A 230,686-nucleotide genomic window follows, 5' to 3' on the forward strand; every position below is an offset into this window, starting at 1 on the left:
TACGACGGTCAGTCCGTCAGGTTTGTTAAAATCCGATGCTATCTTTGCAATTACCTTGTTTGGAGCCACACCTATGGAACATGTGAGTCCATGAAGTCTTTGAATCTCACTTTTTATCTTCTTTGCAAGCAAGGTTGCAGACTCATAGTCAGAAATTGAATCTCCAATGTAAAGATATGCTTCGTCAACGCTCACCTGCTGGAACCTGTCCGCAAAAATACGAAGTGTCTGCATTATCTCTGCTGATACTTGCTTGTAGAGCTTCATGTTGACTCTAAGATAAACTGCATCCGGGCATAATTTATAAGCTTTTGAGATCGCCATGCCTGAATGTATGCCGTATGCTCTTGCTTCATACGAACATGTGCTTGCAACTCCTCTTCCACTGCCGTTTTTAGGGTCTGATCCAACTACGACTGGCAGTCCTTTCAGTTCCGGTCTGTCCCTTACTTCAACTGAGGAATAAAAGCTGTCCATATCGATATGCAGTGTTATCCTTTCTCTTCCAGAGCTTTCCATTGATTCTCCATGGGTGGTTTTATTTAACTGCAGGTATATTTTAGATTCAATTGAATATATCGGTTTTTTTGCTTGTTGTTAACGGAACTCTGATATAATATCACGAACCATGGCAACCATATAAAGTAATGGTCCTGTAAAATCATGATTTATCTGTATATTGCAATAGTTGCTTATGTAGTCGTTCTTTTTCTCACTTTGAGAGATATTCGTATCTATAAAAGGACCAGACTTGATTCGTATCGTAAGGGTGCAATGAAGGGAATTCTTGCTTCCTCAATTGTAATGCTTGGAATCCTGTTCACCACATTTAATCCGGAAATGGGTCTTCTTATTGTTTTTGTTGGTTTGTACATCAACAAAAAAGGTGTTCGTGAACGCGTTTTTATCAATGCGGATGGGAAGGATCGTTTTCTGGGAAAGACTGATATATAATAGAGTATTCAGGTGCAGTTCCAGTAATCCAAAAGGTATAAATGTAAGGGTATTTATTATAAGCCGTTACAAGTTACTACTATAGAATTTCATCAAAATAATTAATTCATAATAATGGAGAATTATCATGGGAAATATTAGACAAACCAACATCAAGAGAATTGCACTTCGCTTAGCCGAAAACCACGGAAATGTATTTACAACAGACTTTGACACAAACAAGCATCTTGTGACAAAGTACACAACCATCGAGAGTAAGGTTATCAGAAACCGTGTAGCAGGTTACGTGACAAGGAAGATGACACACAGACCTAGAGAGTAAGGTTTCTGGAGAGGGGATGTTCCCATGTTCGAAGGAGTTTTACCTGCTCTTGTAACGCCATTCTTAAAAGAAGGTTCCATTGATTTTGAAAGTTTCAGGAATATTGTTAATTTTGTGGAAGAAGGTGGCGTTTCCGGAGTTGTTGTCTGTGGTACGACTGGTGAATCTGCAACCCTGGCAACAGGGGAACACAAAGAACTAATTAATTTTTGTGTAGATTGCGCGAAGGTTCCTGTCATTGCCGGTACCGGTTCCAACAACACTGCAGAAGCGGTGGAACTTACTAAACACGCAGCGGACGCGGGAGCAGATGGCGCTCTTGTAATATCCCCATATTATATCAAGCCCAACAACGCAGGGCTAATTGCTCATTTTAAGAAGGTTGCAGAAGCTTCCGATATTCCAATTGTATTGTATAATGTACCTTCACGCACAGGGCAGGACATGCCACTGGAAGTTATTGTAGAGCTTTCAAAGGTTGAGAATATCGTAGCTGTCAAGGAAGCAAGTGGCAGTCTTGGCAAGTTCTCTCAAATAATTGAAGAAACTGCAGACGAAGACTTTGATGTTCTCTCAGGTGAGGATGGTCTTACGTTCCCATCGATGGCCATCGGCGGTGCAGGTGTAATCTCTGTGGTTGCTAATATTGTTCCTGCTAAGATGGTACAGCTTGCAGAGGCTGTTAAGGCATGTGACCTCGAAACAGCCAGAAAGATTCACTTTGAGCTGGCACCACTTACACGTGCATTGTTCACTGAAACTAATCCTATACCCGTAAAGAGAGCAGTTGAGCTTGTGGGTCTTTCAAGTGGTGATATGAGACTTCCTCTTGCGCCACTTAGTGATGAGAACAGTGTTCTTCTTGAAAACGTTCTTCGCAAGCTGGGGTGCATCGCATGATCAATGTTGGTGTAACCGGTGCTTCCGGAAGAATGGGCAGACTTATTATTGATAATATTCTCAGATTTGATGATCTCAAATTGACATCAGCCTTTGATCTCATGAACATTGGCAAGGATGTTGGTGAGGTCGCTCAGATCGGTTCCCTGGGAGTTCCTATCTCAGGCGTTGATGACATGGAATCCGTATTGAGGGAATCCAAAACACAGGTTCTTATTGATTTTACAATTGCAGATGCAACTGCTGTTAATGCACCGAAGGCTGCATCAGCCGGTGTGAGTCTTGTAATAGGAACCACAGGTCTTTCCCCTGAGCAGAAGAAGACCATTGAAGACTCAATAATCAGCAACAACGTTGCAGGAATTATCTCTCCTAACTATTCAGTAGGAGTAAATGTTTTCTTTAAAATACTTGCAGAAGCTTCCAAATATCTTGGCGACATGGACATTGAGATAATAGAAGCTCACCACATGCACAAGAAAGATGCACCTAGCGGTACAGCACTTGGTGCTGCAAAAGTCATTAGTGAAGCTCTAGGTGGCAAGGAATTCGTGTATGGTCGCGAGGGATTTGCACCCCGCGGAAAAGAAATAGGTATCCATGCAGTACGCGGCGGAGACATTGTTGGTGATCACACTGTTCTTTTTGCAGGTGATGGTGAGAGAATAGAGATAAAACACCAGGCACATTCAAGACAGGCTTTTGCAGGCGGTGCGGTCAAAGCAGCAGCCTGGATAGGCAATGCCAAACCTGGACTTTACAGCATGCAGGATATTCTGGGACTTTAAATCCTCTTTTTTTTGACCACTATATGTTCATTTGTGGCACAGTTCTACATAATTGTGTACACAACTCTGAACAACAATTCGTGAACAATGTTCATCAATATTATATAATTGGCACTATACTATCTATATTGTAGCATAAAAGCCTTTGGTGCAATTGTTACTACCTCCAAACGTTTCTTCTTTTTTTTTATTTTTTGACCGCATCACAGCAAATGCTCTGCAATGTCTTCAGAGATTACTCTTCCACAATAGTAACATCTGAGTTTAAGGAATATGTTCTCGGTATCAACAGTAAACTTTGATGTAATAGGTTCATTGCTGTTAGATATGCAGTTAGGGTTTATGCAGCTAACAACTCCTTCCACATGGGATGGAATGTGTACTTTGTACTTATTGACAATATTGAAATTGCGTATGATGTTAATAGTTGCATTAGGAGAAATAAGCGCGATCTTATCAACTTCTTCCACATTCAACTCGCGATTTTCGACCTTTACGACATCCTTTCTTCCGTATTTTCCACTGGAGTTGATAAGCACACTCACAACACCCTCTGATGAATCGGGGAGTCCGAGGATTTTAAGCACGTTCAGAGCTTTTCCCGCTGTAATGTGGTCGATAACAGTACCATTCTCTATCCTGCGCACTCTGAGCTCTGTCTCTATATCGGTCATTCTATAGCTCCCAATACAAGTCCAAGCACTGCCATTCTCACAGGAACTCCATAAAATGCCTGTTTAAAGTAGCATGCATGTGGTGTATCATCCACTTTATTATCTATCTCATTCACTCTGGGAAGTGGATGCATTATTTTAAGTTCCGGTTTAGCTTCTTTCAGTGTTTCAGCTGTTATTTTCAGTTTGTTAGCAACTTTGTGGTATTCAGCAGGATCAGGGAATCTTTCTTTTTGTATGCGCGTCATGTAAAGCACATCAACATCTTTGATGGCTTCTTCAATGGTATCGACTTCTTTTATTTTTGCTCCCTTTGCAATAATGTCGTTGATGATCTCTTCCGGCATACGCAGTTCTTTTGGGGATATAAGTGTGATCTGTGCACCATAAAGTGAGAGTGCATAGCATAATGAGTGAACAGTTCTTCCATATTTGAGGTCGCCTGCAAGTGCAATCTTTAAGTCTTCAAGGTGACTCTCACGTTTGATCGTATAGAGGTCAAGCAGGGTCTGAGTAGGGTGGTGCCCTGCGCCATCACCAGCATTTAGTATAGGTACACTGGAAAACTCAGATGCTAAATGTGCCGCTCCTTCTTTCGGATGGCGAAGAACAATAGCATCAACATAGCCGTCAACAACTCTTATGGTATCTGCAAGCGTTTCACCCTTTGCGATGGAACTGGCATCCACCGAACCCAGGTTCAAAACATCTCCTCCAAGCCGAAGCATTGCAGTTTCAAAAGACATTCTGGTTCTTGTACTTGGTTCAAAAAAAAGAACTGCAAGGATCTTTCCTGAAAGCAGGTCCGACCTCTCTTCTCCGCGTGCAATCGGTTCCATCTTTTCAGCAGCAGCGAGAATATGGTCGATCATCTCTCTGGAGAAGTTCCGCATAGAAATGATAGGTTGGTCCTTAAAATTCATCGACTACTAAAGGCAGTGCATGGGATATAATATTTGCCTGCGAAGTCAGGACTCTTTGCTCCAGCATTTATCCTTCATTTCTTCTGTAAGACTATCCCATTCGCATGTTTCCACATCGTCACAGATGCGTCTGCAGCTAAAAATTGCTTTTCTTTTTGCATATACTGTCAGTTCTTTAAGGTCCATGATCGCCCTGCGTACACCTCCCGCCGTCTCCAAAATCTCATGTGCCTCCTCAGAGCTTATGTGTCCATGCTCAAGGCATTCTTCGCATTCCTTTTCCTTAGCGTAGAGCAGTTTCAGGAGCTTATCAATGTTCTCAATATCATTTCTTTCTATTCTGGGTTTGTTGACAATTTCCCAGACGATTTCATGAAGGTTTACTTCCTCTTCATTGACCTTGACTTTATATGGAATCTCTTCTCCTACCCAGAAAAGACTGCTATGCAAACGCTTCAATAATTTTGCTCTGTCACGGTCTGATATCTCGTCATTTTTCTCCATTAGAACTCCCATTAATCTACAATATTAATTTTTACGTGATTAAATTTATAGGTTTTCAAGTATTTTAGTAGTGTAAGTATGTCCAAAGTTGATCCTAATAAACCAATTATTCAGGTTGCTCTTGATCTCCTGGAAACCGACAGGGCAATACAGATAGCAAAAGAATCTCTGGAAGGCGGTGCAGACTGGCTTGAAGTAGGTACTCCTCTCATTAAAAGCGAAGGCATGGATGTTATCAGGAAACTAAGGGAAACCTTTCCTGAGAATACCATTATTGCCGATATGAAAATAGCCGACACTGGCGCCATGGAAGTTGAAATGGGAGCAAAGGCTGGTGCTGATATCATAGTCGTGCTTGCAAGCGCAGATGATTCCACTATACTTGAGTCCGTGCGTGCAGCCCGCAAGTACGGTGCAAAGATCATGGCTGACCTGATATCTTCAAAAGACCCGGTTTCCCGCAGTATGGAAGTAGAAAAACTGGGTGTGGATTACATCAACGTACATTCAGGTATCGACCAGCAGATGGAGGGTCAGGATTCGCTTTCCATCATGAAGGAAGTTGTTAAAAAGGTCAACATTCCGGTTGCAATTGCAGGAGGCCTGGATGCTGATTCATGTGCAGAGGCTGTAAGTGCCGGTGCTAATATTGTTGTTGTTGGTGGAAATATTGTCCGCTCATCCAATGTAATTGCTTCTGCAAAAGCCATCAGGGGAAGTATAGATTCACCTACGACAGTTAAAGTAACAAGACTCTCGCATGACGACGAGATTAGAGCAATATTAGAATCTGTTTCAACATCCAATATTTCAGATGCTATGCACAGAAAAGGTGCCATGCAGGATATCTTCCCTATGATGGAAGGTAAAAAGATGATTGGTACTGCGGTTACTGTTCAGACCTTCAAGGGCGACTGGGCTAAGGCGGTTGAGGCAATCGATGAGGCAAAGGAAGGCGATGTAATCGTTATTTACAATGGGAGCCGGCACATTGCTCCCTGGGGAGGACTTGCTACTTTGAGTTGCCTTAACAAAGGAGTTGCCGGTGTTGTCGTCGATGGTGCCGTGAGGGACATCGATGAGATACGGAAAATAGGGCTACCTGTTTTTGCCACCTGTCATGTGCCCAATGCAGGCGAACCAAAAGGGTTCGGTGAAATTAATTCCGAAATAGTTTGCGGGAACCAAACTGTAAATCCTGGTGATTATATTGTAGGGGATGACAACGGAGTCGTTGTTATTCCAAAGGAACGCGCCTATGAGATTGCAAGACGTGCTAAAGAGGTCGAAAAGACCGAGCAACGTCTTTTTGAAGAGATTCGCAGGGGTGCGACATTATCTGAAGTCATGAAACTTAAGAAATGGGAGAAACACTGAAATGATCGAATTATTAAAAGTGCTTGTATGCATGCCTTTTTTTTTATATTCATGCTATTCGGATATCAAAACACGGCGTGTTTCCAATGATGTATGGTTTATGATGTTCGGTGTGGGATTCATATTCATCATGTATGACCTCATGACCTATGGCCTTCCGTATCTTATACGCAACATACTGTCATTCCTGTTCATATTTGCCTTTGTATACATCCTTTTCCAGTTTGGAGCCTTTGGTGGTGCAGATGCTAAGATTCTTATGGTCATTTCGCTGATAATTCCAACGTTCCCTGCAATTGAGCTGGGTTCCACAAGTCTTCCCATTAATGGTGTTCCACCCATCAACCTCTTTGCTTTCAGTGTATTCGGTAATTCGGTTATCCTTACAGTGATCGTTCCTCTTGGACTATTCCTGTACAATCTGGTGAAAAACCCGTCTGAATCCCTGAAACGTCCGTTTTATATGTTCATAGGTTACATCACTCCAATATCAAAACTGGAAAAAGGTCATTTCCGTATGATCGATTCATATAAGGAAACAAATGATGGGGTAAATTTCAGATTTTCCCGGTCAGGTACGGAACTTAGCTCTAATGTGATAAAAGAACTGAAAGCTTATCAGAAAGAAGGCAAGGTAAATGATGGAGTATGGATCACACCCGGTCTGCCATTTATGATTCCTATTACAGCCGGTTTTATCACTGCTGTGGTTTTCGGTGATCTGATATTCTACCTGACAATGCAATTCATGATGATGTGAATTGCCTTTTCTCTCTTTTTACTTCTGTTTGCATCAGGTTTTAATATCATTTCTTTCAGATTATTAATTGGAGATGGGTTCAATGGAAGAAAAGAAACATGAGGACAAAAAGCAGAATGAAGATGAACAGAAGGCAAAGGTTAACCCTATTCACCCTGGTGACCAGAGAGTTCGTCCAAAAAGACACCTTCTTGATACCTGTGAATAATATCAATTAATGATGTCTCATCATTTTCTTTTGACAATTGACTGGTAAACATTTCTGATTTCATCATCGGAATACGTTCCTCCCAGTTTATCCTTTATACTTCTGATGAGGTCATCTTCCAGTTCATCCAGCGCTTTGAGAACTATTTCTTTTTTTAGAGCTGGTTTTTGGATGATGTTTCCGGAGACCCTAGTTTTAACTTCTTCCTTCAATGGATTTTTAGTTTTACTTTTTTTATTGTTCCTATTCGAAGGTTCCACAGTCTCTAAATGTTCCGCAATAGCCTTCAGGAACATCTCGCCATATTTCTTGAGTTTGTACTCACCCACACCTGTGATCTTCAGCATTTCTTCTTTTGTAGCCGGTTTTCTGGCAGCCATCTGGCGAAGGCTCGTGTCGGCAAATATGATGTACGGCGGCACATCCTGCATCTGTGCCAGGGATATGCGCAGCTCTTTTAATTTATCGAAAAGAGCTTTGTCCGGGTCATCGTTGATTCTGCGGTGAACCACCGGATTGTATTCTTCCTCAAACTCTTCTTCCCCAATATCCGGTTTAATAGGTTCGTAGTCTGTCTGTGCGTCTTCGACTTTTCGGGTAAAAGTTACAGTTCTTTTTCCATCAAGTACTTCCAGGCTCTTTTTGTTAAGTTTAAGAAGCGGATAGCGTGTTCCTTCTACTTTGATGACATCCTGCCTGACCATCTCACGTGCCATATCCTGCCATTCATTCTTGGAATATGAATCTCCCTGGCCGAAACTTTTGAGCAGGTGGTGCTTTTTGTCTGTGATCTTCTTTGCCCGACTGCCGGTTAGCACGTCAACAACATGGGTCATTCCAAATCTCTGGCTGAGATCCTGTATGCATTTGATAATCAGTCTGGCTTCTGTAGTTCCGTCAACTTCTATACGTGGCTGGAGGCAGACATCACATTTCCCACAATTATCCTCGGGTATTTCTTCCCCAAAGTATCTCAACAATACTCTTCGGCGACATATGTTACTTTCACAGTAATCTACCATGTCGTTGAGCTGCTTGATTGCGATGTCTCTTTCTTCCTTTTTGTCCTTTTGTTTGATGAAATACTCAATTTTGAATTTATCACCACGACTGAAAAAGAGTAAACACTCACACTCAAGCCCGTCCCGTCCACCTCTTCCTGTTTCCTGGTAATATCCTTCGAGGTTTTTGGGAAGGTCGTAGTGTATCACAAAACGAACATTGGGTTTGTCGATTCCCATTCCAAATGCAATGGTGGCAACAACAATGTCTGCCCTGTCCTTGATGAACATTTCCTGGTTCTTTGCTCTCTGGAGGTCTGTGAGGCCTGCATGGTATGAAAGTGCATTGAATCCATCTTTCCTGAGTTTGGTGGTCAGGCTGTCCACAGTCCTGCGACTCTGACAGTAAATAATCCCGCTTTCACCTTTCTTTTTCCTGAGATACTGCAGAAGGTTGTTATAGGTGTCCTTTTTGGCACGCACGCGGTAGAACAGGTTCTGCCGGTTAAAGCTTGCAATATATATTCCGCAATTTTCAATGCCAAGTTGCTTAATGGTATCTTCCCTTACTTTAGGAGTAGCTGTGGCAGTGAGTGCAATAATGGGTATTTTCGGGAACTTCTTTTTTAACAAGCCGAGTTTTCTGTACTCCGGTCTGAAATCGTGTCCCCATTCGGATATGCAGTGGCTCTCATCGATTGCAAAAAGACTGACATTGAGACTTTTAAGAAGTGTAATGGTTCCTGACATTGTGAGTCTTTCAGGCGCAACATAGAGTATTTTGATTTCGCCTCTTTTCAGTTCGTCATAAATCCTTTTTGACTGGGCAGGTTTCAGTGTGCTGTTGAGATATGCGGCATCAACACCATTCTCTCTCAGGCTGTCCACCTGATCCTTCATAAGAGAAATAAGCGGGGACACCACCACTGTAATGCCATCCTTTATAAGTGCGGGAAGCTGGTAACAAAGAGATTTTCCACCTCCGGTGGGCATCAGCACAAAAGTATCACGGTCATTTAGCACATCATTGATTATTTCCTCCTGTAAAGGACGAAAATCAGAATATCCAAAATACTTGCGGAGAGTCTCGTGCATCTTTAGACCATACTTGCTTTTCCTGAATATATGTTACTGATGTATTTAATCTTCAGGTATGCAGGGTGAAAGTATTTAGTTCTTCCAGGAAAGGATTATGCGACTTTCAATTCTTGTTAATGCACATAGTATTCTTTCTTTATATCTTTGGCAAGGCTCTTATCTCTGGGCGAGCATTAATATGTACGAAACACTATTTCAGGGTAAAATCCCTAGTAATCTTATATTTGGAGTTCTCATTCATGGTAAAAGTAGACAAATTCATTCCTAAAGCAATTGAAAAAATCCAGAAGCAGATTGATGGTAAAGCTATCATCGCACTATCTGGTGGTGTTGACAGTTCAGTTTGTGCAATACTTGCACACCGTGCAATCGGTGATAAACTTACACCAATTTACATTGATACAGGTCTTATGCGCAAAGGCGAAACCGAGAGGATAAAGGAAATCTTCTCTGATATGAACCTTGAAGTCGTTGATGCAAAAGACCGTTTCCTTTCAGCTCTTGCAGGTATTGATGATCCGGAAGAGAAGCGCAAGGCAGTTGGTGAGGCATTTATTCGTGTTTTTGAGGAAGAAGCAAAATTACTCAAGGCTGAGTACCTCATTCAGGGAACCATCTACCCTGACAGAATTGAATCAGAGGGGGGCATCAAGTCCCATCACAATGTAGGCGGCCTTCCATCAGTTATGGACTTCAAGGCAATTGTTGAGCCAATAGATGACCTTTATAAAGATGAGGTTCGTGAAGTTGCCCGTGCACTTGAGCTTCCACACGAGATATCTGAGAGAATGCCATTCCCTGGGCCCGGACTTTCCGTAAGGATTGTTGGCGAGGTAACTGAGGAACTTGTCGAGGCCGTAAGAGAGGCCAATGCAATCGTTGAGGAAGAACTCGTAGAGCAGTTCCACCCATGGCAGACCTTTGCCGCAATTGTTGGCAAAGGAACCGGTGTAAAGGGTGATGTCAGGGTTCACGGTTGGATCGTCGCTGTAAGGGCAGTAGGTTCAAGGGATGGAATGACTGCAGAGGCAATGGAACTTCCATGGAGTGTCCTGAGAAAGATTGAGTCAAGGATTACTGCAGAGATCCCTTCTGTTGCAAGGGTGCTTTATGACCTGACTCCTAAGCCACCTGCAACAATCGAGTTCGAGTAATTATTTAAATTTACCAGAGAAAGACAAATGTCACTTAATAAAGCAGTTCTTGATATCCGCAATCGTCAGAGGGTAAAACCCTCTCCTATAGATGTGCCTGCAGCCACATGGACTGGCAAGGATGTCATTGAATCCGGTGAAATAGATACAATTACTATCATCTTCAAGACTTCCGGATGCTGGTGGGGCAAGGCTGGAGGCTGTACCATGTGCGGTTATGTTTATGACAGTGCACAGGACGTTCCTTCAGACGATGACCTGATGGCCCAGCTTGAGAAAGCAATGAGGAAGGCTTCAGATTTTGACCGTTTCATGGTCAAGATTTTCACCTCAGGTAGTTTCCTTGATACAAAGGAAATTCCTATTGAGGTAAGGCACAGGATACTTGAAGAACTGGACGGCGATGAGAGGATCGTTAAAGTCCTGGCAGAGACCCGGCCGGAATTTGTAACTGAAGAGAATGTGAAAGATTGTGTTTCTGTTCTTAAAAATACAGACTTTGAAGTTGCAATGGGGCTAGAGACAAGTTCCGATGTCATACGCAAGCAATCAATTAACAAAGGCTTCACTTTCCAGAGCTTTGTAGATGCAGCGATCGCAGCAAGAGAAAACGGGGCAACTGTCAAATCATATCTCATGCTCAAGCCTTTGTTCCTCTCAGAGAAAGAAGCTCTTGAAGATATAGTCCAGACAGTCCGTGATGCAGCTGAGTACACTGACACTTTTTCAATCAACCTCTGCAATGTGCAGCGTGGTACTTATGTAGAATATCTCTGGGACAGGAAACAATATCGTCCGCCCTGGCTCTGGAGTATTGTAGATATTCTTCAGAGAACAAAGAAAGAGTTCCCTGATATGATCATCACATCTGATCCGGTTGGTGCAGGTTCAAAAAGAGGACCGCACAATTGCAGGGAATGCAGTCATGCTGTTGCTGATGCAATAAGGTTGTTCTCATTAACACAGGACCTCTCATGCTTTGAACATTTGTCCTGTGGTTGTAAAGATCTCTGGGAACAGGTTCTGGAACTGGAGGACCATACCTTCGGCAGTCCTATTCTTGATTGAATTTTTAATATTAAAACGAAATGTAAAGATGAGTTCTCACTCATCTTCCCTTTTAAACACCATTGTCCCTACTCCGGTGTCAGTGAATAATTCAAGTAATATTGAGTGAGAGACACTTCCATCAATAATATGCACCTTTTCGACACCGCTTGTAACGGATGTTGCGGCACTTCTCATTTTAGGGATCATGCCACCTGATATGAGGCCACTGTCTACCATGTTCTCTATATCTTCAATGGCAACTCTGGATATGCGTGAACTTTTATCTTTAATATCTCTTAGAAGGCCGGGAACATCTGTCATGAGTATGAGCTTTTTAGCTTTTAGTGCAGCAGCAATGTCTCCTGCAACAGTATCTGCATTTATGTTCAGGGCTTTTCCATTGATATCCATGGCAATTGGTGAGATTACCGGGATGTAACTTTCTCTTATGAGTATGTTGAGAAGTTCTGTGTTGATTATCTCAGTGTCACCGACCCATCCAAGGTCCACTTCATGCTCAACGTTTTCAATAATAACCTTCTGTGATGGTTTTTTCTTTGCAATGAGCATTTTCCCATCTTTTCCGGAAAGTCCCACTCCTTTTCCACCATGCTTACCTATAAGTGCTACAATTTCCGTATTGATGTTCCCTACAAGGACCATGCGTGCAATCTCAAGGGTTTCATCGTCTGTAACACGCAGACCGCCGACAAAATGGGATTCTTTCCCCATACGTTTCATCTTTTCGGAGATTTCCGGGCCGCCACCGTGTACAATTATCGGGTGTATTCCTACATATCTCAGAAGGACCAGATCCTGTATGATGTCACTCATCACTTCCGGATTGACCATAGCGTGACCGCCGACTTTGATTACCATAATGGAGTCATAAAAATCCCTTATGTATGGTAATGCCTCAATTAGCACGTTCTCTCGGTTATGTGTCATGATGTTTACCTGTGATTATTTCTGCTTCCGGCAACTCATCAACTAATAGCCGGGGCTCTCTCTTAATATGCTTAATAGATTTTAAAATAGTTTCTGCTACGATAGCAGCTACTTGTAGAATAAGAATTAAATAAGGAAAGTAAAAAAAGACCCAGTGTATGGGTCCTTTATGAAAATCAGACTTTTTCGAGTTTCTCGATGCCTACTTTCTTTACAAATGGCTTGTTGATCTTGTCAGGCATCCAGTCTGGCTTGTTCTTTGGAGCTTCGACAATTTCTTTCCAGCCCTTGAATACGTGTACCTTCTTTGTTCCACGCTCACGGAGTCTGATCTCCTCTGGCTTTGATTTCTTACCTTTACCTCTGTTTGCCACCTTCAAAGCTGCCTGTCTTGGCTGCTTTCCAGTGAATACCCCGTGTTCATTTCCTTTCTTGTCTCTTAACACAAAATTTCTTGTTTCAGACATGATGTCACCTCGGTAATCATTATGTGATTACATCTGCTAACCGTATTTAGTATATAAGGTATATATATTTTTCTTTTAATGTTGGCTTTTGTTCTCGTTTTATCTCCATTTATGTAATTTGGAGCAATTATTTGGGCAGAATATGAGCTTATTTTTATATTATTTTGGAAAAGTAGTGTATGTTACTATAGCCGTATGTGGCAACATGTCAAGTTAACTTGATTTGTAAACCGGTAGTGTTTTATATAGTTTTTGAGGCCGGTTGCCATATTCTTACTTAGTGTATTCCTGTTTTCCTATTTTCTTTTATTCATTCTGAAGCCGTAACACAACATTTACATGTAATGACTCCCTTTCACCATGATATAATTACTATCCGGTATCTGTATTCGCAGAACGGATCCTCATCCTTTATTTGATTTTAGAGGTATAATTATGGAAGTCCCGGTTGTCAAATTACCAGATATACAGGCTAACAAGCCCCAGATACCCATTAACCTGACACGTGTCGGTGTAACTAACGTCAAAAAACTCATACAGATAAAAAGGAGTGATAAGCGCCCTATTATTCTGATCTGCACTTTTGATATCTTCGTAGATCTGCCATCACACCTGAAAGGTGCCAACCTCTCACGTAACTTTGAGGCAGTCGATGAAGTTCTCGAGATGGCAGTCAATATGCCTGTCTATGAGATCGAGCAGCTTTGTAGTGATGTTGCCCAGAGTCTTTTGAAGCGTCACGAATACGCAACTCGTGCAGAAGTGATTCTCAAGAGCGAGTACGTTCTCAAAAGAGAATCTCCTTCTACAAAGATGGAATGCCAGGAAGTAGTGGATATCTTTGCTAAAGCTATTGCAATGCGTGATGACGTAGAAAATATGCAGGTCAAGAAACTGATTGGTGCTGAAGTTGTGGGAATGACTGCATGTCCATGTGCCCAGGAGATAATGAGGGACAACGCAAGACAGGAACTTGAAAAGATCGGTGTTGATAATAAGCACATCGCAGAATTCCTTCACAGGGTTCCAATGGCAACACACAACCAGCGTGGCCGCGGTATAATCTCTATTGAGGTTGTCGGAAACGTTTATGTCTCACTCGAGAAGATCATCGAGATCATTGAGAAATCAATGAGTGCAAGTGTATTTGAGCTTCTTAAGAGGGCTGATGAGGCAGCAGTTGTCCAGAGAGCTCATAATAATCCTAAGTTTGTAGAGGACTGTGTCAGGACAATGGCAAAGAATGTTGTCAAGGACTTTGAGCACCTTCCTGATGAGGCAATTGTCACAATCAAACAGATAAATGAAGAAAGTATCCACAGGCACAACGCCTTTGCCGAAAGGGTTGCAACTATTGGTGACCTGCGTCTTGAGATATCCCAGGATGCTTAACTATTAAATCTGTGAGCTCATATACTTTCCAGAGTAACAATTAAAGGAGTTATATTGTGGACGATTCAGAAAAGATCGAAGCTTTGAGCATGGATGGCAGTCCCATTGAAGTTGGGTCTGTTGTCAGGTATCTGAATACAGGTACTGTGGGAAGAGTTACCGATCTTAAAGAAGATGAAGAAGGTATCTGGGTATTGCTTGACAGTACTGGCTTGTTCTATAAGCCAGAGTTACTTATTATCACAGATGAAAGTGAACTTAAAGGCGAAATGAAAGAGCGCTCATCTGCAGAAGCTGCAGAATCATACATGCGTTCTTACAGTGCCGAAAATGAGGCTGGTTATGATATCAGCCAGGTAACAGGCGGTGGTTAAACCGCCTTTATGTATTTTTAAAAATCAATTTCCAAATTTTAATTTTATATCTCAGATAAGTCCTTCTTTTTCAAGTAGTGTCAGTGAGCGAATCCATTCGCCTTTTGGTTCCCTGGAAGTGCCAACTACAAGTCTTTTAATGTCTCCGATCTGCTCCACGACACCCTGAGCTTCAATAGTCTCTCCTGCAAGAGCCTGTCCTGCATAAGTGTGTGTGTATGAGAGTACATGGTCTATCTCATCGTGATCTACCTTGTAAACCGAAGGGGCATCATACGCAAGATCAGCATTTGTAACCTTTGCTTCTATTTTCAGAGTACCAATATCCTCGCCTCTCTGAGTAGGTTCTTTGATCTGTTCCCAGTCCCTGACAAAAAGAAGGTCAAAATAAGTTCCTTCTACCATTCCACGATTTCCTTTTCTTTTCTCGTGGGTTATGAATTCCTCAAATGAGATCTCAGGTATGCGCTTGTTGTATATGCGTTTCCACATGTTCTCATCGATATCCTCTATAGGTCCACCTTCTGACTTTGCTTTTGCAATAGCATCCCTTGCAATGAACCACTGTTCACCATAAACCACAAAATCAATGTCTGAACCTTCGTTCTGCAGTCCAGGCAACAGAGATCCTGTAATTCCTATCATGTTTCTTGGAATACCTGCTTTTTCAAGCGTGTCAACGACAACTGTCACTCTGCTGTCAACGCCGTACCATTTTTCGATGGCACTTGTAGGTGGAAGTACTTTTTTGATCTGGTCTTCAGGGACCACATGTACATCCTCTACCCATTCAGGACGGTTCTGGCGCATAAAGTCAAAAGAAACGTCAAAATCATATTTCTTATAGCGTTTGCCGTCAAGTTCACGCTCTCCATTCTCATCCGGTACATACCTGAGTGTTGACCTTATACCGTGTGGGTGGAAATAATCGGAAACTGCAAAGATCCAGTCATCTTTTGTTACAATGAAATCCCGGAGTCGTATTTTAGTCATATTTAGCCTTCCTGTTTGTATTCAACTCTCTACAGGTAATTGTCTTTTCACATAAAAATGGTACGACTTTTATTATACCCGGCCGGATCTAATAAAATCTAATATATACTTCAGCAACATGTCTATCTGTGATTTTAAATTGATAATCTCTATTTGCTTGAACATTTCTGCATAAACGGTGATATGATTGCAATCATTTGAAAAATGGGTATGTGAGGTTCGAAGAGAGTTTCACAGGAATCCTGAACTCAGTTTTCACGAACATGGTACACAGGAACGAATAATGTCTATACTGGGGGAACTCGGGATAGATAGCAGGAAGATCGCTGATACGGGTGTCATTGCAGAGGTAAGGGGCATGTTGCCCGGTCCATGTATTGCGATACGTTCTGACACTGATGCTCTTGCGGCACATGAGGTACTTTCTCCCCGAAATGAGGACTACATCTCTCAGAATCCCGGTGTTATGCATGCGTGTGGCCATGACGGGCACATGGCTATTGTTCTGGGTGTTGCCAGAATGATTATGGAAAAACAAAAGGAAATATGTGGCACTGTCAGATTTATCTTCCAGCCTGCAGAAGAAATCCCTCCGGGAGGTGCGGCTAGGGTTATAGAAGAAGGTGGTCTGGAAGGTGTGGACGCTATTATCGGTCTGCATATTTTTGGTGATGTGGATGTGGGTCAGGTAAACATACGTGCTGGTCCTTTAATGGCAAGTTCTAATCGCTTCACGGTAAAAATATTTGGGAAGGGTGGTCATCATGCAACACCTGATATGTGTATTGATCCCATACAAATTGCCGCTGAATTCATTTCTTCTTTAAAGCCTGCCGTTTCTCAGAAAGTGAATACTTCTGGTCATGTGCTTGGATTTGGTATGGTGGATGCTGGTAAGCAATTCAACAGGTCACCGGACGAGCTTGAACTTGTAGGTAGCTTCAGGACCTTTGATGACAATGATATTGATACCATAGAACAGGTCATGATTACTCTGCTTGATTCTCTAATGGACTCATATTCAAATGATTTTATGGAAGGAGTTCCATCATATGATCTGGATGTTTATCGAGGTTATCCTGTTCTTTTCAATAATCCTCTTTTCACAGAAAACGCCTGTAATCTGCTACAAACCATTTTTAATAATGTAAGTGCTCATCCGGACCCGATTTTTGGAGCGGAGGATTTTGCTTATTATCTGCGGGAAGTTCCCGGGATGTATGCAATAATAGGAACTAAAAATCCGGAAAAAGGAATAGTTGAAGTAAACCACTCATCCGGTTTTGATATTGATGAGGATGTACTGTTAAACGGTGTTGAATTGCTTTACTCTTTGGCAACAGATTTCCTGAAAAACCCGGGAGAATATCTTGAATGAAAATAGTACCATTCTCTGCTGAGTATTCTTCCATGACAAAGTCATTTGTAATCAGTGTACTTGCCGGTGAGGGGTTTGATTATGATCCCTTAAAGGATTTTGACCTGGATGATATTCGGGGTAATTATCTCGATAAAGGAGGTACTTTTTTCCTGTGTCTTTCAGGCGGGGAGGTTGTAGGCACGTCTGCTGTGAAGAATATAGGTTCAGGTGTTTGTGAGATCAAAAGGCTGTATGTAAAAAAAGAATGTCGTGGCAAAGGCGTTGGATTTGCTTTGTTTAGCAAGGCTCTCATATATGCTGAAAAAAACTATTCACATGCTCGCTTGAAAACAGATTCTTCCCTGAAAAATGCCATATCTATCTATATAAAAAATGGTTTTTCAGTTGTAAAAGAAGAGAAAGGGACAGTTTATTTTGAAAAGTCCTTGTGATTTGAATTAAAGTGCATGATGGATTATAATATTTTCATCATTGCTACTTCATCACAGTTAGGGAATTTGGGACATTTTATGCATCCTGTCCATACTTTATGAGGAAGCATCTGCTTGTCTATTATTTCAAATCCCTGTTTCTCAAAGAAAGGAACTGCGTAGGTTAGTGTAAATATTTTGTTCAGTCCAAGTTCTCGGGTTTCACTCAGGCATGCTGCCATGAGTTTCGTTCCTATTCCCTTGTCTCTATATTCCTGCTTTACTGCAAATGATAATACTTCTGCCATATTCTCCCAGCTAACCTGCAGGGCGCAGCAGCCAATAATTTCTCCGTCTATCTCACATACATGGAAACTGCGGGTAAATTCATACAGCTCACTTAATGAACGAGGGAGCATCATCTCCTGTTTTGCATAGATATCTATGATGCTCTTTATTGCAGGAATATCATTTACATTAGCCTTTCTTATTATCAATCATCAATCTCCGGGAATTGTTAAAAAGAGAAGTAACGAGCGTGAAGGGATTTGAACCCCTGGCTTGCAGCTTAGGAGGCTGCCGCCATATCCTGACTAGGCCACACGCTCATGTTGTGCTACTCACGTAATAACATTCAATATGTTAAAGTTATTGGTAAAAAAGCTTTCTTGCGGGAAATACGTTAAGTTTCGAAGCTAGTTTTTCTGTATTTTCAAAAAACAGTAATAGATAAAAGCATCAATAATTATAGAAAATCCTATATTCTAGGATTCAAGCTGAGAATCCAGCAGTTCCATGAGCTTTCTGTTCTTTTCAATACTTGTATCAATTCCAAGCATCTCTGCCGGAAATCCCAGAGCAAGTCCTAAAAGCTGTGTGTAGTGAAGTACTGGAATTTCAAACTCAGTTCCGGTTAGTTCTTTTATGTCATCCTGTCCGCTGTCAAGCTGCATGTGGCAGAAAGGACATGAATTTACTATACAATCTACACCCGCTTCCTGTATCTTTGCAAGCTTTGCCTCTGTCATTTTCAGGGAACGTTCCTTCATTGCAGAACGCATTCCTCCTCCAGCTCCACAGCATGCCATCTTATCAGGATAATCCACACTTGTTGCGCCAAGTGCGGTGATAAGTTCATCAAAGAAAACAGGTCTTTCTGAATTTCCAAGTCCTCTATCCTTTGTAGGTTTAATCAGATGACATCCGTAATGGACTGCAATTCTGACATCAAGCGGTCTTTCCACAAATGAACTGATCTTTTCAGGACCATATTCCTGGTAAAGATACTCTATTATGTGTCTGACGTCAATATTTCCTTTCACTTGCCTGCCAATCTTTAGGAGGTGAATATTTACCTTTTCTTTTGCTTTTTCATCATCCTGTATTATGTGATTAGCATCGGCAAGAGTACTGAAACATCCGTTGCAGATTGTGAGTACATCGCGCTCCAGCTCCTCGGACAGGACTATATTGCGACTAGCAAGTGTGAGCCAGCTAGTTTTATCGAAAGAACGGAATACGCCAGGAGCAGGGCAGCATGATGCACCGGGAAGGTCGCTGCAATCAATGTCCATTTTGGCAAGGCATAGTTTAGTAGCCAGTTCAATGCCCGGGTATCTGTTAGGTACAAGGCAGCCCAGAAAAAGTGAGAGTCCTCTCATGCTGTGTTCTCCATAGTTTTATTCTCATCCGTATTGTCTTCTGTGAATCTCTCAAAACCACAGGATGTCAGGAGTTCTTTTACTTCATTGAGAGAGTCCGTATATTTGTGTACGGTTTCCGGGAGTTCTTCCAGGCCCATCTCTGTTCGTTTTATTTTGTAATCATCATTTATTGGAACCGCATGTCCGTATTTGAGTAGCATTTGACAGACAGCTCTGTGTTCGGGGAGAATTATATTATGATAGGCTGAAATTGATCTTATTTTCAGTATTGTGTCTACAATATCTATTCCACGTGGACATCTTTCCTGACAGTTGTAGCAGGTTGTACACATCCATAATTCATCACTTTTGAGGATGTCTGAACTTCGACCTGCAATTTTTACAAGTTTGCGGATATTAAGGCTGGTATGTCTTCCGGAGGGACAACTACTGCTGCATACTCCGCATTGCATGCAACGAAGAGCGTTAGTTGATGCTTCTTTCAACTGCTCATTTATATTGATGTTTTCCCCTGTCATTTCGTCCATATTCTTTCCTGCCTGCTAAAATCACTACTTTTGCAAGAATAATAAAGTTTCCGAAGCTTTGCAGTAGTTGCGGCAACTTATGACACAAATATCCTTTTTCTTTTCTTTTAACTTTTTTCAGTCATATTGTCAGGAATTATTATATTATCTATCTATGGGATTAATCATTTTCCACAAATTTGTTTATGTACTTTTTTATATCCCTGAATGGATAAGCTTTTAATATTATTCGCTTTTTTTATTTTTTGGAGGGTGGTGTGCTGAGCTCATAAAAAGGGAATCTATATATAGCTCCTAATGGGTAATGGGATACTCACACCCCTTAGTGAATAGAGGAGTAATCAAAATGGTAAAAGTATTTCCAACAACAAAGGAAGAAGTGTTACAGGCCGTAACCGAGAACGATGTCAAATTCATAAGAATCCAGTTCACCGATACCATGGGTATTATCAAAAGCTGGGCAATCCCTGCAGAAGATCTTGAGGGTGCATTTGAGAACGGTGTAATGTTCGATGGTTCATCAATCGAAGGTTTCACAAGAATCGAAGAATCCGACATGATCCTCATGCCAGACCCAACCACCTTCAGGATTCTCCCATGGAGACCAAAGGAAGGCGCAGTTGCCCGTATCATTGGTGATGTATACAGACCTAACGGACAGCCATTCGAGGGCGACCCAAGATACGTTCTCAAGCAGGCTATTGCAAAGGCAGCAGAGAAAGGATACACAATGAACATTGGTCCAGAATGCGAGTTCTTCCTGTTCAAACTGGGCGAAAATGGTGAGCCAACTACAGAGCTTACAGATGTTGGTGGATACTTTGACTTTACACCTCTTGACAAGGCACAGGATGTCAGAAGAGCAATCGACTTCGCTCTTGAGGACATGGGCTTCAAACTGGAAGCATCCCACCATGAGGTAGCACCATCACAGCACGAGATCAACTTCAGATTCGGTGATGTACTTACCACATGTGACAACATTGTAACATTCAAGTATGTTGTAAAGTCCATCGCAGCACACATGGGCTACTACGCAACATTCATGCCAAAACCACTCTTTGGTGAAAACGGTTCAGGTATGCACTCAAACCAGTCTCTCATGAAGGACGGAGAGAACGCATTCTTCGACCCAAGCACACCAGACCAGCTTTCAGCAACTGCAAAGAATTACATCGCAGGTCTCCTCACACACATCCGTGAGTTCGCAGCAATTACAAACTCAACAGTTAACTCATACAAGAGACTTGTTCCTGGATATGAGGCACCTATCTACTGTACATGGTCTGCATCAAACCGCAGTTCCCTTATCAGAATCCCTGCATCAAGAGGAAAGGGTACAAGAGTAGAACTCAGATGCCCAGACCCAGCATGTAACCCATACCTTGCATTCGCTGCAATGCTCTGTGCAGGTCTTGATGGAGTTGAGAAGGGAATGGACGCAGGACCTTCAACTGATGTAAACATCTTCAAGCTTACCGAAGAAGACAGAAAGGAAAGAGGTATCGAATCCATGCCAGGCAACCTTAAGGAAGCAATTGACCTTATGGCTGCAAGTGAATTCGTCAAAGAAGTACTTGGTGACCACGTATTCGAAAACTACATCGAATCCAAGACTGCTCAGTGGGACGAATACAAGGCTCAGGTCCACCAGTGGGAACTTGACAAATATCTCGGCATACTGTAAGGGGAATCCCCTTACTTTCACTTTATATTTCAAAAAACGACAACATATTTCAACCAGCCATTTTTTCAGGCTGGTAAAACGTGAATAGAAGTTGTTCACGAAAACCGGGGTTTTCTTTTTATTCTGAATGAATTTTTGCATGGTTAAGTTCATATTAGGTAAATACTATCTCATAGCCCCAAGACTAAATACTCATAGTGATCAACATGTGCGGAATTATAGGCGTAATCGATCGGACCATGTCCAGAATGGACGGCTCCAGCATAAAGGAAGCCCTGAGTCTGATGGATGAAAGAGGAAGTGGAGAAGGCGCAGGATATGTAGCCTATGGCATATATCCTGATTATGCAGACTGCTATGCCATCCACGTATTTTTTGATAATCTGTTAGAACCTAAGACTAAGGTTGACGCAATACTCGAACAGTGGGGAAGGATAGTCCACCAGGAAGAAATCCCTACATATGAACAGCCACGTCTTAAGAAGGAACACATATCCTGGAGATATTTCTTCAAACCATATGCCGACCAGACGGTGGGAACCACAAACCCTGATGATGATAACGTCAAGCATCTTGTGATGGACATAAATGCAAACGTGGAAGGCGCTCTGATATTCTCATCCGGCAAGAACCTTGGTGTTTTTAAGGCATCAGGATGGCCAGAGGATGTAGCAAACTACTTCAGGATCGAGGACTACAAAGGTTACATATGGCTTGCACACAACCGTTATCCAACCAATACGGCAGGATGGTGGGGTGGAGCTCACCCGTTCAATCTGCTTGACTGGTCAGTTGTGCACAATGGTGAGATTACCTCATACGGAACCAACCGTCGCTATGTAGAAGGACACGGGTACGAGTGTACAATGTTAACTGATACCGAAGTTGTGGCTTATCTCTTTGACCTTCTTGGAAGGGAGCATGGCCTGCCACCAGAGGTGGTAGTTAAAGCACTGGCTCCACCTTTCTGGGATGAGATTGATGAGATGCCTGAAAAGGATGAGGAGTTTATGCGTACACTGCGTCTGACATATGGTCCTGCTCTTATGAACGGTCCTTTCGCTATCGTTGTTGCAACTAAGGATGGAATTGTAGCTTTCACAGACAGGATCAAGCTGCGTCCTCTTATAGTAGGAGAGAACGGTCCTCGTCTTTATATATCAAGTGAAGAGGCAGCTATCCGTACAATGGACCCTGATGTGGAGAAAATATACATGCCAAGGGCAGGGGAGCCTGTTATCGGGAGGGTTATAGAATGAGTCTTGGTAGTGTACCACTCAAGTACAAGATCAGTATCGACCGTGATCAGTGTATGAAGTGTATGCGCTGTGTCGATAACTGTTCCTATGGTGTTTATCGTGTAGAGGATGACAAGATCCTCATCGACTCACGCAAATGTACTGCATGCCACCGCTGTATCTCAATGTGCCCAAGGGATGCTATCAGCCTGCAGGAAAGGCCTGTTGACTATCGCAGTCACCCTGTCTGGACAGTTGAAGCACGTGAAGATGTAATTAACCAGGCACGCACAGGAAAAATCATCCTTTCCGGAATGGGCAATGCAGTTGATTATCCTATTATATTTGACAGGCTGTTACTTGACGCATGTCAGGTAACAAACCCAAGTATCGATCCTCTTAGAGAGCCAATGGAGCTGAGGACATACATTGGAAAGAAGCCTTCTAAACTCGAATTTACAAAGAATAATGGAGATATTGATCTCCAGACAAAACTGACTCCAAATCTCAAACTTGACACACCAATAATGGTGGGTCACATGAGCTATGGTGCTATCAGTCTTCCTGCACAGCTCAGTATTGCAAAGGCAGTAAAAAAGACCGGCACTTTCATGGGAACCGGGGAAGGAGGAATGCACGAGGCTATCTATCCTTATCAGGATCATTCAATAGTCCAGATCGCATCAGGACGTTTCGGTGTCGATATCGACTATCTGGAGCGCGGTGCAGCCATTGAGATTAAGGTAGGTCAGGGTGCAAAGCCAGGCATTGGCGGTCACCTTCCAGGAGAGAAGGTTTGTGCAGATGTATCATGCACACGTATGATTCCACTGGGTTCAGACGCAATCAGCCCGGCTCCTCATCATGATATTTACAGTATAGAGGACCTTGCCCAGCTTGTTCGCAGTCTTAAGGAAGCTACAAACTGGGAAAAACCTGTCTTCGTAAAGATCGCTGCGGTACACAACGTAGCCGCAATTGCAGCAGGTATTGCAAAATCATCTGCAGATGCCGTTGTAATTGATGGTTTCAAGGGCGGTACAGGTGCAGCACCAAAGGTATTCAGGGACAATGTAGGTCTTCCAATCGAGGCAGCAATTGCTGCAGTTGACCAGAAGCTCAACGATCAGGGTATCAGGAATGAAGTATCCATTATAGCCAGTGGTGGAATACGCAACAGTGGTGACCTTGCAAAATCCATTGCACTTGGTGCTGATGCAGTCTATATTGGAACTGCTTCACTTATCGCACTGGGATGCCGTGTTTGTGGTAACTGTTACCGTGGACTCTGTCCGTGGGGTATTGCAACCCAGAGGCCGGAACTTGTTAGCCGTATTGATTCTGATGTTGGCGCAGAGAACATTGCAAACCTTATCCATGCATGGACACTTGAACTGAGTGAACTCATGGGTGCAGCAGGTCTTAACAGTATTGAGAGCCTGCGCGGTAACCGTGAACGTCTCAGAGGATACATGCTTGATCAGGGATTACTTGACGTACTTAAAATTGAGCCAATGGGGGTCTAAAGATGGCAGAACCTTTGGTTATAGATGTAAAGGGCATGCATTACTCTCCACTGAACAAAATGATTCGTAAAGCAGTGGCTACAGGTGTAAAGGAGATAGTGCTCAATAATGTTCTTGGACAGCGTTTCATCGGAAATGGTGTAAGAGGCGATGCAAAGATTATTGTAAATGGTGTTCCGGGAGGAGATCTTGGAATGTTCATGAGCGGTCCCGAATGTGAGGTATTCGGTAATGCAGAGCATGCTCCAGGAAACACAATGGACCAGGGATCACTGATTATCCACGGAAGCGCCGGAGATGCCGTTGCACACAGCATGCGTGGCGGGAAGGTATTTGTGGAAGGCAATATCGGTTACCGTGGAGGAATTCACATGAAGGAGTATGAGGGCAAACGTCCTATTCTTGTAGTAGGCGGTACATCCCATGCGTTCCTCGGTGAATACATGGCTGGAGGACTGATCCTTGTTCTTGGCATTGGTAATGAACCGGCAGTACAGGACCGTGGTATCGGTAGTGGTATACATGGCGGAGAGATCATCATAAGAGGCGATGTGGATGATAAGCTGCTTGGAGTCGGAGCCAAGAAGGTTGAATTTACTGATGATGACCTGATAAGGCTCACTCCTGTGATAGAAGACTTCTGTGGAAGGTTCGATATTGATCCAAAACCTTTCCTGGACACGAACTATTCAAGAATCATCCCTGCAAGCGCCAGACCATTTGCAGGTAAATACACATGGGAGTGATTACAATGGCAGGCAAAAATTATCTTGATCTTAAAGCAGAAATCTGGGACACCGGAAAATGTGCAGCATGTGGTGCATGTGTAGCTGTGTGTCCGGCAGATGCTATTTATTTCGAAATGAAAAGTGACTCCACTCATCCTCTCAACAGTGGATACTGTAAGGATGCCAACGACGGGGTTCCATGTGGAGCATGCTATGAAGTATGCCCAAGAGTTGAGAAACCATCAACAGAAGTTCTTGGAAATTACCTTGATATCGTAACTGCAAAAGCAGAGATGGATATTCCAAGAAAACAGAGTGGCGGTGCAGTAACAGCAATCCTTTCCAATGCACTTGATGAGGGTATGATTGATGCAGTAGTAACTGTTGTTGAAGACCCATGGACACTGAAACCATCATCAGCTGTAATTACATCTACTGATGTACTGGTACACCAGGCAGGAAGCCGTTATAACTGGTGGGTTCCACTTGTCGCATCACTCAAAGAAGCTGTAATGAAACGTAAGTTCACCAATATAGCAGTTGTAGGTGTGCCATGTGTAACACAGGCAATGAAAGAAATGAGGACCAGCGAACTTGACCTCTTACGTCCTTTCAGGAAGAACATCCGTCTTGTAGTAGGACTCTTCTGTACTGAGACATTCGATTATGAAAAGCTCGTAGAGAACAAGCTCATTTCAGAAAACAAGATTGATCCTCTTGATATCATACACTTTGATGTAAAGGGCAAGCTTGAGATAACTCTCAAAGACGGAAGCATGACAGTTATCCCTCTGAAAGATGTAGAGGACTGTGTCCGTCCGGGATGCCACATATGTACAGACCTCACTGCCGTCAATGCAGATATATCTGCAGGTTCCATTGGTAGTGCAAAAGGTCACACAACATTGATAATACGCAATCCTGTTGGAAAAGAGTTCGTAAACAGTGCTATCAGGAATGGTAAATTATCACTTGAAGATGATGTAAATCTGGAATTGATTGAAAAGCTCTCTAAGAAGAAGCTTGAAAGAATGCCAGAGGAGTAAACCAAAAACGAAAAATGATGTTTATGGACACGGTGCCTATCCACTTCCTCTATTCTTCCTAACCATGCAATAGGCACTCGTGTCCTGTCTTTTTTCAATCAAAGCGGTCTGCTTCAGATTCTAAAGATCTTATAACTTCCCGCAATGAAAGGGATGTTTCAGGAAGAGCTCTACTACCGAGACTCTGATGATATATTATTGTTTTGCATATTTTGCGAGCATATCAAAATCTTTTTGTAATAGATGGTATTCACTCCATTTCCTCTGTCGTTAAGGACAACTGCATACCTGTAATATCCAAGTGACTCATAGAACCGGATAGCAGCAGGGTTTCCTGACCATGTACAGAGATAAATCCTATTCACTCCAGATTTTGAAAGTTCCTTTTCAAGCTGCAGACATAATGCTCTGCTAATGCCTGAATTCCTGCAGTTCGGATGCGTTGCAAGAAAATTGATGTAAGCACTATCATTACCTTTCCAGTTTTTAGTGCAGCCTATCATTCCGATGAATGTTTCATGCAGGGAATTCTCATAGCTACTATCAGGTTCAGCAACAAGGAAATTTGCATTATCAGTATCAAGGCATTTATCCACCCTTTCAGGTATGCCTCCTTCTCTTTTACTTAAAGGCGGGTAGAACTCTTTATCCACAAGTTCGATGAAGTTTGTGACCTGCAGCTTGTCAACTTTGCTGGCATACCTAATAGAAAAATCTTCTGCCATTTCAGATAGTGTTAAGGTAACGCTGTATCTCCCAATCATGCACCTGGGTTCTGTATGCATCCCACTCGGCTCTTGCAAGCCTTAGAATATTGTCGTGGACATGTACTCCCAATGTGTTTTTAAGAAGTTCGTCTTTCTCAAGGTAATCTGCGCTTTCACTGATAGTAGATGGCAGCGTATCAATACCTCTTTCCACACGCTCTTCTTTTGTCAGTTCAAATACATTGTAATCCATGATCTTCCCTGGGTCCATCTTGTTCTTTATTCCATCAAGACCTGCGGCAAGAATTGCTGCAAATGTAAGATAAGGGTTACATGAGGGGTCAGGATTTCTGAGTTCCACTCTGGTGCTTTTTCCCCTTGCCGTAGGAATTCGTATAAGTGAACTGCGGTTTGCACCTGACCATGTGATATAAACAGGCGCCTCATAGCCGGGAATAAGTCTCTTGTACGAGTTCACAAGTGGATTTGAGATACATGAGATCGCTTTGATATGTTTCAAAACACCTGCAATGAATTGTCTGGTAGTTTCACTTATTGCCATCTCTGCATTTGGATCATAAAATGCATTCTCATCACCTTTTGAAAGCGAGAGGTTGACGTGCATTCCTGAACCATTCTCCACAGCTATGGGTTTTGGCATAAATGTCGCATGCAGACCATACAGTTTTGCAATAGTCCTTGTAACATATTTGAAAGTCATCACATTGTCTGCAGTTGTCAGGGCATCTCCATACTTAAAATCAATTTCATGCTGGCCAAAAGCAACTTCGTGATGGGAAGCCTCAATGTCAAAATTAAGATCGGTTAGTGTCAGCACGATATCTCTTCGTATGTCTTCTGCGAGATCAGTTGGTGCGAACTCAAAATATCTCCCATAGTCATGAGGGGTTGTTGTTGCTTTTCCATCAACTTTCTCAAAAAGGAAAAATTCAAGTTCAGGTCCTACATTAAGGGAAAAACCCATATCTTCTGCTTCTTTCATCACCTTCTTGAGTACATAGCGCGGATCAGCTTCGAAATGTCTTCCATCTGGCATTTCTATGTCACAGATTATTCTTGCAACTCCGCCTTTGTCCTTACTCCATGGGAGTATTGCGAAAGTTCTGACATCAGGTTTTAATGTCATGTCTGATTCGTCTATCCTGACAAAACCCTCGATGGATGATCCGTCAAAGTATATTCCACTTGACAGTGCCTTTTCTATCTGGGTAACAGGGATTTCAACATCTTTAACCACTCCCTGTATGTCTGTAAACTGCAAACGTATGAATTTCACGTTATGCGTTTCAATGGCTTTGATAACGTCTTCCTTATTGCAAATTATCATTTGATCGCCTGCTATTCTTCCTCTATATATTGCACATGCAATGCAAAATTATTTTAGGCTATCTAAGTTCATGAAGTTATAGTTTGCTGTATGAATAATTGTTCTATCTGAAATCCCGTTTATTTATTAAAAGAAAAATATGTTGTTATTTTGCTAAAATATGTAATTTGATTAGTTGCGGCAAAATATATATGTTGCACTTTTATTTTTTGGCTTTAAATATTCAATTATTTCTAAATAGAACAAGTAGGCATGAGGTTACTGAGTAGTGATATTGAGTCCGAATATCTCCACTAAAATAATAACCTATATATATTCGCATAAGCCAACCGTTATCCTACTATTATTTTTCCAAATGGTTAGGAAAAGGTCGGAGGTAGGAAGACCGGCCTGAAAAATAGTATTGTAAAATAGAGGAAGTGACTAAAGCATGGGTAATCTTAGGAAACCAAATTCAAATGACGCTACTCAGACTTTTAACAGGTCAAAGAGCGTGGTACCGATGTCAGGACTCTGCACACGTTGTGTGGACGGATGTCGTGGCAATTGTGAAACTTTTAAATCTTCTTTCAGGGGGCGTGAAGTCCTGTACCCCGGACCTTTTGGTGAGATTACAGCCGGTGCAGACAAAGACTATCCGATAGACTACTCCCACCTAAACATCCAGGGATATGCCGTTGGAGCCATCGGTATGCCCGAAGACATGGTGCCTGGCCCCGAAACAGCAAGATTCCCAAACGTCAGCACTGATACAGAATACGGATGGGATAAGAAAGTCAAGATGAAAGTTCCAATATTTACCGGAGCACTGGGTTCTACAGAAATCGCAAGAAAGAACTGGGAGCATTTCGCAATTGGTGCAGCTATTTCAGGTGTCACCATTGTCTGTGGTGAGAATGTTTGTGGTATTGACCCTGAACTTAAAAGAGGCAGTGATGGACTTTTAACAGAATCTCCGGAGATGGACCGCAGGATTGAGCTTTACAAAAAGTTCTATGATGGATACGGTGAAATGCTCGTTCAGATGAATGTGGAAGACACCAATCTTGGTGTTGCAGAATACCTTTCCAGCAAACATGAAATGGACACTATTGAACTCAAGTGGGGACAGGGTGCAAAATGTATTGGTGGAGAAATAAAGGTCAAAGAACTTGACCGTGCAATTGAGCTCAAAAAGAGAGGCTACATTGTGACGCCTGACCCGGAACTTGCATCAGTGCAGGAAGCTTACAAGGTTGGTGCAATAAGAGAATTCGAAAGGCATTCAAGACTTGGATTTGTAACCGAAGAAGGATTCCATGCAGAATGTGACAGGTTAAGAGACCTCGGATTTAAGCGCATTACCTTAAAGACCGGTGCTTACTCCATGGCAGAAACTGCAATGGCACTCAAGTACAGTTCTGATGCAAAGATAGACCTGCTGACTTATGATGGTGCACCTGGAGGTACCGGAATGAGCCCATGGCCAATGATGGAGGAATGGGGAACACCAACATTCTATTTGCAGTCACTTGTATATGAGTTTGCAGAGAAGCTAAAATCCAAAGGCAAGAGAGTATCAGACCTTGCAATGGCTGGTGGATTCTCAACTGAGGATGGAATCTACAAGGTTCTTGCAATGGGTGCCCCATACTTCAAGGCAGTATGTATGGGTCGTGGACTAATGATTCCTGGAATGGTAGGAAAGAACATCGGCAAGTGGCTTGAGGAAGGAGACCTTCCAAAGACTATATCCGAGTTTGGACATAGGAAAGAAGAAATATTCGTTCACTATGAAGAACTTGAGGAACGCTATGGAAGCGAGATAGATGATATTCCACTGGGTGCCATTGGTATTTACTCCTATGCCCAGAAAACAAAGGTTGGACTCCAGCAGCTTATGGCTGGTTCCAGAAGGTTCAATACCAGTACACTCTCACGTAAGGATCTCATGGCACTTACCGAAGAGGCGGCAAAGGTTTCAGGCATCGCCTATGTCATGGAAGCATACAGGGATATTGCAGAAGAGATTCTTGACGGATAAAAAAGTAAGCTAATGCTTACTTTTCCTTTTTTATTCAAGATGAGATATTAAAGTCTGCATTTTAAACTAACAACAATGAATAAAAAATAGACTAAAGTTAAAATCGCAGATCAGATGAATTTTAGACTAACGTCTTTCATCTTGTTCCTTGCGGCAACATTGATAAGTAAAGGCGTAAGGGATTCGATCATTCCTGCGGTATCAAGAGGTCCGATATCAAGTGGTCTCATATTGGAAATGTCTTTTACAAGGCCAAACACAATCTCTTTTGCATGTGTAGAGTTACCGCAGACACCAATGTCATAATCAAGTTCCATATCCAGATTTGCCAGTTTCTTTGCAGGTACCGTATGGAAAGCTGCGACAAGTTCGGTGCTGTCAGGTATCATGGTAAAGATCTCCTGGGCGGCACTTCCAAGTTCAGGCATTGAGAAACAGAAGTATTCAGTATTGAAATCCTTACTCTCAATTGGAGTTCTGGGATAATTGCTTCCCGGACTGATGTAGCACATGTTCCTTTCCATAGGAACAACAACACTGATGACTATTTTATTTTCGATAGCAGGCTTTATAAGATCCATTACGGGAGCAAGCTGATTATACCTGATGGCAACGACTATTATCTCTGCTTTTTCGGCAGCTGTTTTGTTATCAGTACCCGTTATACTTGTGTTATGGCCGTATTTCTCAAGTATTTCGTTGTATTCTGATGCAACTGCTTTGGCTTTATCCTGTTCCCTGGAACCTATGATAATCTCATGCTTCTGGCCCCATCGCAGTGCAAACCCCTTGCCAATATTACCTGTGCCTCCAAGTATTGCAATTTTCATGACATTTCTCCTGATGTAGTGGGAATATTACCATAATCTATTGTATGTTAATGTTTTTGGTAATAATCGATAGAGATTGTTGACTGTGTTAATCAGTGTCATGGTATTTATAGTAACTCCTATCACTCTGATTGTTACATCACAAGTTCAAATTTCCTTTAAAGTTTCCACCAACAGGTCATATTGCTTTTCAAGCTCTTCAAGGTCTGTCTTGATATTTTCCATATTCTTTTCACTGGTTTCATGTTCTATCTTTGAAGCTATTTCACTAAGTGCCATTCCCCCAACACTCACTGCAGATCCTTTTATAGAGTGTGCCTTCATTATTACTTCATCTTTATTCATTTTGTCAATAGCTTCTTTAAGAGCACTAAGTTGTATAGGCATATTTCTGTTAAAAATTTCAATGATCTGTCTTGCCATTTCAATATCGCCCATTACATTATACAAAAATGAATCCTTATCAAATATCACAGGCTCAACTATGTTTTTACTGAGCGATTTATCCGGTATTTCATTTTCAGTGGATAGTCCTGACCATTTTTCAATTATCCTGACAAGTGATTTCGGATTGATTGGTTTTGAAAGGTAGTCATTCATTCCTGCATCCTTACAATGTTCTTTATCCCCTTTCATTGCATGGGCTGTCAGTGCAATGATTGGTATATCGTGGTTCAGTACAGAGGATTCTTTGTTGCGGATATTTTTTGTAGCTTCCAATCCATCCATTTCCGGCATCTGTACATCCATAAGAACAAGGTCATACTCTTTCTTTTCAAGAGCTTCGATTGCTTCAAGACCATTATTAGCAACATCTGCGGTGATACCTATTTTTTGCAGTAGACCCTGTGCAACACGCTGGTTAATAGCATTATCTTCAACTAGCAAAACCCTCACATTTTTGTTCAGGTTGCTGTTCTGTTCAGCTATATCTCCACTCATGGCAGGATAATTCTGTTGTTTTTTGCCAACAGCAATTTCGTATAACCGGTTGAAAAGCTCCGATACCTTAACAGGTTTTGTGATATAAGCATTAAAATAATCCTTGTTTTCTTCCCATATATCTGAGCTCTCGATCGTAGATCCTAACATTATCAAGTGGACATCTTTAATGTCTTTGTCTGATTTGATTATACGTCCAAGTAACAGCCCATCCATTTCCGGCATCTGCATATCAAGCAGAACTATCTGGTAAGGGTCACCTGATTTATGTGATTTTAAAAGAGCGTTAAGTGCTGATGCCCCACTTGAAGCTTCTTCTACGCGCATGTTCCATGAACTTAGCAGTTTGGTGAGAACTTCACGATTAGTTTTATTATCGTCTACTATCAGTGCATGCATTCCGTTTAGTACGTCAGTACATACTTTCTTTCCATCTTTACACGAGTGTTTATCAAAAGTAACTTTGAACCAGAACTTAGAACCTTTTCCTATTTCGCTTTCAACGCCAATCTCGCCATTCATCAGTTCGACAAGCTGCTTTGAAAGAGCAAGTCCCAGCCCGGTTCCGCCATAGTTTCGTGTTGTTGACGCATCAACCTGGGAGAATTTCTGGAAAAGAAGTTTCTTCTTATCATCAGGAATTCCAATTCCTGTGTCAGTTACAGTAAATAGCAACGTGGCCTGTGAATCTGTTTCAGAGTCAAGGCTAATGAGAATAACAACTTCTCCCTGATGACTGAATTTGATGGCATTGGAACCCAGATTTATAATAATTTGCTTCAACCTTACAGGATCAGTTGTGATATTCATGGGTACACCAGGTTCTGCCATGCATATCAGTTCCAGGTCTTTATCACTTATTCTCATGGAGAGCAGTGATGCTACTTCTTCCAGAGTATCATTAAGGTCTATATTGAGCTCTTCAAGTTCCAGCTTACCTGCTTCGATCTTTGAGATATCAAGTATATCGTTTATAAGCTCCAGTAAAACCTCGCCACTCATTTTTATGGTTTCAACATAGTGTCGCTGTTGTTCATCAAGGTGCGTATCAGTCAGCAGACGTGTCATTCCGATAACACCATTCATTGGTGTACGTATCTCATGGGACATGTTTGCAAGGAAATCACTCTTTGCCTGTGTGGTTTCCTCTGCTGCATTTTTTGCCTCTATCAGTTTCTTCTCTATTTCTTTCCTATCCGAAAGATCATAGAAACTCTCTATGATGTATCTCCTATCATTCATTTTTACAGCAATAGCAGACTTCACAATGGGTATTTCAGTTCCATCATGTTTATGCAGAGTGCACTCAGATTTAGAGATTTTCTGATGCATGTCGATAACCGGGCATTTGTCTTTGTTATCAGCACAGACAAAAGTGTTGCAGAGATTTCCTGTTATCTTTTCTTTTGGCAGGCCGATGAGCTTTTCTGCAATTGGGTTTGCATCAATTATCTCTTTTGTTTCAGCATCTATCATGATAAGGCCAGTATCAATATTATTGATGATAGTTGCCATTCTTTCGAGGTTCTCTTTTTCCATTTTTTCTATTTTCTTGCGTTCGGTTATATCACGTACCGTCACAAGTATAAGTTCCTCTGAACCAAAAAAGACATTAGTTGCAGTAATTTCTACCGGGTAGATTTTTCCACTCTTATGGATATGCTGCGTTTCCTGAGTTACGGATGTTCCCGGTGGCCGATGTGTCCATTGATGTATGATATCTTCACGCTTACGGTCTGCCGGTAAAAAATCAAATACTGTAAGGTTTAACAGTTCTTCTTTGCTATATCCTGATTGATGAACAGCTTCATTGTTGGCATCAATTATATTCCCTTTAAGGTCATGCAGGTAAATTCCTTCCGCAGACTGGTTGAACAACAAGCGATATTTTTGTTCACGTTCGCGCAATTCATTTTCAATTTTCTTTTGATGTGTAATGTCCCTGGCAATCCCTTCAATTGATAGCAGGTTCCCTACATCGTCATAATTATGGATGGTCTTTTGTTCCAGCCAAAAAATTTCGCCGTTCTTTTTAATCCAGCGGAATGTATTAGTATCTCGTTTGCAATTTTTCTTACTGGTCATTCTGAGATTTGTTTCATCATCAGGATGAACCATCTTAAATATGAGTTTGGGATCGGTATAGAATTCATCAGGAGTATAACCTGAGATCTTGAACACAGCAGGACTGATGTACGAGAATCCTTCATTAAGTTCATAATGATAGACTATATCATCAGCATTTTCAGCTAAGGTTCTGAACTTTTCTTCACTCTTTTTGAGCGCTTCTTCTGTTCCTATTTGCCCTATGATATTCCATACGGAATCCATAAGAAGGCTTACCTGAAGCGAATCGTTCTCAGTATAATCATTATCTTTGTTTGCAACCCCTATTACAGCAACAATTTTTCCTTTTCTGAAAATAGGGATGGTCATAAATTTCTCAATTTCAACGTGTCCATGAGGATAGCCCCTGATCAATGGATTTGGTTGATGACAATCATTGACTATGATTGCTTTTCGCTGCCTGACAGGCTCTCCCCAGATACCGGTATCCTCAAGATTATAAAGAAAATCTATTTTTGAAACATTACATTGTTCCATTACATTCCTTGACCACGAGTTAAGTGTAAATTTTTTCTCTTCTTCGTTGTAGTCAAAAATATAACCAACTTTACTTTTGCTGAGTATAATAGCTTTTTCAAGTGCAAGGTCAAGTGCTTCATTAATTGAATCGTGCTTTGTCTGAAGTATCTCTACAAGGATTTTTAATCTTTCATCCCTGGCACGCAATTCATTTTCTGCTTTTTTTGTTTCAGTGATGTCTTGCAGAGCAAAGCAAATGAGTTCTTTTTCATCGATTATAATAGGAATTGTGCGGATTTCAATATTGCATTCTTTTTCTGCATATATATGGCTGAAGGAAAAGTCATTTTGAATACCTTCACCTGTTTTGTCTATGCACAACTTGATCTCTTTCTCGGGTAATGCATTGATATCAGATACTTTTTTTCCGATTACGGATTTATAAGAACACTTATAGTAATCACAGGCAGCATTATTTGCATCCAGTATCTCAAGACTTTCAGGGTCTATAAGCAGCATTACAGCATTGTTATTTTCAAATAATGCTTTGTATCTTTTAGAATCATTGTTCTTGATCATTTCTGCTTTTCCGTTATTGCATCCAATCATCATATCTCCTTGCCAGGTGATTTTCCTGGTAAAGAATCACTTTCTTTAGAGGCATTTGTTCACTATAAGTTCCTTGTAAGTGAAACAAATAACACATATGCATTGCTCATTTATATGAGTTATATTATATATGGTGCTGTATTATATAACTTCTCTGAGCCACAACTTTTTAAAAAACAATATAAGTCAGCACAGATTGAACAGTCAATATAGTAAGTGAGAACAATATCATACGATATGTTCTCTAATCTCAAAATAAACTTTATTAAATCATGGAAAAGGCCTACCTGATTAATGATATCAGGAGAATATATTTAATTTCAGGTAAACCGTGGTGTCATAGGAAGGTCATTGTATCAGAACAATGACTTAAGCATATTGATAAGGCCGCTGAGAAGCCCTGTGGTCTCTTCATTCGAGTCTGTAGTAGAATCTGCACTATTGTCGGAATCACTATCAGTTGATCCTTCGTCCGGTCTTCCCATCTGAGCTCCATCGCCCATACTTCCATTTCCAGGGAATTCTCCATCTGGTGCTCCTTCAGGTGCCTGCATGGTTCCGTTTCCCATCATGCTTTCACCTTCCATGGGTTCCATTTCACCCATTCCTCTTTCTCCACCAGGTCCATTTTGCTGCATCAGGGATTCACGGACTTCTTCCGGTGCCTCTTCCATCATTGTTCTGAGTTCATTCATTATGTCCTCAACAGCATCTTCATCATCTGTGTCTTCTAGTTCTGTTTTCAGTGACTCCATCTGCTCAAGAAGGCTGTCTATGGATTCTAATGTGTCATCATCGTCCGTTTCTGATTGAAGGGTGGTAAGTGCATCTATATTGTTCTCTATCATTTCAAGTGTCATTTCTTTCATCTGGGTAGCATCCATTTCCGGTATTTCCATGCTGTCACTGTCTTCCAGTGCATAAACTCCCGGTATTGCGGTGCTAAACATTATCATTAGTAAAGCAAATGATATCGTTAACTCTCTTCTCATGTTAAAACTCCTTTAATTTAGATTTATGAGATAGGAATGATCCTATCTCATAGAGGTTGGTGGTAGTGATTATATCACAGACTATTCCTTTTCTTCTTACTCTTCGGTTACCTCTTCCTCAAGTTCAGGAGCAGGGCCCATTGGTCTGTGTTCTCCTCCATACCCTTCAGGACGTGGGTTGTTTTCCCTGTATTCTTCCAGTATTTCCTTTAGTTCATCAAGTGAATCTACACTGTCGATGTCTTCAAGAAGCTCATCAAGTTCAGTTATCTGCTTCTCTATTTCTGCTTCTTCGTCATCATCTTCAGTGTCTGCAAGCTTTTCATCGAGCATTTCGATTCTTTTGGTTATGTGTTCTGTTTCTCTCTCTACAAGATACTCCATTTCTTCATCATCTGAATCGAATACCATCTCTTTTACATCCGGTCTTTCACCCTTTACCGGATTCTCCGTCATCATAGATTCCCTGGCAGTTTCCATTATTTCTTTGATATCATCGAGTGTAGTTGCATCTTCGATGTCTTCAAGAAGCTCATTAAGTTCAGTTATCTGCTCTTCAATTTCTGCTTCTTCATCTTCATCATCTGTGTCTGCAAGTTTTTCTTCAAGCATTTCTATTTGCCTGGAGATGGATTCATTTGCTCTTTCTACAAGGAAGTCCATTTCTTCTTCTTCGGTATCAAAGACTGGAGCCTCCATGTCATCACTGTCCATATCGGGAGCTCCGCAAGGACCGTGTCCCATCTTATGATCTACAGCTCCTCCGGAGTCATCTGATGTTTCTGTTTCATCGGCAAAGGCGCCTGGTGTCACAGCACATAACACCATTGCTACCAATGAAATACAGGTCAGTATTTTCAAGACTTTGTGTTTCATTTTCTGTCTCCTTTTTCTCTGCCCTGTCAGAGAATTGCCTCAATTATTGGCGTGCTTCTGACATTTTCCAGATTTGCAGGCTTAAATATAAGGATACTTAGCAAAAAGAAGTTCAATTACGTCTTTAAATTTAAAAATAAAACTTCTATAAAGTTTTATTATTCGGGGAAACCTTTGAAATGCTTAAAACAAAAGATTAAATTTAAAATCTGATGTTGGATATGTTGATGTCCGGAAGAAATTTGCAGATTTTATGTAATCTAATATCAAAGAAAAGCCTATGATGTGGTAATATTAAACCGGCTATTATTTTATTGTAATTGATTTCAATAAATGAGCTGTATGTAAGTTCAATTTTTAAAAGTTCGAATTTTCAATGCTATTAATAGTCATGTCCGATCTGTTTCTATGGTGTTGACAAATGCCAATCTGTTCTCATCTCTTCTCAGAACTACTCTGATCAATCAATTTATAAATGTCGATATAACAAGTTTAAATCGATTATAAATTGATATTTTTAGTTTTTAACAGCTTTTGTCTATCTATATAGTTTTAATTTTAAATTATATTCTCAAAAAAGCTTTATAAAGCTTAAAATGCCTGATACTTGCTTATTATTTTCCTGAAAATCTCTTTCGCTTTAAGTATGTTTATATTTTAATCTCCCAATTCGGAGTATAATTCAAAAAACGTAAAGGTGCATTATACTATGTTAATTTGCTATACACAATACCATAAAAAGAGAATAATCAGGAGGTGATCCCATGAAAAAGTTACCACTTATAGTATTGGGAGTTCTCGTAGTGATGGTGTTAATAATGGGTCTGTCGGATCGTGACAGGCACCATGGCTATGAAGGCAATTCTAAAATGTCTTCCAGCCCGCCGGAATACACATTATATGGTGAAGTCCAATCACCTGTTTCGAATGAAAAAATAAATCCAAAAGATGAGAAGTCATTTCTGGAGGATAATGTAGAGAAATCTGATGAGATAATTCTACGTCTTGAAGATTCCATAGAGCGTCTGGAAAACGAAGGAAAGGATGTAAGTGATCTTCAGGAAATGGTTACAGATTATTCATCACTGGTTTCCGATGCAAAGGCGTATCTTGAAAAGGCAGATAGTGCAGAATCCGCCTCTGAAGAGGAGAAATACATTTCTTTGTCCAGAGAAAAGATGATCCAGTCTGATATCTTGCTGAAAAAGATATTTGTGGACATGCACAATTATATGCCAGGGCCTGTTGAAATAACGGGAAATGAAAGTCTTGATGCCAATGGAAGCGGAGTAATAATTCTCTCCGGTGATCTTGATGCCGATATCAGTATGTCTTCTGGAAAAATCTCTGTAGTAGACTTTGAAGGTGACATGTCTATTGATACGGATGAATTGGAAAATGCAAATATAGTTACTGAATCTGCAATTTCCACATCTGCAAATAATGAATCACATAGAATGATTTCTTATGTGGATGTTCAGGGCAATGTGAGCCTGTCAGGTTCAAGTATGACAATTGCTGTTATGGGTGACAATACAACTCTGCATGTAACTGGTTCTGGAGAAATCCAGCTCTATGGAAATGGAAGTTATTGTCTGGATAATTCCGGTTCTGTAACTGAAGGGTTCTGGTTAGCACCTATATTTGATACTGTATGACACTGTATAGCACCAAAATAAAACCACCCTGGATGGTATTGTAACATGAAAGTGACATCCTTTGCAGGTTGCATTGCCATCCTTCTTATTTTATCTACAGTAGCTGGTGCAGAGAACACTGCAACTGTTCATGGTGTGGCTTATGACTGGAGTACTCTTGCTCCTCTGGATAATGTTATAATTGAAGTAAACTCCACTCCTGCGCAATCCATAGTTGCAAAATATGGAGTGTATTCTTTTGATCTTCCGGAAGGGAACTATCGTATAACTGCAAGTTATTACATGAATAATGATCTTATTTGCTATGACGAGGAAGATATTACGATCGCAGATGAAGGAAATTATGTCGTAGATCTGCTATTGATTCCTTCATATTCGAATAACAGTACACAAGAAACTATTAGTTCTATTAGTTCTAGTTCTGTCCATTCTTCTATCAACCTTCTAACGTTATCTGTTATCGTAGTCCTGATTTTACTTGCTTCACTGGTTTTCAAAATACGGAACCCCGAGAAAACAGGGGTATTGGCGAAAAAACAGGAAAACAGGTCAAAATCATTTCCAAATAATACAGGCAAAACGAATTCGAGTCATTTAGTTCTTCAAAATACGTCCGCATCCAAAAATAGCATGCATAATCAACAATCAGCCGCATTGAGTTCCGAGCATCTGGAAATACTTGATATTATTCGCTCTGCCGGTGGAACAATGTCACAAAAAGAATTACGTAAACATCTGAGCTATTCAGAAGGTAAGGCAAGTGTAATGATTTTTGACCTTGAAAATAGAGGTTATATAAAGAAAGTAAAAAAAGGCCGTGGAAATATCCTGTATCTTATCGAAATGGATGCCTGATTCGGCAAATCTGAAGGCCAAATGCCCTGTTTTTGTGTTCTCTTATCCTATCATACATAATTACAATTTCCCATGTATCATATCTTTTAATTGATATCATAAATTTACGCATTTATAAGGCTCAATGTGTGTTTTAAAAGTTCCAAACTCTCCTAATAAGCGTTAAAACATCTATATGATCTTTTTTTATGATTTAATGTAGCTATAAAGTATTAAATCCAATATTTGGTGGATGATCCTTTTTCTTGTAAGTATGCTTTTATTTAAAATTACCAATTGGTGAATTGCCCGACAACTACTATGTTGGAGGGCACCACCCCACTTAGGTGGCACCTAACCCCCAACCACATCCAGCCTAAGGTGCCACCACTGTACCAACAACCCCCTCCTCGCTTAAGAGGTGCCCACCCTATCCGGGGCATCTCTTAACCGATACGGAGTAAAAAGGTGAATATTTGCCTGATATGAAAGATACCTTAAAGCAATTCATAGACTCAAGGCTTCAGGAAGCAACTCGTGCCCAGGCCATTTATCCCAATAATGTATATGTTGCATCCGGTCTGATCAAACAGCTTAAATCCGATAAGTTACATGACCTCTCAGAGTCATCCTCACGTGATTCTGACTTTAAGGATATTGACATTTCCAGATGTCACCATATAAAGACGCCAGCAAAGAAGGATTTCCTTTGGTGATATTTTATATTTGTTTGTTCTTATCTTTGCTAGTTTGTTCCTATGGTCTTCAGGCCGTTTTCTGCTTTATCGGCCCAAGTCCATATTTTTATATTTTGGATACTTGATTTCAATTGGTCGATTTTTATTTATAAAACGGGCAGTCTCATGGCTATCTTTTTATATAAATACAATTCATTGAAAGAGAGAAAACGTTTAATGCAGATGATATCTGTTACCTTGTAATAGTGCAGACACATAATTATAATTAATTTAATTAATTGATCTCAGGATGTGGCCATCAATGAAAAAAATGCCTCTTACAGTATTAATTATCCTTATGTTAATGGTTGTAATTTCAGGTTTGGCTGATTCTGATGATTCACATCCGTATTCTGATGACAGACAGGATGATCACAGAGGTCGTTCTGCACCTCCTTTAGATGTGTTTACTCTATCTCCCACGATGAATGAAGAAAGTTTCCTTGAAGATAATATAGATAAATCCGAATCAATGGTTCTAAGGCTTGAAAATGCCAGCCAGGAACTGGAGAATAAAGGGAATGATGTTTCTGATCTTAAGGGAATGATAACGTATTACTCTCATTTAGTATCTGAATCCCGTTCTTATCTTGAAATGGCGAATTCTGCGTATTCAGAAGATGAAAAACAGAAGTTTCTGGGACTGTCCAGAGAGAGTATAATCAAGGCGAATTCAGAACTCAAACCAATACTGGATGAAATGAAGGAATATCTTCCTGGTCCTGTTATACTGGAGAACAACACACTCAATGCACAAGGTAGCGGAGTTGCCATTCTATCAGGCGATCTCGAAATGAGTTTTTTCCTGACAGAAGGCAAATTCTCTGTGGTTGATTTTGATGGCAACATGATTATTGATATGGATGCTGATTATAGTATGGAATCCCCATCAGAAAGGATGCTTCCGACTGATTTGGCTAAATCTCACACAATGGAATCATATATCGATGTAACAGGTAATGTTTCCATATCAGGTTCTGCCTGTACAGTAGCTATTATGGCAGATAATATGACCCTGACTGCAACCGGACAGGGTGAGATTGAACTTATAGGAAATGGAACTTATTATCTCGATAACGGTATATCTGAAGAACAAGAAAATGTGTGGATGATACCAATATTTGAAAGGACAGATGTTGGAAAACCGTTCAAGGAATGACAGGGTTGCGTGACATGAAATCAGTATATTATATCTGCTGTATTGTAATTCTCCTGGCAATGACAGGTATTGGGTCAGCAGCTAATATTGCAACAGTGCATGGCGTAGCCTATGAATGGAGTACGTTTGATCCTCTTGACAATGCTATCATTGAGGTAAACTCAACACCTGCACAGTCAATGGTGGCTCCGTATGGTGTATATTCCTTTGAACTGGCAAATGGCACATACACAATCACTGCAAGTTATTATGAGGATGATCAGCTTACTTATTATGCAGAGGATGTAATTACAGTTTCAGAAGAAGGAAACTATGTTCTTGATCTATTACTGGTTCCTTCCTATTCCAGTTCCAATGAATCAGCATCGGATACGGAGAGTTCATCAGATACTAACAGTAATTCTCTTCTTTACGGTTCCATACTGCTTATCGCTGTTCTTCTTGTTCTTCTTATATCCCAGATGAAACAAAAACCACAAACTTCAAAGCACGCCGGTGTAAAGAAGGAAGAAGTTTATCATGCTGCTGTGGAAGTTCCTGCTAAGGTTGAACAAAAACCTATACAGCATGAGGAAAAAACAGTGGTCACTGAGATAGAGACTTCAAACACGACAGATATTATGCAGGAACCAGAGCAGGATATCATCGAATTAGAAGAACCCGATACTAAAATTGAGGAACCTGTGGATGAAATATCTGCTCCTTCCATGAAGTCTGAATCAGTGGTTGAGGGGCGTGAAACAGTGTCCTCCTCCCCTCAGGAAACGGTTATTTCAAATGAGCCTGTTCCTGCTGACCTTCAGGAAATACTGGACATACTGAAATCCCAGGGAGGAAGGATGACGCAGAAAGATATGCGTAAGCGCCTGAAGTACTCAGAAGGAAAGGTAAGTCTTATGCTTCTTGATCTTGAGAAGAGGGGTAAGATCCAGAAATTCAAGAAAGGGCGTGGTAATGTCCTTTTCCTCGTGGAATCTGAGGAATAATTTCTTCTTTTTATGTTATGATTTAATTCCTGATATCCTATATTTGCCAATTTTTTCCAAAACTATCTTTAATGTGTAATATTCAATGATAACTCTTTAAATGTAGATTAGTTATACTATACGTCATTGATAAGTTTTGAAGTCACTTATAACTCTCTGTTTATCTATTATATGCTCTATAAAGCTTCATTACCAAATTCTAACTGATTTTGACTCTTTTTGAAATAAGTATGCTTTTATTTAAAACTGCTAATTTGGGGATTGCTTGTCAGCAGTGAGCTGGCAGGCAACCACCCAAGCTAAGGTGGCACCAACCCCAACCACATCCAGCCTGGTGCCACCAATGTACCAACAACCAACAACCCCCCCACTCGTGTAAGGGACACCTGTTACCTATCCATCAGGTGTCTCTTATCCGACACAGAGGCATGAATTATGAACACTAATAACATGCAGATTATGTTTGAAGAGAAAGCTACTGGCGGTTCTACTGAGCAGAGAGGAGCAAACGAACATGAAAATGCAATATCTTCTTTGTGTAGAAAACTGAATTCAGAACAGATGTGTCGTTTGATCAGAATCTCTCCGTCAGAGTATGTGGGGGAGAAATAAGTTGTTACCTACGGCAATTTGATAAAATATAATTATATACAATTTAATATTTATTATAGGGTATTATGATAAACACGGGAATGATTTGAGGTATATCATGGACGAGAATCTCAATAATACTGAACAAGAAAAACAGCCGCAAAATGGCACTCCAGATACTCTCATGCGTCTTACAGACGTATGGAAGATCTACAAAATGGGAGAGGTCGAGTTTGCAGCACTAAAAGGTATTGATCTGGAGATCATGCATGGTGAATTTGTAGTTATACTTGGTCCAAGTGGAAGCGGTAAGAGTACAATGATGAACCTTCTGGGCTGCCTTGATCTCCCAAGCAAGGGAGTTGTTGAACTCAACAACAAGGACATTGCTAAAATGAAAGAATCCGAGCTTGCCCAGATAAGGGGCCAGTTAATTGGTTTCATTTTCCAGACATTCAACCTGCTTCCTACATTAAACACCATTGAAAATGTGATGCTGCCTCTTGAATTTCAGGAAGCAGATCCGGATGAATCATGGAAAAGAGCAGAGGAACTCTTAGATGTAGTAAGTCTTGGAAATAAAAAATACAATCTTCCTTCCCAATTATCAGGAGGACAGAGGCAGAGGGTTGCTATTGCACGATCACTTGCAGTAGATCCGAAAGTAATCCTTGCGGATGAACCAACTGGTAACCTCGACAGTGAAACAGGAAATTACATACTTGAATTCCTGGACGATCTTCACAGAAGAGAAGGCAAGACAATCATAATGATTACTCACGACCCGGAACTGACAAAGTATGCGGATCGTGTTGTTCATATCAAAGACGGAATGGTCGATAATATAGAGATAATAAAGCGTGAAGCAATGTGATAAAAATGAAAAAAATTCTATTATTAATGTTAGTATTGCTGCTGCCAATAAGTAATGCAGCAGCAAGTTTAAGCGCAGCTGCATCTGGAGTGAGTGTGGATCTGATGACTCAGAGTCCCTATCCTGCAAGACCAGGTGAAACAGTAGAATTGACAGTTAGTCTTCAGAACCAGGGAAGTAGCGATCTCTCTGATATAACTGTTAGTGTAGATGCCGAATATCCTTTTAGTCAGGTATCCGGTGAGTCCTTGACCAAGACGATTTCTTTCCTTGAAGCTCGTCAGGACGAGGAAGATGCAACACTTATAAAATTTAAGCTAAAAGTAGATTCAGATGTATCAGATGGCACTTACGATGTAGATGTAATTGTAAAAGACAGTGACTCAGATTCAAGTTCCCGCACAACCCTCGAAGTTGAAGTACAGGGTAAGGAGTATGCACAGATTGTTACCATAAGTGATTCAAGCATCGATGTTGCAACTGTAGAACCTCTTGAGTTTGTCATAACCAATACAGGTTCATCAGATCTACAGAATATAGAGGTTTCATGGGAAGAGGCAACCGGTGTAGTTCTGCCTGTATATTCATCTAATACTAAGTACATAAATTCCCTGGGTGTCGGTGAATCTGCCACAGTGGTATACTCTGTGATGGCAGATGTAGATGCGGATCCAGGATTGTATCAGCTTGATATCACACTTGAGTTTGAGGATTATGACTCCGACACGACCTTGATAGAAACGAAAGCCGGTCTGTTTGTAGGAGGCACCACTGACTTTGACCTGAGTTATTCCGAAAGTGACGAAGGTGAAGTTTCACTGTCCCTTGCAAACGTAGGTAACAATGAGGCTTACTCTGTAAAGGTATCAATACCTGAACAGGACAATTTCCAGGCAACAGGAAGTACCTCAACAATTGTCGGTAACCTTGAGAAAGGTGACTATACAATCACCTCATTCTCAATAAGTCAGACCAGTTCAATGTCTTCAATGGATGAAGACTCTGATGATGGAACTGCCAGTGCAGAACCTGGTGAGATGACAGAAGAGGACATGGAGGCCATGCAGGAAGAAATGGAAGCAAAGAGTGAGCTCCTTGTCAACATTGAATACACAGACTCTGCAGGTCAGAGGCACACCGTTGAAAAGGCTGTTCAGATCGAGGAATTGACTGGCGGCACAATGGGAGATATGGCCGGCGGACCAGGAGGTCAGAGCTCATCATCTAACAGTTACCTGTTGTACGGTGCTGTTGCACTGGTAGTAGTAGTTGTAGGATTCAATTACAGAAAGAAGAAGATGATGAAAGCAGGTAACTATGTTCCACTCAACGTAGAGCTAAGAAATCTCAAGGCTAAAATACTGAAGAAGGACTAAAAATGAGGCGCAGTACCTATATCAAGCTTGCTACTAACATCCTGGTTCACAGCAAGATCAGAAGCTGGCTCACTATAATAGGTATCGTCATAGGTGTAGGATCAGTTGTCACCATCATGGCACTGAGTGATAGTATGGCTGCAGATATGGAAGAACAATTTGCAGATATGGACCTTACTTTGATTCAGATAACTCCTGGTTATTCCCATGCATCATCTGGAGGGCCAGGAGGAGGAGGTCCGCCTGGCATGGGAGGTAGTTCGTCAAGTGCTTCCTCCGATGACGATGACCCGGAGTTGACAAAAAAGGATATACAGGCCTTAAAAGCGGTTGACAACTTAGATTACATCTATGGAGAGATATCCGGCAGTGATCTGGAAGTTTACTTCATGGGTGAGACTGCGGATCTTTCGATAACAGGTGTTGATAGTCAGGTGTGGCAATACACCGTAACCTATGAGCTGGAATCCGGCAGATTGCTGGATGCCTCTGATGCTAACGTCTTTGTAATAGGATATGGTATAGCTCATGACATGTTTGACGATGAAGTCGGCCTGAACCGTGTGTTAACCATCGAAGGTAAATCCTACAGGGTCGTCGGCATACTGGCAGAAGATGAAGATGACAATTCAATATTCATGCCGATAGATGCAGCAGTTGAGATCATTGAAGACGCAGAAGATGGTGTATATGATACTATTGTCGTAAAAGCATCTGATGTAGATTACGTTGAAACGGCCGTTGACGATATCGAAGAACGTTTGATGCTATCAAGAGGTATCATGGACGAAGATGACAGGGATTTCTCTGTTTCAGATTCATTATCACGGGCAGAATCTGCCAGTGAGATGATGGAGTCCATGACAATATTCCTTGGAGCCATAGCAGGAGTTTCACTTCTTGTGGGTTCTGTGGGTATTGCGAACACGATGTTCACATCAGTAATGGAAAAAACCAAGGAAATAGGAACTATGAAAGCTATCGGTGCCAAGAACGGAGATATTTTGATGATATTCCTGTTCAACTCAGCGCTTGTAGGCTTTGTCGGAGGTGTGCTTGGTATAATACTAAGTCTTGTGCTGACATCGCTGATGCCGTACCTTGGAATTTCTATGATGCGCTCATCCATGGGTATGACCGTTGCTCCATATCTGATGGTGCTGGGTATCTCCATTGCGGTGCTTATAGGAGTAATATCAGGTATTATCCCGGCATACAATGCTTCAAAGATGAAGCCGGTAGATGCACTGAGATACGAATAAGTATAGTAAGTCAAAGCAAAACCAGAACTTAAGATTCCTTTCCTGAAGGGAATCGATGGGTTTCATATGAGGCTTCCTGCTTCATATGATGCTTTACTATATTCAGGAACAAGTGGGGTAAGTAAGAGAAAATGAACATGATCGAATAGAGTATCGTATAGAAAATTAAGGTGAAATGCTATGAAGAAACTGATATTGTCTACTTTTGTGGCACTTGTACTAATGTTTTCAGCCTACGCCGTGGCTGTTGAAAATGACGATGCGACTCTATCCTTTTCTTCTGTTTCCATAGAGGATGGTGTTTCAGGTCGCATGCATGCAAAAGCCCAGCAGATATATGCGACTGGCCAGCAGTTCTTTAGTTCCCAGATGGCTCAGAGATTAGGATTCAGTCAGGGTCAGATGCAGAGTTCTCAAAATATGCAGACCCCGCAATCGACCCAAACTCCGCAGAACAACATGCAAAACCAGAAATCACAAAATCAGCAGAACATGCAGAATATGATGCAACAGGGTCAAATGAATACTGCTCCTTCTAGCATGCCTGCCCAGAATGTTCCTATGCAGCAGCCAGTTCCAAGGATGCAGCAGGAAATGATGGACAGGGAAGATCTGATGGATTTCCTGCGGGAGAATACTTTCTCAGTAACAGATGTCTCTGGATTACAGGAATATGTCACTCCTTATGCAGATGCAGTTCAGGATTATCTTGACGATGAAGACCTCGATGATGAGGATGAGATATATGAGGCTGCTGTTGAATGGATATGGGTATCTGATAGTACCTTGAACGGCCAGCAGGAAAAATGGTTGACTCCAACTGAGTTCCTTGAGGAAACTCCTGACTATGATTCAAACCCGGTTCCCGGTGAGATAGTAAGCGACTGTGAAGATCAGGCCAATACTCTAGCATCATTGCTTATAGGCTCCGGCGAATATGACAAGAGCGAAGTAAGGGTTGCCATAGGTCTTGTGAACTTTGACGGTAGTACCGGCGGACACGCATGGGTAGAGGTCTACGAGGACGGAGAATGGTTCCCAGTGGATGCTACAGTAGGTCCATACTATGACGATGACGAGGAAGAAGTGATCTATCCCGATGACTATGAGGATATAGACTTCGATTATTTCCAGGATGAAGAATACTCTGTCGTGGAAATATGGTACTACTACAACAACGAGTACTTCATGGACATGAGTTCGGGTACAGGAGATGCTCCGGATAACTGGGATGAAACACCATCCGGTTATAACTGAGCATTTTCTTCTTTTTTTATTTTATTAAAAACTATTTTTGATTTTAAATATGTTTATATCTCAACAAAGATATTTTATCTTGTACTAATAATGTGTTTTAGCACTAAAGTGATAGAATTAAGCATGTATATGTAACGTTCTTCAGTATGTTCGTTGTATTAATCATGCTTGTATTTTTGTGGTGGTATAATGGTTGTAACTAATAAAATGTGGAAACATTTAATGATTCTATTTCTTGTTGTATTGCTCTCAATTAGCTATACAAGTGCTGCAACTGATGCGTTTGAAGAATATGCAGAAGATTCTCATTTCATAGCTAGCAGAGGAAATTTGCCTGATACAATTGATCAGGAATGGAAGAATACAATTGTTGATTGCTGGTCAAATCTTCCTGATTCTTTTTCTTATTACAAATTTGATGAAGCTCTATACGGATTTGCATCGAATAGTGAGTTCATAATAGTTGAGCTGAAATCAGAATGCAAAGGAAAGATCAACGATTCCAGAATCGATCAGTTGTACCAGAAAATCGAAGCTCATTGTGAAGAAAATTCAGGTTTAAGTGAAGTTCCTGTTGTTTTTATGTGGGCAGAAGATGAAGAAGATTTGAAATTTGAATACGATCCGGATGCATTTGAAAAAGCAAAAAATAGTTCATGGTTTGTAGCTTCTATGGGAACTGTTCCAGAATTTGCTGATGAGGGTGAATGGCTGGAATGGTCTGAGAAAATTCATGAAGCCAGGCTCATCTTTGAACTTCAATCTTATAATCCTTCAAACGGTGGTCCTCTTTTGTCATTTGGATTCAAAAAATATAGTGGATATATTGAAGTTGGGGTCAATAAAGAAACGCCGGATATTGTAAATGATTCATCTCTAAACGAAATATACCAAACAATTGATGAACACTTTGAAGATGCAGGTATAAGTGATATTCCAGTTGTTTTTGTGTGGGAACTACCAGCACAAACAGACGAGGCTTTGGAAGAGGAACCACCTTCTATGGAAAAGGATACTTCTCAAACGGTAGAAAATCCCACTGAAAACGAAACTACTGATGACAATCAAGAAGCTTCACAAACCACGCCGGGTTTCACTTCTATCATGCTCATTCTCTGTCTGTTGATAGTAACTCGATTTATTGAATGATATCAGAATACTCATTCTGACGGGATAAAAGTATCATTTGTCCTTTTTATTTTTCATTTAGATTAGCTTTATATATTAGTTTCACGTTAAACCAATTAGTTTTACATGAAACTAATTAAAACGGGAATAATATGAAGCAGTCTGAAAGAATCGGTGCAAAGATCGCATACATCTTTTCGCACAACCATCGGTATATCGAGAGAGCGCTTGAATCATACAACCTGAAAGGTCCGATGTTTGCATTTTTGCTTACACTCTCGCATAAAGATGGTTGCTCTCAGGAATGTCTGGCACGTTATCTCAAATTTAGCAAAGCCACGGCAACCAGGGTTATAACAACGCTTGAAAAACAAGGTTATGTCTATCGTGAGAAGGATGAGGATGACAGGCGTATATACCGGGTTTTCATCTCTGATGAAGGCAGGGGACTTATTCCGGCGATAAACAGTGCTCTTCAGGAATGGAATGATATTTTTCTTTCAGATCTGTCTGATGAAGAGGAGCAAATCTTCAGAAATCTCCTCGATAAAACAAAAAATACCCTTGTGGAATTTGACAGGAAATCATCTAAACAAATGAAAAACAATTACCAGATTTCAGGATAACATCATGAATGAAAAAAGTGAGTTTTTAGGTACTGAGAAGATCAATAAACTTCTCTGGCAGCTGGCCACACCGGCAATAATAGGACTTCTTGTACAGGCATTCTACAATCTTGTAGATACCTTCTTTGTAGGAAGGGCACTTGGAGATCAAAGTGTACTTGGAATTGCAGGAGTAGCAGTTGCTTTTCCTCTGCAGATGCTTATGATGGCAATTTCTATCGGTATAGGAGTAGGTGGTTCTTCTGTAATTTCAAGGATGCTTGGTTCCGGGGATGTAAGTAAGGCGGAAAGGACTCTTGGAAATGTATTTACCTATACACTTGTACTTAGTATTATCTTTGAAATTCTGTTCTTCCTGAATGTTGATACGGTACTGAATCTCTTCGGTGCCACAGTAGATAATCTTCCTTATGCAAAGGAATACGCTGTTGTCATATTGCAGGGAACACTTGCCTTTACGTTTGGATTTGTATTGAACAACCTTGTAAGGGCGGAAGGTAATTCTAAGATTGCCATGAACAACATGGTATTTTCAGGTGTCCTGAATATTTTCCTCGATGCCATCCTTATGTTTGGATTTGACATGGGTGTAAAGGGTGCAGCTCTTGCAACCGTACTCTCACAACTTATTGGCACTCTCTATCTCCTGCATTATTACGTAACCGGAAAAAGCCCTCTCAGACTGGAGTTCTCAGCTTTTACTCCTAAGTTCGATTTGATTAAGGAAATAACACTGATAGGATTCGGTTCCTTTGTGATGGGTGCATCCAACAGTTTAATGATGCTTGTACTGAACAATGTGCTTGAGATTTATGGTGGTGACCTCTCAATAGCTGTATTTGGTGTTGCAGGCAAACTCATGATGCTGGTATTCATGCCTATTATTGGTATATCACATGGCCTTCAGCCAATACTTGGTTATAATTACGGGGCAGAGAATTATGAAAGGGTAAATGAATCTCTCAGGCTTTCACTGAAGATCACCACTCTTTTCGGCGTAGCAGGCTTAATAGTACTGTCAATTTTCCCGGGTACTTTCTTTAGCCTATTCAGTACCGATGCCGAGCTCATAAACAGTGGTGCATCTGCTTTGAGGATAATAATGCTTGCAAGTCCATTAATTGGTCTGAATGTAATTGGTACCACATTGTTCCAGTCTGTAGGCAAGGCTAGGCCATCATTCGTTCTTTCATTGTGTCGTCAGATTTTATTCCTAATCCCTATGGTGCTCTTCCTTCCACATTACTTTGATCTTATAGGGGTGTGGATGGCATTTCCTATATCTGATTTAATGGCTGCTTTTCTAAGTATGTTCCTTGTATGGAAGGAATACCGTTATTTCCAGCACAGGAGTAGCAATGCATGATATTGCTACAATCTTTTTTATTTCACGACAACTATTTATATTTTTGAACCCCTGAATATTTATGGGAGATTTAAATGCCAGAAGAATCATGGTTCTTTGCTATAAAAGACGATGACCTTAAAGAAGGCAGTATGGAGTTTACAAGGGTAAAAGGGACACCTATACTTCTTATCAGGAAAAATAATGCCGTATATTCCCTTTCCGGGAAATGTAAACATATGGGCTGTCGTCTGTCAAAAGGTACTTTCAGTGAGGAATATGTGCTCAAATGTCCGTGCCATGGCTGGGAATACGATATAAGGACCGGTAAGTATCTTGGAGATAAGGATGAAGAGCTTTCAGTCTTTGAGAACAAGGTGGAAGACGGGGAAATATTTGTCCTTCTTTAGATTCCGGATTGCGGAGCGTACAAATGACTTCATGGCTGGTAGCTGCAACTGAAAATGATGTCCGTGAAGGCAAAATTAAACCCGTGGAAGTAGGAGGTACGAGACTTCTCCTGATCCGTGTTGAAGGGGAAATATTTGCCATTGAGAATCGTTGTCCTCACATGAATTGTCCTCTCCAGGGAGGCGTCCTTGTGGACCATTCGATCAAATGTCCCTGTCATAGCTGGAGTTTTGATCTGCGCACCGGGGCATATGTAGCATCAGACAAAATTAAGGTTAATGTATATGAAACACAGCTAAAGGATGGAAACATATCTGTCCTTGTGTGATAGCGGGAATGTATCTATGAAACAGGAAGATAACTGGATATTCGCACTTAAGGAGGATGAACTTAGTAACGGCGAAAAGAAGCCTCTACTTATTGAAGGTAATAAAGTCCTCGTTCTGAAGATCGATGGTGATTTTTTCGCAATATCCAACAAATGTCCGCATATGGAGTGTCCTCTTTCAAAGGGAACTCTTGAACAATACGTGATCAAATGCCCCTGTCATGACTGGAGATTTGATGTCCGTGAAGGCAAATTCCTTGATGCAGAAGAGATCAGGGTACCTATCTATGAAACCAAGGTTATGGAAGAAGGTGTTTTTATAAAATTAAGTAAGGAAGGTGCAGGCAAATGAAGAAAGTAGTAATGTACACCCTGAGCACCTGTCCCTGGTGTATGAGGGCAAAGAAATTTTTCAGGGAGCATGATATCCCCTTTGAATATACTGATTATGACAAAGCGGATGACAGGACCAAGGAAGCTATAAAGGAAGATTGTCTGGCCCATGGGTCTGAAATGTCTTTTCCGTTTGTGAAAATTGATGATAAGGTTGTAGTTGGTTACAACCCGGAAAAATACGCAACGTTATTGGATCTTTGATCTACTATGGATGACGAAAAGCGCAAAGAACAGTTGAGAACCATGTTCTCAAAAGTTGTGGATCCTCTGGGATACAAGTTCAGTACCGATGAGGAATTAGTTGAATTCCTGCTTGAACAGGAAGTCAACATTGAAAAAGAAAAAGGTAGTCCGTTCTGTCCCTGTCAGGGACTTACGGGTGAAAGGGAACATGACATGAAACTTGTGTGTCCATGTATTCCATTCCACCGGGAACACTATGATGCGATGAAACGGTGTTGGTGTGGTCTCTACGTCCATAAGGATGTTGATGACCCGGACAGCCTGATGCAGATCTCGCTGAAAGAGTTCCTGGAATCTAAAAATAAGGATTGAAAGGAAAGAATAGTAAAAATGGGAAAAGGGAGTGAATTTATGGGAGTGGCAGAAAATGCTGTAATTGAAAATATAAAGTCCAGAAGAAGCGTTCGTGAATACACGGATGAGGATGTAAGTGATGAGGACATCAAAACCATAATTGATGCAGGCATCCATGCTCCTTCAGGCTTCGACAGCCAGCCATGGTTCTTTGTTGTTGTAAAGAACCGTGAAATGATGAAAAGGATGTCCGATCACTGCAAACCACGTCTTTTGGCAATGCTGGATGAAGCCACCAATGATGCAGCCATGGAGTTCAAAAAGGAACTTGCAGATGAAGAGTTCCATATATTCTACGATGCTCCGGTTCTTATTATCGTGCTCGGAAACAATGCAAGTGTAACTGCTGATATTGATTGTTCCCTCTGTGCCGAGAACATGATGCTTGCAGCTCATTCAATGGATATAGGAAGCTGCTGGATAGGAACCGGATGTTTCATTCAGGATAATCCTGAGTTGTTGGAAGAACTGGGAATCACACCGGATTACAGGGTCATTGCACCAATTATATTTGGCTATCCTGCAAAGGAATACCACGAAACTGAAAAGAGAGAGCCTGAGGTCGTGTGGGTCGATTGAGTAGGAAAATAGTTGTATTTTAAGTTAAAAAGAAAAAAATTAATGCAGGATTATCTTTGCGTTTTTCATCCTGCATCGTTTTTTACACATTTTTTGTTTAGTCCTCACGCTTCTGCGGAGTGAAAGCTACTTTCGCTGAGCGGAACGTAGCTTTCCGGTTCAGACCATTTCGCAGCTAATTCAGTATCCTCGACTTCGAGGATAGTATTGGTAATTCTGTCAAGCATGCGCATTGCTCCCTTGTATCCAAGTGTCAGTAACCTCTGGGCACCAACTCTGTCATGGATCGGGAATCCAAATCTAATCAATGGGATGTTCATTTCCTTTGCAATGTACTTTCCATTAGAGTTACCAATAAGCATCTGTGGCTTTGCCTTCTTGACAGCGTCATTGAAGGTATCAAAGTCAACATCCTCAAGGATCGTGACATCACAGTCAGGCTTAACCTGCTTCACTCTTTCCATGGCCTGTTCAGCAAATCTTGGGGACTTGCTGGAAGCAACCACTAGAATTGGGTGCATTCCGTTCTCAAGCGCAAGTGAAAGCATTCCAAGTACGTTGTTCGGGTCACCATAGATAGCAACCTTAGTTCCGTAAACGTACTTGTGGGAGTCTACCATGGCATCGATAAGCCTTCCGCGTTCCTTCTGGAACTCATCTGGTATTTCTACCCCGGATATATTAGACAATGCGGCCAAAACCCTGTCAGTGTATTCAAGTCCTATCGGGAGGGGCAGATTCTGCGAAGGGATGTCAAAAGTCTGTTCAAGGTAGTTGACCGCTTTGTTATCATTGGTAATTCCAAGTCCGATGGTTGCAGCACTGTTCTTCATGTCTGCAATATCAGAATGGGTTGTGCCACCTAACGGGATCTTATGAAGATCACCTGTCATAGGGGCATCAAAGGTTTCAGAGATATCAGGGAGAAGTATGTATGAATTCTGCCCCACAATACTGTCAAATACGTGCTTGAGTTCCCTCGTATCTTCAGGTGAGATGTTCTCAGAAAGCACAACATTAAGCTTGTTGTTGAATATCTCCTTCTTCGAATCATTCAGTGTGAAGGTCTTGACAATAGCTTCAACAGCTTTAATGTATCCGCTGTTGTGGCTCTCCTCGTAACTTGGTGTTGGAACAGGGATAATTATTCTCTCATCACCAATGCCTTCCTCTTCTATGAATTCACTGATAATGCGTGAAATGTCATCTCCGATTGTCTCTGCAAGACATGTTGTAGAGACACCAATGACCTTAGGGTCATAACGCAGTATGAGGTTCTTAAGTCCCTTCTTGAGGTTCTCACTTCCACCATACACGGCTCCCTTCTCACTCAGTGAACTTGAACCGATATCAACGGGTTCTCTGAAATGGTGTGCAAGGTGCAGTCTCATATAGGTACTGCAACCCTGTGATCCATGTAAGAGGACCATTGAATCTTCGATTCCCTTAAAAGCCATTACACTGCCAATAGGCTGGCACATGATACATGGATTTACAGTGGTATAGTTACGTTCACTCATGCCACTGGCTCCTGATGTAATGTAATGGGGTCGATTTTTTGCATATTTCTCTCCCCTGTTATCTTGTTGGATGCCTTTGTCTTTTCTTCAGCTTCGCAGTCTGCCCTGCTGCCTTCTGAATAAGCTCCTTCTATCTTACTACCAACGTACTTCCAGACCGGAGTGTTGACTGAGGTATCAAGTTCCCTTGCAAAGTTGAGGAAACCATCGTAACCTTCAAATTCGACTGTCCTGTCATGGTTAAAGTCACAGAATGAAATTCCAAGCTTATAAGCCAGGAATCTTTCCTTGACACCTGCTACCATGAGGTCAGCCTTCTGATTAATAAGAAGACCAGCAAGTTCCAGTGGATTTGCATCATCTACAATGACAGTTCCATCCTTAACCTGGTAACTTATCTCCTTGTAATCATCACGCTTTCCTGTCTGTGTTCCTATTATAACGACTTCCATTCCAAGTTCACGGAAGCCCTTGATCAATGTTAATGCCTTGGCCGCCCCGCCCATATAAATTGCTGCAGTCTTCCCTTCAAGCCTGCTTCTGATTTTCTTAATTTCAGGCATTATCCTGTTTGTTTCCTGCTCGATTATTTCTTCTGCAATGTTCATCATTTCTTCTGAACCGAAGAATTCAGCAGTTGTTCTAAGTGCAATTGCAATGTCCTCTATTCCAAAATAGCTGACTCTTCTGAAAGGAATCCCGTATTCCTTCATCATCCACTTCGCGAGATATGTCATGGAACCTGAACACTGAACCAGATTCAGTTGTGCTCCATGAGCCTTTGAGATGCTATCTGCCGTCGCATCTCCTGTCATAGAAGTGATAACCTGTATTCCCATCTTCTCAAAGAGGGGCTTTACTAACCAGATATCTCCTGCCACGTTGTAATCGCCAAGAATGTTGATCCTGTATTCAGATGTGATCTCAGGTTCCTTTGTTCCGATAAGTTGCATAAGTGCATGACATGCAGCCTTATATCCATCGGACTTTGTACCCTTGAATCCTTCTGACTTAACAGGTATAACAGGTATTCCTACCCTTTCGGTTGCTTCCTTACAAACGGCTTCGAGATCATCGCCGATTATACCGACAATACAGGTTGAATAGACAAATATGACCGGTGGGTTGTATAACTCGACCAGTTCGTCAATGCTCTTTGAAAGTTTTTTCTCGCCACCGAATATAACATCGAGCTCCTTCATGTCAGTTGAAAAACTGGTTCTGAAGGTCTCCTTGTCACTTGACAGGCTCCCTCTGATATCCCAGGTGTAACTTGCACATCCAATGGGACCGTGTACGAGGTGAACTGCATCGGTTACGGGGTTAAGTGCCACACGTGCTCCTGAATATACACAGGCTCTCTGGCTCATTGAACCGGCAACTGATGTACTATCACATGCAAGTTCTCCTGATTTGTTTGCCTGCTTCAGCTCTATATATGGCTTTCTTTCATCCAGCGTGTCTACCACGCTTGTAATCTCTGGCATGTTCTCACTCCAAAAATGTATGGTGAGGTCGTTACTGGACGACCTCAAGTTCTTCTTATTATGAGATCATTACTGAACGATCTCAAGTTCTTCTTCAGGAACTGTCTTGTCCTTGATGTCAAGGAAAGTGTTTCCTATCCACTCTATCAAGCGAGCTGCTCCAGCGTATCCCATAACTGGGAAGTGGTGCAAGTTTGCCCTGTCCATGATTGGGAATCCTACTCTGATAAGTGGGATATCCTCGGCAAGAGCAATATGCTTACCATAGGTGTTACCGATCAGCATGTCTACTGGCTCGTTCTTTATGATCTGGTGGAGTGTGAAAAGGTCAGCATCGTCAAGAATATGTGCGTCAGGGTACAGTGGGTGTACCATTTCAGAAACTCTTTCTACGAATGCCTTGCTAATTGATCCTGAAAGGATCACTACAGGCTCCATTCCCATTTCAAGCACAAGGCTTGTGAGACCTTCTATTATGTCACAGTCACCGAATATGGCTACCTTCTTTCCATAGAAGTGTGCGTGAGCATCTGTCATCATGTCAACGACCTTTGCCCTTTCCTTTTCCATCTCTGGTGGGATTGCAACATTTGCCATCTCAGCTGCTTTCATGACAAACCTGTCTGTGTAGCGTATGCCTATTGGTGCAGGTCCGATCTGGACTGGCATCTTGAACTTGTTCTGGAATACCTTTGCTGCTGCTCCTCCTGCCATTCCGCAGAGTGCGATGGTACCCATGGAGTTTGCACTGTCCTCTACGTCACCGATTGGTGTTCCGCCATTTGCGAACAATTCTCTTTCCATTCCCATTCCGGTGTCCATAACATCTGTCTGGTCAGGGAAAACAATTGCAGGGATATTCATGATGGAGAGTAATCTCTTCATCTCACGAATGTCTCCTGGGTCAACGAAACCAGGAATCAGGTTCAGCTTTCCGTTTGGCTTTGACTTCTGTGCAAAGGTTGTGACAAATGACTTTACCATGGCATCGTAACCTGTTACGTGGGAACCCACATAACTTGGGGTTGATGCTGCACAAAGCTTGATGGATGGGTCGATGAGTTCTTCTTCCTTTACATCTTCGATCATTGAGTTTACATCGTCACCAATTGTCTCTGAGAGGCATGTTGTGTGTATTGCAACGACTTCAGGTCTGTACACAGCCTCGATGTTCTCAAGTGATTTCTTAAGGTTTGATGCACCACCGAATACAGCAGTACCTTCATAGAAACTGCTGGTTGTACCGACGGTTGGTTCTCTAAAGTGTCTTGTAAGAGCCATTCTCAGGTATGAAAGACATCCCTGTGAACCATGGCTGTGTGGCATACAGTTGCGTATACCCAGTGCAGCATATGTTGCACCAATTGGCTGGCAGATCTTTGCAGGGTTAAGGACCAAAGCTTCTCTCTCAACCTTTTCCTTTGGTGTGTAATCTAACATTTTTTAGTCCTCCTTTATTCTCCCTTCCATGGGGTCTTCTGGAGTTTCCAGCTTGGGTTGTTTATTGCCATGTCCATATCTCTTGCGAAGTTAATTACGCCAGTAAATCCGGTGTAACGACCGCTGTAGTCATATGAGTGTATCTGTCTGGATGGAACTCCCATCTTCATTGCCCAGTACTTGTCCTTGATACCTGAACAGAATATATCTGGCTTGAGTTCCTTTATAAGGAATTCTGTTTCATGGTGGTTCAGGTCATCCACTGCGATTGTACCGTCTGGCATTTCAGGGATCATTCCTTCATATTGCATAAGGCCTATCTTTTCCTTGAGTTCTTCCATACGTTCTGGACTGATGGCTGGTGTGAAGTCTGGATCTGGCTCATAATGAATATCTTCAAGGATTCCACTGGATGCCTTTTCCTTCAATGTTGCAAGAACCTGCCTACCTTCATAGTCGTCACGGTGCGCAAACTGATATCCTGCTACAAGGACCTTCATACCGAGATCTTCAAAGAGATTCTGGTAGTGGTGAGCTCTGGATCCACCAGCATAGATAAATGCTGTCTTACCCTGAAGCTTGTTCTTGTACTTCTCAAGTTCTGGCTGGATCTTTGCCATTTCTTCTTCAATGACTTCTTCTGTCTTCTTTGTAAGTTCAGCGTCATCGAAGAACTCTGCCATCTTCCTGAGTGACTTCTTTGTTCCTTCGACACCTATGTAGTTGACCTTGAGCCATGGTACTCCATACTTCTGTTCCATCATGCGGTTAGTGTAGTTGATGGACCTGTGACAGAGCAATATGCTAAGCTTTGCCATGTGTGCCTGAGAGATGTTGTGGAATGAACCATCTCCTGTCAAACTTGATACGATACGGTATCCTATCTTCTCCATGATTGGTGTTATCTCCCATAGGTCTCCACCAATGTTGTATTCACCAAAGATGTTGATATCAAATGGAGTTGGGTTTTCAAGTTCTTCAGTACCGATCAACTTCTCCATGAGGACGTTACTTGCAATGTGGTGTCCGGATGACTGACTTACACCTCTGTAACCTTCACAGCGGAAAGCCAGGACCTTTAAACCGGGATAGTCCTTCTCTGCAGCACGTGCTACTTCTTCAATATCGTCACCGATAAGTCCTACTGGGCAGGTTGCCTCGATAGCGATTGCACCAGGGTTGAAGATCTTTACTATATCATCAATTGCTGCCCTGAGCCTCTTCTCACCACCGAATACAATATCTGTTTCCCTCATATCAGTTGTGAAACAGTATTGCATGAAGTTGTCTCCACCTTCTGTTGCCTTGGCAAAATTACGTCTGGTTCCCCAGGTGTAGTATCCACAGCCAATTGGTCCGTGTGTGAGGTTAACGATATCCTTCACAGGTCCCATTACCACACCCTTACATCCGGCATATGCACAACCACGGTTTGTCATTATACCTGGGATGGTCTTGGCATTGGCTTCGATGTGTTGTTCTGCTTCGCAGGAGTCCTTAACTACAAAGTGCTTCCTTCTATCCTTTTCAGTCTTCTTAGGGTAGACCTTCATCATCTCGTCGACGACGTGCTGTGACTTCTCTACTTCAGAACTCATTCTACATTCCTCCCGACGGTCTCTTCTCCAGATTCTCCGGTCCTTACCCTGATAGCTTCAGGTATGTCTGTGACGAAAATCTTTCCATCTCCTGCATGACCTGTCTGGTTGATCTTGATTATCTTCTGTATTACCTTGTCTGCTGCCTTGTCATCCACAACGATTGTAAACATTCTCTTTGGGACAAAAGGTACGTGAGTAAGTTCTGGCTCTGGCTGTTCTGGGAGTGGAGGGTTGAACTCAAAGCACAATCCCTTTTGCTTACCACGGCCCATCACCTTTTCTACGGTGAATGAGGGGTAGCCGCATCCGTCAAGGGCATCAAGTGTCTTTTGCACCTTGTTCATGCGGATGATTGCCGTTATTTCCTTCATTTGAAAATCCCTCCGGATTTAAAGTCCGCTTGCGCCTGTACGGATTGTGTATGCGTTTTCTACTGGGTTTACGAAGATCTTTCCGTCTCCGTACTTTCCTGTGTGTGCTGAGGCAGTGATGATCTCAAGGACCTTGTCCTTGTCAGCATCTTCAACTACCAACATAAGCATTGTTTTTGGGAGTTCGTTAAACTGTAAATCTGCTGTGTGGATACCTCTCTGCTTTCCTCTTCCGAATACATCGGTCTTGGTAAGGGATACAAAGTCTTCCTTTTCGAGTGCATCTACAACATCAACTACCTTCTCAGGTCTGACTATCGCACGAATCATCTGCATTGTTATTTCACCTCAGATTTTATGTTTAGAGTTCTACTATTCCGAATTCTACCATCATTGCTTCGAGATCATCCATCTCGAGTGGTGTTGGAACTACAAAGAGATCATTTTCCTCGATGTTCTTAGCGAGTGTCATGTATTCCTTTGCCTGATCACTTTCTGGGTCAAATTCGATTACTACCTTCTTGTTGATCTCTGCGCGCTGGACAATGTTGTCTCTTGGTACGAAGTGAATGAGCTTGCTTCCGAGCCTCTGTGCGAATGCTTCAAGAAGTTCACGTTCTCCATCTACATTCCTACTGTTACAGATGATTCCACCAAGACGTGCGCCGCCCTTTGCGTACTTCTGGACACCCTTGCAGATGTTGTTTGCTGCATAGATTGCCATGAGTTCGCCACTGGCTACAATGTAGATTTCCTGTGCCTTTCCTTCTCTGATTGGCATTGCGAAACCTCCACATACTACGTCACCGAGTACGTCATAGAATACGTAATCGAGATCATCTGTGTATGCACCAAGGTTCTCAAGGAGACCTATTGAGGTGATAATTCCTCTTCCTGCACAACCGACACCTGGTTCTGGTCCGCCGGATTCTACACACTTGATTCCGCCAAAACCTGGCTGGATAAGCTTGTCGAGGTCAATGGATTCGTCGCCTTCTGATCTGAGGGTGTCGAGTACTGTCTTCTGGTTAAGACCTCCGAGAAGCATTCTTGTAGAGTCTGCCTTTGGGTCACATCCTACTAACAGTATCTTTTTGCCCATGGTGGCGAGTGCTCCGGTCAAATTCTGTGTTGTTGTTGACTTTCCGATTCCGCCCTTTCCGTATATTGCTACTTGTCGCATGGTCTTTTCCTTCTGTACTTATTTGATGTGTTTTTTTGTGTTTGTTTTGTTGTACGACTGTGTTATTTTTTGGAGCTGCGTTGCTTTGTATCGTACAACGGAATCCTATGTACTATGTTGCCATATATAAAACTATTCACTAGTGGTCTATTGAAATTTTTCGAAATATTGCTCTTAATCAACAGCATGAGGCTTTTCAGCGGCAGTCCCTAAAAAAAGATGGATTGTAGATGACATTCATCTCATTTAGTCCAAAATTGGTACTTTTTATCCTTTTTAGGTATACCTTTATATACAAGTTCAATCTGAATTCTTATTGTCTCATTGCACCTTTTGGTTAAGGCAATATATTCGATTTTTATACAATTCTAACAGATAAAATACGGACCAGGTTTTAGTTTTGAACTCTTCCCTGAAATAATTCACTTACCTCTGATTTTTCCCACAGTTTATAGTTATCTATCTATTGATGGATCGATAGTCTATTTATGTGCCGTTGTTCTCACATACATCGGCATCCCATGTTTCGCCTTCTATTATTTAAACTTATCCTTATGGGGATTCTGTTAACTTATTGTGTACAGGAAAATAAACATAACGCACTGTCATAATTACTATTTTAATATATAGAAAATCAATTAACTTTAGTTAAAATTAAATTTTTTGAACATGCCTTATACTATTTAAACAGAACTGTTGTTATTTTATTATTTATAAAAAACAGTGTTTTTTAATACCCAAACACACACAGTCCAAATCCCCATAACACACAAAACAAATCATATAACAAAAAGCTTTAAATATGTTATAATCCAATGTTGTATTGAACAAAGAGGTTATAACATGGAATATGTTGAACTGAGTGTATACGGTAACGTTTACAGATTTGAAAATGTTTCAAATGAAGATACAAGTAAAATCTTTGAACAATTGTCTGGAGCAAAGATACTGAATAAAAATGCGGACATTAGTGTAAAAAACAGTGGTTCTACTGAACAAATGACAAAAGATACATCAGATTTGTGTGATAGTAGTTCATATGACATCATCAATCCAACAACCGATGAAATAAAAGATTATATTTTGGCACAACCAAATTATGAGCACAGCGTTAAAGCCATTTTGTCATACTATAACAATGGCAAAAAATATACATTGGGTAAAAACGCAACCGATGAACTGTTTAATATATGGAATAGTGTGTCACAGAGAACATCTGATATTAGGGACAGTATCAAAAGCGAAAATGTGAACAATGGCAAATGGGAAGGAAAGAGGGTAGGAAAAGGAAAGGTGTTTTTATTTGTAAATGAATAGACGGTTGAACAAAGAGGTAATAAAACCGCATTCCGTCTATTCAATTTATTCAATTTGCCCTTGTGGTCTAGCTAGGATATGATTTGGCATCGACGAAGCTAAGATCGCGGGTTCGAATCCCGCCAAGGGCACACTTAACCAAAGTTACCTCTGGATGTAGATATATATGCTTCAATCAAATAAATACTTATCGCATGTCGATTTTACACAACACGAAATAATAAAGTCTAGACTTTTTACTACCTTAACTTTATATAGTTTGGTGTCGTATTAGTATATAGGGGCATATGATATGAACTGTAAGAAATGTGATTCTCAAAAGGTTGTCAAAATCGGAAAAATAAAGGGTGTACAGCGTTACAAATGCAAAGAATGTAAGGCTACTTTCCTTGAAAATGATAATTTTGATGGTATGAGGACACAAAAACACGTTATTGCAGTTGCTATTGGTTTTTACTTTGACGGTATGAGCGTAAGAAAGATTCAGGAACAAATTGCATACATCTTTAAAGTTGAAGTTTCACAAGTCACCATACACAAATGGATTATGAAATACTCAAATCTCGTTTATGATTACGTTTCTAGCCTCAAAGTAGAATTTGGTGACAATTGGCATGTTGATGAAACAGCGATTAAGATCAAAGGCAATCAGCATTGGTTTTGGGAAATGATAGACGAGGACACTCGTTTTATGGTTGCTGGACATCTATCTAAAACACGCACAAACAAAGATTGTACTATTTTATTTCAGGATGCAGCAACCAGAGCAGTTAACAAGCCTCGTTTTATCTTTGCTGATGGCTGTTTTGCATATAGAAAACCATTTAATAAGGTCTTTTATGAACGTTGTAACAAATATACCGAGCTTATACAAAATGTAGGTATCAATAGCAGAAGAACTAATAACATTGTTGAAAGACTGCATGGTAGCCTTAAAGATATGCTTAGAGCAAGACGTGGACTCGATTCAATGGAAAAGACAGAGTTGCTTTTGAAAGGTTGGTTTGTTCATTATAATTTCCTTAGACCACATAGCACACTAAAAGGAAAGACTCCTGCGCAGGCAGCAGGACTTGATATTGATGTGTCTAATAAGTGGGAAAGTCTGATAGACCAAGCCACTAAATGGCAAGCAACACAAAACGGAGTGCGATATTGTGAGTAAAGGCTTTAAAACAACCGTCCAAGAATCAAAGGGGAAATATACAACATCTATCCCCACTGCATTAGTAAATATCATGGATTTAAACAAGGGTGATAATTTTATGTGGACAATGAAAGATGATAAAATTATAATTGAGGTTGTGAAACAATGACAGAAGACATCAAAGAAGAAATATACATTTTAGATAAGATGATTACATCCCTTGTAGAATTGCTTGAAGAAAAGGGGATTTTAGAGTATGAAGAATGGGAAAACAAGTTACATGAAAAATTGAATGCGGTTAAGGGGTTAACCAAGTTTGAAGATTTGGAAGAATAACTTATAAAACGGGTTTAGTGAGGAACAACATGGTTTCGGATAAAGAATATAGGAACAATATCATAAAGATTGTACTTGCGTTATTTGTTTTTTTGACTGGGGCTAATTTAGTATCGGATGTATTTAGAACCGTAGATGAAATTGAATATCGTGCAACCGAACCCAAGCAAATGAATATGCACGTGGGTGGCATCATTGCAGAAAAAAGTACAATTTTTGGATATGGGTATTATGGCTACAATGTAAAAACAACCATTATAAACAATGGAAAATCAGGTTATGCAAATATAACATGTAACGCATATGACCAAAACAATATACAAGTAAGCAGTGAAACCGCATATCCGTACCCTCACTTCGAACGAGATGCAAACACAGAAGTTACATTTTACTTCGATTCGGATAAATTGCCAGACGGTGACTATAATTTTAACATCGTTGTCAGTGACCAGTTAACAGATTCATAGTTGCAGTATATGTTATAAATAACCCGAACAATAAATTATGCCAATCAATTAAATGTACTCCAAAAATCAAAGAAAACGAATACACATACCCCAATAGCCCAAAATACAATGAACAAACCCTCAACGTTGTATTTTTACTTATTGATACTAAAATAATCGACATCATGGGGAATAATAAAGATATTATTGTAGGTACATACCAACGTTCGGTGCCTAAGCTATTTCTCACAATTTCGTTTTGTTCACATAAATAAAACATATCTGGACTTGTTATCATAACATGGCTTGTTAGATCATTATCAATAATAATGCCAGAATATATAACAATTGCAAAAAACAACGGATACAACGGACTAAGAAATATATTAGATATATTTTGATATACTTTTTTTGATAAATCTGTAATATAAAAAACTATTTTGTTAGTCGTATCCATACAAATTTCTTTGTTCATTTCGATACTTCCTTTAATTTTTCATACACAATAAGTTAACAGAATCCCTTATGGGTGCTAATATGCTCTATATATTACCCTGTATTTATTGACGATTTCAGCATCGGTAGCAATTATTTTGTAGTTGTGTTGTTTAGGGTCTGCTCTATTGCCTGCTTGTACTCTCTTCTGCTTCTTTTTTTTAATTATTCTTTTATGGTTTGCGATACACTTAAATTCTATAACATAAGAACTACGTGTATCATCTGTAATAATTTAATATTTGCATATTTTATATATACTGTATATTTTGTTCCACTTGGCAAATCCTAGTTATGGCGTAAAATTGGAAATCTCTATGCAATCATTTTTAAAATGTAAGGCGCTATTTGTCTATCCGCCTATCAAAAAAAGGAAGGTGCCCATTCTGGCCAACAGTTGCTGTGTCAGGAGGGTAATTACCTAAGAGGTAGTTAGCACCATTTCCCTGTGTACGTTTTTCTCATGCTGGTCTTTCATGATGTACAGGGTATAATATGTGTTTCGTTTTGTTTCGTTTTTGTGTTTTAGGAAGCAGGTTCTATGCTTGCCATGGTACTAACGGAATCACATGTACTATGTCATTATACTTAAGAATACTTATGTGAAGTTTTTACATAAGATTCCTACTTTGCAAAATATATGGGTTGTATACTTCTAACACCATCTCTTTGCATTTGACTTTTTGTAGGTGTATATGGTTCTCATCTATGTCTCTTTAGGGATGTATCATACAATAAAAAATATCTTAGTTTCTCCCCTTATTTCTGGTGCAATTGTATATGGCACTCACTGGAATAATATAAAAAGGTCGTTCAACACTGTGCACTATTTTTTTCTCATTTTTATAATCAAAACGCTTTTTTCAGGGTGAACCAGAATATGCTTCCATGTCCTTGAGGATTATCAATGACACCAACATTTTCTCCATGGAGGTCTGTGATTCTTTTAACAATAGCAAGTCCGATTCCATTGCCCTTGATATTTTCCTTGTGTAACCTGTTAAAACGTGTGAATACTGCCTCTTTATCCTTATCAGGAACTCCGTCTCCCTGATCGATCACAGATATCTTCCATTTATCGGCCAGCTCTTCTACCTTTACGGTAATGCTGGTGTTGTAAGGGCTGTATTTGATAGCATTTGAAATGAGATTGGTGAATACTCCTTCAATCATTGGATTGGCAAGTGTGAAGCATGTTTCTGGTTTATCAAATACTAACTTCATATTCTGGTCGCTGAGACTCTGTTCGAAGCTATTTCCTACGGATTCTATCATGGAAGCAATATCAGTCCTCACAAATGCCATCTCATTAATCGATTCAAGTTTGGCAAGCTTTGCTGCATTCTCTATCAGTTCCATGAGTTTGATATTTGATCTTTTAATGTTCTCTATGATGCGTTCCTGTTTCTCACTGGTTGCCGTCTCTTCAAGAAGCTCTGTGAATGATTTGATAAGTCCTGCAGGGTTTAGCAGGTCATGGCGAAGAACATCTGTAAAAAGGTCTTTTATTTCATTGGATTTCTGAAGCTCTTTGGCATATTCCATGAGCTTTATCTCATCCTTTCTTTTTTCAGTGATGTCTTCTCCAGACATCAGAATATTTGTAATATCACCCTTTGCATCTTTCAGGACTGAATAGTGCCATTTGAATAAATTCTCCTTGCGTGTAATTGTCATTATGGGGTATTCTGGGCATTCTGGTTCATTCATAATGCCATTTATGAGCATGTCACATTTACTCTTAACAAGGTCCGTATAGCTCTCAGAAACGATGAGATCTATCCAATCTCTGTTTATGATATTGTTCCTGTTGTATCCAAGAATATCTGCACCTTTCTGATTGATGTGAATGAGTTTGTAGTCTTTGTTCAGGACAGCTATTAAAACACCTACATAGTCCAGATATTCATATGCTTTATTGCGATCATGCAGAAGTGAGTCGTGTTGTTCTTTGATACGCAAAAGTGCTGTGATCTTCTTGTCCAGTTCAAACCTATCGGCAGGCTTTTTAAGAAAATCATCTGCACCGACTTCTATACCTTTCTGGTGATCGTCCCTTGATGAAAGGGCGGTAAGCATTATTATAGGTATAAAATCGAGTTTATAGTCATGTTTGATGTCTTGCATACATCAAAACCATCCATTCCCAGCATGACGATATCAAGTAAGATTAGGTCCGGCTCTTCTTTTTTCACTATTTTTAGTGCTTCCTCACCTGTGGAGGCCGTGATCACATCATAATTGTCCGTAAGGTATGATGTAAGAACCGCGACGTTGATCTTCTCATCGTCTACTATCAGTATTTTATCCTTCCCCGTCAAAATATCACGGGTATAATTATATCATCCGCACGTATATTATATTATTGTTTTTATACAGCAGTCAACATTATTTTACAAAAGTCAGTACTTTTAGGGAAGAGCCCTGAAACTATGGAAGTGCTATATTGTGACAACTGGACTGCAGAATCCTTTTACAATAGGTATATGTTGAATTCCCAGGGCTCGCGGTGATTGTTTTAAGAACTTATAGTTGAAGTTGAAAGTCAAAAAATAAAAAAGGATGGAGGGAGCACTTAGAGTGCTTCTCCGTCTGTTTCTCCTGTACGGATCCTGATGATCTTGGTTACAGGTGTGATGAATATTTTTCCATCTCCAATGGAACCTGTTGCAGCAACCTTCATGATTATGTCTACAATTTTGTCTACATTATCATCGTCTACTACCATTTCCATCTTTATCTTTGGCAACAGGTCGACACAGTACTTGCGTCCTCTCCACTGCTGCATAACGCCCTTTTGCTTACCACGGCCTTTTACATCGGTCACGGTTATACTTTCAAATCCAGCTTCATCAAGGGCATCCTTGACCTCGTGGATCTTTGTTGGCCTTATTATTGCTTCGATTTTCATCATTTAACATCACTCCTTCAGGATTGCAAATTCTGGGTATGCACTGATTCCGTGTTCTACTACATCAAGTCCGGCGATCTCGTCTTCTTCAGATACGCGGAGTCCGATAATTGCATCGATTATCTTGAAGACTATGAATGAGATCACAAATGCCCATACTATACTGAGTATTGCACCTACGACCTGGATCATGAACTGTGCGGTACCGCCGTAGAGAAGTCCTGCTCCAGCTGCTGTGTATGCTGCATCTGCAAGCATTGAACCATCGCCCTGGCCGAGTGCGAAGATACCTACAGAGATTACTCCCCATGTACCACAGTATCCGTGTACTGCTACTGCACCGACTGGGTCATCCAGCTTGAGTGTGTTTTCATTGAACATTACACCTGCGTATACTACAATACCTGCAATGATACCTATTACTACTGCTGCCCAGTTTGCTACTGAACCACAAGGTGCTGTGATTGCTACAAGACCTGCAAGCATACCGTTTGCAGTAAGTGATGGATCTGGCTTTCCAGTCTTCATCCAGGTAATTATCATTACCATGATTGCTCCTGCACCTGCTGCAAGGAATGTGTTTACAATAACAAGATTTGCGTATGGGTCGTTTCCATCGAGGGTACTACCACCGTTGAATCCTACCCATCCAAGTGCAAGGATAAGTGTACCGAGGAATGCCAGTGGAAGGCTGTGACCTGGAATTGCTACTGCCTTACCATTCTTGAACTTGCCGATCCTTGGACCTACAATCATTATACCTGCGAGTGCCGAGTATCCACCAATTGAGTGTACAACACTGGAACCTGCAAAGTCATGGAATGTTTCTCCAATTGCATCGACGAGGAAACCGCTTGTAAGAATTCCTGAACCGCTCCATACCCAGTGTCCGTATACAGGGTAAATGAATGCGACCAACAGGACTGTATAAATAAGGTATGACTTGAAATCAGTCCTCTCAGCCATTGCACCTGATACGATTGTTGCACCGGTTGCTGCGAAGACCATCTGGAACCACCATCCGTTCCATGTTGCGTTGTCCATTGCGCCCATAAGCATGAATTGGTCTGTTCCTAATATGCCAGCTGCATCTGCGCCGTACATAATTCCCCATCCCACGAGCCAGTATACTATTATACCGAGACAAATTGTCATAAAGTTCTTCATGAGGATGTTAGCAGTGTTCTTTGTTCTGGTGAGACCAATTTCCACCAGTGAGAAACCTGCATGCATGAAGAAGACCAATGCACCACAGAGTAAAAGCCACATAAATGTGAGTGCTGTCTGGAGATTTCCAATATCTTCTGCATTTACTCCAATATCTTCTGCATTTTGTGCGATATCTTCTGCATTCTTTTCGATTGCAGCTGCGTTTTCGTCAACTGTTGCAGCTGCCGCTGTACCTATAAATACCATAAAAATGACGCTCATTAGCAGTAAAGCCTGCCAAATCATCTTTGAATTGATTTTCTTTGATATTCCATACATGAGTAACACCTTTGTTTCGTCTTTTTAGGAAGACGGATGCTATGTGTAGACTTCATCCTATTTATACTCATCGATATTTGCAACCCTTTCTCTAGTTTTTAGCATAAAATCCAACAATTTATTCTAATAGTTGGTCGTATTTGGCAACTAAATCAGATTAATAATTGCAAATCCCACACAATATCTATTTTTAGTATTTAGTAATATAAAAAAAGTTCTGTAATTTCACTCACTTGCCCCATGTTCACAGCAACCACATGGACAAGAGTTTAAAATCACAACACAAATTAAATTTTCAATCAAGACATTAAACTTTGACACAACATTCATCTCCCATATCGGAAGAATTGGAATTGTCCATTTCTATTTACTGAAAATAAAAAGGGAACTGTCATAAGTTCCCGATACCGCAGATATACTGGTCATTCCATTGATTCTGCAACCTTGATCAATTCCTCTCTGTCCTCCGGGTACATTGAAATCAATATTCTGATACCGTTTATTTCCCAGTCCAGCGTGCTATTATCATTGATGAATGCAACCAACTCGCCTTCTTCTCCATTTATTGTGATCTTCTCTGTTTTTTCATGCGAAGCAATCGTTGGTGCCATTACGATATTTCGATTCTCATTGAACTCTTCAATGATGTTAATAGTAGTTTCCTCATTTGAATAGGTGATACCAACAAATGTTCCCTCAACACCAGCTGCTTTGTAAGCCTCGTTATCCACGATAATCCTTGCGAGATCAGAACCTTCCGGCAAATAGGAAGGTGCCAGTATGTTGTAATTTGAGATATTTTTGGCTTCTTCCAGTGTTAGTTCAGGCTGGTTGGGGAGGGATTTAGTGATGACAACTTCAACATCTTCAGGAATCATAAACTCTTCATCTTCTATGCCTGTATTGGCTTTGAAATCCTGATATTCTACTATTCCTCTAGATCCATCATTGTCGATAGCTTCCAGTTTCACCGGCATCAATGTCTCAGTATCTATCCAGATTTTTACTTCAGGAGTGTTATCTCCTATCTTAGAAAGGAGTACATACGACTTGCGACCTTCATAGTTCTCAACTTTCAAAAAGCTTACATCTGCTTCATTCAGGAAATTCTCAATTATGTATGAATAGTCAGTCTGTTCATTTTCTCCGGGCATTCCAGGTCCGTCGTATATCTGGTATGCATCGTCTTCAGAATCATATCTCCACGTTTGTCCGCCGTTGTTAACTATAATTGTTCCTGCTTCTTCCTGAGGAAGTATCATGGTCTTTTTCGATTTATCCGGATTTTTTTGCAGTATCTCATATTCCATTGTCTGTGTGTCTTCTCCATATGTGACTGCGATCCGGACAGTGGTAGAATAATCTTCCAGGGATGAATATTTTTGTTGCACTTTTTCAGTGATCTCCTTCGCTGACATTTCGCTCTCAGTACAACCGGAGGTTAACAGAACAACTCCCAGTAATATCAATACTATCAATAATTTTCTTTGCATTCTATCTGCACCGCCATTTTATTTCATGGACTCTGCAATTCTGACCAGTTCATTCATTTCAAGATTATGAGATAAAACAGAGACTCTGATGCCATTAGTGTCCCAGCAGATCTCCATTGCTTCCTCATGGTATATCCTCATTTCACCTTCACATCCGTTTATTGTTATCTCTTTATGCTCTACATCATCATCTGATGCAGGAGCTTCAAAAGTGAATTCCTTTGTTCCTGAAAAATCCTCTTCTACAAAAAAAGCACAAGTTTCATTTGTGTAAATCAATTGTGAATAGCCGGCAAAATCCGGACCTTCCGATGTTCCATTTACTAAACACATGCTCTGCATTTCATATCCGTCAGGCAGGCAGGTAGGTATCAGTATACTGTTGTTCGAAATCTGTTGTGCCTGTTCTAATGTAATATTGCAGTTTTCCTTGGGAGGAAAAATACCACTCTCCGAACTGTACTCTGTGGACGATAAACCAAATAATAAAAACCCAATTAGCAACAATGTTGCTAGTAATTTTACTGCCATTTAATTCCCTAAAACTTCCTTTCGTCACGCTCTGTGACAATTTTTATTATCATATACTGAATGAAAACATTACCTATTTTTTCAATCAAATTCTCAATATATTACTTCTTACTATATTTGGTTTATGGAGTCATGTATTGTCAAATACGCATTTATATGCACTGTAGTAATATATTCAAAATCAAAGCTCACAGCTAAAATCCGCTATCAATGGATGTAATTAAAATGAAGTAAAAAAATAAGTTTCAAAAACTGAAATCATATCAGAGTTTTTTCATCTTGCTGTATTCCATAACTGATGAAACAGGATGTGTATCTACATTTATGCCAGCTTCCTCAACAGCAGCAACAGAGTTAATTCCAACCATTACAGGAATTCCTACTTTACCTCTTTCAATTGGTGCATAGAGAACATCCTCTCCCGGATCTCCGATGGCCAGGTGGCCTGAAATGTCATGTTTAGCTGCCACATTTAGTAGCTCTTCAGCCCTTGTTGCAGCTGATACAGGAATTTGGCGAACATTAGCAAGCATCTTCCCATTACCAGTATCAATAGCTTCAAGAATGGATGTTGCTTTTCTTCTCAGGAAGATTTTGATAGGATCAATAGATGTTCCGCTGTATGATATAAGGTCCAGGAATCCTGCAGGTGAGTAATCCTCCATCTGCATAAGCCCTCCAAAAACCGGCACCACGGGTATTCCACTGTTAAGGAGTAATCCGTCAAAAGTAATACTACACACAGTTGCTATGGCAACTTTGCCATCAGGGACATAAATATCAAGGTCAGTGTCTTCTTCAATAATCCCAACTCTTGGGCTGATAGTGGCACCGTGATCCATGGCATATTTTATTATATCAGTGGCATTGTCATAGTCGTTTTTATCAATATTCGTAATATTGACTATCACGTTCCCTTTTCCTGTTTCGAGGTTATAGTCTGCCTTGTAGATCAGCTCTTCTATCCTGGTGATTACAAAACCGAATCTGTCACTGATAAGGGCATCATTGAGTTCCTTTCTTCCACGTTCTGTGATAGTACGTCCGATGTATCCGTGCTTCTTGGTAAAGCCACGCTCATCCAGTATCCGTAAATGATACCTGACAGCTCTTTCTCCAATTGCATAACCACGGTTATGGAGCTCATCAGCGATAAGGCGTGCACCTAAAGGCTTGTCGCTTTCATTGATAATACGCATGATCTCGACAAGCTTTCTTTCAACGTTTGGATCTGTCATTTTTTCACCCGAAGATGTTTGTGGAAGGTTACTTCAACGGCGTATAGTTATATTTTTGTCTATTTAAGATGTGCGATAAACAAATAATATTGTTTCTTATATTCTTCCGGTTCTCAGTATATAAATTACAAGCCACATTCCCAAAAAGCCTGCCATGAGAAAACCAATTACGCCCAATAAAGGTACTCCCCAGATGTGTGGTTCCATACCGGTTTGTATGATTAATGATGAACCGACGATTATAGCCGAGATGATAAGGCTAAATGAAAGACGGTTACTTGCAGCATCGATCTCAGACACAACCCTGTCAAATTCATGTGGGTCAAAACGCAATTTGAGGTAACCTCTTTCTGCAATATCAAGAATATGTCCTATCTTCATAGGTGCTTTATGGAGCACCCGCGCCCAGTTGCTTGCATCCTTGTATGTATTCCCTGCAATATTAGTAAGTCGCAACCTGTCCTTTATCGCTTTTTTTGCAAATGGCTCTGCTATAATTGCAAGGTTGATTTCAGAATCCATGAGGTTTCCAAAGCTTTCAGCAGTCATTGCCCCTTTGGAAAGCAATGCAACATTAGAGGGGACTCTTACCTTATACTTTCTCAGTAGGTTAATCATTTCCTCAAGTATTAATGCAGTGTCAAGTTGTCCAAGTGGTCTGCCATAGTACTTGTATATCAACTGGTCAATATCGATCTTAAGTGCTGAAAGATCTGTGTTTTCATCAATAGAGCCCAGTTCCCTGAGAAGCTCAATGTAAAGGACCGTATCTCCTCTTGTAATGGCTATCAGGTCATCAATAAGCAGGTTGCGCATGTCCTGTGATAGAAATCCTGCCATACCGAAGTCAAGAAGTGCTATCCTTCCATCCTTCATTATGAATATATTTCCGGGATGAAGGTCCGCATGGAAAAAGCCATCATCATATATCTGTTTCATAAAGGCTTTCAGGACATCGATGCCTATTTCCCGCCTGTCGACTTCCATGCGGGCAAGTTCTTCAAAAGAATTACTTTTTACACCATCTATAAATTCAAGTGTGAGTACTTTTGCACTGGTGTAGTCCCAGTACACTTTGGGAATGTATATTCTTGGATCATCCCGGAAATTGCGAGCAAAATGGTCTGCATTCCTGCCTTCCTGGGTATAGTCCATTTCTGCTTTTATGCTACGCTCAAATTCCTCAACAATCCCAATGGGCTGGTAGAGTTTTGCTTCCGGCAGGTGCTCTTCTGTAAAATAAGCAATGCTGTACATGATGTCCAGGTCGGAATTTATGATCTTCCTTATGCCTGGTCTCTGGACTTTAACAACAACATCTTCGCCGCTTTTTAGTTTGGCACGGTGTACCTGTCCGATAGATGCTGCTGCAATGGGATCTGGTTCAAAATACTCAAAAATTTCCTTTGTTTCAGAACCAAGTTCCGATCGAATGAGCTTTTCCACTTCGCCCATTTCAAATGGCTGGACATTATCCTGGAGCTTTGAGAACTCATTTGCATATTCAGGTGGAATAAGGTCCTGACGCATGCTGAGAATTTGCCCGAGCTTAATATATGTGGGTCCAAGTTCCTCAAGCATCATTCTGGCTTTTACTGGTCCGGTATCAGTATCCTTTAGGACTTTCTCCTGTTTTCTGATACGCGATCTAAGTGGCCTGATGCTGCGAAGTCCCATGCGGTCGACAATGTAACCGAATTCATATTTTATGAGTGCATCAACGATCTTTCCGTATCGTCTGATCATTGAATACCTATGGATCTTTCTCTGTTTCATGAGGCCCCGGACTTTGATTTTTTTATTTGGATGTATTATTCATTTGTACTGGCTTTATTATTAAATTATCGCACAAAATAATATGTTGCAAACATATCTTTTCGCATTCCAGATTGTACTTTCCTTAAATTAAAGGGACAGTTATATAATTACTAATATCCGAGTATTAATGTCAGAATAAATACCAACTAAATACTAAAATAAAATGGTTTTATTCAACAATACAAAAGGAGTGGGAATATATGTTATTTTTCGATATAAGCACATGGGACCCGCAGGATAATGAAAAGGTAATTGAACATTTCAAGAATCTCAGGCCGCCTGCAGGAATAACAATAATCAACCAGTGGGTAGACCTCAATGGAGGACGCTATTTCATACTTTACGAGGCTGAGAGCAACGAAGCATACGCAGAATTTAACATTCCATGGTCCGATGTCTGTCTGATTGACAGTGTTCCGGTAATGGAATCGACCGATTTTATCAAGCTGATGATCTCAAAGGGATTATAAATCTATTTTGACTTAATCATCAAGACTTTCCTTTATTCTTTTTTGTTTTCTGTCAGGCTTATCACTTTCTTACGATTTCCTATCTTTACTGTAAAATCGCCTTCCGGTAATGTGCAAGTATCATATTTCCGGTGAAATCTGCCTTCATTGTCAGCTTTGATGGTCTGCGTTGCCAGAAAGTCCAGTCTGACATCATTCTCACCTTCAACAGCATTTCCGCTAATGATGATTTCATAATCTCCTTGGGGAACGTTCTTTTCATAGAACTGTGCAATTCCATTCTCCGCATCAAAACTGCGTTTAAAGTCAACAAACATCCTCACAATGAAAGTAAGGTCATGGACTTTCTGTGCCATTACCTGGAAACTATTGCTTCCTCCCGGAATTCCCACTTTTTCAAACAAATGTTCGTATCTGTTATCTGTTACAGGGGCAATAATTGAAAACGAGACTGCCATTGTGATGTTTTCATTGGCTCCGGTTCTGCCCGTTATGTCCAGAATGTCACCCGTACATGGACTAAGTGGAAAAAAGCTCCACTCTTCCACAATTGCTTCGGGATTTCCTTCCCTGTGTTCAGTTGTTAAAGAATAAAGTGCCTTTGAAAAATTTAAAAAGAGGTTGTTATCTTTGCTGAAGGGCACTCCTCCTTTTCAGGCTTAAAGGTCTTCCTTATTGTCGGAGTCTACTAATTTGTCTATCTTGGCTTCAAGACTTGAAATTATATCTTTAAGTTCCCTGACTTCATCCTTTGTTGCAACATCTGCCTTGGTGATGGTATCCTGGACTTTTGATGAGATCTTCTTTTCAAGTTCTTCCTTCTGCTTCTTCTGTTCGTCCATTACTTCACGGACAAACTTCTTGCCTTCTTCCTTTTTGATCTCCCCATTTTCGACAAGATCATCAGTGATGTCCTGTATCTTTTCTTCAGTCAGTGCCCATAAGCCAATTCCAAAAAGACCAACTTTTTTCATGACTTCTGTGATGTCTGTAACGTCTTTCATTTTAAACCTCCAATGATTAATTAGCAGGTGTTAGAATAAAAATCTTGTTCTGGAAATATGACTACGTCTGGAACTAATATACCAGCAGCAAAAAAAGAGTTGCGGGCCCGAAGGCCAACGTGATTAATTCTCTACAAGTTCATGCAGGTCATGCTCGAGATACTTTGCATTGCTCATTTCAATGAGCTTCTGGCAAACATCTTCCGGGCTTCCATCCATTGTGATCTCTGCATCGTCTATAAGAATAGCCCTATGTGCCGCTTCCTTTACAAAATCGGTATGATGACTTACAAACACAATTGTAGTGCCGAATTTCCTGTTTATGTTCTTCAGGGAATTGGTCACATCCCTGAGTGTCACAGGGTCAAGGTCACCGAATGGTTCGTCAAGCATGAGTATTTCAGGACTTGTGACAAGTGCCAGTGCTATGTATGCCCTGACATGTTCTCCACCGCTTATCTGGTATGGTGTTTTGTCCAGGATTGACATTGGAAGGTCAAGTGTTTCAAAAACCTCGGCAGCTTGAGTGTCAACAGTGCCTTTGGTTATTGAAGGGAATAGTTTTGCATAAATGTCAATGGATAAACCAATCTCACGGAGAGCCTTGTCCTTTTCTTCCTCGGTAACTTCAGTTATCCTGTAAAGTGTATCGAGATTTTCATCAGAGATGCCAAGTTCAGCAGCTTTCTTCCTTGCATACTCCAGAGAACCTTCGCCTTTCAGACGGAGTCTGAATGCCAGTTGGTCTCTTATTGTAGAGTGTGGCGACAGGGTGAAATCCTGGTGCATAATGCTCATCTTACTGCGAAGATCCAGGCGTTGTATGGTAAAATCAATGATATTGAGCCACTTTCCGTCATGAAGGTATGTGATCTCTCCTTCTTTAGGGAATCTGAGACCTTCTATCATTTTAAGTAGTGTTGTCTTTCCGGAACCCGATGGTCCGATAAGGGCAGTTATCTCTCCTTTATTTATGTCAAGGGAAAGGTCTTCGAATTTCAGGACTTCTCCTACACGCAGCAGAGCAAAGCGGTTTGAAAGTCTTCTCACTTTTATGATAGGTTCCTTGCTGGTAATCTCTGCCAGAGGAGTCTGCTCTTTGATATCCTTTAGGAAATGTTTCAGCACATCTTTAGCTTCTCCAGTTTCGATAACTTTTCCTTCTTCAAGGTAAACAACCTTGTCTGCAAGGTAAAGGTGGATCTCCGGTAGGTGTGAAACAACAACAATCGGAATGTTAAGTTCTTTTCTGATGTCTTTTATTACATCAAGCATCTCCTGTTTTGTACCGGGATCGGTCATTGTTACCGGTTCGTCAAGGAGTAGAAGTTTTGGTTTTGCTGCAAGCTGGCGGGCAAGTATGAGTCTCTGTTTCTCGCCACCGCTTAACAGGTTTGAAGAGTGTTTTGCTTTGTGTTCAAGCCTGACAAGGCGCATGTAGTACATTGCCTCTTCGTACATCTCATCATAATGAAGTGCATCTGGCTCAGGTAATCCTTCGTGACCTTCTATAATGTAATTCAGCTTGCGAATGATATTTTCAATGGCAGGGCCGTTCCAGAGTCCGAAATTGCGCTGAAGGTGTATTGCACTGTTGTGGGTCAGGAATTTGATTTTTTCCCTTTCAGGATTTGGTTCTATCCTTTCTCCATTCAGCTCAAAGTAACCGGAATCAAAGTCCTCAATACCACGAAGAATCTTCAAAATAGTAGTTTTCCCACTGCCGCTCTTTCCGGTAATTCCTAATATTTCACCGTCTGCAACATCAAAACTTACATTATCAAGAACTCTTTTTTTGTCACCATTGAACTCGTATTCTTTAACGATATTCCGTACTTCAAGCATTGTCAAACCTCCATGGGTTATTTCGGTCTGAAGGCAAATAAAAGAAAAAGGTAATCCTTCAACTATTTCTTAATGGCTGAAACCAGCTCTTCTACCTTGGCAGTAACGTTAGAACTCTCTTCAAGGATAGTTCCTGTAACTATCATGTCCGCTCCGGCAAGAGCACACATCTTTGCAGTCTCTCCATCACGTATTCCTCCGCCAACTATCAGTTTGTTGTCTCCGAGGACGTGTTTGACCGCACCTATCATTTCCGGAGTGACCGGTGAATCTGCACCGGATCCTGCTTCAAGATAGGTATAGTGCATACCAAGATATTTTCCTGCAAGTGCGTATGCTACTGCAAGTTCTGGTTTGCGTTTTGGTATGAGCTTTGCATCACCTACCCAGCCAACAGTTCCTCCCGGCTCTACTATAATATATGCCATGGAGATGGGTTCAATTCCACTCTTGTAAACAACCGGAGCGCCCATTGCCTGATTGGTGGTGATGTAGTTAATATCACGGGAATTAAGTAAGCTCATAAAAAATATAGCATCGGCATGTTTGCTGACGCCTGATGCATTTCCCGGGAATAATATTGTGGGTTTGTCTGTTCTCTCTTTTATTTTTAGGAGCGTCTGGTCAAGGAGCACTCCTCCGGCTCCTGTGGAACCACCGACCATTATAGCATCTGTTCCCCCGAGCGTAGCAGCATGAGCTATTTCTGCTGCCTGATCCGGGGTTTGTGATGCCGGGTCGATAAGTGTCAAGTGAACTGTACCTTCGCTTTCAGCGATCTTATCAAGGTACTCTTCCACTTGCATGAGAACGATCAGCCGCCTCTTGATTCCTTGGACTTCATGCGTAGGCTTTTGCCGCCGCATTTTCTGCATCTTGTTGCACGTACTGCATTGCGTGCATTGCAGTCCATACAGATCTTCTTAATCAGTATTCTGTTTTCAGCTTCTGGAAATCTTGCCATTATTTTTCACCTGAATGATTATGATATGTAATTAGGATAATAGGCTGCTTACATGATGCTCAAAACATATAATTGTTTTGGCAAATTCCAAGCTCATTTCATGTCCTATTGATTAGTTCTGAGACTACTTTCTATGGTATAAATATTGCTGCTAATTTTCTCTTTTTCAGGACTAAGTATTTATAAAAATTCATCATTAATAATGAACGATGGATATGTCAAAAGAGGATCTGGAACAAAGAAAGAAGGAATGGTATGCAAGGATGAAGAATGAGGGTAAGCTCAACAGGGACCCAAAAGAGGATCATGACGCAAAACTGAAGACCCTGCAAAATCCTGTAAGAAGGAATATCATCACAAGCCTGAATAAAAAGAAGATGACATTTGACGAGCTAAAGACCGAATTCAACCTTGATGACATGCCGCTAAAACTGCATCTGGGGATGCTTGAGGATACTCTGTACATTGAAAAAGAAGATGAGCATACTTATGTTATCACACCACGTGGTGAGGAATATCTTGAGAGTGTAGAGCCAAAGGACGACCTGAAGGTAAGATGGCAGGAATGGCACGAGAAAGCAAAGAAAGAAGGAAAACTCAAGGAGAACCCTACTGAGGACCATAAGGCAGGCCTGAGAACTATGCAGAATCCCACTCGCAGACACATTGTTGAAAATCTGGGTGAAGGAAAAATGACCTATGACGAGATCAAGGAAAAGTTCGATCTTAATGATATGCAGGCCAGACTGAATCTCGATATGCTTGTGGATACTCTCTACATTGAAAAAGAGGACGACACAACTTACGTTCTGACACCACGCGGCGAGGCATTCCTTGTGAATGTTGATCCGAAGCACCTGTAATTATATTTTTCCGGGCGGGCTTGTATTTGTTGCCTGCCCGTAAATAGTTCGATATATGTAAGATACAGATATATTTGATCTATTCTTCATTGGTCCATATTCTACATTGCTCAATTTTGATCAATGGATCAAAACCTTGTTCTTTTCCCATATTGGAAAGCATTTCACAGGGAAATATTTCACATTCACCACAATGATTGAGTTCTTTTGCTTCACAACATGTTTTTACACCACATTCTCCTCCCCAGAATGTTTTTTCCATGTTTAAGCATCCAGTGCATGAAACCTGTTCTTTACGCTCACATGAATCACAAAGTACTCCGCATCTAGATTCAAACATAACATTCCTCATTTTTGCCGATAATTTCTTTCTGAAAGGTAGCAATCATATTTTCTAAGCTTCAGGATATTGACAATTCTAAAACTACTTATTGTTCACCCAATTAATTATTTTTTCTAAAAAGATAGATACATAGCAATACAACAGCAACTGCCGTTGCTCCCGCAAATCCCTGGATTGTCATCTGTTCAGCTTCGGAAGATTGTAGGTAACTGCTGTTTGAATCTTCTTCATCGAGCTTGACATCTTTTGTTATACTGTAAAGTTCAAGCATCAACTGAGAATCCTCTGTTGTTGTAGTATTGGGATATCTTTCCCAGACGCCCCGGATTTTATTTTTGTATTCCTCCTTCATCTCTTCTGAAATATTGGAATTATCAATGTATCTTATAACTTCAACCTGACCTTCGGGAACGTATGCGACAAAAGCAAACAGGCCATATGGAAGGTTAACCACTTCCACCAAAGATTTCTGTATTTCCAGATATTCCTCAGTACCGCACACTACTAACAAATAGTTCATGAGTTCGGACTCGGACTGCACTTCCACTGGTTGCATTGCTTCCAGTTCCTCCGGACTATATATGCTGAAAGCTTCCTCTTCAATCATAGGTCCAATTTCAGCCATAAATGGATAATCATATACAGTAATATTGAATGGGTATCTATCCCATACATCCTGTAGCCCGCTCTTATATCTTTCCTTTTCTTCTTCAGAGACACTAAAATTGTCGATATATCCCATATAAACAGTTTGACTTTCAGGTCTAGTAGCGGCAAAGGCAAGCGCCCGATATGGCATTCTCTTGACAACATCCGGTAGGGAAGCCTGTAATGCCAAATAATCTTCAACTTCCTGCATTCCTTCTTCACCTAATTCGGCTTCAAATTCTTCAAGCTTTAATTGAGCAGCATCCTTTTCTTCCTCTTCAGTCGAGGACATTGCAGGTTGTATCAGGCACAGACACAATACCATAGCAACAATGTATAACATTAACAATCTGATTTTCATTCCTTTACAAATCCGGCGGTGTTCTTGTTTTTGCATTTCAGTTATCTATTCTGACTTGCAGATTATTCAGTTTCATTCTGATACTGAATTTTTCTATTTTATACAAATAATCACATATAGTCCATTAAAAAATTTATGGCCATAATCTCCAACTAAAAAAATAGACAGATAGTTAACAAATGCTAAAATGGGAATCAAAAAAAGAAAATAAATGAGGTACATGACCTCACTAAAATCACTCATTCAGTTTTGCAAGCACTTTCTCTCTTGCTTCACGGGCATCGGCACGTCCCTTTGTCTTCTGCATGACCTTGCCCACGATGAAGTTAAGGGATTTTTCCTTTCCTCCAAGGTAGTCCGCCACTGCGTCAGGGTTCTCGGCAATTGCTTCTTCAACTGCTGTTGCAACGATGTCATCTTCCACCTTGAGAAGACCTTTCTTTTCAACAATGTCCTGTGGTTTGCCACCGTCATCAAGAACTGTACGTATGATCTCAACACCACTCTGTTCAGTGATTTTGTTACCTGTTACAAGCTCAACAACTGCAACGATGTCCTCTACTGTGAATGCATCGATACTGAGTTCACGGTAGTTTAGTTCACCTTTTAGGATGTCAGAAACCCATACGGCTGCGTCCTTCGGGTCAACCTTTGCCGCAACTTCTTCGAAGAAGTTAGCCACTTTTATCTCGGTGGTGAGTGCTCTTGCATGTGTTTCGCCAAGACCGTACTGCTCCATGAAACGCTCTCTCTTTGCGTCAGGAAGTTCCGGCAGAGTCTCGCGTATTCCCGGCACCCAGTCAGCAACTCTAAGAGGAACGAGGTCAGGTTCGGGGAAGTAACGGTAATCATGTTCTTCCTCCTTGGTACGCATGGAAATAGTTACTCCCCTTGCTTCATCGAAGTGCCTTGTCTCCATGACGATTTCTCCGCCACGTCTGATGTGGTTCTTCTGCCTCATAATCTCATAGACAAGAGCTCTCTCAAGACCCTTGAATGAAGAGATGTTCTTAACTTCAACACGGTCTCCCCAGAATACGGAAACGTTTGCGTCCGCCTTCATTGCACCTTCGAGGTCACCATCGAACACACCAAGATAGTCAAGTATGCTCTTGAGTTTCTCAAGATAACGTCTTGCTTCCTTTGGGCTTCTCATGTCAGGCTCACTGACGATTTCGATAAGTGTCATGCCTGAACGGTTGTAGTTGATAAGTGTACCCTTGGACCTGTCAATGGTTCCCATATGCTGCAATCTTGCAGGATCTTCTTCAATGTGGGCACGGGTGATACCAACTACGTGTTCCCCGTCCTCGCCTTCAATAATTATTTTCCCATTGGCTGCGATCGGGAAATCGTACTGTGTAGTCTGGAAGTTCTTTGGAAGGTCAGGGTAGTAGTAATTCTTCCTGTGGAACTGGGTCTGCTCCACAATACTACAGTTAAGTGCAAGACCGACCTTTATGGCAAATTCCACTGCCTTCTCGTTAAGAACCGGCAGCGAACCTGGAAGTCCGAGACATACAGGACATACGTGTGTGTTTGGTTCGGAGTCATGGTACTCTGTGGAACAACCACAGAACAACTTTGTCTTGAGCTTGTTCAGCTGGACGTGAACCTCAAGTCCAATTCTTATTCCGTCAGGGTTCTCGTAAACCATTATGCCACCTCCGGAGGTCTTCTGGTGTGATGATCGGTATTCTGTTCGAAGCTGTAAGCAGCCCTGATGATGGTGTTCTCATCGAAGTGCTTACCGATTATCTGGAGTCCCACAGGCATTCCATCTGATAATCCACATGGAACTGAGATGGATGGCACACCTGCGAGGTTGATCGGTACTGTGTTGACATCAGCAAGGTAAAGTGAAAGCGGGTCATCTATCTTCTCACCGATCTTGAATGCCGGTGCTGGCATTGTTGGTGCCATGAGCACATCAACGTTTGCAAGAGCCCTATCGAAGTCCTGCTTCACAAGTGTCCTTACCTGAAGTGCTTTGAGATAGTACTTATCATGATAACCTGCTGAAAGTGCATAGGTTCCGAGAAGTATCCTGCGTTTTACTTCAGGGCCAAAGCCTTCTGCACGGGTCTTTGATGCCATTACGTGCCAGTTGTCACCATCTGCACGGTATCCGTATCTTGTTCCGTCAAAACGTGCAAGATTTGATGAGGCTTCACTCATGGCTATAATATAATATGATGCAAGGGCATATTTTGTGTGTGGCATGGATACCTTCTCGTAGGTAGCTCCCATATCCTCGAATTTTGATATTGAGTCCCACACTGCCTTTTCGACATTCTCATCGATGCCCTCTCCGAAGTATTCTTCGGGAACACCGATCTTCATGCCTTTTACATCGTCCTTCAGGGCATCGCTGTAAGTGTTCTCCCTGTTGATGGATGTGCTGTCCCTGCTATCGTAACCTGCTACAACATCCATGATGGTTGCAATGTCTGCTACGTTTGTTGCAAGGGGACCTATCTGCTCCAGTGAGTTTGCGTATGAGATGAGTCCGTACCTTGAAATGCATCCGTAGGTTGGTTTTATTCCGACTACTCCACAGTATGCTGCAGGACACCTGACTGATCCTCCTGTGTCAGAACCAAGTGATACTGGTGCTTCGCCTGCTGCAACAACTGCTGCACTGCCACCTGATGACCCTCCGGGTACCCTGTCCATGTCCCATGGGTTGAATGTTGGTCCGTAGTAGCTTGATTCAGTGGACGTTCCCATGGCAAATTCGTCCATGTTCGTCTTTCCAAGAATTACTGCACCTGCTGCCTTCAATTTCTCAATGACATGTGCATCGTATGGTGGCACATATCCCTGAAGTATCTTTGATGAGCAGGTTGTGGAGAGTCCCTTTGTGGAAATGTTCTCCTTGATTGCGATTGGCACACCTGCAAGAGGGCCTTCATGACCGTTTGAGTCTATCTCACGGGCTGCGTTGATAGCCTCGTCAGAGACGGTGGTGAATCCGTTTATCTTGCTTTTGCCAATGGTTTCAATGTAAGAGGCAGTGACCTCTTCGGCTGAAGAGTCTGCAATTTTCTGTCTGATGCCTGAAATGTCTGTCCATGCTGCCATTTGTCCACCTCACATAATCTTTGGAGCTTTGAAGTTTCCTTCCTGCTTGTGTTCGGTGTTTGCAAGCACATCTTCCTGTGGCATCGATTCTGTGACTTCATCTTTCCTGAACACGTTCACAATGTCCGCTACATGGTATGTTGGCTTTACGCCTTCGGTGTCGACCTCATCGAGCTGCCCGAAATAGTCCAGTACGGAGTTAAGCTTCTCTGCATATGCATCAGATTCTTTTGCATCGATCTCGATACGTGCGAGCCAGCCTACGTGTTCTACCTCTTCTTTAGTGATCATCGTAAGTTCCTCTAGTTGAAATGGGATATAGTTATAATATGTAATAATTTAAGTCTTAGAAAAGCAGGCGATTATATTAAAAATGTTGGTTAAGGACGGAATCAATGTAGTTTTTATTTTAATAATAACAAATTGCTGTTATTAATCAACTATATATTTTGTTAGTAATGTCCTACTAACAGATATCATGTCTGCAAAAGATGTCTATGGAAAAATAGGGTATTTCATAGAGAAATGGCCCAAAGGAATAATTCTCGTAGCTATTCTCTTGATTATCATTGCAATTCAGGGTGCAGGCTTGATAGAGCAGAAAAGCGGAATAGACACCTTCGTATCAAAGGATTCGGATATCTACCTGAACTATGATCATCTTTACAAACAGAATTTTGGTAATGACCTTGTGCTGGTGCTCGTAGATTCCGATGACGCAACGGATTCTGAGGTTCTGGAAACCATCGATGATTTTGACGGGATCATAGGGACAGATAAGAACGTTGAAACCGTGATGAGTATGGCATCCCTTGTAAAGGATGCAGCGTATTCTGTAACCGGTCGAAATGAGATACCAAACGATGATACTATACAGGCAATAATTGCCCAGCTTCCATCTGCCTACGTTGACCAGTTCCTGCCCGACAGCACGCATACTATTATTATGGTCCAGATGACCAGCGGCATTGATGAAGATAACAAGAAAAGAGTTCTTAATCAGGTCAACAGGGCACTCGATACAGTAGATTTCCCTGCAGGCACAACAGCAGTTGCCACAGGTGATCCTGCATTTTTGATAGCGATGTCTGAGGAAATGAGCTCAAGTCTTCAGAGCATGCTCCTGCTTGCTTTCATATTGATGATCCTGGCTCTGCTGGTAGTCTTCCATCATGTAAGATGGTGTCTTCTGCCATTGCCGGTAGTTCTTGTAGGCCTTGTATGGACATTCGGAGCAATGGGCTATATGGATATACCCATGACAATGGCAACCATGGCAGTCTTCCCAATCCTGATAGGACTAGGAGCGGACTATGCTATCCAGTTCCACAATCGTCTTGAAGAAGAACTGGCAAAAGGCGAGTGCGTAGAAGAGGCCGTCATTGATACAATAAAGCACACAGGTCCGGCAGTAGGCACAGCAGTGGTAGCTACTTCTCTTGGATTTGTCGCCCTCTTTATTTCCAGCGTACCAATGATACAGGATTTTGGAAAAATAAGCCTGATAGGAGTAATACTCTGTTATATTGCTTCCATGTTCATTCTTGTATCAATACTATATCTGCTGGACAGGCGGGATGAGAAAAAGGCATGTAATTCCTCTGGTCGGAATGTTCCGGCAAAAAAACAGGTCAATACAAATGATACGGCAATCGGAAGAGTTCTCAGAAAAGTATCGATGTTCTCGGCAAAGCGGCCTATAATCGTAATTTCCCTGGCGCTCATACTTGCAGTTTCAGGCCTTTATGCCGATGAGAAAGTCGGTGTGCAGACAGATACAAAGGACTTTGTTCCCCAGGACATGCTTGCTCTGCAGAATCTTGAAAAACTGACCCGTGTCATGGGCGGTATTGACCAGATCAATATCATTGTCAAGGCCGATGACATAAAGGACCCTGATGTCCTGCAATGGATGGTTGATTTCTCGCAGCGGGAGGTAGATGACAACAGTCATATTACGGATTCAGGCAGCATTGCTTCGCTGATATATTCCTCATACGGTTCCATACCCACTGACGAAGATACTGTAGACTATATTATTGACAGCATGTCTTCGACAGTCACTGGCCAGTACATCGAAGGCGGGAACATGGGAGTCATCAATCTTGATCTTGATAAGGACCTCTCTTCCGAACAGATATCCAATACCATCGATCAGGTAGAAAGCGATCTGCAATGGTATAATCCACCGGCAGGGGTCTCGGTAACAGTTACCGGTTCAAAAGTTACCACCACGTCGATCATAGATGCTCTCACATCCGGAAGAACTCAGATGGGTTATCTTGGAATGGCCATCATCTTCCTCGGTATGCTGGTGATCTACAAGGACTGGTTGAAGGCGCTGGCCACCATATTACCAATTGTTATGGTCACCGGATGGATTGGAGGTGTGATGTACCTGCTCGATATGTCATATAATCCGCTGACAGCCACACTTGGTGCTCTTGCGATTGGTATTGGTGCAGAGTTCACGATACTTATGCTTGAGCGTTACTTCGAGGAACGTGAAAATGGACTGGAACCCTATGATGCTCTGGAAAAGGCCGCCTCTTCCATAGGACCTGCTATTATTGCTTCAGGTTCCACTGTGATATTCGGCTTCTCAGCCCTGATAATATCCTCATTCCCTATGATAAGTGCCTTTGGAAAAGTAACGGTAATAGCCGTGGCTTTTTCGCTGGTAAGTACTGTCTTTGTCCTGCCGCCTATCATGGTAAACCTTGATCTCTGGAGGTCAGGACGCAAAACAAGTGAAAAACATATTGAATCTAACAAGGTGAGTATATGATATCCCTCAAAAATGCAAGGATGCTGATGGCAGCTATCCTGCTGCTCAGTAGTGTACAGTTTGCTTCGGCAACTATAGATGACAGCGTTGTTTCAGAGATCGCAGATGATTATTACGATGTTTACGGCTCTCCTCATCTGGTAGCAAACCTCGCATGTGATGATACATTTGATAGGGGAGACGATGCTATCCTGTATGTGAACCTCATGAATGATGGTCAGCTCACAGGTTACGAAGCAAATGACGATAATATCGATGATGATCTCGATGAATATGGGGAAACCATGACCCGGTCATTCATGTCAAGTGAACTTGCATCTGACAGGGCGATCACAACGGCTGATTCGATAACTGCAACACTTTCACTTGTAGATACTGATGCTCCTATAGACATTCAGCTTGATACTGAGCTTCTGGGGTCTATTAGTTCCGGCAGGTCACTTTCATCACCAGCAGAATTTCCTATCGAAATATATGATGATGCAGAGGCAGGCACCTACAGGCTGAAGCTCTTTGTGACCTACAGGTATCAGAGAGACTCTGCTGTCACTCCTCCGTATGGTGATGTGTATTACTGGTATGAGGATATGAACCAGACAATGTACATCGATGTTGTTGTAGAGGATGAACCTTATTTTAAGGTGATAAAGACTGAATCTGATATTCAGCAGGGTGACAAGGAAACCGTCAATATTACATATGCAAACACAGGCGATAACGTTGCATACGACTGTATTGCAAGGATAAGCGTCGTTGATCCTTTCACGACCACAGACGATGAAGCATATCTTGGTGATATGTATCCGGGTGATTCAAAGACAGCAACCTTTGAGGTGAATGTGGCAGATGATGCAACGGTGAAATCCTATGCAATCAACACTGAAGTGAAATATACTGATGAACATGATGACAGTCAGTATTCTGATGACCTGAAGGCTCCGGTGGATGTAGGATCATCACAGTCCGGTCTGGATGGAAATATCATGATAGGTGCTGTTGTTCTTGTTGGTATTATTGGAACGCCTTTGTACATGCGGTCCAGGAATAAAAGAAAAGAAGAATAATAATGAACAGGGATAAAGTATGACCATAGGGAAATAACAAATAAAGGAACTACGGTAAGTAATTATGATGGACAAACTGATAGAAGCACTTCAGCAACTGGGGCTAACATCTTATGAAGCAAAGGTCCTGATTGCACTTACCCAGTATGGAAGTGGCACGGCTGCGGATATCCATGCCCTTTCAGGTATTCCGCGCTCCGCAGTTTATGGTGTGATTACAAAACTCGATGACAAGGGACTGATCGAGACTCAGAATACCAAACCCATGCGCTATAAGGCACTGCCACCGGAAGTACTGATTAACAGGTTGAAGGCGGACTATGAGAAAGCTATTGAATTCTCTGGTGACCAGCTTGAGAACATATACCATGCGAAGGATGGCGATAAGGAAGAAGGCTCGGTCTGGAATATAAGCGGTGTGAAAAATGTCAATGATAAGATAAACCTGATGCTGGAATCTGCCGGAGAAGAGATTGTATTTGCTTCTTCATATTCTTCTTTATATGAAGTGACAAAAGTCTATCCAATAATGGACAGCATAAAAGATACAGTCCAGAAAAAGATCCGTGAAGGTGTGCAGGTAAAAATCACCGGGCGTGACAAGGAACATGTGGGGGAGTTTGTCAAGGAATTTCCAGGAGCTCAGGTCAGGGTCTACGGCAAAGTAAAAAAATCCAGTCCGCTTAAAGGCGGAATATTGCTTGTGGACAATAGGGAAATTCTCGTCATTACTATAAAAAATGATGTTGTCCCCATTAGTCTCAATGCCACATGGTATGGCGGACAGGAGCATGTGGAGATATTCAGGCATTTTGTAGATACTGAATGGGAATCATCTACTCCGATATCTGTATGACTAATTGCTTTTTAACTTGTGTGCAATATACTGTATTTATGATATTGTGATTATCGTAGTTATTAATAGGTAATAGGGAAGTCCGGGAGTATGGCCAACTACAAAAATCTATGGTTAGATGTTGAGGGAAAAGATATTCCGGCAACAATCCAACTTGATCCGGTCATCTTCAGGTATACACATCCTGATGCTCATATTCTTGATGTTGCATGCGCCACAGGAAATGTAAGTATAAAACTGGCTTCACATGGATTTTTGGTCACAAGCATCGACATTAATCGCGATGCTCTGGAAATGACTGCAAAAGCTGCCACAGAAAATGAAATCCAGATGGCTCCTGCATTTGCAAGAGCCACAGCCGTTGCTCTTCCTTTTGCAGAAGAATGTTTTGATGTTGTTATTATGCAGGCTTTTCTCACGGTTGTTGGTTCAAAGGAAGACCGCTCCAGAATTGTGCGTGAAGCCTGCCGTGTCCTTAAACCGGATGGTCATCTCTACATTGCAGATTTCGGACAGACGTGGCATTCGCAAATTTATCGTAAACGTTACCTCAGGGACTTGCCTGTGACAAAAGAAGAGGGTTCATTTTTAGCTTATGATGAGAAGACCGGTGAGGTTGCTTATACTGCTCACCATTTTACTGAGAAGGAACTTGTTTTTTTGTTAATTGAGAATGGTTTTGAGGTTGAGTTTTTCAAAAGGGACACTTTTATGACAAGGACCGGGAATCGGGTAAATGGGTTTGTTGTGGTGGGGAAAAAGAGTTGATCTTTTTCTTCATATATTTTGGTATGAATTTGAATCTGTAATTCTCTCACAAAATTGATAGCCTGCAACCATGGAAGGCATGCACAATCGCATAAACCATTAAAATGAGGAATTCTACAGAACTGAAAAAAGAGAAAGAAGATGAAAAAATTAATAATAACTGTGAGGAATAGAATACCAATTATCAGGTGCATCTCCTGTACCTGAACTTATATCAATGATGTATTTATTGTTATAATAATACCAGAGTTCTACCACAGAGTAGTTTTCATCCCGGAAGTAATCGAAGTCAATATCTTCGTAATTGTCAGGATAGACCACTTCCTCAAGGTCATCGTCATAGTACGGACCTACTGTGGCATCCACAGGGAACCATTCCCCATCCTCGTAGACTTCGACCCATGCATGTCCACCATTAATGTTACTGCTAGTTACCTGACCCATAACAACCCTTAAGGTATCTTCATCATATTCACCGGAGCCCATCAGTAACGATGCAAGAGTATTAGCCTGTTCGGCACAATCACTCACGATCTCACCTGACACAGGGTTTGAATCGAAGTCCGGAGTATCCTGCAGAAACTCCGTAGGAGTGAGCCATCCATCCGGCTGGTTGTTCAGGGTAGCATCAGATACCCATATCCATGAAACTGCAGTCTTATATATCTCATCTGCGTCATCAAAGTCTTCATCCCTAAGATAGTCCTGCACAGCATCAGCGTATGGTGTTACATATTCCTGAACCCGTAAATCACCTGTCGTTTCAGGAGGATTGGCCTGAATAAAATCTTTGAGTTCTTTTTTGTCAGCCGCTTCCTGCTGTATCCATGGAACTGGATCCATAAGGATATTTTCAGAAAGAGTGTTTGAAGGAACAGCATTTATTGTATCTTCTGATCTCATATTGTCTGAAACATTTTCTTCAAGAGATACAGAAGAAAAAGATGTAGTTGAATCATCGTCTTCATCAGATGCAGCATACACCGAAAACATCAGTATTGCTACCAGGAAAATAAGAAGTATCGATTTTTTCATAGTATTTAGCCCTATTTGACTACATGAATTCTGTTTGGTATGTTAACTATAACTCCCTTCCTTTTATATAATTTTAGTTATCACTACAATAAATTAGTTATTTATAACAAAAATTAGTCGTGTAAAGTGTTTTGCAGCTTTACGTGGAACAAAACAATTACTTTGTGGCATTCGCAAATCTATCGTGAACGTTACCTCAGGGATTTGCCAGTGACAAAGGAAGAGGGTTCATTTTTAGCCAATGATGAGATAACCGGTGAATTTGCTTATACTGCTCATTATTTTACTGAGAAAGAACTTATTTTTTTGTTGATTGAGAATGGGTTTGAGGTAGAGTTTTTTAAGAGGGATACGTTTGTGACGAGGACAGGGAATCAGGTTAATGGGTTTCAGTAACTTTCATTGATACAGTTGGAACATTGGCCATAATTATTATGTACATTTGATAAATTGTATAATGTAAACAGTCTGATAAAGAATCCGATTCTTTCTTTTTCTTTTCAGTACTTGCAGCAACATTGTCATTGAGGATCAACGATGGACCGGAAGTTCAAATTCAGCCTTATAATCCTGTTATTTATGGTATCGTTCATATGTGCAGCCGGAACATCGGCTGCACTAAAGGAACAAACAGAAAACTCTCTTGAAGTTTCAGATGTAATTTCAATATCCAACGTAACAGATTCTTATTTTGAGGAACTTGCCAGAGATGAAAATGTAACTTATACGGATCGAACCCTGCTTGGTTGCTGGAGTCCTGATGGCAGCAAGGTTCTGGTACTAACAAGATACGCTCCGTTAGGTGAGCCCGAACTGGATGCATTCTATCTTGTAAATGCAGATGGTACTGAGCCCAAAGAGATTATAGCAACCAGAAATAACACCATGGATAGGTCACTGGAATTAGTAGCAGATGAATATTTTAAAATAGCCCGGTGGAACTCTGCCGGTGACAGTTTCGCATTTAATGCAAATGTTGTTCGTGTGAACAATACTTTTGTCGTCATAAATGGTGAGACTTTTGTGGGGGCAGCAGGCATGGGAATTGTCTGTATTGCAGACGTTGATGGTGATGTCGTAAGATCTGTAGGTACGGGTTTGTCCGGGGTGGATTCCATAAGGGTAAATTCTACAGACATAGGTCGTGTACATGGGTTGGAATGGGAACCTGATGGGACAGATGCAGCTGTGATAATCGATGGCCAATTGCATGTGACTGATCAGTACGTTTCCTTTTTGAACCAGCTAACCAACAGTTCCATTGAAGAAAGTATAGATGAATGTATGTGGAATCATCAAGGTAACAGAATAGCCTTCGCTGGAGAAGACCTATGGATTATCGACAAACATGATGGAAGCAGCCTTAAGAAACTTGCTTCGAATGCGGATAGACTTATTGGCTGGAGTCTGGATGATAGTATGATCTATTATTCGAGCTTTGATGATGGAATCTCTTCACAATATGTCGTGCGACTGAATGACAGTAAAATAACAAAGATGAGCACTGGGAGCTTAGATGATTCTCTCATCATTGGTCCGGATGGACGGATATTGTTCACGACCACATTTGCCAGCGGTAAATATTCCACTAATTCATGCCTTTATGTTGCTGATGCAGACGGTAATAACCAGAAACTGCTTGAGGAAAAAGAATACCGATATCCTGCTTATCTGGCAGGGGTTTCCTGGAGTCCGAAAGGGGATAAAATAACAGTCTCAGACGGTATCATAAATGCAGATGGTTCCGCAAAGGTGGATATTCCTTTGCGGCAGTCATTCTCATGGCATCCTTCCGGTGATTATATTGCATTTGAAACAGGTGATTCTGTAGGTAAGATATATACCACCAGAGTATGTATTGCAAATTCTGATGGCAGCGGAATAACCCAGATATCTCCTGATGACGATTGTTCGTATTCTTTTGATGGCTGGAGCCCTGACGGAAGCAGGATGCTGATCACGCGATATGATCTTAATTTTACAAAGCAGGAATTGCTTGTCGTCAGCTTTGAGGGTTTTGAGGAACGATCATTGAATACCATCTCTCCAGAAGCTCCATCAGAAGAATGGAATATATCTTTAGGAGTGGCTAATGCTGACGTTTTAAGAAGTGTGGAACAAACATCAGATGGTGGGTATATAGTTGCAGGTACATCAAAATCTCTTGCAGAGGGTTCCAAAGATGTATGGTTGGTTAAGCTCGATAAAGAAGGGAACATTGAGTGGAACAATACTTATGGAGATAAGTATGCAGAGTGGGGCTTTGTGGCAAAGCAAACGTCAGATGAAGGATATGCATTATCAGGTTATTCATTTCCCAATGGGTTTGGTCAACCCTATCTTTTAAAAGTCGACAAAGATGGAAATGAAGAATGGAGCAAAATTGATGATGAAATCAGCCATGATGATTATCTAGAGTATGTAGCTGAGCGTACCAGTGATGGAGGTTACATTATTGCTGATATCATAGAGTATGAAAAACCAGATCCTAATGGTTTAGACCTTTTAGTTGACATGGATATCAATCTTACAAAATATGACAGGGATGGGGTCAGGGAATGGAATACTACATTTGGCCAGGAAATATATTCAGAGCTTATAGAAGTGGATTTACATCCTGTAAGACAAACTAGTGATGACGGATACATAATTGCCGGAACAATGGTAGTGAATAAAACAAACAATTATGATATCTGGCTGATCAAGACTGATGAATCTGGTAATGAACAATGGAACAAAACCTATGGTGGACCAATGGATGATTCGGCATTCTGTGTATCATTAACTTCTGATAATGGTTATGTTATTGCAGGAATGTATAACGATTCATGGGGATTTAGTGTGGAAGGTTCTGCTTTCATACTTAAAACAGATGCCGATGGAAACAAGGAATGGATTAAAGAGTTCTCTAATTGTACACTCTCTTCCGTTGAACAGACATCAGACAATGGTTATGTTGCTGCTGGTATTAAGGATGGTAGGTCATGGGTAGTTAAGCTGGAAGGGGATAAAGCTGTAAGCGATGATTCAAATGTTTTGCATAAGCTGTTGAACTATATCTACAGTTTTTTTTAAATTGGACTGGAAGAGAAAAGTAAATGAATATTGCAGGTTCATATCTATCACAAAAAGAGCCGGTTATGTATCTGCATATCCGCTTTTCATCAGGAGCTGATACTCATTACTCACATAATTGTTGATCAGGATCTTTGCACAGGCTGCGGTATTTGTGCAAAGATATGTATGCTAGGTATTATCGAATTAGATGAAAAGTCAAATCTTCCACAGGTGCAGGAAGCAAACATACTTCGCTGCATTAAATGTGGACACTGCGAGGCTTTCTGTCCGTCTCAGGCGCTGCTTCTGAACATGCGCCCGGATGAGAAAATTATCCTGCCTGCCGGTGCTGGTGATATCTCTACAGAGAATATAGGTTTTTATCTTAAGAAACGCAGGTCTGTTCGGCATTTTACAGAAGATCCTGTTCCACGGGAAAAAATACTTGAAATCCTTGACATTGCCCGCTACGCTGCATCAGGAACCAATGGTCAGCCGGTTCAGTGGCTCGTTGTTCACGACCCGGAAAGAGTCAGGAAGATTGCCGGACTCACAATCGAATGGATGGAAAGCCTTGTGAATACCTCTCATCCTATGAGTGCCTACGTACCTGCATTTATTTCAGCATGGGAACATGGCCACGATGTCATCTGCCGGGATGCTCCGCATCTGCTCTTTGCACACATTCCTGAAGAAAATCCGATTGCACCTGTCGATGCCATAATCGCGTTAACCCATTTCGATATCACAGCTCCTGCATTTGGAGTAGGTACCTGCTGGGCTGGCTTTGTTGCAGCGGCTGCAACAGATTACAAACCTCTACAGGAAGAACTTGGCCTGCCGGAAGGAAGAAAAAGCGCTTACGCAATATTATTCGGAAATCCCCAGTATAAGATATATGGCATTCCACGCAGGAAGCCACTTGAAGTTATGTGGCAATAATGCAATTTCAAAACTTAGTTGAATGCCCTTAGAAAAGAACTTTTAATTGAACAAGTAAAACAGCATTTCATCAAAAAAGTAAGCAAATCCTGCAATTGTCTTGCAGGAACATTTCATTTATGCAAATGGGTGTGCTGCACTGTCCTTTTTAGCAAGTGCTTCATCAACGGTAGGAATTCCGTCAACTGCACGTTTGATTGCAAGTTTCGTTGCTTCGTAGTTGAACTCGTAGATCTTATCCTTGTCTTTAGCATCCCACTCGATGAATACTGAAACAATGATAAGAAGGTCTTCAGCCTCATCTTTTGGAATAACTCCTTCTTCCACACTGTCCATTACAGCTTTTGCAATGGATGCCTGAGCAGGTCCGAACATCAGGGATGCCTGTGCCACATTCTTTATTGTTACCTTGTTTACAAGGAGTGTTGCTGGTTTTGGTGTAACATTCGGTTCAAGTACAGCAAGTAAAGGAGAATGTCCCTGTCTTGGCATTGCAAGTGAATTCATGAATGCGTTCTCAACAGCACTTCCTTTTCTTCCTATCACAAGGTCTATGTGAGCAACTTCCGGTCCTTCGCCAACCAAGGCTTCGCCTACCAGACTATTTATTATCTTTGTCATATTATCTCCTCAATCAGGACTCCTGAGAAATGCATTGTATGATTTGTCATACATAAGTCATTTCTACCGACCCTTATTTTCACTTAATACCTACTATGAGAACATGTAAATACTTATTCTAACCATTTGGTAACCTGGTGAGAAATCATGGGAGACCTGGAACGCAGTCCTATAGACATGGCAATAAAACTAATAAGCAAGAAATGGACGCTCAACATCATCAGGGATATGTTCTGTGGAAAAAAGCAATTCAATGAATTCTTAAAAAGTAATCCAAAGCTTAGCAGCAAGGTGCTGTCTACTAAATTGCGTCAACTGGAGCAGGACGGGTTGATAGAAAAGGTCATCGTATCCAAGACACCGGTTACCATAGAATATCACCTGACCGATAAAGGAAAAAACCTGAATAAAGTGCTCTATGAACTCTCTGGTTTTGCATACAGGGAGTGTGCTGATGAGTTAACTCCTGAATGTACGGAGCACAGCTATGAACTAACTAAAGAGCTGTTGAATATAGAGGATTGAAAATACTCATTTCTGGTATACTTCACTTTTTTCCGTGGAAAGCGTGATGATGCGGACTTACTCCGTATTCCCTGTTATTTTTCCCCACGCCCTTAAAGAACATATAATTGAACGTCCCCTCCTCCGTCGCCGTTCTATGTAGATCCTCAATTCTCCTGGCTTTTCTAAACCCTGCGCCTTTGTCTCATCTAAATGCAACGTTTCATAAGGTCGTTTCAGTCAAAATTAATCATTCGTTTCATCCAATTAACTTTTGACAAATATGAGGCGATATTATGAAATTATCCAATACAAACGCAAAATCATCAAAAAAAATATTTCCCGGTAATTATGACCGGAAAAAGTCTGCTTCAATTTCTGCATGTATTTTAAGATTCAGGATTCCAGTATTTGTCCTGATTATTCTGGCCTGTCTCTCTCTTCAGCCAGCAGTTGCAAGTAGTAATACGGAACATTTAAATGCAACTATTGTAGCAGACCTTCAACAGACAGCAGGTGAAGACCTGCTCAGTCTTGTGGATACTGATGTTTATGAAGGCTATGACGAAAACACGACTCCTTATTTTAATGTAATCTGGAGTCCGGATGGTGATCAGATGTTAATTCAGACATCTGTTTTTCTTCACATAATAGGGGGAGGGGATTTTGGCAGTGCCAGGGTATATGCACTTTATATTGCAGATGCAGACGGTTCTAATTTAAAACGTGTTTCATGGGGAGAATCAAAATCCAGTGAAGGTAAGGTAATTAGATCACCTGTATGGAGTTACTCTGGTGATTATTTTGCATATGTTGAGGAATCAACAGGGGGAATGTATCGGGTAACATCTTCCCGGCTTGTAATAATGTCAAATGATCTTCAGCCAGTTCATAAAATCGATCAGGACATAGATGTAAATGGAGCATTATCTGAGATGCCTGTTAATTTTAAATGGTCATCGGTGGAAGACAAAATTATCACTTTTACCCCGGGAAACTTAGTTGTTTACGATCTGGAAGAGAATACTAATTTCAGTTTAGGCATAGGTGATAATTATTTCGAAATTAGCGATGTTGCATTATCAGGTGACGGGAGCAAACTAGTATTCTCGATGTTGGAAGAGAATTATACCAAATTCCATGAAGAAATGTTTCTTGTAGACATTGAAAACAGAGTTATTAACCAGATCTATTCCGTAGAGGATGCACATTTTTATTCTGTAAAATGGAGTCCCGATAGTAAAAAGCTGGTATTCATTCAAAATAGTCATTCAGAAGAAGATGGCACCCTTTGTAATGGTGTGTACCTCAAAGATTTGGATGCAGAAACACCTGTTAAAATACCTGTATTAGATTATGGAAGTATTGAGGAGTGGTACCCGGACAGTGAAAGACTTTTAGCTATGAAGAGCTCTGTTGACTCATATGAATTATTTTCACTTTCAATAAATGGAGATATAGATAATTTGTTCACAGGCGATTCTAGCCTTGATGCAGTGGTTAGTGAAAATGGTTGTGTCCTTGCTATCTGTCGAAACTTAGATCCGGATGTGCCATCATACCCCAGAATGTATAATCTTACTTTGCTCAGCGGGCAGAATCAGATGACAATAGATAATGTGTCATATTACAGTCTGGAAGGTAACAATCTTATTTTCGTTTCAGATGCAAAGATTTCATATCTCAATACCGCTACGAATGAAACGTGGTCAATTCCATCACCAATAGAGTATCCTGAAACAATTGGTCTGAATCCTTCAGGACATTCAATAGCTGTTGATAGTTACATCCTGGAACTTCAGGGTTTTGAAGATCAGGCAGCCACATCAACAGGAAACAACACTTACAGTTCAGTTCCCGATGAAGTGGAGGTTACTAATGAAAGGAATAAACAGTCAGAAACGGGAAATGATAACATTGCTTCTTCTTTCAATGAGAGAATTGGTACTTTTTGGAAGTGGTTACAGGGAAATTAGGGGCGATTAACTAACGTCCTTCTCTTCCAATCAAATGCACTGTCACTGCGTAAACAATCACATTGAACACAACAATTTCAAATATTTCCATTCAGTACGGCTGCCAAGGCTACAATTACAAAGACAGCAAAAGTAACTATCATTGCTATGATAAGCTTTTTTTCATCCACATCACTCAAGTTCCGGGCATTTGGGTTTGCAATGAAAAATATCCATACGGGAAAGCTTATTGATATGCCCCAGAACAAGTATTTTACTTCGTGATAATTTACTATTCTCATGGCTGTAGCAGCAATAAGTGCAATAAAAATCCATCCCGAAGCAATAAAACAGGTTATTACTTTTTTTTTACTGATAGAAGGGGCCCATGATAATCTGTTTTCACTCATGCCTTAATATTTTGCATAGACATTATAAAAAGTTATTGCAAAATCTTAAAAATAATATGGAGAAATATTATATATTCTGCCGGCGGTTGATAGAATACATCTGTATCTTCTTCATCTTTGCGAGGTTCATGGCATTTTTCATCTCCTTTTCCTCAAGCAGACGGGCATCAATATAACCATTGTCCACTGCCTCGTTGAAAATCTCATATCCAATGCTGGAACGTGCAAGAACTGTAGTCCAACCCTGAGGGGTACCCACACCTCCAAATGAGATATCTGAATTCTCAGCCGCCATGTCGGTGCAGTATTTGCATGAACTGCTCCTGTACTGGTCAAACTCATCAAGCGGGAAAACCCTGAGTTCATCCTGTGTCTGGAACTCGAATTTGCCCTTGCGGATTTTCATCGATTCAATATCTGCAAGCTTCATATCCCTGTTCTCAATGAACTCTTTGATACCTTCGTAGTAGAAAGTATCCATGCAGAATAGGCCCATTTTCAGGATATTTGCTCTCATGAAATGGTGCAGGAAACCCTGCGGACTTTTCTGCATCTTGGTGACCGCATCGATATTACAGCTTGGTCCGACAAAAGCAATGCTTCTCATGCCCTCTTTTACCGCGTCCATCAAAGCCTTCAGGGTCATGCTATGGCTGTAAATGCTGCCGGAACCTTCAAGGATGTCCTCATAGGTCTTTGCAACAATAGGAACAGGTTTCCAGGGCTCTTCTTCTGATTTGGTGGTTACAATAGCGCAGTCAATGAGTCCTGCATCCAGTGCATATCCAAGCATGGCAGTCACAACGCCGCCATCCTGGCCGTTAATCTCAGGCAGAGCTGACTTTGCACAGTAAGCGTTACGCAGCTTACCAACCAGCCCGTTTTCAGTAGTAATGGTTCTTGGACACTGGTTGTAACAAACACCACATGCTGTACACTTGTCTACAAGAGTGGGTGTTTCATCCTTAATAACAATAGAATCACAGGAAGCAGCGCAGGCTCCGCAAAGAGTACAGATTCCAGGCTTGATAATATCTTTCCTGAGCTTTCCAAAAGAGATCTTTTCCTGTTCAGCTATGGACTTCTTCAGGCGTACGACTCTCTTTTGAACAATATCAAATTTATCTTTACATTCAGGCGAGCAGAAACTATATTTTTTTCCTGCATAATTTGCAGAATATGAGTTATCTTCCTGCACCTTATTTTTACATATAGGATCGATAGGCATCGTAATCTCCCAGGATCGCGGATGTCCTTAGTATAATGTGTACATTGTTCTTATTGTATAAAACTAAATTTGAATTTAATAATCATGATGGTTCGCTGCATAATGATTATTAGTTATAATTATTATTTATGAGAAATTTTGAGGCATAATGTTTTTACACGATATGCCATATCAACTAGACTTGTTTTTAAATTACTGAATGTGCATTTCATTACATAATTCATTAAACAAAATACCAACTGGAACAGAAGTGACCCAAATGGTAAAAACCAACACAAACAAAGACCTGCTCAAGGAGAAAGGTTTCCTTTCCCAGAGGCAGGAAGATTTCTTTTCAATGCGCCTGCATGCTGCGGGTGGAAATCTGACATCCGACTACCTGAGGGCAGTTGCAGATGCAGCAGACCGTTATGGCAAAGGCTATGTTCACGTAACTTCCCGCCAGGGAATTGAAATTCCGTTCGTCCATCTGGATAATACCGAAGCCGCCAGAAATGAAATGGATTCTAATGACATAGGGCCTGGAGCTTCAGGCAAAAAAATACGTGCTGTAGTTGCCTGTCAGGGAGACAGAGTGTGCAAACGAGGCCTCATCGACTGTCAGGGACTATGCGAAGAAATAGATAAGCTCTATTTTGCAGAACCTGTTCCATATAAATTCAAGATAGCAGTAACAGGTTGTCCTGCATCATGTCTTAAAGTTCAGGAGAATGATTTTGGTATCATGGGATTCTCTGAACCGATTTTTGTGGAAGAAAATTGCGTAATGTGCAGAGCTTGCGAGAAAGCATGTGGTACATCAGCCATAACAATAGAGAATGGAAGTCTCTATCTGGATATGCATAAATGTGTGTCCTGTGGTTCATGTATCAGGGCATGCCGAAAAGATGCCATTCAAAGTAGGGAACAGGGATTCACAATATTTGTCGGTGGTAAAGTAGGTAAAAAGCCACGTATGGGTGATATGCTACTCAGGACATCAGACCGGTCGGTTGTTTTTGATGTACTTGAAAAATCCGTGAATTACTATCGTGAAAATGCTCTGGAAGGCGAAAGACTCGGTGATGTGATCGATCGGGTAGGCCTTGATGATTTCAGGGAAACAATAATGTAGCTTTGATTGTCGCAGAGATAACGTATTCCTCTTTTGTGTGCAAACGTGAAAGTAATCTTAAGAGTTTGTCATCAGGTATTGCGTTTCTGTCCTTTTATAGCGGGGGCTTTTATCAGTCCCCTGACACATTTTTCTCTCATAAAACTAATAATGAGTGATGAAGGTACACTGATTTTTTTATCCTGATTTCGACACAGTCTCCTTTTTTTAAGACCATATTTATATATGTAATCATATTTATTCTTACCTTATATCTTAAGGGGTATTTGATTCACATGTCATTATTAACGAAAGGACTTATCGCTCTGTTCTTCTTATTAATCATAAGTAACGGGGTTACAGGTTCAGAAAACGAATATGCATCAGAAGAGCAACAAATGCTTGATCTTATCAACGAGGAAAGAGCATTATATGATCTTGAACCACTAAGCTTCAATGCAATCCTGAACGATGTTGCAAGTGAGCACAGCAAAGAAATGATTGAAAAAGATTACTTTTCTCATGATTCCTATGATGGTACTTCTTTTTCAGTAAGGATGGAAAATGCAGGTTATGATATCCTATATGCAGGTGAGAACATTGCTATGCGTTATCCTCCGGATCTCATTGCAGCCCATGAGGGTCTTATGAATTCTCCAGGGCACAGGGCAAATATTTTAAATCCAAATTACAACGAGATTGGAATCGGTATCTGGGTTGGTGAATACTCCGGTTACAGCAACGTTGCCATGTATACTCAGGATTTTGGCTGGAGTGATTCAGCAACTCCTTCTTTACAGGTAACAAGCAAAAGTCCAACAAGCAGTATAACTGAATCTGATGGATCTACTCAGGTATTTTCCATCAACACAAACATCGAATGTGATATTTCCTGGTTATTTGATGATGAGACCATTAAGGTCGATAATAATGTTGTGTCTTCTTATTGTGAAATAGTTCCCCCGGCAAGCGGAACTTATCAGGTAAAGGCAACAGCATCAGATCAAGGTGAAGACTTAGTGACTCAGTGGACGTGGACTGTCACAGAAGAAACTGTCCAAATGAAAGGGGATTCCAATAATGATGGTAAAGTGAACATTATTGACTTTAGAGCATTTGCGCAGGTTTATAAAAGCGCAACCATCGAATCAAGCAAATGGGCAGATTTCAATGATGATGGTTTGATAAACATTATTGATTTTAGGGCATTTACACAGGTGTATAACAAATAGTTTAAAAATGTTTCAGGGAAACAATAAAGTATCCCTGATTTGTATCTTTCCTATATCACACTAAAGACATGCCGGAATTCTATGTGTTTCCGGCAGAAAAAACGACCATTATTCTGGTATCGGAGCACTCATGAACGCAGAAACCAAAGCTCAACTTATTTCTGTGGGTTCTGTAAATATGGACCCCTCACTTATCCACTGGCTAACCATTCCCACAGCAGGTCCCGGAGCAGGAAACATTGCTTTCTTTTTCAACTCTGAAGGACACCGTGTCCGTCTTGCTGTAAAAGAGAATTCCCCTCTGGAAGCTAAAATGGAAGGCGAGGCGCTTGTAATAAGAAAAGATGGAGTAGAGATTGCCAGAGGTATTATTGAAGAAGAGCTTATCCACTGTCCTGATCAGGCGTTCATAACCATGTGCGAGAAATGCATCTATGACTGCAAATTCTGTCCGGTTCCCAAACTCAACGGTAAGGTCAAGAGCATGGAGCAAATGCTTAAGATGATAGCAGAAGCCAACGAGACTGGTAGGATGAAAGCTATTTCAATTACTTCCGGTGTGGAAATCTCAGCCGAAGATGAAGTTGACAGAGCTGAAAAACTTATCCGCAGGCTCAGGGAAAAGTACAATGTACCAATCGGAGTTTCAGTCTATCCTACCGAGGATTCAACCTGCAGACTAAAATTTGCAGGTGCTGATGAGCTCAAATACAACGTTGAGACAATGGACCGCAAACTCCACGCAGAATTATGTCCTGAACAGGAACTCGAATATCTGCTTGATGCTCTCAGGGAAGGAGTAAAGGTATTTGGAAAAAACAAGGTTTGTTCCAATGTCATTATCGGTCTTGGAGAAACTGATGAATCTGCAAAAAAGGGAATTGAAGAGCTTGTTTCAATCGGTGTTGTTCCGATTCTCAGGGCAGCCGCAAAGCACCCTCTGCGCGAAGGCGAGGTTACAATAGAAAGACCGTCTGCAGAAAGATTACTTCATCTTAACCGTTTCCTGAAAGAGAAACTGGATGAAGCAGGTTTGCGTGCAGATACTTTTAAGACGATGTGCCTGCCGTGTACTGGATGTGACATCAATCCTCATATTGATTTTGAAGATTAACTCTCAAAAAAGAATCAAACTTATAAATCCTCTTTCAGAACAGCGTATATGCAGCTATCCTGTACAACGTTATTCTTGATTACATTGTTTTTAAGAATTGCTTCACATCTGAAGCCTGCTTTTTCAAGCACTCTTCGAGAGGCTGTATTCCTGGAAAATGGCTGCGCATAAACCCTGATAATGTCATAGTTCTCAAAAAGATACTGTGTCATGCATCTGACTACCTTTGGCATTATTCCCCTGCCCCAGTACTCCTCAGCCAGAAAATATCCGATTTCCGTATTTTTCCGATGTATGTTTTCCTTGAAATAAGCTCCTATACTTCCGGCAACTCTGCCGTCAATTTCAATGGCAATCTGTTTAGAGTCTGCATCTTCCAGTCTGGCAAATGAAATATACTGTTTTGCATCTTCAATTGAGTAGGGGTGAGGAAATCCGTCTCTCAAGTTGTTGGCTATCTTTCTGTTATTTGCAATAGAGGCCAGCCTTTCTGCATCTCTTTCTTTCCATTCTCTCAATGTAAAATTATCAGTAACAATTAGCATTCTATATATCTGATAAGTGAATGCATCTATAAAAAGAGTCACAACTACCGGACATCATCGTATCCTTTTCTCAATAATTCCGGGCCATACAGAAGCTGCCACTATCATACTGAGAATAAAAACAAAGATCATACCTGCAATGATATCAACCTGACTATAGAGCGGTACGGTTCTGGAATTATTAACCGCAATTGACAGAACTGCAAAAACAACCACAAGTACGAGTGAAGAGGCAACGCTGGCAATAAAAGCATACTTTCCTTTATTCTCCAAAATATTATCCATACGTTCATCTCCTCTTTATTTTATCCTGCTTCTCTTCATTAGCAGTGAATTGGTTGTAACCGATACGGAACTCATGGCCATGAAAGCCGCTGCAAGTTCCGGTGTTATGACGATCTTTGCAATAAATGGGTAAAGAATCCCTGCTGCAAGGGGAATTCCAATACTGTTGTATCCAAATGCCCAGAACAGGTTCTGCTTGATCTTGTTCATAGTCAGGCGGCTGAGCCTGATAGAAGCCAGTACATCCCTGAGGTCGTTCTTTATCAGGACTATCTGTGCAGACTCCATTGCAATATCGGTTCCCGCTCCCATTGCAATACCGATATCTGATTGTGTCAGTGCAGGTGCATCATTTATTCCATCACCTACCATTGCAACAATCATGCCTTCATCCTGTAGTTTTTTGATCTCAGATGCCTTGTCTCCGGGAAGAACCTCTGAGAGCACTCTCTTGATACCAAGCTGTGATGCAATGGCATCGGCAGTTCTCCTGTTGTCTCCGGTTATCATCACAACTTCAATATTCATCTTCTGAAGTTTCTCAACTGCTTCCTTTGAGTTCTCCTTGAGTGTATCTGCAACGGCAACAAGTCCGATTACGCTACCTTCTGTTGCAACTATCATGGCAGTCTTGCCTTCGGACTCAAGCTTTTCCATGTTTTCGTTGATTGAAGACACATCAATACTATTATCTTCCATGAGCTTACGGGTTCCAAGCAGTATTCTGCTGCTATCAATCGTAGCTTCAACTCCGTGTCCTGCGATTGAATTAAAATGATCAACGCTTTTCAGGGTGAGTTCTTTATCTTCGGCGGCCTTTACAATAGCTTCTCCCAGAGGATGCTCGGAGCCTTTCTCTGCGCTTGCTGCAATTGCAAGTATTTCATCTTCCGCGTGTCCGGCGGTTAGTATCACATCTGTAAGTTCAGGCTTGCCTTTAGTGAGTGTGCCTGTTTTATCAAACACAATGGTATCGATTTTCAGTGTAGTTTCAAGGGCTTCTCCGCCTTTGATAAGAATTCCATTCTCGGCTCCTTTTCCTGTGCCAACCATGATGGCGGCAGGAGTTGCAAGTCCAACGGCACATGGGCATGAAATTACAAGAACTGTGATTGAGATTAGCAGTGAGAACAGGAACGGACTTTCAATTCCTGAATTAACGGCAGCATTGAATGCTTCGTATCCAATGAAATACCAGAAGAAGAATGCAACAAGTGCGATTACGTGCACGACAAGAATAAAGTGACCTGCAACAACATCAGCAATGCGCTGTATTGGTGCTTTCGAGTTCTGTGCGTTCTCCACAAGCTCGATAATTCTTGCAAGGGCAGTGTCAGCACCGACCTTGGTTGCCCGGAATTTCAGTGCACCAGACTTGTTGATGGTTGAACCTATCACCATGTCATCGACATTTTTCTCAACAGGTATGCTCTCACCTGTTATCATGGATTCATCAATTGCAGAGGAGCCTTCGATAACAACCCCATCAACGGGAATCTTCTCGCCGGGTCTTACAAAAACAATGTCATCAGCCTGTACATCCTCAACAGGAATTTCCTTTTCCTCATCTGCAACGATGATACGTGCGGTCTTTGCTTGAAGTCCAATGAGCTTTTTAATGGATTCGGATGTTCTTCCCTTTGCCCTTGCTTCAAGGTATCTGCCAAGTGTTATGAAAGTGATAAGCATCACAGCGGTGTCATAGTACACATGCTCGTAACCGGGACCAAGGTTCAGGTAGGTAGCTGCGATACTGATAACATAAGCAGCACCTGTTCCGGTTGCAATGAGCAGGTTCATATCGGTAACGCCATGCTTCAGGCCTTTGTAGGTGCCGACAAAGAATTGTCTTCCTGGGAACACCATTACAATAGTTGCCAGCAGGAACAGCAGGTTCTTGTTTGAAAAGAAATCAGGTACAAATCCAAAGTATGCAGGGAACATGTTGCTCATGTTTCCAAGCATTATGGGGATAAGAATTACAATGGATATCAGCAGGTTATTTCTCTGGCTTTTGATCTCTTTTTCTCTTTCTTTTCTTTCCCTGTCTTCAGCTTCATGTCGGTCAGCCGGCAAAGAGGCGGTGTATCCTATACCTTCAATAGCTTTTCTCATCTCATCAACTGAGACAAGTGATGAATTGTACTCTACCTGTGCTCTTCCGGTTGTGATATTCACATTTGCGGAGCTCACACCTTTGAGTCTATTAAGTACCTTTTCTACATTCTGCGAACAGGCGGCACATTTCATGCCTCCAACTTCAAGTACAACTCTGTCCCTGACAACATGGTAACCAATTACATCAACGGCTTTTTCCATATCTTCAAGACTGACAAGTGCTGGGTCATAGCTTACTGATGCTCTTTCCATTGGCAGATTTACTGAAGCCGATGTAACGCCATCCATCTTCTTCAAAGTTCTTTCAACATTCTGGGAACAAGCGGAGCATTGCATTCCTGATACTTTGAATGAAACTTCCTTTATAGAACCTGCTTCTACTTTATTATCTTCTGTTTCGTCATACTTTATTAAGATTGGACATGCAGCTTCATCTTCAGATTCCGGAACTGTGCAGGTATCTTCTCCAACTTCATATCCTGCTGCTGTGATTGCCTGTTTGATTTCATTAAGAGTTATTGCATCCGGATTGAAATCAACAGATGCGTCCTCATCCTCAAGACTTACATCTACAGAGTTCACTCCTTCCAGATTTGATATTGCATCAGTGACGCGCTTATGGCAATGCATGCACGTCATGCCATAGACTTTGATATTAGCTTTCATTTGCAGAAAAAAAGAATTGTAACAGGATTTTCATTTATCAGGCTATTACGGTGTAACCGGCATCTGTAACTGCTGCCTTGATGGCATCAAGACTTGCAACATCAGGGTCAAAGGTTACTGTAGCTTGCTTTGCTGCGAGGTCAACTTTCACTTCACTGATGCCTTCTATAGCTCCTATGGCTTTTTCCACATTTGCCTGGCAGTGTCCGCACATCATACCTTCTATTTTGATATCTTCAGTTGTCATGATTTTGCCCCAATATGTTTATAAGGTGTACTAATTATATAGGTTTCACGTTTGTGAACTGTTTGCATTTAGTCATGCGGTTCGCACACATTGTTCTATCATTTCTTTCCACTCAGCAGGATTTTCAACCAACAGGAAATGTTTCTTCATGTTGCTGGAATCCTCTGATACAATAAGTTGCTCTTTTTTTAGGAATCCACCTTTTAATTCCACACCAACTATCTTTTTGTTAGGTATCTCTAGCTCGGCAGTTCCTGCAGTATCCAGAAAAATAAGGCGTTTATTTGTGAGTAAAGTGAGATTTGCTCCATTTCTGGATGAAAGGATAAGGTGCTCTCCTCTGACGTATTCCGGACGCATACTTTCCAGTATCTCTTTTATGGCCTGCAGTTTTCTTGAACTGAGTGGATATAATTTGAGTTTCTTTTTTCCTGTTACAAGGGTTATACGGCCGGATTCACAGTGCATTCCTATAAAGTCTTTCAGTTCGATACGTTCCTCAATGTCCGAACGTTTTGAGAACAGGCCTGAACTTATTCTTTGCAAAAATATGTTTTTGTTAGTGATCTTAAGTGTAAATTTTTCGTTACCTAACATTACAGTTTCACTGGCAAGAATCTGTTCTCCTCTTTTCAGAATTGCTCCGCCGTTGTTTCCTTCCTGCTTTTCTGATTTATCATTTCCATATTGTATATCAGAATTTGAGCACTCATCTGGAAGATAATAGTTTAGCATCTCAACAAGCAGATAGCCGTCGATTAGTTTGAGGTTGTGCTGTGCTGCTTCTTGTATAGCTTCCTTTGTAAAGGATGAACTTGTAACAATTATGACGCCATCCACATGGTCACGATACCTGATACTGCTGTATTCCCTGATATCTTTTACACCAACAGGGTCTGTGTATCTTTTTGCCTGAACATTCCATGTGTGTATCAGACCAAAATTCTCTATCCTGATCACAAGGTCGATTCCTTTGTCCCTGGAGTATTGGGTAAGTTCCGTGTGGTATCCCATTTTTGAAAATAGTTTTGAAAGCAAAACCTCAAAATCCTGTGGGTCAGTTTCAAGCAGGTGCTCAACAGTCCATTTTGCCATTATTCTAGCCCTAAAATACGAATTTGTCTGATATTCTTCTATTCTGATTTATAGTAAATTTATAATCAAATATCTATCTTTTTTATGTTTATTTGTTTTGGCCTATTATGTATGGTATTGTTGAGTTTCCACACAACCATGCAAAAACTTAAATGCATTGAAGATAGATTGTAGGAAGAATTAACACATCTATATTAAATCATGTCTACAGTTAAATATCTGTAAATTATATTATTCAAAAGGGTGAATCGAATGGATGATATAGAATCTATCAGGCAGAAAAGAATGCAGCAACTGCAAGAATCTCTGGAGAAGAAGGACTACCCTTCAAACCCTGTAACAATAAATGACGCTTCCTTTAGCGAGTTTGTGTCTAAATATCCGCTTGTTCTTGTTGACTGCTGGGCACCCTGGTGTGGTCCATGTCGCATGCTTTCTCCGGTCCTTGACGAACTGGCTGTTGAAATGCAGGGGAAAGTCGTGTTCGGGAAACTGAATGTGGACGAGGAAAAAATGGCAGCCATAAAGTTTGGAATCACCAGCATTCCTGCAATGCTGATATTCAAAAATGGTGAGTTTGTCGATAAACTTATAGGTGCTGTCCCAAAACAGAATATTATCCAGAAACTTCAACCTTACATCTGAGGGATATAAATGTCACATAAACCAAGAATTGCAGAAAGCCCTTCAGTCCGTTTACTTGATTTAAAGGACAAATCAAAATCATATTTTATTGTAGCGTCAGTAGAAGTGGGTAACACCACCACAAAGTGCATCCTTACCGCAACCAATCTTGAAGACGGTAAAACCAGACTTGTAAAAAAGACTGTCAGCATGACAAGGGATGTCCGTCCTCCAAAACCCGGGGAAGAGGTTTTTGGTAAAACACTCAATGGTGTTGAACTGACAAGGGAGTCTGTTGGCGAACTTGTAAAGAATACTCTTCTGGGTGCGGTAAAAGAGGCAAATCTTGACATAAAAACTGACGTTCATTTTGTAGTCCGTTCAACCGGTGTTGTAGCGGGTTTTGATTCCCCTGATGAGGTTGGAGAATTCATCAAGGCATTGGCAGACGGTTGTCTTCTGGCAGGTGTTCCACCAAACAGAATGACCCCACCAATGTCAATTTCAAATATCCCAGACCGGTTCCAGAAATATTCCAAACTTGAGAAAGTTATATTTGACGGTGCGGTGGCAAGTGTAACTCCTCCTGTCGGTGCGACAGGTGTTGAGATCGTTGCTAATGAGATGGAAGGTGAGCTTGCAACAGCCGGAATCAAGGAAGGTGCAAAGTGGGTGGATGTTGATTTCCGCAACCCATGTATGTCAATGGATTTCGGTACAACCCTCGACGGCAGAATTATCAGTCCTGATCTCCCTTATGCAAAGACCATAGGCAACTTCTGTGGTTATGCAGGCGCAATTCCTGATACTATTATTAAGGGAACCGGCATGGTTGATTCCAAAAAAGGTACTGCACTTGACATTTTCGATGGCAAATCCCTTGATGGCATTGCACTCAAACTTAAAAGCAAGGTTGTAATGGAATATGCTGAAAAGATACTGAGTTATATTGTTATTGAGAAAGTGCCCAAAGGGCGTACAAGATATGGTAGTGTACCGGTAAACTCCGAAGCAGCAGATGCTATTAATGTTGTTCTTATTGGTTGTGATGTAGGTGAGAACGGTTCAGATCTTGATAAACTTGCACAGCTTGGTGCTGAGATATATGAAAAGCACAATGTGAAGGTTTTGTTTGCTGTTATTGATGAAGTAATGGCACGTGTTGTACAGCGTCTTGTAAAGGTTGCACAGGATGAAGGTATTGTCTTTGAGGACAGTGCAATAGGTATCACCGGAAGGGCAGGTATCACAGGAAACAAACCAAAGCTGGTACTTAAATATCTCCATGAGCTTGGAATAAATCACAATATCGAAGAGCACGTGGTATTCGTAGATGATGGTCTTGCACGTGGTGCTGCTGTAATGGCAAGATGCATGAATTCCCTTGGAACGACATTCAATCCACTGGGTGGTAAGAGGGGTGGAAAATGTATTCTGGCACAGCGTATTAAATTACAGAACAAGTAAGGTTCAGAACAAGAATAATATGAATTGGCAGGATACCTGCCAGTTAATATTTACCTTTATTTTGGAAGTAGGTTTAAAAACAGCTATAACAAAACTAATTTCTAAGCTCTTCTCTTCTGCTGCCTTTTCATTTCTTTTTGGAACTCGATCTCATGTTTTTTCATAGATCTGTCATGCCTGTTGGGTTTTGCACCTTTCAAAATAGCACCTCATAAGCGATCACAAATGATTCGTTTAACTACCTGCAAAGCATAAAGCAACGAACATATGGTCAATTGTACCTTGACTTTAAAATATCCTACCTCTGTTATTGTTGATTATTTTCCAGTTTGGCATAACGGAAATTTATATCTTTTGCTTTTTTCTCGTGAAGGGGCGGAGTTCGCTTGATTATAATTTCAGTTTAGAGTTCTATCCCTATTTTTGATAACTATGGAATGTATTTGAGATGAGAGTTTCATCCGAGGGTACTTTGTTAGGAATATTGGTAATAGCAGTAAAAATACTAATGATGTATGTTGTATATACATAATAGGTATTTATTTCCAATGTAGCGTATGTAGGTCATTACGCCGGAGTGCAATAATGGTATGTGGGTAGCATCGATGATGCAACTGCAAATCAACAATCCTTATTATTGAAACTAAATATTATTAGCAAAATTATATATACTTATAAGTAGAATCAGCATTGACCTATAGGGCTCTTCAAATTATCCCTAACATGTTTTGCCCTATTTGTCACTATTGCATAATTGTGAATATTCAGCTTGTAAACAGGCAAAAGCAAGTTGTGCTTAGCTATATCATTTTTATAGTTACTGCTGAATGTGGGTATTGGAAGGTTATATTCTCAAAAATCCTTCCTGTTGTATTAGTAAGGATCTTTAATTATAATTCCAGTTCAATGGCCTGTTTTCCATTACATGTGCACTTTTTTTGGTTAATTTCATGGATGAATATAACTCCTTTTGGAAGGCTCATCGAGTTTTATTCGACCCAACCTCATATTATTAACAGCAGAAAATATAATTCGATAAATATATATGCTAGATTAGTATATACGAATACAAATATCATCTAAGTAACTAATAATTATGCCCAACGAGGGGAATATAATGGAAATAAAAAAGGTATTGAAATTAAATAACATACCATTGAAACAAAAAATGATGGTAAGTTTCGGACTGGTAATTCTTTTAATGGCGATCATCGGATATATCGGCTATTCGGGAATAAACAGCGTAAACCATGACATCGAGCATATTGTCACAGAGCATGCCTCTGCAGCAGTAATCGCCAATGAGATGTCCACGGCATCCGAGATGAGTATGAGGGGTGTTTCTTCTTACCTTGCAGGAGAGGAGGACGGGAAGGCCATGTTTGAAGAGGGGCTTGCGGATATGAAAGTAAGTCAGGAACAACTTGACACGCTTCTTGATGAACCTGAAGATAGGGAGACACTTGCTACAATAAGTACTATGATGGTGGATTTCGAGGAAACTGGCTATAGCCTGATGGATGCACATGACCAGAACGTGATACAGAGAGACACCGGTATGGGTATGATGGAAGGTGCTGATGCAGCCGGTGAACCTTTCATGGAGCTTGCCAAAGAGAAAGGTGATACTACAGCTCTTGATCTTGTATGGGCACAGGCAATGGCATTCAATGATTATCTGATCACAGGTGAAGCTGAGGAAAAAGATAACTTTGATGAGATCGGTGCTGAGATAAAGGCCCTAGACAATTACGAGGATTACAGGGAATTCTATGAAGAGTTCGAGCCCGCAGGTCTGGCTGTTTTTGAGCAGTATGGTCTCTATCTTGAAGCAGATGCTGCTGAAAAGGTGGCCTATTCCGAGTTCGAATCGGACTCCGAACAATTGACATCTGAACTTGCAACCCTTACCGAATCACAGGAAGCACAGATAAATGAGGTCAGCGAAGAAGCCTACGCAGATTCTAACAATGCCCTGTATCTTCTTGTGATCCTTCTTGTCGGAGCAATGTTGGTGGCAGTGGCTGCAGGTGTCTACATAAGCAACAACATTACAAGTTCTGTAGGTAAAATGCTCGATGCAACCAAAAAGATAGCTGATGGCGACCTGACAATAACTCTTGATGACGAGTCCACGGATGAACTTGGACAGCTTTCAGAAGCAATCAATTCAATGGGAGGACGGCTCCGTTCTCTTGTAGGGCAGATACAGACAGCTTCCTATACAATGACCCGGCAACTTCAGGGAAACAGTTCTGAGATGGAAACAATGGCAGCTGCATCAGAACAGATATTTGAAAGTATATCGTTGATCGTAAAAGGTACCAATAATCAGTCATCAAGGACAGAAGAAGTGTCCCATGCAATGAGCGATATGACCGGAACCATCCAGGAAATAGCTACGAATGCCCAACAAGCTGCAGTGGATGCAAACAATGCGAACAATCTGGCAGAGGAGATAGGTAGTACTTCCCGAGAACTTTCTGCCATGATGCAGAGGATAGAGCAGGCAGTTGGGAATTCTGCAAATGTCATTAGTGATCTGGATGAAAAATCCATGAGGATCGGTGAGATAGTAAGTCTTATCACCAACATTGCAGACCAGACCAACCTTCTGGCACTCAATGCAGCGATTGAAGCAGCAAGGGCCGGTGAGCATGGACGTGGATTTGCGGTTGTGGCAGATGAGGTCCGTAAACTTGCGGAGGACTCCGGTTCAGCTGCACAGCAGATCGCAGATCTCATACATGAGATTCAGGAAGGTACTGAACATGCAGTTTCCTCTATGAAGAACGGAACTGATGAGGTTGCAACGGGTGTAGCTTCCATTGAACAGACCTCAGGGGCTATAGGGGACATTGTCAGTTCCATAGCCGGAGTGACCATAATGATTCAGGACATTGCTGCTGCTGCAGAAGAACAATCTGCTTCGATTGAAGAGATAACATCTGCTATTGAAGAAGTTGCAGATATTTCAAACCAGTCTGCAGCAGGATCTGAATGTGTCTCAGATGCGATTAATGATCAGAACAAAGGAGTGCAGGGATTTGCAGTATCCATAAAAGCCCTTGCTGAAAAAGCTGATGAACTGGAAAAGGCTACATCTATGTTCCAGATTGAAGAAAGGCTCTAAAAGCCTTTCTTTTATAATTTTACGAATGTAGGTTATTATGTTAATATGATTCTCTATAAGGCAAGTACATTTGATTTCAATAAAGTAAAATTGATATACAATAATTATTATTTCCAGTAATGCTTATACGCTATGACAGGAGCAAAACATATGTTACCAAAACCTGTAAAAAAAGCTGATGGGAACGATATATCTCTATTTTCTGACAAACCGTTAACAGCTATTTACAGGAACAGAACTGAAATAGCCGATCTTCTTACAAATTACTTCGGTTCAGCTCTCGGTAAGAATGAACTATGTACTTTTTTCACAACGGGTTCCATCGATCATGATGAACTAAGAGCGATCTTCAGTGAAAGAGGAATGGATATCCAGCCGTATATACAGTCCTCACAATTTGAACTTATTAATATAGGCCCTTCGATTTTCAATGACCCTGAGTTCCTCTCTGAAAATATGAAGGATATCCTTGGCTGTAAACAGGAACATGCAGTTGCCAATGGTTTTTCAGGGTGCCGGATAAACATCGACCTTTGTGATGTTGAAGGGCAGGTTTTCTCATGTATCAATAATTGCAGGGAATGTATTGAGAGTCTTGTTTGTGGAAATGATGCAAATGTCATGTGCAGTTGTCCTATGGATGCATTTTCAGCACATGAGATATTTGAGATGATGGACAGGAGGGAAAGTTTCATTCTGAAGACGGATGACAGATGGGTTTTCCTGAAGGACCTGTTAAGCAACAAATACAGGAAGCACCTTCGCTACACGCCGGAAATGATGAGACAGATAGGTGAAGAGAGATCGGTCTACAGGAACAGTCCTGTGGTAGCGATCATGTGGGAGGACAAAGAGTTACATCCTGTAAAGCAGGTTTCAGAGAACATCTCTATATTCGGTTATTCCATGGACGACTTCAGCTCAGAAAAGCTCCATTATAAGGATATCATACATCCTGAGGACCGTAAAGGCTACTTTGCCGGTCTGCAGGAATGTATTAAAAATGGACATAAAGAGTTCAACAGGGAATATAGGATAATAGGCAGTACCGGTCAGGTGCACTGGGTGAATGAACGCTCAATGATAGGGCATGGACACAATGGTATAAAATATCGTGACCAGGGCATTATTGTTGATATCACTGATAAGAGGATTGCTGAAGAAGCCTTGCAGAGATCGGAACAGAAATTCAAGATGATCTTTGATAACTCCAATGATTCTATCTTGATGATAGATTATGAAGGTCACTTCCTTGAAGTGAATCATGTCGCTCATGAGCAATTGGGTTACATGCGCAGTGAAATGCTTCAAATGAGGGTTCATGATATCTGCTCCTCCGAACAGAGTGTAGTTCTTGGAGAGATGAGGACCAGGGTCCTCAGCGAAGAACATTCCATTTTTGAGGCTGAATTTGTCAGGAAGGACGGGACTTTATTACCTGTAGAAATAAATGCAAGTGTTCTTGAATACGATGGAAATGACGTGATACTTGTCATAGCCCGTGACATCACCGAGCGCAAAAAAGCTGAAATGATGCTCGTCGAGGCAAAATATGATGCCGAGGCTGCCAACAGATCAAAGAGTGAGTTTGTGGCAAATATGAGCCATGAACTGAGAACTCCGTTAAATGCTGTTATAGGTTTTTCGGATGTAATGCTTGAAGGGGCGTGTGGAGCGCTTGAAGAAAGGCAGGAAAAGTACATCCGGAATATATCCACTGCCGGTAATCATTTACTGGACATGATCAATGATATCCTTGATCTTTCAAAGGTGGAAGCCGGAAAAATGATACTGCATCCGGAAGAATTCCCTGTCAGGGATGCACTTGATGAAGTAATTATGCTGTTGAATCAACTGGCATCGAAGAAGGATCTGGAACTGATCACTGATGTAAAACCCTGCAATATCCAGATAAATGCTGACAAGAGCAAGATAAAACAGATATTGTATAATCTGATAAGCAACGCTATTAAGTTCACACCCGAAAGGGGTTCTATCATGATCAAGGTACGATCATGGACCGATAGTGTTGTTTTCTTTGTAAAGGATTCAGGGATTGGCATCTCAAAGGTAAATCAGGGGAAATTATTCCAGCCTTTCAGCCAGATCGACTCTGCCTCTACCAGGCGTTACGCAGGCACCGGACTTGGTCTGGTCCTGACGAAAAGATTTGTGGAAATGCACGGTGGGGAAATATGGGTTGATAGCGAAGAAGGCGCAGGGAGCACCTTTGGTTTCAACATTCAGATGAGTGGGCCCGTATCCGGGATAGAGGATGAGGGACAGGATGACTGCAAAATTACCGATAACAATCTCACTTCAGGTCAGGATCTGATCGGACAGGATGCCATCGGTGATGTTGAAATAATGGCTTCTGACAATTCTACTGAAGATGCACCACTTATACTTGTAGTGGATAATGATGTTAAGTGCAGTGAATTGTTAACTCTCACTCTGACAACAGCAGGATACAGGGTCATATGTGCCTATAACGGGTACGATGCACTTGACCTGGCAAGGACTCTGAGGCCATTTGCCATAACTCTTGGTATCGTTTTACCCGATATGGACGGATGGGAGACATTGGAGCATCTTAAATTTGATGCGGTTACATGCAACATCCCTGTGATCATGGTCTCGGTGCTCGACGAGGTGAAAAGATCAGCAGAATTGGGTGCAATCGCTCACCTGACCAAACCTGTGGATAAGACGAGGCTGTTCGAGATACTCTCGGAATATGAGAGATCATTGGATAGAAGGGGACCAACATCATTCCCTGAATGCGAGATGTTGCAATGAGCAGGCACCAAGACTGTCAACCAATCAAAGATATGCAGTTATTTTCTCAATTATGATATTCTCCATTACTTCGGGATACCAAGTTTTGAACACAACTGTTTTAGGTCCTTTGTGTTAAGGACATCATCAGGTTCAACCCATGCTCTTCTAGCCATATTGATCCCAAATTCAATGTTGTCCAGATGGTCGATTGCATGAGTATCCGTGTTGATTGCAAGCATCACACCACGCTCTTTTGCACGCTTTGCGTTAATATCGTCCAGGTCAAGTCTCCACGGGGATGAATTGATCTCAAGGACCTTATCATTGTCCTTTGCGGTTGCGATCACCTTCTCAATATCAACATCATAAGCAGGACGTTTACCGAACTTCCTTCCAGTGGGATGGGCCAGTATATCAACGTGTTCGTTCTCAAGGGCAGAGACTATTCTCTTTGTCATCTTTTTCCTGTCCTGATCAAGTCCCGCATGGACTGCGACAATCACAATATCAAGTTGTTCGAGCAGGTTATTGCTGTAATCCAGCTTACCATCTGCCCTGATATCACACTCGGTTCCAGAGAGTATCCTTATCCCATCGTATTTTTCGTTGAGTTTATCAATAGCATTGATATGTTCAAGCAATCTCTTATCTGACAGGCCGTTGGCCACACCTGTTGAGTGTGAGTGGTCGGTTATTGCGATATACTCATATCCTCTCAAAATGGCAGCATCTACAATTTCTTCAATAGTATTAGCACCGTCACTCCAGGTAGAATGTACGTGAAGGTCACCTTTAATGTCCTTTCTTTCGATTAGCTGTGGAAGTTTTCCTCTAAGAGCAGCTTCGACTTCGCCTCTGTCCTCCCTTAGTTCAGGTGGCAGGTATTCAAGTCCAAGATTCTCATAAAGGTCTTCTTCACTGCTGAATTTTGTGAGATTACCTGTACTTTCATCAGTTAGTCCATATTCATTCAGGCTGTATCCTTTTGAGATTGCAAGCTTTCTCAGGTGGATGTTGTGTTCCTTTGAACCTGTAAAATGTTGCAGCATGGAACCATAGGAATCCCTGCTTACAATCCTAAGGTCAACGTGGAAATTTCCGGGATAAATGATGGCTGCTTTAGCTGTTCCTGATTCCAGTACTTCTTCCACCTTTTCCATTCCGGTAAAATAGCTGATTGCTTTCTCCGGTTCTTTGGAGATTGCTATAAGATCAATATCACCAACAGTGTCCTGTTTTCGTCGCAGGCTTCCAGCAATTGCCACCTTCTCTATATCAGGACATAAGTCCAGAAAATCCACAATTTCCGTGGCTATCTCCTTTGCCAGCACGTAAGGATGTCTTCCGTGGTTTTTGTCTTCTTTTTGTCTTGCAATGGAGCGCAGTATTTTCTCTTCCTGCTTTTCTCCCATGCGTGGAAGTCTTCGTATTCTGTGTTCCCTTGCAGCCCTGCTGAGTTCATCAACTGTCTGCACACCAAGTTTTTCATAGAACAGTCTTGCAGTTTTAGGACCTATTCCGGGGATGTTCATTATTTCTATAATTCCTGCGGGAATCTCATCCATTGTTTTTTCATAGGCTTCAAAAGTTCCTGTTTCAAGCATTTCCACGATCTTGCTTTCGAGTATCTTGCCTATACCTGGAATATCTTCGATGCTTCCTTCTTTATGAATCACCTGAAGCTCCTCGTCAAGTCCTTTGATTGTGCGTGCTGCATTTGTGTAGGCTCGTGTCTTGAACTGGTTTTCGCCTTTGAATTCAAGCATTTTTGCCATATGGTTGAACTTTTCAGCTATCCGGATATTGTCCATGTTATCCCGTTGGATCAGTTTTCCTTCTTTCTTTTGATGGCGTCTTCCACGGCTTTTTTGTGTATGTCGCCGGATTCGTGTATGCCGCCCATTCCGCCTCTTACAGCCCTGCATGGGTATTGCTGTATCAGAAGTCCGGCTTTTGCAGGTGCATCTTCCACTTTTGTTCCCACAAGATCTTTTGCCATGTGCCATGTGCTTCCACAGGGTGCCCCGCATAATACTTTGACCGAACTGATTATACCTTTATCGATGTCAACTTCAAGTTCAGGTATTGACAGGTATTTGCAGAGTTCTTCCGTTTCAGGTTTTGCTTCAAGAGTGCAGCAAATGTCTTCTACTTCTATGAGCATTCCATATTTTGTTGCTATTCCCTCTAGTTCCACAACTGGTGCTTTTGAAGCACCTCCGGGAATTATCAGGGCTTTAACACCTGCTTTTCCTGCCATGTGGGCTATTGCAACTGTGAGGTCGGGGTGAAGGGAATAAGTTATCACGATGTTGGAATCAAAAACTGATGCATCTATGTTGAGTCCTTCCAGGAATTCCTCGGGCTCGTCTATAAAATCGGGCAAAAGTTCAGGAACTGCTGTTTGAACGACTTTAAGGTCAGTTTTTGAGAGGATGGTCTCAATGAGCCTGTTTCCGTATTTTCCTCTGGTGATTACTCCGATGGTGGTCATTTTTCTCTCTAAAAAGGTTACTTCCTTTGCATATATGCCTGCCGGATATGCGGTGTTGGGCAATTAAGGTGAGACGTGTGTATTTATTCAACCGATTAGTATATTTAGTAGGATAAAACATATTCTCATGAGGTTTTGATTATGGACGAATACGACCCCAATAAAGTTTATTTCAGGTGCAATGCTTGTGAGTTCTTATTTATGGAAGACCCTTCCCTGTTTCCGGTGAGGTGTCCACAGTGCAGCAGTGAGAATGTTTCAAGGACCTGAACTTAAGTTCTGTTTGTCCTCTGGAACAAATTCTAAATAGTATTCCTTTGCTTTCATTGTTGATGTCAATGAAAGGTAAACTAATTACTCTGGAAGGTATCGACGGTTCCGGTAAGTCCACAATGACGGAGCGGCTGCGCTCAAATCCTGATTTTAAGGATTTTGTTTTCACCAGGGAGCCAACAACCGGCTGGATCGGCGATGCTGTAAACCGTGCCATCCATTCGGATACTGATAACCTTGCAGAGCTTTTGCTTTTCACCGCAGACCATGCGGAACATATTTCAAAACTCATCCTGCCTGCACTTGAGAGCGGCCAGAATGTTATCTCTGACAGGTATTCAGGAAGCAGGTATGCATATCAGGCTGTAACACTTAAAGGCAAATTCCCTGAGCCAATGGAATGGATTCAGCAAATACACCACGGATGGACAGTTGATCCTGACCTGACAGTCCTTTTTGATATTGACCCGAAGATATCAGTAGAGAGGTGTGGTAACCGTGGTGAGCAGACCAAATTTGAGAAGATAGATTTCCTTGAGGAAGTAAGGGCAAATTACCTGAAGCTTGCAGAAGCGCATCCTGAGAGGTTTGTTATTATCAACACCGACAGGCCGGTGGATGAGATTGAGAAGGATGTTCTGGATGCGATATTCTCTTTACTAGAAAATAAATAAGGATTGAGAATTGAAATCTCTTTTTTCCTTGTTTTTTGGATTATTTTGTGCTGTTATTTGAGCTTCAAGCAGCTTTTCCACCAAGCAAACCAACTATAGCTCCAAAACCAGTAGTGACAATATTCTCACAAATAGATAGTACATTATTTTGAGCTTCTGTGAGTTCAGGATATGTGAAAGCAATATACAAATTTGTAATGAATGCCAGCACTGTAGCTACGGATACTGCAACGAATGCTACTTTAAATGTCGGTGAAAGTGAGATATTCCCATTTCCTTGAGTACCAAGGGTGTCTGACATCTTATCTTTATAAATTGAAGATGCCTTTAGAGTTATTTTTGAATCATCCTTCTGGACGATATCTGTTTGTTTCAGTGGGCTACGAAACGATTCTAATACAATATTCGGTATTAAAGACAAATTACCCATGCTCTCACATTTAATAATTTGTTTGCAGGATTATATATTTATCCAGACAAAAGTTGCTTAGGTGAGCAGGGTATTCGATAGAAATTAGTTTCTGGTAAAATAGCTGAATGAAGTGAAAAAAGGAGTAACCAGTATCGGTTACTCAAGTCCGTTCTCATCAGCGAATTTGATGAGAGCTTCTCCAAGGGTTCTTGTGTATTTAGGGTTAAGATTGAAACGTGACTTTTTCTGTCCGCCTCTTTCCTTTGCGATCTCTATGTATTCGTTCTCGTATCTCTCGCTTGTTGCAAGTGTGATGGTCAGGAACCAGCCTGCTCCCATCTTTATTTCTCCGTAGTTCTCGCCTATATCTACTATTTCTTCATTGTCTGCCATGATTACACCGATAATTAAAATTTGAATTGAAATTTAAATCTGAATTCAATAATGTAATTGAACTTAAGTTCACATTATTTTTATTCGTATATAATATTACTCTGAAATCTCTGTAAAAAGTGTGTTTGGTTGCAGTATTTGGTTTACTGCCTGACCATTTCCAGTGGAATTGATCCGTTATGCAGGGCAGTTGCCACAAGTGCGCCCTTTATTCCGATATCTTCCAGTATCTTAATGTCTTCCACGTTGCTTACACCGCCACCCAGAAGCACATTATGCCTTGAGATTGAAACGATTTTACTTAAGAATTGTGAATCTACGCCGCTTGATGTGCCCACCCTGTCAAGATCGAGGATTATGATGTCAGCAAGGTCGTAGTCATTGAGTAGTTCTACTATCTTGAACGGGTCTTCAGGCAGTTCGGGGTCGTTGGTGAGTATCTTGCCGTGCTTTTTGTCAATACTGACACTGATTCTTCCGGGGTAAAGGGAACTAGCTTCTTTTATAGTTTCAAGTGAGGCGGTTTCGGTTCCGAGGATGACGGTCTGTACGATTTCCATCACGTCTTCGGTTTCTGAGACTGATGTTACGCCGGGGTCGAGCATTACTTTTGCTGATTCTGAGACTGCCTGTATGATATCGAAGTTCTTTTCTCTCTTGCCTATTTTCTCAAGCAGGTTGAGGTCTGCGATGTAGACTTCTGCTGGTTTTACGGTGTCTTCTATCTGTTTTGCATCGGATGTATTGCATATATGACTTGAAAAGTGGATGGGCTTGTATTCACTACGAGTGCCGCCCTGTGCATGGACTATTGTCCGGTTGAATATATCAAGAACGAAGATGATACGAAACATATATAATTGATACATCTGTCATGCTATAAAAAAGAGGTTAATAATATGAAGTTACTTATAAGTCCGATCAACCCAGAAGAAGCAGTTGCAGCATACGAAGGCGGTGCTGACATTGTTGACGTGAAGAATCCTAAAGAAGGTTCACTCGGTGCAAACTTCCCGTGGATTATAAGTGCTGTGAAGGAATCCATTAATTCCGGAAAGCCTATCAGCGCAACGATCGGCGACTTTAATTTCAAACCGGGAACTGCATCCCTTGCAGCTCTTGGCGCGGCAGTTGCTGGTGCAGATTACATCAAGGTAGGTCTTTTTGATGTCCAGACCGAGGAACAGGCACTTGAGATGCTTACCAATATCACAAAATCAGTAAAGAGCTACGATGCTGAGAAGAAGGTTGTTGCATCAGGTTACTCTGATTACGAGCGTATCAATTCAATCAACCCACAGCTCCTCCCTGCAATCGGTGCAAAGGCAGGCGTTGATGTTGTGATGGTCGATACAGGTATCAAGGACGGACGCTCAACCTTTGAGTTCATGACCGAGGAAGAGCTTACTCAGTTTACAACAGCTATCCGCAAGGAAGGACTTCTTTCCGCACTTGCCGGAACCCTCAAGTTCGAGGACCTCCCTGCTCTGAGGCGCATCGACCCTGACATCATCGGTGTTCGCGGCATGGTCTGCGGCGGCGACAGGTCATCCGTCATTAAGGCAGAACTTGTCGAGAAACTAAGGAATGAGATGTAACTTCGGTTACTTCTTACTTTATTTTTTGATTTTTGTTTGTATTTTTCAGCTTTTTTACGCTCCAGCCTTGCTATTGTTATGAGATAGATGGTTGGTGGATTGTAATTGCACGGACTGTGATTTATTCCTGAATAGAACAGGGATATTTTATAAATGCCCGATTAAATCCTTCCGATTAGTCAATGTTAATAGAAAATATTCTTCCAAGAACGCTTAATGAACCAAGGAATAACTATAGAGAACTTCGATAAACACATTGTCTCTCCGTCAACATATCAATTAATTATAAATAATTATTAAATAAATTAAGGATCATGGTTGACTTAACTGATTTTGCTCTAAACGAAGAATATAAGCGACTTCAATCTATTGGAGACAAGCTTGCTGAAATCGAATCACTGATTGACTGGAAACTTTTTCGTCCAATCTTAGAATCAATGTATAAGAATAGAACAGCTTCAGGCGGTAGGCCTGAAGCTGATGTCCTTGTGATGTTAAAAATGCTTGTTCTGCAACAATGGCATGGACTTTCTGATGCTGAACTTGAAAGACAATGCATTGATAGAATATCCTTTAGGAAATTTCTGGGATTTCCAGAATATGTACCAGACAGTACAACTGTTTGGTCATTCAGGAAAAGAATTTCTGACAACGATAAAGAGAGCAAAATATGGAATGAAATGCAGAGACAACTTGATGTTCTTGGATTGAAGATCAAAAAGGGGATGATTCAGGATGCCACTTTCATTCATTCCAACCCAGGTCATGCTAAAGCCGATAAGCCCAGAGGAGAAGATGCTAATACATCAAGAAGCAAAGATGGAGATTGGGCTAAAAAAGGTGGTAAATCCCATTTTGGATATAAATTCCATACAATTGTAGATAAGGATTATCTACTAATCAGAAGATTTCAAACAACAACTGCATCAGTGCATGATTCACAAGTTGATCTATCTGAAAAAGGAGAAGTTGTCTATAGGGATAAAGGATACTTTGGAGCAGCTGCAAAAGGTTTTGCAGCAACAATGCAAAGAGCTGTAAGAGGACATCCATTAGGAATAGCAGATATTCTTAGAAATGAACGGATAAGTGTGCAGAGAGTCCCATGTGAAAGAGTATATGCAGTAACAAAAGAAGTGTTCAAAGCAGGAAAAGTGCTTGTTACAACTGTAGAAAGAGTGAATGTAAAAATGTTAATGACGGCTTTTTCTTTTAACTTGCATCAATTGAGGACGCTAAAAAAGAAAGGAACTATTTAGGATAGCGGATGCTATCCTAGATAATCACGAAAATAAGGGAAAAAGAGCAAAATCCAGAAAATGTAGTATGAATTTAGGTCAGAATTATCTAATGACTTAAAAAATACAGGGTTAATCTGAATCCTCTATATGATTGGATTATTGAAGGAATTGATGTTACATGTCCAAAGAAACCCCATAATAAAGTCTCAGCCCAACGTTAATGATGTTGATTCTTGCTTCATACCTCGCCCTAGCGGGCACAAGTCCACAAGCTCACCCCACCTGAGCGGCGGTGCATAATGCCATATTCTTAATATTCAAAGCAGCATTCAAGTCCCTGTCATGAACAGTACCACACTCAGGACATGACCATTCACGAACACTTAGGGGCATATTCTCTTTTTTATAACCACAATTGCTGCATGTCTTACTGCTTGGTTCAAATTTATCTATTCTCAGAACGGTTTTACCGTTCCATTCTGCTTTATATTCAAGTTGCTTGCCAAACTCAAACCATGATACATCACTGATTGCTTGTGCAAGATGATGGTTCTGCTGCATATCCCTAATATTCAAATCTTCAATAGCTACCGCTTGGTTCTCGCTTATGAGCCTGTGTGACACTTTATGCAGAAAATCACGTCTTTGGTTTGCTATCTTTTCGTGAAGTCTGGCAAGTTGCTGTACTGCTTTCTTTCTATTGTTTGAGCCCTTCTTTTTTCTAGAAAGTCTACGATTCAAGACCTTCACACGTTCAATATTTTTCAGAAGGTGTTTTGGGTTATCGATCTTCTCACCGTTTGACAGGGTGGCAAAGTGAGTCAGACCAACATCTATACCGATAGTTGAATCTGCGTCATATGGTTGTTTTGCAGGCGTTTCTAACCCATCATGAACTGTAATGGAGACAAAGTATTTCCCTGCATTCCGTGATATTGTAATTGTTTTAGGAGTACCTCCAAATGTCCTGTGGTACCGGCATTCTACGTTGCCTATTTTAGGTAGTTTTAGATATCCTGCATCGAAATCTACTGTGTACCCCTGATGAAACTGGAATGATTGTCTCGCATTTTTCTTTGACTTGAATCGAGGGAACCCTGAAAAATGTGGATCCTTCTTTAGTTCCCTGAAGAAATTATCATATGCTATATCCAGATTAATCAGGGTACGAATCAGAGGTATCGACATTACTTCTTTCAACCACAGATGCTCATGCTTAAGTTCGTGTACCATCTTAAGCTCAAGTTCATAATGTGAAAGTGACTGCCTTGTTTTCTCATAACAAAATATCTTAGTTTGAAGTCCCCAATTATAGATAAACCTACATGCATTAAATTGCTTCTCGAAGAACTCTTTCTGTTCTTTTGTTGGGTACAGGCGGTACTTGTAGGCTTTCAACATTTTTACAAACTCATCTAAAATATTCTGTTTTCTTTTCCCATTTGCAGTTAGAACATATATGTCTATGTGTCCGGTGAGATTTCCTGACGACCAGACGAACACAGCGAGGGTAAGGCTTTGGATTTTCCAAATGATTAGCAACAAGGCAAAGACTATATCCTTTTTGTTTTGCAATTTCCCGAAGATAGGCCAGCTTTCCCATGTTGCTTGCCGAGGTAATCTTCCTGCTAATCCTTTCTTCTCCATGGGTCATAAGGATGTAACCTGCTTTTCGTCCACTCCCGAAAACCCCAGAAACGTTAAATCATACTTCTGCTGAATATATTATAAATGAAGACCATCGATTCCGTAATTACAGGATACCCTGAGGTGACAGCTTGAGTGAAGAGATCACTATAAAAGTAGGTCAGGCTTATCCAAGGGATGCGGGCTGCTTGTTAAACTGAAAAAAGAGATGGCATTTCTTAGGTTTTTGTGAATCATATTTTCTTTAATATGGTACGTTACCTACTTTGTGTATCATGTATGTTACACTAAATCCGTTGTGTACCATATAACCTCAAATTTGGTACGCTACCTATTTTGTGTATCATTCATGTTACACTAACTCATTTGTGCATCATAGAGATTCAAATTTGGTATGCTACTTGTTTACCCATATAGATATCATACGTCTTCAGTGATATCCATCAGCCTTCTAAAAGAATAAACTGCAGGCCGCCTACCACTGCCTTGACGGATTGTGGTAATTATGTCATTATTAGACATTTCTTTTAATATACGTACAGCAGTCATTTTTGGAATAGCTGAATTATTCGTAAACATTGTTGTATTAAATATCGGTGTTGAAAAAATAGTGTCTATTGCAGAGATCGAATACTGTGAACGAGTAATCTCCGGGACTGTTTCTTTCATTTCATTATAAAGATGAAGAATTTTACTCGCTTTGTCGCAGTTATCCTGTGACTGCTCATTCAATGCGGTTAGAAAAAAAGATATCCAACTGTTCCAATCTTCATTTTCAGAAATACCCTGAAGTGCATCGTAATAAGCATCCCTGTTCTTTTCAAGGTAGGAACTCAAATAAAAAGCAGGTTTTGATATCAAACCTTTTGAATAAAGTATAAGAGGAATTAGCATTCTTCCAATCCTGCCATTACCATCTCTAAATGGATGAATTAGTTCAAATTGTCCCTTTAAAACAGCAAGCTGGACTAGAGGGTCTTTATCGTCACTATGGAGATAATTCTCCCATTCAGAAAGTGCATCTGGAATTCTGGTTGAGCTTGGTGGTATGAAAGTAGCTTCTTCTATCGGTGAGCCCGGGGAAGCTATATAATTTTGAATGCGTCTGATGTCACCAGGTTCTTTATCTCTTCCGCGCACGTTCGTGAGTAAGATCTTGTGAAGTGTACGGATCATGTTAAAATGAATTGGTTTTTCTTCTAACAATGATTCAGCTCTTAAAAGTGCTTTACGATAATTAAGAACCTCATGTATATCATCTCTTCTTTCAAAAAGCCCTGTTTCGTTAGGATCAGCTTCGTATTCAAATACATCTTCAACAGAAGCCTGTGTTCCTTCTATTCTTGAAGAAGAGACCGCTTCCTTTGTAATAAGGGGTGAAAGAAGGACATTTGGATTTACGATTCCTCGCATGATTCCATCGTATCTTGCAAGTGAAGCATTTGCTTTTCCTATTAAACTGACATGTGCAGCCCAGTCGATACAGTCTAATGGTAGTTCCATGGGCTCATAAGGTTCCAGCATTGTGAATCACGCACATCTTTATTATCTTATAATTTATTAAAGTTAGTAATTGTCCGGATTATTTTACAGAATGTCTTTTTCTTTGTCAAATGCTAAAATCTTCGACTCCTCCCCGAAAACCCCATAAACCGTTAAGCCACATCTCTACTGAACACATAAATAAACAAAGATTCTGGATTCCATTATTACAGGAATCCATGACCTAACAGCTCATTCATTCTTCTGTAAAATGAAGAACGTATAACCATATTCGTCCGGGTACACTCTGAAGAGCTTAATCTCTCTTCTGTTAAACTCAAGTATCATTTCTGCCTCGGTGTTTCCTTTATAGTTATCACTGATTTTATCGACTCTTTTTTCCAGATTGGCGTAAAAATCATACCATGTAGAAGCTGGCAGTTTAAAGCTGTCAATGAGATCATATCCTACTGCCATGATAACTTTTTCAGTATCAGCTATGCTCTTGATATCAGGATAACAATCCTGCCAGAATTGAACTACTTCCGAAGAAGGCTCATCCGTGAACCATGTACTTTCTGTCAGTGCCACGTAACCTCCTTCCTTTAGAAACTGTTTCCAGTAGCTAAGTCCTTTTTCAAAACCAATGACAAAAATGGAGCCCTCTGCCCAGATAACATCAAATTCCCCGTTTTCAAACGGAAGATCGTCCATAGAAGCACAAACTGTGCTAATCCTGTCATCAACTCCTTCTTTAACTGCATTTTCCATCAGTTTATCCAGAAAAGGCTGGTAAATGTCAGTTGCAGTGATGTGACATTCCTTGCAGATCTTCGCAAGGTGTATTGTCTGCATACCCACACCACAACCAATGTCAAGGATCTTAGTGCCTGCAGGGAGGGAAGAAAGCAAATTAAAGGCTTTTTCAGTACATTCATTACTGCCGGGTCCCTGTCTGGGTAACCCGTCAAAAATCTCAAAAATTGGTGATTCTGCCATAAAACTCTCACAGAGATAATTGATTAAATCTGTTGTGGTATCCTGACAGTGAGTACGTATTCATCAATATTTTCCTTAAAATTCTTCAAGCTTCTCTCAGTTAGGATTCCGGTTTAATCATATTTGCTTCTCAATATCTCCAACTTCTCTTCTGAAATATCCTCGGTGGTCAAACCAAAAAGTAGTCTGTCATGCCATTTACCATTTTTCGACCAATATCTCTTTTGTTGTCCCTCTGGCTTAAAACCTGCTTTGATCATTGTTTTTTCAGAACCAATATTTCCTTCTGCACAATCCCCCGTGATTCTGAATGCGCTAAGTACACTAAAAGCAAAATATGTCAGAAACTCACAAGCAGCACTGCCATACCCTTTTCTCCATTGAGTGTCATCGATCTGATATCCTATGAGATAGTTTCCATTTGTGAATTCTATTGGTAACAATGCACATTGGCCAATAAACACACCCGAATCCTTTTCCCTGATTGTGAATACATGCATATCCGGTATATTGTTCGCTTTTAATGATTCACTGATCGAATTGATCAATGGTGAAAAATAAGCTAATGTATCCTCTTCTTTGTTTGGTCCGAAAAACAGATATTCACATACATTCTGTTTTGCGAGCATCGATGCTATATCACTTAAGTCTGCTTCTGTACAATAGCTATAAACAATATTACCGCAGTTCCATTTTCGCTTCATTTTTGCCCACCAATTTAAAAATCATTCCGCATTTTTTATTGTGAGTTATAGAGGGATATGACTTGCTTTTAATAAAGTGCTCGTTTTCTTAGATCTGATACATTTTCAGAAAATTCCTGATCATTTGATAACTACGAATTATGTATTGCTTCACACTCCTGAAAATCCCAGAAACGTTAAATCATACCTCTGCTGAATATATTATAAATGAAGATCATTGATACCGTAATTACAGGAAACTCAGAGGTGATAGCTTGAGTGAAGAGATTACTGTAAAAGTAGGTCAGGCTTATCCAAGGGATGCAGGCAGGGGAATTGCCAGGCTCGATAAGACTCTCATGCAGAAGGTCGGTGCTATAAGTGGCGATATAATCGAGATCAAGAGCAAGGAGAAATGCTACGCAATAGTCTGGCCGGGCTATCTAGAAGATGCAGGCAAGGACATAGTACGCATAGACGGCAACCTGCGTAATAACGCCAAAGTTGGTATCGATGATTCAGTGACACTCAAAAAAGTGCAGGTCGTGGAAGCAGAAGCTCTCACCCTTGCACCAACCAGGGAAACCCACCTCGTGGGCGGAGCACGTTTCATACTCAGGATTCTGGAAGGCCGTCCGGTTGCAAAAGGACAGAACATCCGTGTCGAGACAGTGAACAACCCTATCTCTTTTGTCGTACTCTCTACCAAGCCATCGGGTCCGGTGGTAGTGACCCGCAACACCCAGATAAATCTGCGTGAGAAAGCAGCCATAGCAGAATCAGCTGCAGGTCAGGTCACGTATGAGGACATCGGAGGTCTGCAGCGTGAACTCGGACTTGTGCGTGAGATGATAGAACTCCCGCTAAAGCACCCGGAACTATTCAACAAACTTGGCGTCGACCCTCCAAAAGGAGTCTTGCTCTTCGGTCCTCCCGGAACCGGAAAGACTATGATAGCAAGGGCAGTTGCCAGCGAAACCGATGCCAATTTCATATCCGTAAGCGGACCTGAGATAGTTTCCAAATACTACGGTGAAAGCGAGCAGAAGCTCCGTGAGATATTCGAGGAAGCCCAGCGTAACGCCCCAACTATCATTTTCGTTGATGAGATAGATTCCATAGCTCCAAAACGAGATGAGGTAGTCGGGGAAATGGAGCGCAGAATAGTTGCTCAGCTACTCTCACTCATGGACGGACTTGCATCCAGAGGCAAGGTCATAGTCATAGCAGCCACCAACCGCCCCAATTCTATTGATGAAGCCCTGCGTCGTGGAGGAAGATTTGACCGTGAGATAGAGGTCGGAATCCCGGATTCAGACGGAAGGCTGCAAATCCTCTATGTTCATACAAGGGGGATGCCTCTTGAAAAAGACTTGGAGCTAAAGGAAATAGCCGCAGTAACCCACGGTTTTGTAGGTGCTGACCTATCATCCCTGTGTAAAGAGGCTGCAATGCACGCCCTCAGGAGATTGCTCCCTGAACTTAAGATTGATGACGTTGAAGACGAAATTCCGCCGGAGTTCATGGAAAAGCTGGAAGTCACCAGAAAGGACTTCGATGAAGCTCTGAAAAATATCGAGCCATCGGCCATGCGTGAGGTTTTCGTGGAAGTCCCTCATGTGAAATGGGATGACATCGGCGGCCTTGATGGAGCAAAACAGGAACTTGCAGAAGCAGTAGAATGGCCTCTGAAATATCCTGCCCTCTTTGAAACCGTGAACACAAAACCACCAAGGGGAATCATGCTCTTTGGTCCTCCGGGAACCGGAAAGACCATGCTCGCAAAAGCTGTTGCAACAGAAAGTGAGGCAAACTTCATCAGTATCAAAGGACCGGAACTCCTCAGCCGCTACGTTGGAGAATCCGAACGTGCAGTGCGTGAAACTTTCCGCAAGGCAAGGCAGGCTGCACCAACAATAGTATTCTTCGATGAGATTGATTCAATGGCATCAGAACGTGGTTCAAGTACCGATGCACATGCAACCGAACGTGTTGTAAGCCAGATTCTCACAGAGATAGATGGTGTTGAGGAACTCAAGGACGTAGTGATAATCGCAGCCACTAACCGTCCTGATATTGTAGATCCTGCGCTTCTGCGCCCAGGAAGATTCGACCGCCTGATATACGTCCGTCCTCCTGACAAACAGAGCCGCGAAAAGATATTCAATATCCACCTTGCCGATAAGCCGCTTGCAAAAGACGTGGACGTGGAAGAGCTTGCAGAAATTACAGAAGGTTACGTTGGTGCTGACCTCGAGTCCATCTGTCGTGAAGCTTCAATGCTGGCTCTGCGTGAAGTAATCACTCCGGGTCTCAGTCAGGAAGAAGCTCTGAAAAAAGCAGAAGGTATCAAGATTACATATGATCATTTTCTCAAAGCCAAAAGTCGTGTGAAGCCAACAACATCTCGCAGCGCCATGACATTCTACGAGCAGGCTGCTGAATCATTTGCCAGGTATGCTGCAAACGAGGAAGAAAAGGATATTGATGAAAGGGCGTATCAGTAAGGAATCAACAAGAAAAGAAGTCAAATATATTAATTAAATTAAAAAAAATCAAAAAACAAAAAGGGACAATCAGAGTCCCTTCTTATTTTCTTCTAGTTTTGGTGCATCTTCATGCATCACATTTTCCTCGCTGGCAAGAACAAACTTGCTGACCATTTCCTGCATTGAAACAGCCATGCCTGCAAGTTCCTGGGAACTCTGTGCCAGTTCGTGCATGGAAGCGTTCTGCTGTTCCACGGATGCGGAAGTCTGCTCGGTTCCGGCTGCTGTCTCTTGGGATATAGATGTAACATCCTCGATAGAAGCAGTGATCTCCTCAATGCTGGCAGACTGCTCCTGTGCAGCAGCAGCAATGTTCTGGACCATTTCAGAAACCTTGATGGAACCATCAACGATTTCCCTCATGGCAGTGACAGTTTCATTAAGTGCAGCCACGCCTTCATGTACAGTAGTGTTTCCTCTCTCAACTGAATCAACCACTACGTTAGTCTCAACCTGAATCTCATTGATCAGATCGGATATCTGGCTTGCCGCTTTTCCTGATTCCTCTGCAAGCTTACGAACTTCGTCAGCCACAACAGCAAAGCCTCTTCCGTGCTCTCCTGCACGTGCGGCTTCAATTGCAGCATTAAGAGCAAGCAGGTTTGTCTGGTCTGCAATATTGGTTATGAGAATGACAATCTCACCTATCATCTTGGATTTTGATTCAAGTTCCTTGATAGCATCAAAAGATTCTATGGAACTTTTCTGGATATCTTCCATCTGTTTTACCAGTTCCTCAGATCTGTCACCAACACCCTTTGTCTTTTCACTTGATTCCATAGCGATCTCGGCAGATACCTGTGCATTTGTAGCAATGTCCTGAACACTAAGTGACATATCACTCATTGCACGGGCAATATCATCAGCCTTTGCAGACTGTTCATTTGCTCCAAAAGCAATTTCCCCTACAGTTTTTGAAACATCCTCCGATGTTGCAGTAACTTCTTCAATTGCAGCAGACATCTGTTCGGATGTACTTGCAATAACATTCGAGTTCCTGCTGATGTCAGTGATAATGCCAGTCATCGTTTGCATGATCTCATTGAGTCCACGTGGGATTGCCTCAAAGTCAATACCAACATCAGTCTCTGCCTTTCTGTTAAGCTTTCCTTCAAGTGCATCGGTTGATATCTTTTCGAAATCATCAACTATGTTCTCTATAGGTTTTGTGATAGAACGTGCTATAAGATATGCAATTCCTGCCATTGCAATAATTGCAATAATAGAGACAATAATCAGTTGATTCCTGAGTTCCATTGCACCTGCAAACATTTCTTCTTCAGGTACTGTGAGAACAAATGCAAAATCAGCAGTTTCAACCGGGCTGTATATCATTACAACATCTTTTCCTGTTGTAGGGTCAGTAACCTCAATATGGCCGCCAATTCCGTTTTCAATGTCCTCTGCCATTTTATCGATTTCAGGATTATTGAGGTCTGCAAGAGTTGTGGTGCCTATCCAGTCTTTCTCAGTTGGATGTGACATAAACAAGCCTGTGTTACTGACCATGAATGCATAGCCTGTATCAAAGATGCTGACCTTTGAAACTTCATCATCTATATAATTAAGAGAAACGTCAACACCGGCAATTCCTGCGAAATCTCCATCTTTAATTATCGGAGAAAGGTAGCTTATCATCATAACCCCGTCATACATGAAAGGTTCAAGTATAACATCCTGTTTCAGGGTTTTAGGAAGCTGGTAGTATTCATCTGTATCATAACCGGCAAGCGGATCAAGAGCAACAGAACCACCGATTCTGCTCCAGTAAGGAACAAATCTTCCTGTAGAGTCATGTCCCTGATCATTTACATAGTCTGAATCTTTTCCGTCAAATGCATTGGGTTCATATGCAACATACGTACCCAGAAGTCCCGGATTTTCTTCGAGCAGCTTCTCAAGGATGGAGTTTACTTCATCCCTGTTGCCCGTATCATAGTTTTCCATGGTTGTAGCCATGGTTTGAGCCAGCATATGATTTGATTTCATATCACTATCATAGTAATATGCATAACTTCCGGCAACGCTTTCAGCTTCAGAGAAAGCCATGGTTATTTCCTGTTCTGTGACCTTTTCAACAGTCACATAGGTGCTAATAGTCATCAATATGATGACACTGGTAACGATGTATAAGAGAAGTTTATTTCTTATATTCATTTTTTGAAAATTCATACTTATTCCTTTATTTTCTTTTTTTGAACAGTGCAACACCGTCACACAATATATAATTAGTAAATTTAATATATATAATTTTTACGATATTTCTAATGTACATTATGTCGCCGCTGGGTTGTTTCCTAAATGAATTATAAATGTTATTAAAAACAAAATATATATACACCTCCAATTTATTTCCTGATTTGAGTTTGAATTTGTTTTCATTTTTTGTAGTTTCAGGCATTTAATATCCGCATAACTGCTCCTTTTTTGCACAGTTGTGCCACCCTCTCACCCCTTTCTATCATCATAAATCATTATTATTTGCATTGCGATTCAGTTAATATGACAATGTATATATAATTTAAAATATATGTATTACTTATATACAATTAATTGCTGTTTGCTCATTATTTGAACATGAAATTTGGCTAATTAACAAGTGAAAGAGTTCCTTCATACACGAGCGAACGCACAATTGAAAATATTAATAAATTTTAGGGAGTTTTAATATATGCTGGATGATTTTAAAACAAAGTTGGAAGAAATGAAACTAAAACATATCCTTGCAGGTTCATTTGCAATCTTGCTATTGCTCACTGTTTTTGTTGGTTACATTGGCTATAGTGGAATGCAGGGTGTTGATGACAGGGTTGTCAAAGCAGATGACATGAACCGTCTGGTCAAATACATGAAAGACGCTCGTTTTTCAGAAGCAACATATCAGTTGACTTTTGATTCAGAGTATGCCGATGAAGTAGATCAACACGTTGCTGAGATAGTGGCGCAGACTGAATCATCTAAAGAATTATTTACTGATCCTGTAAACGATCAGCAAATGGATGATGTAAAAGTGGCTGCTTTGAACTATCAGGCAGCTTTTAACAACTATGTAGAACTCGAAGAACAGAAGGAAGACGCAGAACAGGCTCTTGTTGCCCAGGGATTAGTCCTTGGAGGCCTTATGAATGATCTAATGGAAAGTCAGAATGAAGACTATATCCAGGCACTTGAGCAGAATGCAGGAACTGTAGTTCTTGAAGAGGAATTCGAAAATATAGAACTCATTAATGAAATGAATCAATTGAACCTTGAGTCCCGTGGTGAAAGGTTGCGTTTCATGTTACATGTTGACCAGCAATATGCAAACAATGTCAATGACATTATGGACGAGATCATAGCAAACGCAGAAACTCTTGACTCAATATTCCAGACTCAGGAAGATAAGGAAGCTGTAGAGGCAATAATTGCAGCAGCAACAACCTACAAAGCTGATTTTAATGCTTATGTATCATATTCAGAACAGCAGGTAGAAGCAAGCGAAGCCATGCATGAAGCAGCGCTTGAGGTAGAATCCATCACAGGGGGAGCCCGTGCAGACCAGAAGGCCAAGATGGAAGATGAAATAACAAGTTCAACCGTGATTATGGTAGTATCTATCCTTGTTGCTTTGATTCTTGGAATTATCATGGCTGCTTTCCTTATTAAGATGATAACAAGGTCAGTTAATGTTGTGGTAGATGCAGCTAACAGGGTTGCAGACGGTGATCTTACCCTTGAGCTTCAGGACGCTGCTGACAACGAGCTGGGACAGCTTTCCAATGCTATTAAGAAAATGGTTGGAAACCTGACAAGTCTCCTGGGTGATGTACAGATGGGTGCTTCAAAAGTAGCTTCCACAGCAGAAGAGATATCCGCATCTTCTGAAGAAGTCACTGCAACTTCATCCCAGATATCTGAAACCGTAAACGAGATATCAAACGGTGCACAGATCCAGTCTGCAAAGGCAATGGATGTTTCCACTGCAATGAATGATATGTCAATAAGCGTTCAGGACATTGCTGCCAATGCCCAGAATGCAGCTCAGAATGCAGGCATGGCAAGTGAAACAATCCGCGAAATAGGTAACGAATCCGAAAAACTTCTGGTACAGATGGATGAGATCCAGAATGCTGTATCAGCTTCTGCAAATGTAATCCGCAATCTTGACGGCAAGTCAAAACAGATTGGAGAAATCGTTAACCTGATTACTTCCATTGCTGACCAGACAAACCTTCTTGCACTCAATGCAGCAATTGAGGCAGCACGTGCAGGTGAGCATGGAAAGGGATTTGCAGTTGTCGCAGATGAGGTTAGAAAACTTGCAGAAGATTCTAGCAGTGCAGCTCAGGAAATTGCACTGCTTATTCAGGAGATCCAGAATGGAAGTCATGAAGCTGCAGATGCAATGGACAAGGGTACTGACAAGGTATCTGTTGGTGCACAGGCTCTGAAAGATACTGTGGAAGCTGTAAGGTCAATTGTTGCAGGAAGTGAGGAAATTGCCAGGATGGCACAGGAAATCGCAGCCGCTGCTGAAGAACAGGCAGCCAGCATTGAGGAAGTAACAGCATCTGTGGAAGAAGTGTCTTCAGTTTCCGAGCAGTCTGCAGCCGGTACCGAACAGGCATCAGCATCCGTGCAGGAACAAACAGCCTCCATGCAGGAACTATCAGCATCTGCACAGCAGCTTGCAGAACTGGCACAGATTCTGACCCAGGGAGCAGCAAAATTCAGGCTTAATTAAGCCTTAAAATAGTATAATCAAATGCAGCATTATTTGTCATGCTGCATTTTATTTTTTAATTTTCAGAGTGATTAACGATTTTTAAAATTAGAATCTTTTATTTCTTGAGACTCTTTATTTGGAAGATTAATTTTTCCCTGTTGAAATCACCTTTCTGGATAACTCCTGCTATGTTCTTGTTCAGTATTTCCAGATCCTCTTTCTCAAGGTATTTTGCCGTACAGACTATAATGGGTATATCATGGCTTTCTTCATTACTCTTCAACGTCTTGATTACATCAAAACCAGTGACATTTGGCATCATCAGGTCTAGTAGTATGGCATCAGGATGCTCTCTCTGTGTAATATCAATAGCTTCCTGTCCTCCAAAAGCCGGAGTAACTTCAAAGTTAGTACCTTCAAGCATCTCTTCTATCATTTCAACGGCAATTTTCTCATCGTCCACAACAAGCAGATGGAATGGAGAGTCTTTTCTGTCTTTTCGTATCCTTTCCAGTGTAGCGATAAGTGTTTTCTTATCAATAGGCTTAATGAAATGTTCCTCTGCCCCCAGTGCAGTTCCAATTTCTCTTTCATCAAGCATAGTGGTGATAATAACAGGAATATCCTTTGTTTTCCCATTGTTCTTCAGTTTGTTCAGTACTTCCCACCCATCCATTCCAGGCATCATTATGTCAAGAGTGATGGCAATAGGCTGCATCTTCTCTGCAAGCTCAAGTGCTTCCTGCCCACGGGATGTGGACACTACCCGGTAGCCTGAGGATTTCAGAGTCTCTTCCAGAAGTTCTCTGGAAGAATCCTCATCTTCAACAACCAGTATGAGTTCCTCATCTCCTTCACTGTTTTCAGGGTTCACGTATGCGGTATCTGCTGAAGTTTCGTCATTATCGATTTCCACAGTATTTTTTACTGTATCATTATCTTTATTTTCTTTTTCTCTTGGATCTTCTTTAATAGCAAGATCAAATATGAATTTAGTACCTTTTCCAGGTTCACTTTCAACTTCCAGAGTACCATTATGAAGCTCAACGAATTTCTTTACAAGGGTAAGGCCAAGGCCGCTTCCCTCGTACTGCCTGTTTTCAGCTGAATCCAGTTGAGTAAAAGGAGTGAATAGTTTCTTCATGTCCTCGCTGGAAATTCCAATGCCGGAGTCCTGCACAGAGAACCTTACCATGTTCCCTGCATTTTCTACCTTCACGTCTATTGTTCCGCCTTTCGGTGTGAATTTGACTGCATTGCTCAGGAGGTTATAAAGTATCTGTTTCAGTTTTGTCTTGTCAGCATAGACCTTTCCGATAGTCTCTTCTTTTGTATAGGTAATCTCAATATTCTTTTTGCCTGCAAGACTTGACATAAGTTGCCTGACTTCCATAAGCACATCTTCCACAGGGAAACCTTCAGGATGTAATTCCATCTTTCCGGCTTCTATCTTTGAAAGGTCAAGCACGTTGTTGATCAGAGATAGCAGGTGTTTTCCGCTCGTGGATATATTTGAAAGATACTTTTCTTGCCTGGGTGATGTTTCTCCCACATTTCCTTCTAACATGAGATCTGAGAATCCAATTATGGAATTAAGTGGGGTGCGCAGTTCATGGCTCATTGTTGCAAGGAAATCGCTTTTTGCGCGATTTGCTGATTCCGCCATAATTTTTGCATGCATTAAATCTTTCTCAGTTTCCTTGATCTTACTCAGATCTACGAAACTTTCTATTAAATATGAATTATCACCGATGGATATCGATACAACGGATTTGAGGATTGGTATTCTTTCTCCCTCTGAATTGATAAGCACACGTTCTGAGCAGTGAACTGTTTCTCCACGGTCATTGATGGGGCATTTTCCATTTTCTGCAGGACAAACAAATTCATGACACAACTTGCCTATGATCTCTTCCTTAGGAAGCCCAATTGTTTCTGCGGCAACCGGATTTACGTCAGTGATGTTATGTGTCTTTTCATCAATGATAAGAACACCACTAATAATATTGTTAATTATGGATTCCAGTCTTTTCCTGCTTAAAGCTTCAGCCTGCTGGATATTGTTTTCTTTGTTTTCCAGACTCTGAAGCATAAAATTGATATTTCCTGCAAGGTCTGCCAGTTCATCATCTCCACTCATCGTAACACGTGAAGACAGTGTTCCTTCCGTGGTAATATCTTTCAGGTTGCTGTTTAGCGTAGCCAGACGTGACAATACATATTTTTCAAGTGAGAATATCATTACGCTGCTGTAAACAATACCCAGTATCAGAATTGAATATAAAAGGTACTTTTCAGCAGTCTTTCCTTGCTGGTATATTGTTCTTGTCATTTCAACTTCAAGTTCATAAACTGGATTTCCATTGATGTCATTTAGCAAGTTTGTTCCTATGACAGAATCCTGATTTAGGTATTCTATATTTGTCGTTTTGTTTTCAAGGGAACTAATATCCCCTGATGAAGCAGGAAGTATGTTGATATGTAATTTTGTAGTTTCTTCTATCTCGGTTATCAAAGCATCATCAAGGTATCTTGCAATTATGAGGGTACCACCAATATTTTCCCCCCCGTCCGTAATAGGATAGCTTGCTATCAGCAGTGGACCTTCTGATGTACTGATGATTCCACTTTCATAAGCTGGATTTGAAAGACTGGAGAACAGGTTGTCATTGGATTCAATGGTTTCAATGATATCATCAGCAACTTCTGTTTTTTCTTCGGCGAGTATATCTGCGCTTTCAATGTAGTAAAGTTGCTTATCATTGTCGTAGAAAAGCATCATGTTAATTTCAAGGTTTACAAGGGCACCTGTGACTATATTAAGATCTATGTATTCCTCATTTTCTCCTTTTATAAAGTAATACGTATCTTCCCAATATCCCCAATCAGCCGCTATGTTTTCCATTTGATTGATATGAACATCAATAGCTTCTGTTGCTCTGTCCACATTTTTGGCAACTTCTTCTTCTTCAAGTTGCTGAAAGCTATTTCCTATTATCTGTCCGGCACTAAGTGTCAAAAGGATCATCAGCAATACGAACGTGAATCCAAAAATAGCAAGAGTTTTATTCCTTATGTTCATCCTTTTTCCCAATTCAAATGATATTGTTCTCAATCATAGTATATTTCTATTTTTATTTATTCTTGTTATGATTAATATAATTAATGAGAACAGGCTCAGTTATTTTGTATCTGTACTAAAAACTACCAAAAATACTTTAACCACATCACACCCATTTATATATAGCGTAATCCGGTTGATTGGATACATATGAAGGTAATTCTATGCTAAGACAGCGTTTTGTTCTTGATACAACTGCATTGACCGATCTCCAGGTAAGAGAAAAGCTGGAACAGGATGGTATGTGTGATGGTATACGGGAGGTTCTGGATCTGATAGCCAGTTCCAGATTAAATCTTGATATAAGTTGCTACGTGCCTTTTCCATCTGTTTACAAGGAGCTTCAGGAGTTTGCTCACAATAACGGCTGTGACAATGATGTCATAGCAAAGATCGACACGTGGCTTGTAAAAAAGGCACCGGATAGGTATAATGTGCAAATTCCCTCTAAGGTTTTCCATGAATATGTATCCCACATGCGGGAACGCATCAATAAAGGAATGGTGATTGCCGAGGAAACAATATGGGATTCTTCTACCGAATGCCTTCTTACGGAGTCAAAAGCAGATAATAAGAATGACATCGGTCATGATATCGAAAGAAGGGTTATAGGTGGACATATCGGAAAATTCAGGAAAAAATACCGTGCAGCTCTTCGCTATGGTATTCTTGACAGTGCTCCCGATATTGATGTGCTTATCCTTGCAAAAGAACTGGATGCTGCTGTAGTTGCAAGTGATTTTGGAATCCAGAAATGGGCAGAGGAACTGGGAGTGAGATTTGTGCCTGCAAGCACTTTCCCTATGATATTGCAGGAATACTTGAAGCATTCAGATGTAGTAAAATCACCTGTACAAAATAAATAAATAAATAAATAAATAAATCCCGAATCCTTTTATTTTTATGCACCTGCAATGAATGAAATAAGTGCAAAGGCCATTGCCATCTTAAACATTTTTGAGGATTTTGCAGGATTGTTTTTTCCAAGTATTTCATACACTGCCACTGCAAAGAGTATGTCTGCAACAGCCACCAGTATCAGGTAACGCATAGTCATGAGTGACTGAATATATGGCAGAGGACTTGCCAGAACAGCAATAAGTCCGATGAGTGATGCCAGATAGGCTGCTTTTTTTGGACCGATGATTATTGGCAGTGTTTGCGCACCATCTTCCCTGTCACCTTCTATGTCTTCTATATCCTTAACAATCTCACGGGCAATTGTCGCCATGGTTGCAAGCACAAAGAGAACAAAAACACCTTTTATTCCTCCCTGTTCAAAGAAAACAGCTCCGCCAAAAAGGAATGTTGAACCTGTAAGATAACCTACTGCTATATTTCCAAGAAGCGCTGTGCGCTTGAGAGTGCTGGCATAATAAATAAGCAATAAAGAGTTAACAAGTGCAATAGCTCCGCATATCATATTTATTGATGCTGCAATTATGGTTCCTGCTGCAAAGAGTGCAAGTGAGAAATACAATGCAGCTTTCAGACTTATTTTACCGGAAGGAATCGGTCTTTCAGGCTTGTTAATCCTGTCTATATCGATGTCAAAATAATCATTAATTGCGTTTCCTGCACCTGTTACAAGGAACACTACAAGAAACACCTTTAATGAACTTAAAAAAGGAAACGCAATGTTATAAGAATCCGGTGAGATATTGGCTGAAACTATATTATACGCTATGAAAACTCCTACTAGGGCGGCAATAGCTGCCATAAGACAGTTGCCTGAACGCATAAGTTTCAGATATGTCTGCATTTGGAGTTTACCTTTTTCTTTTAATTTCCAGCATTCTGTCAAGTGCAATTCTTGCTTTAGCACTCACATCTTCAGGAACAGTGATCACATACTGCATTTTCTCAAGCGAAAGCAATAGTGAGTTAAGATCAATGGCTTTCATTTCAGGGCACACTGTGAATTCAGACACACTGTAGAATTTCTTGTCCGGATTGTCCTTCTGCAGTTTGTGAATAATTCCCCTTTCTGTTGCAATGATGAATTCATCACCGGCATTCCTTGCATATTCCACCATTCCTGTAGTGCTGAATACTTTATCTGCAAGGTCAATAACCTCTCGTCTGCATTCAGGGTGTGCAAGAACTTCTGCATCAGGATGTTCACTTTTTGCTTTTATCAGATCTGTGGTCAGTATCTGGTTATGAGTTGGACAGTACCCGTTCCATGGGATTATTTTCTTGTCGGTGAATCTTGATACATAGTCTGCAAGGTTCTTATCAGGAACGAAAAGCACTTCATCTTCATCAAGGGAGTTTACGACTTCAACAGCGTTTGCAGATGTACAGCATATATCACTTTCAGCCTTCACATCTGCTGTGGAGTTCACATAACAGACCACTGCAGCACCTGGATATTTTTTCTTCTCTTCACGAAGGGCTTCAGCAGTCACCATTGAAGCCATAGGGCATCCTGCATGGATTTCCGGTAACAGCACAGTTTTTTCCGGGCTGAGGATGGCAGCACTTTCTGCCATAAAATGAACTCCACAAAAAACAATAACGTCGGCTTCCTGTTCAGTTGCCTGTATGCTTAGTCCAAGTGAATCTCCAGTAAAGTCTGCAATGTCCTGTATTTCTCCTCTTTCGTAATTGTGAGCAAGGATTACAGCATTGTGTTCTTTTTTTAGTTTCAGTATTCTTTCAATGGTTTTTTGGTTATCCTGCATGGGATCATTACCTTGGATTTGAATTTCCGTGCATGGATGGAACTCTCATGCCGGATTATTTAGTTGATTATATTCCAGTTTATGTGCCGGTCTGGATCGGATCTGATAGTTTCTTCAGGGTGGCTATAGCTGAAAGGGATGCAAGATAGCTGCTTTTTGGATTGGTAGGGGATGGGACGTTCTCAACTTTCGTTGTGAATTCACCAAAGGCTCCTTCCACGGATATTTCATGAATGTTACGTGTAAGTGCCGGATTAGCCACTATCTTCACCTTGGTTTTCTCAAAACCAATGCCTGTAAGGCTGATGGTGGCTGCAACATTTACATTTGCAGGGAATGCCTTAACTGCTTCACTGGCAGTTCCTTCAAAGATCACGGTCTTTCCATTGATTTTATCAAGATCTATTTTATTCCTGATTATATATGGAGCACCTGCAAGTCCTCTTGGGGGTTTCTGGGTTGTGAGTGTTACTGAGTATATCTCATCTGAGGACGCTGACTTCAGTCCGTCAAGACCTACAATTGCACCTGATGGGAGGTAAACCTTACATTTGTTCTCCTTTGCAAGTTCCTTTATAGTCTTAAACAGTTTCTCATCAGAAAAAGCACCAACACTCATAATCATGACATCACAATGTGCATGTAATGCAGTAGGTATGAGTTCATAGACTGCTTCCTGTGAAGCACACTCCACAAGAAGGTCAATTTTTTTTAACATTTCAGCTACTTCTATAACCTGAGGTTTTGATCTTTTTAAAGTAGACAAAAGCTTATCAGCATCGTTAAGATTTCTGTCATAAATGGCTACAAGTTCTGCTTCAATGGTTCCGTCATCAATGGCTTTACATATGCTGGCCCCTATTGTTCCGCAGCCGATAAGTCCTATATTGAGCATTTTAGATCCCTGAAAATTAAAGTCTAATACTTAAATTAGGTATTAAGAGTTTTGAGTTTGTTGATTACTGCTTATATTGATTGGTTAAGTAGGTTTTGCTTATGTGCTGAAAGAATATAAATCACTTTACCATACATACTGTAGATAATATGATGTATACACATGAAATCGAAAGTTTCCTGGAAGAAGACCTTGGATATAATGATATTTCATGCAAGCTTGTTCCTGATCATTATGTAGAAGCTATTATTTTCACTAAAGGGGATTGCACTCTGGCAGGCCTTGATGTTGCAATTTCATTCTTTGATTATTTCGGGATGGATTATTTCACAAATCATTCGAATGGCGACAGAATATCAAAGAACGATGTAATATTTACTCTGAAAGGAAGTTCCCTGTCAATTCTCAGGGTAGAAAGGCTGGTCCTTAACTTCCTGGGGCATCTTTGTGGAATAGCCACCAATACAAGCAGATGTGTGGATGTAGTACGCAGTCACTCATCAGATACAAGGGTTGCATGTACAAGAAAAACAACTCCCGGAATTCGCAAGTATGAAAAGATGGCTGTTATTGCAGGCGGTGGTGATCCGCACAGGTTCAACCTCACAGATTCTGTTATGATTAAGGATAATCATGTCAGGATGATGGGAGTGGAAGCCGCCATAAAATCTGCAAAGGAAAAGGCAGGTTTCACACAGAAAATAGAGGTTGAAGTGGAATCATCTGCAGATGCTCTGGTGGCTGCAAAAGCAGGTGCAGATATTATTATGCTCGATAACATGGAGCCGGATGATATAATAAAAACAGTTGATTTGCTGAAAAGATCATCTATCCCTGAACACATCATGATTGAGATTTCAGGGGGTATTAACATGGATAATCTTGAAGAGTATGCAAAGACAGGGGTTGATGTTATCTCCATGGGATCTTTGATTCATAAGTCGCAGTGGATAGATGTTAGTCTTGAAATTGTTGAAAATCAGGAAATTTAATGGTCTTGAATGAATTTATTGTATCTGTTTTTGCATAAATGTTAAAAACAACCATAATCATAAAGTTTATATTAATAACTGCGTATTTTAGCTGAAAAACAAAATCAAATTCTGTTAATTTGAGGAAAACATGGTCCGAGTTGCTCGTTTATTGGTTATTTCATTTTGCATGGTTTTCTTCTGTCTGGCACTGGCAGGAAATGCTGCGGCAGTAGAGATTTATAATGGTTCCATTACAACAGGCGATGGATATCAGTTAAACAATTTTGTAATTGACGTGACGGATGCTTTTCCAAGTGCGGAAACTGCCTCATTCTATGTCTATGAAAATGGGGAAGAGGTTGACAGTTTCCTTCTCAGCGAAGGAGATACATATGAATTTGATTTTGAAGATGATGCTGAAATAACAGTTGGTCTCGTATCTGTAAGCAGTGGAACACTTCCTGTAGTAAGAGTATCTATTTCTATTACCAACTATCGTGTTAGTGATCTTTTTGAGAGCGATGTGATTGATGGTGGAAGTGAATATGCTGTATATTCCGGAACACCTGAACTCGAAATTGTAAAATCGATAGATAAATCCGAAATAGATGTAGGTGACGTTGTTCGTGTGACTGTCACCGTTGAAAATACTGGTGATGATGATGCTGTAGATGTTGTTTTTTCAGATCCCCAGCAAGCTAAATTCATTTTAGTTGACAATATCCTGGGGGACCCCGGTAAGATCGATGTAGGGGATGGCGATTCCCCTAAAAAGATATATGTATATGATCTGAAAGCCACCGAAGCCGGTACGTTTTCATTGAATCCGGTAACAGCAAGTTTTACAAATGAAGCAGGTCTGGATTTTGATGATGCTTCTTCTAACTCTCCAACAGTGATCGTAAACGCAGCTGAGAACCTGGTTACTGCAGATCTTGAATTTACAACAACTCTTGATAAGTACACTGTCAATCGTAATGATGAGATACATGGGACTATTACGATAAAGAATAATGGTGATGCTCCTGCAACGGCTGTAACAGTTGACTTTATGCTGCCGGATGGCCTGGAGTTCCAGAGTGGATCTGATATTGAAGTAATATCCGGTGTTCCTACTATATACCTTGAATCATTTGGTGTACAGCAGGAGAAAGAATTTACCTTTACAGTGAAAGCTACTGAAGTTGGAACATATACTCTTTCCATGGAAAATAGTTATCTTTTTGACAATGGAGTAGATACACAACTGGAAGAAGTCACATCAGAGTCTGTAACAAATAAAATATACGTCGTCAAGGGAGAATATGATTACCTTTTCGAGCAACCTATCTATGTTTATGTAATACCTCTGGTAATTATCGGAGCTATTGCAGGATGGATTTATTACAGGCACAAACAATATAAGTTCTGATGTGGGAGTTTATATTATCGTAGAAAGCTATCACAAGATTTATCAGATTATAATTATATTACCATTCGGAGGAATTATTTGCTCAACATACTCATCGTTGGTAACGGTCAATGTGGAAATCGCATACTGGATGCTATAAACAGGGAAGCCTTCGGTAAAAAAAGCCGTCTTGCCAAATTTTATTCTCAACAAAAATACAAAAGCAATGTACAGACCATTGCTATCAATACTGCCGTAAATGATCTTAAAGAGATGAAATTTACAAAGGCAAAGGACAGGATACACATCCCTCATTTACATGGTGTCGGAGCTAACAGAAATGTTGGTAAACACGTTTTTGAAGATAACAAGACCCATATTATGCGGCAGATAGAGGAACGAGGCAATTTTGATGTTTGCTTTGTTATAACTTCTGCATCAGGTGGTACTGGTTCTTCGTTCACCCCGATGCTTGTAAAAGAACTGAAGGAAAAGTATGATTTTCCCGTTTATGCAGTTGTCGTTCTACCATTCAGGGAAGAAGGTACACTTTATCTTCAGAATGCCGCTTTTTGTTTGAGGGATATTCGCGAGAGTGGTGCTGACGGTATCATACTGGCTGATAATCAGTTCCTGAAACAGATGGGTGGCAATGTGGAATCTGCCTATAATGGCATCAATGATATGGTAGCTAGACGTCTTCTTTTCCTTCTTGATGCTCTTGATAGCGAAATGATGATGGTCACTGACCTTGGTGACTTCAAGACTGTTATGAGTGGTGGTGCAGGACTTGCAACAATCGGTTTCTATGAAGCTGACACTGATATGCCTGTCAGAAGTGCAATACAGAAAGCGCTTTCTCCATCAGGGCTTCTATTCTCCAGTGATGTATATAAAGAGGCTAGTAGAGCCATGGTTATCATCAGAGGTGACAAGGAGCGTCTCAGTATCGATGAAATCTCAACTGAAGTCGAGAAATTGTCTAGTTCTGTAGGTCATGTCTTTAAAGGTATCATTGTGAGGGATGGAGAGCTTCCTCAGGTGCTTGCTGTACTGACTCTTGAATCTGCATCCGAGCTTGAGAACCTTTATTCCATAGCAGTTGATGCAATTAAATATGAACGGGATAAGAAAGAACGTGTAGCTACAGTTAAAGATGTAGACCGCGCATTTTCACAGATAGACGGAATGGATCCGTCTTACTAATCTGTTTTCCATTTTTATCTCTTGTTTTTTATCTCAACTCAAATACATTGAAATAGTCTAAGTCTAAATAAAGTAACCAGAGGTTTTTATTTGGCTGATGATAACGATTCTCTCATTATACAGACAAGAGGACTCTCCAAGATATACATGGACGGAGTTGAAGTACGTGCTCTTGATAATGTAGATCTTGATATTAAAAGAGGTGAGTTTCTTTCAATAATAGGTCCTTCAGGTTCCGGAAAAAGTACTCTTCTTCATATGATAGGCATTCTGGACACTCCAAGTTCCGGATCAATTGCAATTGATGGGAAAGTAGTTACGGATATGTCAGAAAAAGACCGTTCCAGAATTCGTAATGAAGTTTTAGGATTCATATTTCAGTATCACCATCTGATGCCTGATTTTAATGCTCTTGAAAATGTGATGATGCCTCTTTTGATTGGCGGGATGAAACGCGGTGAAGCTAAAAAAGTTGCAGCCAGACTCCTTGAGGAAGTCGGCCTGGGTGACCGCATGGATCATCGACCAAATCAGCTTTCAGGAGGTCAGGCTCAGAGAGTTGCTATTGCAAGGGCCCTTGCCAACAATCCCGGAATAGTCATAGGTGACGAATCTACCGGAAATCTGGATACAAAATCCAGTGACAGGATATACGAACTTCTAAGGCAGCTCAACCGTGACAGGGGACAAACCTTTATTCTTGTTACTCATGATGAGGAAATGGCCAGGAAGACTGATCGTATCATCAGAATTGTCGATGGGCGTATAGCATCTGATTCCATTTGATCAGATATCTGGCAACCAAGGTGATCTTATGGAATATTCACAGGGAAACATAGGAAGAGTATTTACTGTTCGTCTGGATCAGGGAGATGATATTCTCCAGGAACTTGAAGGTCTTGCTGTTTCGGAAAATATCAAATCCGCAATGTTCATGATGCTAGGTGCTGTGAAAGAGGCAAATCTTGTGGTTGGACCTAAAGAAAATATAGTTCCTCCCGATCCGCAATGGGCTCGCATTCATGATGCTCATGAGCTGATAGGAATAGGAAATATCTTCTGGGAAAGTGAAACCGGTAAACCAAAGATACATCTTCATTCGGCAGCAGGCCGTGGTGAATCTGTAAAAGCAGGATGTTTGCGTGAAAACAGTGAAGTCTTCATGGTTGTAGAAGTCTTCATTATGGAGATATCCGGTATCTCTGCAAGCAGAATCTTCGATCAGGAAAGAGGCTTTGCTCCTGTATGCTTTTCGGATAAAAGCTGAAAAATAATTCTTTTGATTAATTCAGGCTTTACTAGTCGTTGCCACTGAGTTCCTTGAGCTGCTCAAGGGCTTCAACCATTTCCATGTTCTTTTTGATGGCCTTTGATTCAAAGGTTTTGACAATTTCCTCAAAAGGTACAATGAGTTTGTAATATTTGACAGGCCTTCCTTTGTCAGTATTCTTTTTTTCACTTCTTTCTTCTATCCATCCTCTTTCTCTCAAAGGACGCATAGCTATACTGACTTCCGGTTGCCTGAGACCTGATGCCTGCTCAATGTTCTGTGATGTCATTTCATTTCCGCATACAAGACATGCAATAGAGATGGCTTCGGTTCTGGGTACGTCCAGTCCCTGTAAAAGTTCGATGATTTCATAGCCTTTTCCGTTTAAAAGGTCAATATCTCCGCTTTTCATTTAGTTACTATAATACTTTTAGGTTTATATAATTTATGTAAATATAATTTGTTTTTAGCAGATATTCCTGTAATCATCGGTCAAGCGTAGAATTGAAAAGAAGTGAACGGTAACAATATATACAGTAATTGCAAAGTAGGTATAAAACCAAGTCAAAGGTGGAATAGGATGCCGTATATTGATGATGACAATAGTTATAAGATAAAAAAGATTCACGCACGTGAGATTCTTGACTCCAGAGGAAACCCTACCGTTGAAGTAGATGTCTATACTTCTAATGGATTTGGCAGGGCAAGTGTTCCTTCCGGTGCTTCTACAGGAAGTAATGAGGCACTTGAGTTGCGCGACAAGGAAGAACGCTACCTTGGAAAGGGTGTACTTGATGCAGTTGACAATGTCAACACTGCTATAGAAGCAGAGATTCTGGGCATGGATGTCAGGAAGCAGCGCGAGATCGATGGTCTTATGCTGGCTCTGGACGGCACTGAGAACAAGATGGAACTTGGTGCAAATGCAATCCTTGGTGTTTCAATGGCAGTTGCAAGAGCAGCAGCAGATTCACTTAACATGCCACTTTACCGTTATCTTGGCGGCATAAATGCATATACTCTTCCTGTTCCTACAATGAATGTCCTCAACGGTGGAAAACATGCAGGAAATGCACTTTCCATTCAGGAGTTCATGATCCAGCCAAAGGGTGCGGAAACCTATTCCGAAGCACTGCGCATGGGTACCGAAACATACCATGCACTTGGTAAGATCCTTGAAGGAAAATATGGCGGTGCAGCAACAAATGTTGGTTACGAAGGTGGATACGCACCATCACTTGAGATGACCAATGATGCACTCGATGCTCTTGTAAGTGCTATCGAGGAAGCAGGATACACAGAGTCCGAAATCAGCATTGGTCTTGATGCGGCAGCTTCAGAGTTCTTTGACGGGGAAACCTATTCAATTGACGGTAAGCTCTTAAAACCTGCTGAACTTGTTGATTACTATCTTGAGCTTATTGAAACCTATCCTATCATCCTTATTGAAGACCCATTCCACGAGGAATCCTTCGAGGACTTTGCAACACTGACCAACGATGCATGGGACACATTCATTGTCGGTGACGATCTTTTCGTTACAAACGTAGACCGTCTCGCAAAGGGTGTTGAAATGGGTGCTGCAAACGCACTTCTGCTGAAGGTCAACCAGATCGGTTCACTCTCAGAGGCATTTGATGCAGCTAACATGGCAAACCGCAATGGTTACAGTGTTGTTGTAAGCCACCGTTCCGCAGAGACCGAAGACACAACAATCGCTGACATTTCAGTTGCAATTGGTGCTGACCTTATCAAGACAGGAGCACCAGCAAGAAGTGAGCGTACTGCAAAATACAACCAGCTCCTCAGAATTGAAGAGGACCTTGGTGAAGCAGCACGTTACATGCAGATTTGAACTGAATAACAGTTCAAACCTGATTTTTTTCTTTTCTATTTTTAATTCGTTTATTTTCTTAAATCAAAAAAGGTTAAAGGGTTTTAGTTATTCAAGCAGTGGTACGGTGAGACTGCCCTGTGGCAAAATTACAGCATATGGCTCCTTACCCTGTTCTTTAATCTTTTCAATCGCTTTGTTGAATGTTTCCTGAATATCTACATGTGGCTGAAGTTTTGCCATTTTGATAGTATCATCGTTCAGGTCTGAGATTGCCCACATTTCAGCATAAACACCAATCTGTGCCATCTTGGCTGCTTTGTGGTATCCAAGCTTGTATCCTTCATCTATCTTACACATGACATCTTCGCATGTGTTTGCAGAACAGAGTAGGTTGAGGAATGTATCATCTCCCACACCGTCCCTGCATTTTGATACAAGAATGATGACTCCGCCATCTTCCAGTGCAAGCTTGCCATTCTCAAGTGCTTTCTGGGACTGGTAGAGGTCGATATCCATAGGATATGGTGCTGCGGTGAGTACAATATTTCCCTTGCGGCTGCAATTTGAGCAGAAAACCTCTTTTGCTCTCTCAACTGCAATATCAAATGATTTGAAAAGGTCACCGGCAATGGTTGCGTAAAGTCCGTGGTCTGCTGTCAGAACTGTCTGAATTGAGAATACGTTCAGGTCTTTCAGCACTTTCATTGCATCTTCCATGTCCTCTGCAACGGGATTCCCTTTGATTGCAAGTGGTTGTGCAGCTTCAGAGAGTGCGTGTTTGTGGTTCATCTCGATTGTCTTGTAGGAAGCAACTCCTGGCAGGAATGCTTTTCTTCCACCTGTATATCCTGCGAAATAGTGAGGTTCAACACTTCCGATGACGATGATGTTCTTGCTTTCATTCACCATCTTGTTAAGATACATCTCGGTACCGTTGCTGGATACGCCAAGATATTCCATATCCTCGTCCTTGCGGGCATCGTGAACGAATATGTTATCCTTGATTTCATCATACATTTCACCGAAGATGTATCTGTATTCATCCTCAGTTGGTCCTCTGTGAGCACCTGTAGCAACCATGAATCTTACGTTTCCATGCTCTCTTAGCATGTCACGCATTTTCAGGAGGATCTTTGCAGTAGGAGTTGGCCTTGTAGCATCATTTACAAGAATTAATATCCTCTCACTGTTCTTCATAAACTCCTCAAGGGATTCCATTCCCACAGGATTGTTCAGTGCCTCATCTATCACTTCTGATTCATCACCGACTTCAACTAAATTAGGTGAAACGACCTCATGGGGTATTTCCACTTCAAGGTCTACGAATTCTTTTCCATAAGGTATCGGTATTTTGATAAAAATTCCTCCAAATAAGGTCTATAACCGGATAGTTCATAATAGGAGGCTTTATTTATAGTTTAGTTGTCCGGATTCGGTCAACATTTTGCATTCAAGATGATTCTCATCAAATGCATTTACTGGAAATTAGTGTAAAACGCAACTGGATGCGAGCAAACTTTGTAATATCACTATATGTAAAACAGTAGACTTCGAATAAATACGGCAGGAGACCTGAACTTGCCCTTAAAAATCAGTTATACACTGTCCTGTGAAATTTCATAACTTTACAGTATATAAGTTCATAAAAGGTGTGAGTATCTGAGCTTACTCATTTTTTTGCATTCTGCAGAGTTCCTTTTTGTACATCAGTTGTGTCTGAAAACGTTTTACGTCAGGGGTTGGTTCTCTGCCGGACTGCCTGTTGATGATAGCATTTACATATTCAAGGTCATTCTTTATGTTGTCACAGGGTACGGTTTCTGTCAAATTAACATCTCCACCAAATTGAATTAATAAATTATTATCTGAAGAGATTATAAATCTTTTCATTATCTTTTAATCTATTACTTTGCTACCAAGAATCTAAGTTCATCGGCAATTTTATGTCAGATGACATGTTTTCTGGAAAAGGTGACAAATTGATAGAAACCACTCAATTATTCTACTTCATCGCAGCCTCGGTAGCTCTTACTCTCTTGCCAGGTCCTGATATTCTCTTCGTGCTCACCCAGAGCATATCACAGGGAAAGACCGCTGGCATGGCAATTGCCACTGGCCTATGTACCGGTCTGCTGTTTCATACAACTGCGGCAGCACTTGGTGTATCTGCGATATTGTACAGTTCTGCTGTGGCATTCTCTCTCCTGAAATATGCAGGAGCAATATATCTTCTATACCTCGCATACAAGGCAATTTGTGAAGAAGGCAGCCTCACATCACTTGAATCTGTGAAAGAAAAGAACCTGCCACTACTTTACAGGAGAGGCATTTTCATGAATATCTTAAATCCCAAAGTCTCCCTGTTCTTCCTTGCATTCCTTCCTCAGTTCATAAATGCAGATTCAGGCAGCATCCCTCTTCAAATGATATTCCTGGGTGCAGTGTTCTTTGCACAGGCGATTGTGGTATTCTTCATAGTATCGTTCTTTTCCGGAATGATAGGAACTAAGATCATGGAAAAGCCGGGTCTGGGTAAGAAGATTAACTGGGCAAAGGCTGGCATTTATTCTGTAATTGGGATCGAGCTTGCATTTGCACATCAATAATAGTTGTCTTGTAATCTCTTTTTTGGGTTAAAAGTTAAAGCTAATCTTTTCTAACACCTTTTTTAGATAGCCATTCCATCTATTTATATTTATTGATATGACTAAAAAACTTATATCATATGTTTGTTTAATTTAGTACGCTACATTATTTTTGAACATATGGGATGGGATCTTATGATAATAAAATTTAAGCAAATAGTGGGTGTATTCATAATTGGTCTATTTTTTGTCAGTTTGACAGTTACCGCGTCTGCAGACTCGAATATGAGTATCAATTCAACTAGCTACGCTGGTGCCGAACAGGTCGATCTTCCTGATTTTGATCCACAGATATTTGACCAGCTTGAAGAACGGGATGATAACTACATATTAGGAAAAGGGAAAGTTCCTTTAATAGCAAGTGAATCTGGAAAAAGAGCTTGGCTTAACGATTTAAACAACGTTAAAACAGGTGTAAAAGAGGAGATGACGGCAGAATATATGAGACCGAATGGTTCGGTAATGTCATATGGATATAATTATCAAGGCTATTTATCAGTTCAGTTTCCAGTAGGTACGGAATTAAATGAATCCATGATGGATGGAATTTATTCAATTTTTAATGAAGAAGCTATGGAAGATAATATTAGTGATGTTCCTGTGTTATTTGAATATAGCCCGGAAATAACAGTTGGAGAATCATTTGACACAGTAGATTATGAGATTATTGATGAACCGGAAATTATCAACGAAACTGCCAATAATACAGAACCATCTCATAATATTCCAGGTTTTACGTTTTTAATTACAATATTGGCTTTCCTGATAGCCTCAGGAAAACGCTGATTTTCTTCTTTATTTCCCACAGCCTCATAAATAGTTATATAATAACGTCAGCTCATTTCTATATTGGAAGCTGGTCAATGTTTGAACTTAGAATAGCCCTGAGGCACATAGGTGCACGAAAGCGACTCACGTTCTTTGCAGTATTTGCGGTAGCTCTTGCTATAGCTGTTATCGTAGTTCTCATGTCAATGATGACCGGGTTTACCGAGGAACTGATTGATTCCACAGTGGAGAACTCACCGCATATTGTGATCACTTCTTTGGATGATCAGGAAGATTATGTCCACTTTTACAGTTATCATTCACAGCAGATAGCTGTAATGGATGGTGTGGAAGCCGTTTCTCCTGTATTTGTGGGGCAAGCTGCCATTAGTCACAAGGACAATGCCGAAGGCATCAATCTCAATGGAATTGATCCTGTTGCAGAAGATGAAGTAATGCATATTTCGGATGATATTGTGTCAGGCGACCTTTTTTCCCTCAGCAGAAGCAACAATGGAATTGTCATCGGTGACAAGCTTGCAGAAGACCTGGAAGTTGTCATGGGTGATAAAGTCGATATAGTCATGCCAGGTTTTGGAACAAGGTCATTCAAGATTATGGGTATATTTGATACCGGAACATCCAGTGATGAGAGTATCGCATACGTCCGTTTTGATTCTGCCCTTGATTTCTTCCAGGAGAACGGCGTTGCAAGTAAGATCAACGTAAGAGTAATCGATCCATTCCAGGCAGATGTTATCGCAGCTTCCATTGAAGGTCAGAACACAGGACTTGATGCTGTAAGCTGGATTGAGGCCAACAGTGAGATACTCGGTCTGCTCAACACTCAGGCTGTTATCGTCTGGCTCTACTATGGACTTATCTACATGATAGCAGGTTTTGGAATCGCAAACACACTTTTCACTGTTGTAATGGACAAAAAAAGGGAGATTGGGATGCTCATGGCAATGGGCGCATCAAAGCGGCATATTACAGTGATATTCCTGCTTGAATCACTTATACTTGGCACAATGGGTGTGCTATTGGGTTGTCTGCTTGGTTATGCTGGTTCTATGGCACTGGCATCATATCCGATAGACCTGCCGCAGGAAATGTACTTTGGCCTGACGACCATGCCAATTAAGACCGATCCCATGAACTATGCCTATGCAATAGTTTTCTCATTTTTCATCAACATAGTTGCAGGTGTCTATCCTGCAAGAAAGGCGGCTGCACTTGATCCGGTTGAAGCTATTGAAAGTGAATGATGTTGTTTTGAACAAATTATTATTTAACTGGGAATATATTCCTTCTTTCTAATTTAAGCCAGAGAGTTTGTTCGCAACCATACGAAAGATTTATATCGCAAGATGTTGTTAGTATGTTTGCGAACGGGTGCCTATTACTTAGTACCTCTCCAACCACTCCAATGTCACCATACCTGTGCATTAACCACCTTTGCCCGTTCGCACCCCCTATGTTTTTTATTTATTAAGCGTGTCAATTAGCTTACATGAATGTTGTTATCGAGACATCAAAATATAGTTTTATCAAATACAACAAAAAAGGTTCTCGGTTTGTAAAAGAGTTTCTGTCTCCGATACCAACAATATTCAATTATGGTTTTATCGAAGGGAGCCTTGCTGAAGACGGCATGGAAAAAGATGTTGTCGTTATAGGTCCCCGTATGCCACAGGGCACAGTTCTGGACGTTAACAGGTTCCATGGTGTTGTAAAGTTTGTAGACGACTCTCTGGAAGACAACAAAGAAATTGTTTGCGAAGGTGGGTTTTACTCAAAACCGATCTTCTATTTTTATTTCCATCTTTACGCAACATTCAAGATTGTATATTACCTGATTCTCAAAAGAAAGCTTGCAAATTGTAGATTTGAAGGTATAGTGTGGTACAAGCAAAATAACGATGTTTCAGTTGGGATCTAAACCAGTGGTAAATTCAATGAGTTGATATCGCTTCAACCGGATCAAGACTTGCCGCTTTCTGTGCAGGGTAAAGTCCTGCAAACAGGTTAAGCAAGAACACGATAGTTATTATTGTCAATACATCTCCCGCCCTGACAACAACAGGAATTGAATCCAGTCCATATACACCTTCCGGAAGCGGATAGGTTCCTATAGAAAGTGCCAGAGTCACACCGGCGGCAGTCCCAAGAACAGCTCCTGCAAGTCCAAGCAATCCACTTTCTATCAGAAAAATAAATCTTATACTTGACTTGCTGGCACCCATTGCCAGTAAAATGCCAATCTCTTTTACTTTACTCATGACGACCATGTTCAAAGTACTGACAACCCCAAAGGATGCAATAAGAAGAATGAACCCAAGTGTTACATTGTTGGAAACCGTTTCAATGGCGATGGTCCTGAGAATCTCAGGGTTATTGTCAGTCCATCCGGCAGCATTGTAACCGTAGTCTTCGATCATCTGCGCAATCTCTCTATCCCGGTTAAAATCTGCCAGTCTCAGGGAAATTCCGTTAATTACATCCGTCGTATCATAGAAGTCCTGTGCTTTATGGAGTGATATATAAGTGAGGCTTTCGTCAAGTGCCGTTCCGGTATCATAGATCGCAACAACCTTCAGGGAAACAGGATTTGCATTTGGAAATGAAACCTCTACATTGTCCCCGATATCAAGTTCCATATCCTCTGCAAATTTATCTCCAACAATAATGCTCTTATCAGAATAGGTCAGCTCATCATAGTTCCCTTTAATGATGTCATCCTTTGTGTGCGCCACGGCATTTTCTCTGGAAGGCATTACCCCTTTGAGTGCAGCATTTTTGGTATTGTCCTTGAATTTGAACGAGGCTTCTCCCACAAGATATGGTGAAGAAGCAATAACGCCGTCAATATTGTTGATCTTATCAACTATGTTCTTGTAGAGATGGATATAATCATCGCCGTCCTGAGGAGAAACAATAACATGAGGCAGGTTGTACACTGTCTTACTGTAAAGTTCCTGTGTAAACCCCGCCATGAATGCCTGTGATACCATCAGGATCATAACCGCAATTCCGATTGCAGCAACAGAGAGAATTGTCTGCCTTTTTCTTGCTCTTATATGACGAAGTGCAATGAACAATTCATAACGCATCATTTACACCTTTCAGTGTTGCTTCTGTCTGGATACGATTGCTGCAATAGCGGTGAACATTATAGCAAGAACAAGTGTAAATCCTGGAGACTCCTCAGCTTCCTGGGTATCACTTATACTTGTTGTGTTTTCAGATGGTTCATAATCAGATTCGATTATCTTTTCCTCTACATCCAGAATGTCACCGTCATTACCAATGACTTCAATGAGAAGCTCATACTCCCCGGTTGTCAGGCGTTCATTCCATATGGTTTCCACAGTTTCATCATCACCATTAAGAATCACAGGTGATTTTTCAACAACAGATGTGAGTTCGGTTTTATCATTCCCGTCAACCTGAGAAACGGTAAACCTGACTGAACCTTTAAACGGAACCTGTGAGGTACCATCAATGGTAGCACTTGCTCCGATGTCATCTTCGTAAGTGTCGCTGATGAATACATCGTCATGTGAAGTGAAATCCTCTGTCAGTGCAATATAGCTGACTGATGGTGAATATAGTTTAACTTTCACTCTTGCGCTGTATTCCTTGTTATTTTCAAGTAAAACATTCCAGTCTTCAGTTACTTCCAGAGGGACTGTACTTACAGATACTTTCTTCTCGGAGCCGGAATATATCATATCGGAGCCATCCATAAGCATGTACTCAACATCCACAAGCACTGCTTCCATTGGAGTAATCATTACGCTGAACCCCTGTGAGTTTGGTACAAGGTCATCAACTGTGATTCTTGGGATGGTTTGCCTTCCGTTCACAAAACTGTATGTATCCTCATAGATTGTGCAGCCATCTTTTGATATGGTGCTTGTAACTGTGTATTTTCCATCACTCTTATCATCGGTATCCCATCTGAATGCTTTTGTAACATCAGAGTCCGGTGTGATATTGTCTATCGTAAAACTCCTGCTATCCAGCACATTACCGGAATGTTCCAGAACCATATCAATTTCCAGTCCACTAACAGTTTCCGAGCTTTGAAGTGTGATGTCACAGGTTTCCAGATCAGAGTAGATGTTTGCGACAGTTACATCATATTCATTTGATGAACAGTCAAGTGCTGAACCGGGAATTACTAAAAAAAGTAACATAACTATGGTTGTAACTGACAAAAAAGCAGATCTCATATCAGGGCTCCTGTATGTAATTATGTTCTTTTTGATACTATTTATAGCAATCTGTGAGGGATTGCTGGATTGTGGTTCTAAAAGTGCTAAATGGATTGCCGCCGATGCTCTAAGGGAACTTAGAAGTAAAAAAGTAATTGAAAAACTGGGAAAAGCATGTAACTAAGAGTTTTCACTCATATCTCAGTGCATCCAGTGGTTTCATTCTTGAAGCCTTCCACGCAGGATACATGCCTCCGACAAGGCTTGTGGCAATTCCGAAGAAAAATCCTTCGGCCACATAAAGCATACTTGAAATGGTGAACAGGTATGATGTGTTCTTCACCAGCAGTTCCATGACCAGATAGCTGCCACCAATCGTGAGTATCGCACCTGCGGTACTGGCAAGAACTCCGAGGAACAGTGCCTCAAGCAGGAACATTTTGAGAATATCTTTTCTTGAAGCTCCTACAGCTTTCATGATGCCAATCTCTTTTGTACGTTCCATGGTGGACATAAGCATCACATTCAGTATGCTCACACCTGCAACAAGTAGTGAGATGGAACCGATTCCCATAAGGAAAAGCGATATTGACCTGAAAACATCATCAAGGCTGTCAGTAATCATGTTAGTGGCAAAGACTGTGACAAGTTCGTCCTTCTTGTTGATGCGTTCTTCTATCTCATCGGAAACAGCATCTATCTCATCAAGGTCTTTGACGATGACTATCACCTCATCGTAGCCTTCATCTTCATCCGGGTAGAGTTTATTGTACATTTCCGAGGATGTAAAAACACCGCTGTCAGTGCTGATATCAAATCCCATTCCTCTTTCCTTTAAGATTCCAACTACCCTGAGTTTAGTATCATCGATCTCTATTTTCTGTCCGAGGGTGAGTTCCATATTATCAGCAACACTATATCCAACAACACAATCTGTTGATCCGGGTTTGAAAAAGCGCCCATCCTCCAGTTCCACAAGCTTTTCCAGGTCTTCCTTTTCGATATCATAAACCGAAACGTAGGACTGATATGTAGTCCCGCCTTCTCTATACTCGATCACTTCTCCACTGGTAGAAACAGGTATTATGCTCTCAATATTGCTGACTTTTCTGATCTGGTCAACCTGCTTGTCGGTGATATAATCCTCGCCAAGTGCAGGTGAAACTATGAGTTTGTCTCCAATGTCCGCAAAAGATTCAGTTACAGAGAGCTTCAGGCTGTTACCCAGTATTCCCATAGAGGATATTGCAATAACCCCTATGATTATTCCAATAGCTGCGAGCACAGTACGCACTGATTGACGTTTCAGGTTCCTTTTTGCAAGCTCAGCATACATATTGTTACTCAGTATTGCGGAGAGTTTCTTTGTGAGTTTCATTCTATGATCTCTCCGTCCTGTATCCTGATGGTTGTATGAGCATACTCTTCCAGTTTCGGGTCGTGTGTAACAACAATGACAGTAGTTCCTGCAGCATTCAGTTCCTTAAGCAGTTCCATTATATTGTGACCGGTTTTAGTATCAAGGTTACCCGTAGGCTCATCTGCAAGTAGTATTGGTGGATTGTTTGCAAGTGCTCGTGCAATTGCAACTCTCTGCTGCTGTCCGCCTGACATTTCATTGGGCTTATGGTTTGCGTATTCAAGCGGGAGGTCAGCATTTTTAAGCATAGCAAGAGCTTTTTTCCTTCTTCTGGCAGGAGATTCGCCGTTGAATATCATTGGAATCTCTACATTCTCCAGTGCCGTAAGTGTGGGTATAAGGTTGAATTGCTGGAAAATAAATCCTATATTGTTCCTGCGTATCGCAGTGAGGCCGTCATCATCAAGTTTCGAGAGGTCTACATTGTTGACCTTTACCTTACCTGATGAGGGCAGGTCAAGGCAGCCTATCATGTTAAGAAGTGTACTCTTTCCGGAGCCGGATGAACCCATAATAGTTACGAAATCACCTTTTTTGATAGCGAAGCTAACACCATTCAGTGCATAAATCTTGTTTTCTCCAAGGGTGTAAATGCGTTTCACATTTTGCAATTGAACTATGGGATGTGTTGAATGATTGGCTTTCTGTGCCTTCTTTCCAGAGTTTGCAGATAATGCAATTCTTTTCTTCCTGGCAGTGTCAGGTGAAGATTTCTCTTGCTGCATGTGAGCACCGTTTAGTCTACAAGTTTATCCTCGTCTTCATCCTCATCAATGTCATCCTGGTACTCGTCCATATCTTCATTTTCCTGCTCATCCTCGCTCTCATCATCCTTTCTCTTTTTCCAGGAATAACCGATGACAGCTACGATTGCAATAATGATAATGCCGGCACCCAGCCAGAGGCCGAGTGAACTGCCTTCGTCATCGCTGCCTGAGTATGAAACTCCTGATGATGTGTCGAGGGAGATCTCCTGGGTGATCGCAGTGTATGCGTTGTCCGGGTCTCTGAATTCAATGAGAATTGGAATCGTGGTCATGTTCTGTGATGTTACACGTGCGCTTAGCTCGAAGCTGCTGAAATCATCAGCTTCCAGTGTTCCGATGAAATAATTTGCATAAGGTTGCAGGGGTTCGATACCTTCAGTCTCATCAATAGACACCATCACATTCTTCGCATCGGTTATACCGAAATTATTCAGGTCGCCTGAAAGCGTGTATTTGTTGCCGGAATTTTCTATTTCGATTCCGGTGAAAACAAGCGGAGATTGTTTGATTATCCTGACTTCCTTGGATGCGGTTTCCGAGTTGTGCAGGTTGTCTCCGTTGAAGTATGATGCAGTAAATGAAACATCAGTGTAACCTTCTTCGCTGGACATCGTATTGAACGTGAAGGTTGCTGTGGATTTGTTTCCTTCAGGGATTCCTCCGATGAAATAATCGGAAGGGCTGAAAGTCATACCCTTTGCGTGTGGGGTCACAATAACACTGGTTACATCGTTTGGTCTTCTGTTTACTACATCCACGCTGATAGTTGAAACCTCGTTCATTAGTGTTGACGGAAAATTTGACATTATTACCTTTACATTCCTGACATCCACTTTTACAGGGATGCGGTAGTTGAGGTCGTACATGTTGCTGCCGCCAACGATTATCAAATCAACGAAGTGCACTCCTGTTGTGGCATTTTCCTTTACCTTTACGTTGAATGTGAGTTTCAGAGTGTCTCCGGGACCAAGAAGTCCGATATCCGTATAGCTCTTGTCAAGTATTTGCAAGTCACTGTTCCCATCAAGACTTGCACTGGCAATGTACGCATTCATGTCCAGTGTCTCATCGTCCTCTTCAACATATATCTCGCCGGTTGCCATGTTGGATAGGGTAACAGTTACTGTTCCCATGTCACCGGGCATGAACACTTCAGGTTCAATAGTGTAATCCAGTGTAAGTGTAGGTCTTACCTCGGTGGTTGCTGAACCTGTAAAAGAGAAAGTGGCCAGAATTATCATGGCCAAGGCAATTAATTTGATCATGGTTTTACCACATTATTAAATCTTTGTATTGAAACACTGTGTATATTATGGATAATAGCACAGGAATTGCAATTGCGATTGCTGCATTTTTTATATTTATGTTCCTTGAATAGCTCAGTCCGTACACCCATATGTATCCACTCCAGAGTGTAAAGATTATCATTAATATTGGAATGATTTTCATTACGGGGTCGGACATCATTACTTCAGTTGTAAGTGCGGGATTATCCATGCTGTTTTCAAGTGTTGAGAGGAGGTTGTTTCCGTAGAATATTTCTATAACTGATTTGAAGATACCTGGCAGGAATCCGTAGGATACGAATTCCATCACTCTTGAGAAATCTCCTACAGCATTGAACATTGAAGATACGATGTAGAACAATGCACTGTAAAAGAGCCACCATAATAATGTGCCAATTATTGTTGTAAAAATCTTAATAAAAAACCACATTACCATCATATAGGATCCGATATTCTCCACCCCATCCACAATAGCTACATCATCAAATAATCCAATCGCTCCAATTGTGAGAATTAACGAACTTATGATCTTTACTAGAATCAGAAATGCAATGATGGCAACCGGTGTTTTCCACTCTATATCTTTATGGATCTTCTTCCCAAAAAAAGAATTGGGATTTGTCAGTGCTTCCAGCATTATTCCACCCCTCTAACTTGTTTTTACTTTATCTGAGGACGAATACTGTCAGTATAGTATAAATCAAGGACAATCCGATTGGAATGCCAACAGTTATTACGGCATTTTTAAGACTTAGGTTGCGTGCATACTGAAGTCCGAATATCCATATGTTTGCACTCCATAGTGTGAAGATGATCCCCAATGCAGCTGCAATTTTCATAGAAGGGTCTGCATAGATCATGTCCTGTATCGCCTGCGGGTCTGTAACAGATGCAAAGTCTATATTTGAAAATACTCTGCTTGTATAATATGCGGATATTAATGAACCTGCAATATTTGGTATAAAACCATAAGATACGAATTCCATCAGTCTTTTGAAATCTCCTTCACCATTGAATATCACAGAAATGACGTAAAATATACCTGTGTAAAGTATCCATAAAAAAACGACTCCTATTATAGAACCAATAATCAGGAAGATTGCTAATATTATTTGTCCCGCACCTTCAAGAAAATCCATACTCATAAAAGATTGAAGGGTACTCATCATTGTTGTATAGATCGTGATGGTTCCTACTACGGCCATAAATGCCATAATTATAAGTGGATTTTTCCACTCAATTCTTTCAGTTATCTTTTTTTTGAAAAACCCGTTAGGGTTGGTTAATACTTGCAACATTCTTTCCACATCCAGTCTTATATCTCCTGTCCAATTGTTTATATTCAAATCTGACGATATTTAGTCATATCTCTCATAGAATTAAGCCTATTTATACTTTTTTACTTTGATGAAAAATTCATCAATGTTGTTTTTATATATAGTAACCTGATTGAATTACAATTCCTCGTGTCTCTATATTTGCCTACAAAGAAGCTTTTTATAAGTTAAACCCCGAGTTATTTAAGGTACTGGATACACTCTTTCATGAAGGAAGAATATGACTTTTCAAATGCGCTTTTATGGGGGCAAATATGGATGCAAAAGCTGCTTCAGATGAGAGTTACAGGGACAATACACCTGTAATTGAGCTTGTAAACCTTTGTAAGAGCTATCATGTAGGGGACATGGATGTTCCTATTCTCAAAAGTATTAATCTCAGGGTTATGCCGGGAGAATTCGTCGCTATCATGGGTCCGTCAGGTTCCGGAAAAAGCACATTGATGAACATGATTGGCTGTCTTGACAGGCCAAACTGCGGACAGGTTCTTTTGATGGGAAAAGATGTTGATACACTTTCTGATCCTGAACTTGCAAAGTTAAGGGGGATGGAGATTGGATTTGTTTTTCAGAATTTCAACCTTGTTCCAAGGCTCACGACACTCCAGAATGTGGAGCTTCCTACATATGCTAACAAAAAACCCGGAGTGGATGCCAGGGAAAAAGCAAAGCAACTTGTGGAGATGGTTGGCCTGAAAGAACGTATGAATTACAAACCCTCGGAAATGTCGGGTGGGCAGCAACAGAGGATTGCAATTGCAAGGGCTTTGATTAATGATCCTTCTCTCATACTTGCCGATGAACCTACGGGTAATCTGGATTCGGTTACCGGTGATGAGATAATGGCCATATTTTCAGACCTGCATAAAAAAGGAAGAACAATAGTTATGATCACTCACGATTCTGATCTCGCAGAATATGCAGATCGTGTAATCTATCTTAAGGATGGAATTATTGACAATAATTAAATGAGGAAACTACTATGTTGGCGTTGGGGAATAACAAAAAAGGACAAACATTTGCTGCATCACTTGTGTTGCGAATATCGCTGATTTTGATATTGTTTTTATCGATGTCACATGTTGCATCTGCCGCAGAAGGTGCCAATCTTGAAGTAAGTATACTCAGGTATGAACCTGCACCGGCAGAAATTGGTGAATATGTGAGTGTCTGGGTCAAAGTGGAGAATCTGGGTTATGCAAAAGCTGAGGACCTTTCCATAAAAATAGTTCCGGATTACCCCTTCTCAGTTGACAGTAGTGCCAATGCTCTTGTAAACGTCGGAATACTTAGTCCTGATAATGCGGCAGTTCATGAATACCGGCTTTACACGGATTCTGCTGCAAAGCAGGGCACAGGTACATTTGAAGTATGGTATCAGGAAGAATCCGGTGGCACCTGGTTTAAGAAAGAATTTGAGTTAAGGGTTGGTTCAGATTCCTTTGACAGCAAAGGAACAATACAGCTTGTGGGTGAGCCGGTGAAAGAGCCTGAGGTATTCATGCCAGGTGATGAGGGTACAATCTCATTCACACTCAAGAACAGTGCTACTGATTACACCATAACAATTGATGGCGAGCAGTACGATACAAATGCCAGAATACAGTCTGCTTCTCTTGAAGGAGCCGATGGCATAAAAGTTACAACCGGTACTTACTATGGAAATGGTGTGATAGGTCCGGGAGAATCCGTAGACCTGACATACAATGTAGAGGTTGCAAATGACACTGCGGATGGGACTTATTATCTTGACTTCTCAATAGTTGGAAGCTCTCATTCCTATAACAGCAACTGGAGAATACCTGTAAAGGTGGATTGCTCCTCGGTGAGAGTAATTCCTTCAAAACCACTAGCTCTTGAAAATGGTGAGGGTACGCTGGAATTCGATGTTGCTAACATTCACCCCAACGAGCTTTCATCTGTCAGTGTAAAACTTAAAGCAGAAGGTATTGAGTTCTCTCCTTCTGAATATTTCATTGGTTCAATGGATTCTGATGAGTTGTTCACCATCGAGATAGAGGCAAAAGCAGTTTCTGAAGACATTACTTTCCCTCAGGATCTTGTGATTACTGCAGATTACAGGAACGGTCTTAACGAACATACAGAAGAGATTACCACTCGCCAGCTCCAGCACAATGTTGTGGAAACCGGTGGCAGTTCCGGAATATATCTTGTAGTTATCTTACTGGTGGTTGTCGGAGCCGGTGCTTATTATCTTTACAGGAAGAAAAAGGGGAAAGAGGTAAAAGAATAGGTAAGCAGTCCAGGATGAACATTTTATGTTAAGTCCGGCTCAGGCTATAAATATCGCATTGGGAAGTATTGGCAGTTCAAAGCTCAGGTCTGCCCTTACAACCCTTGGAATCATCATTGGTGTAGCGGCAGTTATAGCTAATGTATCTCTTGGTGCAAGTTTTAACCAGTATTTCAATGATGAGATAGGAGCCGTCGGGTCGAATTTCATAGTAGTCTACAGCCAGAATATAGACGTTTTCTTTGACAAGGAGCTTGAAGTTATCAGAAACACTCCTGGAGTGGAAGGTGTTTCTCCGATAAACCAACAGATGGCGAAGGTCACCTATATGTCAACTTCACGTCAGATAGACATCCAGGGAGTAACAGAGGACTATGATGAGGTTGCAAATTTTGAGTTGGATTCAGGTACTTTTCTTACAGACAAAGATCGCTACGTTGCTGTAATAGGTGCTGATGTTGCCTATGAGAAATTCGATAAGAAAATATCAATTAAAAATCCCATTGACATCACATTCAGACGAGAGGATGGTGGCGTTGTCACCAGGACTTTCATCGTGAAAGGTGTGATCACTGACCCTGAAACTACTTTTGCCCAAACCGGAGTTGAACCTGAGGTACGTGTATTCATCCCGATTGACACAATGAATGAGATCCTCGGAAAAGATGATTATGGCGGCTTTTTCATAAAGGCAGAGAGCCTTGAAGTTGTTCGTGAAACCTCGGATGAGATAGATAAAAGACTTGCACGCAGCCTTGGAGTTCCAAGCAGGGATCTTGAAAATGATGATGCAAAGCCCTATGTTATGTTTGACCAGATTGAGATACTCGAAGAGACAAATCAGCTTTCTGCAGCTTTGACATCGTTGCTGACATCGGTAGCTCTCATTTCCCTTTTAGTGGGTTCTATCGGAATCATGAATATCATGCTAGTGACTGTTGCCGAGAGAACCCCTGAGATCGGTCTTCTCAAATCCATTGGGTATGGCGAGCGTGATATACTGTTGCTTTTCATTATCGAGTCTATGATCGTTGGTCTGATAGGCGGGATAATCGGGACGGCTATGGGAATCGGTGCTGCTTCAATTGTCAATAATCTCCTTGATGTTCCGGATGTTTATCCTGCAAGTCTTATTTTCCTGGGATTTTTCGTATCTGTGCTCGTGGGACTTGTTGCAGGAGTCTATCCCGCAAGAAAAGCTGCACGTATGAACCCTGTTGAAGCTTTGAGGAAGGAGTGAACATGATAGACCTGAGATATGCTTTTGTTCTGGCACTGGGAAGCATACGCAGTGCAAAGTTGCGCTCGACCTTAACAGCTCTGGGTATCATCATAGGTGTTGCTGCCGTTGTTGCAAATGTGTCTGTAGGTGCGAGTTTCAACCAGTATTTCACCGATGAACTCGGCTCTCTCGGTTCAAATTTCATAATTATATACAGTCAGGATGTCAACATATTCTATGATACCGAACTTGAACTTATTAGGAATACTCCGGGAATAGAAGGAGCTTCAGCATTCAATCAACAGACTGCGGCGGTAACGTATCTTTCAGCCACCAGGCAGATAGATGTCCAGGGTGTTTCGGAAGATGCCCGGTATATTTCAAATCTGGGAGTTGAAAAGGGAAGTTTCCTCACAGACAAGGACAAGTATGTGGCTGTTATCGGTAAGGAGGTTGCAACGGAGAAGTTTGACAAGAATATCTCCGTGAAGAATTACATAGACATTACCATCAAGCGCGATGATGGTACAAGTGTGACCCGCAAATTCCGTGTAAAAGGTATTCTTGCAAGTGAGGATAACACATTTGTCACAGGTGGGCCGGACCGTGATGTAACTATCTATATTCCGATAGCGACCATGAATGAATTGTTGAATGTTACAGATTATGTCGGTTTTTCAGCGAAGACTGGTTCTGCAGAGTCAGTTCAGGACGTTTCAGATGAGGTTGATAAAAGACTTGCAAGGGCACTTGGAGTTCCGACAAGGGATCTGGATAATGATGATGCTAAGCCTTACCGGATATTCAACCAGGCAGAAATAATTGAACAGCTTGATTCCCTGACAAATGCATTTACCATACTTATCACGATGATCGCTGTTGTGGCACTGATTGTAGGTTCCATAGGAATCATGAATATCATGCTTGTCACAGTGACTGAAAGAACCAGCGAGATAGGCCTTTTGAAATCGTTAGGCTATACCAAACCGGACATTATTGTACTTTTCATTATGGAATCCATTATTGTGGGTGTGCTTGGTGGTATACTGGGAACGGTTCTTGGTATGGTTGGTTCCTATCTTGTAGAGATGTATATGGGTGTAACTCCTGTCTTCCCGTTCTATCTGATATTCCTGGGTTTCTTCATATCAGTGTTTGTTGGACTTGTAGCCGGTGTTTATCCTGCTAACAAGGCGGCAAATCTGAATCCTGTAGAAGCTCTTCGCCATGAATGAACTGTTACTGGTTGTTGGGTTTCTATTATCGTTTTTCATATTGTCTATGTATATCTATATACTCCTAATAAGCAAACCTGACGATTTATAGGAACGTTTAAGTATTTTCTCCACGTTGTCTAACTTGACGATATATAGTCGAGTTGGGATTTACAAGGTGAATTAATATGGCTGGTTGTAATGCGCAAAACCCTGAAACTAACAATGTGATAGATATTCAGGGATTGAAGAAGAGTTATTTTCTGGGAAATATGGAAGTGCCTATACTTCATGGGATAGACCTGTGTATCAAACAAGGTGAATTTGTGGCTATAATGGGTCCGTCCGGCTCCGGGAAAAGCACACTGATGAATATGATAGGCTGTCTTGACAGACCCACAAGCGGAAAAGTAATGCTTATGGGTAAAGACACAAACGTCATCACAGACAACGAGCTTGCAGAGCTCAGGGGTTTTGAGATTGGTTTTGTTTTCCAGAATTTCAACCTTATTCCACGACTTAGTGCTTATGAGAATGTATTGCTTCCAACTTATTCCAACACAAAGAAAGGAATGGACACATCAGGACGGGCACGGGATCTGCTGAATCTGGTAGGTCTCGATGACCGTATAAGTCACAAGCCTGCGGAATTATCAGGTGGGCAAAGGCAGAGAGTTGCAATTGCCAGGTCTTTGATAAACGATCCTTCATTGATTCTCGCAGACGAACCTACAGGCAATCTTGATTCCAAAACAAGTGTTGAGATCATGGATATTTTCTCTGATCTGCATCAGAAAGGACGTACCATTGTGATGATCACACACGATCCGGAAATGGAGCAGTATGTTGACAGAGTTGTCCACATAAGGGACGGAAATATCGGTAACAATTGAGGGTGGTTTGACATGAATTTCATAACTCTTTCAGATATTGATGAAATAATCAAAAGATCATTTTACATTTTATTCTGTATAGCTTTATTAAGTACTTCTTCCATTATGCCGGTCTCAGCAGATTCGGCGCCTAACATGAAGGTCAATATAATCGATTATGAGCCATTCCCGGCTCAGATCGGTGAATATGTGGACGTTAGAGTAAAGATAGAGAATATAGGGTATGGGCGTGCAGATGCAGTTTCCATTAAGATGGACCCTGAGTACCCATTCTCACTGGATTCCCAGGACAATGCTGTGGAATTCATAGGAATATTATCTCCTGATGATGCAGCGGTACACGAATACCGCTTATATGTGGACGAGAGCGCAAAGGTAGGCACAGGCACAGTTGATGTCTATTACCAGGTCTATGAGGGTGGATCATGGTATAAGTCCTCCTTTGACTTAAACGTCGGTTCCAGCACTTTTGACAGCAAAGGAACCATTGAACTAACCGATATCTCCTGTGATCCTGTAGTATTTATGCCAGGAGATATCGGAACAGTCAGTTTCACTCTTACAAATACAGCAACCGCTGGCTCTGTAACCATTGATGGCACAGACTATGATACAAATGCACGTGTCCAGTCTGCAGTGCTTCAGGGTGACGATGGCATTGATGTTACAAGTGACAGCTATACGGGATCAGGTGTAATTGGTTCCGGTAACTCTATTACATTGAGCTACAATGTTGAAGTTGCAGACGATGTCACAGATGGCACTTATTATCTGGACCTTTCCATGGTGGGTAATTCTCACTCCTATAACAACAACTGGAGAATTCCTGTAAAAGTTGATTCAGCTTCGGTAAAGGTAATTCCTTCAAAGCCAATGGAACTTACAAATGGAGAAGGGACTCTTGAGTTCGATGTAGCCAATATGCATCCAAATTCACTCAGCTCTGTAAGTGTAAAGCTGAGTGCTGATGGTGTTGATTTCTCTCCAGAAGAATACTTTGTCGGATCAATGGATTCTGACGAGCTTTTCACCATAGAGGTGGACGCAAAAACAGACCTTAAAGATGAAGTTATTCCTGTAACCATCACTGTGGAATACAGAAACGGTATCAACGAACACAACACTGAGGTCGCTGTTCGTGAAGTGAAACTTAACACTGAAGAGGAAGGCAGTGGTGCAAGTATCGCTGTTGGAGCAATTGCAGTTATCTTAATGCTGGGCGTCCCTGCGGTAGTGTTCATGAAGCGCAGAAAGCAGAACGATAACTAAGCTTACAGGTGAACAGGTGAGATTATGCTGAGTCTGAAACATTCATTCAAAATGGCTGTAGGAAGCATCAGCAGCTCTAAACTGAGGTCTGCGCTGACAACTCTTGGAATTGTCATAGGTGTAGCTGCGGTTATTGCAAACGTATCACTGGGAGCCAGTTTCAACCAGTATTTCACAGAAGAGATCGGTTCTGTAGGTAACAATTTCATAATTGTTGAGGGTAAGGTCTCAAATCTTTTTCATGATCATGAAATGGAGATTATAAAAAATACTCCTGGTATTGTTGGAGTTTCCCCCCTGAGCCAGGAAGTTGCTGAGGTTACATATCTCTCAACTGCCCGGCAGATTACTGTGCAGGGGGTTTCCGAGGACTATGAGCAGGTTGGCAATATACAGATGGAAAGTGGTACTTTCATTGATGACAAAGACAAGTATATGGCTGTCATAGGCCATGATGTTGCATACGATAAGTTTGATCGCAAGATTTCTAATAAGAACACCATCGAGCTTAGTTTCACAAGACCTGATGGTGAAGTTGTAACCCGGAAGTTCAAGGTAAAGGGCATTGTTGGCAGCCCTGAAACAACATTTGTGCAAAGTGGTATAGAACCTGATGACAGGATCTTCATCCCTATCGAAACAATGAACGAGATAATGGGTCAGGATTATTACTGGGGTTACTTTGCAGCCGCCACAAGTCTTGAATCCATTGATGATATAACCGATGAGCTTGATAAAAGACTTGCAAGGGATCTTGGAGTTCCTTTCAGGGACCTTGATAATGAGGATGCTAAACCTTATGCACTTACGAATCAGGGAGAAATACTGGAGCAGGTTAACCAGTTGTCTGCTGCACTGGGTTCACTACTGACATCAGTTGCTCTGATATCGCTTATAGTCGGTTCCATAGGTATCATGAATATCATGCTTGTAACAGTGACTGAAAGAACAGGTGAGATTGGTATCATGAAGTCCCTTGGCTTCAAGAATCATGAGGTTCTGTCGCTGTTCATGGTAGAATCTATAGTTGTGGGACTTTTTGGTGGTGTGCTGGGTATTGTGCTTGGTGTGGTAGGTGCATATGCAGCGGATACTGCAATGGGATTGCCATATGTGTTCCCTCTTGACATGATTCTCATCGGAATGCTGGTTTCAGTGGTAGTTGGCTTGCTTGCAGGGATATATCCTGCCAATAAGGCAGCAAGGATGAACCCGGTAGATGCACTACGTCACGAATAGAGAATACAGAAATCAAAAAGAGGATCAAAGGAGATATTAAGATGTTCGATATGTTTGGAATAGCAATTTCATTCTTTCTGTTTATATTTGTCTTCGGATTTGGGGTAATCGGGACTTTGTTCTGGTTGTGGATGATTATTGACTGTGCCACAAAAGAACCGTCTGAAGGTAACGATAAACTTATCTGGATCATAATTATAGTTTTCACACATTTGCTTGGTGCTCTTGTATACTTTGTTATCAGGAGACCAAAGCGCATTCATGAATATGGAAAATAAATTCAGTATCAAACAAATCTAAAAGATGGCAGTATACAGGAATTATCAAGTGCTAATAATTTTCAGATGATGTACAATTGGTTTAACAGAAATATATGAGGAAGAAATAATGGGAGAGGTAGATGGAGCCATTCGCAAATTCTTAATGGTTGCTTTTAAGAAGCAAACCTATCTGAATATCCTGTATCTATTATTTTCCTTCCCTCTGGGTACTGCCTATTTTATATTCCTTGTCACAGGTCTCTCATTTGGTTTTGGCCTACTGCTTTTTTGGATTGGAATTCCTGTTCTGATATTGATTTTCCTGGCATGGTGGGAGATTGCATCATTTGAACGACAGATGGCTATCTGGTTTTTAGGAGTTGAGATTCCTTCCATGTATACGCAATCAGTATATGATAACAGTATACTCCGAAGTGATAACAGTATACTCCGAAGGCTTATTTTAAGGGTGAAAACTCCGGTTACCTGGAAAGCTCTTCTGTTTTTGCTGATAAAATTCCCGCTGGGTATTTTATCACTGATCTTCATGACGGTATTATTATGCCTGACTCTGGCAATGCTGTTCACCCCATTGCTCTATATATTGGGTGTAAGTGAAGTATGTTCATTCCTTGAAGCAGTTATTGTTTCCATAGCAGGCATATTTATGGGTTTTTTATCATTACATGTGTTGAATGCACTGGCAGGTCTGTCTGGTAATTTTGCAAAAATAATGCTAAGTAATTCAAAAAAAGGCATGTAAAACAGGAACCAATCTTAAATTTAATTGTAAGATTACCTGATATTTAATCAATCATATTCAGACGGTTATAGAATTCAAGGATAAGCTTTGTTTTTTCATTCTCCAGATTGAGTCTGAATGTCCTTATTTGTTTGCCAAGAGGTTTTTCAATAACAATATCACTTTTGATAAGTGGTGTAATAACCCTTGCAACACTTGAATGTGATAGACCAGTTTCATCTGCAATGCCGGAAAGATAGGTTGATTCATCCTTATGTGCGATGAGGTTCTTTAAAACCGTCATCTGGGCAGTTTTTCCAAATATCTCTTCCAGCGCGTCCATTAGTATCTTAATTAAATATTCCGTTATGGCTTATAAGATTTTCTTTTATCGGATAAGCTGTTTACAAAAAAAGAAACTCTTTGATATTTAGAAAGGTTTTAATAACATCATTCGTCTATATTTTATAAGCTTATTTCAGGTAGAATTATCATGCAAGCAGAAAATATTGGCGGAAAGATTCTCTCACTCATGGAGGAGAATCCCGGAATAACTGTAAAGATGATTTCAGAAAAGCTATCAATAACAGTGAACCAGGTTGAAAAAGTGCTGGATAGTATGTCTGATACAAGGCAGAAAATTCTTATTGTTGATGATGAGATGGATGCTTTAGTATCTCTGAAAGTTGCCCTGGAAGCTGAAGGTTACAATGTCGTTGAAGCAAAAGATGGTCATGAAGTGGTAGACAAAGTATACTCCGAATTACCGGATGTAATTCTCCTTGACCTGATGATCCCTGGAATAGATGGTTTTGAGGTTTGCAGGCTGTTAAAATCTGATGAAATGTATCGTCATATTCCTATCATCATGCTAACTGCTCGCAATGAGGTCGACGATAAGGTAGAAGGCATTGAACTTGGTGCTGATGACTACGTAACCAAACCATTTAATCTGAAAGAACTGAAGGCACGCATAAAGATGATTCTGCGAAGACAGGATATCTGAATATTTTTAAGTGATCTATGTGGAACCGCAAAAGCAAATGGAACCTTTTACTCTTTGCTGCAATAGTTTTGCTTTTGATAAGTTCTATCTTTTTTCTCTGGATGAAGACCAACATTGAGGTTCGGTCGGTTGTTGAAGAACAATATCAGAATCAGCAGTTATTGCTTACAAGGCACATTGCAGGTACTATAGAACAGACTCTTAATGAAAGAGTCTCTCTTCTTGAAGTAATCGCCAAAACAGATTCGGGTGTACCCGAGGATAATTTTAAGTCGGATATAAAAAGTGTTTATGATATAGCTGGCTTATTCTATGTGGTAGAATATGTTGCAGAAAATGGGACTATAGTTTCAGGTTATCCGGAGGAATATGTTCCTCTGGGTCTAAATCTACATGAGAATGATGTATCCTACGCTTTTGAACATGTGAATGATACCGGAGATGTTTATATCACAGACCCCCTGAAACTTATGGAGGGTAATTATGGTTCCTTTATCTGGGTTCCTGTTTACGAGGGAGATATCTTCAGGGGAGCATTTATTGCTATTATCAAAGAATCTGATCTGAAAGACAGGTATGTGGTTGAATCCAACTCTTCAAGTTATGCATATCTTATTGATGAACGTGGCAGGATTCTTTATGAAGGTAACCAGAACTATGAGCGAGGTGCTCTCTATGTTGATATTTTCGGTTCCAACGTATCCGGTTTACAGGAAATTATAGCAGAGCAGATCAATGGCTCTGAAGGTAATGGAAAGTATTTCCTGCTTGAAAACGAAACCATCTATGAAGAGAAACTTGTATCTTATTCTCCTATCAACTGGTACAATCAAAAGTGGTCACTGGCTCTGACAAGCCCTTCTTCAGAAGTTGACCGGTTAATTGTTTCGGTTTACCTGAAGCTTTTCATTGTGGCGGCAGTTTCAGCTTTGTTTATTGTGTTTGTAAGTTCGTTTGTTGTTATTATTCTCTTTAACTGGAGTAAGAGCCTTGAAAAGGAAGTAGGAGAAAAGACTCAGGAGCTGAAAGAATCCAATGAATCCCTGAGGGCTGCAAATACTAAACTTAAGGAACTGGACCGTCTGAAAACAGAATTCCTTTCCATTGTATCCCATGAGCTTAAAACTCCTCTTACGGCTATGAGGACATCCAGTGAATTCCTGCGGGAAAGTGATGAATGCAGCATTCCTGTAAGACGTCAGATGCTTGATATTATCATCAGGAATATAGACCGGCAATCACGAATGGTGGATGATCTTCTGGATGTATCAAGAATCGAGTCCAATCGCATGAAATATCATAAAGAGCATGTGAATGTCGTGGAAGCAGTTCATACATCCCTTGAGATGCTCTCAACCGTTCTCAAAGAGAAAAACATGAATGTTCTTGTGGAAATTCCAGATAGTCTTCCTTCGGTTTATACTGACAGGGATAAACTGGTTCAGGTTTTCATCAATCTCCTGAACAATGCTGTAAAATTCAGTAAAAAGAATGGTACCGTCAGGGTATCTGCGCAGGAAGATGATGATTTTATTGAAATTAGTGTAAGTGACAATGGTATTGGTATGAGTGGGGAAGAGTTTGAAAAGGTCTTCGATAAATTCTACCAGATAGACAGCACTTCCACCCGCAAGGTCGGAGGGAGCGGTCTTGGCCTATCCATTGTGAAAGGTATAATAGAAGGCCAGGGAGGAACTATATCTGTCACAAGTGAACAGGATAAAGGCAGTACTTTTGTTTTCACATTAAAGAAATCCATGGATGAAATTGATGGATGACAGGTAAAAAGCTGTGAAATTCAGGTGAACTTTTCGTCGCTGTTCATTGGTATTGTAAAGCTGAAATTACTTCCTTTATTGATCTTCGTTTCAACCTGTATGTTACCGCCATGCATTTCAACGAATTCCTTTACAATGCTAAGGCCAAGCCCGGCTCCTTCAAATTTACGGTTAAGTGAGGAATCGATCTGCGAAAAAGGCTGAAATAATTTATCAATGTTCTCTTTTTCAATTCCAATGCCGTCATCTTTCACTGAAACACTGAGCATCTGTCCGTTTTTTGTAACATCCACTTTAATGTTTCCACATTGGTCCGTAAACTTGATAGCATTACTAATAAGGTTGTAGAGTACAGTTTTGATCTTGTTTTTATCAGCTGTAATTGTCTTTATTTCCTCATCGACACAGAATTGCAGATCGATCTGCTTTTTCTTTGCCATTGGAAGTGTAGAGTTCTTTATATCTTTGATTATAGTGGGTACTGAAAACTCTTTTAATTTCAGCTCAATGTTCCCTTCTTCAACAGCTGACATTTCTATCATTGAATTAAGTAGAAGGAGCAATCGGTTGCCACTTTTATTGATAATTTCCAAATAACTTTTTTGTTCTTTTGTAGTAGTGCCCACATAGTCTTCATATAATAGGTCTGAATAGCCTATTATAAGATTCAGGGGCGTTCTCAGTTCATGGCTTATATTTGAAAGGAATTGTCTTTTCGTACGATTTGCATTTTCATAAATAAGTTTGGCAAAAACAAGCGCCTGTTCTGCTTTTTTCCTTTCTGTAATGTCATTGCCTGATGACAATACTCCTGTTATAGTTCCCTCTTCATCTTTGATGAGTATATTATGCCAGGCAAATATGCGCTCTCCATCTTTTGTCATCAGGGGTAATTCAAAATAAGTCTTGAATGGAAGCTTTCCCTGAAGAAACTCCTGATATTTCTTTTTAGTTTTTTCTTTTAGTTCATCGGGCAGGGCAATGTCAAACCAGTTACTTGCTACAAGCTTACATTCTTCTTGTCCGAATACTTCGCAGCCTTTCTTATTTATAAGTTTGATATTACCTTCTGTATTAATTGCAATTATGATTACCCCGACAATGTCAAGATAATTCTGAGCCCTGTCCCTTTCTTCTTTGAGTCTTACTTCAACCTGCTTGAGTCTTGCAATATCAACCATCAGGCCATTTATTCCTTTGAATTCTCCATCTTTAATTACTGGTCTGGATGTGGTATGAACAAAGCTGATTTTCCCATCTTTTTTCACAATTCTGAACATATATGGTTTATGTTCTCCGGATACAGTTTTTCCTATATCCTCAAGTAGGCCATGTATGTCCTCAGGATGCACGTGTTTTGTAAAATGTGTTCCAAGAACTTCGTCTATTGTATAACCGGTTATATTTTCGATGGCCGGATTTATATAGGTAAAAAAACCGTCTTTGTCTACAGAAAAAAGAACGTCATTGAGGTTATTGAGTCTTTCACTATAGAACTCTTCTGTGCATTTGAGTTTTGATTCAGTGAATTCCAATCTTTCGGTAAGATCGGCAATTTTTTCGTTGAGCTCTTTTACCAAGATATGATTATCTTGCTCACCGTTTTGAGCTTCTTTTTTGTTTTTCTTAATCATTGCCTGGAAACCACCATATAATCAGTATATTTGCCAGGGATGCTTTTAGTTTCATCATTAAAGATGTTGCAATCGAAGTTTTATAATTTTGTAGCCATTGAACTAACTATAAGCACATCTGACTTCCGACCATAATGCTCCGCATAGAAAATAGTAAATGAATTATTAATTGCAACCCAATAATCATCACTATTTTTAATGCCTACAAAGTTATATGATTTCGAAAATCCTTCAAATAAGCAATTATTTTGATATTTATCAATCAATATTATATATAAATATCTACACACAATTGAGCACGATTTCGAATATGGAATCAATAGAAATACGGATATCTATATTTAAAATAAATCCTCGTTGGAATTGACGCCGAGGTTTTGGGGGGGCAGGAACACAGTAAAAAGCCCACACAGTAATATAGGATTTCTACAGAGCCCTTTTTTGTTGATATTAATACGTGCGCAAAAAGTATATATAGAACAAACCATTTTTATTAATATAAAATGACTAACTAGTCAATACCAGAGATAATCCATGAAAAAACAGGTTGAAGACAAAAAAGCAGCCCTTTTAGAAGCTGCCCTGAAGCTCTTTACTGAAAGAGGCTTCCATGGCACATCCACAGCCCAGATATCAAAAGAGGCAGGTGTAGCTACTGGTACTTTATTCAATTATTTTCCTACAAAAGAGGATCTCATAAACGGCTTATATTTCGAGGTAAAAGGAGAATTAAGCCGTAAAATGGGAAAAGATGTCCAGACACAGAAAACTTACGAAGAAAAGTTAAAGAAAATGTGGTGCAATCTGGTCGAATGGGGAATAGAAAACCAGGACAAATTCCTTTTTGTCGGACAGTTCTGTTCTTCTCCTTACATAACAAGCCATACCCGTGAAGTAGTTATGGAAGAGTATGTTTTCTTCCATGACCTTGTGACGGAAGGATTAGCAAATGGTGAGCTCGGAGACTATCCACCAGAGATGATAACTTCAATCTTCTATCAGTCAAGCAGGACAATAGTTGACTATATTCTTTATTCAGAACCACAGGATCGGAATAAAGCTATAGAAGATGGATTTCAGATTGTCTGGAAAGGAGTTGCCAAATAATAATATTTTTTTCACCAACAGAGTGATTGATCGGTCACTCATTAAACTTTTAGATCATATTCACTTTCACTATAAACGCTTGTAAATTTGCACGTGCATAAAAAGGAGAGGAAATGAAAATGAGGAAGCAAACTACTATGTTGCTGGTTTCCATCCTGATGTTTTCCTTAATTGCAGGATGCATTACGGATGACAGCACATTAGAAACTAATCCAGAAACACTGGAAGTCGATAGAAACAATCCCAATGAAGATTCTCAGGCAACAACTTCTATGGACAACATAACATGGTGACTGAAGTTCCTAAAGTCTATATGATCACTGATATCAGTCCTGAAGGCTTCATAGAAGTTTATGAAGCAATGGAACGTGATCCTACCGGAAATGTAGCAGTAAAAGTCCATAGCGGAGAGCCGGGGGGAGAAGGCAATTCAGTATCTATCTGGTATGTACGATCTTGTTTGCCATCATAACAGGGCTTTTTATAGATATTTCCCTGTAATATGTTATAGTGAAGTTATGCAAGCAAGGTGTTAGAGAAATTGGTGTTCTTGTGATTCAAAAACTAAAAAAGTTAAAACTCAGAAAGATTGCTTTACATTCATTCTTATTTTTGCTTCTATTTTGTGCCGGCATAATAGTATTCATGAATGTAGACCCGGCTTTCGGAGGGAATCCAACACCAGAACAAAAAGAAGCATATCAACAATTAGGCAACTATGTTGACGGACATTTTGTAAATGAATTGCCTACCAGTGTTTTTGTTGACTTATCGGATACTCCGTCAGCAAATGATTCTTCTGCTTCCGAGATTACAAATCGTGATCCTTCAAGTCCAATCCCGGTTTCTACGATAGACTGGGGTCAGGTAAACAGTAAAAACGATAGTTTGACATGGTTGGGACATTCGGCTTATCTGCTTAGTATTGATGATAATAAGCTGTTGCTTGATCCTATGCTAAGTCCTGTTGCTTCGCCGGTTTCGTTTGTAGGAATTGAAAGATATGAATATAGTGAAGATATCATGTTGAATATCATCGATGAAATGCCGCCTATTGATGCAGTTCTCATTACACATGACCATTATGATCACATGGACTACCAGTCCATTATAAAACTAAACAACAAAGTATCACATTTCTTTGTCCCTCTCGGGTGCAGTGCTCATCTGATTAGATGGGGAATTCCGGAAGAGAAGATCACGGAACTCAACTGGTGGGAAGAAACGGAGTATCAGGGTTTGACTGTTGCTCTCATGCCTTCCAGGCATAACTCAGGAAGAGATCCGTTCAGCATTGACACCACACTTTGGGGTGGATGGGTCATACTGGGAAGCAAAAACCGGGTATATACAAGTGGTGATGGTGGTTACGGACCACATTTTAAGGAGATAGGAAACCAATACGGTCCTTTTAATCTCACTTTGATAGAGGGTGCCCAATATGACCGGCGTTGGGCGGACATTCATATGGTGCCGGAACAATCAGTCCAGGCAAATCTGGATGTGGATGGCGAGACCATGATGCTGATGCATTGGGGAGCATTTACACTGGCCAATCATGCCTGGAATGAACCAATTGAGAGAGCACTTAAAGAAGCAAATGAAAGAGAAGTCAACATAATTGCTCCAATGATCGGTGAGACGGTACTGTTAGATTCTGACTTGCAAACATCTCCTACTTCATGGTGGGATCTTTGATTCGGGAATACAACTTATCTGCTTGTTAATAAGCGGTAACAAATGTATTGTAGAATTCGAGAAAAGATGAAGGATTTTGATTTCAATTCATGTTCAATTTTTTCAGAGTGCTTATCTTTATATACCAGTACATATAATATGCAAATGACTGATTAGTCACTCGCAACAATGTCGCTGGTATAAAGCAATATTGAAATCGGTAACTGCTTACTCAGTCACATAAGTTGTTGAGTATATAACGCTTTCAAATTAAAAGTGTGAATTTAAAGTGATGTGTTTAATTGTAAAATAAATAAGAGGAGTTAAAATATGACAGAAAATATTCAATCAAAGGGGTATGCTGGAAAAGACGATTCAGGAAAGTTATCTCCATGGTCTTTTGAACGAAGACCTGTAGGTGATAATGACGTTTTAATTGACATTAAATACTGTGGAGTTTGTCATTCCGATATTCATCAGATCAAAGGTCACTGGGGACCGCAACAATATCCACAGGTACCTGGTCATGAAATTGTAGGTATTGTTGCTGCTGTTGGAAAGAACGTAACAAAATTCAAAGTCGGTGACCGTGCAGGAGTCGGGTGTATGGTTAACAGTTGTATGGAATGTGAAAGCTGCAACAACGGTGAAGAACATCATTGCGATAGAGGTGAAACTATAATGACATATGGTTACCTGGAAGAATCATCACCTACAGGAATAAGTCAGGGTGGATATTCCCAGAACATCGTTGTCACCGAGCACTTTGCAATAAAGATACCTGATTCCATTAAACTTGAGGAAGCTGCTCCATTACTGTGTGCTGGCATTACTACTTATTCACCTTTAATGAAAGCTAGTATCAAAAAAGGAGATAAAGTTGGAGTTGTAGGAATTGGCGGACTGGGACACGTAGCTATTAAATTGGCCGTATCAAAAGGTGCTGAGGTTTATGCTTTTACAACCAGTGAAAGCAAAAAGGAAGATTGCCTTGCATTCGGGGCAAAAGAAGTTATTGTTGTTAATTCACCAGAAGACATGCAGTCATTAAGAGGAAAACTGGATTACATGATATCCACAGTTCCATAAGCATACGATATGTCATCATACATTGATTGTGTAAAACCATATGGATACTTCACCCAGGTAGGACAGCCAATTGGAGGAGAGCTCACAATTAATAACTTCAATATGATCTTCAACAGAGTAAACTTCAATGGATCACTTATTGGTGGAATCCCGGAAACTCAGGAAGTAGTTGATTATTGTGCGGAAAACAAGATCTATCCGCAAATTCAGATGATCGAACCTGAAATGATCAATGAGGTATGGGAGAAGGTCATAAATAAGGAAGCCCGTTATCGATATGTAATTGACATGTCAGCTTTAAAGTAAGACCTGACCAGGTCCTTACTTTTTTATCACAAAGAGCGAGGACAATTCCAGTGAGAAAAAAGAAGGCATGGGATACTAAATGTCTAATCTAAAAGGCGAAAAATTTCTGATAGCCTATTTTTCACGCTCTGGCAATAACAATGTCAGTGGCAAAATAGTGAATCTGCCAGTGGGTAACACTAAGTTATTAGCCAGCATGATCCGGGAAATAACAGATGGGGAACTTTTCAGCATTGATACAGTACAGTCCTACCCAAAGGATTACTCTGCAACATTCAACATAGCAAAAAAGGAATTGGATGGAAATGTAAGACCAGAACTTTCCAATCATGTGGAAAACATGGAATCTTATAATGTGATATTTCTGGGTTATCCCAACTGGCTGGGAACGATGCCAATGCCGGTGTTCACGTTCCTGGAAGAATATGACTTTTCCGGAAAGACCATTGTTCCATTTTGTACGCATGGTGGAGGCAGAATGGGGCGCAGTGAGGATGATATTGCTAAACTTTGCCCGGAAGCGACGCTTTTGAAAAGTTTCTCTATCCCGGGCTCACGTGTAAGCGCTGCAAAAAAGGATGTTGAAAACTGGTTGGAATCAATCAGCAGGATGATTTGAACATTATCTGCAAAAATAAGAATGAAATGAGGTTTATTAATGCCTATAAGTGAAACAGCAAAAAAGAATCAGGAAGAGTTATTCCTCGATCATAAATCGACTTTGAATGTAACAGACCCGGAACTTATGGAAGTTATCGGCAATTTTGCATTTGATGAAGTAATAAGCTATGGAAATTTAGATACAAAGACCAGAATGATGGTAATTCTGAGCTCTCTGATAGCAAGCCAGACCTTAAGTGAATATAAAGTAATGCTTAACGGTGCACTTAACGTTGGCGTAACTCCAATAGAGGTCAAGGAGATCGTATATCAATCCGTACCCTATGTAGGATTTGCGAAGGCAGTTGACTTTATTCATGCCACCAATGAAATACTGGAAAGTAGAGGAATTGAACTGCCATTGGAAGGTCAGTCTACAACTTCCCCCGAAACACGATTTGAAAAGGGACTGGAAGTGCAGAAAGGAATATTCGGTGAAATAATCGATAAAATGTATGAAGTAGCACCGGAAAACCAGATACATATCCAGAAATATCTATCTGCAAACTGTTTTGGTGACTATTATACCAGAAAAGGTCTGGATGTGAAAACAAGAGAGCTACTTACATTTTCTATTATCCTGTCACTTGGCGGTTGCGAGCCTCAGTTACAGGGGCATATTATGGGTAATCTGAATGTAGGAAACGATAAAGAAACGCTTCTCAGTGTAGTTACTCAGCTATTACCATATATCGGATATCCAAGAACATTGAATGCGATTACATCTTTGAACGAATTGATACCTGAATAAATATGATGGTCTATTTGGAGAAAGTTCAATGAGCGAAAAAGTGTTGCATAAAGATATTTTTGAACGCGATAGGTCCGGAGAAGCAGTTTCAATAGAGGACCCGGAATTTCCGAAATTAAAGGAAGTGATGCTTCGCACTGCAGAACTAACCACCAGACTGAACACTTCATATCATGACGAGGATGAAGCTAGAAGTCTGATAAGTGAACTGATTGGTTCTGAAGTGGATGAATCCACCAGAGTAACTCCTCCATTCTATACTGATTTCGGACGGAACATCAAGCTTGGTAAAAATGTGTTTATTAATCACGCATGCACCTTTATGGATAGAGGAGGTATAACTATCGAGGATGACACCAAGATAGGACCAAAAGCCAATCTCATCACATCCAATCATCCGTTAGATCCAGCCCATAGAAAGGAATTAGTGTCGACTCCGATATGGATTAAAAAGAATGTGTGGATCGGTGCTGCTGCAACTATTTTACCCGGTATCACTGTTGGGGAGAATTCTGTAGTGGCAGCCGCAGCTGTTGTTACTCAGGATGTTCCACCTAATACAGTTGTGGCTGGCGTACCGGCAAAGGTGATTAGAACATTGTAATGCTTAGGTTTATATACCTGTATAGAATATCAGTCGTTGACTGATTAGTCACTCTATCTTGTACTATTTAGTTAGACGTGTGCAAAAAATCATGACTGATTACTCAATCACGCACAAATGTAGGGAGATAAAAAATGTCTAAAAATACTAAAACCAGATTACTTATGCTGTGTTTATCTTTGATTTTCATTTTTGCAACAGGATGCATAACTGATTCTGATAGTGAACTGGAAAATGACACAATTTTAGTAATAGATACAGAAGAAAATTCAGAGGAAGATAGTATGGTAGAAGAAAACAACGAACAGGGAAGATATGATCCGGGAGATCTTACATTCGAACTAAGTGACAACGTAATTTTAGAAGAAGTCAGATTCAAAAACAAATTCGGAGTCGAGGTTTCAGGTCATTTGTACGTATCTAAAGATATAAACAAGTCCCAGAAATATCCTGCAATTATTGTTGGAACACCTTACGGTGGAGTAAAGGAACAGGGAGCAGGACTATATGCTCAGGAACTGGCACAAAGAGGTTTTGTTGCCATGGCATTCGACGAATCCTACAATGGTAATAGTGGTGGAGAACCAAGGCACATCTCATCTCCTGACCTATTTGTTGAAGACTTTAGTGCAGCAGTTGATTTCATCGGCACAAGAGACTTTGTAGACAGGGAAAAGATCGGAGTTATTGGAATTTGTGGCAGTGGGGGATTTGCACTTACTGCAGCCCAGGTTGACCCACGTATAAAGGCAGTTGCTACTGCAAGTATGTATGATATTAGTAGCATGTTCAGAGATGGATTTGCATATTCATTGACTGATGAGCAGCGTGCTGCATCTTTAGCCCAGATGGCTGAGCAAAGGTGGGTAGACTTTGAAAACGGTAGCCCGTTGGTGCCTGAAGGATTCCCTCGTGAACCAGCAACAGAAATTCCAGAAGGAATGGATCCTGTTGCAAGTGAATTCTTTGAATACTATGCAATGGAAAGAGGATTCCACCCTAATGCAGGAGCATCATTTACTGCTACAAGTGGTATGTCATTTATGAACTTCCCTCTGATGAACTACATTGAGACAATTTCACCAAGACCAATTCTTTTCATCATGGGAGAAAATGCTCATTCCAGATATTATACTGAAGAAGCATATGAAAAAGCAGCTGAACCAAAAGAGCTGGTAATTGTTCCTGGAGCAAGACACATCGACCTGTACGATGGCGGAGACAATAACTATATTCCATTCGATAAGCTGGAATCATTCTTCAAAGAAAACCTGAACTAAAAGCACATGGAAAAATAGAAAATCATTTTTCTATTTTCCAATTTTTCTTATTTTAATAGTTTGGATATTGTACTAGCAAGTGAGGATTTAGGTATGACAACTCGTGAGATTAAAAACGGAACAAAGATCAACATGCATTTTGGTAGCACGATCATTCCCGGAATACTAAATGATAGTAAACCTGCCAGGGAACTCATCAGCAGACTACCCTATACAGTCCATGCCAGCAGATATGAGTTTGATGTTTGTGGCGTAATGGATAAACCATTGTCGTATAGTGATGGGGATCTGGTTCCTGGGTGGAAAAATGGTGATATTGATTTTACTACTCAAGGAGATTATTTTACCATTCTGTTTGATAATGAAGAAAATTGCTATGGTGAATTTGTAAATCTTGGTGTTATTGATTGTGACCCTTGGACTATGGATTCATTGAATGGCAGTTTTGATATTTTGATAGAACTAGCCTGATAAGATAGATTTTAGGCTACAGGTGTCCAGGAGAAAAGTCCTGTTTGATATAATTACTTAAACATATTACTGCATAAAACAAAGTGAGGAAAAAGAAATGAAATACATGAACAAAGAAGAGTTTGAAAAAGCAAATATGTTTGGTACTGGTGTGCCAAATGAGATGTTTGCACAATATTTTATAGGAGATTCTTTCCTGAATCCATTGACAAAACCAGGGGAAGCTCCTGTGTTTTTAGCAAATGTGACATTTGAACTAGGATGTCGTAATAACTGGCATATACATCATGCCGAGAGTGGTGGTGGACAAATGCTTATTTGCACTGCCGGAGAAGGTTGGTATCAGGAAGAAGGAAAAGAGGCAGTTAGTCTGCATGAAGGCTCTTTCATATATATTCCGCCAGAAGTAAAGCACTGGCATGGTGCAAAGGCTGACAGTTGGTTCTCTCATATTGCTCTTGAAATACCTGGAGAAAATACTCAGAACGAATGGTTAGAACCTGTCAGTGATGAGGAGTTCAGTAAACTATAGAGAAGAAATTCAATATAGTAACTAGTAATATCAAAAACGACACAAAAATTAAAATACATCAGATAGTTAGTGACTGTGCTCCATTCACAATGGAGCCACTATATACTATCGTTGGTGTTTTTGTTGAACTGGCATGGTAAAATAAGAATACTACAAGTGAAAAACGAAATGTCATCATAATTTTTGATTGACTTATTGAGGAACTCTAATGAAAGAAATCCATTTAACTGAATGTAAATACTTGACTTCTTCTATTTTGTTGATGGCTGAGCATCTTGAAAATGTAGCAAATAAACTTGACAAGGATGCTGTCAGGCAGATGCTTGAAGATATAACAAATGCCAGGCGTATTTTTGTTATGGGTGCAGGACGTTCCGGTCTTATAGGAAGGGCGTTTGCCATGAGACTTATGCATCTTGGTCTTACATCACATGTTGTAGGAGAAGCCACAACTCCTGCTGTCAGCAAAGAAGATGTTGTTATAGCAATATCAGGTTCAGGCCAGACTCGTTCCATTGCTAATCTGGGAAGAGTTACCAAAGAGATCGGTGCGAGACTTGTTACCATCACATTTAATAAAGAATCAACTCTTGGTGAAATGTCTGACACAGTAATTGTTCTTCCGGGAAGAACAAAGAATGATGTAGGTGGCTATGATGAACGTCATATGCGTGGTGAATTTACTTATCTGACTCCACTTGGCACTTCTTTTGAAACTTCTTCTAACGTGTTCCTTGATGCTGTCGTTGCTGAGCTTATTTTCATAACCGGTGCTTCAGAAGAAGACCTCAAATCAAGACACACAAATATTGAATAAAGTTCAATGTAATAAAATATCTGATTAGAAGTTCATACAGAGGGTTTTGGGTATTGAGAAGGTTTTACTTTTCGATTTACCCACATTCTCAATGTATCAGATAAATTAAATCATCTTTTTTCTGATTTTTAATTGTGAAGGTAAAGGTACTGCTTTTTACTTCTTCACTTTCAAGCCAGACAATTCTCGATACGGGAGAGATTATTTAATATTGAGTCTTAATGCAGCCTGTAATTCTGAACCAATGATAATGCCGACGAAAAATACTTCATCCATGTTAATCTGTATTTTATATTCAACTTTTTTACGGGTAGTATTTCTACAGAACCAAATGAAAAACGATATAAATGATAACTTTAGTAAATTACTAATCCCGCATAAAAAAGATAAGATTGATTGAATTTAGTCTAATAAGGTTGAAACAAATCAAATTAGATTGATTAACTAGTTATCCCTAGGGAATGTAATATATGCCTAAAAAAAATAAAAAAAAAAGTCCTGTTCGTCTATATAAAGAAGCTTTTAATTTTAACCCAACAGTTTTTTTATTCATCCTTGGTACTGGCTATCCTGTTTGTGATATGGGGGGCAGTATTTCCTAAATCCATGTTATTTATCTCTAATCTGGCACTGGACTTCATAACTGATAAGTTCGGTTGGTTATATCTGTTTTCAGTATTTGGTTTTTTGATTTTTGTAGTAGCTATTTCTTTGAGCAAATACGGAAACATTAAACTGGGAAAAGATGACGATATTCCGGAATATAGTACATTTTCCTGGATTGCCATGCTGTTTACTTCAGGTATGGCTATTGGCCTTGTGTTCTGGAGTGTGGCAGAACCCATTACACATTTTGCTTCTCCTCCATTCGGACTGGCCCACACTCCTGAAAGTGCTACATTAGCTCTACGTTATGCTTTCTTTCACTGGGGATTACATCCATGGGGTATATACAGTCTTGTCGGGCTTTCTCTTGGGTACTTTCAGTATCGTAAAGGACTACCGATTCTGATCAGTTCTGTATTCTACCCCATATTGGGGGAACGTATACATGGTCCAATAGGTCAGATTATTGATATATTGGCAGTATTTGCAACTGTTTTTGGGTTAAGCACTTCCTTAGGACTTGGAACTCTGCAGATTAACAGTGGTCTTAATTTCCTCTATGGTGTGCCGGAATCAAATATTATACACCTGTTAATCATTGGTATAATGACTGTAGTCTTTACAGGAGCAGCAGTTCTAGGTATCGAAAAAGGGATCCAGTTCATCGCGAATAGAATTTTTTATCTGGCTTTGATACTAATGGTCTTTATTCTTTTGTTCGGCCCTACTACATTCATATTAAAGATGCTGACAAATACAACTGGTTCTTACTTGCACAACATTCTATCTATGAGCTTATGGATTAATCCTTTCACAGAAAATGATTGGATGGGTAGCTGGACCTTATTCTATTGGGCATGGTGGATCTCATGGGGACCTTTCGTAGGCCAGTTCATTGCCAGAATATCCAGAGGCAGGACAATTCGTGAATTTGTCATAGGAGTTCTTATAGTCCCTACAATTTTCAGTTTTTTGTGGCTGGGAATCTTTGGATCAGCCGCTCTTGAAATAGAGGTATTTGGTAACGGCGGTATTGTTGATGCAGTTACACAAAACGTTGCATCTGCGTTATTTGTTACATTGGCTAACTATCCGCTCAGTATGATTACTTCAATTATTGCCATTTTGTTGGTTGCTGGTTTTTTCGTAACTTCTGCAGATGCAGGTACATATGTTATAGCGATGTTAACTTCCAATGGTAGCTTAAAACCAAACGACAGTATAAAAGCTATCTGGGGAGCAATCCTGGGTTCGGTTGCATCTGTTCTTCTACTGGCAGGTGGTCTGGTAGCATTGCAGACTGCTGCAATTGTAGCAGCCCTTCCGTTCATGTTTGTGATGATGGCAATGGTTTATTCTTTTATCAAAGCCATTAGTTCAGAGGATACATAGATATTCTTTCTGAATTCTCTTTAATTAGCCCTTGTACATTACAGCAGATATTGAATGAGGGCTGTTTCTTTTTTTAAATAGAAAAGTTTGCAGACATCAAGGGCAATAAATGCGTTATGAATATCTTTTTAAATATGGGAATTTAGGAATAGTGCATTATACATAGTAATAAACTCTTTCTCAAGAGGGAGAAAATCTCTCAAAGAATTTCTATGAACATTTTGGAGAAAACTACATAAGGTGTGTTGTCATGGTCAAAATGTATTATTATGAATTTCCAATTAACAAAGAAAATACAAGATATAGAACAACAATAAGATTAGATATATAATCAGAGTACTTATATTTATTGAGTATCAACTTAATGTTTTATATTATGTCTATCCTAAAAACATCATACAATCAAAGATAAATGGGCGTCACCCATATGAGATCCAATCTAAAAAATAATAAGCATAAGTGGATTAACAAACTTAGTCATGTGTTTGCAATATCCTGGAAACCCACAGCTAACTGGCCAGTGGAATCAGTTTCAGGGAATATTGAGCAATATGGTTATTCAATGGAGGATTTTTTATCGGGGAAGATGACGTACCGTGACATAATATTCCATGAAGATATCGATAAGATAAATTCAGCCTTATTGGATATTATAAAAGATGAGGATGAAGAATCCTTTAATCTTGAATACAGAATAACGAGCAGTTCCGGAGAATTGCATTGGGTTGCAGAGAGATCATTTCTGACACGTGATAAAAAAGGCAATATAGTTGATATTCAGGGCTTAATCTTTGATATCACGGAATATAAAAAAATTGATTTCAGAATGACAGAGGGAGAATATAGTACTCTCGTAGAAAAGGGAAATGAGGGTATAGTCATCGTTCAGGATGAGGAACTGAAGTTTGTAAATAACAAGTTCTGTGAACTTCTGGATTATGAAAAAAATGAACTGATTGGCGGGCAAATTCTGGACCATGTGCCTGTTGAGTATAAGCGGGTTATCTCAAAAAGATACATGAAGACTCTGACTGACAAAATGAATGTTCAACGTAATAGTGAAGTGGAATTTCTAACTAAAAACGAAAACACATTTTCTGCAGAGGTTAGTTTTTCATACATCCATTATGAGTTAAAACCTGCAGTTGTTATGACTATCCGGGATATTTCAGAAAGAAAACATGCTGAAATTGAGTTGAGGGATTCGGAAAAGAAATACTCTACTCTTGTGGAAAAAGGAAATTATATGATAGTCATCGTTCAGGATGGTAATCTCGCATTTTCAAATCAAAAATTCAATAGTGTTACAGGCTATGAAAAAGAAGAATCAATTGGTAAACCTTTCTCCAAATTTTTCTCAAGAGGGTATCGTATGTTAATTGGTGAAAGGTTCAAGGGCGATATGGCGAAAAATTGGACCGCTCCCCGTAAATATACAGTAGAATTATTTACAAAAAAAAGTACAAAAGTAGATTGTGAATTAAATCTATCTATCATAGAACATGAAGGCAAACCTGCATACATGGTAATTATCAGGGATTTGCGTGAACAAAAAGAAAAGGAAAGGCAACTTAATGAAATTTTGGGGATGCAGGCGCTTCTAATTGATGTTGTCAATGATAGCCCCTCTATTATATTCATATGGAGACCTGAAGAAAACTGGCCTGTGGAATTTGTCTCTGATAATATATCCCAACTCGGTTATTCAGCAGAAGATTTTGTATCAGGAAGGATGTCCTATGGGGATTTGGTGCATCCTTCTGATATTGAAAATTTAAAAGGAGAAGTGCGGCGAAGTATACAGGAATCAAAGAATGTCTCATACGAGTACAGAATATTTACAAAATCCGGTGAAGTCAGATGGGTTGATGAAAAGGCTAATTACAAGTATGATGAAAAAGGAAATATAGAATATATACAGGGCATTATTGTAGATATAACCGACCGCAAAAAAGTAAATGATTTTATCCGCATTGAAGCCGAAATTGGTGATTTCTTTGTTCCTGCAGGGGATATGAAGAGCTTTTTTGAACAATTCCTGGACTTTACATTACAAATAAATACAATTGATTGCGGCGCATTATATATTATAGATGAGCAGAGTGAGGATCTAATATTAGTTGCTCACAAAGGTCTATCAAATAATTTTGTGAAAAGTACGAGGCACTATGGATCAAACTCAATAATTGGTAAGTTGCTAACAACAGGCTATCCGATATATAAGTTATATTCCGAAATAAATGCATTAAATAAAGATAAGGATTTGAGTTATGAAGGCTTAAAAGCTACAGCAATAGTTCCTATTAAGAACGATAATAGGATTGTAGCTGTACTATTGCTTGCATCCCACGATGTATTTGAGATGCCTTCTGATGTACGTAGTTCTGTAGAAACTGTTTCAATGCAGGCAGAAGAATTTTTTGCCAGTTTTCAGGGTAGGCCTAAAATAGAGAAAACTACAGATAATTCACAATATCTTATCGAGTCACTGAATGATTTGTTTTATGTTGTTGATCTGGAAGGGTGCATAGTTTATACTAATCAATATTTCAGCTATGTAATGGGTTATGCGAAAGATGAACTTAATGGCATGAGCATTCTTGGGCTCTATCAACAAAACAGAGCACTAGAAGCAGCTTCTATCTTCTCAGATATTATAAACGGGAAAAGAACAATCTCAGACATGCCTATGGAATCATCAAATGGGAAGATGGTAATGCTTGAGACAAAATTCTCAAAAACAAAGTGGAATGGTAAAGATGTTGTGGTTTGTCTTGGTCGTGAGTCCGGTTCAAAAGTAAGCAATCAAAATCTCAATACTGCATTTTCCGTTCGATAAATATCCTTTATAAAAATAATCCAGATTTACTATGTCTAAATAAAAGGTATCTGATACTAATATATGTATAAATACAAAGGGATACTTCAAAGACATTGTATATTATCATCTAATACATTTAAAGAATTCAGCACCTGTGTGGATGCATGTTGTTTCAAAGTATCATATATTAGCAGAATGGATATAAAATCTCCAACGAACATATATATAACAGTTATTGCCTAATTATCCGGGTATTTTATGAAAATAAAAAAACAGAAATCTCCTGAAGAACTAGCATCAGAACGCTATCCGTCTGATCCATATGAACGAAAGATTGCTGAAGCAGTTTTTAATGGTGATGAGGATGCGGTAATTAGGGCCCTTAAAGAAGCTATAGATTTTGGATTCAATCCTCTGTCCTTAATTAATCAAGGGCTTTTATGTGGAATGGACATAGTTTCAACGCTCTATGAGGAGGGTATTCTCTACTTACCGGATATTATAATGGCTTCAAATGCAATGAAGGATGGAATTGAATTCTGCAAAAAACTTGCTTCAAAAGCACCCGATTTTAAAGGGAAAGTTGTATCTTATGTCGTAGAGGGGGATATACATGACATTGGCAAAACGATTGTGTGTGCACTTCTTGTTGCAAAAGGATTTGAAGTGATTGATCTTGGTAAAGATGTTCCTGTAAATGAAGTGATTGATTCTGTAAAAAAAGAGCAACCTATTATGTTGTCAGGAACGGCATTGCTCACAATGGGAAAGCATTCTTTAAAAGAAGTAAATGAACGTTTACTGGAAGAAGGAATAAGGATACCATTCTTGTGCGGAGGAAGAGGGGTTAATAAGGATTTTGTTTCCAATCTGGAGTTGGGTCTTTATTGTGAGGATGGGGCAAGTGTACCAAAGATAGCAGAAGAAATCTTAAAAGGTACAACTATTGAAGAATTAAGAGATAAATATGTATTTTCCAGCAAATAATCGTTTTAATAAAATACTTAATGCAATTCAATCTATTTTTAATATATATTAATTAACATTTATTCATAATATCTTATTTTAAAGTCTTTTCAAATAAAAAAGCTGCTCTTCATTTGTATTCATTATACAATATGAGATTTTTAGCAATGTATAGTTGATACTATTTTTGTTTACTTTACAATCACTCTTGTTCATTTGTAAATTTAATTTTAAAAGTCAGGCATGTATATAAACCTATCCCACACATTCCCTGTTTTATTTTTGTAAAAAATCATATATGCTTAATAAATAAGGAACAAGCGATTATATTGTTAATCGTTTCACTCAAAATCTATCTACTACAATTCATATATGTTTTTATACTTAACTTTACGATGTAATTTCTTTATGGTATATAAATATTATTGCTATGGTGAGTGTATCATATTTGCATAATAACGATTTGTTGAATAGAAAACGCAATCTATATGCGCTATTTTTTTCTGAAAAATAAATGCAGTTCAAAATTAGGCTACCGTGTTGTTTATATAACAGTTTACTTGAAAAAATACATTTATATATTGGTGTGCCAGCCTGTTAATTAGTTCGAACTGCAAAAGGTGTAATTTCAAAATATTAATATTGTGTAATTCGAGGTGAAAAGATGACTGATGATAAATTAGTGATTGAGGAAGGGTCTGTCTGCAATCCTCATAAAGAAACATGTGGAATTAGTAAAGTTGTATTCTACGTGTCCTTTGCAATAGCAGGCTTATTTGTATTGTGGGGTGCAATTAGCCCCGGTTCACTTAACACTGTCTTTAATGCTATACTGGGATTTACTATTGACAGTTTTGGCTGGCTATACTTGCTTGCGGTTTTGTTCTTCCTGCTATTCGCAGCAGGAATTGCTCTGAGCAAATACGGCGATATCAAATTGGGTAAGGACGATGATGAACCTGAATATAGTGATTTTGCATGGCTGGCCATGCTCTTTACATCAGGTATGGGAATTGGTCTTACTTTCTGGAGTATTGCCGAACCAATAACTCACTACATAAATCCTCCATTTGGAGAAGGCGGCACTACTGAAGCTGCCGAACTTGGAATGCGCTATGTCTTCTTCCATTGGGGTCTACATGCATGGGGTATTTTTACACTTGTAGGTCTTGCACTAGCTTACTTCCAATTCCGCAGAGGAATGCCAGGACTGATAAGTTCAGTATTCTACCCGATACTTGGAGATCGTATACATGGTCCTATTGGAAATGCCATAGATGTCCTTGCAGTACTAGCAACAGTTTTCGGTCTTGGTACTTCCCTTGGACTGGGTGCTCTGCAGATAAACAGTGGTCTTAGCTTCCTGTTTAATATCCCTAACACTGGGTTTATACAGGTACTCATCATCGCATTTGTAGCACTTCTTTTTACCGGTGCAGCAGTAACAGGTATTGAAAAAGGTATTGAGTTCATTGCAAAATGGACAGTTTATTTTGCACTTGGACTTATGGCCTTCATGTTCATATTCGGTCCAACTACAACCATTTTCGACATACTGGTAAGTACTACCGGATCATATCTCAACAATTTCTTTGCTATGAGTCTGTGGACTGATGCAATTGAACAAAAAGGATGGGGAGGTAGCTGGACTATATTCTACTGGGCCTGGTGGATCGCATGGGGACCTTTCGTAGGGCAGTTTGTTGCAAGAATCTCAAAAGGAAGAACTGTTCGCCAATTTGTTGCAGGAGCACTTATTGCACCAACAGTATTCAGTTTTGTCTGGCTTGCAGCATTTGGTGCTACCGCACTTAATCTAGAAATATTCCATGGGGCAGGAATTGCCGATGCAGTAAACGCAGATCTTGCATCAGCAGTTTTCGTAACATTGTCCAATTATCCAATAGCAATGGTAACATCCATCGTAGCCATCATCCTTGTCATTGGATTCTTTGTCACATCTGCAGATGCAGGAACATTTGTTCTGGGTATGCTTACCTCTAACGGTAGTATGGAACCTTCAGGCAAGGTAAAAGGTGTATGGGGAGCTACAATCGCAGGTGTAGCAGCAATTCTGCTTATCACAGGAGGATTGACAGCTTTGCAGACAGCATCTATTGCAGCAGCATTTCCATTCATGTTTGTGATATTGGCAATGTGTTACTCTTTGCTAAAAGCACTGAAAGAAGACCATGGATAAAAATTAATGATGGATGTATAAAAAATAAGAGATGATAATATGATACCAAAATTCGATGCTTTCACAAATGAACAAGTAGAATCTATTCATGAACACAGTATGAAAATACTTGAGGAAATCGGTATCGATTTCCTCTACGAACCCGCACTTGAAATCTTTAAGGCAAATGGCCAGAGAGTTGAAGGAAACAGGGTTTATCTTGACAGGAAATTTGTAGAGGAGCAAATAAAGAAAGCTCCATCAGAGTTTACACTACATGCCAGAAACCCTGAGAACAACCTTGTTTGCGGCGGAGAGAACATAATATTCATGCCTGGATATGGTGTTTCATTCATTTATGAAGCAGATGGCTCACGCCGTGATTCATTCATGGAAGATTATGATAACTTTGTAAAGCTTGCAGGAGCCAGTGAGAACCTTCACATGACAGGAGGTATTATTGCTGACCCTAGTGATGTTCCTGAAGAGATGAAGCACTTAAAGATGTTGTACAGTTCCATTAAGAATTCTGATAAATGTTTCATGGGCAGTGCTTCAAACAGAGAAAGGGCAGAAGATGTTATTGAGATGGCATCTATTCTTTTTGGTGGAAGAGATGTAATCAAGGAAAAACCTGCTATCATCTGTTTGATCAACTCTATAAGTCCACTTAAATTTGATGACTATATGGCAGGTTCACTTATGGCTTACGCTGAAGCCGGCCAGCCTGTTGTTGTTGCTGCTCTTGTAATGGCAGGGTCCACTGGTCCAGCCACAATTGCAGGTTCTCTTTCAGTTCAGAATGCTGAAGTTCTGGCAGGTATTACTCTTGCACAATGTGTGAATCCGGGAACACCTGTAGTCTATGCTTCATCATCGGCAATAACCGATATGAATTCCGGTGCATTATCAATTGGAAATCCTGAATGCGCATTATTTACTGCAGCATGTGCTCAGATGGGAAGGTACTATGGAATACCTACCCGTAGTGGTGGTGGCCTTACAGACTCAAAATTGGTAGACGCACAAGCCGGTTATGAGTCAATGATGACACTAATGACTGCAGGAGTTACAGGTATCAATTATGTACTTCACACTGCAGGCATCCTTGAAGGATACATGGCCATGTCATACGAAAAGTTCGTTGTTGATGACGAAATCGCAGGAATGGTGCTTCGCTACCTTAAAGGACTGGACTTTTCAGAAGATGCTTTTGGGTTCGATGTCATCAAAAAGATTGGACCAGGAAAACATTTCCTTGCACATAAGCATACAAGAAAGTATTATCCAATTGAGCTTCGTGATTCTGAATTGAGTGACAGACGTCCATATAACGATTGGGAAAAGGAAGGTCTTGACACTCTTCAGCGTGCAAAGAAACAGTGGCAAGGCGTGCTGGAAAACTATGAGGCACCTGAACTTGATGCTGACGTTGATAAAGCTCTCCTGGAATTCATGGAGAAAAGGTTTGCGGAATTGAAAAAATAAGAATATTATATATAATGGAGTTATAAATATGGTTACACAGGATGAAATTAATTCAAAAGCAAAAGATGCAGTCATGGACTTTGATGACGAACTAGTAGAAGAGATATGTGAAGAAGCAATAGATGCTGGTCTTGATGCGGTATCCCTTATTCAGGATGGCCTCACCGCAGGTATGATCGAGATCGGTAATCAATTCAATGAAGGCAAGCTTCACCTTCCGCATGTTATTGCAGCAGCTGAAGCAATGAGTGCTGGTGTTGCTATTCTTACTCCTGTTCTTGAAGAGCAGGGGGGAACGACTGAGAGCAAGGGCAAGGTAGCTATTGGTACCATTGAGGGCGACATCCACACAATCGGTAAAGATATCGTCGCAACAATGCTAAAGGTAGATGGTTTCGAGGTTATTGATCTTGGCCAGGATGTCGCTATAACAACTTTTGTCGAAGCAGTGAAAAAACACAAACCGCTTATAGTCGGTTCTTCTGCGCTGATGACAACTACAATGACTTCTCAGGCCCAGGTTGAAGAGCAACTCAAGGAAGCTGGCCTCCGTGATTCTGTCCTTACAATGATTGGCGGTGCACCTGTCACACAGGAATGGGCCAACAAGATTGGGGCAGACATCTATGCAGAGAACGCAACAGACGCAGTTGCAAAATGTAGGGCAGCTGCAGGTGAATGTTAGTCAATAAAAGAAGGTAGGCTGATTTAGGCCTATTCTTTATTTTCTTTCAACTTCCCTAACTCGATCTCCCTCATATTTTTAGGTTTATTTCCTCCACTTTCTCCACAAAAATAAAAATGCGAGGGAGATTTCTTTTTACCCTTTTTAACTTTGAAAGTTAATAGATGACTACTTTCATAATATGTAGTTCTTTAAATGTAAGTGGAAACTTATGCAGATGACAATTCTAGGGTAGAGATGGCTTGAAATCAACAAAACATTTGAAGTTAAAGAATGATATAAATGTTACATCCAAAATTTATATGCGTTTTCTGCAAACATCATAAAGGTGATTTGACTTGTTATGCATTTCCAAATGGAATTCCAGCAGATATTCTGCTAAACATATTTGATCACACAAAACCTTACAAGGGAGATAATGGAATTCAATTTGAGAAAAAAGATAGTTGATGCAGTGTAGTTGTTATCAAGTAATATTCTACAAATTTATATTTCATCCTGATTTGGCAAATTATTCTATAGATCTACAAAATATACATAAACAGCGACAATATCCTTCTTTTCAATTATCACGTTTCATATTCCATTTTCCTTTTGTGTAAGAAGTACTGCAAATAGGATCATAAGTATGCCTGCAAACTGCCATATGGATAGTATTTCATTAAAAACAGATATTCCAATAGTTGTTGCAACAACGGGTTCTACTGCTGCTATGATAGATGCTTTGCCAGCCTCTACGTAGTGAAGGCCCTTTGTATAGAGGATATATCCAAGTACGGTCGGAATCAGGCCAAGTCCAAATATGTAAAACAATGTGTCTATGTTATGGGAAGCAGTGATTACAGCTCCCATTCCACTAATAGGGAACAGGCCAATAGTTGCGACAGCAAAAGTATAGGCTGTAACGGTCATAGGGTCATATTTTTCAAGGGCGGCTTTTCCTAATATAGTATAAAGGGCATAACCAAAACCAGATCCAAGACCTATGAGAAGCATGTTAGTCGAGAGTAAGACTCCACCTGATGGGAAATAACCGGATATGAGTACGCATCCGACAACAGCTACCAGCAATGCAAGAATCTTTAACGAAGAGAGTCTTTCTTTAAAGATCATGCGAGACATGAGAAATACAAAGATGGGAGCAGTGTAAAGAAGGATTGCTGCTATTGCAACAGAAGCTTCTTTTATGGTCGTAAAATAACACCAGTTAAAAAAGACAATGCTAAAAATGCCAGTCCCGATAAAATAATATGTGTCAGAAAAGTGGATGTTAAAAAGTTCCCTATTTGTAAGAGCTATATATACGAACATAATCAAAGCTGCGCTTAGAACCCTGAGAAACACAATTTCCAGAGCCGAAAATCCTGTTTCATAAAGGGCATTGACAAATATTGATATCGAGGCCCAAAAAGCAGCACCTGTTCCAATTAAAGCATATGAACCTTTTTTCATGTGGTCTTCTCGTTTTCATAGATTTACCAAACATAGAAATATCTTTCTTTTTGAGAAGACTGTCTTTTAATTTTTGTTTTATTGGGTTATTTCTGCTGTAATCTCAATGCCAGTGTCTGTAATTGCCTGATAATGTAAAAAAAAGGACATGCCTCTGCAGACATGTCACTGAAACACTAATACATTATTCATCTATCTTATCAGGGATTGCATGCACAAAAGACTGACCTTTCATTGCAGATTCTATCTCGTTATGGAGTTCATGCACATAGTGCTGGCCTCTCATTGCAGAGAGCAGAGCTGCTATTGCTGAAAGAATTGCACCTATGATGAAGGATACTCTGAGTGCTGGCATGAAAGCCTGTTGCAGAGTCTCCGGGAACCAATAGTTGCTGGTCAGTGTATCGACCACGGATTGTGGTATCGAGGCTACGACAGTGCTGTCCATTACATTCAGGATGGTACCCATTGGGTTGTATCCAAGGAAAGCTGAGAATAATGCATTGGTAGGGGATATCTCTGATATCTGGTCTGCAAGATTCTGCATGATCGGAGCAGTTTGTGTCGATGCAAAACTTGTGAAAGACTCATGTATTGCATTAGGGAACGTTCCCTGGAGACCTACGATCACTATAGTGAAGAAGAGCCCCATGCTCAGTACCATAGCTGAGTTCATCAGGGTCGACATCATACCTGAAGCAACTCCCCTGTCCTCGGCTGGTACCGAATTCATTATGGATGAACTGTTTGGTGAACTGAACATCCCGTTACCTATTCCCATAAGGAAAATCAGAATTCCAAGCTCCCAGTAATCGAAATTGTAAGGCAGCATTGCAAGACCTATAAATACCACTGCTACAAGTGCCATTCCGGTAGTAGCTATCCATCGTGGTCCATATTTATCAGAAAGCATTCCTGATATAGGTCCCATAATGATAAAACCGATAGTCAACGGAAGCATGTAGATGCCAGCCCATAGGGGCGTATCCTCAAAACTATAGCCCTGAAGTGGTAGCCAGATTCCCTGAAGCAACAGTATCAGCATGAACATTATGCCACCTCGTGCAATAGCTGCCATAAAGTTTGCAAGGTTTGAAAAAGCAAAAGCCCTTATTTTGAAGAACTCGAAGCGGAACATTGGGTTCTCTGCCCTGCGTTCTACAAATGGGAATGCAAGAAGCAGTACAATTCCTATTGCAGAAGTTATGCGGACAAGTGGACTGTTCCATCCCATTGCATCCATAACTCCATTATGTTCGTAAGGCATCAGACCATAGGTGATACCCACAAGAAGTGATGTCAATCCGCCGATGAAGAATACATTTCCAAGTATGTCTACGCTGGTCTTCTTTGCTTTGAAAGAAAGTTCTTCCATTTTCCAGTATGCCCAAACAGTTCCGATCAGGGCAAATGGGATATTTACAAGGAAAACATAGCGCCAGTTATAGGTTACAAGTATGCCTCCAAGCAGAAGTCCGATGAACTGGCCTGACATAAGAGCTACTGTATTGATACCAAGTGCTTTTCCCCTTTCACTGCTGGGGAATACATCGGTGATTATGGCCGGACCGTTAGCCATGGTCAGTGCACCGCCTACTGCCTGCACGAACCTGAAGAGTATAAGTTCTATTGCACCGGTACTACCGGTTCCGGGTGTCAGATAGAGCATGACTGATCCGATCATGAATATGAAAAATCCGATTCTGAAGAGTCTTACTCTTCCGTAAATATCGGCAAGCCTTCCTATACTGAGGAGGATCGTAGCCGTCACAAGTCCATATCCCATTAGTATCCATAGCAAGTATTGGAACGCATCCGGTTGCATAGGGTACAGATGAATCCCATTGAATATGGCAGGAAGCGAGATAAGTATAATACTGCTATTAATGGTGGCCATAAATGATGCAAGTAACACGGTAAGTAGTGCCGTCCACTTGTACGAGATGCCATGTCCCTTTTTATGAGAAATGCTCTCTGTTTTTATATTGTTTTTATTTTCCAAACTATTACCCTCTGTAAATCAAATTATTATTCAGAAAATTCTTATCGAATCATCCAGAAGGCAGCCGCTAAATCCTGGCAGGCTGCAGCATGGTGGCTTGAGCGCAGTTGTCCTACAGAGTTTGCCAAGCGGGATGTTGAGATCAATATGACCCAAAACAACGTCGAGATAAACATAGATGAAACACGAGAGAAGATCAATGGCAGAATCAATAGCATTGCTGCCAGAGTCAGAGTGGCAGAAGATCCTGAGTGATCTTAGCGACGACGAGATCCAGCAGCTGGAATACGACTGGAAGTTCTGGGCCCGGCCTAACCAACTTGCTCCAGAGGGTGACTGGCGGTACTGGTTGGTACTTTCAGGAAGAGGCTGGGGGAAGTCGAGAGTAGGAGCCGAATGGATCCGTGAAAGGGTAGATTCAGACAAGGCTCGCAGGATAGCTCTTGTTGCACCTACTGCAGCTGACGCCAGGGATACAATGGTTGAAGGTGAATCTGGAATTTTATCAGTCTGCCCTCCGTGGAACCGGCCAGTATACGAACCATCCAAACGCAGGCTTACCTGGCCCAACGGTGCTATAGCTTTGCTTTTTAGTGCAGAGGAGCCGGACAGGTTGAGAGGTCCCCAGCACGACACTGCCTGGTGTGACGAGATAGCTGCCTGGAAGTACCCGGAAAAAACCTGGGATATGCTGCAATTTGGTCTGAGGCTGGGAGATGATCCCAGGGCTGCTATCACCACAACACCCAGGCCCATCCCACTTGTCAAGAACATCCTGAACGATGCCAGTACCCATGTGACCAGAGGGTCCACCTACGAGAACCTGTCCAACCTGGCACCAGCTTTCATCGATGTGATAATCAGCAGATACGAAGGGACCAGATTAGGAAGACAGGAACTCAATGCAGAAATCCTGGACGATAATCCAGATGCACTCTGGACTTGGGAAATGATAGAGGATGCCAGGGTGTCGAAGGTTCCCAATCTACTACGCATCGTTGTTGGCGTGGATCCGGCAGTTACATCCAATGAAGCTTCAGCTGACACTGGTATAGTTGTTGCAGCTGCAGATGAGCGCGGAGAATACTATGTCCTGGGGGACTACACTATCCATGCAACACCGAAAAAGTGGGCACAAGAAATCATTGCAGCTTACTACAAGCATTCTGCTGACAGGGTTATCGGGGAAGTGAACAACGGTGGGGAGCTCGTGGAGTATACTCTCCGAACGATCGACCCCAATGTATCCTACAGATCAGTAAGGGCCAGCAGGGGAAAGCAGACCAGAGCCGAGCCTATCAGTGCTCTCTACGAGCAAGGCAAAGTGCATCACGTAGGATCCTTCCCGGCCCTTGAGGACCAGATGTGTGATTGGGTTCCGGGAGAAGGGAGTAGTCCGGATAGGGTGGATGCACTTGTATGGGCATTGTCAGAGCTTAGCAGATCAAGGTATGGACCACAGAAACTGAACATGTCAGCATTAATCAAAACAAGACCGAGGTAATTATGAGACCAAAACTCTATGCAACTGTTAGCAAGAATACGACTGCAATACTCCACAGAGTGATGAAGGAGCAGGATTGTAATAAGAGCCAGGCAGTGGATTTCATTGCAGAATATTACTCGAAAATGCAGAACAATCTACGAGAGAAGCAGGTGGAAGAGACTGCTGAGCTTGTGATTGAGAAGCTCAAACTGAAGAAGTTGGTGTAGAGATTTGGATTAGATTCTTCGCACTTTAATGGGGGGATGTGGGTAACAAGAAAAAACGGAACCATTGGTTTAAATATTGAATGTTTGAAGTTAATAAATCCAAAAAATCAAACATCGTTTTTAATTAACAAAGAGTTGTTGAACTAACATATCAAAAAAAGCGGATGTATCTGGTCTTATTTCGAATACGTTTTTCACTTTATGTTGTATTTTGTGTTCTATAAGTAATCTTGGAGATGGCAGATAGTGGTATAAATTCATGTCTGACAGTTGGTTCTTCAATATATTCCAGAATAATTCCAACATCCAAATAAACAATTTTATTTACGCTATCCTTGTAGAAAATTGCTTCATCATTTTTCTTACCGGACTCATTAAACTGGATTTCCAGGTCATAAATAGGATAAACTTCAAAAGCCATTTATAGCGACCCCACTAAGTTAAAGATACTTTGAGAATGATGTTAATTATAGATTTTGTTTGATGTACTAATATGGGATAAAGCTAAAAAATAGAACTTTATATCTCAGTTATTAGCCAGAAATTCAAATAATATAAAATATTTTATTCTCTTACACTGAATGAAATTTTGATATAGGCTATTTAATTAACTTAGACAAATCTAGTATAACGAGATCTCCAATGTTTTCAGATTTTCTTTTTGCTTCATCTATTAGAGAAAGCACTGAGTCTACTTTTTCATCTGCATAATCTGTATTTCCACAAAAGATTGTTTCTACAGAGGAATCAGAAGTCATGATCTTTATTTGGTTCAGCTCATTCCATATTTTATTTATATGGTCTATATTTATACGTGATTTATCTAATGTTTTTATATAAACCGTATACATTATTCCCATCTCCCATTATAATATTATAGCTGCTACCCAAAATACTTTTCCGTATTTATTGCTGGTTATCACCTTTAATAGGAGGATACTTTACAGCTAGTGCTCTTATTATACCTAACGTCAGCAACAATGCAGACATACCCAATATAAACTGATAATCGAACCGTTGAACATACACTCCTACTGCTATTTCACGCATAACTATCAAAATTGTAGCATCTGTTACATACGTAATTTTTATTTCTTCATGTTCACGATAATCAACAAACGTCTTGAAGAGGTCAATTAAAACAAAAATGGTGAGAACACCTGATACAATCTGACCAAATCCACCATTTAGAGATCCAAAAAACATTGATTTTGTATCCCACAATAAACTCATTACTCCTGCAAGCAAGGCCAATAACAATATATAAAGGATGACGACAGTTACGAAGTCAGTTATCCTGTTAAATATTTCCTTCTGACTTATAGTGTGTATGTTAAAATGAGTTTTCATTCAAATCTCCCTGAAAGATTAGTAAAAATTTTAATGTCATGAGCTTGTCAAATAAATACAAAAAGATGAATGTTAATGTATTATTTCAAATAATACTCAAATTGTAATTGAGTGTGGCGATTTAAAGTTTATAACATTGTGCCTTAATTTTCATGAACATTAAGATTGGTGATCATTATTGCACGAGGAACTTATACGAAGTTTGTAATGGGGGTAAGAACTGTTAATGAATTGTTCGAACAGAGAGAGTTCATTCCTATTCAAAGGAATACCATATTGTCGTCTTCGGTCTGCTACCCATACTGACAATAGTTCTTGAAGTCTTTTCTGTGTCTGGCTGTTGTTTTCGCGGATAAAATAAAAGCAATCCCGAATAAAATATTTTTGCTCCTGTCTGGAAAATTGACTCTGCATTAAATGCTTGCGATAATCTTCATTTTTTGCTTGTATTATTTCAACCCCTTAGTTTATTACATTATGTGGGTATTAACCGCCATAATTAGTAAAAAAATAATCAAATCCTTCCTAACAACTTAGCATCATCAATTCAACACTGTATTACATAAACAAATAGACTATTTGATGGAAGAAAAGTAAAAAAAGAAAATCAAAATTTTGATTTTCCTAATTAATAGTTAATTGTTTACTCAGCAACTTCGCCAAATGCGAACTTGCTCAGTACTTTAGTAACTTTAATTGTAACTTCATCGCCGACTTTTGTTTCTGGCACAAAAACAACAAATCCACTTACTCTTGCGATTCCGTCGCCTTCTCTTGCAATATCTTCAATAGTTACTTCATAGCTTTCTCCAGCTTTTACTGGAGCATTTGACTGCATGTTATTAAACAAATATTTCACGTCCTTTAAGTATTAGCTTAGCTTAAAAAGAATACAACAATTTGGTTAAAGATACGAAAAAACAGTAAATACGGTTAAGGTAATACCATCTAGACCTATAATTATCAAAGTAGTTTAAGCCTCTAAAAGCAATCTTATTATGTTCGGATACTATATAAACATGTTCGTATATGTTCAAACGAAATGCATGTCTGCTTTAATAATGATGATTTATTCTGAATGACTGATGAATTTCATAAATATTACTAAGATTCTTTAGAAAAGGTTAAGTATTCAATATACAAAAATGAAACCAACACATAAAATAGGATATTGTCCAAATCCTGCTGTATGTGCCAGTTCCCTACTATGCACTATGCTGAAAAACCTTCGCATAATGCGGTAACCCCACCCTTCGTTTATATATCACATGTTTCACATGTGCATATATTAATACAACCTGCTTCTACTTAAATCAGTTGTACAACGATATTTTCAAGATCTCCTATCAGATTGTCTCCAAGTTCTGACTTTTAGAAGCATAAAGAGAGTAGCAGTACCAATTAGAATATAATCTGTATTGTCTAACAAAATGTAGCAATCAATTTGCTGAGTTCATGTATGTCATAGGGCTTTGTGACATATGAATCACATCCTGCATTCAGATATTTTTCCTTAGTTCCCAACATTGCGTCCGCTGTAATAGCTATTACATGAATATCTTTTGTCTTCATATCTTTTTTAAGTATTTTGAGAACATCATATCCATCTATCCCTGGCAGATATATATCTAGCAATATAAGAGTAAAATCATTTATCTTGACCAATTTTAAAGCTTCTTCCCCATTTACTGCCTTCACAATCTCGTATCCCTTGTATTCCAAAAGGCATACAATCAGTTCCATATTTATGGTACTGTCTTCCACAACCAATATGCTTTTCATTAAATCACTAACATCGGTAAAACTCTCATCACATTGATTATTGAAATTTTACCATTTTTTAGAACTATTCTTTTGACTAATCTCGACTTGAAAATCTGTATTATACAAAAATATACGTCAAGATAGATAGTTTAAAATCAAATCCAAGCAAAATATGGAGGATTAAAACAAATTTAATCCGTGCTACGTTTATTGCCACATAACCAAAAATTAAACTGCCGTATAGCATATAAGGAAGCATAATATAATAAGGCATTGCTTCAAAACATGATTTTGATAATGTATTCTGATTCAAGCTAAGCATAGTATTACCTTCCTCATCTTCTTCGTATTCATATTAAAGTTCCATGCTCTTACTCTATCTTTCAATTTCTTTAATGTACTCCTATGTTTAATCCCAATTTTTCTAGCTTCAGCAGGCGTTAATTCCAGAACAAATGTTCTTATCTTTTCAATATCATGACATGTTTCAGCATGATTGATCTCAAGCTCCTGCATTTCAACCTTGTTTGCTTCTTTGCGAATATAGGCGCAGACTTTGGGCTTCAAATGTCTCCTTCCCACATTTCCAATCTTTCACTTACACGTTATTTATTATGTAAAGGCATAAGAAAAATACGCATCATACAATACATATAAGGTCGATGCGTACTGTTTTTGTAGAACGAAAATACTCTGGAGAAACACAAAATGACCTGGATTGCACCCGTAGAGGGTGAAGACGGCAAATTATTTGCAAGATGTGAATACAACCATCCTAATCTTATCAGCCTTCCTTCTAGGAGAAAATCATACTATTGCAAAACATGTGGTGCTTTGTTTGTAGTTGATCCTAACTTTTCTGAACTCATAGAGAATGATGAGCTCTAAGTCCCCATGCTATGGGAAAAGTGTGTAACACTTCTATATAGCCGCTGATTGCAAAAGTCCATCGGCCGCAGTGCTTCACCGGGTTATGAGGGAGAAGGATTGTAACAAGAGCCAGGCGGTGGACTTTATTGCAGAGTATTACTCTAAAATGCAGAACAACCTACGAGAGAGGCAGGTTGAAGAGACTGCGGAACTTGTGATTGAGAAGTTAAAAATGAATAAATTGGTGTGAAGTTTTCTAATCAGGCGCCTCGCACTTTTATGAGGGGTAATAGGTAACTACAAAAAAACGAACTTCCAAAATAAACAAATAAGCCATATTCTATGAAATATAAATTTCAATGTGTAAACTTGGCTTGATCTTATCAATTGAGAAGCAAAAAAAAGAAAAACAGATTTTGTTTGAGTTTTTCAATTTGAAAGTTCACTTGCTTTGTCGGATGCTTCCATATGTTCCTCAAGCAGTTTTTTAATAGATGCTGGAATTGGTATTGTTTTGTCGGAAAGATAATCGTGATGAACTATTACAGTTTGCCCTTTAGTTCTAAGTTTTCCATTCTGCCAAGCTTCCTGTCCAACTGTGAATGAAGAGTTTCCTATTCTTGTGATGAAACTACGTATCTCGACATCTTCTCCGTAAAACATCTCACCGACATAATCGAATTCAGCTTTGACTATTATGAGTTTCCATTTCTCAGGGTTTAGGTCTAGGTCAGGTGTAAATAATCTATACAATGGAGTTTTTGCCTGGTCGAACCAGTTTGCAATGGCAATATTGTTAGCGTGCTTCATTCCGTCAATGTCTAGGAACTGTGGAGTTACAGTATGTTTGAACATATTAATCAACCTGCGTCATTAAGAAATAGTTAGTTCAGCAAGAAATAAGGTGCTCTTCAAGGCACTTCCTTATATCATCAGGTATTAAGAGAGATTTCTTGTTGATAAAGTCATAATGAACAATCGTAGATTTGCAAATTGCAGCTTTTTTTCCGTTTTGAAAAGCATCTTGAGTAATTATAAACGAAGAATTACCAATCCGTGATATGTAGGTAACTATCTCGACATCTTTTCCGTAGAATATTTTTCCTACGTAATCGTACTCTATCCTTGCCATGATAAGGTTCCATTTTTCATAGCTCAGGTCAAGGTCAGGGATAAAAAACCTGAATATAGGATTCCGAGCTTTCTCAAACCATGTAGCTATTGCATAATTGTTAGCATTTTTCATTCCGTTAATCTCACCGAATCCGGGAGTTTCAGTTGCTTTGAACATATCAATCATTTTCCTATTTCTATGGAAAAGGTATTCTGAGACTATTGGCTTTTTAACTTTTGTTATTTAACCATTATCCCCATCCTTCCAACCTCTCCCTCACATGAGCATTGAGGGCAAACGGCTTATCACTCATAGCATTCTGCTTCATGCAATGCAATGTGCCCTTAGAAAATCCCATCTTCTTCCATTCAGTGTAAGGCATGTCAAGGATCTTCCTCCTCAACAAATCAGTATCATCCCTCTTACCAACATAAACAGGTTTGCTGAACTCAACAGTTTTTCTCTTTCCAACAAGATGATGGCTTATTTGTTTTATATAGAATGTTCGGTTTTTTGTAGTTACGTATTAACCAGCACTTTGTTTTTGGGTTATAGATAACAAGAAAAAACGGAACTCTTTTAATATTCTAGTATTCCTTTATTCCATCAAAATTACAAAATTGTAGAAGTAATTGAGATTTAAATAAAAAAGAGGTGCTGAAAATAATAAAAAAAAGGATTAACTTTTATGCCGAAGTTCTAATTAGAAGGCCTCATTTCCTCATAATATGCAACCTATAGAACTTTTAATTATCCGATACCTTTTCAGCAAATCTTTCTCCGATCTCAAAGGCTTTAGCACAGTCCTTTGGGAACTCCTCTTCTCGTCTCCTGGCTTTTTCTTCAGCATTGAAAGCAGTTGAAACGTATTTGGAGTAATCATCGAACTGGTATGTGTCTGTTACACATAGTGATTCTGCAGAACCGAAAATACGTGATAGCACCATTTCCATTGTGTTGAAAATTGACTCATATCCCATAAGTTCCATCTGCTGTTCATTTGCATTCATGGTGTAGATGAAAGCGGCAGGTATCTTTTTCTGAAGCAGAATGGAATAATCTTTATCGTATACAAGATACTGGAAAACTAATCTTTCCAGAAAAGACCTCATCTCTCCGGTCACATCTCCTAAGTAGATAGGGGAACCAAAAATAACGGCATCAGCTTCTTCTATTTTCTTAAGGACGGGTGTCAGTTCATCTTTCATGGCACAGACACCATAACTTTTACCGCCTATTCTCTTGCAGGCAAAACAACTGATACAGCCTTTGAAATCCAGGTCATAAAGGTGAATTAGTTCTGTTTCCGCACCTCTGGATTCTCCTCCCTTGAGTGCATGTTCAAGAAGAGTTGAAGTGTTCCAGTTTTTTCTAGGGCTTCCATTTATAGCAATTACTTTCATTTTAGTCCATCCTTGTTTCAAATAATTTTGCTATTTTATATGATATCATAAAGTTTGATTTCAGTTATTAATACATTCTGAGTACTATTAATAATATCTTTTATGTATTAATAATGTATATTACATATACATGTCAGTAGAAAAAAGGAAACTATCAGAAACCAATAAGAAAAAATGTAACGAAACTAATAAACAAAATTTAATTTTGATTTTCAAATTTATGGGAAAAAAGTGGACTCTCCCCATTTTAGGAGAATTTTATTATAGAAGACCTCTTCGATTTACAGAACTTAGAAATGAACTTAAAATGAATCCCAAGCTGTTATCCACAAGATTAAAAGAAATGGAATCATATGGGATATTAGAAAGAAAAGCCTACAAAGAACTACCGCCAAGGGTTGAATATTCTTTAACTCCTAAAGGAGTGGAATTACTCGAATGTTTTGAGTACCTTGGAAAGTGGACACAAAAGTGGATGGAATGAACGTTAGATGTAAAAGATTTATCAGCTTCATCATTCATTTTCATGTAATGCAGAACAATCTCAAGGAGAGGCAGGTGGAAGAGACTGCTGAGCTTGTGATTGAGAAGCTTAAACTGAATAAGTTGGTGTAAAGTTTTCTAATCAGGTGTTTTGACGTTAGCACTCCATATTCTTGTAAATACTTGTTTTCGCTTCCATGTATGAATTGATAGCTACGTCCATCGTTCCATCTGTGTTGATAATCTCCATATCGAAGAGTGTTGCAAATTTGGAAGCATTTCGATGAAAATTATTATCTTTATAGTTTTGATTGTTGATCTTAAAAAGAAGACTATACATCGGGCTGTCGAGATATTTACTGACGCTTTGATAAGATGCAGTAGATCTGTAATCAGTTTCATTCATGCTGGATAACCACATTGGAGTTGCATAAATTGCTCCTTTGCCGTTGCCAAGTAGCATAGTTTTCGTATAAATCTCATTTCCTCCAAGTGCTACGCTAACACAGTCGTCAACAATGTTTCTTTCATCGTCCCTCAGGAAATAGACAGGGCAATGAAGCTTCTGCAAATCGTTCTGTACTTTTTCAGAACTATAACCACATTTCCCATAGAAAAGAAGGATACCATCTGATATTTTTGAGATTTCTCTGGCATTCAGATATACTTCTGACTGCAAATTATCAATATCTGAATGCAAATCTTTTCTCAGGAGGTTAACAACAACCGTTAATTCCTGTTGTTTTTTTCGATTTAATAAATCGCATATTTGCCTGAAGACTGGAATCTTTGAAAACATCCTCATGAGAACATCAGGTGAACTTCTATTGCTTTCTGAAACGAGAGGGTATATCCTATCAGAAGAAAACACAAAAGGCTTGAGATTCTCAGATTTAAGTTTTTGTATAAACCGGAAACTGTTTCTGTTCTCTACCACAAATAAGTGTTTTATTTCAAGGTCTTTTGAGAGAACATAAACTAATTCATCTTCAAGCATTTCACAGGCAAGTATACTTAAAAGAGGCATGATTCTTTTTACATTGTTTTTGTCTTTATTTCATCCTTTATTGAGATATAGCACTTCTTGAATATTTCCTGATTACCGCTGACTTCAAAGGTGCTGTATCCAAACAAATTTGCGTATTCCTCAATCTTTGCATCAATATCTTTTACATATGTCAGGCCTGTATTGACCTTTGCAACCCTTGAATATCCTGCCATGTCGTTAACCATTTTAGCCATCTTGAGTGCTTTTTCAGGATCTGAAGCATATTTATCAATGCTTAGAAGTTCTCTCCATGAATTAGCATACATGGGTGTGAAAAAAAAAGCAGGCTCCTTACTGTGGGTTTTAAGCAGCTTCAGATAATTAGCTCCACCACCAACCGTAGCTCCAATGCAGTCATCCACAATTCTCACATCATCCCTGAGTATTCGGACGATGCAACCATCTTTTTCAAGACAGAAATCCTCTTCTACCTTCCCCAGAACATTACCACAAAGGCCGTAAAAAAGGAGTATGCCATCGGTGAATGGAATCATTTCCTCAATAGTCTGATAAACCTCGGATTTCAGTGTTTTTGGCACTGCATGAAGTCCAAGTTCCAGAATATTAACTATTACAATTGAATCAGTTGTATTCATATCCCCAAGGAAATCAGGTATATTTTCAAAAGGTATGATCTTATGAGATACATGCTGTTCATTCAGTTTTTCTCTAAATTCAGCGATATTTTCGTTTTCTACGATTATGATCTTATCAATTTCAGGATCATTGCTCAAAAGCCAGACAATTTCATCCTGCATTATCTTACATGAGATTATACTCATTACGGACATTACAAATCTCCTCCTGTTTGATGTATTTTAGTATTCAATTTCTTAAGAGCAAAAACAATATGACAACATAGTATGCCTACCTACATGTAGATAGGTGCCAGTCGGATAAAAAATCAATCCCTCCAACCAAGACCAGATTTTATTGAGGAAATTGACCTCACAAGTGTTTTTCTACCTTTGATACTCGATAACATTCTGGCTCCTATCAATGTTACAAATACATCTTCTGAACGTGTTTCAACTGAATCTGAAAAATCAAATTCCCCCTGTTCCAGTCCGGTTCTCAGAACATTGGTGAGCCAGTCACGTATATCGTCCAGTAGCAATATCTCTTGCTTTTTAACTTTATCAGGGAGGTCTTCAAAATCAATCATCACAGAGCCAGGAGGACAGATACATTTTCCTTCCTCAAACTCCTGCAATGCATAATCGAAATAATATTGAAGCTGCTCACGGGCAGACTTTTTGGATTCTGCCATTTGTGCAATAGACATAGCTAAGTTATTTCGTCTTTCTTCAAGTAAAGCAGCCACAAGATCTTCTTTTTTAGGATAATAATGATGAATTGAAGCATTTTTTATGCCAAGCTTCTGGGAAATGTCCTTGTAACTGAATCCATTATAGCCCCTGCATTGCAAAAAGTGTCCTGCATAATGGAGTATCTGTTGATTGGTAGAGTTAAGATCGGCCATATAAATCCACATTTTTCCCATTCTTCTAATAAGTAAATGATACTCTCCTATAAATGCCTACCTACATGGAAGTAGGCAAATTTAGATCGATTTGCAAACACAGTATTTGCACAGGGACAGATCCTCTAACACATGCTGGCTCTTTGCAGGACAATAATAAACACCATCATTTTCAAAGATTACCTGATTTTCAGTTACAAACATTCCCGGCGGATGAAGTGGTTCTTTCATTATAAAAGTCAAATATGTGGAAATAATACGAGTATATTCCTTCAAATCCCTTTGATTAGGGGCATACTCATCCATATACTTGTTAATCCTCAAACTAAAATCATCAAGCTTTCCAATGTCAATCTCCTCAAATATTTCTGAACAATCTCTTTCTTTTAGCTCAGAAAATTTCTGACGGTTATACCTTGCAAGACATTCAATATTATACTGAAGACTTCCACGAGGACTCTGAATACCTCCTGTTTCTTTTTCATTAACCCTTGCTAAATACCCAGCAGATAGATTGGAAGCTTCTTTTTGTAATAAAAATAATAGTTCACATGAATTTATATGAAATTCCCTCCTAATTATGTATATGAAATATCTTTCAAGCTATAGTTTCGTTTAGTTTGTTCTTTAATTTGCCCTTTGTGTCTGTCTGTCTGTCCTGTCTCTTATCTATTGCCTATATTTGTCTCCTGAATTTCCAGTGAATACGACAAAAAGGATATTTATAAGATAATAAAATCAGCCGTCTGCGACAAGCTTCTTCCACGTTTCCAATCTTTCTCTTCTACTTTATTTATTATGTTGATGTATAAGAGAAATACGCATCATACAATATATATAAGGCTGAAGCGTACTGTTTTTACTGAAAGAATATGCTTAGGAGAAACACAAAATGACCTGGATTGCAACTGTAGAAATTGAAGGCGAGAACCTCTTCGCAAGATGTGAATACAATCATCCCAATCTTATCCGCCTTCCTTCTGGGAGAAAATCATACTATTGCAAAACATGCGGTGCTTTGTTTGTTGTCGACCCCAACTTTTCTGAACTCATAGAGAATGACGATATGTAAATTCTTCTCCTATGGAAAGTGTATTAAACTTATATAGTTGCAGCATTCTGATTCCACTGCATGAGTGATACCTGTTCTACATGCATATTTTTCAAGCCAACGGCAATTACATATGGTTTTTGTAGATGCGAGTCTCCTGTTGCAAAGGTTGGGTTTCCGGTAGTTCCCTCCGATGAGTGGTGTGGTCAGCATGAACCTCGGAGTGGTAAACCATGATGGAAGCCTATGCAACCGAAGTAGCTACCTTCCTGATAGGAATTGGTGCAGGCATAATCATACGTGCAAAGCTCTGGTGGAAAAACAAGACCGCAGAACAGCAGAAATCCTTTGTCGATGAAGTCCTGCAGTCACTAGAAGACGGTAAGATCACATCTGCAGAAGCAAAGGCTCTGATCAAGAACCATCTGTGAGGCATGCATGGTCCGCCTAAGTGCCACAACCAATGGCCCAAATACCAAGCCTATCACTCTCATGGCCTCTGCAGGTGTCAAAAGAACAGATACATCGGCAAAGTTTGGAGGCTATCAGAACTTCGATACCGATAACCGGTTCAAGTATTACCAACAGCTTTCAACCTGCACTCCACATGTTTCCACATCTTTGAACAAACTGGCACTTTCCCTGGTAAAAGGCATGCAGTTTGATGGAACCGGTTCCAAGATTATTAATGATTTTGAGCGATGGTCCAGTAAGGTCAACTTCCTTGAGCAGGTGCAGACACTTGCCAGGCTTCTCTGCAGGGACGGAACATATGTGGCACTACCCAACGGGAACGCAGAGACCTTCTCTATGATACCCCTGCTCATGCAGAATACAACTATTCTTCCAGAGGATTTTACTGTTGGCGAAATGAACCCTAAAGAAATCCTCACACCCCCCACTGGATCTATTGTTATCAATGAAAGTGACAAGGCCAAAAGAAAGATCTTGAAGATTAGTGATGTGGTTTGCGGATCCTACAATGCCTGGGACACCGTTCAGAAGGATCCTCTCAAGCGAGATACATACGGCATTTATGGTGCTTCCATGATGGAACCTATTGAACTTAGTATCCGGAACTTGCTGAACATCAACCATGGATATGTTTCTTTTGTTAAGAAATACGGCAATGGCAGATATCTTATCGATTTCAAGCTTCTTGAGAAACTGGTCGAGCAGGAGATTGTCAGCATCGAGGATGCTCAGAAGGTCATCGATGCCTGGCTTGATGAGCACAAGTATCTCTCGGAGAACGAGGACATCGCCGCAGTAGGCCTTGATGTTATTCCTGTTGATGCAAAGGGATCCCTCGATGTCATGTCTTTTAAGAAATCACTGGAAACGGATATTCAGATAGGCCTGTTGCAGTCCCCTCTCAGCATGGGCGATACGAAAGGATCAACCTATGCTGCAGGATATGTGTCTGAAGAGGACCGCATGGTCGTTCTTGAAGGACTGCAACATATTGTCCGGAACATCGCCAACGGTGCCATCAATATGCGTCTTCGACTCATGAACAAAACGGAAGATTCTGTATGGATAGAATTCGAGGAGCTTAGCCGACCACAGCTGGAATCCCGTGATGTGATAGAATGGTACAATAGCGGAGTTCTTACAAAAGAACAGCTTCTCAAATGGGGTGGATTCCCGGTGGAAGGGAAATGATCAGGCACAGGAACAACTTTATTCTGATTGCAACTGTGGCTTGGTTAATTGTTCTTGCTTTTGTTGCTTTATGTTTCTCGAATATTCCATAAGCAGGTGAGAAGATGTCACTCATGAAATCTCCAGAATTGGTCCGAGTCGAGAACCGGCTCATCTTGCTTTTAGACCGAACGATGAAGAGAGCATTCAGATTAAGGACCATGGACTATAAGCAAGAGCTTTTCCGCAATGCCCACAGAGAATTTGGCTCCAAGACCTATGTAATACAACTGGACAATATCATCACTGAGATCATCAAACAATCTTTGCTGTATGCAGATTCTCAATTGAAACAAATCTCTGCAGCTACAATTGTAGATTCATATGTACTAACAGAAGAGGCTGTAAGGATATCCACTGATCTGGCAGATAATATCGCAGAATCTATCGTCCAGATGCTCAAAGATGAAGCTATCTATACGATGCATCCCAACCAGCTGGCCAAAAGGATAACATATCACTGGGAAGGAGAGCGATACAAAGCAGTGAGGTTTGCCAGGACCTTCACTGCAGATGTCGCCACCCACACAACTGTGTACCGGTATCGGCAGCGTGGAGTTGGATATGTTGAATTCGATGCTGAACTTGATGACAGGACAAGTGATCAGTGCAGAGCTTTGCATGGGACAGTGTTCGACCTATCAAAGGATTCTGTGGGCCTGTATCGTCCTCCGCTCCATCACAGCTGCCGGAGTAGTCTAAAACCAATTCCAATTACCCGGGAAATTAATCCTGGTAAAGAGTTTGAGAACCGTGACTTTCTTCATCAGATGAATCAAGAAGGTGAGTTCCTTAAAGAACTGGCTGATGAAAAGGTAGTAGAGAAGGTTTTCGAGAACATTGACAGGTTCAATGAGAAATATCGGATATCTAAGTTCATCTTGGATAAAGATATTGAGAAACGATTAATGCTGGAGAAGGGGTTGAAGATTTTCATGGAATAGGGAATCGTAATTAAGAAAACTTTAATAAACCTAAGGCGATTACAAGTTGAAGATAATGATAAGATGGTCTTTCTGTAAATCAGATTGGAAGCTGTAGTCTTTACTGAAAAAGTAAATATCATGACTTCTATGGAACTGGTGAGAAAATGTCGCTTCCTGTAAATATCAAAGAACTTATCAACGGGCGCACAGTTGAGTGGGAGCGCATAGAATTTAAAAAAGGATGGAATCCTGAATCTGTTTTACATAGTATTTGCGCATTTGCCAACGATTTTAACAATTGGGGAGGAGGCTACATAATCCTAGGTATAGAGGAAAAGGATGGACTTCCTGTCCTTCCTCCCACGGGGCTTGAAAGCGGATATATCGACAGGATTCAGAAAGAGCTGCACAGCTTGTGTAATCTGCTGTACCCAGCATACTTTCCTGTTGTTGAACCCTTATATCTCCAAGAAAGGCATATTTTGATCATCTGGGTGCCCGGTGGGCAGAACCGGCCATATAAGGCTCCTATATCCCTTGGCAAGAAAAAGGAATATGCTTATTACATCAGGAGATTTTCAAAGACGGTAAAAGCTCGAGGAGATGATGAAAAGGAACTGTTGTCTATGACAGCATCAATACCTTTTGATGACAGGATCAATCACAATGCAAGCATCAATGACCTGAATCTTACCCTTATCAAAGCCCATCTCAAGGAATTGGGAAGTGACCTTCTTTTAGAAGCTGATACAATATCGTTTGCTGACCTCTGCAGAAGGATGAATATCGCAGAGGGACCGGATGAATATCTAAGACCAAAAAATGCAGGTCTCTTATTCTTCAATGACGAGCCGCACAGGTTCTTTAAGGGGGCACAGATAGATGTCGTTGAGTTCAGGGATGAGGTGGGTGACAGTTTTACCGAACGGATTTTTACAGGACCTCTTAGGCAGCAGATTGTTTCTGTTCTCGCTTATTTAAAGAACAATATTCTGGCAGAGACCGTGAGAAAGGTCCCTGATATGGCTGAAGCGATACGTTTTTTCAACTATCCGTATCAGGCTATCGAAGAATCTCTTGTCAACGCAGTATATCATAAAAGTTATGAGATAGCTGAACCTGTAGAAATAAGGATAACTCCTGACCGGATAGAGATATTGAGTTATCCAGGGCCGTTGCCACCTCTCAACAAGGACAACCTGATGGATGAGAGCATCTCATCAAGAAGATATAGGAACCGGATAATAGGGGATTTCCTTAAAGAGTTACGCCTTACAGAAGGCAGGAACACTGGATTCAGGAAGATAAGAAAAGCTCTCAGAACCAATGGCTCCCCAGAACCGGTGTTCAAGACTGATGAGGAACGAAGCTATTTCCTTACTGTTCTAAAGATTCATCCGGAGGCCCAAGTCGAGGCCCAAGTCGAGGCCCAAGTCGAGACTAAGATTGCATTGAATGAAAACCAAATAATGATACTATCTGAATGTGCCAAAAAATCACTATCTAAAAAAGAGATTGCTGAGATGCTTGGCCATTCTAATGTTTCTGGAAGCATAAAAAGATCCATGGCGGAACTTATAAAGCATGGCCTGCTGGATTACACGATACCTGAAAAACCCCGAAGCAGATTCCAGAAATACAGGACAACTAGCCTGGGACGTAAAATCATAGAGTAATCTGTTTTGGGGCAAGTTAATTAAAGAGGCCGTGTGAACGTTTTATCCTGCCTTCATAAAGTTGAGGCCACCACAAATCACATTACTAAATCTTGAATATCTATATTTTAGTTGAATTCAACATTATGTCAGTAGTTCTGAGAACATACGTCTGAGAAATATAGTTATATAGTCATGAGTGGGTATCAAGCATCTACCAAACAATATGATTAAAGTGTGCATCTTAATATGATATATTTTTAAAGTTGCAAATGAAAGTTGTACATTAAAATGTACTAAAATTCCATAGTTAACAAATATGGCATATCCATATTATTCTATCAGTTTGCCATAAACTGAGTAAACACATAAAATATTGGTATATATCGCATAAAAAAAGTCTACTTAGTTTTATCTTTATATAATGGCAACTATACCATATACAGTACATTAATTTGATTACAACATAATGCATTATATGTTAATGTTGACCTATGAAAATCATGAATAAATTATTTGCACTATTTTTATAAAAGATTAGTAATATCCTGAATCAAGGACTTTGCATGAAAGTTTTTATGTTATGTATATAACATCACAACCTCCTTTAGTTCAATCCACACATTGCAAATGTGGCACAATTCTATATACATATATATAATATAAAACGGATACAAATTGTAGACAAACCATCATAGAACTATCAGAGGAAGCATTAATGCACAATCTGTTTGAAACAATATTTAATTCAATAAATGATTCAATTATTGTTTATGATTACAATGGACGTATTTTGGAAGTAAACCAAGCTATTTGCGATAGTTTAGGATATTCTAGAGATGAATTCCTCCAGATGACTGTGTACGATATAATCCTTCCTGAATTTAGAGAGGATATGAGTAAACAGATTGCTGAAAAATTACATCAGAAAAATTGCCTCGTTGAGGGTATTTGCAAGCGTAAAGATGGTTCTTTATTGCCTATTGAACTTAACGTAACCCCCAGTACATTACATGGGAATGAAATCAAAATAGCTATTGTTAGGGATATTACAGAACGTAAACATGCTGATGAAAATCTACGTGAAAGCGAAGCCCTTTTAAGCAAAGTAGGGCAAATCGCAAAAATCGGTGGATGGCAATTTGAAACTGCATCTAATAAGCTAATTCTGACACCCGAGATCCTCCAAATATATGAAGCTGATGAAACTCATAGTACTCCTAAGGAGGCACTAGAATATTATACTGCAGGCTCAAAGGAGATACTGCAAAAAGCATTCTATAATGCACTTGAGAATAGAAAATCATACGACCTAGAGCTGGAAATAATAACAGAAAAGGGAAATCACAAGTGGGTTAGGGCAAGTGGATATCCTGAGGTAGTTAATGAAAAATTTGTAAAGATAACAGGTACATTGCAGGACATCACTGAGCGCAAAAATGCTGAGAACAAATCGTTTGAGAGTGAGAAAACATTGAGGATGTTCATAGAGCATGTACCTGCTACATTAATAGTGCTGGATAGTGATATGCGACATATAGCTGTTAGTCGTCGATGGGCTGATACAGTATCTCTTAGCGTTGAGGATATTATTGGTAAATATCATTACAATGTGATACCAGATATACCGGAACACTATAAGGACGCACATAGTCGTGCATTACAGGGAGAAGTTGTTCGCAGAGATTACGATCCCGTAGAGATGCCTGATGGGTCAACTCATTGGCATTGTTGGGAAGTAGTACCATGGAAAACAGCCGATGGTACAATAGGTGGCATAATAATCTTTTCAGAAGATGTTACTGAAAGAAAAGAAGCTGAGATTGCCCTTCAGGAAAGTGAGGCGCTTCTGAATGAAGTAGAAGTGATAACTAAAATTGCCGGATGGGAACTAGAACCGATCACATACAAATCTAAATTGACACCTGAGATGAATGTGATCTTCGAACTGGATAGTGATACTACGCTTGACAGTGAGATTGCATTGAAGTGTTTCCATCCCTCCGAATCAAGAGAGACACTTGAAAAAGCTGTATACAAACTTATTGAAGAAAGTGAACCATTTGACCTTGAACTGGAAATGGTCACTGAAAAAGGTAACCATAAATGGGTCAGATCAATTGGCAAACCAATAATTGAAGGAAACGAAATTATTAAATTTACAGGTATACTTCAGGACATCACTGAGCGCAAAAATGCTGAAGAAGCTCTTATAGAAAGTGAAGAAAGATACAAAGCACTTCATAATGCTTCCTTTGATGGTATTACCATTCACGACAAAGGTATGATACTTGACTGCAATCTGGGACTTTCTGAGATAACAGGCTACTCTTTTGATGAACTGATAGGAATTGACGGACTCCTGTTGATAGCTGAAGGTTCTAGGGAGCTGGTAAGGGGTAATATTCTTGCAGGTTATGAAGAACCATATGAAGCAGTAGGACGTCGAAAGGATGGAACTGAATACCCTATAAGACTTGAAGCGAGGAGCATACCGTACAAAGGAAAAATGGTAAGAGCCGTGGAATTTAGAGATATAACTGAGCAGAAAGAGTCTGAAAAAGCTCTTCGAGAAAGTGAAAGTAAGTTCAGGACCTATGTACAAAGTGCACCATATGCTATTTTCATTATGGATGAGCATGGAAACTATTTGGAGGTCAACAAAACAACCTGCACCATAACCGGTTATGACGAAAATGAACTCACTCAGATGAACATAAGTGATCTTATTGCTCCCGAATCATTACTAAGGGTCGGTCAGAGTCTGGATGAATTAACGACAAAAGGATATACTTCTATTGAACTGCAAATTGTACGTAAGGACGGAAGTGTCAGATGGGTCAGGGGAGATGGTGCAAAGCTTTCAGATAACAGATTCATTCTGTTTGTTAGTGATATTACTGAAAAGAAAAAGGCAGAGCACTCATTAGTAGAAGCAAAGATACTGGCAGAACACAGCAACCGCATCAAATCAGAATTCCTGGCAAATATGAGCCATGAATTGCGTACTCCACTTACTTCGGTTATAGGTTTTTCAGATATTTTACGAGAGGGAGTAGCTGGAGAGCTTACTGAAAAACAGTTTGGGTACGTAGATAATATCAATAAAGGTGGAAAGCATCTTCTTGAGATCATAAATGATATTCTTAACCTGTCAAAAACAGAAGCTGGTAAAATGGAACTGGAATGTAGAGATTTCCATGTTTCTAAAGTTATTGATGAAACTTTAGAGTCTATGTATCCGATAGCAGACAAAAAGAATATTGAGCTTAAATTGATCAACAATGTCAATGATCTAAATATTCATGCAGACAAGGTCAAATTCCAGCAGATTTTGTACAATCTTGTTAGTAATGCTATCAAATTCACTCCTGAAAACGGTGAAGTCCTTGTCATCGTAGAAAGAACAGACAATGGAATACAGGTTTTTGTTACCGATTCAGGTATTGGGATTGCGGCAGAAATGCAGGAAGAAATATTCAGTCCATTTACACAAGTAGATGCATCACACACAAGAAGGTATGGTGGCACAGGTCTTGGACTTGCTCTTGTAAAAAAGTTCGTTGAGATGCACAATGGGAATGTCTGGTTTGTAAGTGAAGTTGGAAAAGGCAGCACATTCACGTTTACGATACCGACTGCTCCAAGTGCTTGAAGGATGATATGGAGCTATTCAAAATTCAGCGACAACTACTCTTTCAGGAAATGGCTTACAGGCACCATGTTTGCTTTGATATGTGATTAATAACGTAATTCATCAGTAACTACCTCTTTTTCACATTTTGAATCTTCTACGCTCGGGAAATTCATGAATTAAATACAAAATGAGTCGTTAAAATTGACGATACATTAACAAATTCATACGGTATCCATGTTTATTTATCTATTTCCATTGAAAGAAAGCTAGTACATTAAAATGTACAAAATGGATTTGTATTGAAAAAAATATTTTAATTCTGACTATCAAACTTCCATATTTTATTCAGAAACACTTCTATAAATTAATTGCAAGTATGGTTAATATATTAATAATCACTATGTATTCGAAAGTACTGTATGTGTAAAAACGTTCACGTATCATATATATCATGTGACCTAAATTGGACATCATTCCCATTCTCTCTTTCAGCATTCCTGTCTCTTTTTCAATTGTATAATCTTTTTATACCCGTTGTATTTGTACTCTAACGCCGATGGCTATCACTATTGAAGGTACTGCATTTCCACTCGGCGAGATAAACAAAAACGGATGGGGAATCCCTTTTTCAGAAGCAGATAATGCCATCTCCTCTCTCAAAGGCTCTGTACTTCGTATATGCCCACGGAATGCACCCCACGATTGTGACTTTTCTGAAGACCCAAATGCTGAGATTGGCAGGATTGTCGATGCTTGGCGAGAAGGATCGGAGATCAAAGCAAGAGCATCGGTAACCGATTCAGTGGCTGAAAGAAAGATTCAGGATGGAACCTGGGAAAACACATGGAGTGTCTATTCTCTGGCCGATTCTATCGATGATAACTGGGCCAGCGGAGTTCAGGCCAGGTCCCTTACCCTTGTCCAGAATCCTGCATGGGATCAGGCAACCTGGAACATAGCTGCATCAGATGACGGAAAAGTAGCGGTACGTAATATTCATCAATTCAAAATCATCGCATCAGGTGATCCTGTGACAGATAACAAACACGATTCTAACAGCGGTGGAGATCCTTCACCGGACGAAAAACTTGCTGAGCTCGAAAAGGACAATGCAGCCAAAGATAAGGATATCGAAGACCTGAAGGCTGCTAAAACGGAACTTGAAACAAAGGTAGATGATCTCGAAAAGGTGGTCGCTTCATATGAAAAGGACAAGGCCACATCCGTTCCTCTGGAAAAGGTGCAGGAACTTGTGGCAAGTAAAGCCGATGAGATCGCCACTGCCAAGATAGTGGCATACAAGGAAGAGCAGAGGAGAGACAATGCAATGGAAAGCCTCACATCTGCCAGGAATAATCTGAACCTCGAGACAAAAACGGAAGATTACCAGCATCTGTCAGCATCGGATATCGAAAAGCTTGCAGAAGACCTGGGAAGCATAAAGCTCGGAGCAACGGCTGAGAATGTCAAATATCCTAGCTCAACAGGTATGGGTACCGTTGGTAGATGGGACAGCACCAAGAATGAATGGGTGGTGGAATAATGGCATACTCAGGCGTTGTGAAACCAGCAAACAAGATAGTGGCTGGCGGAAGTCCTCTGGAACAGGAACTTAAGATCGAAAATGCCACGAACATGTACCCTGGCAGGCTGGTCAAGAAAGGGACCAACGATGATTATATGGTAGTGAACACCGCAGCAGGTGCTACACTGGGATGGCTCGGATACGAGCAGACCAATCCTGCATTCATGCCCACAGATGTCGATACCATCTATGCACTGGACGACATGGCTGCTGTTCTCTATGGAGGCAGTTTCCTGATTGTTGGCAGCCTTGCATCAGGTCAGAACGTGACAAAAGGTGCACGCCTTAAGGCAGCTGCTGATGGAGAGCTTGCAGCCGGTATTGTCGGAACAGACGAGATTGTGGCAATCGCTGAGGAATCAGTGGATGCAACCTCAGCTGCTGCAGATATTGTGGTACTGAGTCTCATATGAGGTGATAAACATGACAAACGCACTCGCAACATTCTCAAAAGAAATAGACTCCTCCCTTGTCCCTGCTCTCAGGAACGCACTTATCGGAAGGAAACTGGTACATGTGACCTCGGAGAAGGGATTCGGTATAACTTCCGTTGACTGGGGTAGGATCACAGATGTCAGTGACGGATACGTATCATATGGTTTCCGTGACGGTAATGAGGATAAGATCGAAGTTTCCCTGACCAACTCAAAGATACCTGTGTACTGGAAGGACTACACGGTTGACAGACGCATTTACGAGAGCTGGCTTAGAAGCGGCATCGATGTAGATAAAGCATCTTCCATCTCTGCAGCATACAAGGCGGCAAAGGCAGAGAATGCAGCTATTATGATGGGTGTCAGCAATGACGGTACGAATTATGATATGAATGGACTTTACCAGGGTGCTGGCAACGATTATGCCGTAAGCAAGGACTTCGGAACCTATGGTAATGCCACAGATGCCTTGGCAGGTGTCTATGAGCTCATGGACGATGATGGCATTCCCGTTGACAGTCTTTCATTCAACTGGGTACTTGCAACCACACAGCGCAGGCAGCTAATGGCCAGCCGCAGTGCAAACGGTATCAAAGAAATGCCGGATATCCTGGACATGCTCAACGGTGGACAGGTATTTGGTACCAACACACTGACAGCAGGCACTGGTTTGGTCTGTCCCACGGAAAACGTAGGAGAGCCTTATGTCGATTTTTACATGACATCAGATTTCAAGACGGAACACGGTGTTGACTCAAAACACCCCGACACTGGCGATCTCAACGGTCGTGTCTACAGTGCAGGTATCCTGAGAATAAAACAGGACGTAGCTATCTGCAAGACCAGTGCAATCTGAGGTGAGAACATGGTCAAGGTCCAAGTCAACGTGAAAAATCTTGCCATCGATCTCGATGGAAAGGAGATGAAGTTCAGGCAGGGAGATATGTTCGATATTCCTGCAGAAAGAGCTGAAAGAATGGGTAATACCCTTGTGGTACTCGAAGAAGAAACGACCCCAAAAAGAAAAGCAACCGGAAAGTGAACTTAGATGCTATGCTCGGTGTCAGAAGTAAAGACAATTGTATCTCCTGAATCCGTAACGGATGATGATATACTTGCCATCATAACTCACACATCGGCAGAGATATCTCTTGAAACAGGTGCGAGTACAGAGAGCACGGAACCTGCACTGAACATAGCCTGCATACATCTCTCAGCTGCAACCGTTCTGGAACGAATGAAGTACACCGGTGAACTTGCAAAGCAGGTTAAACTGGGTTCCGAACAGCAATCTAACGATGTTGATGCCGACATACAGATGCATCGTGAGAAGGCCACTTTATACATAAACAGGCACAAGCATCGTGATTTCTCTATTCCATATGGCAGAAGTGGTATCAGAATGGTGAACAGCGAGGAATAGGAATGACCATTCATACCATTGGTCTGATCCACGAGGGCACCATCATCTCAAGGACCCAGACCGGGACAGATGAGTACGGTTCACCTGTATATACAGAAAACAGTACTTTATCCCCGTGTCGTTTTCTGGCATCCAATAATTCGGGCCAGATTGACGTGCTTGAAAGCGGGGAGCATAGTGTTTCAGAGGTTTCTGTAATACTGCCTTCTGATATTGTTGTGGAAGCAGGTGATACCATCAGCAGCACGGTTCCTGGTTATTCCCATTCTTATGAGATGGTGTCTGTCATAGCGATTACCCGGCTGTTCAACTCTACTGTTTATCATTACGAATGCAAGCTCAAGGCGGTGGAATAATGGAGATCGATTCTGACACTTATGACAAGATAATTGAAACCCACAACGATGTCAAGCACGTTCGTGCAGGCATTGACAAAATGAGCTGTCAGCTCGATGACCACGAGAAAAGAATCCGCGTACTTGAGAAGTGCTCCATTGAGGACCATGAAGAAAGGATCCGTGTGCTGGAAGAGCGTCAGAACCGCTGGCTTGGGAGGAATGCTTTCCTCGGCCTGGCAGTGGTTGTGATCCTGCAGCTGGCAGGAATAATTGTTCAGATCATCTGGTGATGACGTGTTCCAGGTAAAAGTTAAAGGAATGGAAAAGCTGCAAAAGAACCTGCAGGAACTTGGCAAGGACATTGCTGATGTCCTGGAGGGGGGGGGTGCTTGCAGGAGGAGATGTTGTTGTAAGGGCTGCCCAGGAGAATTCCAGAAAGGGTGGTGATGATTTCCCACACAGGATAACAGGTAACCTGTTCCGCAATCTTGCAGAGGTCAACCCTGTATCTGTTGAAAAGTCGAACGAAAGGTGTGAGGTGATGGTCGGTTCCACCATGAACTACGCAATGCGTCTTGAGAAGGGATTCAATGATACCGATTCCCTGGGAAGGAGATACCACCAGCAACCACGACCGTTCCTCAGACCTGCTCTGGATGAGAACACCGACGAGATCGAAAAGGCGATCAGCATCAAGCTTCAGCAAGTGATCAGGAAGTACAAATGACATCTGTTCATGGAGCTCTTCGAAATCTGCTATTGCAGGACAGTTCAGTGACAGGTCTTGTCAGCAACAGGATCTACCCATTGAGATTGCCGCTTGATTGCCAAATGCCCGCGATATCCATCCACAAGATCAGCAATCCAATTGATCACGTGACCGGTTTTGCCACTCCAAGGTATCAGTTCTCCTGCTGGTCCGGGACATATGCCCAGGTACAGCAGTTATCAGATGCCATCATCGAATGTCTGAACCGGTATAAAGGTGTGGCTGATGGGAATCCCATCAAGCAAATAGCGTACCTTGATTCGCATGATGCTATAGAGGATGGTTCTGGCATTTTTCACATTCCGATAGATTTCAAGATCATACACATGAGGTAATAATATGGCACAAACAACCGTACAGAACTCAAATGCCATCCGGTTTGGATCCGGAAAACTGGAGATAGGCACAACCATCGGATCGCTTATCAATATCGGCGCCATCCGTAATGCAGTGTTCAAGGAAGAATGGGAGGATGTCGAGGTAAAATCCGATAATGCCGGTATCGTGAAGGTTGGCATTAAGGAACATGTTGCATACATTGAATGTGACATGATGGAAGTGGACCTGGAAAACCTAAACACCATAAGAGGTGACCTGGACACATATTCCACGGTTGCAGGAACACCTGTATCTGTGACAGATGAAACACATACTCTTGAAGGCACTGATTTTGTAAAGCTCGATCATATGAATGGAGATGGGACTGAAGTTTCCAGTATTGTGGTCACCGATGCATCTGATAATGCAGCTGTCAGGAACACCGACTACGTTGTAGCAGTCGACAGCGATGGGTACACCTGCATTGCCAGGATATCAGATTCTACGGTCATCTCTGACGGTGAAGGTATCAAGGTAGATTATTCCTATACTCCCAGCTCTGCTGCCACTCTTACAAGCGGTGGTAAGACTACGATATCAGATCGTGTGGTTCGCATCACCAATACCGATGAGAACGATAAGATATTCCGCATCACACTCTACAAGGCCACGGTCAACGAAGGCCAGAACATCGAGTTCCCTGCAGACGATGGAGACGATCCTGCAATGCCACATATGAAGATGAAAGGAGTGCTGGATGTTAGCAGAACAGCAGGTGACCAGCTGTATGAGATCTACGATGAGCAGGGGGTCTGAACATGAGCTCTGATATCATGAAGGATTTCGATACTATTGCACCAGTGAAGCGTGTTGCAAGGATAGGAGGAGAAGAAGTTGATGTTTCAGTATTCTCAACACGTGCAACCCTGAAGCTCATCGATATGACAGACTCTCCGGAGAAGATACAAAATCTTGAGAACGGCAAGAACATCGAGAGTTTTGTCGAGGTGGTTGCAACTGCCTGTCAGCGTTCGAATCCAAAGATAACTGCGGACTGGCTCATGGATAATGTGGACATGTTCACTCTCGTTGAGTTCTCGAAATTTGTCCTGGAGCCGATCATCCAAAAACTGGAGGAGATCAAGCCTGCAGAGGATACTGAAAAAAACTGTCAGTGACCATCGGGGACATATTTGCCCAGATGGGAATTATGTATTCCTGGGCCAGTCCTGACCATCTTCTGGACCAAATGTCCACTGACCAGGTCATGCTCTATTACGAAAAAGGAATCCATGCAGTTGAGATGCAGGCCAGGGTTTTCTGGGGTGTGCTTGGAGAGGCTTTGAATGGACAGGAAAATGTGTCAGAAACGGATTCTGGCGATAAACCAGACCTAAAACGATTCTACGAGCTGTACGGTAACAAGATAAAAAGAGGTTGATATGACTTCCATCGGTGAACTCATTGTTTCGATCATCGGAGATGTGAGCCAGATCAAGAAGGCATTTGATGAGGTGAGTTCACAGGCCAGCCAGATGGGAAAGAAGTTTCAGGAAACTGGCAAACAGATGACATCTGCCGGAAAAACGCTCTCTGCATATGTTACAGCTCCTGTCCTGGGACTTGGAGCCGTGGCATTCCATACAGCTTCCTCTTTCGATGATTCCATGAGAAAGGTCAAAGCCATCTCTGGAGCTACAGGTGAGGAGTTTAAGCAGATGACAGACCTTGCCAGAGAACTTGGCCGAACGACCCGTTTCTCTGCAAGTGAAGCTGCCGAAGGTATGCAGTATCTTGCGATGGCGGGTTTCTCCACTTCAGAGGTAATGGAATCCATCGACTATATGCTTAGCCTTGCTGCAGCAGGAGCCATTGACCTTGGTACTGCTTCAGATATCGCATCAAATGTGCTTACTGGTTTTAATCTGCAGGCGAGTGAAGCCGGAAGGGTAGCAGATGTCCTTGCCAAAGCATCTGCTTCCTCTAACACCGATATTACTCAACTTGGACAGGCAATGTCCTATGTTGCTCCCCTTGCTGCTGCAATGGGGATATCCATGGAAGAGACTGCTGCCATCATCGGAAAAATGTCAGATGCAGGTGTTCAAGGAAGCCGAGCTGGTACTGCACTACGAGGTGCTTTGACACGGCTTGCAGATCCAACAGCTGAAGTTGCCGGAGTGCTGGAGAAATACCAGCTAACCCTCGCAGACGTGGATCCCACCACACAGTCTTTCACAGACATCATTGGAACACTAAGCAAAGTTGGTCTGTCCACAGCAGATGCCATGTCACTCTTTGGACAGGAAGCAGGGCCTGGTATGGTTGCATTGTTATCCGTAGGGTCAGATGCCATCTATGATCAAACAAAATTGCTCGAGAACTCTGCTGGTGCTGCAGCTAAAATGGCAGAGGAAATGGAAGGTGGACCAGGAGGAGCTATACGTGAGCTTAAATCTGCACTTCAAGATGTCATGATAACCTTCGGAGATGTAGTTGCCGATGGGCTCATGCCACTGGTCAGTGCCTTCATTGAGATTCTCAACGTTGTATCTGGAATTCCAAAACCGATACTCAAGGTCATTGTAGCAGTAGCAGCCATAGCTGCAGCCATTGGACCAGTGCTGATTGTAGCAGGTTCTGCTATAGGTGCTATCGGAACAATAACAACCTTTCTCGGTGGTGCCGGTCTGGCTGGAGCTTTGAGTGGTTTGGTTGCAGTCATTACAGGTCCTGTGGGAATTGCAATTGCTGCTCTTGCACTGGGTGCTATTCTGATATGGAAGAGCTGGGACAAAGTATCTCCAGTGGTTATGGATACACTGGAAAACATCCGTACTGCGGTTGAACCGCTCATTTCCATTGTACAGGACTTTGTGTCAAATGCTATGAACAGAATAAGTGATTGGTGGACAGAGAATGGAGATACGATCACATCTGCTGTGGCTGTTATAACAACTGCTCTCGGGACATTGGTCTCATACATTGCAGACTATGTAGTCGATAATGTGATGGTCTGGATGCCACTGGTTCTGAAAACATTTGAATACGTTCTTGGCCAGATACTCAACCTAATTCTATTATTTGCACAAATACTCACGGGAGATTGGGCAGGTGCATGGCAGACATTGCAGAATATTGCCAAGAATAGTATGGATTTCTTGTATTCCATAATATCGAGTGCATTGGAGCCTATACTTTCGATATTCTCATCAGCTGGCAGCAGTTTCTATAAATCAGGAAAGGACCTGATACAGAACTTCATCAACGGAATAAAGTCGATGGTAAATCCGTTGACATCTACGGTCTCAGACGTATTTTCCGGCATTTCCAGATACCTCCCTCATAGTCCCGCAGAAGTTGGGCCATTATCCGAGTTACCAAACTGGGATGCGTTCTTTGTATCTCCACTCAAAAACTCCATAGGAAAGATGGATGGAATGCTGGCATCGGGTTTAACCAATGTAGCTGGATCTTTCTCTACAAGCACAAGTACCACTAATAATACATATGCAGGAGATGAGTTCGTGGTCCAGAATGTCAACCTCTCTGCAGATTACCCCTTCGAGAAGTTTGTCCATGACTTGGAGAAATACAACAGGCAAAAACGTGTTCAACGGGGGTATGGCATATGATTGTCACTTTCGATGGTTCACCTGTATCTGTGATAAGGGATACGGAAATTTCGGTTGATTCTCCTTTCAAGGAAACTACCTTGCTTTCCGGGAAAACGTACATTCAGGCATCTCCTGAGCAGAAGTTTGCCAGGACGTTTGAGTGCTACACAGAGGTTTTTTCCGAGATATCCACACTGCTGGGAAAACTCGGCTCATCGGGTACACTGGTAATTGACTCAGATTCGTACACTAGCTGCTACATTGTTCCTCCGCTCAAGTATAAGGAACTGATCATGGGTAGTGGAAAGTATACGTACACAATCAGTTTTGGGAGGCATACTGCATAATGGTTGATTTGAACGCATATCCTCTTGAATCCCTGAAAGTTTCAAAAACCATCAAGGACGCTTTCTGGCAACTGGAATCACATATAGTAGATGTTTCCATCCCGGTCAACTATTCAGATGTGCTTATTGAGCTGGAAGACCAATCCGGGAACAACAAAGCAGTGTTTTGTGGCATCACGGCCCCGGATGAATCATATGATCTGAAACTGGTGGAAGAAGCAGTTGACATATATGCCTATGACCTCCGCTGGTTCTTATCTCGCCAGTTTGTGCCCGAGTCACAACTGGTACTGGCCGATACAGATAGTATCATCGTCTATATCGAGGACTTGTTTGGTGGAAGCAACTGGGCCACAGTGACAGGCGTGGAACCATACAAGATACGTTCTCCCGGTTCTGCTATTACAAAAAAGGAATTCATCTTCAATCCAGATACTTCAAAACTGGATGCCATCGCAGAGATTGCAGACTACTATAATTGTATTTTCGAGATCAAGTGGCGAAATGCAGGAACCGAACAATCACCAAATTGGATTACCAGTGCATATTTCATCAGGTCAGGAGAGATCGATGATGATACAGATGGTCTGGACCTGCCATTGCCTGCAGTACTTGAGAAAACGGACAATGATATTCTTGAGATCACGGTGGCTAACTCCTCCGATGATAAGTACAACAGAATCATCGCCAAGGGGTGCGATTCCTCCGGCAATTGGTACACTGGAGTAGTGGAAAGTTCCAATGTCACAAATGGAACAGCGAAGCCCAGAGAGTACATGGAATACCCTTCTCCATACGTCACCAGCCAGGCCAGTGCAGACCAGCGTGCTTCTGAGCTTTACGCTTTATTCAATTTTCCTGTAAAGAGGATTTCTGCAACCCTTACAAAAAGACATGATCTTGAACTGTATCAGCTTGTCAAGTTCGATGGCTGGACCGAATATACAGATGTACTTTACACAGTAGGTATAACCGGGGTCAACTGGGTAAGGATAGTTGAGATTTCTCACGTAAAAACCGCCACATCCTCTGAAGTGCACATTGTTTGTGTTCCGGACAGGGACCTGAGCCACAGCAGACTGAAAGGCTACTCGGTGTCACCCAATAGCGTGGACATTACGGAATCTATCATTATGGACGTGCTAGCATCGCAAGCATCCACAGAAATCGGTGTGGCTACACTCCCTGAATCTGGGTCCACGGCATCTGTTGCATTGAACAGGGGAGGTACGATAACTGCAAAGGTGCTTGGTTCTGATGAGAGTATTGTTCTACCCATCAACAATGAGCGTGTTATTGTATCTGGTGGAGGAGGTGGTTTCAGTAACCCTGCAGAAGAGGATCTGGATATGAACGGATTTAAGGTGAAGACATCCAGCACAGGCAAAGATCTGGTATTCGAAGTACCAACTGGACAGAAGATAGTCTTCACAAGGAGCACTGAAGAATGAGCGTAGGCAAGATAACAAGCTCACAGCAGGACATGGTCTACGTCAAGGTCAGACCAGAGACTGGAGTGGAACTAGAAACAAGGACAGGCGGTACAGCAGCATGGGATGAAACCACAACCAGCTTTGGCCAAGCGTTCACGGCAGAACACTATTTTGGTCGCATCAAAATAGTGGTACACGATGCGGGTGGGAAGAATTTAGTAGCAAGACTCTACGATTCTCCGGCAAAGGGAGTGAAATATGTCGAGACTATCTTCAAGGAAGTTGACCAGGAACAGGTGCTTCACTGGATATTTGATCCAATGGCACCAGGCAGCTACTACTGGGAACTGGAGATATGGAGCAGCAATGATCCAACATTCAGGCTCAAGACCTACGATGGTTCTACTTTTAGCGGGGCTTACGAGGATGGAAGTGTGCTGTCCGGCAAGTCATTTATGAGTAAGATCGTGTACTGCGAGGACACAGAAGTAGAAAGGCAAGTAGCGATGACAGGAGATACGGTGGACAGTGGGACGACCACGGTAAAATCAGGTTCTCCATTAGGGCAGATAAACACGGGAACAGTAGTAGGGAACATATCACGTGAGGGTGATGAATTGAACAATGGAGGAACGATTTTGAACGGATCATGGTTCGTGGAGGTGGATGATTAATGGCAGGAACGTTTTACAGTGGAGCAAAGGTGCTTGCAGACTTGATAGATGAGATAGCTGACAAGCTAATAGCAGAAGGCTGGACGGATGGAGACACAACATGGGACACCACGGACAGGACGGTAGGTGCAAATAACGCAAGAAGGTGTCTGTACCACTCCACAGATGACATATATCTGACCCTGGAATGCCATGACCAACCATATTGGGTATATAGTACATCATACCAGGCAAAAGGATTGAGGATTGCATTTCATTCAACGTGGGATTCGGTGAACCACACATACCCGAACATGGACTATCATACCTACATTCCATTCTTTGGAAGAAGCAGCACAACGCCAGTGACTAACTGTTTCTCGACTCAGCTAACATATTATTGTTGGGTGGATTCTACAGGATTTGTATTGATGGCAAGACCTGAAGCGAACTCAACTGATAACTTGCAGGTTTCAGCAATTACTGTGGTAGAAAGGATTGCCAGTAAAGAATACAGTGATGGCTTGACGAATTTCTACAACTATACGAAGTTGAATTACGAAGGCTGGAGGAACACTGCCGGGAACTCTCTTGGAAGATGTCATAACATGTGCAGGCCATTCACTTATACAAATTCCTGGAGCACCGAAGGCATCCAGTTCTGGCACGCTGATTATCATGCGTTCAAGAGCGATGGGAACGGGAAGGTCTACTATGCAAAGCCCCTGATATTCAACGACCAGGCAGAGACAATGCCCATAGGTCAGAGCGAACTGTTCTTTATGTTCTCAGAAGGTGGCGGCCTTGTGGATGGTGATGTAGTAGCGATAGATGGAGCTACAACGAAGTTCCTGTGTATAGGAATGGACTCCCCAGACAACACAGGCAGGGTAAACTACGCAATAAAGTATGTAGAGTGAGGTGGAAAAATGGGATTTACAAGTGGAGCAAAAGTATTACCTGACATCGTGGATGAGATCGCTGATGCATTGATTGCATCTTCTGTGAACTGGGTAGAAGGAGATGCGACCTAGGATACAACTGATCGGAGCACAGAAGCTACGTTGGCTAGAAGATGCTTAAAATATACAGGAGATTCAGCAGACATCTGGATGACGCTGGAAGTTCATAACTACAAGACAAGTGAAGCCATAAGGTATCAGGGAAATGATACTGGTGCACAGGGATTAAGGGTTACGTTTACATCAATTTGGGACTCTATAAACCATACCTGGGGAGACACGAAATTCCAGACATTTATTGGATTTGAGGGAAGGGACTGGTCTTATGATATGTACACCGACATGGCAACCCTTCAGATAAATTATTGGCTGTGGGTGGATTCTACAGGGTTTGTGGTAATGGGCAAACCAGAACCTTCAAGCAACGACAGGCAGTCAAGTTTCATCTGTGTAATGGAGCACATGGGCACCAAAGAATATTCTGATGGCCTCACTAATTTCTATTGTTATACTACCAGAAACGCATGGTGGGCAGGTACTGGGGAACACTCTGGATTGGAAAATTACAGGATGACCAGGCCATTCTCATTCCAGGACAGGGATGAAAACGATGGCATACAGTTCTACTATGACACGCCATACGCTCGGAAAAGCAACGGGAACGGGAAAGTCTATTTCATGAAGCCTGTGATACACAATACAGCGAACAACAAGACTCCGATATATCAGTCGGAGCTGTTTTTCAGGTTATCCATAGATGCAGGACTGGTGGACGGGGACGTGATAGCCATAGATGGAGCAACGACGAAGTTTCTGTGTAAGATGCTCACATCTCCGGACCATTCAAATGTGCTGGCGTTCGCTATGAAATACGTGGCATGAGGTGAAGCATGGCATTTGATGCTGTCGTGTTCGGAACTTATGTTGTGGGCACAGGATTCACTGTGGGAGATTCAATATCTTCAGGCGGATTCAGGTGTTTCATAGTGCCACAGGCCACAATAGGCGATGCGCCTCTGGATGTGACTATTACTTATGTAGACCAGTTTGGTAATTCACAAACAGCAGACGTTAGCACTTCAGTAGAAGCCTATAAGACATCAGGCAGTCACATAGAAATTGCTCTCAATGCAGGTGATACAGGGATCCGGAGTGTATCGGCAGTATCAGTGACAGGCGGGACAACTGGTGATGAGTTCACGCTTGAGAGCTGGAATGAAGGGTTAGGTGGTTCCCTTGCATTGGAGTCATCAGATGCAAGCCAGCCGGATTCAAATACAGGACTGATTGGTGTAAGGGAATTTTCACCGGCCATGCTGCTGGAAGAGGAAACAGAGAATGACCTGATATTCACAGAAGGAGTCACTACGTTAAACGTGGACTATGATGGCGATATGTTCATGCTCCAGACAGAGCAGATCGACATCTATCCAGAGAACTCATCCCACGTAGATACAGATGATGGATTCCTGCCAGGTATGTTTACTCTGGATAATTCTACAATGAGCATGAAACTGGACCTGGCCGACGAGAGTGATTACAACAAGGTGGATGAGACCTACATGAACAAAGGGTTTGAGATAATCGCATCCGGCTTTATCCAGATAACCTTTGACTATGATGTAGTGCTGAATTCATCGTACTTCATTGCAGAGCTTGTGGACAGTGAAGGTACTGTGAAGTGGAGCAAGACAGGGACAGCTCCTGGCACTGGCCATGTGGTTACCTTTGTAGACGATTACTGTGTATTCCGGGTCAGGTGCATTGCTCCGAATTCTCCTTCGGTCTGGACTTCGCCTGTGGATCCTTGGGACAACCACATGTACATAGGCAACGTGGTGCTGGACAGGTACAAGACTTCAGGCTACATTGAGCAGACGGTTTACAAGTACAAGGAATTCATGAAAGCCTTGAGGATAATAGATCTTGGCTATACACTGGGCACAGCTGATACACAAGTGAAGGCTCAAATCGATGTAGGTGACAGTCTGGCATCCACGTCAGGATTTGTAGGTCCGGACGGGACATCGAGCACTTATTATACAGACAACAAA

Annotated in this window: 235 protein-coding genes and 2 tRNA genes (2 of these 237 only partly in view); 142 read left to right on the plus strand and 95 right to left on the minus strand. The window is 40.8% G+C overall.

Going from position 1 to position 230,686, the window contains the following annotated elements:
- Nucleotides 1-519, minus strand: partial view of a DNA polymerase IV gene (gene dinB / locus FKV42_RS07640; protein WP_154809647.1) — the beginning only. 570 nt of this gene lie to the left of the window's left edge; the window shows 519 of its 1,089 coding nt (coding positions 1-519); it begins with the start codon at nt 517-519; its stop codon lies off the left edge, out of view.
- Between the two features lie 147 nt (nt 520-666).
- On the opposite strand from dinB, the gene FKV42_RS07645 reads away from it, so the two are divergent.
- From FKV42_RS07645 to dapB, 4 genes are all read left to right on the plus strand, one after another.
- On the plus strand, nt 667-954 hold the full coding sequence (locus FKV42_RS07645; RefSeq protein ID WP_154810156.1) for a hypothetical protein: 288 nt from the start codon (nt 667-669) through the stop codon (nt 952-954).
- Nucleotides 955-1,081: 127 nt separating this feature from the next.
- Nucleotides 1,082-1,276 carry a 30S ribosomal protein S17e gene (locus FKV42_RS07650; RefSeq protein ID WP_154809648.1) on the plus strand — a complete coding sequence of 65 codons (195 nt, stop codon included), beginning with the start codon at nt 1,082-1,084 and terminating at the stop codon, nt 1,274-1,276.
- A 24-nt stretch (nt 1,277-1,300) separates the two neighbouring features.
- A complete protein-coding gene (dapA, locus tag FKV42_RS07655; protein WP_154809649.1) occupies nt 1,301-2,176 on the plus strand; it encodes a 4-hydroxy-tetrahydrodipicolinate synthase in 876 nt (291 codons plus the stop codon).
- Nucleotides 2,173-2,964: a 4-hydroxy-tetrahydrodipicolinate reductase gene (dapB, locus tag FKV42_RS07660; RefSeq protein ID WP_154809650.1), complete on the plus strand. Its 792-nt coding sequence runs from the start codon at nt 2,173-2,175 to the stop codon at nt 2,962-2,964. Before dapA ends, dapB begins: the two co-directional genes overlap by 4 nt.
- Nucleotides 2,965-3,167: 203 nt before the next feature.
- On the opposite strand, the gene pyrI is transcribed toward dapB, so the two are convergent.
- The 3 genes from pyrI to FKV42_RS07675 are packed head-to-tail and all read right to left on the minus strand — an operon-like array spanning nt 3,168 to nt 5,065.
- On the minus strand, nt 3,168-3,638 hold the full coding sequence (gene pyrI, locus FKV42_RS07665) for an aspartate carbamoyltransferase regulatory subunit (RefSeq protein ID WP_154809651.1): 471 nt from the start codon (nt 3,636-3,638) through the stop codon (nt 3,168-3,170).
- Complete coding sequence (gene pyrB, locus FKV42_RS07670; RefSeq protein ID WP_154809652.1) at nt 3,635-4,561, minus strand: aspartate carbamoyltransferase; 927 nt, start codon at nt 4,559-4,561, stop codon at nt 3,635-3,637. Before pyrB ends, pyrI begins: the two co-directional genes overlap by 4 nt.
- Before the next feature lie 45 nt (nt 4,562-4,606).
- Nucleotides 4,607-5,065: a DUF5788 family protein gene (locus FKV42_RS07675; RefSeq protein WP_154809653.1), complete on the minus strand. Its 459-nt coding sequence runs from the start codon at nt 5,063-5,065 to the stop codon at nt 4,607-4,609.
- Between the two features lie 78 nt (nt 5,066-5,143).
- Between FKV42_RS07675 and hxlA the strand changes: the two genes are divergently transcribed.
- The 3 genes from hxlA to FKV42_RS14205 all read left to right on the plus strand — a co-directional run bounded on the left by hxlA (nt 5,144) and on the right by FKV42_RS14205 (nt 7,410).
- Entirely contained in the window at nt 5,144-6,442 is a 1,299-nt protein-coding gene (gene hxlA / locus FKV42_RS07680; RefSeq protein WP_154809654.1) for a 3-hexulose-6-phosphate synthase, read from the plus strand.
- Between the two features lies 1 nt (nt 6,443).
- Nucleotides 6,444-7,202, plus strand: a complete 759-nt coding sequence (locus FKV42_RS07685) for an A24 family peptidase C-terminal domain-containing protein (protein WP_154809655.1) — start codon at nt 6,444-6,446, stop codon at nt 7,200-7,202.
- Between the two features lie 82 nt (nt 7,203-7,284).
- Entirely contained in the window at nt 7,285-7,410 is a 126-nt protein-coding gene (locus FKV42_RS14205; RefSeq protein WP_268865970.1) for a hypothetical protein, read from the plus strand.
- A gap of 20 nt (nt 7,411-7,430) precedes the next feature.
- On the opposite strand, the gene recQ is transcribed toward FKV42_RS14205, so the two are convergent.
- Nucleotides 7,431-9,506 carry a DNA helicase RecQ gene (gene recQ, locus FKV42_RS07690; protein ID WP_154809656.1) on the minus strand — a complete coding sequence of 692 codons (2,076 nt, stop codon included), beginning with the start codon at nt 9,504-9,506 and terminating at the stop codon, nt 7,431-7,433.
- Nucleotides 9,507-9,748: 242 nt separating this feature from the next.
- On the opposite strand from recQ, the gene guaA reads away from it, so the two are divergent.
- Nucleotides 9,749-10,663: a glutamine-hydrolyzing GMP synthase gene (gene guaA, locus FKV42_RS07695; protein ID WP_154809657.1), complete on the plus strand. Its 915-nt coding sequence runs from the start codon at nt 9,749-9,751 to the stop codon at nt 10,661-10,663.
- A gap of 27 nt (nt 10,664-10,690) precedes the next feature.
- Nucleotides 10,691-11,731: an archaeosine biosynthesis radical SAM protein RaSEA gene (locus FKV42_RS07700; RefSeq protein WP_154809658.1), complete on the plus strand. Its 1,041-nt coding sequence runs from the start codon at nt 10,691-10,693 to the stop codon at nt 11,729-11,731.
- A 36-nt stretch (nt 11,732-11,767) separates the two neighbouring features.
- Here FKV42_RS07700 and argB read toward each other — a convergent pair whose 3' ends face one another.
- Both argB and FKV42_RS07710 read right to left on the minus strand, forming a co-directional pair.
- Nucleotides 11,768-12,661 (minus strand): acetylglutamate kinase, encoded by an 894-nt coding sequence (gene argB, locus FKV42_RS07705; protein WP_154809659.1) that lies wholly within the window; start codon nt 12,659-12,661, stop codon nt 11,768-11,770.
- A gap of 176 nt (nt 12,662-12,837) precedes the next feature.
- A complete protein-coding gene (locus FKV42_RS07710) occupies nt 12,838-13,128 on the minus strand; it encodes a non-histone chromosomal MC1 family protein (RefSeq protein ID WP_154809660.1) in 291 nt (96 codons plus the stop codon).
- Nucleotides 13,129-13,563: 435 nt separating this feature from the next.
- On the opposite strand from FKV42_RS07710, the gene mptA reads away from it, so the two are divergent.
- Both mptA and FKV42_RS07720 read left to right on the plus strand, forming a co-directional pair.
- Complete coding sequence (gene mptA / locus FKV42_RS07715; RefSeq protein WP_154809661.1) at nt 13,564-14,520, plus strand: GTP cyclohydrolase MptA; 957 nt, start codon at nt 13,564-13,566, stop codon at nt 14,518-14,520.
- A 56-nt stretch (nt 14,521-14,576) separates the two neighbouring features.
- Nucleotides 14,577-14,894, plus strand: coding sequence for a DUF2098 domain-containing protein (locus FKV42_RS07720; protein WP_154809662.1), 318 nt, complete (start codon nt 14,577-14,579; stop codon nt 14,892-14,894).
- Between the two features lie 51 nt (nt 14,895-14,945).
- Here FKV42_RS07720 and FKV42_RS07725 read toward each other — a convergent pair whose 3' ends face one another.
- On the minus strand, nt 14,946-15,887 hold the full coding sequence (locus tag FKV42_RS07725; RefSeq protein WP_154809663.1) for a nucleotidyltransferase domain-containing protein: 942 nt from the start codon (nt 15,885-15,887) through the stop codon (nt 14,946-14,948).
- Between the two features lie 187 nt (nt 15,888-16,074).
- Here FKV42_RS07725 and FKV42_RS07730 point away from each other — a divergent pair, with 187 nt between their 5' ends.
- Both FKV42_RS07730 and FKV42_RS07735 read left to right on the plus strand, forming a co-directional pair.
- The gene (locus FKV42_RS07730; RefSeq protein WP_154809664.1) at nt 16,075-17,265 is read left to right on the plus strand and encodes a M20 metallopeptidase family protein; all 1,191 of its coding nucleotides are present in this window, start codon (nt 16,075-16,077) and stop codon (nt 17,263-17,265) included.
- Complete coding sequence (locus tag FKV42_RS07735; protein ID WP_154809665.1) at nt 17,262-17,699, plus strand: GNAT family N-acetyltransferase; 438 nt, start codon at nt 17,262-17,264, stop codon at nt 17,697-17,699. Before FKV42_RS07730 ends, FKV42_RS07735 begins: the two co-directional genes overlap by 4 nt.
- Before the next feature lie 23 nt (nt 17,700-17,722).
- Here FKV42_RS07735 and FKV42_RS07740 read toward each other — a convergent pair whose 3' ends face one another.
- The 4 genes from FKV42_RS07740 to hdrC all read right to left on the minus strand — a co-directional run bounded on the left by FKV42_RS07740 (nt 17,723) and on the right by hdrC (nt 19,869).
- Nucleotides 17,723-18,175, minus strand: coding sequence for an N-acetyltransferase (locus FKV42_RS07740; RefSeq protein ID WP_328287517.1), 453 nt, complete (start codon nt 18,173-18,175; stop codon nt 17,723-17,725).
- 36 nt (nt 18,176-18,211) lie between these two features.
- Nucleotides 18,212-18,286, minus strand: a tRNA-Arg gene (locus FKV42_RS07745).
- A gap of 156 nt (nt 18,287-18,442) precedes the next feature.
- Nucleotides 18,443-19,339, minus strand: coding sequence for a CoB--CoM heterodisulfide reductase subunit B (gene hdrB, locus FKV42_RS07750; RefSeq protein ID WP_154809666.1), 897 nt, complete (start codon nt 19,337-19,339; stop codon nt 18,443-18,445).
- A complete protein-coding gene (hdrC, locus tag FKV42_RS07755) occupies nt 19,336-19,869 on the minus strand; it encodes a CoB--CoM heterodisulfide reductase subunit C (protein WP_230375543.1) in 534 nt (177 codons plus the stop codon). Before hdrC ends, hdrB begins: the two co-directional genes overlap by 4 nt.
- A gap of 346 nt (nt 19,870-20,215) precedes the next feature.
- Here hdrC and glnA (FKV42_RS07760) point away from each other — a divergent pair, with 346 nt between their 5' ends.
- The 5 genes from glnA (FKV42_RS07760) to FKV42_RS07780 all read left to right on the plus strand — a co-directional run bounded on the left by glnA (FKV42_RS07760) (nt 20,216) and on the right by FKV42_RS07780 (nt 26,094).
- Nucleotides 20,216-21,556, plus strand: a complete 1,341-nt coding sequence (gene glnA, locus FKV42_RS07760) for a type I glutamate--ammonia ligase (protein ID WP_154809667.1) — start codon at nt 20,216-20,218, stop codon at nt 21,554-21,556.
- A 206-nt stretch (nt 21,557-21,762) separates the two neighbouring features.
- Complete coding sequence (locus tag FKV42_RS07765; RefSeq protein ID WP_154809668.1) at nt 21,763-22,815, plus strand: class II glutamine amidotransferase; 1,053 nt, start codon at nt 21,763-21,765, stop codon at nt 22,813-22,815.
- The gene (locus FKV42_RS07770; protein WP_154809669.1) at nt 22,812-24,320 is read left to right on the plus strand and encodes a glutamate synthase-related protein; all 1,509 of its coding nucleotides are present in this window, start codon (nt 22,812-22,814) and stop codon (nt 24,318-24,320) included. Before FKV42_RS07765 ends, FKV42_RS07770 begins: the two co-directional genes overlap by 4 nt.
- Nucleotides 24,321-24,322: 2 nt before the next feature.
- Nucleotides 24,323-25,066, plus strand: a complete 744-nt coding sequence (locus FKV42_RS07775; RefSeq protein ID WP_154809670.1) for a GltB/FmdC/FwdC-like GXGXG domain-containing protein — start codon at nt 24,323-24,325, stop codon at nt 25,064-25,066.
- 5 nt (nt 25,067-25,071) lie between these two features.
- The gene (locus FKV42_RS07780; RefSeq protein ID WP_154809671.1) at nt 25,072-26,094 is read left to right on the plus strand and encodes a Coenzyme F420 hydrogenase/dehydrogenase, beta subunit C-terminal domain; all 1,023 of its coding nucleotides are present in this window, start codon (nt 25,072-25,074) and stop codon (nt 26,092-26,094) included.
- Between the two features lie 173 nt (nt 26,095-26,267).
- On the opposite strand, the gene FKV42_RS07785 is transcribed toward FKV42_RS07780, so the two are convergent.
- Both FKV42_RS07785 and glnA (FKV42_RS07790) read right to left on the minus strand, forming a co-directional pair.
- Complete coding sequence (locus FKV42_RS07785) at nt 26,268-26,819, minus strand: GNAT family N-acetyltransferase (RefSeq protein WP_196214086.1); 552 nt, start codon at nt 26,817-26,819, stop codon at nt 26,268-26,270.
- A gap of 1 nt (nt 26,820) precedes the next feature.
- Nucleotides 26,821-28,149 carry a type I glutamate--ammonia ligase gene (gene glnA / locus FKV42_RS07790; protein ID WP_154809673.1) on the minus strand — a complete coding sequence of 443 codons (1,329 nt, stop codon included), beginning with the start codon at nt 28,147-28,149 and terminating at the stop codon, nt 26,821-26,823.
- A 430-nt stretch (nt 28,150-28,579) separates the two neighbouring features.
- Between glnA (FKV42_RS07790) and FKV42_RS07795 the strand changes: the two genes are divergently transcribed.
- The gene (locus tag FKV42_RS07795; RefSeq protein WP_154809674.1) at nt 28,580-30,172 is read left to right on the plus strand and encodes a glutamate synthase-related protein; all 1,593 of its coding nucleotides are present in this window, start codon (nt 28,580-28,582) and stop codon (nt 30,170-30,172) included.
- A gap of 110 nt (nt 30,173-30,282) precedes the next feature.
- Here the strand turns inward: FKV42_RS07795 and FKV42_RS07800 are convergent, their stop codons facing one another.
- The 4 genes from FKV42_RS07800 to FKV42_RS07815 form a co-directional block, all read right to left on the minus strand.
- Nucleotides 30,283-31,002: an NAD(P)-binding domain-containing protein gene (locus FKV42_RS07800; RefSeq protein ID WP_154809675.1), complete on the minus strand. Its 720-nt coding sequence runs from the start codon at nt 31,000-31,002 to the stop codon at nt 30,283-30,285.
- Nucleotides 31,003-31,149: 147 nt separating this feature from the next.
- Nucleotides 31,150-35,142 (minus strand): PAS domain S-box protein, encoded by a 3,993-nt coding sequence (locus tag FKV42_RS07805; protein WP_154809676.1) that lies wholly within the window; start codon nt 35,140-35,142, stop codon nt 31,150-31,152.
- A gap of 353 nt (nt 35,143-35,495) precedes the next feature.
- On the minus strand, nt 35,496-36,131 hold the full coding sequence (locus tag FKV42_RS07810) for a hypothetical protein (protein WP_154809677.1): 636 nt from the start codon (nt 36,129-36,131) through the stop codon (nt 35,496-35,498).
- Nucleotides 36,132-36,227: 96 nt separating this feature from the next.
- Nucleotides 36,228-37,007 (minus strand): PCRF domain-containing protein, encoded by a 780-nt coding sequence (locus FKV42_RS07815; RefSeq protein ID WP_154809678.1) that lies wholly within the window; start codon nt 37,005-37,007, stop codon nt 36,228-36,230.
- Between the two features lie 764 nt (nt 37,008-37,771).
- Between FKV42_RS07815 and FKV42_RS07820 the strand changes: the two genes are divergently transcribed.
- From FKV42_RS07820 to FKV42_RS07910, 19 genes are all read left to right on the plus strand, one after another.
- Entirely contained in the window at nt 37,772-38,665 is an 894-nt protein-coding gene (locus FKV42_RS07820; protein WP_154809679.1) for a hypothetical protein, read from the plus strand.
- A 45-nt stretch (nt 38,666-38,710) separates the two neighbouring features.
- Nucleotides 38,711-39,520, plus strand: a complete 810-nt coding sequence (locus tag FKV42_RS07825; protein ID WP_154809680.1) for a helix-turn-helix transcriptional regulator — start codon at nt 38,711-38,713, stop codon at nt 39,518-39,520.
- A gap of 464 nt (nt 39,521-39,984) precedes the next feature.
- Nucleotides 39,985-40,215 carry a hypothetical protein gene (locus FKV42_RS07830; protein WP_196214087.1) on the plus strand — a complete coding sequence of 77 codons (231 nt, stop codon included), beginning with the start codon at nt 39,985-39,987 and terminating at the stop codon, nt 40,213-40,215.
- Nucleotides 40,216-40,498: 283 nt separating this feature from the next.
- A complete protein-coding gene (locus FKV42_RS07835) occupies nt 40,499-41,395 on the plus strand; it encodes a hypothetical protein (RefSeq protein ID WP_154809682.1) in 897 nt (298 codons plus the stop codon).
- A gap of 14 nt (nt 41,396-41,409) precedes the next feature.
- Entirely contained in the window at nt 41,410-42,381 is a 972-nt protein-coding gene (locus tag FKV42_RS14120; RefSeq protein ID WP_230375544.1) for a helix-turn-helix transcriptional regulator, read from the plus strand.
- Between the two features lie 435 nt (nt 42,382-42,816).
- Complete coding sequence (locus FKV42_RS07845; RefSeq protein ID WP_154809683.1) at nt 42,817-42,993, plus strand: hypothetical protein; 177 nt, start codon at nt 42,817-42,819, stop codon at nt 42,991-42,993.
- A gap of 97 nt (nt 42,994-43,090) precedes the next feature.
- Nucleotides 43,091-43,846: an ABC transporter ATP-binding protein gene (locus FKV42_RS07850; RefSeq protein ID WP_154809684.1), complete on the plus strand. Its 756-nt coding sequence runs from the start codon at nt 43,091-43,093 to the stop codon at nt 43,844-43,846.
- 26 nt (nt 43,847-43,872) lie between these two features.
- Complete coding sequence (locus FKV42_RS07855; RefSeq protein WP_230375545.1) at nt 43,873-45,222, plus strand: COG1361 S-layer family protein; 1,350 nt, start codon at nt 43,873-43,875, stop codon at nt 45,220-45,222.
- 2 nt (nt 45,223-45,224) lie between these two features.
- Complete coding sequence (locus FKV42_RS07860) at nt 45,225-46,484, plus strand: ABC transporter permease (protein ID WP_154809685.1); 1,260 nt, start codon at nt 45,225-45,227, stop codon at nt 46,482-46,484.
- Nucleotides 46,485-46,664: 180 nt separating this feature from the next.
- Nucleotides 46,665-47,741, plus strand: a complete 1,077-nt coding sequence (locus FKV42_RS07865; protein WP_154809686.1) for a hypothetical protein — start codon at nt 46,665-46,667, stop codon at nt 47,739-47,741.
- Between the two features lie 222 nt (nt 47,742-47,963).
- Complete coding sequence (locus FKV42_RS07870) at nt 47,964-48,890, plus strand: hypothetical protein (protein ID WP_154809687.1); 927 nt, start codon at nt 47,964-47,966, stop codon at nt 48,888-48,890.
- Nucleotides 48,891-49,021: 131 nt separating this feature from the next.
- Nucleotides 49,022-49,495, plus strand: coding sequence for a MarR family winged helix-turn-helix transcriptional regulator (locus FKV42_RS07875; RefSeq protein WP_154809688.1), 474 nt, complete (start codon nt 49,022-49,024; stop codon nt 49,493-49,495).
- 4 nt (nt 49,496-49,499) lie between these two features.
- Nucleotides 49,500-50,861 carry an MATE family efflux transporter gene (locus FKV42_RS07880; protein WP_154809689.1) on the plus strand — a complete coding sequence of 454 codons (1,362 nt, stop codon included), beginning with the start codon at nt 49,500-49,502 and terminating at the stop codon, nt 50,859-50,861.
- 74 nt (nt 50,862-50,935) lie between these two features.
- Entirely contained in the window at nt 50,936-51,250 is a 315-nt protein-coding gene (locus FKV42_RS07885) for a Rieske (2Fe-2S) protein (RefSeq protein ID WP_154809690.1), read from the plus strand.
- A 23-nt stretch (nt 51,251-51,273) separates the two neighbouring features.
- Nucleotides 51,274-51,579, plus strand: a complete 306-nt coding sequence (locus FKV42_RS07890; protein WP_154809691.1) for a Rieske (2Fe-2S) protein — start codon at nt 51,274-51,276, stop codon at nt 51,577-51,579.
- 16 nt (nt 51,580-51,595) lie between these two features.
- Nucleotides 51,596-51,931, plus strand: coding sequence for a Rieske (2Fe-2S) protein (locus FKV42_RS07895; protein WP_154809692.1), 336 nt, complete (start codon nt 51,596-51,598; stop codon nt 51,929-51,931).
- Nucleotides 51,928-52,176 carry a glutaredoxin family protein gene (locus FKV42_RS07900; RefSeq protein ID WP_154809693.1) on the plus strand — a complete coding sequence of 83 codons (249 nt, stop codon included), beginning with the start codon at nt 51,928-51,930 and terminating at the stop codon, nt 52,174-52,176. The genes FKV42_RS07895 and FKV42_RS07900 overlap by 4 nt, the downstream gene beginning before the upstream one ends.
- A gap of 6 nt (nt 52,177-52,182) precedes the next feature.
- Complete coding sequence (locus tag FKV42_RS07905) at nt 52,183-52,530, plus strand: ferredoxin-thioredoxin reductase catalytic domain-containing protein (RefSeq protein ID WP_154809694.1); 348 nt, start codon at nt 52,183-52,185, stop codon at nt 52,528-52,530.
- A gap of 39 nt (nt 52,531-52,569) precedes the next feature.
- On the plus strand, nt 52,570-53,151 hold the full coding sequence (locus tag FKV42_RS07910; protein WP_154810160.1) for a nitroreductase family protein: 582 nt from the start codon (nt 52,570-52,572) through the stop codon (nt 53,149-53,151).
- A 104-nt stretch (nt 53,152-53,255) separates the two neighbouring features.
- On the opposite strand, the gene FKV42_RS07915 is transcribed toward FKV42_RS07910, so the two are convergent.
- The 7 genes from FKV42_RS07915 to nifH form a co-directional block, all read right to left on the minus strand.
- A complete protein-coding gene (locus FKV42_RS07915) occupies nt 53,256-54,671 on the minus strand; it encodes a nitrogenase component 1 (protein ID WP_154809695.1) in 1,416 nt (471 codons plus the stop codon).
- Nucleotides 54,668-56,158, minus strand: a complete 1,491-nt coding sequence (nifE, locus tag FKV42_RS07920; RefSeq protein ID WP_154809696.1) for a nitrogenase iron-molybdenum cofactor biosynthesis protein NifE — start codon at nt 56,156-56,158, stop codon at nt 54,668-54,670. The genes FKV42_RS07915 and nifE overlap by 4 nt, the downstream gene beginning before the upstream one ends.
- Before the next feature lie 69 nt (nt 56,159-56,227).
- The gene (gene nifK, locus FKV42_RS07925) at nt 56,228-57,598 is read right to left on the minus strand and encodes a nitrogenase molybdenum-iron protein subunit beta (RefSeq protein ID WP_154809697.1); all 1,371 of its coding nucleotides are present in this window, start codon (nt 57,596-57,598) and stop codon (nt 56,228-56,230) included.
- A 14-nt stretch (nt 57,599-57,612) separates the two neighbouring features.
- Nucleotides 57,613-59,196, minus strand: coding sequence for a nitrogenase molybdenum-iron protein alpha chain (gene nifD / locus FKV42_RS07930; protein WP_154809698.1), 1,584 nt, complete (start codon nt 59,194-59,196; stop codon nt 57,613-57,615).
- On the minus strand, nt 59,193-59,570 hold the full coding sequence (locus FKV42_RS07935) for a P-II family nitrogen regulator (RefSeq protein ID WP_154809699.1): 378 nt from the start codon (nt 59,568-59,570) through the stop codon (nt 59,193-59,195). Before FKV42_RS07935 ends, nifD begins: the two co-directional genes overlap by 4 nt.
- A gap of 18 nt (nt 59,571-59,588) precedes the next feature.
- Nucleotides 59,589-59,906 (minus strand): P-II family nitrogen regulator, encoded by a 318-nt coding sequence (locus FKV42_RS07940; RefSeq protein WP_154809700.1) that lies wholly within the window; start codon nt 59,904-59,906, stop codon nt 59,589-59,591.
- A 25-nt stretch (nt 59,907-59,931) separates the two neighbouring features.
- Nucleotides 59,932-60,753, minus strand: a complete 822-nt coding sequence (gene nifH, locus FKV42_RS07945) for a nitrogenase iron protein (RefSeq protein WP_154809701.1) — start codon at nt 60,751-60,753, stop codon at nt 59,932-59,934.
- A gap of 843 nt (nt 60,754-61,596) precedes the next feature.
- Here nifH and FKV42_RS07950 point away from each other — a divergent pair.
- The 5 genes from FKV42_RS07950 (at nt 61,597) to FKV42_RS07970 (ending at nt 64,020) form a co-directional block, all read left to right on the plus strand.
- Complete coding sequence (locus FKV42_RS07950; protein WP_154809702.1) at nt 61,597-62,070, plus strand: hypothetical protein; 474 nt, start codon at nt 61,597-61,599, stop codon at nt 62,068-62,070.
- 56 nt (nt 62,071-62,126) lie between these two features.
- Nucleotides 62,127-62,201, plus strand: a tRNA-Val gene (locus FKV42_RS07955).
- 161 nt (nt 62,202-62,362) lie between these two features.
- Nucleotides 62,363-63,235, plus strand: a complete 873-nt coding sequence (locus FKV42_RS07960) for an IS6 family transposase (RefSeq protein WP_154809703.1) — start codon at nt 62,363-62,365, stop codon at nt 63,233-63,235.
- Between the two features lie 147 nt (nt 63,236-63,382).
- The gene (locus FKV42_RS07965; RefSeq protein WP_154809704.1) at nt 63,383-63,553 is read left to right on the plus strand and encodes a hypothetical protein; all 171 of its coding nucleotides are present in this window, start codon (nt 63,383-63,385) and stop codon (nt 63,551-63,553) included.
- Between the two features lie 29 nt (nt 63,554-63,582).
- Complete coding sequence (locus FKV42_RS07970) at nt 63,583-64,020, plus strand: hypothetical protein (protein WP_154809705.1); 438 nt, start codon at nt 63,583-63,585, stop codon at nt 64,018-64,020.
- Between the two features lie 1,323 nt (nt 64,021-65,343).
- Here the strand turns inward: FKV42_RS07970 and FKV42_RS07975 are convergent.
- From FKV42_RS07975 to FKV42_RS08005, 8 genes are all read right to left on the minus strand, one after another.
- The gene (locus tag FKV42_RS07975) at nt 65,344-66,621 is read right to left on the minus strand and encodes a hybrid sensor histidine kinase/response regulator (RefSeq protein WP_230375549.1); all 1,278 of its coding nucleotides are present in this window, start codon (nt 66,619-66,621) and stop codon (nt 65,344-65,346) included.
- Nucleotides 66,576-66,815, minus strand: coding sequence for a response regulator (locus tag FKV42_RS14125; protein WP_230375552.1), 240 nt, complete (start codon nt 66,813-66,815; stop codon nt 66,576-66,578). The genes FKV42_RS07975 and FKV42_RS14125 overlap by 46 nt, the downstream gene beginning before the upstream one ends.
- Before the next feature lie 254 nt (nt 66,816-67,069).
- Nucleotides 67,070-67,408, minus strand: a complete 339-nt coding sequence (locus tag FKV42_RS07980; protein WP_154809706.1) for a P-II family nitrogen regulator — start codon at nt 67,406-67,408, stop codon at nt 67,070-67,072.
- Nucleotides 67,409-67,414: 6 nt separating this feature from the next.
- Nucleotides 67,415-68,836: an ammonium transporter gene (locus FKV42_RS07985; protein WP_230375556.1), complete on the minus strand. Its 1,422-nt coding sequence runs from the start codon at nt 68,834-68,836 to the stop codon at nt 67,415-67,417.
- Between the two features lie 479 nt (nt 68,837-69,315).
- Nucleotides 69,316-70,386: an outer membrane lipoprotein-sorting protein gene (locus FKV42_RS07990; RefSeq protein WP_154809708.1), complete on the minus strand. Its 1,071-nt coding sequence runs from the start codon at nt 70,384-70,386 to the stop codon at nt 69,316-69,318.
- An 18-nt stretch (nt 70,387-70,404) separates the two neighbouring features.
- Nucleotides 70,405-70,917 (minus strand): DUF4367 domain-containing protein, encoded by a 513-nt coding sequence (locus FKV42_RS14210; RefSeq protein ID WP_154809709.1) that lies wholly within the window; start codon nt 70,915-70,917, stop codon nt 70,405-70,407.
- 263 nt (nt 70,918-71,180) lie between these two features.
- Nucleotides 71,181-72,155 carry a DUF128 domain-containing protein gene (locus FKV42_RS08000; protein WP_154809710.1) on the minus strand — a complete coding sequence of 325 codons (975 nt, stop codon included), beginning with the start codon at nt 72,153-72,155 and terminating at the stop codon, nt 71,181-71,183.
- 96 nt (nt 72,156-72,251) lie between these two features.
- The gene (locus FKV42_RS08005) at nt 72,252-73,931 is read right to left on the minus strand and encodes an ABC1 kinase family protein (RefSeq protein WP_154809711.1); all 1,680 of its coding nucleotides are present in this window, start codon (nt 73,929-73,931) and stop codon (nt 72,252-72,254) included.
- Nucleotides 73,932-74,173: 242 nt separating this feature from the next.
- Between FKV42_RS08005 and FKV42_RS08010 the strand changes: the two genes are divergently transcribed.
- Nucleotides 74,174-74,443, plus strand: coding sequence for a DUF3303 domain-containing protein (locus tag FKV42_RS08010; RefSeq protein ID WP_154809712.1), 270 nt, complete (start codon nt 74,174-74,176; stop codon nt 74,441-74,443).
- Nucleotides 74,444-74,475: 32 nt separating this feature from the next.
- Here FKV42_RS08010 and FKV42_RS08015 read toward each other — a convergent pair whose 3' ends face one another.
- The 5 genes from FKV42_RS08015 to FKV42_RS08035 form a co-directional block, all read right to left on the minus strand.
- A complete protein-coding gene (locus FKV42_RS08015; protein ID WP_154809713.1) occupies nt 74,476-75,087 on the minus strand; it encodes a hypothetical protein in 612 nt (203 codons plus the stop codon).
- A gap of 15 nt (nt 75,088-75,102) precedes the next feature.
- Nucleotides 75,103-75,447 carry a phasin family protein gene (locus FKV42_RS08020; protein WP_154809714.1) on the minus strand — a complete coding sequence of 115 codons (345 nt, stop codon included), beginning with the start codon at nt 75,445-75,447 and terminating at the stop codon, nt 75,103-75,105.
- Nucleotides 75,448-75,570: 123 nt separating this feature from the next.
- Nucleotides 75,571-77,292, minus strand: coding sequence for an ABC transporter ATP-binding protein (locus FKV42_RS08025; RefSeq protein ID WP_154809715.1), 1,722 nt, complete (start codon nt 77,290-77,292; stop codon nt 75,571-75,573).
- Nucleotides 77,293-77,354: 62 nt separating this feature from the next.
- Complete coding sequence (locus FKV42_RS08030) at nt 77,355-78,098, minus strand: phosphoglycerol geranylgeranyltransferase (RefSeq protein WP_154809716.1); 744 nt, start codon at nt 78,096-78,098, stop codon at nt 77,355-77,357.
- An 8-nt stretch (nt 78,099-78,106) separates the two neighbouring features.
- Nucleotides 78,107-78,256: a 50S ribosomal protein L40e gene (locus FKV42_RS08035; protein ID WP_154809717.1), complete on the minus strand. Its 150-nt coding sequence runs from the start codon at nt 78,254-78,256 to the stop codon at nt 78,107-78,109.
- A gap of 209 nt (nt 78,257-78,465) precedes the next feature.
- Between FKV42_RS08035 and FKV42_RS14130 the strand changes: the two genes are divergently transcribed.
- A complete protein-coding gene (locus tag FKV42_RS14130; protein ID WP_230375558.1) occupies nt 78,466-79,119 on the plus strand; it encodes a winged helix-turn-helix domain-containing protein in 654 nt (217 codons plus the stop codon).
- Between the two features lie 79 nt (nt 79,120-79,198).
- Here the strand turns inward: FKV42_RS14130 and FKV42_RS08045 are convergent, their stop codons facing one another.
- From FKV42_RS08045 to gatC, 5 genes are all read right to left on the minus strand, one after another.
- Nucleotides 79,199-79,459, minus strand: coding sequence for a DUF3795 domain-containing protein (locus FKV42_RS08045; protein ID WP_154809718.1), 261 nt, complete (start codon nt 79,457-79,459; stop codon nt 79,199-79,201).
- A 103-nt stretch (nt 79,460-79,562) separates the two neighbouring features.
- Nucleotides 79,563-80,453: a hypothetical protein gene (locus FKV42_RS14015; protein WP_196214089.1), complete on the minus strand. Its 891-nt coding sequence runs from the start codon at nt 80,451-80,453 to the stop codon at nt 79,563-79,565.
- 253 nt (nt 80,454-80,706) lie between these two features.
- Complete coding sequence (gatB, locus tag FKV42_RS08055; protein WP_154809719.1) at nt 80,707-82,128, minus strand: Asp-tRNA(Asn)/Glu-tRNA(Gln) amidotransferase subunit GatB; 1,422 nt, start codon at nt 82,126-82,128, stop codon at nt 80,707-80,709.
- Nucleotides 82,128-83,555, minus strand: a complete 1,428-nt coding sequence (gene gatA / locus FKV42_RS08060) for an Asp-tRNA(Asn)/Glu-tRNA(Gln) amidotransferase subunit GatA (protein ID WP_154809720.1) — start codon at nt 83,553-83,555, stop codon at nt 82,128-82,130. Before gatA ends, gatB begins: the two co-directional genes overlap by 1 nt.
- Before the next feature lie 9 nt (nt 83,556-83,564).
- Entirely contained in the window at nt 83,565-83,846 is a 282-nt protein-coding gene (gene gatC, locus FKV42_RS08065) for an Asp-tRNA(Asn)/Glu-tRNA(Gln) amidotransferase subunit GatC (protein ID WP_154809721.1), read from the minus strand.
- A 187-nt stretch (nt 83,847-84,033) separates the two neighbouring features.
- On the opposite strand from gatC, the gene FKV42_RS08070 reads away from it, so the two are divergent.
- The 4 genes from FKV42_RS08070 (at nt 84,034) to FKV42_RS08085 (ending at nt 89,031) form a co-directional block, all read left to right on the plus strand.
- A complete protein-coding gene (locus FKV42_RS08070) occupies nt 84,034-86,343 on the plus strand; it encodes an efflux RND transporter permease subunit (protein ID WP_154809722.1) in 2,310 nt (769 codons plus the stop codon).
- Nucleotides 86,340-87,407, plus strand: coding sequence for a COG1361 S-layer family protein (locus FKV42_RS08075; RefSeq protein WP_154809723.1), 1,068 nt, complete (start codon nt 86,340-86,342; stop codon nt 87,405-87,407). Before FKV42_RS08070 ends, FKV42_RS08075 begins: the two co-directional genes overlap by 4 nt.
- 64 nt (nt 87,408-87,471) lie before the next feature.
- Nucleotides 87,472-88,263 (plus strand): TrmB family transcriptional regulator, encoded by a 792-nt coding sequence (locus tag FKV42_RS08080; RefSeq protein ID WP_230375559.1) that lies wholly within the window; start codon nt 87,472-87,474, stop codon nt 88,261-88,263.
- Between the two features lie 90 nt (nt 88,264-88,353).
- Nucleotides 88,354-89,031: a class I SAM-dependent methyltransferase gene (locus FKV42_RS08085; RefSeq protein ID WP_154809724.1), complete on the plus strand. Its 678-nt coding sequence runs from the start codon at nt 88,354-88,356 to the stop codon at nt 89,029-89,031.
- A 150-nt stretch (nt 89,032-89,181) separates the two neighbouring features.
- Here FKV42_RS08085 and FKV42_RS08090 read toward each other — a convergent pair whose 3' ends face one another.
- Nucleotides 89,182-90,066 carry a transglutaminase-like domain-containing protein gene (locus FKV42_RS08090; RefSeq protein WP_154809725.1) on the minus strand — a complete coding sequence of 295 codons (885 nt, stop codon included), beginning with the start codon at nt 90,064-90,066 and terminating at the stop codon, nt 89,182-89,184.
- Nucleotides 90,067-90,276: 210 nt separating this feature from the next.
- Here FKV42_RS08090 and FKV42_RS08095 point away from each other — a divergent pair, with 210 nt between their 5' ends.
- The 3 genes from FKV42_RS08095 to FKV42_RS08105 all read left to right on the plus strand — a co-directional run bounded on the left by FKV42_RS08095 (nt 90,277) and on the right by FKV42_RS08105 (nt 94,065).
- A complete protein-coding gene (locus tag FKV42_RS08095; RefSeq protein ID WP_196214090.1) occupies nt 90,277-90,462 on the plus strand; it encodes a hypothetical protein in 186 nt (61 codons plus the stop codon).
- A 141-nt stretch (nt 90,463-90,603) separates the two neighbouring features.
- Nucleotides 90,604-93,141 carry a TolB family protein gene (locus tag FKV42_RS08100; RefSeq protein WP_154809726.1) on the plus strand — a complete coding sequence of 846 codons (2,538 nt, stop codon included), beginning with the start codon at nt 90,604-90,606 and terminating at the stop codon, nt 93,139-93,141.
- A 114-nt stretch (nt 93,142-93,255) separates the two neighbouring features.
- On the plus strand, nt 93,256-94,065 hold the full coding sequence (locus FKV42_RS08105; protein WP_268865980.1) for a nitroreductase family protein: 810 nt from the start codon (nt 93,256-93,258) through the stop codon (nt 94,063-94,065).
- Between the two features lie 117 nt (nt 94,066-94,182).
- Here FKV42_RS08105 and fae read toward each other — a convergent pair whose 3' ends face one another.
- Nucleotides 94,183-94,686: a formaldehyde-activating enzyme gene (fae, locus tag FKV42_RS08110; protein WP_154809727.1), complete on the minus strand. Its 504-nt coding sequence runs from the start codon at nt 94,684-94,686 to the stop codon at nt 94,183-94,185.
- Nucleotides 94,687-94,833: 147 nt separating this feature from the next.
- Here fae and FKV42_RS08115 point away from each other — a divergent pair, with 147 nt between their 5' ends.
- Complete coding sequence (locus FKV42_RS08115; RefSeq protein ID WP_154809728.1) at nt 94,834-95,211, plus strand: winged helix-turn-helix transcriptional regulator; 378 nt, start codon at nt 94,834-94,836, stop codon at nt 95,209-95,211.
- A 275-nt stretch (nt 95,212-95,486) separates the two neighbouring features.
- Nucleotides 95,487-97,166 (plus strand): TolB-like translocation protein, encoded by a 1,680-nt coding sequence (locus tag FKV42_RS08120; protein WP_154809729.1) that lies wholly within the window; start codon nt 95,487-95,489, stop codon nt 97,164-97,166.
- A gap of 77 nt (nt 97,167-97,243) precedes the next feature.
- Here FKV42_RS08120 and FKV42_RS08125 read toward each other — a convergent pair whose 3' ends face one another.
- Together FKV42_RS08125 and FKV42_RS08130 are read right to left on the minus strand one after the other, a co-directional pair.
- Nucleotides 97,244-97,555 (minus strand): hypothetical protein, encoded by a 312-nt coding sequence (locus FKV42_RS08125; RefSeq protein ID WP_154809730.1) that lies wholly within the window; start codon nt 97,553-97,555, stop codon nt 97,244-97,246.
- 67 nt (nt 97,556-97,622) lie between these two features.
- On the minus strand, nt 97,623-98,783 hold the full coding sequence (locus tag FKV42_RS08130) for a Coenzyme F420 hydrogenase/dehydrogenase, beta subunit C-terminal domain (RefSeq protein ID WP_154809731.1): 1,161 nt from the start codon (nt 98,781-98,783) through the stop codon (nt 97,623-97,625).
- 259 nt (nt 98,784-99,042) lie between these two features.
- Here FKV42_RS08130 and FKV42_RS08135 point away from each other — a divergent pair, with 259 nt between their 5' ends.
- The 3 genes from FKV42_RS08135 to FKV42_RS08145 all read left to right on the plus strand — a co-directional run bounded on the left by FKV42_RS08135 (nt 99,043) and on the right by FKV42_RS08145 (nt 102,222).
- Nucleotides 99,043-99,897, plus strand: coding sequence for a 4Fe-4S binding protein (locus FKV42_RS08135; RefSeq protein WP_154809732.1), 855 nt, complete (start codon nt 99,043-99,045; stop codon nt 99,895-99,897).
- Nucleotides 99,898-100,172: 275 nt separating this feature from the next.
- A complete protein-coding gene (locus FKV42_RS08140) occupies nt 100,173-101,108 on the plus strand; it encodes a CAP domain-containing protein (RefSeq protein ID WP_154809733.1) in 936 nt (311 codons plus the stop codon).
- A 130-nt stretch (nt 101,109-101,238) separates the two neighbouring features.
- Nucleotides 101,239-102,222, plus strand: a complete 984-nt coding sequence (locus FKV42_RS08145) for a radical SAM protein (RefSeq protein WP_154809734.1) — start codon at nt 101,239-101,241, stop codon at nt 102,220-102,222.
- 20 nt (nt 102,223-102,242) lie between these two features.
- Here the strand turns inward: FKV42_RS08145 and FKV42_RS08150 are convergent, their stop codons facing one another.
- The 5 genes from FKV42_RS08150 to FKV42_RS08170 form a co-directional block, all read right to left on the minus strand.
- Entirely contained in the window at nt 102,243-102,767 is a 525-nt protein-coding gene (locus FKV42_RS08150) for a GNAT family N-acetyltransferase (RefSeq protein ID WP_154809735.1), read from the minus strand.
- Nucleotides 102,768-102,821: 54 nt separating this feature from the next.
- Nucleotides 102,822-103,052 carry a hypothetical protein gene (locus tag FKV42_RS08155; RefSeq protein WP_154809736.1) on the minus strand — a complete coding sequence of 77 codons (231 nt, stop codon included), beginning with the start codon at nt 103,050-103,052 and terminating at the stop codon, nt 102,822-102,824.
- A gap of 15 nt (nt 103,053-103,067) precedes the next feature.
- Nucleotides 103,068-105,836: a heavy metal translocating P-type ATPase gene (locus tag FKV42_RS08160; protein WP_154809737.1), complete on the minus strand. Its 2,769-nt coding sequence runs from the start codon at nt 105,834-105,836 to the stop codon at nt 103,068-103,070.
- A gap of 37 nt (nt 105,837-105,873) precedes the next feature.
- Nucleotides 105,874-106,083 carry a heavy-metal-associated domain-containing protein gene (locus tag FKV42_RS08165; RefSeq protein WP_154809738.1) on the minus strand — a complete coding sequence of 70 codons (210 nt, stop codon included), beginning with the start codon at nt 106,081-106,083 and terminating at the stop codon, nt 105,874-105,876.
- Between the two features lie 72 nt (nt 106,084-106,155).
- Nucleotides 106,156-107,178 carry a restriction endonuclease gene (locus FKV42_RS08170; protein ID WP_154809739.1) on the minus strand — a complete coding sequence of 341 codons (1,023 nt, stop codon included), beginning with the start codon at nt 107,176-107,178 and terminating at the stop codon, nt 106,156-106,158.
- A gap of 252 nt (nt 107,179-107,430) precedes the next feature.
- On the opposite strand from FKV42_RS08170, the gene trxA reads away from it, so the two are divergent.
- From trxA to FKV42_RS08190, 4 genes are all read left to right on the plus strand, one after another.
- Entirely contained in the window at nt 107,431-107,823 is a 393-nt protein-coding gene (gene trxA / locus FKV42_RS08175) for a thioredoxin (RefSeq protein ID WP_154809740.1), read from the plus strand.
- A gap of 9 nt (nt 107,824-107,832) precedes the next feature.
- Nucleotides 107,833-109,269: a methanogenesis marker 14 protein gene (locus FKV42_RS08180; RefSeq protein WP_154809741.1), complete on the plus strand. Its 1,437-nt coding sequence runs from the start codon at nt 107,833-107,835 to the stop codon at nt 109,267-109,269.
- A gap of 1,117 nt (nt 109,270-110,386) precedes the next feature.
- Nucleotides 110,387-112,402 (plus strand): HAMP domain-containing methyl-accepting chemotaxis protein, encoded by a 2,016-nt coding sequence (locus FKV42_RS08185; protein ID WP_196214091.1) that lies wholly within the window; start codon nt 110,387-110,389, stop codon nt 112,400-112,402.
- Nucleotides 112,403-112,552: 150 nt separating this feature from the next.
- The gene (locus FKV42_RS08190) at nt 112,553-115,201 is read left to right on the plus strand and encodes a PAS domain S-box protein (protein ID WP_196214092.1); all 2,649 of its coding nucleotides are present in this window, start codon (nt 112,553-112,555) and stop codon (nt 115,199-115,201) included.
- A 65-nt stretch (nt 115,202-115,266) separates the two neighbouring features.
- Here FKV42_RS08190 and polX read toward each other — a convergent pair whose 3' ends face one another.
- Together polX and FKV42_RS08200 are read right to left on the minus strand one after the other, a co-directional pair.
- Complete coding sequence (polX, locus tag FKV42_RS08195) at nt 115,267-116,994, minus strand: DNA polymerase/3'-5' exonuclease PolX (protein ID WP_154809744.1); 1,728 nt, start codon at nt 116,992-116,994, stop codon at nt 115,267-115,269.
- Nucleotides 116,995-117,008: 14 nt separating this feature from the next.
- Entirely contained in the window at nt 117,009-117,677 is a 669-nt protein-coding gene (locus FKV42_RS08200) for a DUF166 domain-containing protein (protein ID WP_154809745.1), read from the minus strand.
- Between the two features lie 141 nt (nt 117,678-117,818).
- On the opposite strand from FKV42_RS08200, the gene FKV42_RS14215 reads away from it, so the two are divergent.
- Nucleotides 117,819-117,947 (plus strand): hypothetical protein, encoded by a 129-nt coding sequence (locus FKV42_RS14215; protein WP_268865971.1) that lies wholly within the window; start codon nt 117,819-117,821, stop codon nt 117,945-117,947.
- A gap of 68 nt (nt 117,948-118,015) precedes the next feature.
- Nucleotides 118,016-118,624 carry a dTMP kinase gene (gene tmk / locus FKV42_RS08205; protein WP_154810164.1) on the plus strand — a complete coding sequence of 203 codons (609 nt, stop codon included), beginning with the start codon at nt 118,016-118,018 and terminating at the stop codon, nt 118,622-118,624.
- 64 nt (nt 118,625-118,688) lie between these two features.
- Here the strand turns inward: tmk and FKV42_RS08210 are convergent, their stop codons facing one another.
- The 3 genes from FKV42_RS08210 to FKV42_RS08220 form a co-directional block, all read right to left on the minus strand.
- A complete protein-coding gene (locus FKV42_RS08210) occupies nt 118,689-118,925 on the minus strand; it encodes a hypothetical protein (protein WP_154809746.1) in 237 nt (78 codons plus the stop codon).
- Between the two features lie 267 nt (nt 118,926-119,192).
- Nucleotides 119,193-119,429 (minus strand): hypothetical protein, encoded by a 237-nt coding sequence (locus FKV42_RS08215; RefSeq protein WP_091709521.1) that lies wholly within the window; start codon nt 119,427-119,429, stop codon nt 119,193-119,195.
- Between the two features lie 143 nt (nt 119,430-119,572).
- Nucleotides 119,573-120,283: a HisA/HisF-related TIM barrel protein gene (locus FKV42_RS08220; RefSeq protein WP_196214093.1), complete on the minus strand. Its 711-nt coding sequence runs from the start codon at nt 120,281-120,283 to the stop codon at nt 119,573-119,575.
- 45 nt (nt 120,284-120,328) lie between these two features.
- Here FKV42_RS08220 and FKV42_RS08225 point away from each other — a divergent pair, with 45 nt between their 5' ends.
- Complete coding sequence (locus FKV42_RS08225) at nt 120,329-121,027, plus strand: (5-formylfuran-3-yl)methyl phosphate synthase (protein ID WP_154809748.1); 699 nt, start codon at nt 120,329-120,331, stop codon at nt 121,025-121,027.
- 314 nt (nt 121,028-121,341) lie between these two features.
- The gene (locus FKV42_RS08230) at nt 121,342-122,286 is read left to right on the plus strand and encodes an IS5 family transposase (protein ID WP_154809749.1); all 945 of its coding nucleotides are present in this window, start codon (nt 121,342-121,344) and stop codon (nt 122,284-122,286) included.
- 255 nt (nt 122,287-122,541) lie between these two features.
- On the opposite strand, the gene FKV42_RS08235 is transcribed toward FKV42_RS08230, so the two are convergent.
- The 4 genes from FKV42_RS08235 to FKV42_RS08255 form a co-directional block, all read right to left on the minus strand.
- Nucleotides 122,542-123,915 (minus strand): RNA-guided endonuclease TnpB family protein, encoded by a 1,374-nt coding sequence (locus tag FKV42_RS08235; RefSeq protein ID WP_328287518.1) that lies wholly within the window; start codon nt 123,913-123,915, stop codon nt 122,542-122,544.
- Between the two features lie 420 nt (nt 123,916-124,335).
- Nucleotides 124,336-125,439, minus strand: a complete 1,104-nt coding sequence (locus FKV42_RS08245; RefSeq protein ID WP_230375560.1) for a Fic family protein — start codon at nt 125,437-125,439, stop codon at nt 124,336-124,338.
- 210 nt (nt 125,440-125,649) lie between these two features.
- Entirely contained in the window at nt 125,650-126,396 is a 747-nt protein-coding gene (locus tag FKV42_RS08250; RefSeq protein WP_154809752.1) for a class I SAM-dependent methyltransferase, read from the minus strand.
- Between the two features lie 113 nt (nt 126,397-126,509).
- Nucleotides 126,510-127,100: a GNAT family N-acetyltransferase gene (locus tag FKV42_RS08255; protein ID WP_154809753.1), complete on the minus strand. Its 591-nt coding sequence runs from the start codon at nt 127,098-127,100 to the stop codon at nt 126,510-126,512.
- A 254-nt stretch (nt 127,101-127,354) separates the two neighbouring features.
- Here FKV42_RS08255 and FKV42_RS08260 point away from each other — a divergent pair, with 254 nt between their 5' ends.
- Nucleotides 127,355-129,586, plus strand: a complete 2,232-nt coding sequence (locus FKV42_RS08260) for a CDC48 family AAA ATPase (RefSeq protein WP_154809754.1) — start codon at nt 127,355-127,357, stop codon at nt 129,584-129,586.
- A 69-nt stretch (nt 129,587-129,655) separates the two neighbouring features.
- On the opposite strand, the gene FKV42_RS08265 is transcribed toward FKV42_RS08260, so the two are convergent.
- Nucleotides 129,656-131,785 carry a methyl-accepting chemotaxis protein gene (locus tag FKV42_RS08265; RefSeq protein ID WP_230375561.1) on the minus strand — a complete coding sequence of 710 codons (2,130 nt, stop codon included), beginning with the start codon at nt 131,783-131,785 and terminating at the stop codon, nt 129,656-129,658.
- Between the two features lie 514 nt (nt 131,786-132,299).
- On the opposite strand from FKV42_RS08265, the gene FKV42_RS08270 reads away from it, so the two are divergent.
- Nucleotides 132,300-134,351 (plus strand): HAMP domain-containing methyl-accepting chemotaxis protein, encoded by a 2,052-nt coding sequence (locus FKV42_RS08270; protein WP_154809756.1) that lies wholly within the window; start codon nt 132,300-132,302, stop codon nt 134,349-134,351.
- A gap of 97 nt (nt 134,352-134,448) precedes the next feature.
- Here the strand turns inward: FKV42_RS08270 and FKV42_RS08275 are convergent, their stop codons facing one another.
- On the minus strand, nt 134,449-137,415 hold the full coding sequence (locus FKV42_RS08275) for a response regulator (protein WP_154809757.1): 2,967 nt from the start codon (nt 137,413-137,415) through the stop codon (nt 134,449-134,451).
- Nucleotides 137,416-137,618: 203 nt separating this feature from the next.
- On the opposite strand from FKV42_RS08275, the gene FKV42_RS08280 reads away from it, so the two are divergent.
- Complete coding sequence (locus tag FKV42_RS08280; RefSeq protein ID WP_154809758.1) at nt 137,619-138,320, plus strand: RNA ligase partner protein; 702 nt, start codon at nt 137,619-137,621, stop codon at nt 138,318-138,320.
- Nucleotides 138,321-138,355: 35 nt separating this feature from the next.
- Here the strand turns inward: FKV42_RS08280 and FKV42_RS08285 are convergent, their stop codons facing one another.
- The 3 genes from FKV42_RS08285 to FKV42_RS08295 all read right to left on the minus strand — a co-directional run bounded on the left by FKV42_RS08285 (nt 138,356) and on the right by FKV42_RS08295 (nt 141,036).
- Nucleotides 138,356-139,216 (minus strand): geranylgeranylglycerol-phosphate geranylgeranyltransferase, encoded by an 861-nt coding sequence (locus FKV42_RS08285; protein ID WP_154809759.1) that lies wholly within the window; start codon nt 139,214-139,216, stop codon nt 138,356-138,358.
- 7 nt (nt 139,217-139,223) lie between these two features.
- The gene (gene nadA / locus FKV42_RS08290; RefSeq protein ID WP_154809760.1) at nt 139,224-140,141 is read right to left on the minus strand and encodes a quinolinate synthase NadA; all 918 of its coding nucleotides are present in this window, start codon (nt 140,139-140,141) and stop codon (nt 139,224-139,226) included.
- A gap of 79 nt (nt 140,142-140,220) precedes the next feature.
- Complete coding sequence (locus tag FKV42_RS08295) at nt 140,221-141,036, minus strand: aspartate dehydrogenase (RefSeq protein WP_154809761.1); 816 nt, start codon at nt 141,034-141,036, stop codon at nt 140,221-140,223.
- A 152-nt stretch (nt 141,037-141,188) separates the two neighbouring features.
- Here FKV42_RS08295 and nadC point away from each other — a divergent pair, with 152 nt between their 5' ends.
- The 5 genes from nadC (at nt 141,189) to FKV42_RS08320 (ending at nt 145,873) form a co-directional block, all read left to right on the plus strand.
- Complete coding sequence (nadC, locus tag FKV42_RS08300; protein WP_154810166.1) at nt 141,189-142,028, plus strand: carboxylating nicotinate-nucleotide diphosphorylase; 840 nt, start codon at nt 141,189-141,191, stop codon at nt 142,026-142,028.
- A 130-nt stretch (nt 142,029-142,158) separates the two neighbouring features.
- Nucleotides 142,159-143,421 (plus strand): BatD family protein, encoded by a 1,263-nt coding sequence (locus tag FKV42_RS08305; RefSeq protein WP_154809762.1) that lies wholly within the window; start codon nt 142,159-142,161, stop codon nt 143,419-143,421.
- Between the two features lie 78 nt (nt 143,422-143,499).
- Entirely contained in the window at nt 143,500-144,606 is a 1,107-nt protein-coding gene (locus FKV42_RS08310; protein ID WP_154809763.1) for an FtsZ/tubulin family protein, read from the plus strand.
- A 147-nt stretch (nt 144,607-144,753) separates the two neighbouring features.
- Complete coding sequence (locus FKV42_RS08315) at nt 144,754-145,392, plus strand: ABC transporter ATP-binding protein (RefSeq protein ID WP_154810167.1); 639 nt, start codon at nt 144,754-144,756, stop codon at nt 145,390-145,392.
- Nucleotides 145,393-145,420: 28 nt separating this feature from the next.
- Entirely contained in the window at nt 145,421-145,873 is a 453-nt protein-coding gene (locus tag FKV42_RS08320; protein WP_154809764.1) for a PPC domain-containing DNA-binding protein, read from the plus strand.
- A gap of 31 nt (nt 145,874-145,904) precedes the next feature.
- On the opposite strand, the gene FKV42_RS08325 is transcribed toward FKV42_RS08320, so the two are convergent.
- A complete protein-coding gene (locus tag FKV42_RS08325; RefSeq protein WP_154809765.1) occupies nt 145,905-146,288 on the minus strand; it encodes a transcriptional regulator in 384 nt (127 codons plus the stop codon).
- Between the two features lie 168 nt (nt 146,289-146,456).
- Between FKV42_RS08325 and eno the strand changes: the two genes are divergently transcribed.
- On the plus strand, nt 146,457-147,731 hold the full coding sequence (eno, locus tag FKV42_RS08330; protein ID WP_154809766.1) for a phosphopyruvate hydratase: 1,275 nt from the start codon (nt 146,457-146,459) through the stop codon (nt 147,729-147,731).
- A gap of 87 nt (nt 147,732-147,818) precedes the next feature.
- On the opposite strand, the gene FKV42_RS08335 is transcribed toward eno, so the two are convergent.
- Both FKV42_RS08335 and FKV42_RS08340 read right to left on the minus strand, forming a co-directional pair.
- Entirely contained in the window at nt 147,819-149,075 is a 1,257-nt protein-coding gene (locus FKV42_RS08335) for a nickel-dependent lactate racemase family protein (protein ID WP_268865981.1), read from the minus strand.
- 303 nt (nt 149,076-149,378) lie between these two features.
- A complete protein-coding gene (locus tag FKV42_RS08340) occupies nt 149,379-149,540 on the minus strand; it encodes a hypothetical protein (protein ID WP_154809768.1) in 162 nt (53 codons plus the stop codon).
- A gap of 152 nt (nt 149,541-149,692) precedes the next feature.
- Between FKV42_RS08340 and FKV42_RS08345 the strand changes: the two genes are divergently transcribed.
- The 4 genes from FKV42_RS08345 to FKV42_RS08360 all read left to right on the plus strand — a co-directional run bounded on the left by FKV42_RS08345 (nt 149,693) and on the right by FKV42_RS08360 (nt 153,068).
- Nucleotides 149,693-150,319, plus strand: coding sequence for a LysE family translocator (locus FKV42_RS08345; RefSeq protein ID WP_196214094.1), 627 nt, complete (start codon nt 149,693-149,695; stop codon nt 150,317-150,319).
- A gap of 264 nt (nt 150,320-150,583) precedes the next feature.
- A complete protein-coding gene (locus FKV42_RS08350) occupies nt 150,584-151,144 on the plus strand; it encodes a hypothetical protein (protein ID WP_154809769.1) in 561 nt (186 codons plus the stop codon).
- Nucleotides 151,145-151,221: 77 nt separating this feature from the next.
- A complete protein-coding gene (locus FKV42_RS08355; RefSeq protein WP_154809770.1) occupies nt 151,222-152,394 on the plus strand; it encodes an ABC transporter permease in 1,173 nt (390 codons plus the stop codon).
- 245 nt (nt 152,395-152,639) lie between these two features.
- Complete coding sequence (locus tag FKV42_RS08360) at nt 152,640-153,068, plus strand: inorganic diphosphatase (RefSeq protein ID WP_154809771.1); 429 nt, start codon at nt 152,640-152,642, stop codon at nt 153,066-153,068.
- Between the two features lie 13 nt (nt 153,069-153,081).
- On the opposite strand, the gene FKV42_RS08365 is transcribed toward FKV42_RS08360, so the two are convergent.
- Both FKV42_RS08365 and FKV42_RS08370 read right to left on the minus strand, forming a co-directional pair.
- On the minus strand, nt 153,082-154,242 hold the full coding sequence (locus FKV42_RS08365; RefSeq protein ID WP_328287519.1) for an ABC transporter permease: 1,161 nt from the start codon (nt 154,240-154,242) through the stop codon (nt 153,082-153,084).
- A 9-nt stretch (nt 154,243-154,251) separates the two neighbouring features.
- Nucleotides 154,252-155,364 carry a hypothetical protein gene (locus tag FKV42_RS08370; RefSeq protein ID WP_154809772.1) on the minus strand — a complete coding sequence of 371 codons (1,113 nt, stop codon included), beginning with the start codon at nt 155,362-155,364 and terminating at the stop codon, nt 154,252-154,254.
- Between the two features lie 22 nt (nt 155,365-155,386).
- Between FKV42_RS08370 and FKV42_RS14020 the strand changes: the two genes are divergently transcribed.
- Nucleotides 155,387-155,530, plus strand: coding sequence for a hypothetical protein (locus FKV42_RS14020; RefSeq protein ID WP_196214113.1), 144 nt, complete (start codon nt 155,387-155,389; stop codon nt 155,528-155,530).
- Between the two features lie 6 nt (nt 155,531-155,536).
- On the opposite strand, the gene FKV42_RS08375 is transcribed toward FKV42_RS14020, so the two are convergent.
- The 5 genes from FKV42_RS08375 to FKV42_RS08395 are packed head-to-tail and all read right to left on the minus strand — an operon-like array spanning nt 155,537 to nt 160,117.
- Nucleotides 155,537-156,724 (minus strand): ABC transporter permease, encoded by a 1,188-nt coding sequence (locus tag FKV42_RS08375; protein WP_154809773.1) that lies wholly within the window; start codon nt 156,722-156,724, stop codon nt 155,537-155,539.
- Nucleotides 156,721-157,491, minus strand: a complete 771-nt coding sequence (locus tag FKV42_RS08380) for an ABC transporter ATP-binding protein (RefSeq protein WP_154809774.1) — start codon at nt 157,489-157,491, stop codon at nt 156,721-156,723. The genes FKV42_RS08375 and FKV42_RS08380 overlap by 4 nt, the downstream gene beginning before the upstream one ends.
- A gap of 11 nt (nt 157,492-157,502) precedes the next feature.
- Entirely contained in the window at nt 157,503-158,798 is a 1,296-nt protein-coding gene (locus FKV42_RS08385) for a COG1361 S-layer family protein (protein ID WP_154809775.1), read from the minus strand.
- 4 nt (nt 158,799-158,802) lie between these two features.
- On the minus strand, nt 158,803-159,456 hold the full coding sequence (locus FKV42_RS08390) for a YIP1 family protein (protein WP_154809776.1): 654 nt from the start codon (nt 159,454-159,456) through the stop codon (nt 158,803-158,805).
- 28 nt (nt 159,457-159,484) lie between these two features.
- Nucleotides 159,485-160,117 carry a YIP1 family protein gene (locus tag FKV42_RS08395; RefSeq protein WP_154809777.1) on the minus strand — a complete coding sequence of 211 codons (633 nt, stop codon included), beginning with the start codon at nt 160,115-160,117 and terminating at the stop codon, nt 159,485-159,487.
- Nucleotides 160,118-160,410: 293 nt separating this feature from the next.
- Here FKV42_RS08395 and FKV42_RS08400 point away from each other — a divergent pair, with 293 nt between their 5' ends.
- From FKV42_RS08400 to FKV42_RS08440, 9 genes are all read left to right on the plus strand, one after another.
- Nucleotides 160,411-161,124, plus strand: coding sequence for an ABC transporter ATP-binding protein (locus tag FKV42_RS08400; protein ID WP_196214095.1), 714 nt, complete (start codon nt 160,411-160,413; stop codon nt 161,122-161,124).
- Between the two features lie 104 nt (nt 161,125-161,228).
- The gene (locus tag FKV42_RS08405) at nt 161,229-162,410 is read left to right on the plus strand and encodes a COG1361 S-layer family protein (protein WP_230375563.1); all 1,182 of its coding nucleotides are present in this window, start codon (nt 161,229-161,231) and stop codon (nt 162,408-162,410) included.
- 25 nt (nt 162,411-162,435) lie between these two features.
- Nucleotides 162,436-163,650 (plus strand): ABC transporter permease, encoded by a 1,215-nt coding sequence (locus tag FKV42_RS08410; RefSeq protein WP_154809780.1) that lies wholly within the window; start codon nt 162,436-162,438, stop codon nt 163,648-163,650.
- A gap of 2 nt (nt 163,651-163,652) precedes the next feature.
- Nucleotides 163,653-164,867: an ABC transporter permease gene (locus tag FKV42_RS08415; RefSeq protein WP_154809781.1), complete on the plus strand. Its 1,215-nt coding sequence runs from the start codon at nt 163,653-163,655 to the stop codon at nt 164,865-164,867.
- Between the two features lie 167 nt (nt 164,868-165,034).
- Nucleotides 165,035-165,739: an ABC transporter ATP-binding protein gene (locus tag FKV42_RS08420; RefSeq protein WP_328287520.1), complete on the plus strand. Its 705-nt coding sequence runs from the start codon at nt 165,035-165,037 to the stop codon at nt 165,737-165,739.
- Between the two features lie 12 nt (nt 165,740-165,751).
- Nucleotides 165,752-167,008, plus strand: a complete 1,257-nt coding sequence (locus FKV42_RS08425) for a COG1361 S-layer family protein (protein ID WP_154809782.1) — start codon at nt 165,752-165,754, stop codon at nt 167,006-167,008.
- 24 nt (nt 167,009-167,032) lie between these two features.
- A complete protein-coding gene (locus FKV42_RS08430) occupies nt 167,033-168,247 on the plus strand; it encodes an ABC transporter permease (RefSeq protein WP_154809783.1) in 1,215 nt (404 codons plus the stop codon).
- A gap of 41 nt (nt 168,248-168,288) precedes the next feature.
- Nucleotides 168,289-168,525 (plus strand): PLDc N-terminal domain-containing protein, encoded by a 237-nt coding sequence (locus FKV42_RS08435; protein ID WP_154809784.1) that lies wholly within the window; start codon nt 168,289-168,291, stop codon nt 168,523-168,525.
- A gap of 109 nt (nt 168,526-168,634) precedes the next feature.
- The gene (locus FKV42_RS08440; protein WP_154809785.1) at nt 168,635-169,270 is read left to right on the plus strand and encodes a sensor domain-containing protein; all 636 of its coding nucleotides are present in this window, start codon (nt 168,635-168,637) and stop codon (nt 169,268-169,270) included.
- Nucleotides 169,271-169,313: 43 nt separating this feature from the next.
- Here FKV42_RS08440 and FKV42_RS08445 read toward each other — a convergent pair whose 3' ends face one another.
- Nucleotides 169,314-169,592 carry a MarR family transcriptional regulator gene (locus FKV42_RS08445; protein ID WP_154809786.1) on the minus strand — a complete coding sequence of 93 codons (279 nt, stop codon included), beginning with the start codon at nt 169,590-169,592 and terminating at the stop codon, nt 169,314-169,316.
- Nucleotides 169,593-169,742: 150 nt separating this feature from the next.
- Here FKV42_RS08445 and FKV42_RS08450 point away from each other — a divergent pair, with 150 nt between their 5' ends.
- Together FKV42_RS08450 and FKV42_RS08455 are read left to right on the plus strand one after the other, a co-directional pair.
- Nucleotides 169,743-170,255, plus strand: a complete 513-nt coding sequence (locus FKV42_RS08450; RefSeq protein ID WP_154809787.1) for a response regulator transcription factor — start codon at nt 169,743-169,745, stop codon at nt 170,253-170,255.
- 101 nt (nt 170,256-170,356) lie between these two features.
- On the plus strand, nt 170,357-172,033 hold the full coding sequence (locus FKV42_RS08455; RefSeq protein WP_196214096.1) for a sensor histidine kinase: 1,677 nt from the start codon (nt 170,357-170,359) through the stop codon (nt 172,031-172,033).
- 20 nt (nt 172,034-172,053) lie between these two features.
- Here FKV42_RS08455 and FKV42_RS08460 read toward each other — a convergent pair whose 3' ends face one another.
- A complete protein-coding gene (locus tag FKV42_RS08460) occupies nt 172,054-173,667 on the minus strand; it encodes a PAS domain-containing sensor histidine kinase (protein ID WP_154809789.1) in 1,614 nt (537 codons plus the stop codon).
- Between the two features lie 534 nt (nt 173,668-174,201).
- Here FKV42_RS08460 and FKV42_RS08465 point away from each other — a divergent pair.
- The 19 genes from FKV42_RS08465 to FKV42_RS08550 all read left to right on the plus strand — a co-directional run bounded on the left by FKV42_RS08465 (nt 174,202) and on the right by FKV42_RS08550 (nt 193,098).
- Entirely contained in the window at nt 174,202-174,774 is a 573-nt protein-coding gene (locus FKV42_RS08465) for a TetR/AcrR family transcriptional regulator (RefSeq protein ID WP_154809790.1), read from the plus strand.
- 113 nt (nt 174,775-174,887) lie between these two features.
- On the plus strand, nt 174,888-175,067 hold the full coding sequence (locus tag FKV42_RS08470) for a hypothetical protein (RefSeq protein ID WP_154809791.1): 180 nt from the start codon (nt 174,888-174,890) through the stop codon (nt 175,065-175,067).
- Nucleotides 175,061-175,246: a hypothetical protein gene (locus FKV42_RS08475; protein ID WP_154809792.1), complete on the plus strand. Its 186-nt coding sequence runs from the start codon at nt 175,061-175,063 to the stop codon at nt 175,244-175,246. The genes FKV42_RS08470 and FKV42_RS08475 overlap by 7 nt, the downstream gene beginning before the upstream one ends.
- Before the next feature lie 140 nt (nt 175,247-175,386).
- Complete coding sequence (locus FKV42_RS08480) at nt 175,387-176,472, plus strand: MBL fold metallo-hydrolase (protein ID WP_230375565.1); 1,086 nt, start codon at nt 175,387-175,389, stop codon at nt 176,470-176,472.
- A 309-nt stretch (nt 176,473-176,781) separates the two neighbouring features.
- Nucleotides 176,782-177,540: an NAD(P)-dependent alcohol dehydrogenase gene (locus FKV42_RS08485; RefSeq protein WP_230375568.1), complete on the plus strand. Its 759-nt coding sequence runs from the start codon at nt 176,782-176,784 to the stop codon at nt 177,538-177,540.
- A 9-nt stretch (nt 177,541-177,549) separates the two neighbouring features.
- A complete protein-coding gene (locus FKV42_RS14135; RefSeq protein WP_230375569.1) occupies nt 177,550-177,846 on the plus strand; it encodes an MDR/zinc-dependent alcohol dehydrogenase-like family protein in 297 nt (98 codons plus the stop codon).
- Between the two features lie 79 nt (nt 177,847-177,925).
- Nucleotides 177,926-178,465, plus strand: a complete 540-nt coding sequence (locus FKV42_RS08490; RefSeq protein ID WP_154809793.1) for a flavodoxin — start codon at nt 177,926-177,928, stop codon at nt 178,463-178,465.
- A 39-nt stretch (nt 178,466-178,504) separates the two neighbouring features.
- A complete protein-coding gene (locus FKV42_RS08495; RefSeq protein WP_154809794.1) occupies nt 178,505-179,257 on the plus strand; it encodes a carboxymuconolactone decarboxylase family protein in 753 nt (250 codons plus the stop codon).
- A gap of 28 nt (nt 179,258-179,285) precedes the next feature.
- Nucleotides 179,286-179,861, plus strand: a complete 576-nt coding sequence (locus tag FKV42_RS08500; RefSeq protein WP_154809795.1) for a sugar O-acetyltransferase — start codon at nt 179,286-179,288, stop codon at nt 179,859-179,861.
- Between the two features lie 134 nt (nt 179,862-179,995).
- Entirely contained in the window at nt 179,996-181,141 is a 1,146-nt protein-coding gene (locus tag FKV42_RS08505; RefSeq protein WP_230375571.1) for an alpha/beta hydrolase, read from the plus strand.
- A gap of 93 nt (nt 181,142-181,234) precedes the next feature.
- A complete protein-coding gene (locus FKV42_RS08510; RefSeq protein WP_196214097.1) occupies nt 181,235-181,612 on the plus strand; it encodes a cyclophilin-like fold protein in 378 nt (125 codons plus the stop codon).
- A 97-nt stretch (nt 181,613-181,709) separates the two neighbouring features.
- Entirely contained in the window at nt 181,710-182,144 is a 435-nt protein-coding gene (locus FKV42_RS08515; protein ID WP_154809796.1) for a cupin domain-containing protein, read from the plus strand.
- A gap of 262 nt (nt 182,145-182,406) precedes the next feature.
- Nucleotides 182,407-182,961, plus strand: coding sequence for a 6-phospho-3-hexuloisomerase (hxlB, locus tag FKV42_RS08520; protein WP_230375574.1), 555 nt, complete (start codon nt 182,407-182,409; stop codon nt 182,959-182,961).
- Nucleotides 182,962-183,486: 525 nt separating this feature from the next.
- A complete protein-coding gene (locus FKV42_RS08525; RefSeq protein WP_463510146.1) occupies nt 183,487-184,959 on the plus strand; it encodes a glycine betaine uptake BCCT transporter in 1,473 nt (490 codons plus the stop codon).
- A 427-nt stretch (nt 184,960-185,386) separates the two neighbouring features.
- On the plus strand, nt 185,387-187,798 hold the full coding sequence (locus FKV42_RS08530) for a PAS domain S-box protein (protein WP_196214098.1): 2,412 nt from the start codon (nt 185,387-185,389) through the stop codon (nt 187,796-187,798).
- 240 nt (nt 187,799-188,038) lie between these two features.
- Nucleotides 188,039-188,767, plus strand: a complete 729-nt coding sequence (locus FKV42_RS08535; RefSeq protein WP_154809800.1) for a cobalamin B12-binding domain-containing protein — start codon at nt 188,039-188,041, stop codon at nt 188,765-188,767.
- A gap of 643 nt (nt 188,768-189,410) precedes the next feature.
- A complete protein-coding gene (locus tag FKV42_RS08540) occupies nt 189,411-190,946 on the plus strand; it encodes a glycine betaine uptake BCCT transporter (RefSeq protein ID WP_154809801.1) in 1,536 nt (511 codons plus the stop codon).
- 39 nt (nt 190,947-190,985) lie between these two features.
- The gene (locus FKV42_RS08545; RefSeq protein ID WP_154809802.1) at nt 190,986-192,413 is read left to right on the plus strand and encodes a trimethylamine methyltransferase family protein; all 1,428 of its coding nucleotides are present in this window, start codon (nt 190,986-190,988) and stop codon (nt 192,411-192,413) included.
- Between the two features lie 28 nt (nt 192,414-192,441).
- Nucleotides 192,442-193,098, plus strand: coding sequence for a corrinoid protein (locus FKV42_RS08550; RefSeq protein ID WP_154809803.1), 657 nt, complete (start codon nt 192,442-192,444; stop codon nt 193,096-193,098).
- A gap of 576 nt (nt 193,099-193,674) precedes the next feature.
- Here the strand turns inward: FKV42_RS08550 and FKV42_RS08555 are convergent.
- Together FKV42_RS08555 and FKV42_RS08560 are read right to left on the minus strand one after the other, a co-directional pair.
- Nucleotides 193,675-194,550: a DMT family transporter gene (locus FKV42_RS08555; protein ID WP_154809804.1), complete on the minus strand. Its 876-nt coding sequence runs from the start codon at nt 194,548-194,550 to the stop codon at nt 193,675-193,677.
- A gap of 184 nt (nt 194,551-194,734) precedes the next feature.
- Nucleotides 194,735-196,552 carry an MFS transporter gene (locus FKV42_RS08560; RefSeq protein ID WP_268865973.1) on the minus strand — a complete coding sequence of 606 codons (1,818 nt, stop codon included), beginning with the start codon at nt 196,550-196,552 and terminating at the stop codon, nt 194,735-194,737.
- Here FKV42_RS08560 and FKV42_RS14025 point away from each other — a divergent pair.
- Genes FKV42_RS14025 through FKV42_RS08570 form a run of 3 tightly spaced genes read left to right on the plus strand, consistent with a single transcriptional unit; the run spans nt 196,499 to nt 198,265 of the window.
- A complete protein-coding gene (locus FKV42_RS14025; protein ID WP_196214114.1) occupies nt 196,499-196,807 on the plus strand; it encodes a hypothetical protein in 309 nt (102 codons plus the stop codon). The two genes, FKV42_RS08560 and FKV42_RS14025, sit on opposite strands and share 54 nt — an antisense overlap.
- Nucleotides 196,752-198,056: a DNA-packaging protein gene (locus FKV42_RS08565; RefSeq protein WP_230375576.1), complete on the plus strand. Its 1,305-nt coding sequence runs from the start codon at nt 196,752-196,754 to the stop codon at nt 198,054-198,056. Before FKV42_RS14025 ends, FKV42_RS08565 begins: the two co-directional genes overlap by 56 nt.
- A 2-nt stretch (nt 198,057-198,058) precedes the next feature.
- The gene (locus FKV42_RS08570; RefSeq protein ID WP_154809805.1) at nt 198,059-198,265 is read left to right on the plus strand and encodes a hypothetical protein; all 207 of its coding nucleotides are present in this window, start codon (nt 198,059-198,061) and stop codon (nt 198,263-198,265) included.
- Between the two features lie 199 nt (nt 198,266-198,464).
- Here FKV42_RS08570 and FKV42_RS08575 read toward each other — a convergent pair whose 3' ends face one another.
- The 6 genes from FKV42_RS08575 to FKV42_RS08600 all read right to left on the minus strand — a co-directional run bounded on the left by FKV42_RS08575 (nt 198,465) and on the right by FKV42_RS08600 (nt 201,946).
- Nucleotides 198,465-198,686 carry a hypothetical protein gene (locus tag FKV42_RS08575; RefSeq protein ID WP_154809806.1) on the minus strand — a complete coding sequence of 74 codons (222 nt, stop codon included), beginning with the start codon at nt 198,684-198,686 and terminating at the stop codon, nt 198,465-198,467.
- Nucleotides 198,687-198,864: 178 nt separating this feature from the next.
- Complete coding sequence (locus FKV42_RS08580) at nt 198,865-199,116, minus strand: hypothetical protein (protein WP_154809807.1); 252 nt, start codon at nt 199,114-199,116, stop codon at nt 198,865-198,867.
- A 55-nt stretch (nt 199,117-199,171) separates the two neighbouring features.
- Nucleotides 199,172-199,615: a phosphate-starvation-inducible PsiE family protein gene (locus FKV42_RS08585; RefSeq protein WP_154809808.1), complete on the minus strand. Its 444-nt coding sequence runs from the start codon at nt 199,613-199,615 to the stop codon at nt 199,172-199,174.
- 643 nt (nt 199,616-200,258) lie between these two features.
- The gene (locus tag FKV42_RS08590; protein ID WP_154809809.1) at nt 200,259-200,453 is read right to left on the minus strand and encodes a TRAM domain-containing protein; all 195 of its coding nucleotides are present in this window, start codon (nt 200,451-200,453) and stop codon (nt 200,259-200,261) included.
- Nucleotides 200,454-201,037: 584 nt separating this feature from the next.
- Nucleotides 201,038-201,397, minus strand: coding sequence for a response regulator (locus FKV42_RS08595; protein ID WP_154809810.1), 360 nt, complete (start codon nt 201,395-201,397; stop codon nt 201,038-201,040).
- 291 nt (nt 201,398-201,688) lie between these two features.
- The gene (locus tag FKV42_RS08600) at nt 201,689-201,946 is read right to left on the minus strand and encodes a hypothetical protein (RefSeq protein WP_154809811.1); all 258 of its coding nucleotides are present in this window, start codon (nt 201,944-201,946) and stop codon (nt 201,689-201,691) included.
- Nucleotides 201,947-202,087: 141 nt separating this feature from the next.
- Between FKV42_RS08600 and FKV42_RS08605 the strand changes: the two genes are divergently transcribed.
- Both FKV42_RS08605 and FKV42_RS08610 read left to right on the plus strand, forming a co-directional pair.
- Nucleotides 202,088-202,267 (plus strand): hypothetical protein, encoded by a 180-nt coding sequence (locus tag FKV42_RS08605; RefSeq protein ID WP_154809812.1) that lies wholly within the window; start codon nt 202,088-202,090, stop codon nt 202,265-202,267.
- A gap of 85 nt (nt 202,268-202,352) precedes the next feature.
- A complete protein-coding gene (locus FKV42_RS08610) occupies nt 202,353-202,499 on the plus strand; it encodes a hypothetical protein (RefSeq protein ID WP_154809813.1) in 147 nt (48 codons plus the stop codon).
- Nucleotides 202,500-202,678: 179 nt separating this feature from the next.
- On the opposite strand, the gene FKV42_RS08615 is transcribed toward FKV42_RS08610, so the two are convergent.
- From FKV42_RS08615 to FKV42_RS08630, 4 genes are all read right to left on the minus strand, one after another.
- Nucleotides 202,679-203,104: an acyl-CoA thioesterase gene (locus tag FKV42_RS08615; RefSeq protein WP_154809814.1), complete on the minus strand. Its 426-nt coding sequence runs from the start codon at nt 203,102-203,104 to the stop codon at nt 202,679-202,681.
- A 34-nt stretch (nt 203,105-203,138) separates the two neighbouring features.
- Nucleotides 203,139-203,540: an acyl-CoA thioesterase gene (locus FKV42_RS08620; RefSeq protein ID WP_154809815.1), complete on the minus strand. Its 402-nt coding sequence runs from the start codon at nt 203,538-203,540 to the stop codon at nt 203,139-203,141.
- A gap of 73 nt (nt 203,541-203,613) precedes the next feature.
- Entirely contained in the window at nt 203,614-203,745 is a 132-nt protein-coding gene (locus FKV42_RS14220; RefSeq protein WP_268865974.1) for a hypothetical protein, read from the minus strand.
- 364 nt (nt 203,746-204,109) lie between these two features.
- On the minus strand, nt 204,110-204,766 hold the full coding sequence (locus tag FKV42_RS08630) for a flavodoxin family protein (RefSeq protein ID WP_154809816.1): 657 nt from the start codon (nt 204,764-204,766) through the stop codon (nt 204,110-204,112).
- Nucleotides 204,767-204,896: 130 nt separating this feature from the next.
- Between FKV42_RS08630 and FKV42_RS08635 the strand changes: the two genes are divergently transcribed.
- Nucleotides 204,897-205,250: a winged helix-turn-helix transcriptional regulator gene (locus tag FKV42_RS08635; protein WP_154809817.1), complete on the plus strand. Its 354-nt coding sequence runs from the start codon at nt 204,897-204,899 to the stop codon at nt 205,248-205,250.
- Entirely contained in the window at nt 205,247-205,381 is a 135-nt protein-coding gene (locus tag FKV42_RS14225) for a hypothetical protein (RefSeq protein WP_268865975.1), read from the plus strand. The genes FKV42_RS08635 and FKV42_RS14225 overlap by 4 nt, the downstream gene beginning before the upstream one ends.
- A 25-nt stretch (nt 205,382-205,406) precedes the next feature.
- On the opposite strand, the gene FKV42_RS08640 is transcribed toward FKV42_RS14225, so the two are convergent.
- The 4 genes from FKV42_RS08640 to FKV42_RS08655 all read right to left on the minus strand — a co-directional run bounded on the left by FKV42_RS08640 (nt 205,407) and on the right by FKV42_RS08655 (nt 208,368).
- A complete protein-coding gene (locus FKV42_RS08640) occupies nt 205,407-206,276 on the minus strand; it encodes a DUF1638 domain-containing protein (protein ID WP_154809818.1) in 870 nt (289 codons plus the stop codon).
- 8 nt (nt 206,277-206,284) lie between these two features.
- Nucleotides 206,285-207,088, minus strand: a complete 804-nt coding sequence (locus tag FKV42_RS08645; protein ID WP_154809819.1) for a DUF1638 domain-containing protein — start codon at nt 207,086-207,088, stop codon at nt 206,285-206,287.
- Nucleotides 207,089-207,201: 113 nt separating this feature from the next.
- Entirely contained in the window at nt 207,202-207,780 is a 579-nt protein-coding gene (locus FKV42_RS08650) for a TetR/AcrR family transcriptional regulator (RefSeq protein WP_154809820.1), read from the minus strand.
- Between the two features lie 81 nt (nt 207,781-207,861).
- Nucleotides 207,862-208,368 carry a DUF2115 family protein gene (locus tag FKV42_RS08655; RefSeq protein WP_154809821.1) on the minus strand — a complete coding sequence of 169 codons (507 nt, stop codon included), beginning with the start codon at nt 208,366-208,368 and terminating at the stop codon, nt 207,862-207,864.
- A gap of 304 nt (nt 208,369-208,672) precedes the next feature.
- On the opposite strand from FKV42_RS08655, the gene FKV42_RS08660 reads away from it, so the two are divergent.
- From FKV42_RS08660 to FKV42_RS08675, 4 genes are read left to right on the plus strand one after another with little or no spacing between them, the layout of a single operon-like run.
- Entirely contained in the window at nt 208,673-208,852 is a 180-nt protein-coding gene (locus tag FKV42_RS08660; RefSeq protein ID WP_154809822.1) for a hypothetical protein, read from the plus strand.
- A 60-nt stretch (nt 208,853-208,912) separates the two neighbouring features.
- On the plus strand, nt 208,913-209,068 hold the full coding sequence (locus FKV42_RS08665; protein ID WP_154809823.1) for a hypothetical protein: 156 nt from the start codon (nt 208,913-208,915) through the stop codon (nt 209,066-209,068).
- Nucleotides 209,065-209,262 carry a hypothetical protein gene (locus FKV42_RS08670; protein ID WP_154809824.1) on the plus strand — a complete coding sequence of 66 codons (198 nt, stop codon included), beginning with the start codon at nt 209,065-209,067 and terminating at the stop codon, nt 209,260-209,262. The genes FKV42_RS08665 and FKV42_RS08670 overlap by 4 nt, the downstream gene beginning before the upstream one ends.
- A 7-nt stretch (nt 209,263-209,269) precedes the next feature.
- A complete protein-coding gene (locus tag FKV42_RS08675) occupies nt 209,270-210,496 on the plus strand; it encodes a hypothetical protein (RefSeq protein WP_154809825.1) in 1,227 nt (408 codons plus the stop codon).
- On the opposite strand, the gene FKV42_RS08680 is transcribed toward FKV42_RS08675, so the two are convergent.
- On the minus strand, nt 210,462-210,611 hold the full coding sequence (locus FKV42_RS08680; RefSeq protein WP_154809826.1) for a hypothetical protein: 150 nt from the start codon (nt 210,609-210,611) through the stop codon (nt 210,462-210,464). The genes FKV42_RS08675 and FKV42_RS08680 overlap by 35 nt on opposite strands.
- On the opposite strand from FKV42_RS08680, the gene FKV42_RS08685 reads away from it, so the two are divergent.
- The 22 genes from FKV42_RS08685 to FKV42_RS08790 all read left to right on the plus strand — a co-directional run.
- Nucleotides 210,601-211,479, plus strand: a complete 879-nt coding sequence (locus tag FKV42_RS08685; RefSeq protein ID WP_154809827.1) for a minor capsid protein — start codon at nt 210,601-210,603, stop codon at nt 211,477-211,479. The two genes, FKV42_RS08680 and FKV42_RS08685, sit on opposite strands and share 11 nt — an antisense overlap.
- 146 nt (nt 211,480-211,625) lie before the next feature.
- Nucleotides 211,626-213,137 (plus strand): ATP-binding protein, encoded by a 1,512-nt coding sequence (locus FKV42_RS08690; RefSeq protein WP_154809828.1) that lies wholly within the window; start codon nt 211,626-211,628, stop codon nt 213,135-213,137.
- A gap of 697 nt (nt 213,138-213,834) precedes the next feature.
- Nucleotides 213,835-216,771 carry a PAS domain-containing protein gene (locus tag FKV42_RS08695; RefSeq protein WP_154809829.1) on the plus strand — a complete coding sequence of 979 codons (2,937 nt, stop codon included), beginning with the start codon at nt 213,835-213,837 and terminating at the stop codon, nt 216,769-216,771.
- A gap of 538 nt (nt 216,772-217,309) precedes the next feature.
- Entirely contained in the window at nt 217,310-218,296 is a 987-nt protein-coding gene (locus FKV42_RS08700) for a hypothetical protein (protein ID WP_154809830.1), read from the plus strand.
- On the plus strand, nt 218,296-218,751 hold the full coding sequence (locus tag FKV42_RS08705; RefSeq protein WP_154809831.1) for a structural cement protein Gp24: 456 nt from the start codon (nt 218,296-218,298) through the stop codon (nt 218,749-218,751). The genes FKV42_RS08700 and FKV42_RS08705 overlap by 1 nt, the downstream gene beginning before the upstream one ends.
- Nucleotides 218,752-218,761: 10 nt before the next feature.
- Nucleotides 218,762-219,628 carry an encapsulin gene (locus FKV42_RS08710; protein WP_154809832.1) on the plus strand — a complete coding sequence of 289 codons (867 nt, stop codon included), beginning with the start codon at nt 218,762-218,764 and terminating at the stop codon, nt 219,626-219,628.
- Nucleotides 219,629-219,637: 9 nt separating this feature from the next.
- On the plus strand, nt 219,638-219,814 hold the full coding sequence (locus tag FKV42_RS08715) for a hypothetical protein (protein WP_154809833.1): 177 nt from the start codon (nt 219,638-219,640) through the stop codon (nt 219,812-219,814).
- Nucleotides 219,815-219,820: 6 nt separating this feature from the next.
- Complete coding sequence (locus tag FKV42_RS08720; protein ID WP_154809834.1) at nt 219,821-220,195, plus strand: hypothetical protein; 375 nt, start codon at nt 219,821-219,823, stop codon at nt 220,193-220,195.
- Between the two features lie 2 nt (nt 220,196-220,197).
- A complete protein-coding gene (locus FKV42_RS08725) occupies nt 220,198-220,551 on the plus strand; it encodes a hypothetical protein (protein ID WP_154809835.1) in 354 nt (117 codons plus the stop codon).
- Nucleotides 220,551-220,823 carry a hypothetical protein gene (locus tag FKV42_RS08730; RefSeq protein ID WP_154809836.1) on the plus strand — a complete coding sequence of 91 codons (273 nt, stop codon included), beginning with the start codon at nt 220,551-220,553 and terminating at the stop codon, nt 220,821-220,823. Before FKV42_RS08725 ends, FKV42_RS08730 begins: the two co-directional genes overlap by 1 nt.
- Before the next feature lie 77 nt (nt 220,824-220,900).
- Nucleotides 220,901-221,260, plus strand: a complete 360-nt coding sequence (locus FKV42_RS08735) for an HK97-gp10 family putative phage morphogenesis protein (protein ID WP_154809837.1) — start codon at nt 220,901-220,903, stop codon at nt 221,258-221,260.
- Nucleotides 221,257-221,637 carry a tail completion protein gp17 gene (gene gp17, locus FKV42_RS08740; RefSeq protein WP_154809838.1) on the plus strand — a complete coding sequence of 127 codons (381 nt, stop codon included), beginning with the start codon at nt 221,257-221,259 and terminating at the stop codon, nt 221,635-221,637. Before FKV42_RS08735 ends, gp17 begins: the two co-directional genes overlap by 4 nt.
- Before the next feature lie 4 nt (nt 221,638-221,641).
- Nucleotides 221,642-222,436 (plus strand): hypothetical protein, encoded by a 795-nt coding sequence (locus FKV42_RS08745; RefSeq protein ID WP_154809839.1) that lies wholly within the window; start codon nt 221,642-221,644, stop codon nt 222,434-222,436.
- A gap of 2 nt (nt 222,437-222,438) precedes the next feature.
- Nucleotides 222,439-222,798, plus strand: coding sequence for a hypothetical protein (locus tag FKV42_RS08750; RefSeq protein ID WP_154809840.1), 360 nt, complete (start codon nt 222,439-222,441; stop codon nt 222,796-222,798).
- Nucleotides 222,795-223,061 (plus strand): hypothetical protein, encoded by a 267-nt coding sequence (locus tag FKV42_RS08755; protein WP_154809841.1) that lies wholly within the window; start codon nt 222,795-222,797, stop codon nt 223,059-223,061. The genes FKV42_RS08750 and FKV42_RS08755 overlap by 4 nt, the downstream gene beginning before the upstream one ends.
- A 1-nt stretch (nt 223,062) precedes the next feature.
- Nucleotides 223,063-225,255 (plus strand): phage tail tape measure protein, encoded by a 2,193-nt coding sequence (locus FKV42_RS08760; RefSeq protein WP_154809842.1) that lies wholly within the window; start codon nt 223,063-223,065, stop codon nt 225,253-225,255.
- The gene (locus FKV42_RS08765; protein ID WP_154809843.1) at nt 225,252-225,584 is read left to right on the plus strand and encodes a hypothetical protein; all 333 of its coding nucleotides are present in this window, start codon (nt 225,252-225,254) and stop codon (nt 225,582-225,584) included. Before FKV42_RS08760 ends, FKV42_RS08765 begins: the two co-directional genes overlap by 4 nt.
- Nucleotides 225,584-227,035: a hypothetical protein gene (locus FKV42_RS08770; RefSeq protein ID WP_154809844.1), complete on the plus strand. Its 1,452-nt coding sequence runs from the start codon at nt 225,584-225,586 to the stop codon at nt 227,033-227,035. The genes FKV42_RS08765 and FKV42_RS08770 overlap by 1 nt, the downstream gene beginning before the upstream one ends.
- Nucleotides 227,032-227,691, plus strand: a complete 660-nt coding sequence (locus FKV42_RS08775; protein ID WP_154809845.1) for a hypothetical protein — start codon at nt 227,032-227,034, stop codon at nt 227,689-227,691. The genes FKV42_RS08770 and FKV42_RS08775 overlap by 4 nt, the downstream gene beginning before the upstream one ends.
- Nucleotides 227,691-228,590 carry a hypothetical protein gene (locus FKV42_RS08780; RefSeq protein ID WP_154809846.1) on the plus strand — a complete coding sequence of 300 codons (900 nt, stop codon included), beginning with the start codon at nt 227,691-227,693 and terminating at the stop codon, nt 228,588-228,590. Before FKV42_RS08775 ends, FKV42_RS08780 begins: the two co-directional genes overlap by 1 nt.
- Before the next feature lie 144 nt (nt 228,591-228,734).
- Nucleotides 228,735-229,514, plus strand: a complete 780-nt coding sequence (locus FKV42_RS08785; protein WP_154809847.1) for a hypothetical protein — start codon at nt 228,735-228,737, stop codon at nt 229,512-229,514.
- A gap of 8 nt (nt 229,515-229,522) precedes the next feature.
- Nucleotides 229,523-230,686: the beginning of a hypothetical protein gene (locus tag FKV42_RS08790; protein ID WP_154809848.1), read on the plus strand. Its footprint extends 1,578 nt past the window's final position; the window shows 1,164 of its 2,742 coding nt (coding positions 1-1,164); the start codon lies at nt 229,523-229,525; its stop codon lies off the right edge, out of view.

Source organism: Methanolobus vulcani, from assembly GCF_006546655.1.
GTDB classification, from domain to species: domain Archaea; phylum Halobacteriota; class Methanosarcinia; order Methanosarcinales; family Methanosarcinaceae; genus Methanolobus; species Methanolobus vulcani_A.

Bases quoted from the DNA above. Each gene is read 5' to 3' on its own strand.
- FKV42_RS08265 (WP_230375561.1), bottom strand. From the start codon at position 131,785: ATGAATATAAGAAATAAACTTCTCTTATACATCGTTACCAGTGTCATC.
- FKV42_RS08750 (WP_154809840.1), top strand. From the start codon at position 222,439: ATGAGCTCTGATATCATGAAGGATTTCGATACTATTGCACCAGTGAAG.
- FKV42_RS08475 (WP_154809792.1), top strand. From the start codon at position 175,061: ATGGTGACTGAAGTTCCTAAAGTCTATATGATCACTGATATCAGTCCT.
- FKV42_RS07765 (WP_154809668.1), top strand. From the start codon at position 21,763: ATGTGCGGAATTATAGGCGTAATCGATCGGACCATGTCCAGAATGGAC.
- FKV42_RS08365 (WP_328287519.1), bottom strand. From the start codon at position 154,242: ATGATGCGTTATGAATTGTTCATTGCACTTCGTCATATAAGAGCAAGA.
- FKV42_RS08700 (WP_154809830.1), top strand. From the start codon at position 217,310: ATGGCTATCACTATTGAAGGTACTGCATTTCCACTCGGCGAGATAAAC.
- FKV42_RS08470 (WP_154809791.1), top strand. From the start codon at position 174,888: ATGAAAATGAGGAAGCAAACTACTATGTTGCTGGTTTCCATCCTGATG.
- FKV42_RS08135 (WP_154809732.1), top strand. From the start codon at position 99,043: ATGGTAAAAACCAACACAAACAAAGACCTGCTCAAGGAGAAAGGTTTC.
- FKV42_RS08315 (WP_154810167.1), top strand. From the start codon at position 144,754: ATGGACGGAGTTGAAGTACGTGCTCTTGATAATGTAGATCTTGATATT.
- FKV42_RS08610 (WP_154809813.1), top strand. From the start codon at position 202,353: ATGAGGGAGAAGGATTGTAACAAGAGCCAGGCGGTGGACTTTATTGCA.
- nadA (WP_154809760.1), bottom strand. From the start codon at position 140,141: ATGCAGGATAACCAAAAAACCATTGAAAGAATACTGAAACTAAAAAAA.
- FKV42_RS07700 (WP_154809658.1), top strand. From the start codon at position 10,691: ATGTCACTTAATAAAGCAGTTCTTGATATCCGCAATCGTCAGAGGGTA.
- FKV42_RS08245 (WP_230375560.1), bottom strand. From the start codon at position 125,439: ATGCTGGAACCTTATGAGCCCATGGAACTACCATTAGACTGTATCGAC.
- FKV42_RS14220 (WP_268865974.1), bottom strand. From the start codon at position 203,745: ATGCCTTACACTGAATGGAAGAAGATGGGATTTTCTAAGGGCACATTG.
- FKV42_RS08450 (WP_154809787.1), top strand. From the start codon at position 169,743: ATGCAAGCAGAAAATATTGGCGGAAAGATTCTCTCACTCATGGAGGAG.
- FKV42_RS08690 (WP_154809828.1), top strand. From the start codon at position 211,626: ATGTCGCTTCCTGTAAATATCAAAGAACTTATCAACGGGCGCACAGTT.
- FKV42_RS07990 (WP_154809708.1), bottom strand. From the start codon at position 70,386: ATGCAAAGAAAATTATTGATAGTATTGATATTACTGGGAGTTGTTCTG.
- FKV42_RS08230 (WP_154809749.1), top strand. From the start codon at position 121,342: ATGGTTGACTTAACTGATTTTGCTCTAAACGAAGAATATAAGCGACTT.
- FKV42_RS08605 (WP_154809812.1), top strand. From the start codon at position 202,088: ATGACCTGGATTGCACCCGTAGAGGGTGAAGACGGCAAATTATTTGCA.
- FKV42_RS07780 (WP_154809671.1), top strand. From the start codon at position 25,072: ATGGCAGGCAAAAATTATCTTGATCTTAAAGCAGAAATCTGGGACACC.
- FKV42_RS07935 (WP_154809699.1), bottom strand. From the start codon at position 59,570: ATGAAGGAAATAACGGCAATCATCCGCATGAACAAGGTGCAAAAGACA.
- FKV42_RS08435 (WP_154809784.1), top strand. From the start codon at position 168,289: ATGTTCGATATGTTTGGAATAGCAATTTCATTCTTTCTGTTTATATTT.
- FKV42_RS08765 (WP_154809843.1), top strand. From the start codon at position 225,252: ATGATTGTCACTTTCGATGGTTCACCTGTATCTGTGATAAGGGATACG.
- FKV42_RS08275 (WP_154809757.1), bottom strand. From the start codon at position 137,415: ATGAACATAAGGAATAAAACTCTTGCTATTTTTGGATTCACGTTCGTA.
- FKV42_RS08510 (WP_196214097.1), top strand. From the start codon at position 181,235: ATGACAACTCGTGAGATTAAAAACGGAACAAAGATCAACATGCATTTT.
- FKV42_RS08190 (WP_196214092.1), top strand. From the start codon at position 112,553: ATGTTACCAAAACCTGTAAAAAAAGCTGATGGGAACGATATATCTCTA.
- FKV42_RS08355 (WP_154809770.1), top strand. From the start codon at position 151,222: ATGTTTGAACTTAGAATAGCCCTGAGGCACATAGGTGCACGAAAGCGA.
- FKV42_RS08080 (WP_230375559.1), top strand. From the start codon at position 87,472: ATGATGGACAAACTGATAGAAGCACTTCAGCAACTGGGGCTAACATCT.
- FKV42_RS08000 (WP_154809710.1), bottom strand. From the start codon at position 72,155: ATGACAGATCCAAACGTTGAAAGAAAGCTTGTCGAGATCATGCGTATT.
- FKV42_RS08395 (WP_154809777.1), bottom strand. From the start codon at position 160,117: ATGTTGCAAGTATTAACCAACCCTAACGGGTTTTTCAAAAAAAAGATA.
- FKV42_RS14015 (WP_196214089.1), bottom strand. From the start codon at position 80,453: ATGTTATACATTGTTGCTATGGTATTGTGTCTGTGCCTGATACAACCT.
- FKV42_RS08020 (WP_154809714.1), bottom strand. From the start codon at position 75,447: ATGAAAGACGTTACAGACATCACAGAAGTCATGAAAAAAGTTGGTCTT.
- FKV42_RS08555 (WP_154809804.1), bottom strand. From the start codon at position 194,550: ATGAAAAAAGGTTCATATGCTTTAATTGGAACAGGTGCTGCTTTTTGG.
- FKV42_RS07735 (WP_154809665.1), top strand. From the start codon at position 17,262: ATGAAAATAGTACCATTCTCTGCTGAGTATTCTTCCATGACAAAGTCA.
- FKV42_RS08595 (WP_154809810.1), bottom strand. From the start codon at position 201,397: ATGAAAAGCATATTGGTTGTGGAAGACAGTACCATAAATATGGAACTG.
- mptA (WP_154809661.1), top strand. From the start codon at position 13,564: ATGGAAGTCCCGGTTGTCAAATTACCAGATATACAGGCTAACAAGCCC.
- FKV42_RS08570 (WP_154809805.1), top strand. From the start codon at position 198,059: ATGAGACCAAAACTCTATGCAACTGTTAGCAAGAATACGACTGCAATA.
- FKV42_RS07825 (WP_154809680.1), top strand. From the start codon at position 38,711: ATGAAAGTGACATCCTTTGCAGGTTGCATTGCCATCCTTCTTATTTTA.
- FKV42_RS08485 (WP_230375568.1), top strand. From the start codon at position 176,782: ATGACAGAAAATATTCAATCAAAGGGGTATGCTGGAAAAGACGATTCA.
- FKV42_RS08670 (WP_154809824.1), top strand. From the start codon at position 209,065: ATGATGGAAGCCTATGCAACCGAAGTAGCTACCTTCCTGATAGGAATT.
- FKV42_RS08255 (WP_154809753.1), bottom strand. From the start codon at position 127,100: ATGAAGCGAAAATGGAACTGCGGTAATATTGTTTATAGCTATTGTACA.
- FKV42_RS07875 (WP_154809688.1), top strand. From the start codon at position 49,022: ATGAAGCAGTCTGAAAGAATCGGTGCAAAGATCGCATACATCTTTTCG.
- FKV42_RS08775 (WP_154809845.1), top strand. From the start codon at position 227,032: ATGAGCGTAGGCAAGATAACAAGCTCACAGCAGGACATGGTCTACGTC.
- FKV42_RS08325 (WP_154809765.1), bottom strand. From the start codon at position 146,288: ATGAAAAGCGGAGATATTGACCTTTTAAACGGAAAAGGCTATGAAATC.
- FKV42_RS08545 (WP_154809802.1), top strand. From the start codon at position 190,986: ATGATACCAAAATTCGATGCTTTCACAAATGAACAAGTAGAATCTATT.
- FKV42_RS08680 (WP_154809826.1), bottom strand. From the start codon at position 210,611: ATGAGTGACATCTTCTCACCTGCTTATGGAATATTCGAGAAACATAAA.
- FKV42_RS07810 (WP_154809677.1), bottom strand. From the start codon at position 36,131: ATGAGAAGAGAGTTAACGATATCATTTGCTTTACTAATGATAATGTTT.
- FKV42_RS08405 (WP_230375563.1), top strand. From the start codon at position 161,229: ATGTCACATGTTGCATCTGCCGCAGAAGGTGCCAATCTTGAAGTAAGT.
- FKV42_RS08030 (WP_154809716.1), bottom strand. From the start codon at position 78,098: ATGCAAGTGGAAGAGTACCTTGATAAGATCGCTGAAAGCGAAGGTACA.
- FKV42_RS08720 (WP_154809834.1), top strand. From the start codon at position 219,821: ATGCTATGCTCGGTGTCAGAAGTAAAGACAATTGTATCTCCTGAATCC.
- eno (WP_154809766.1), top strand. From the start codon at position 146,457: ATGCCGTATATTGATGATGACAATAGTTATAAGATAAAAAAGATTCAC.
- FKV42_RS07815 (WP_154809678.1), bottom strand. From the start codon at position 37,007: ATGAAACACAAAGTCTTGAAAATACTGACCTGTATTTCATTGGTAGCA.
- FKV42_RS07915 (WP_154809695.1), bottom strand. From the start codon at position 54,671: ATGAGTGAACGTAACTATACCACTGTAAATCCATGTATCATGTGCCAG.
- FKV42_RS08200 (WP_154809745.1), bottom strand. From the start codon at position 117,677: ATGACCACCATCGGAGTAATCACCAGAGGAAAATACGGAAACAGGCTC.
- FKV42_RS07865 (WP_154809686.1), top strand. From the start codon at position 46,665: ATGAAGAAACTGATATTGTCTACTTTTGTGGCACTTGTACTAATGTTT.
- FKV42_RS08210 (WP_154809746.1), bottom strand. From the start codon at position 118,925: ATGTCAGACACCCTTGGTACTCAAGGAAATGGGAATATCTCACTTTCA.
- FKV42_RS08130 (WP_154809731.1), bottom strand. From the start codon at position 98,783: ATGCCTATCGATCCTATATGTAAAAATAAGGTGCAGGAAGATAACTCA.
- FKV42_RS07785 (WP_196214086.1), bottom strand. From the start codon at position 26,819: ATGGCAGAAGATTTTTCTATTAGGTATGCCAGCAAAGTTGACAAGCTG.
- FKV42_RS07950 (WP_154809702.1), top strand. From the start codon at position 61,597: ATGGAATATGTTGAACTGAGTGTATACGGTAACGTTTACAGATTTGAA.
- FKV42_RS07850 (WP_154809684.1), top strand. From the start codon at position 43,091: ATGGACGAGAATCTCAATAATACTGAACAAGAAAAACAGCCGCAAAAT.
- FKV42_RS14215 (WP_268865971.1), top strand. From the start codon at position 117,819: ATGGACGAATACGACCCCAATAAAGTTTATTTCAGGTGCAATGCTTGT.
- FKV42_RS07710 (WP_154809660.1), bottom strand. From the start codon at position 13,128: ATGTCTGAAACAAGAAATTTTGTGTTAAGAGACAAGAAAGGAAATGAA.
- FKV42_RS07835 (WP_154809682.1), top strand. From the start codon at position 40,499: ATGAAAAAAATGCCTCTTACAGTATTAATTATCCTTATGTTAATGGTT.
- FKV42_RS08465 (WP_154809790.1), top strand. From the start codon at position 174,202: ATGAAAAAACAGGTTGAAGACAAAAAAGCAGCCCTTTTAGAAGCTGCC.
- FKV42_RS08320 (WP_154809764.1), top strand. From the start codon at position 145,421: ATGGAATATTCACAGGGAAACATAGGAAGAGTATTTACTGTTCGTCTG.
- FKV42_RS08380 (WP_154809774.1), bottom strand. From the start codon at position 157,491: ATGCAGCAAGAGAAATCTTCACCTGACACTGCCAGGAAGAAAAGAATT.
- FKV42_RS08010 (WP_154809712.1), top strand. From the start codon at position 74,174: ATGTTATTTTTCGATATAAGCACATGGGACCCGCAGGATAATGAAAAG.
- FKV42_RS08530 (WP_196214098.1), top strand. From the start codon at position 185,387: ATGAGATCCAATCTAAAAAATAATAAGCATAAGTGGATTAACAAACTT.
- FKV42_RS08420 (WP_328287520.1), top strand. From the start codon at position 165,035: ATGGCTGGTTGTAATGCGCAAAACCCTGAAACTAACAATGTGATAGAT.
- FKV42_RS08150 (WP_154809735.1), bottom strand. From the start codon at position 102,767: ATGCTAATTGTTACTGATAATTTTACATTGAGAGAATGGAAAGAAAGA.
- FKV42_RS08250 (WP_154809752.1), bottom strand. From the start codon at position 126,396: ATGGCAGAATCACCAATTTTTGAGATTTTTGACGGGTTACCCAGACAG.
- FKV42_RS08770 (WP_154809844.1), top strand. From the start codon at position 225,584: ATGGTTGATTTGAACGCATATCCTCTTGAATCCCTGAAAGTTTCAAAA.
- FKV42_RS08180 (WP_154809741.1), top strand. From the start codon at position 107,833: ATGTCACATAAACCAAGAATTGCAGAAAGCCCTTCAGTCCGTTTACTT.
- FKV42_RS08500 (WP_154809795.1), top strand. From the start codon at position 179,286: ATGAGCGAAAAAGTGTTGCATAAAGATATTTTTGAACGCGATAGGTCC.
- argB (WP_154809659.1), bottom strand. From the start codon at position 12,661: ATGACACATAACCGAGAGAACGTGCTAATTGAGGCATTACCATACATA.
- FKV42_RS08360 (WP_154809771.1), top strand. From the start codon at position 152,640: ATGAATGTTGTTATCGAGACATCAAAATATAGTTTTATCAAATACAAC.
- FKV42_RS07845 (WP_154809683.1), top strand. From the start codon at position 42,817: ATGAACACTAATAACATGCAGATTATGTTTGAAGAGAAAGCTACTGGC.
- FKV42_RS08490 (WP_154809793.1), top strand. From the start codon at position 177,926: ATGTCTAATCTAAAAGGCGAAAAATTTCTGATAGCCTATTTTTCACGC.
- FKV42_RS08440 (WP_154809785.1), top strand. From the start codon at position 168,635: ATGGGAGAGGTAGATGGAGCCATTCGCAAATTCTTAATGGTTGCTTTT.
- FKV42_RS08615 (WP_154809814.1), bottom strand. From the start codon at position 203,104: ATGTTCAAACATACTGTAACTCCACAGTTCCTAGACATTGACGGAATG.
- FKV42_RS08100 (WP_154809726.1), top strand. From the start codon at position 90,604: ATGGACCGGAAGTTCAAATTCAGCCTTATAATCCTGTTATTTATGGTA.
- FKV42_RS08780 (WP_154809846.1), top strand. From the start codon at position 227,691: ATGGCAGGAACGTTTTACAGTGGAGCAAAGGTGCTTGCAGACTTGATA.
- FKV42_RS07650 (WP_154809648.1), top strand. From the start codon at position 1,082: ATGGGAAATATTAGACAAACCAACATCAAGAGAATTGCACTTCGCTTA.
- hxlB (WP_230375574.1), top strand. From the start codon at position 182,407: ATGGCTGAGCATCTTGAAAATGTAGCAAATAAACTTGACAAGGATGCT.
- FKV42_RS08385 (WP_154809775.1), bottom strand. From the start codon at position 158,798: ATGATCAAATTAATTGCCTTGGCCATGATAATTCTGGCCACTTTCTCT.
- FKV42_RS07870 (WP_154809687.1), top strand. From the start codon at position 47,964: ATGATTCTATTTCTTGTTGTATTGCTCTCAATTAGCTATACAAGTGCT.
- FKV42_RS07975 (WP_230375549.1), bottom strand. From the start codon at position 66,621: ATGCAAGACATCAAACATGACTATAAACTCGATTTTATACCTATAATA.
- guaA (WP_154809657.1), top strand. From the start codon at position 9,749: ATGGTAAAAGTAGACAAATTCATTCCTAAAGCAATTGAAAAAATCCAG.
- FKV42_RS07805 (WP_154809676.1), bottom strand. From the start codon at position 35,142: ATGATGATTGGATGCAATAACGGAAAAGCAGAAATGATCAAGAACAAT.
- FKV42_RS08515 (WP_154809796.1), top strand. From the start codon at position 181,710: ATGAAATACATGAACAAAGAAGAGTTTGAAAAAGCAAATATGTTTGGT.
- FKV42_RS08455 (WP_196214096.1), top strand. From the start codon at position 170,357: ATGAAGACCAACATTGAGGTTCGGTCGGTTGTTGAAGAACAATATCAG.
- FKV42_RS07900 (WP_154809693.1), top strand. From the start codon at position 51,928: ATGAAGAAAGTAGTAATGTACACCCTGAGCACCTGTCCCTGGTGTATG.
- FKV42_RS08580 (WP_154809807.1), bottom strand. From the start codon at position 199,116: ATGTATACGGTTTATATAAAAACATTAGATAAATCACGTATAAATATA.
- FKV42_RS07830 (WP_196214087.1), top strand. From the start codon at position 39,985: ATGAAAGATACCTTAAAGCAATTCATAGACTCAAGGCTTCAGGAAGCA.
- recQ (WP_154809656.1), bottom strand. From the start codon at position 9,506: ATGCACGAGACTCTCCGCAAGTATTTTGGATATTCTGATTTTCGTCCT.
- FKV42_RS07725 (WP_154809663.1), bottom strand. From the start codon at position 15,887: ATGACTAAAATACGACTCCGGGATTTCATTGTAACAAAAGATGACTGG.
- FKV42_RS07980 (WP_154809706.1), bottom strand. From the start codon at position 67,408: ATGATGAAAATCGAAGCAATAATAAGGCCAACAAAGATCCACGAGGTC.
- FKV42_RS08685 (WP_154809827.1), top strand. From the start codon at position 210,601: ATGTCACTCATGAAATCTCCAGAATTGGTCCGAGTCGAGAACCGGCTC.
- FKV42_RS07775 (WP_154809670.1), top strand. From the start codon at position 24,323: ATGGCAGAACCTTTGGTTATAGATGTAAAGGGCATGCATTACTCTCCA.
- FKV42_RS08445 (WP_154809786.1), bottom strand. From the start codon at position 169,592: ATGGACGCGCTGGAAGAGATATTTGGAAAAACTGCCCAGATGACGGTT.
- FKV42_RS08540 (WP_154809801.1), top strand. From the start codon at position 189,411: ATGACTGATGATAAATTAGTGATTGAGGAAGGGTCTGTCTGCAATCCT.
- FKV42_RS08630 (WP_154809816.1), bottom strand. From the start codon at position 204,766: ATGAAAGTAATTGCTATAAATGGAAGCCCTAGAAAAAACTGGAACACT.
- nifD (WP_154809698.1), bottom strand. From the start codon at position 59,196: ATGAGTTCTGAAGTAGAGAAGTCACAGCACGTCGTCGACGAGATGATG.
- FKV42_RS08215 (WP_091709521.1), bottom strand. From the start codon at position 119,429: ATGGCAGACAATGAAGAAATAGTAGATATAGGCGAGAACTACGGAGAA.
- FKV42_RS08710 (WP_154809832.1), top strand. From the start codon at position 218,762: ATGACAAACGCACTCGCAACATTCTCAAAAGAAATAGACTCCTCCCTT.
- FKV42_RS08760 (WP_154809842.1), top strand. From the start codon at position 223,063: ATGACTTCCATCGGTGAACTCATTGTTTCGATCATCGGAGATGTGAGC.
- FKV42_RS08725 (WP_154809835.1), top strand. From the start codon at position 220,198: ATGACCATTCATACCATTGGTCTGATCCACGAGGGCACCATCATCTCA.
- tmk (WP_154810164.1), top strand. From the start codon at position 118,016: ATGAAAGGTAAACTAATTACTCTGGAAGGTATCGACGGTTCCGGTAAG.
- FKV42_RS14135 (WP_230375569.1), top strand. From the start codon at position 177,550: ATGTCATCATACATTGATTGTGTAAAACCATATGGATACTTCACCCAG.
- FKV42_RS14120 (WP_230375544.1), top strand. From the start codon at position 41,410: ATGAAATCAGTATATTATATCTGCTGTATTGTAATTCTCCTGGCAATG.
- FKV42_RS14130 (WP_230375558.1), top strand. From the start codon at position 78,466: ATGGATATGTCAAAAGAGGATCTGGAACAAAGAAAGAAGGAATGGTAT.
- FKV42_RS14020 (WP_196214113.1), top strand. From the start codon at position 155,387: ATGTTCTTTTTGATACTATTTATAGCAATCTGTGAGGGATTGCTGGAT.
- FKV42_RS08280 (WP_154809758.1), top strand. From the start codon at position 137,619: ATGCTAAGACAGCGTTTTGTTCTTGATACAACTGCATTGACCGATCTC.
- FKV42_RS08505 (WP_230375571.1), top strand. From the start codon at position 179,996: ATGTCTAAAAATACTAAAACCAGATTACTTATGCTGTGTTTATCTTTG.
- fae (WP_154809727.1), bottom strand. From the start codon at position 94,686: ATGACAAAGATAATAAATAGTCTGGTAGGCGAAGCCTTGGTTGGCGAA.
- FKV42_RS08565 (WP_230375576.1), top strand. From the start codon at position 196,752: ATGGCAGAATCAATAGCATTGCTGCCAGAGTCAGAGTGGCAGAAGATC.
- FKV42_RS08460 (WP_154809789.1), bottom strand. From the start codon at position 173,667: ATGATTAAGAAAAACAAAAAAGAAGCTCAAAACGGTGAGCAAGATAAT.
- FKV42_RS08695 (WP_154809829.1), top strand. From the start codon at position 213,835: ATGCACAATCTGTTTGAAACAATATTTAATTCAATAAATGATTCAATT.
- FKV42_RS08660 (WP_154809822.1), top strand. From the start codon at position 208,673: ATGACCTGGATTGCAACTGTAGAAATTGAAGGCGAGAACCTCTTCGCA.
- FKV42_RS07860 (WP_154809685.1), top strand. From the start codon at position 45,225: ATGAGGCGCAGTACCTATATCAAGCTTGCTACTAACATCCTGGTTCAC.
- FKV42_RS08495 (WP_154809794.1), top strand. From the start codon at position 178,505: ATGCCTATAAGTGAAACAGCAAAAAAGAATCAGGAAGAGTTATTCCTC.
- glnA (WP_154809667.1), top strand. From the start codon at position 20,216: ATGGTAAAAGTATTTCCAACAACAAAGGAAGAAGTGTTACAGGCCGTA.
- FKV42_RS08675 (WP_154809825.1), top strand. From the start codon at position 209,270: ATGGTCCGCCTAAGTGCCACAACCAATGGCCCAAATACCAAGCCTATC.
- FKV42_RS07905 (WP_154809694.1), top strand. From the start codon at position 52,183: ATGGATGACGAAAAGCGCAAAGAACAGTTGAGAACCATGTTCTCAAAA.
- pyrI (WP_154809651.1), bottom strand. From the start codon at position 3,638: ATGACCGATATAGAGACAGAGCTCAGAGTGCGCAGGATAGAGAATGGT.
- polX (WP_154809744.1), bottom strand. From the start codon at position 116,994: ATGGACAATATCCGGATAGCTGAAAAGTTCAACCATATGGCAAAAATG.
- FKV42_RS08235 (WP_328287518.1), bottom strand. From the start codon at position 123,915: ATGGAGAAGAAAGGATTAGCAGGAAGATTACCTCGGCAAGCAACATGG.
- FKV42_RS14025 (WP_196214114.1), top strand. From the start codon at position 196,499: ATGTCCCTTTTTATGAGAAATGCTCTCTGTTTTTATATTGTTTTTATT.
- FKV42_RS08370 (WP_154809772.1), bottom strand. From the start codon at position 155,364: ATGAGATCTGCTTTTTTGTCAGTTACAACCATAGTTATGTTACTTTTT.
- FKV42_RS08735 (WP_154809837.1), top strand. From the start codon at position 220,901: ATGTCCTGGAGGGGGGGGGTGCTTGCAGGAGGAGATGTTGTTGTAAGG.
- FKV42_RS08305 (WP_154809762.1), top strand. From the start codon at position 142,159: ATGGTCCGAGTTGCTCGTTTATTGGTTATTTCATTTTGCATGGTTTTC.
- nifH (WP_154809701.1), bottom strand. From the start codon at position 60,753: ATGCGACAAGTAGCAATATACGGAAAGGGCGGAATCGGAAAGTCAACA.
- FKV42_RS08115 (WP_154809728.1), top strand. From the start codon at position 94,834: ATGGGAGACCTGGAACGCAGTCCTATAGACATGGCAATAAAACTAATA.
- hdrB (WP_154809666.1), bottom strand. From the start codon at position 19,339: ATGAGAGGACTCTCACTTTTTCTGGGCTGCCTTGTACCTAACAGATAC.
- dapB (WP_154809650.1), top strand. From the start codon at position 2,173: ATGATCAATGTTGGTGTAACCGGTGCTTCCGGAAGAATGGGCAGACTT.
- FKV42_RS08025 (WP_154809715.1), bottom strand. From the start codon at position 77,292: ATGCTTGAAGTACGGAATATCGTTAAAGAATACGAGTTCAATGGTGAC.
- FKV42_RS08225 (WP_154809748.1), top strand. From the start codon at position 120,329: ATGAAGTTACTTATAAGTCCGATCAACCCAGAAGAAGCAGTTGCAGCA.
- FKV42_RS08640 (WP_154809818.1), bottom strand. From the start codon at position 206,276: ATGCCTCTTTTAAGTATACTTGCCTGTGAAATGCTTGAAGATGAATTA.
- FKV42_RS08075 (WP_154809723.1), top strand. From the start codon at position 86,340: ATGATATCCCTCAAAAATGCAAGGATGCTGATGGCAGCTATCCTGCTG.
- FKV42_RS07820 (WP_154809679.1), top strand. From the start codon at position 37,772: ATGAAAAAGTTACCACTTATAGTATTGGGAGTTCTCGTAGTGATGGTG.
- FKV42_RS08045 (WP_154809718.1), bottom strand. From the start codon at position 79,459: ATGTTTGAATCTAGATGCGGAGTACTTTGTGATTCATGTGAGCGTAAA.
- FKV42_RS08005 (WP_154809711.1), bottom strand. From the start codon at position 73,931: ATGAAACAGAGAAAGATCCATAGGTATTCAATGATCAGACGATACGGA.
- FKV42_RS08415 (WP_154809781.1), top strand. From the start codon at position 163,653: ATGATAGACCTGAGATATGCTTTTGTTCTGGCACTGGGAAGCATACGC.
- FKV42_RS14225 (WP_268865975.1), top strand. From the start codon at position 205,247: ATGAACGTTAGATGTAAAAGATTTATCAGCTTCATCATTCATTTTCAT.
- FKV42_RS08140 (WP_154809733.1), top strand. From the start codon at position 100,173: ATGTCATTATTAACGAAAGGACTTATCGCTCTGTTCTTCTTATTAATC.
- gp17 (WP_154809838.1), top strand. From the start codon at position 221,257: ATGACATCTGTTCATGGAGCTCTTCGAAATCTGCTATTGCAGGACAGT.
- hxlA (WP_154809654.1), top strand. From the start codon at position 5,144: ATGTCCAAAGTTGATCCTAATAAACCAATTATTCAGGTTGCTCTTGAT.
- FKV42_RS08745 (WP_154809839.1), top strand. From the start codon at position 221,642: ATGGCACAAACAACCGTACAGAACTCAAATGCCATCCGGTTTGGATCC.
- FKV42_RS08620 (WP_154809815.1), bottom strand. From the start codon at position 203,540: ATGTTCAAAGCAACTGAAACTCCCGGATTCGGTGAGATTAACGGAATG.
- glnA (WP_154809673.1), bottom strand. From the start codon at position 28,149: ATGATAATTTGCAATAAGGAAGACGTTATCAAAGCCATTGAAACGCAT.
- FKV42_RS08350 (WP_154809769.1), top strand. From the start codon at position 150,584: ATGAGTATCAATTCAACTAGCTACGCTGGTGCCGAACAGGTCGATCTT.
- FKV42_RS08155 (WP_154809736.1), bottom strand. From the start codon at position 103,052: ATGGATAATATTTTGGAGAATAAAGGAAAGTATGCTTTTATTGCCAGC.
- FKV42_RS08730 (WP_154809836.1), top strand. From the start codon at position 220,551: ATGGAGATCGATTCTGACACTTATGACAAGATAATTGAAACCCACAAC.
- FKV42_RS07965 (WP_154809704.1), top strand. From the start codon at position 63,383: ATGACAGAAGACATCAAAGAAGAAATATACATTTTAGATAAGATGATT.
- FKV42_RS08410 (WP_154809780.1), top strand. From the start codon at position 162,436: ATGTTAAGTCCGGCTCAGGCTATAAATATCGCATTGGGAAGTATTGGC.
- FKV42_RS08220 (WP_196214093.1), bottom strand. From the start codon at position 120,283: ATGTTTCGTATCATCTTCGTTCTTGATATATTCAACCGGACAATAGTC.
- FKV42_RS08285 (WP_154809759.1), bottom strand. From the start codon at position 139,216: ATGCAGACATATCTGAAACTTATGCGTTCAGGCAACTGTCTTATGGCA.
- FKV42_RS08270 (WP_154809756.1), top strand. From the start codon at position 132,300: ATGCTGGATGATTTTAAAACAAAGTTGGAAGAAATGAAACTAAAACAT.
- FKV42_RS07800 (WP_154809675.1), bottom strand. From the start codon at position 31,002: ATGAAAATTGCAATACTTGGAGGCACAGGTAATATTGGCAAGGGGTTT.
- FKV42_RS08390 (WP_154809776.1), bottom strand. From the start codon at position 159,456: ATGCTGGAAGCACTGACAAATCCCAATTCTTTTTTTGGGAAGAAGATC.
- FKV42_RS08585 (WP_154809808.1), bottom strand. From the start codon at position 199,615: ATGAAAACTCATTTTAACATACACACTATAAGTCAGAAGGAAATATTT.
- FKV42_RS07890 (WP_154809691.1), top strand. From the start codon at position 51,274: ATGACTTCATGGCTGGTAGCTGCAACTGAAAATGATGTCCGTGAAGGC.
- FKV42_RS08430 (WP_154809783.1), top strand. From the start codon at position 167,033: ATGCTGAGTCTGAAACATTCATTCAAAATGGCTGTAGGAAGCATCAGC.
- gatA (WP_154809720.1), bottom strand. From the start codon at position 83,555: ATGGCAGCATGGACAGACATTTCAGGCATCAGACAGAAAATTGCAGAC.
- FKV42_RS07940 (WP_154809700.1), bottom strand. From the start codon at position 59,906: ATGCAGATGATTCGTGCGATAGTCAGACCTGAGAAGGTAGTTGATGTT.
- FKV42_RS08575 (WP_154809806.1), bottom strand. From the start codon at position 198,686: ATGGCTTTTGAAGTTTATCCTATTTATGACCTGGAAATCCAGTTTAAT.
- FKV42_RS08160 (WP_154809737.1), bottom strand. From the start codon at position 105,836: ATGAAAGCTAATATCAAAGTCTATGGCATGACGTGCATGCATTGCCAT.
- FKV42_RS08185 (WP_196214091.1), top strand. From the start codon at position 110,387: ATGGAAATAAAAAAGGTATTGAAATTAAATAACATACCATTGAAACAA.
- FKV42_RS08665 (WP_154809823.1), top strand. From the start codon at position 208,913: ATGAGTGATACCTGTTCTACATGCATATTTTTCAAGCCAACGGCAATT.
- FKV42_RS08085 (WP_154809724.1), top strand. From the start codon at position 88,354: ATGGCCAACTACAAAAATCTATGGTTAGATGTTGAGGGAAAAGATATT.
- dapA (WP_154809649.1), top strand. From the start codon at position 1,301: ATGTTCGAAGGAGTTTTACCTGCTCTTGTAACGCCATTCTTAAAAGAA.
- FKV42_RS07910 (WP_154810160.1), top strand. From the start codon at position 52,570: ATGGGAGTGGCAGAAAATGCTGTAATTGAAAATATAAAGTCCAGAAGA.
- FKV42_RS07985 (WP_230375556.1), bottom strand. From the start codon at position 68,836: ATGAGCGTCATTTTTATGGTATTTATAGGTACAGCGGCAGCTGCAACA.
- FKV42_RS08400 (WP_196214095.1), top strand. From the start codon at position 160,411: ATGGATGCAAAAGCTGCTTCAGATGAGAGTTACAGGGACAATACACCT.
- FKV42_RS07855 (WP_230375545.1), top strand. From the start codon at position 43,873: ATGTTAGTATTGCTGCTGCCAATAAGTAATGCAGCAGCAAGTTTAAGC.
- gatC (WP_154809721.1), bottom strand. From the start codon at position 83,846: ATGATCACTAAAGAAGAGGTAGAACACGTAGGCTGGCTCGCACGTATC.
- FKV42_RS07685 (WP_154809655.1), top strand. From the start codon at position 6,444: ATGATCGAATTATTAAAAGTGCTTGTATGCATGCCTTTTTTTTTATAT.
- trxA (WP_154809740.1), top strand. From the start codon at position 107,431: ATGGATGATATAGAATCTATCAGGCAGAAAAGAATGCAGCAACTGCAA.
- FKV42_RS08705 (WP_154809831.1), top strand. From the start codon at position 218,296: ATGGCATACTCAGGCGTTGTGAAACCAGCAAACAAGATAGTGGCTGGC.
- nifK (WP_154809697.1), bottom strand. From the start codon at position 57,598: ATGTTAGATTACACACCAAAGGAAAAGGTTGAGAGAGAAGCTTTGGTC.
- FKV42_RS14210 (WP_154809709.1), bottom strand. From the start codon at position 70,917: ATGGCAGTAAAATTACTAGCAACATTGTTGCTAATTGGGTTTTTATTA.
- FKV42_RS08635 (WP_154809817.1), top strand. From the start codon at position 204,897: ATGTCAGTAGAAAAAAGGAAACTATCAGAAACCAATAAGAAAAAATGT.
- FKV42_RS08535 (WP_154809800.1), top strand. From the start codon at position 188,039: ATGAAAATAAAAAAACAGAAATCTCCTGAAGAACTAGCATCAGAACGC.
- gatB (WP_154809719.1), bottom strand. From the start codon at position 82,128: ATGGTTTACGAGAACCCTGACGGAATAAGAATTGGACTTGAGGTTCAC.
- FKV42_RS07960 (WP_154809703.1), top strand. From the start codon at position 62,363: ATGAACTGTAAGAAATGTGATTCTCAAAAGGTTGTCAAAATCGGAAAA.
- FKV42_RS08170 (WP_154809739.1), bottom strand. From the start codon at position 107,178: ATGGCAAAATGGACTGTTGAGCACCTGCTTGAAACTGACCCACAGGAT.
- FKV42_RS08550 (WP_154809803.1), top strand. From the start codon at position 192,442: ATGGTTACACAGGATGAAATTAATTCAAAAGCAAAAGATGCAGTCATG.
- FKV42_RS08375 (WP_154809773.1), bottom strand. From the start codon at position 156,724: ATGAAACTCACAAAGAAACTCTCCGCAATACTGAGTAACAATATGTAT.
- FKV42_RS07795 (WP_154809674.1), top strand. From the start codon at position 28,580: ATGGGTAATCTTAGGAAACCAAATTCAAATGACGCTACTCAGACTTTT.
- pyrB (WP_154809652.1), bottom strand. From the start codon at position 4,561: ATGAATTTTAAGGACCAACCTATCATTTCTATGCGGAACTTCTCCAGA.
- FKV42_RS08145 (WP_154809734.1), top strand. From the start codon at position 101,239: ATGAACGCAGAAACCAAAGCTCAACTTATTTCTGTGGGTTCTGTAAAT.
- FKV42_RS07970 (WP_154809705.1), top strand. From the start codon at position 63,583: ATGGTTTCGGATAAAGAATATAGGAACAATATCATAAAGATTGTACTT.
- FKV42_RS07880 (WP_154809689.1), top strand. From the start codon at position 49,500: ATGAATGAAAAAAGTGAGTTTTTAGGTACTGAGAAGATCAATAAACTT.
- FKV42_RS08165 (WP_154809738.1), bottom strand. From the start codon at position 106,083: ATGACAACTGAAGATATCAAAATAGAAGGTATGATGTGCGGACACTGC.
- FKV42_RS08650 (WP_154809820.1), bottom strand. From the start codon at position 207,780: ATGGCCGATCTTAACTCTACCAATCAACAGATACTCCATTATGCAGGA.
- FKV42_RS07770 (WP_154809669.1), top strand. From the start codon at position 22,812: ATGAGTCTTGGTAGTGTACCACTCAAGTACAAGATCAGTATCGACCGT.
- FKV42_RS14205 (WP_268865970.1), top strand. From the start codon at position 7,285: ATGGAAGAAAAGAAACATGAGGACAAAAAGCAGAATGAAGATGAACAG.
- FKV42_RS07675 (WP_154809653.1), bottom strand. From the start codon at position 5,065: ATGGAGAAAAATGACGAGATATCAGACCGTGACAGAGCAAAATTATTG.
- FKV42_RS08090 (WP_154809725.1), bottom strand. From the start codon at position 90,066: ATGAAAAAATCGATACTTCTTATTTTCCTGGTAGCAATACTGATGTTT.
- FKV42_RS08125 (WP_154809730.1), bottom strand. From the start codon at position 97,555: ATGAGTGAAAACAGATTATCATGGGCCCCTTCTATCAGTAAAAAAAAA.
- FKV42_RS08715 (WP_154809833.1), top strand. From the start codon at position 219,638: ATGGTCAAGGTCCAAGTCAACGTGAAAAATCTTGCCATCGATCTCGAT.
- FKV42_RS08035 (WP_154809717.1), bottom strand. From the start codon at position 78,256: ATGGCAAGATTTCCAGAAGCTGAAAACAGAATACTGATTAAGAAGATC.
- FKV42_RS07895 (WP_154809692.1), top strand. From the start codon at position 51,596: ATGAAACAGGAAGATAACTGGATATTCGCACTTAAGGAGGATGAACTT.
- FKV42_RS07885 (WP_154809690.1), top strand. From the start codon at position 50,936: ATGCCAGAAGAATCATGGTTCTTTGCTATAAAAGACGATGACCTTAAA.
- FKV42_RS08645 (WP_154809819.1), bottom strand. From the start codon at position 207,088: ATGTCCGTAATGAGTATAATCTCATGTAAGATAATGCAGGATGAAATT.
- FKV42_RS08425 (WP_154809782.1), top strand. From the start codon at position 165,752: ATGAATTTCATAACTCTTTCAGATATTGATGAAATAATCAAAAGATCA.
- nadC (WP_154810166.1), top strand. From the start codon at position 141,189: ATGTATACACATGAAATCGAAAGTTTCCTGGAAGAAGACCTTGGATAT.
- nifE (WP_154809696.1), bottom strand. From the start codon at position 56,158: ATGCCAGAGATTACAAGCGTGGTAGACACGCTGGATGAAAGAAAGCCA.
- FKV42_RS08120 (WP_154809729.1), top strand. From the start codon at position 95,487: ATGAAATTATCCAATACAAACGCAAAATCATCAAAAAAAATATTTCCC.
- FKV42_RS08070 (WP_154809722.1), top strand. From the start codon at position 84,034: ATGTCTGCAAAAGATGTCTATGGAAAAATAGGGTATTTCATAGAGAAA.
- FKV42_RS08590 (WP_154809809.1), bottom strand. From the start codon at position 200,453: ATGCAGTCAAATGCTCCAGTAAAAGCTGGAGAAAGCTATGAAGTAACT.
- FKV42_RS08295 (WP_154809761.1), bottom strand. From the start codon at position 141,036: ATGCTCAATATAGGACTTATCGGCTGCGGAACAATAGGGGCCAGCATA.
- hdrC (WP_230375543.1), bottom strand. From the start codon at position 19,869: ATGGACGAAATGACAGGGGAAAACATCAATATAAATGAGCAGTTGAAA.